Genomic DNA, 229447 nt, shown 5'->3' on the forward strand with positions numbered 1-229447 from the left:
TTCACCCCGGCCGCGCAGCCGGAGCTCGACGCCGTCACCACCTTCCTGGAGGGCAAGGGCATCCCGTTCACCACCTGGCAGGGCTGGTACCGCCTCGACGCGCACGAGCGCTCGCTCGGCGAGCCAGAGGGCCGCGAACGCGTCAAGGTGGTCGAGCGCGAAGACATGCTGCGCGCCAGCGAGCCACACAGAGTGTGATCCACCGCTTCGGCCAAGACAGCTGCAGCGCTTCGCTCGCGCTGAGGTGCGCGAATTCGAACAGAACGCCGGAAAGGCTCGTCGTCGAATTTCGACAGCGTCGTCATCGCACCGAAATCATCAAATGATTCTGGAGGAATTTCCGTGACTGATCGCCCACCCGTATGTGGCACATTTGGTGTGGTTTCAGCCCCCAATTGGATAACTTCCGCAGTTGGGATGTCGATCCTGGAGAAAGGGGGGAACGCTTTCGATGCCGCTGTGGCAGTCGGATTCACGCTGCAAGTGGTCATGCCGGCCTATTCGGCACCTGGCGGTGAGGTCGTCGTCACATTTTACAGCAAAGCCGAAGATACGGTTCGCGTTCTCTGCGGCCAAGGCCCCGCGCCGGCAGGCGCATCGCCGGGGTCATTTCTGAATCTAGGTTTCGAGACCGTACCGGAGTCAGGCGTTCTGAGCACAGCCGTTCCTGGTGCATTCGATGCATGGATGCTGATGCTTCGAGATTATGGAACGAAGTCGTTACGGGAAGTCTTGGAGCCGGCGATCGGATACGCGTCGTCCGGCTTCCCATTGGCGCCCCGCATGGCTAAACTGATCGGACATTCCAAGCATATATTCGCCAATTACTGGCCGACCTCGGCTGAATTATATCTGAACTCCGGCGAAGTGCCCAAGCCATTTTCGCTCATGAAGAATCCTGCTCTCGCAGAGACCTACGGCCGGATCGTGCGTGAGGCAGAGTTGGCATCCAACGATCGTGATGAGCAGATCGAGAAGGCTCGAGATATATGGCGACAAGGATTTGTAGCGTCAGCCATGGTGGAATTCCTTGCCACGCCGAGGGCCGATGCCAAGGGCGCATTTCACACAGGTTGGCTATCTGCAGATGATCTGACCCGATATCGCGCTACCTATGAGGATTCCGTACGGCTCGACTGGGGCGATTGGACGATCTGCAAGCCGGGCGCCTGGTCCCAGGGGCCGGTGATGCTACAGCACCTTTCCATGCTTTCGCCTGACGCAATCGACATTGCCGACTTCGAGTCTGCCGCCAACATACATACGCTGACGGAGTCCGCCAAACTCGCCTATGCGGATCGGGATGCCTACTATGGAGACAACGGCACCGTACCGATCGATTTCTTGTTATCGAGCGAGTATGCGGAAAGCCGAAAGAATGCTATTGCCGATCGCGCCACACTGAGCTTGACCCCCGGTTCGATCGCTGGAGCCGAGCCTCGACTCCCCGAACATGTTTACCGAGAACTCGAACGTAAACGACATGCGTTCGGCAAAGCGGAAAGCGATGCCGAGCCCCAGCCCACATTGCCGAACGGTGATACCTGTTACCTCGCCGTAGTGGACAGGTTCGGAAATTTCGTATCGGCTTCCCCTAGCGGTGGCTTCTTCTACACGTCGCCGGTGATCGGGGAGCTGGGATTTCCGCTGGGCAATCGGTTGCAGCAGACCTGGCTCGACAGCGGTCTTCCGAACACGTTGACACCGATGCGCCGACCGAGAACTACCATTTGCCCTCCCCTCGCCTTGTATCAGGGTGAGCCGTTCATGGCCTTCGGGTCGCCGGGCGGAGATCTCCACGATCAATGGGCTCTGCAATTCTTTCTCAGGGTAGCGGGGGGCACTCCACCCCAAGAGGCTGTCGAGATGCCACGCTGGCACACAGAGCACCTCATCAGCTCATTTGACCCCCATGACATCCAACTGGGTAGGCTTGCGATCGAGAGTTCGGTCGGGGAATCGGTGATCGACACCTTGCGCAAATGGGGTCATGACATCGAGATCTGCTCGCCCAAATCTCAAGGGCGCATGGCTGCGGCCGGTCGCGATACCGACTCCGGGTTGCTGTTCGGCGCGGCCGATCCACGCGGTGCCACCGTCTATGCATCCGGCCGATAGCGGCACTCATATGGATACAAGTTTTTCTCCGCTCGCGCGCCGCATGATTGCTGGACAACTGTTGGTCGGGATGGGGAATGGTCTTGTAATTCCGTCCTGGTTCCTCTTTCTCGATCATGTCCGAGGCTTCGGCCCCGGTGTGGCCGGTGCATCCTTTGCATTGCGGGCCACCGGGCTCCTGGCTGCGGCGCTGATTGCGGGTTGGGTAATGGATAGACGGGGCACGCGTGGCGTGTTCCTCACGGGAACCGTACTGACATTTATCGGAGCGATCGGCCTGGGGGTGTTTCGCTGGCCCGAGCTGGCATTGGCGGCAAGCCTGGCCATTGGTGCCGGAATCGGATGCACCGATCCGGCTACCCGTGGAATTCTGCTACAGTCCGTCCCGCTTTCATCGCGCAGTCGGGCCGCGACAGCGAGCTTCATGATGTGGAACCTCGGCCTTGGGTCAGGCAGCCTGCTCGGCGGGTTGATTGCCGATCCACTGCACCCCGTGACTTTCGAGGTGCTGTTCATCCTGCTGGCGATACTCGGTCTGGTCACCAAAGTCGTCTATCTACCTGCGATGCCACGCCGCCGAGCGACACCACAAACCACGGACGATGACGAGAAGGCACGGTTCATTCTTCGACCTGCGTTCCTTTGCTACCTGATGCTGACCCTGTTACTGCAGCTCGTTGGCTACGGCCAAGCCAACTCAGGATTACCTGGCATGGCCACCATCGTGCTCGGGGTGTCACCACAGATCGTCGGATTGGCCCTGGCCGTCAACACCATGGTGATCCTGTTGACCTATCCGTTGGTCCGCCGTCTCAGTCGAGGGATGCGTCCTGCCTGGTCGTTCGGCGTGGTTGGTTTGCTATGGGCGACAGGTTGGGTGCTGATGGGACTTGGTGCCCTGACCGGCCGTTCAGATCTGGCCGCCGATACTCTTATCGGCTTCTACGCGTTGTTCGGCATCGGCGAGGTTTTGCTCGCCGCCACGGCATCACCACTTGTTGCCGATCTAGCACCTCCTGGCGCGCTGGGCCGCTATCTGGGCATCGACATGTTCGTTCGTCAGATTTCCACGGCGCTCGGCCCGATCATGTCGGCGGCGTTCATAGCCAGCGCCCTGGTGACGCCCTACCTGGCGCTATGCGCCGGTGTCTGTCTGCTCGCCGTGCTCGTCGCGGTGCCATTACACCGACTGCTCACTGGCCATGACGAGAGCCGAGTACCCGACAGTCGTTCGGTGACAACGTAGGACGGAGGCGGGTAGCCCTTTCGTGGCACCGAAGCCGATGCCACGCGCGCACCTGCGGCGAACTGTTCCCAGGGATCACCGAAACCACTGTCACGGGCTCCGGACAGTGCCCCCAGTCGGACTCGAACCGACACTCGATGGATTTTAAGTCCACTGCCTCTGCCAATTGGGCTATGGGGGCGTCCGGGACAGCGTACCGAGTCGTACGGGTGTACCGGAATTCCGACTGTTCAAGGTGTGCAACGTGTCGGCGTCCTCCTGGAAAATGTTGGGCAGTCGACCAAAAGGGAAGAGGGGGTTGGGGAGTTTCGGGGGTGGGTGTTATCGCCTGGGCGGCAGGGGGATTCGGGCCAGGTCGGTGGCTATGTGGATGGTGCCGGAGAAGTGTTGGCGGGCTTCGGCCAGGTGGTCGGAGAGGTCGCGGTAGCGCTGTGAGAAGTGCGTGAGGACTAGTGTGCGGGTGCGCGCGTCGGCGGCGATGCGGCCCGCTTGGCCCGCGGTGAGGTGGCCGTATTCGGCGGCCAGGTGGGCGTCGGCGTCGAGGAAGGTGGCCTCGATGACGAGCATGTCGGTGTCGGCGGCCAGTTCGTGCACGCCGTCGCAGAGGCGGGTGTCCATGACGAAGGCGAAGCTCTGGCCGGGGCGCGGGTCACTGACCTCTTCGAGAGTGATGGTGCGACCGGATATTTCGACGTGGCCCTGCTGCTGTAGTTGCGTGATGATCGGACCGCTCAGTCTGTATTGGCGTAGACGGTCGGGCAGGATGCGGCGGCCGGATGGTTCGGTGAGCCGGTAGCCGAAGGTATCCACGGGATGCGACAGCGGAACCGCCGTGACAGCGAACGGCGCGCCGGGGAAGTCCACCGGGCCGGGCAGATCGATGGGGCGAGGCCGCAATTCGGCCCGCCGGTAGTACGAGGTGGCGTTGACGAGCCGGTCGTAATACTCGGCGCCCGAGGCGGGAAAGCACACGTCGACCGGATGTGGCACCTGGTCGAGATTGATCCGCTGGACCACACCGGCCAGCCCGAGGCTGTGATCGCCGTGGAAGTGGGTGATCGCGATTCGGGTGATGTCGGTCGCCGAAACCCCGGCGTAGGTCATCTGCCGCTGCGTCCCCTCCCCCGGATCGAACAGGACCCCCTCGTCCTCCCAGCGCAGCAGATACCCATTGTGATTGCGCTGCTTGGTCGGCACCTGACTGGCGGTCCCGAGGACGACGAGCTCCCGCTGCGACACGTTCGCCACGCTACCCGCGCACCAGCGCACGAAGCGTGCCCGCGACAGAGCGTCGAGAGCACGCCTCGTGCGCGTGAGCCATGTACCTACTCCGCAGGAGTGTTGCGCAGGACGGAGTGACGGCGGCTGTAGGCGAAGTAGATGACGAAGCCGAGGGCCATCCAGATGATGAACCGCAGCCAGGTTTCCACCGAGAGGTTCAGCATCAGCCAGAAGCAGGCGAGCACACCGAGAATCGGCACAACAGGCACCAGCGGAACGCGGAACCCGCGTGGCAGGTCGGGGCGGGTGCGGCGCAGGATGAGCACGCCGATCGAGACCAGCACGAACGCGAACAGCGTGCCGATATTGACCATTTCCTCGAGCGTGCCGAAGTCGACGAAGCCGGCCAGCACCGCGCAGACCACGCCGACGATCGCGGTGATCCGCACCGGCGTGCCGAACTTGCTGGTGTGCGCCAGCTTCCGTGGCATCAGTCCGTCGCGCGACATCGCGAACAGCACCCGGGTCTGTCCGAGGAACATCACCATGACCACCGTGGTGAGCCCGGCGAGCGCGCCGACCGAGATGATGTTCTTCACCCAGGTGTCGCCGTGGATCGCGAAAGCCGTTGCGAGCGTGGCGTTGTCACCGGACAGCTCGGTGTAGGGCACCATGCCGGTGAGCACCAGCGACACCGCGACGTACAGGATGGTGACGATCAGCAGCGAGCCGAGGATGCCGCGCGGCACCGCCTTCTGCGGGTTCTTGGTCTCCTCGGCGGTGGTCGCGACCACGTCGAAGCCGATGAACGCGAAGAACACCAGGCTGGCCGCGGCGAGCAGGCCGTACCAGCCGAAGCTGGTGTGCCCGGCGCCGGTCAGGAAGGAGAACAGCGACTGACGCAGCCCGTCACTCGATTCGCTGGGCTGCGACGGCGGAATGTAGGGCGTCAGGTTCTCCGACTTGAAGTACCTGATGCCGACGATCAGCACCAGCGCGATCACGGCCAGCTTGATCGCGACCGCCACCGCCGACACCCGCGAAGACACCTTGGTCCCGGTCGCCAGCAGCACGGCGAGGACCGCGATCAGCAGCACCGCGCCCCAGTCGAAGGACACCGAGCCGATGTGCACGATCGGCGTCGTGCCCATCACCTCGCCGAGGTACTGCGACCAGCCCTTGGCCACCACCGAGGTGGCCAGCGCGAATTCCAGGATCAGGTCCCAGCCGATGATCCACGCGACGAGCTCACCGAAGGTGGCGTAGGAGAACGTGTACGCGCTGCCCGCCACCGGAACCGTCGACGCGAACTCCGCGTAGCAGAGCGCGGTCAGCCCGCAGGCGATCGCGGCGAAGACGAACGCGAGCGAGACCGACGGTCCGGCCACATTGCCCGCGGTGCGCGCGGTGAGCGTGAAGATGCCCGCGCCGATCACCACCGCGACGCCGAAGACCGTGAGGTCCCACGCGGTCAGGTCCTTGCGGAGTTTGGAGTCCGGCTCGTCGGTGTCCTTGATCGACTGCTCGACGGATTTGGTGCGGAACAACCCGCCCCACCGAGCCGGGTCCTGTCCCGTCGCGTCGTCCGGCTTGCGGATCGCCACACCTTCTCCTCTACCTATGGTCATGCTGTCGAGCTGTCTATGGCCCGGGAGGCAGGCTAATGCACGCCCTCCATGTACTTGCTGATCCGTGGCGCGATGGCGGCCACGACCAGTCCGGCACAGACCGCGACGGCGCCGGTGATACCGAAGTAGGCGAATTCGTGGTCCTGGTCATAGAACCGAGCCAAAGTACCCGACATCGACGTGCCGATGCCAACCGAGAAAAAGTACAGCGCCATCATCTGTGCCCGGAAAGCTTCCGGTGCGAGCTGGGTGGTGACCGCAAGACCAATGGGTGAGAGCAGCAACTCCGATACCGCGAACCCGGCCATGACGGCGACGATGAGCAGGATCGGCACATGCTGCCCGGTGATGAACGACAGCGGCACGAACAACATGAACGCCAGCCCCATGCCGATCACGCCGAGCGCGAATTTGCGTGGCGTGCTCGGCGCGCGCGAGCCGAGCTTGGTCCACATGATCGCGAACAGCGGTGACAGCGTGATGATCCAGACCGGCTCGACCGAGCTGATCCAGTTCGACGGTGCGGTCCAGCCGAAGAGGCTCCAGTTGATCCGCTTGTCGGAGTAGCCCGTGAGCACCGTGAAGATCTGCTGGAACAGCGACCAGAACACCGCGTTGGCGATGAACAGCGGGATGAACGCGCGCACCCGGCTTCGCTCGATCGGCGTCACCTTGGCGCTGGTCAGCATGACGACGAAGTAGACGGCTGCCGCGGCGGCAATGACGCCGGTGGTCACGTCGGGCAGATTGTCCAGCGTGACGAGGCCGGTCAGGAAGGCCGCGGCGACCACCACCGCGGCGACGGCGAGCAGGCCGACGATCGGGCCGATCGCGCTGCGGGGCAACGGGTTCGGCACGTCACGGCCGTGCGTGCCGAGGTTGCGCCGGAACACGACGTACTGGATCAGGCCGATCGCCATGCCGATCGCGGCCGCGCCGAACGCGTAGTGGAAGCCGAGGTGGTCATGCAGCAGGCCGGTGAGCAGCGGGCCGGTGAACGCGCCGAGGTTGATGCCGAGATAGAAGAGGGTGAATCCGCCGTCGGCGCGGGCGTCGCCCTTCGGGTACAGCGTGCCGAGTAGCGAGGAGGCATTCGCCTTGAGCGCACCGCTACCGAGCGCGACCAGCACCAGACCGACGCCGACCCCGGTCAGGCCGGGCAGCACGGCCAGCGCGATATGCCCGGCCATCACCACCACGCCGCCGTAGAACACGGTCCGTTCCATGCCGAGCAGCCGGTCGGCGATCCAGCCGCCGAGCACGGTGGACAGATAGACCAGGCCACCGTAGGCGCCGACGATGCCGAACGCGGTGCTCTGGTCCTGCCCGAGCCCGCCGTCGGTCGCCGAGTAGTACAGGTAGTACCCGAGGATGCTGACCATGCCGTAGTACGAGAACCGTTCCCACAGCTCTACTCCGAAAAGGTTGGTCAGTCCGATCGGGTGGCCGAAGATGGTCCGACCGGCAATCGGTGAATCAGCCGTTTTTACTTCCGACATCCTCAGACCTTCCCATGTTTGCGATGATTCTTCGGCATCAACGCCCAAATCTCGAAGATCATCGCAGCGTCGCGCACGGTAGCGGATCGTGCCAGACTGCATATCGGAGCGTTTCTTCAGGCCCCGGATGGGCATCCGAGGAACCGCACGCCCGGCCACGACAGTCCCGCAAGACGACGAAAGTGACGCACGGATGGATCCGGTAGAAATCACGGTGCCCGCCTCGGTCGCGGACACGTTCGCGGTGCTGGCCGACGGCTGGTTGTACCCGCTCTGGGTGGTCGGCGCCTCGCATATTCGCGATGTCGATCCCGGCTGGCCCGCCGTCGGCACTCGCATCCACCACAGTGTCGGTCCGTGGCCGCTGAACCTGTCCGACACAACCAAGGTCCGCGAGGTGCACCCGCCGCGGATGCTGGAGCTGGAGGCGCGACTGTGGCCGGTCGGGTCGGCGTGGATTCGGTTGGAGCTGACCGAGATCACGCCCGACCGCACCCGGATCAGCATGTTCGAACGCGCGATCAGCGGCCCGGCGGCGCTGGTCCCCGACCTGGTTCAGACGCAGTTGCTCGCACCGCGCAACAAGGAATCACTGTCCAGGCTGGCCGATTTGGTCACCGGTAGAGCGCGCGAAGGCAAGTCCGACTAGCGAGCGTCAGGCGATGGAGAGGGCAATACCGTCGAGGATGTCGTGTTCGGAGACGACGATCTCGGAAATACCTGCGCGACGGGACAATTCGTCGGCAAGGACCTCCGCGATCACGCCACCGCCGCCGATCACGTCGACGCGGCCGGGATGCATCGGGCCGAGCGCGGCGCGCTCCTCGTGCGTCATCGCGATCAGCCGATCACACACGGCGCGAAGCTGATCCAGGGTGAGGCGGGTGAGATGGACCTTCTCCGAGTCGTATTCGGGGAGGTCGAGCGCGACGGCGGCCAGGGTGGTCATGGTGCCCGCGACGCCGACCCAGGTGTGCGCGCCTTCAACGGGCACCCGAGCGAAGGCTTCGGCCAGTCGTTCGGCGGCGAATTCCCTTGCCGCGCCGATCTGTTCGGCGGTCGGCGGGTCGCCGGGCAGGCAGCGTTCGGTGATCCGGACGCAGCCGATGTCGGCGGAGAACGCGGCCTGCACGCCGTCGTTGTCACCGAAGACCAGCTCGGTCGAGCCGCCACCGAGGTCGACCACCACGAAAGGCCCCGCCTCGCTGGACAGTTCGCCGATGGCACCGGCGAACGAGAGCCGCGCCTCCTCGTCGCCGGAGATCACCTCGGCCTCCGCGCCGGGTACCACGGTGCCCAGTTCGGCGCGGGCCATGGCGAAGAAGTCCTCGCGGTTGGACGCGTCGCGGGTGGCCGACGTGGCCGTCATCCGCACCCGGGTGACACCCGTCTTCCGCATCAGCGCAACATAATCGGCCAGCGCGACCCTGGTGCGCTCGATCGCCTCCGGCTGCAGTGAACCGGTCGCGTCGACGCCCTTGCCGAGCCGGACGATCCGCATCTCGCGGTGCACGTCGGCCAGCGTGCCGTCGTCGAGCACGTCGGCGATCAATAGTCGGATGGAGTTGGTCCCGCAATCGACGGCGGCTACCCGATCAGTCATGCTTACGCTCCGCTTTCCGGCGCGCCGACCCGCTCGTACTTCGGCCAGTCGGCCGGAATCGCGGTGCCGCGCAACCCATTCTCGGCGGCGAGTGCCACCGCCTCGTCGCCGAACGGGTTCACGCCCGGCCCCTTGGCCAGCGCGTGCGCGATCAGCACGTGCAGGCACTTCACCCGCTCCGGCATCCCGCCGCCGGTGAAATCGGTGCCGAGCGACTCGATCTCGTTGCGCTCGGCCAGGTAGCTCTCGTGCGCGGCAAGGTAGGCGGCGGCCAATTCCCGGTCGCTGCCGAGCCGTTCGGTCATCTCGCGCATCACGCCCGCGGATTCCTGCCTGCTCGCCTCGGCGGTGAGCCGCGGGTCGGTCAGGTAGTACAGGGTGGGAAACGGTGTGCCGTCGGGCAGGCGCGGCGCGGTTTTCACGACGGCCGGGATCCCATCGGGAGTGCGATAGGCGACGGCGAGCACGCCGCGCGGTTCGCGGCCGAGCTGCGTGGCGATGATCGCGAGATCCTGGTCGTTCGGTGTCACCTGGGTCCTTCCGGTCCTGGCGGCGGCGCGACGGGCGGCGCGGGTGGTGCTGCCTTGTCGGCCGCTGGGGCGGATTGTGGTTCGGAAATGCTGCGCCACAGCTCGGTGTACCAGGGGTCGGGCTCCCGAGACCTGGTCACCGCGGTCGGCGGGGCGGCGGCCTCCATGCCGGGCACCTGCACGATGTAGGGGGTCTCGCCGGGCAGTACCAGCCGCAGCCGGTCACGAGCCTCGGACCGGATATAGGCCGGATCCTGTTGCTGCGCACGACGATCGCGCAGCCGCTGCAAATCGGACTCCAGGTCCTTGCGCTGCTGATGCAGCTGCGCGGCCTCGGCCCGCTGGGTGAAGTAGGTGCGCATCGGCACGGCCAGGGTGAGCGCCAGCGCACACACCACGATGGCCAGGATCACCGCCTTGCCGGTGGACAGGCCGAGGATGGTGCGGTCGTGCTTGTCGTGGCCGGCACTGCGCAGGCCGACCTTTTGCGGCTCGGCCACCTTGGCGTCGGATCGCCTACGCGCCGTGCGTTTTACCGCCGCGGGCCTGGCGGCCGTCTCCGTATCGGATCCGGCCTTGGGTCGCGAGCTCGCCGAACGCGACGTGCGGCGGTCCCCACGCCCGGCTGGACTGGTTCCACGCGCACGTCGCTCCGTCATAGCGATCCCTTGTTTACTAACTCTCGAATGCGAAGCGCGGGAACGCGACGTCGCCCGCGTACCGCGCGGAGTCACCGAGCGCGTCCTCGATGCGCAGCAGCTGGTTGTACTTGGCAACCCGCTCGCTGCGCGCAGGCGCACCGGTCTTGATCTGGCCGCTGCCCACCGCGACCGCGAGGTCGGCGATGGTGGTGTCCTCGGTCTCGCCGGACCGGTGGCTCATCATCGTCTTGTAGCCGTTGCGGTGCGCGAGCTCCACGGCGTCCAAAGTCTCGGTGAGCGTGCCGATCTGGTTGACCTTCACCAGCAGCGCGTTCGCGGCGCCCTTGGCGATGCCCTCTTCGAGCCGCTCCGGGTTGGTGACGAACAGGTCGTCGCCGACGATCTGGATCTTCTCGCCGATCTCGTCGGTGAGCGAGACCCAGCCGTCCCAGTCGTCCTCCGACAGCGGGTCCTCGATGGAGACCAGCGGGTAGGAGCCGAGCAGGTCGGCGTAGAACTGGGTCATCTCGGCGGCGGTGCGGACACTGCCCTCGAACTTGTAGCCGCTGCCCGTGGTGTAGAACTCGGTGGCCGCGACATCGAGCGCGAGCGCGACATCGCTGCCGAGCTTCAGGCCGGTCTTGCCGATGGCGACGCTGATCAGGTCGAGCGCCTCACGGGTGCCCGCCACGTCGGGGGCGAAGCCACCCTCATCGCCGAGACCGGTGGACAGGCCCTTGGCCTTCAGCTCCGCCTTCAGCGCGTGGTACACCTCGGCACCCCAGCGCAGCGCCTCCTTGAAGGTGGGCGCGCCGATCGGGGCGACCATGAATTCCTGCACGTCCACGCTGGTGTCGGCGTGCGCGCCACCGTTGAGGATGTTCATCATCGGCACCGGAAGCACGTGCGCGTTCGGGCCACCGAGGTAGCGGAACAGCTCCAGGCCGGAGGACTCGGCCGCGGCGCGAGCCACCGCGAGCGAGACACCGAGCAGGGCGTTCGCGCCGAGACGGGACTTGTCCGGGGTGCCGTCCAGGTCGAGCAGCACCTGGTCGACGGTGCGCTGTTCGACCGCGTCCAGGCCGATGACGGCGGGCGCGATCTCGTCGAGCACACCCTCGACGGCCTTCTGTACGCCCTTGCCGCCGTAGCGTTCGCCGCCGTCACGCAGCTCGACGGCCTCGTGCTCGCCGGTGCTCGCGCCGGAGGGCACAGCGGCCCGGGTCAGGGTGCCGTCGTCGAGGGCGATCTCGACCTCGACAGTGGGGTTGCCGCGAGAATCCAGGATCTCGCGAGCTCCGACCTGTTCGATGATGGCCACGAAAACGACACTCCTTAGGCTGCAGGCACGGTGGGTATTACGGAAATTGCCGTGCGCTGCGAGCCTAGCGTCCGCTGAGCTGGGCGGGTAACCGGCACTCCGGTGGAGCAGGTCATACCCGGCGGCCGACGCTGTACGCCGCGGCGCGGTCGCGCACGGTCAGCAGGTAACTGTTGGATTGGTTATAGGTGAGAAGCGCCTTCTGCCAGCCCTGCTCAGAGGTCAGGTCGCCGCCGCTCGCGCACAGGTAGCGGGCCGCGGTGAGGGCCGCGTCGTCGATGTTCTGCGGGTCGGCCACGCCGTCGCCATTGGCGTCGACACCCCAGCGCTTCCAGGTTTCCGGGATGAACTGCAGCGGACCGATCGCGCGATCGAACTCCGGGTCGCCGTCCATCGCACCGCCGTCGGTGTCCTTGACGAGGGCCACGCCGGGGGCACCGTTGAGCGGGATGCCGATGATCGGCGGGCGCACCGTGCCGTCCGCATCGATCCGCGAGCCGCCGTGCGAGCCGTGCTTGCTCTCTACGCTCCCGATGCCCGCGATAGTCGTCCAGGCGATGCCGCATTCCGGTTTGGACCTGGCCATGACCGCCGCCGCGTAGCCGTAGGCCTCCAGCGCGACCGCCGGAATGGCCATCCGGTCCGCCTGTTCCTCGGCCCAGCCGCGTAACTGAATCGCTGTTCGGCCGGGACCGTCCAGATCGAACAACGGCAGCGGTGTGCCAGGGCCGGGCGGGATGCCCTCGGGAATCGGCGGGAGATCGCGATCGATCCCGCAACCGGCGAGCGCGAGGGTCACCATGACGGCGGCCAAAGCGCCGGTCTTCTTGAGGAGCACTCCACCTATCATCCAGGTGCGGCGGAGTACCCCGCGGAACTCAGCCGAGCAGCTCGCGCGTCGCGGTGTGCGCTGGAGTAGCGAGTATGGCGCGCGTCTCACCGGATTCGACGATTCGGCCGTGGTCGAGAACGACCATGCGGGGGCAGTGCGCGGCGACCAGGGTCATGTCGTGGCTGATCACCAGCAGGGCCATGGCGCGGTCGGCCTTGATGCGATCCAGCAGAGTCATGATCGATGTGGCGGTGGCGTGATCCAGCGCGGAGGTGATCTCGTCGCAGATGAGCACGGCGGGTTCGGCGGCGAGGGCGCGGGCCAGAGCGACTCGTTGGCGTTGGCCGCCGGACAGCTCGTGTGGGTAGCGGCTTACCAGTTCAGGAGCCAGCTCGACCGAGGCGAGTAGTTCGCTGACCCGTTGTGTGAGTTGGCGTCTCGGCACGCCGCCGATGCGGCGCAGCGGGCGGCCGAGGGTTTGCGCGACGGTCCGGCGCGGGTTGAGCGCGGACCGTGGATTCTGAGTGACCAGCTGAATGCCGTTGCTGCCATTGGCAGCTCGCCCACGGTTCGCGATCAGAATCGGCGCTCCGTGTAGCTCGAGCGATCCCGTTGCCGAGCCATGCAGGCCCGCGATCACCCGGGCGAGCGTCGTCTTGCCCGCGCCGGAGACACCGACGATCGCGAGCGCTGAGGACGGTGTGAGTTCGAGGTCTATTTCAAAGAGGACTTGACGGCCGCCGATCGATGCACCGATGTCTTTGGCGCGCAGCAAGAGGGAAAAGGGGGTCCCGGCTGCCGGGCGGGCCTGGCGCGGACCAGCAAGCACGTCGACGCGCCCGGGTCGCGAGCCGTTGCCGACTAATACTGCGGCTCCGTCACTCGCCCTGTCCGTGACCGGGATATCCGCTGGCGACTCAGGTTCCGCTGAATTGTCGATCACGGGCACGGATTGCTCGCTGACCGGTGTTGCGGCTCCGTCGCTCGGCGCTGTGGGTTGGGTCGAAAACCCCACTGGCGAATCGGATTTTGTCGAGTGGTCGATCAGAAGCCGCGCGGCTGTAGACGGACCTTTGTGACGATCGACTCCGCGAGGCGCGACCGCAAGTCCGGTGCCGAGTTCGATCACGTTGTCCGCCATCGCGTGCACGGTTGCGGTGTCGTGGCCGGACAGCAGGATAGCGGTGGAACGCTCGGCGGCGATCTCGGTAAGCAGGCGAGCGATATCGGTGCGCAGGGCGCCGTGCAGGCCGGCGAGGGGTTCGTCGAGGATCAGCACGCTGGTCCGGCGGATCAGGGCGCGGGCCAAGGCGACTCGGCGCTGCTGGCCGCCGGAGAGCTCGCCGGAGCGGCGGCGCAGATGTTCCGCTGAGAGGCCGACCAGCTCCAAGGTTTCTACGACTGTGTCGCGGGAGGCGTGTCTGGCGACCTCGTGCAGCAGTCCGCGTACTCGCATCAGCGGATTGAGGGCGGATCCAGGGTCTTGTCCGACGTAAGCGACATTCGTGCGCCGGAACCGCTGCCGGGCAACGGGATCGAGCGCGAACACGTCGTGGCCCGCGACCGAGACCGAGCCGCTGTGGGAACCGCCGGTCGGCAGTTGACCGAGTAGCGCTCGCATCAGCGTTGTCTTGCCCGAGCCGGAGGGGCCGGTCAGTGCGGTGATCCGCCCCGCCGCGATCTGGAAGCTGGTGGGCCCGAACAAATCCAGCCCCGTCGAAGCACGTATCGACAACCGGTCGACCACTACCGGCACGGACTCCCCCGCACCGCTGCGCGAGACATCGCCACCGTCCGGGCTCTCCGACAGGCTCAGAGCGTCTGCATCGATCTGTGCGTCAACCTCGACAGCGGGTTCGCTCACCGTCGCTCCCCTCGCCCGAATGCGGTCACGGCGAGGTTCACGCTCACCGCGACGACCGCGATGGCCAGGCTCGGCGCGAGCACCGCCCAGGGGTTGAGCAGCATGCCGGAGGCGTTCTCGCGCACCATGACCGCCCAGTTGCTCGCGCCGAGGGTCGTCGGCAATTGCAGGAACGAGGCCGTGCTGACCAGGTAGACGGCGGCCACGAAGCGAAGGCCGAGCTGCGCGGTAATGACTTCTCGGAGGTTCGGGATCACTTCGCGGAAGACCAAGTGCGGCAGGGTCTCACCGCTGGCCTGGGCGGCCTCGACATAGCCGGAGGCGGCGACGCCCACAGCCGCCGCAGCGAAAACCCTTGCGCAGTAGGGGGTGCCGAAAAGGAGGGCGACGACGAGCAGGCCGAGGGCACCCGCGTCAGGCCATGAGGTCAGCACGAGCAGGATGCCGAGGACGGCGGGCAGCAGCATGGCGAAGTCGGTGGCGAGCTCGATCAACGTGCCGACCCGGGGACGCAACGCGGCGATCGCGCCGAGTACGCAGGACAGCACCGTCACCGTCACGGCGATCACAGCGGCCTGCAGGAGCAGACCCCAACCGCCATAGAGCAATTGGCTCAGGACGTCGCGGCCGAGCCGGTCGGTGCCGAACCAGGCATCGGCACCGGCATGGGCGAACGGGATGCCGACGGGGGCCTCGGCCGCGTGCGGTGCCAGCACTGGGCCGAGCACGGCCAGTAGGGTCACCAGCACTGCGGGCAGCACTGTCAGCAGCCGAAGGCGTTGCACGCCAAGGCGGTTCACCCGTACCTCCGTCGTGGCGGCACGCTGGCGCAGTAGCTGTTTCATCCACGACCTCGCAATGACCAAGCGCGAATTCCATCGGCCACCGCGAGCACGCACATGATGACCGCGCCGGACAGCGCGACCACCGAGGCGATCAATGACACGTCGCGATCCGCCACCGAACCGGCGAGCAGAGCGCCGAGGCCTGGGTAGTTGAAGATGGTCTCCACCACCAGCGATCCGCCGAGCACCATCCCGACGGTGGTCGCGAAGCTCGCCACGATGGTGGGTAGCGCGAACGGCAGTACATGCCGGAGCAGGACGGCGCGCGTTGAAATACCATCCAGCACGGAACTTTCCACATGCGGAGCCTGGGCGGCATCCACCATTGCCGCGCGCACGACCCTGGTATTCCACCCGATCTGCGGAATCGCCAGCGCAAGCACCGGCAGCACCAGCATGTCGGGGCTCGCCGGAAAGCCGGAGCGATCGGTGATGGTGACGGCGGGCAGCCAACCGGCGGCCAGCGCGAATACCAGGATCAACAGCGTCGCGACCACGAACTCCGGTATCGCCGCGGCAATAGTCGTCGCGGGCTGCAACAGCCGCACCGCGCCCTGCCGAATCACCTTCGTAGTCGGCACCTCCGGTGCCACGCCCTGCCGCGCCGCCCACCAGATACCCAGCAGCAGCGACGCGAGCACGGTCAGCGTCAACGCGAGCCCGCCGAGCAGCAGGGTCGGCGGAAACTTATCGGCGAGCAGGTCGTTGATCGAACGTCCGCGCGCCGTGTGACCGAAGTCGCCGGTCAGCACTCCGGAGATCCAGTCCCAGAAGCGTTCCGGCAGTGGGTGATCCAGGCCGAGTTCGCGCTCCTTCGCCGCGATCTGGTTCGGCGTCGCATCCCGCCCGAGCACCGCCCGCGCCGTATTGCCGGGCAGCAGGTCGACGACCACGAAGACCGTTGCCAGCAGGACGATCAGCAGGGCGAGGCGCCGGACGAGCAGGCGCGCGAACGGGATCACCCCGCCAGCCAGGCTCGTTCCAGCTGCACTCTGGCGAAGCCGCCGAGCGTGGGCAGGTCGTGCACGCGGGCGGACGCGATGTCGATGCCGTCGGCCATCCCCCACACCAGGTAGCCGCCCCGGTCGTGCTCGATCTGCTGCACCTCGCGACAGGCTTGCGCGTAGTCCGAGTCGTGCTGTGCGGCCAGGGCTTTCGTGGTGACGGCGTCGAATGCCGCGTCTTTGAAATCAGTTTCGTTGCGGTTGGAGCCGCTGGACATCAGATTCTTCGCGTAGAACAGCGCGGAATCGTTGGTGCCCCACGAGACGGTGTACAGCGGCGCCTTCAACCAGGTCTGGTCGTAGAAGGCGTTCGACTCCTGGGTGACCACGTCGAGGCGGACCCCGATATCGGCCAGCTGGGTCGCGATGACCTTCGCCGATTCGACCTCGCCCGGCGCCTCCGCCTTGGTCACCAGTGGATACGTGCGCCCGGTATCGAAATTGGCCTCGCGCAGTAACGCTTTCGCGCGGTCGAGGTCGCGGGTGCGCTGCGCGATGGTCTTGTCGTACATCGGGTCGGCGGTGCCGAGAATGTCGTTGGCGATCTTGCCGTAGCCCGAATGCACCTGATTCACCAGTGCATTCCGATCGACGCCGAGCCGGAGCGCGGTGCGCACCTTAGCGTCGGCGAACGGCCCGTCCGAGGCACGCATCGCGACGCCGAGCATGGTGTCGTCGGCGCGGCGCACCACCCGCAGATCGCCACGTCCCTCGGCGGTCCGGCCCGCGATCGCGCCGACATTGGACGCGAGGTCGATCTGCCCGCCGAGTACGGCATTGCCCAGCGCGGTGACACTCTCGAACATGGTGACCTCGATGGCGTCGAGCAGCGGCGCCGGACCGTGCCAGTGCTCGTTGCGCACCAGCCTGGCGTTGCCACCCTGGTATGACTCGAGCCGAAACGGCCCGGTGCCAATGGCTTTGGTGAAGTCGGTGGTGTCCTTCTTGGCGGTGAACGTCATCAGCCGGACCAGCAGCGGCAGCTGGGTATTCGGCTCCGGCACGGTGAGCACCACCCGATTCGGGCCGTCGGCGGTGATGTCCTCTACCGCGACCGGCATTTTCGATGCGCCGCCGACGGTGCGCAGCCTGCGCAGCGACCACACGACATCGTCGGAGGTGACCGGGCTGCCATCGTGGAAGGCCGCACCGTCGGCGAGGGTGAAGGTCCAGCGCCGGCGTTGCGCGTCCGGCTCCCATCGAGTTGCCAAGCGCGGCGCGACATTCGGGTCACCGCCGGGGACGGTGAGTGCGTCGTACACCAGCGAGGTGATCAGGAAGTCGCTGTCGTTGCTCAGGTTGGCGTGCGGATCGCGTTCGGCCCGCGCAGCCGTGCCGAGGGCGCCGACTCGCAGGGTGCCGCCGCGCTGCGCGGGCCCGGTCGGCTCGGCGTCCTTCGAGCACGCGGCGACGAAGATCACCGCCCCGATGCCGAATCCCGACCGCAGGAGCTGCCGCCGATTCAAACCCATTGCGCTGCCTTCTTCCTGGACAAACACCTTCGCGCGGTACACGATCCGTCGACGCGACCGCCGATATGATCAGGACAGGCTAGCCTAAAAGGTTCGGCGGCACGCCGCCGCAGATCGAGCGACACTTCACCGTATTTATTCGTTTCTGCTATTTTTAGCGGACTCGCTTAGGTAAGCCTTGCTTAACGCTGCCAGAACAGATAGCTTCGCAGATCGACGTCACTCCTGCTCTTTTCGAACGATGCGAAGAAGGGACTCCCTCGGTGAAAGGCGTTCTCTCCGAACGTAAGACGCTTCACCCGCAGGATATCGAACGTCGTGAGCTCCCCGCCGCCGCCGGGCGTGCGGTGCGTGAGCTCGCGCGAGAGATATCTACCACACTGGATTCGACGCCGCACGACGCCGCCGCGCTGGCCAGCACGCTGACCGATCCGGCCCTGATCGCGCGGATCGACGCCCGAGTCACCGAATTACCCGCTGACGTCCGCCGCACCATGCGCCCGCCCGCCACCGCGGCAGGCGCGACCATCGTGAGCAGACTCCCGCTCACCGATGCCGAATTCGGCCCGACCCCGCCGAGCTGGCGCGAGGCCGCCCAGTGGAGCGGCACCGCCGCCCTGCGCGCGCGCTCGTTCGAGTTCGACCTGGTGATGCTGCTGCTCGCCCGTTGCGCCGGTGAGCCTTTCGGCTGGCACGGCCAGCAGGGCGGACGGCTGGTCAACAACATCCTGCCCTCGCCCGGCCACGAGCACGAACAGTCCGGCGCGAGCAGCAAGACCCTGCTCAGCCCGCACTCCGAGGACGCCTTCCACCCCGAGCGCGCCAACCTGCTGATGCTCGGCTGCCTACGCAATCCGGACATGGTCGGCACCACGGTGTCCTCGGTCCGGCGGGTCGAGCTAACCGCCGACCAGCGGCGATTGCTGAGCACCGCCACCCTGCCGATCCTGCCCGACGTCTCGTACGGCTCTGGGCACGAACGATATTCGGCCGCGCCGCTTCCTACGCTGTGGAGTTCGGCGGGCCCGGACGAGGCGACGCTGCGCTACGACCCGGCCTACACCCCGCTCGACGACGCCACCGCCGAATTCCGCGCCGCCTACGCCAGGCTCACCGCCGAGCTGGAACGCGTCTGCATGACGGCCGCGCTCGTCCCCGGCGAGGTGCTGCTGGTGGACAACGATGTCGCGGTGCATGGTCGAGTACCGTTCGTCGCGCGCTATGACGGCACCGACCGCTGGTTGAAGCGGGTGAACGTCCGCCTGCCTGATCGACCACGGCGGGCCGAGGAGGCCGACGAGAATGGATACGGGCAACGGATCGTCGCCCCGTTCCGAGCAGCAGTGAATTCCGCGTTCGTGTCCGGCGGCTGCGAACCAGCCCGTACGGACGAACACCGGGCGAACCATCCGGTGGCGATAGAGCGGGAAGCAGCACATGATCGAGGACCCTTTGAACATCCGTGACCGCAGCACCCCTTTACGGGTGCTGAGCCGCAGCGACTTGGCGGGCGTGCCGATCACGCCCGGCGATGTCGTGCGCGCGGTGGAGGACGCGTATCTCGCGTTCGCCGCCGGTGATTCAGACAACCCACGCAAACTCAGCGTGGCCAACCCGGACGGCTGGTCGGTGTCGTACGCGATGCTCGGCCGGGACGGTCGCCGTCGCGTGGTCGCGATGAAGACGTCGTACAAGTTCGACCCCGGTCACGATCGCAGCACCAAGCGCTACTACACGACCATCACGCTCTACGACGACAGCACCGGCGCGCCGATCGCGATGATGGACTGCTCCAGGGTCGGCGCGCTGCGCACCCCGGCGGTGTCGGCGCTGCTGGTGCGCGAGACCGTCCGCCGCGGCGCGGAGAGCGTGCTGCTGATCGGCACCGGCACCCAGGGCCGAAACGCGTTGCCGCACTTGCTCGCCGCGAACCCGCAGCTGCGCAAACTGATGCTGTACGGCACCCATCCCGAAGGATTGGACGCGGTGCACCGGCACCTCGCGGAATACCACCCGCACGCGCTGCTCGAAACGGTCGAGGACCCGAAGGTCGCCGCGGCCACCGCGGACGTGGTGCTGGCCACCGCAGGTCCCGGCACCGAGGTGGCGCTCGAATCCGGTGATCTCGCACCGGGTTCGACGGTGGTGCTGGTCGGCTACGGCCTGGCCCCCTCGACCCTGATCGACGCGGACCGGGTAATCGCCACCAGCGCTGAGCAAATGGCGTTGACCGGCACCGACATGGTCGGGCCGGACGGAAGGCTGCGCGCGGTGGACGCCGAGCTGCCGCAGATCCTCACCCGTCGCGCGGTCGCGCGACGCTCGGACGACGAGCGCATCTTCGTCTACAACAGCGGGCTGGTGCTGACCGACATCGCCGTCGCGCACGCCCTCGCCGAACGAGCCATCGCGGACGGCCGTGGCACGGAGGTGCCCCTGTGGGATTAGACGTCGGCGGGGTCGGGGTGACGCGCGATTCGATCAGCGCCGCCCCGGTCCCGGCGCACCTGGCCGAGTGGGAACGCCGCGCGCTCGACGACCCGAATCTGCTGGGCGACATCGGCTTTGCCGTGGGCGGGCCGTTCCACGTGATGTATCCACCGCTGGTGGGCCGCAATATTCGAGATTTCCGCGCGGTGTTCGAGCAGGCGGGGATCGATGGGTTCATCTACTACGGCAAGAAGGCGAACAAGTCCGCCGCCGTCGCGCGCGCCTGCGCGGAAAATGATGCCGGCGTTGACGTTTCCAGTACCGGCGAGCTGACAGCCGCGCTCGCACAAGGTGTTCGCGGTGCCGAGCTGATGGTGACCGGGCCTGCGAAGTCCGACGACCTGCTCTGGCTGGCCACTCGGCACGGTGCACTGATCGCCGTCGACGACCTCGGTGAGCTCGAACGCCTTGCCGCACTGGGCACCTCGGCCACACCCGCCAGGGTCCTGCTCCGCATGCTGCCCGCCGCGTCGGCCAGCCGGTTCGGGATGACCGAGGCCGAGATCGACCACGCGTTGACCGCCTTGGCCGGCCGCGAATCGATCCGCCTGGAGGGCTTCAGCTTTCACCTGTCCGGCTACGACGCCGTGGCACGGGCCGAGTCCGCCCGCGAGCTGATCGCCCGCTGCCTACACGCGCGGACACTCGGCCATCCCGCCACCACGCTGTCGATCGGCGGCGGCTTCGGCGTCGACTACGTGCCCGCCGCGGCGTGGGCGGAGTTCACCGAACACGTCGACCGGCGGTGGTTCCACTCGGGCAAGTCGTTCGACTCGTACTACCCCTATCACTTTCCGGCCCCCGGCCCGGCGATGCTCGCGGCGATCCTCGCGCACGACGGGCTCGCACAGCGGCTGCGCGACCACACCATCCGGCTCGCGATCGAGCCGGGCCGCGCGCTGCTCGCGCACGCCGGATTCACCGTCTTCCGGGTACAGGGCAGCAAGATCCGGCACGCCGACGGTGCGCCGTACTGCCTGCTCACCGTCGACGGCACGAGTTTGAGCCTGTCCGAGCAGTGGTTCGACAGCGAATACCTGCCCGACCCGCTGCTGTGGCCCGCGCGACCCGGCACCCCGGCCCCGACCAGCGTCGGCGCCGCCACCTGCCTGGATTCCGACATGCTCAGCTGGCGACGCGTCCCGCTGCCACGCGCCGCCGCGGTCGGCGACCTGCTGATCTACCCCAATACCGCCGGTTACCAAATGGATTCGAACGAATCCGCCTTCCATGACCTGCCGATCCCGCCGAAGGTCGTGCTGCACGACGCGGAGGGCGATCGGTTCCGCTGGACGCTCGACGGCTGACACCCCACCCCCCACCTGAACGAGGAGAAACTCCATGCCGCTCGTCACGCGCGTGACGGATCTGATCGGCCGCACGCCGCTGTTCGAACTGGCGGCGACGTCCACCGGCACCCGGTTACTGCTCAAGCTCGAGCAGTTCAACCCGACCGGCACGGCCAAGATCCGGATGGCCCGCGAGATGGTCCTCGATGCGGAGCGTCGCGGTTTGCTGAGAAGTGGCGGGCATATCATCGAGTCCACCTCCGGGAACACCGGGCTCGGTCTCGCGGTAGTAGCTGCCGAACGTGGGTATCGCTTTACCGCAGTGGTCGATCATCACGCATGTAAGGACAAGCTGCGCGCTATGCGAGCAATGGGTGCGGAATTGGTGTTCGTCGCCGACGACGGCGACGACAACCTGGCGACCTCGGCCCGGGAAGACCTGGCCGAGGCGATGGCGGCCGCCCGGCCGGACGCGTACTTCACCGAGCAGCACAACAACGACGCCAACGCGGTCGGCTACTACGCGGTCGCCGAAGAATTGCTGGAGGACGTGGAGCGGGTCGATATCCTGCTCTCCTCGGTCGGCACCGGCGGTTCGCTGTTCGGCACCGCGACCCGGCTGCGCCAACTCGGTTGCCCGGCACGGGTGATCGGCGTCGAGCCGGTCGGCTCGATCGCGTTCGGCGGCGAGGGCGGCCCGTACTGGCAGTCCGGCACCGGCACCCCGCCCGGCGCCACCATCGGCACCGCGGTGGACTACTCGCTGCTGGACGAGGGCGTCAAGGTGACCGACGTGGACGCCTTCGCCACCGCCCGCGCGGTCGCCGCCGAGCTCGGCCTGATGATCGGCGGTTCGGCGGGCGGCTCGGTGCATGCCGCGCTCCGCCGTCTCGACGAATTCCCGCCCGGCTCAACGATTGTCACCCTGGTCTGTGACGGCGGCGAGAAGTACCTGGACACGGTCTTCGACGACGCCTGGATGTCCGAACGCGACCTGCTCGACCCCGCCGCCGAAGCCGAGGTACGAACAATGCTGCAGCACTATGCCCCCGCCACCCGCCGCCCCGCCGAACTCGTCGAGGCGCGATGAAGGGCCGGTACGCGCCGCAAAGCCGCGCACTGATCAGCCCGCCGCGCCCGAAATTGCCAGCAATTCAGTACGCACCAGAACAAAACGTGCGCAGCACTTGGATCGCCCAGCCGACGACGCTGCCCGTTCCGGCAGCCGGTGATCGGCGCCGCGCGCGAAACAGTCTGCCGCGCACGGAATTGCCGGCAATTTCGTGCGCAGCCGGCGAGAACGTGCGCGGCGGCGGATCCGAGCGTGCGGAGGTGGCCCGGTGAATTTGTCGGGCTACCGGGCCGACAGTGGTCGGCTGACCGCGCTTGCCACGCCCATCGCGATGACGCAGTTGGCGCAGATCGCGGTGTCCACCACCAATGTTGTGCTGATGGGCACGCTCGGCGTGCAGCAGGTGGCCGCGGGCGGGCTGGCGATCGCGCTGTTCAATCAGATTCGCACCATGTGCGTCGGGTTGATCACCGCCAGCGGCAATCAGATCGCCACCGCGGTGAGTTCGGCCGGTAAACGGGGCGAATCCCCCGATGACGAGATCAAAGATGTGCTGCGGTCGAGCTTCCTGATCGCGACGCTCGCCGGCATCGCGGGTGGCGCACTGCTCATCGGACTCGGCTGGGCGCTGCAATGGCTCGGCCAGGACGCCGGGGTGCTGGCCGACGCGCGGCCGCTGATGGTCGCGCTGGCGCCGGGTCTGCTGCCCTGCCTGTGGTTCCAGGTGCTGCGGCAATACACCGTCGGCATGCAACGCCCACAGGCGTTACTACTGGTCACGCTCGGCTCGGTGCTGCTGAATCTGGTGCTGGCACTTGCCTTTATCCATGGCCGCGGCGGACTGCCCGAGCTCGGCCTCACCGGTATCGGCGTGGCGACCTCGCTGGTCTTCCTGATCACCTTCGCGGTGTTCTGGGCGATGGTGCGACGCGACGCCCGACTAGGCGCGACGCTGCCGGTGCGACCGTGGCCGGTGCGTCGATCCACCGTCCGCGCCGAACTGCGCCTCGGCGCACCGATCGCGCTCACCTATGGCTCTGAGGCAGGCATGTTTTCGGTGCTCGCCCTCGTCATGGGCAGCATCGGCCCGGCGGCGCTGGCCGCGCACAACATCGTCTACCAGATCATCTACATCGTGTTCCAGGTCGCCATCGGCTTGTCGCACGGGGCGTCGATCCTGGTCAGCCATGCCGTCACCCGCGACGAGTACCAGCACGCCAGGGCATTGGCCTGGCTCGCGCTGCGCCATGTCGCCGTCGTCGCCGCGATCACCGGCGCGGTGTACGTGATCGCGCCCGATCTCGTGCTGCGCCCGTTCTTGAATTCGAGCGACACCGACACCATTCAGATCGCGCACACCCTGTTGCTGATCGGCATCGTGCTGCAGTTCTTCGATGCCGCGCAGAACATCGGCACCGGACTGCTGCGCGGATTGAAGGAAACCAACGCGGGCTTCCGCCTGTCGGTCATCGGTTACTGGTGTGTCGGCCTGCCGGTGGCGCTACTGCTGGCCTTCCCGGTCGGTCTCGGCGCGGCGGGCGTCTGGTGGGGTCTCACCGCGGGCTTGGCCACCACGGCCTGCCTCATGCTCCGCCGCTACTTCGCGCTGCTCGACAGCAGAGAACGCGACCGCCCGCAGGTGATCGCGGAGGCGCCGGAAAGCCTCAGCAGCCCGAGCTGATCGCTGGGCGGATCTTCCAGATGTCCTGCGGGCAGGCAGGTTCCGGAAGATCCGTGCCGCGATCGGTCAGATATGCACGCCGTAATCGCGGGCGATACCCGCAAGCCCCGAGGCGTACCCCTGGCCGATGGCGCGGAACTTCCACTCGTTGTTGTGCCGGTACAGCTCGCCGAACACCATCGCGGTTTCGGTCGAGGCGTCCTCGGTGAGGTCGTAGCGGGCCAGTTCCACGCCGGTCGCCGCGTCGGTGACCCGGATGAACGCGTTGCGGATCTGCCCGAACGACTGGCTGCGCGCGTCGGCGTCGTGGATGGACACCGGGAAGAAGATGTTGGTGATGGTCGGCGGGGTGGCGCTGAGGTCGACGTTGATCACCTCGTCGTCGCCTTCGCCCTCGCCGGTCAGGTTGTCGCCGGTGTGCTCGATCGAGCCCTCGGGCGAACGCAGGTTGTTGTAGAAGACGAAATGCTGATCCGACAGCACCTTCAGGTTCGGCCCGGTGGCCAGCGCGCTGGCGTCCAGGTCGTAGTCGGCGCCCGTGGTGGTGCGCACGTCCCAGCCGAGTCCTACCGCGACCTTGGTCAGGTTGGCTGCCTGCTTAGACAGCGAAACATTTCCGCCTTTGGCCAATGTGACGCTCATGAATCCCTTTCGTGCGGCCCGTCCGCGCCGCCTTCATTCCCGATTATCATCGTGAGTCCCGAAACTGTTATGCCGGTTCAGTTTTGGTCGTTCGCCCAGGAGCGCAGCGTGCTCACGCGACCTTCCAGCGCATGCAGTTCGGTCGGGTCCAGCACGGTGCGCTGAATGCCGTTGGCGACCGCGAAGGCCGACTGCCGATGGTCATCGATCGCCTCGACATCGATCCGGACCGCCACATAGTCGGCGGCGTCGGGCATCTCCTCCGCGATGACCCGCGCGGTACCCCGTGCGCACAGCGCGACGTTGCCGCCACCGAGAATCAGCAGCGCCACCTGCGGGCGTTCACGTAATCGAGCCAGCGACCCGCGATCGAACTTGAGACTGAGCAGAATGTGCCGATCGCCGGCCCGCACCGGCCAGGACACCGGGATCGCATGTGGTCCGGGGTCGGTGGTCACCAGCACCGCGATCGTTTCCTGGGGCCATTCCGGAAGCACGTCCAGCTCGGGATGATCTTCGTGATCTGTCGAGTGGTCTTGACGTTGCACGTGGCTCGCTCCGGCTACCATCTTCGTCACCTCATGGATCGTCGAGCGCGACGGGCTGTGCCGCGCTTGATAGCAGTCTAAAGTGCTGGGCCGCTTGTCCGCTGGCGCTGCACCCTATGTCCGGACTGCTCTCAGCCGACTATCAGGCCGAGGCGAGCGCGGGGATGGGCAACGTCGCCGCCCAGTCGCGGGCCATGTCCTTGGCCCGGATTTCGGTCGACGCGTCGTGGCGCGCGTGCTCGCCGATCTGAGTGGCCCCGCACTCGATGAGCTGCTCGGCCGCGATCTCGCCGCCGCGGTTGAAGGTGTCGCCGTAGATGCTGTCGCCGAGGCCGAAGACGGCGAAGTTCAGGCCGGTCAGATCGGGCGCGGCCGCGGTGAGCTCGTCGAAGAACGGTTCCGCGCTGGTCGGCAGATCACCGTCGCCATAGGTGGAGCACACGATGACGTGGAAGTCGTGCACATCGAGGTCGTCGACGGCGAAATCGCCCAGGTCGTAGACCGAGACGTCGTGCGCCGAGAGCGCGTCGGCGACGCTGTCTGCGACGGTCTCGGCCGTGCCCATCTCGGATCCGAACAGAATGACGACGCGCACAGCGTGCACTCCCTTCTCCACAGGTCCTTACAATGTTGGTGAGGCTAGCCTAATTAACTTGCCGATCCGTCGCCACTCCTTCGTCGTCCGGGCATGATGCCTGTCACGACAACTGCCCAGCTGAGCCGGTGCATCGCAGCCCGAAACGGGCCGATAAGTGGCTATTACCAGGCCAAGCGAGCCCGTCGAGGCGCAGGGGCGGCGCCAGAGGCAGCGGAACGGCAGCGGGTGAGACGGAGTGTCCCGATTGACGAAATGTCACCGTCGATGCATCATTCGTACAGTCCCCATTGTTGTCTGGGACATCTTCTCTTTGCCGGCCGATGATTGTCCGGCCCAGCGTGCTGTCTCCCGTGCGCACGCTCGGTCGTTCTCGCCCGCGCGCACGGATGCAGCACACCCCAATTGACGCTTGTGCGTTCTGCCGTGAGTGAGGTGAAAACGAATGGTTTACCTGTCGTCTACATACCGTGTGATCACTTCGTTCCTGCGCTACGGCATCGTGCCCCACTTCTGAATGCGACCGCGCCGGGCGCGGCACTGCACGGCCGACCTCACGACGTCGGCGGTGCGGCCGCTCGGCTCCGGCGCGGTGCCTCGGTAGTCGGCCCCAACGGAGCACGAACGAATGTGGAGAACAAGCTGATGATGGACATGGGGGCGGTAAATCCCGCAACAGTAGAAATGGTGGCCCTGCCGATGGCGGGCAACCTCGTCGTATCGGCCTCGATGATCGAGGATTTAGGCTACCTGCGCTCCGAACTGGCAGCGGCGGAAGTGCCGTTCCTGCTGGTGCGCGACCGCGGGCAGCGACTGGTGCTGGCCACCGACGCGGCGCATCACCTGATGGTGCGCCGGGTGACGGCCGGTGCGATCGCCGCCGGTTTCGCGTGTGAAGAGGTGCAGCACAACGTCTTCCGGATCGGCCGCGACAGCGACCCGGCCCATCGGGTCGACCTGGAGCTGTGGCAGTACCACGGCGACACGGTCGAGTGCCCGCGCCCGAACGCGTTGACCCGCACCATGTTCGACCTGGCCGATGTCGAGCAGACGCAGGTGCTGCTGTTCGATCGGGCCTGGCCGACCCTGGTGGACATGTTCGCGCCGCAGCCGAGCGACGTGAGCTTCGACATTGACCTGGTGTTTTCCTGGGTGGACGGTTCGGACCCGGAGTTCCGGGCCCGCCGCGCGGGCATGCTCGCGCAGGTGGTGGTCGGCGAAGGTGACGACGCGGACGCCCGCATCCGGCAGATCGACGAGCTGAAATACGCACTGCGGTCGGTGGATAAGAACGCGCCATGGATCCGGCGGATCTTCATCGCCACCGACTCCACCATGCCCGGCTGGCTCGCCGATCATCCCCGGGTGACGGTTGTCCGTGCGCTGGACCACTTTTCGGACACCAGCGGGCTGCCGACCTTCAATTCCCATGCGGTGGAATCACAGTTGCAGCACATCGAGGGGCTCAGCGAGCACTTCCTGTACTCCAACGACGACATGTTCTTCGCCCGTCCGGTGCGGCCGTCGATGTTCTTCACCTCGGCGGGCATCAGCCGGTTCATCGAGGCGGACACCAGGATCGGGCCGGGTCGCAACAACGAGCGGCGCAGCGGTTTCGAGAACGCCGCACGGGTGAACCGGGAACTGCTCGCCGAGCGGTTCGGGCACATCATCTCCCGGCATCTCGAGCACACGCCGGTTCCGTTGCGCCGCAGCGTGCTACTGGAGATGGAAGAGCAGTTCGCCGCCGACTTCGCGCGGACCAGGACCAGCCGGTTCCGTTCGGCCACCGACATTTCCGTCACCAACTCGCTGTATCACTACTACGCGATGCTGACCGGACGTGCGGTGCCGCAGGAGACGGCGAAGGTGCGTTACGTCGACACGACGAGCCACAAGGGCCTGGCGCTGCTGGACGGGATCGCGCGGAAACGCAACGTCGACTTCTTCTGCCTGAACGACGGAAGTTTCCCCGAGATCTCTGAAAACGATCGGGTACTTGCGGTTTCGGAGTTCCTGTCGCGCTACTTCCCCGATCCGGCGCCGTGGGAACAGCTCAGCGCACCGACTCGTCATCTGTTTCCGGAGTCGTCGCCCGGCGCCGCATGACATGCGGGATGCGCGCGGCGGGCGGGATGACAATCCCCTCCGCCGCGAGTGTCCGGGCGGCCTCTTCAGCGGTCGACGGCTTGCCGACCGTCGCGCCGCGATCGATCGGGACCACCGAGTGCACCACGGTGTCCGGGTAGATGTGCACGTAGTTGAAGGCCTGCGCGCCGTCGCGGCCGCGCTGGCCGCCCTGCTCGACGCCGAGATCCTGGCTGTAGCAGGTCGCCGAGGCCACCGAGACGGGGATGCCCGCGAAGGTCGCGTTGGTGGAGAAGTGCAGGTGGCCGGCCAGGATGGCGCGGACGTCGCTGCCGTCGAGCACATCGGCCAGCTTGCGCTGGTCACGTAGTTCGACGGTGACCGCGAGGTCGAGCACGCAGGGCACGGGCGGATGGTGCATGGCCAGGATGGTGCCGAATGGGGCCGGTTCGGCGAGCACGGAACGCAGCCAATCCAGCTGTTCGTCGGAGATCTCGCCGTAGTGGTGGCCGGGGACCGAGGTGTCCAGGGCGATGATGCGCAGGCCGTCGATCAGATGGACCCGGTCCAGCGGGGCGGTCGAGGCGCGCTCACCGAGTAGCTTTCGGCGGAGCAGACTGCGGTCGTCGTGGTTTCCGGCCACCCACACGATGGGTGCTGGCAAACTTCTCGCGAATGGCTCGATGAGAGCCTTGAGCTTGTCGTACGCCGCGGGCTCACCCTTGTCGGTGAGGTCGCCGGTGAACACGATCGCGGTCGGCTGGATCCGACTGGCCGCGGCCTGCTCTAGTAACTGGCGTAATCGCTGGTCCGCGTCGACGTCACCGTATAGATCGCCGTCGCCGGCAATCACGTGGGTGTCGCTGAAGTGGAACAACACATGATCCGGTCGCGGGTGCTCCGCGACTCTGCTGATGTGCACCGGACCGAACGTCCTCCCCGGCGGATTGCCCGCCATTGGCTTCGGGTTCCACCGCCACAATAGCGAAGGACTACTGACAGGTTTCCCGACGGACGGTGACGACATGCTTGCGGGAAGGTGAGGTTTCTATGTCGAAATCCCGCCGAAGTGCTCGGACGTTGACCGGGCTGTGGTTCGTTAGTGACGCGGTTCACTGCCGTTGGTGGGCGCGACCGACCGCGTCGGCGGCGCGGAGGGCGTCGACGGTCATCGCGGCGTCGACGGTGAAGGGTTCGTTGTGCATCGACTCGTTCGGCGCGGTGGCGCGGGTGGCGATCGCGGCCAAGGTCGCTGCGTCGGCGTCGGCCAAGCCGAGCGCGGCGAGCGTGGTGGGCAGGCCGATCTCGGTGCAGAAGTCGAGGACCGTGTTGATCTCGGTGGCGGGCGCACCTTCCAGGACCAGCTGGGTGACGACGCCGAAGGCGACCTTCTCACCGTGCAGGAACTCATGGGTCTGCGGTGCGGCGGTCAGCCCGTTGTGGACGGCGTGCGCGGCGGCCAGACCGGAGGATTCGAAGCCGAGACCGGACAGCAGGGTGTTGGCTTCGACGATCCGCTCGAAGGCCGGGGTGATGGCGTGCTCGCGCACGGCGGCCAGCGCCTGCGGGCCGTCCGCCAGCAGCGTGTGGTAGCAGAGCTCGGCGAGAGCGGTCGCGCTACGGGTGGACGCGCCGCCGCGCAGGTTGCGTACCTGCGCGGCGGAGCAGGTACGCGCCTCGAACCAGGTGGCGAGCGCGTCACCCATGCCGGAGGCGAGCAGCCGCGCGGGCGCCTGGGCGATGACGGAGGTGTCGACGAGGACGAGCGCCGGGTTGCGGCGGAGCAGTTGCGAAGTCTCGACTTCGCCTGCGTCGGTGTAGATCACGGACAACGCGCTGCACGGGGCATCGCTCGACGCGGTGGTCGGGCAACTGATCATCGGCAGGCCGAGGTCGTCGGCGACAACTCGCGCCGAGTCGAGCACCTTGCCACCGCCAGCGCCCAAAACGACGGTGCTGCCGTTCTCCTGCACGCCCGCGGTGATCCTGGCGATCTCCGCCCTCGTGCACTCCCCGTTCGAAAGATGCACGGAATAAGCGATTTTCGCGTCCGTCAACGCCCGATCCCACGTCTCGGTCAGCAACCGCTGCGCACTACGCCCCGCCACGATCGTGACCGGCCCGCCGATCCCCAGGTGAGCCATCTCCGCCCCGAGCTGTTCCGTCGCCGCTCGCCCCTGCACGTAATGCCCCGGCGAAGAAAACACACTCAACATCCAAGACCTCCCGATCTCAGGTCGAGCCGTGCCGAATCCGGTGCACACCACTGCCCAACCGCCGCCATTCGTCCCGCCCAACGCTACGCGCTAGGTCGTCAGAAAGATCAGCTCATCGGGCGGCCCGGAAACCAGCAGGTCACCCATCAGCAACCGCAAGTCCCTCGGCACCAGTCGATCGTCGGTCGCGCTCATCTCGTCCAGCGTCCACCAGTGGTGACCCTTGACCGTCTCGCGCTCGTTCTCGGTGAAACCCGAGGTATCGACATCGAAGGCAGCGACACGGACGAAGAAGTAGTGCTCCCGGCAGTCGTACGTGACGCCGCCCCACGAGGCAGTCGCACGACGCCGCCAAACCTCTGGGCCCAACTGGAATTCGCTGAGCCCGGTCTCTTCCCGCGCCTCCCGGGCCGCCGTCTCCGCCAGTGACTCCCCCGGCTCGATACCGCCGCCGATCGGATACCAATACGGGTGGCCGTCGGAGTCGTCATGACTGACGAACAGCAGTAGGCGGTCCTTGTCGTCGACAAGCAGCAGTCGCACGCTGGTGCGCGCCACCGGTTCGACTTGCTCGGCTGTGGGCTCCAAAGTCAGTTACGGACGGCCGAACTCGCCAGCGGTGACGCTGGCAGTGAAGGTGGCCCACTCGGTAGGAGTGAAGATCAGGGCCGGGCCTGCGGGGTTCTTGGAGTCGCGGACGCCGATCATGTCGCTGTCTAGGAACGCGACCTCGACACACTCTCCCCCGCCGGAGCTGTGGCTACTCTTGAACCACTCAGCGGTGGCCAACTCGACCTTCATGCTGCCAACTCCTTCGCTGTCCGCCGCAAAAGACCTCTTGAAGCCACAGCGTCGAGCGCTGCCTGTCGTATTGCATGAGACGCTGCGCGGTACACCTTCGTGTCTTGCTCTCTTTCAAGGTACATGTCACCAGTGCATCCCTCGACGTAAACGACGGTCGGGGCGTTCTCCCTGCCTTTGGTATCTACGCCGAAGTCCAGAATCACGTACGGCCCGACCGGAGTGCCGATCGGAAAACCCGCCTCGAAAGGAAGGATTCGAACGGTCACGTTGTCCCGCGTGCTGGTGTCGGCGAGATGTCGCAGCTGGCCGGACATGATCTTCTGAGTCCCGACCAAGGTCCTCAGCACCGATTCGTGCAACACCATGTCTACTGCCACCGGCTGGGCGCGGCGCTCGATCATGCTCTGGCGCTTGATCCTTAGCTGGAACCGCCGATCCAACTCTTCGGGCGAGTCGTCCGGGAAGTAGATGTGATCAAGTGCGCGAGCATATTCCGCAGTCTGGAACAGACCAGGGACCAGATCGGGCCGGAATATCGTCAGCGAACTGGCCGCGGTTTCAAGACCCACGTACATGTTCAGGCTGTTACGAATCACGTCGTCGAACGTGTGCCACCAGCACTTCTCATCAGATTGTTCAGCCAAGGCGACCATAGCCGCCGTCATCTCGTCATCGAATTCATAGATACGACATAGCTCTCGGATATCGACATGCCGCAGCGTCCCGCCTCCTTCGGCCTTCTCGATGCGCGAGAGCTTGCTTTTGCTCCACTGCATCATTACTCCGACCTGCTCGAGAGTCAGGCCGGTCTCATTACGCCCGTCACGGAGATACCGCCCGAGCTGGCGTCGCGGGAGGGTCGAGCCGCCTTCATCAATCATGTACACCCCTGCTGTCGTCTTGCCATGGGAAACAAGCGGTTTCAGGGTGGCACTTCATCTGGGAATTCGGAGCGTTTTCCAGAGAATTCTCGCTGCGGGATCATCAGCCGACCATTCGATGATGTTCTTGCTATGTGCGAGTCCGGAATAGACCACGAATCAAAGGTTCCGGACCTGCGAATTCCAAAACAACCAATTCCAATGCGAGGCTCCCATGAACACTGCGGCGTTCGCGGATACACCCACCACCCGATGCGCCTATTACCGGCGAACATGCGGATTACCCGCCGGAATCCACCCCGACATCGGCCGTATCGTCATCAAGGCGGGCCTGGTCGGCGGCATCACCATGCCCGCAGCCCTCGGCCAGCGAGTACGAGATGACTTGCTGCACAGGCGATTCACCCTCGGCCCGATCATCGCGCACATCCGCTCGCATCGCTGGACCTACCTCGTCCGGCCCGACTTACCGAACGACATCCGCCTAGCTCCCGCCCTACTGCACCTCAACGTCTCGATCGTTCCCTACGGCGGCGAAATCGCCCTGCCATCCCCCGCCGATGGCCCCGCGCACCGGCAATGGGTGATCCCACCCCTCGACACCTTCCGCCCGTCCGGACTGACGATCATCGCAGCGGTGCAAGCCAGCGCACCCCGGGAGCCTCTCCGTTGAACAATCCGTTCCCAACGAAAAACCAACTGCTACAAGCATGTCGAGGAGACCTGCCGATCGACCACCCCTTACTCCACACCGCCCGCGCTCTCACAGTCCTGCACGAACGCAGACTCTCCGAGAATTGCTGCGCGCACGAGGAAACAGATCGACAACGCACCGCCCTGGTCCGCACCGTCGACAACTGGCTCGACAAACAACTACCGCCATCCCACGGTGCCGCCTCGGTACATACAGAAACAGTCGGCGAAGTAATCGACCGCCTCGCTCAACTGACCGCGGCCGCGTACGCCGCTCTCACCAGTGCCTGCGAATGGGATCTCTGGGATGCGTGGGAGCGCCTCGCCGAACTAGCGATCGGATACGAGGACCTCGCCACAGACGTCAACTCAGGCCGCCGCCGACTGCCAGGCTGCCAGTAGCCGCGAGCCACTCTCGTTGCTTGCAGTCACTTCGAGCCGAGCGGTAGGGTCTGCCCCATAGTTATAGGGGGGAGAACATGCCCCATACTCATGTCGTCAGCTGGGCTGCGAAGGGGACGCCGATGTTGAGCAGGGGAAACAAGCTGCGTGCGATAACCCTTGCTTTGGGTGTCACGCTGGCTCTGGCTGGCTGCCAGGACGGCAACGACGGCCCGCCGAGCACCTCGACGACCAGCGGTACCGCACCATCCTTGGCAGCGGACGTGCCACATGGGTTCGATCCGTGCACAGGAATACCTGCAGATGTGCTGGCCTCGGAGAATCTCAAAGCCACCGGGCGCGACGACACAGGCAAAGGCGGGGTTATGTGGAGAGGCTGCGGTTGGGTTGTCCGCGGCGGTAACGGCTACTCGGTTGCCATCACGACCTCGAACATCACTCTCGACTCGGTACGGGCCAAGCACTTCACGGATACCCAAGAGTTCACCTCCGCAGGTCGACGGGCTACGTCCTCGCGCGAGGATCTTGGCGATTCGTCCTGCGTAGTCAACGTTGAGATGAAGGGCGGCAGTCTCGACCTCTTGGTCGACAACCCGAAGTCTGCTCCCGATACCGGACAAATGGACGCGTGCCAGATTGCGCGGACACTGGCTGACAAGGTCGCGCCCGCTATACCTGCCGGCGCGTAAGCCACGCACTGAAAGATCCAGCGGGAGGGACACGATGGCCGATGAAGCACCGCCGAGCCCATTGGCGAGCCTGATAACTCAGGCCCGTGACGGAGCTGTCTCCGTTCGGATGGAACCCGAGCAGTTCGCGAAGATCGAATACGAGTGCAACGCGTTCAAGGAAGTCATCCGGGATATTCAGAAGGATGTGCAGCAGGTCGCCCGAATCGGAACATGGGGCTTCGGAGATCAATCAGGTTCGAAACTGACATCCGCACCCACGATGGCAAATCGCTTCCGCGCGAAGTCCATGGGCCACCCTGGCGGCGATGACTTCAACACTGTCTTGGATGAGCACTTCCGCGCCGTCGAAGACATTCGCCAGCTGCACGCCACCATCCGCGACCGCTTCCTCGCGCAAGACGCCGAATGGTCCGCGCGCTTCAACGCCGAAATTGCCCGGCTCAACCAATTCCCCGACCGCAACGGCCAACCCGGCGTCACCGGCCCGATCCCTGGAGACAACAAATGACCGGGACCGAGCCGCCTCAGATTCCGCCGCGGACCGAGAACCCAGAAGGATTCCGGCACACGGAAATCCGCGATGCCTTCGCACCGGTCGACACCACCACCGCTAACGACGCCGCCACGAAATACCTGCAGGCGCAGCAGAAGTGGACTGATGGACTGCAAACGTTCCGCCAGCGCATGATGTCGTCCATCGCCGAGTCGTGGGAAGGCCAAGCCGCGGAGGCTTCGAAGAAGGCAATCGTCAACTACACGACAAAGGCCGACCAGCTCACCAGCACTTTTGGTTCCGTCAGCAAGGTCATCACCGACACCGCCCAGGCTGCCGTCGACGTCAAAACGGGGATACCCGAGCGCAAAGACAACCCCCGTTGGTACAACCCCAACGCGTGGCCATTCATGCGCTCCCGCTTTGAAAACCAGCGCAACGACGCCGAAGAACAAGCGCGAACCATCATGCGCACCTACTACGTCGACGGGCTAGCCCAAGCTGACAAGTCTCTGCCAGTTTTGCCGCGCCCAGTCGACCTCGTTCAACAGTCGGACGTCCCGCCCGTCGTCCCCGGAACCCACCCTCCGGGCACCAGCGACCACTCAACCGACCCCAATAACCGCACGGGCCAACCCAATCAGCCCGGCCAAACTCCTGACGACCAGAAGAAAGACGAGTCCGGCAACCCCACGGAGGACAAGCCCACCTCCGACAAGCCGAACCAAAACCAGAGCCCGACCGATCCCGCAAAGCAGCAGACGACGGCCGCGAGCACCACCCCCGCCGATACGACGTCGACTACGCCGAAGTCTCCCACTACCACCACGCCGACCACGCCCTCCACCACTCACCCGACAACTCCGGGCGTCCCGACAGGCCTCACTCCGCGAAGTCCTGGCAGCCCCGGCAGTCCGGGAAGTCCTTCGAAGCAACCAGGTGGCCCGGGCCGCAGCATTCCCGGCACTCCTGGCGCACCGGGAACAACCACCAGATCAACGGTTCCCGCTGGTGCCACCGCTGCCCGCGGCGCAGCAGGCTCCCCCGGCATGATGTCCCCCGGTGGCGGCCGCGGCAAAGGCGAGGACGAGTCGGAGCACCAAACTCCCGACTACCTCAAGAACGAGGAGAACACCCTCGAACTCCTCGGTGAAACGCCTCGAACAATTCCGGGTGGCGTGCTCGGTGCGAAATACGCCTCAGCCCAGGTAAAGCCCGCAGAAGATCCGCCAGGCACCGACCGCTGAGCACCCGACTCCACCGTACAAGCACAGATCTACTGCGCTACCTCGCATTACTGAATGGATCACACATGGCTGAATGGACTTGGGAACCAGACGATTTCGCCGCCCTCTGGTACAGCGACGCCAACGACCGCTTCCCACGCCCATTGCACTACCTCAGCCGTTTCCGCTACCTCGAAGATTTCCACGCGCATCGCGAAAAGATCTGCAACAGCTACTCATTCGACGAAATGGACCAGATCCGTCTCGCCATCCACACCCTGACGACCTCGAACGTACGCATCGAAATCCTCGGCGGCACAACACGGACAAAGAACGCCGCGATCCGCCAGTACCGCATCCTCGGAGCCCGCAACCCCCACCACGCCGTCGTCCTCTCCCAATCCGTCATCGACGACACCGACGGCCCCATCCGCCTGCGCATGTGCCGCCCCGAACACCTCCCCACCCGAATCATCAACTGGCTCTTACCTGCCAACCCCGGCACCCACCCGCCGGCCACCTTCCACGAGGACGACACCAAACCACCCCGCGACGGCCACTACGCGGAAGACCCCCGAACCAGCCCCCGCGAACGCTATCGCCGTCTCCTCGGTCGCCCCTCCGACGGCGGCGGCAGCGCCGCCCTCTACACCGGCTCAATCCTCGACCGCCCCGAGCCGTGGGAAACCTTGCAGTGGTACGACATCACCGACGACGGCCGCTACACCGAAGCCCGCAAGATAGACCAGATCAAGATCCGCCCCACCGCCCCCCAGGATCTCGCCACCCACTTCACGACCTGGATCGATAAGGCTGTGCAACGGCTCCGGGAGGACGAAGACGATGCCTGGTAGTCGCCCCTCGAAGTCGGTTGTACAGCACGTTCTTTCGCTCACCGTGGCAGTCGCGTCCCTGTCAGCACTCACACTGTCAACTAGCTGCGGCCAGGGCGATTTCCATTTTCAGCCTCCCAGATCGCGACCTCGTCAACTCAACGCCAATTCCAGCGTGGGCTGTGGTTCGCGAGCTCGACATTGATGGGCGAAAGGCCACGGTCTCAGAGGAGAAGGGTGGCAAATGCAGTGTGCGGATGATATTCCGCGACGCCAACATGAACGTCGTGATTGATCCGGACGGGAAAAAGACCACAATAGATTCGGACGACAGATCGCATGCCAGTTGTGAAGCACAGCTACCGCTCCTGAAATCGATTCTGGCCAAAGCCAACCTGCCCTGAGCTCAGGCTTCTGGCCATCCAACGGCCCTGTGACGGGTGTGGCATTGTCGACGGTCGTAGCGAGTTCGAGGCGAGGAGTAGGTCATGGTGACGCCGGTTGAAGGTGATGACGCGGCTGGTTTGCGGCGTCGGGTCAGGGAGTTGTTGGATCGGTACGGTGACGGGGTTGCGCCGATAGTGCAGGTTGACGACGATCCTGGGCTGCGTACCGTCGCGCAACGGTACGAGGGGCAGCTGGACGAGAAGGAGCTGGCGGCGCTTGTCGAGCTGATGCGGCGGACGATGCATGCGGCTCCCGGTGTCGGGTTGGCCGCTCCGCAGATCGGCCTGCCGGTGCAGTTGGCGGTGATCGAGGACTCTGCTGCGGTCAGCGAGGAGATCGCTACGGCCCGTGAGCGCTATCCGCAGGAGTTCCTCGTGATCGCGAATCCGACGTACACGCCCTCTTCACTGCGCACCGCCGACTTCCCCGAGGGCTGCCTGAGCGTCACCGGATACCACGCGGTGGTACGCCGCCACGCCGACGTCACGCTGCGCTTCACCGATCTCGGTGGAACATCCCGGCTCGCGGAGTTCAGCGGGTGGCCTGCCCGCATCGTGCAGCACGAGACGGACCATCTCAACGGCGTCCTCTATGTCGACAAAGCCGAACCCGGCACCCTCACCGAGATCGTGGATACTCCGCCCGTCTCGTCTCAGTGAACCCAGTACTTGCGCCAGTCGTCACCGGCAAGCGGAAGTCGTTCCCCGCGATCGGCTTCCGCCGCGTCCTCGGTGGCGCGGATGGCGGCGGCGAAGGTGAGGGTGGCTTTGCGGAGGCGTTCCTCGGCGCTGTCGGGGAGGCCGAGGTGCACGACGCGGAGGTCGGTGGGAACCAGGTCTTCGGGGAGGCCCGCTTTGCTGCTGCGGTCGCGGATCTTTTCGGCGAGGGCCAGGGCGGGTTGGGCCATGGCGATACCGTCGAGGCAGGAGCGGCGGGACTTCTCGGCGGATTTGCGTTCTTCCCAAGCGCTTTCCTGCGCCGCGATCTTTTCTTCGAGGGTGGTGTCAGCGGCGAATTGGGTGTCGCGGAGGTAGGGGCTGCGGTTGACGAGTTTGGCCACCAGAGCCGCGGCTACATCGTTAACGGTGAATTCGCCTGCCGCTTGGGCGATTCGGGAGTGGAAGAGGACCTGGAGCAGGAGGTCGCCCAGTTCTTCCTTGATGGTCTCCGCGTCGTTGTGCTGGATGGCGTCGAGAAGTTCGTAGGTTTCCTCGAGGAGGTAGGGGCGCAACGAGTCGTGGGTTTGGGTTACTTCCCAACCGCCGAAATTCCAGAGGCGGTCCATGACTTCGACGGCGTTGGTCAAACCCGCTGCCACTACCGCAGTATCGGACGGGGTCCCGTTCAGCTGGCTAGCAGCATGGCGAGCGGCACGTAACACCGCCTCATCACGATCAGCACTCATGCCTGCGCCTCGCTGACGCTCGGCTCCGGCACGAGTGCCGGGGCAGCTGCGCTTGTTGTTCGCTCGCTCATCGCGCGGCCGAGACCTCGGTCGCGGTGGTGAGATCTACTGCGCCCTGGGCTTTTCCGTCCAGAGCGAGCAAGAGATCGGCGACGAATTGCAGGAGCACTACGTCGCGGACGCGTTCGGCGCCGACGCTGTCTTCGACGCGCGGCAGTGGCAGCGAGATCACGCCGCTGGCGGCGCGGTAGCTGGCGCTGGGGTAGATGCGTTTGAGGCGCATCTGTTTCGAGTCGGGTAGGTGCAGCGGGGAGACCTTGAGGGTGGTTCCGGTGACCGCGATTTCGGTGACCTCGTATTCGCGGGCCAGCAGGCGGAGTTTCGCGACGGAGACCAGGCGGCCGACCTCGACCGGGAGCGGACCGTAGCGGTCGACGAGTTCCTCGACGACGGAGGCGAGGGCCGAATCGTCCTGGGCGGAGGCGAGTTTGCGGTATCCCTCGAGGCGCAGGCGGTCGCTGCCGATGTAGTCGGGCGGGATGTGCGCGTCGACGGGGAGGTCGATGCGCATTTCCTTGGGTTCCTCGGTGGTGATGGGCCTGCCGTCGGCGGCGGCGCGGTAGGCCTCGACGGCCTCGCCGACCAGCCGGACGTAGAGGTCGAAGCCGACGCCGGCGACGTGACCGGACTGTTCGGCGCCGAGTACGTTGCCCGCGCCGCGGATTTCGAGGTCCTTCATCGCGACGGCCATGCCCGCGCCGAGGTCGGAGTTCTGCGCGATGGTGGCGAGGCGGTCGTAGGCGGTTTCGGTGAGCGGCTTCTCCGGCGGGTACAGGAAGTAGGCGTAGCCGCGTTCCCGGCTGCGGCCGACCCGGCCACGCAGCTGATGCAGCTGCGAAAGGCCGAGGGCGTCGGCGCGTTCCACGAGCAGGGTGTTGGCGTTGGAGATGTCGAGGCCGGTCTCGATGATGGTGGTGCAGACGAGCACGTCGAATTCGCGCTCCCAGAAGCCCTCGACGGTGGACTCGAGGGCGTCCTCGTTCATCTGACCGTGCGCGACGGCGACCCTGGCCTCGGGCACCAGTTCGCGAATCCGCTTGGCGGCCTTGTCGATCGAGGACACCCGGTTGTGCACGTAGAAGACCTGGCCGTCGCGCAGCAGCTCGCGCCGGATGGCGGCGGTGACCTGCTTGTCGTTGTAGGCGCCGACGTAGGTGAGCACCGGGTGCCGCTCCTCGGGCGGGGTGAGGATGGTCGACATCTCGCGGATGCCTGCCAGGCTCATCTCCAGGGTGCGCGGAATCGGCGTCGCGGACATGGTCAGCACGTCGACGTGGGTGCGCAGCGCCTTGATGTGTTCCTTGTGTTCGACACCGAAGCGCTGCTCCTCGTCGACCACGACGAGCCCGAGGTCCTTCCAGCGCACGCCGGTCTGCAGCAAACGGTGCGTGCCGACCACGATGTCGACGGTGCCGTCGGCCATGCCCTCCTGCACGGCGCGGGCGTCGGCCGGATCGGTGAACCGGGACAGGCCCTTCACGTTGATCGGGAAACCGGCGACGCGTTCGGTGAAGGTCTGCAGATGTTGTTGCGCGAGCAGGGTTGTCGGCACCAGCACGACGACCTGCTTACCGTCCTGCACCGCCTTGAACGCGGCGCGCACGGCGATCTCGGTCTTGCCGTAGCCGACGTCGCCACACACCACCCGGTCCATCGGAACCGGCTTCTCCATGTCCGACTTGACCTCGGCGATGGCGGTCATCTGATCGACGGTCTCGGTGAACGCGAACGCGTCCTCCATCTCCTGCTGCCACGGGGTGTCGGGGCCGAACGCGTGCCCGGGCGCGGCCTGGCGCGCGGCGTACAGCTGCACCAGCTCGCCGGCGATCTCCCGAACAGCCTTGCGCGCCTTGCGTTTCGTGTTGGCCCAGTCGGACCCGCCGAGCTTGGACAGGCTCGGCAACTCGCCGCCGACGTAGCGGGACAGCTGATCCAGCGACTCCATCGGCACGAACAGCCGGTCGCCCGGCTGACCACGCTTGCCGGGCGCGTATTCGATGACGAGGTATTCGCGGCGCGCGCCGCCGATGGTGCGCTCGATCATCTCGACGAATCGCCCGATGCCGTGCTGGTCGTGCACCACCATGTCGCCCGCGTTCAATGCGAGCGGATCGACCTGGTTGCGGCGCTTGGCGGGCAGCCGCTTGCCGTCGCCGGGCGCGGTCATCCGGTTGCCGGTGAGATCGGATTCGGCGACGACGACCAGTCCGGCGTCGTCGAAGATCAGACCGTCGTGCAGCGAACCGCACAGCACGCCGACGACTCCGTTGCTCGGTTCGGCACCGGGTTCCAGCGTCGCGGCGGGCACGTCGGCGTCGGCGAGCCGTTCCAGAATGCGTTGCGCCGTACCGTGTCCGGCCACGACGACCACCGCCCGGCCGCCGGTCGCCACGTGCGCGCGCAGCGAGGCGAAGATGGTCGCGACGAGTTCATCGGAGCCGCGGGCGGTCGGCCCGGCCAGCACCGGCAGCACCACCTCGGCGGGGATGCCGGAGGTGAGCGGGCTCAGCGTCCACCAGGGCAGGCCGCGCTCGTCCGCGCTGGCGTGCACATCGGGCAGCGCCTGATAGCCGGAAGCAGCCAGATCCAGGCCGTGCGCGCCGAGCGGAGCATCCGCCCCGAACGAGGCCGCCGTCCAGGACGCCTCCAGGAACTCCTCACCGGTGCGCACCAGATCGGCGGCGCGAGTGCGGATCTTCTCCGGATCGCACAGCAGCAGATGGGTGCCCTCGGGCAGCACCTCGGTCAGCAGCCGCAGTTCGCCCGGCTTCAGCACCGGCAGCAACGCCTCCATGCCGTCCACCGGGACGCCGTTGGCCAGCTTCTCCAGCATCTCGACGAGGGCGGCGTCGGACGCGTAGTCGACGGCGACCTCGGCCGCGCGCTCGCGCACATCGGCGGTGAGCAGCAGTTCGCGACAGGGCGGCGCGACAACGACATCGACCGACACCTCGGTCAGCGAGCGCTGGTCCGCGACGGCGAACGGGCGCAGCTCGGTCACCTCGTCGCCCCAGAACTCCACCCGCACCGGATGATCGGCGGTGGGCGGGAACAGGTCGAGGATGCCGCCGCGCACCGCGAACTCGCCGCGTTTGCCGACCATGTCGACCCGGCTGTAGGCGAATTCGACCAGGCGCGTGAGCAATTCGTCGAAGTCGAGCTCGGCGCCGACGCGCAGCACGATCGGCTCGATGTGGCCGAGACTGCCCGCCATCGGCTGCATGAGCGACCGCACGGTGGTGACCACCACGCGCAACGGTTCGGGGAAAGCCGGGTCTTCCGGATGGGCCAGCCTGCGCAGCACTTCGAGCCTGCGCCCGACGGTGTCGGCGCCCGGGGACAACCGCTCGTGCGGCAGGGTTTCCCAAGACGGGAACTGCGCGACCGCCGAACCGAGCATTTCCTCGAGTTCGACCGTCAGATCGTCCGCCTCACGCCCGGTCGCGGTCACCACGACCAGCGGCCGTTGCGCCACGATCGTCGCGGCCACGAACGCCCGCACGCCGGACGGCCCGACCAGCTCGACCGAGGACTTACCGACCAGCTCGGTGACGGTCCGCAGGGCGGCATCGGCACCGGCGACCGCCGCGAGTCCCGCAAGCGGTGGACGATGGGTCGGCATCACAACTCCTGAGCTCAAGCCGGGTATTTCGAGCAACAGGCAGAAGTCTAGCTGCCCGCCTCTCCGCGAATTCGGGCCAGACCTAGGTGCCACACCAGTGACGTTGGCGTCCGCCGGCAGGTTGGCGGCAGCGTTGGCCCGTGCCCGACGAGTTACCCATGTGCTGACGAAATCAGTCGTCCCGTAGGGCGACCGAGAAACGACTAGGGCACGTAGCGACGCAGGCGTCTGGCGGCGAACTCGCGGAAGTAGGCGAGCTTCTCACCCGGCACGATCGACGGGAGCAGGAAGTACCAGACGCGTTCCATCCGGGTCGCCATCTGATCGATCGACTCGGTGCCGACGGCGATGATGTGCACGCCCGCGGTCATCTCCTGCAGCAGCATGCCGATTACGTCGGCGTCGAGCTCGGGCTGCAAATCGCCTTGGGCGATAGCCCTTTCGGAGAGCACGCGGTAGGTGTCACCCCACGTCTTGGCGATGTTGTCGCCCTGGGCGCCGCGGTAGTCACCGATCTGGTGGGTCAGCTTGAGCATCGCGCCGACCATCGGATCGTTCATCGATAGGTCGGCCACGACATAGGTGATGCCGATGCACGCCTCGAGCGCGGGCACCCGGGGATCGAAGAAACCCTGACACGAGCTGACCAGCCGCTCGTTGCCCTGGTCGACCACCGCACGCGCCAGCTCTTCCTTCGAGCCGAAGTGAAAGTACAAGGCGCCCTTGGTCACATTGGACTGCGCGATGATCTCGCTCAGACTCGCGTTCGCGTAACCCAAGCGCAGAAAGACATCGGCAGCGCCCGCAAGAACGGAGTCGCGGGTGATCTCCGCGCGCGCTTGCCTAGCCATCAGATCCGCCTGTCATCCTAAAAACCAGCCATCCTGAAGTAGACCGACATCACGAAGTAGACCGACTTACCGCCCGAACAGCACCCAAAGGATGGGTGAACCGTACCACCAGGCGGGCCCTCGGCAGTCAATTCGAGCATTCGACTGGACCCACTTCGCAATTCGCTGGTTAACAACCCGAGTCACTCCTCGATACCGGCGCGCCACTCCGAGCTGAGATGCGGGTCGGCCTCCAGATGGCTCAGCCCGTTCCAGCACAGATTCACCAAATGTACGGCGACAACCTCTTTCGACGGTTTGCGTTCGTCCAGCCACCAGGTGGCGGCGGTCGCGACCTGCCCGACCAACGCCTGGGCGTAGAGGGTGGCCAGGCTGGTGTCGAAACCGCGGCGCTCGAAATCACCGGCGAGGATGTGCGCGACTTGGTTCACGGCCTCGTTGAGCAGGCTGGAGTAGCGGCCCTCGGCATTGCCCGCGGGCTGATCGCGCACCAGGATGCGGAAGCCGTCGGTGCGTTCCTCGATGTAGGTCAGCAGCGCGAGCGCGACCTGTTCGAGCCGCACCCTTGATCGGTTCTGGGTGAGCGAGGACACGATCATGTCGAGCAGCATCGACATCTCGCGATCGACGACGACCGCGTACAGCCCCTCTTTGCCGCCGAAGTGTTCGTACACCACAGGTTTGGAGACTTGGGCCCGCTGCGCGATCTCCTCGATGGAGGTGGCGTCATATCCGCGCTCGGCGAACAGTGCGCGACCGATCTCGATGAGCTGCTGTCGCCGCTGGGTACCGGTCATCCGCGGACGCGACACCTTGGGCGGTTCACTAGTCGACATCAGTTCCGCCTCCCTTCGCCACACGACCGTCCAGTGCCTTAACTGTTCCAGACAGCCCGCAAGATTGCCCCGTCAACCCCGGGCGCGCCTTCCATCAACTCCGGCCCGACTCTCTCAACGCTCCAACTACCGGCAAGAATCGCGCAGAGGCGGGGGTGTATGCGAGGATCTTTCCCGTGCCGTGGCACAGCGGCGGGTGTTCCCGATCCGCCGATGTGACAATCCGCCGTGGTGTAATGGCAGCACCTCTGATTTTGGTTCAGATAGTTCAGGTTCGAGTCCTGGCGGCGGAGCTCGGCAGCACGATGACCTATCGTTGGCCCGCACATCTGCGCCCAGCACAGCAGACCCCAGCACGATGAGCAGAGCCCAGCAGCATGATGACAGGCAGCCGAGGGAGATCCATGCCACAGCAGACCGCCGTCGTCGTTCTCGCAGCCGGTGCCGGGACGCGAATGCGGTCGAAGACCCCCAAAGTGCTGCATTCGCTGGCCGGTCGAAGCATGCTCGCACACGCGCTGCATGCGGCGAACGAGATCGACCCCGCATACCTGATCACCGTGGTCGGCCACGACCGCGAACAGGTCGGCGCCGCAGTCAACGCGGTGGCCACCGACCTCGGCCGTGACATCACGCCGGCCATCCAAGAAGAACAGCTCGGCACCGGTCACGCCGTGCAGTGCGCATTGGCCGCGCTGCCCGTCGGATTCACCGGCGACCTGCTCGTCACCTCCGCCGACGTGCCGCTGCTCGACGGGCACACCCTGTCCGCGCTGCTCGACGAGCATCGCTCGTACACCGAGCGGTCCGCCGTGACGGTCTTGACCTTCGTGCCCGACGACCCGAACGGCTACGGCCGCATCGTCCGCGATGCCGACGGCCAGGTGGTCGAGATCGTCGAGCACGCCGACGCCACCCCGGCGCAGTCGGCGATCACCGAGGTCAACTCGGGTGTGTACGCGTTCGACGTGAACGTGCTGCGCACCATGATCAGCCGGTTGTCCACCGCCAACGCCCAGCACGAGCTGTATCTCACCGACGTGCTGCGGCTGGCCCGCGAGGCAGGGCATCCGGTGCACGGCGCCCGCCTGGTCGACGCGGCCAAGGTCACCGGCGTGAACGACCGGGTCCAGCTGGCCAACGCGACGAGCAGGCTCAACCGCTACATCCTGGAACGGCACATGCGCGCCGGCGTGACGATCATCGACCCGGCCTCCACCTGGGTGGACGCGAGCGTGCGGATCAGCAGGGACGCGGTGCTGCGCCCCGGCGTCCAGTTGCTCGGCGACACCGTGATCGGCGAGGACGCCGAGATCGGGCCGGACAGCACGCTGACCGATGTCGTCGTCGGCGACGGCGCCCGGGTCATCCGCACGCACGGCGAGGGCGCGATGATCGGCCCCGGCGCGACCATCGGCCCGTTCAGCTACCTGCGGCCGGGCACGGTGGTCGGCAATTCCGGCAAGCTCGGCGCCTTCGTGGAGACCAAGAACGCCTCGATCGGCGCGCACTCCAAGGTGCCACACCTGACCTATGTCGGTGACGCCACCATCGGCGAGTACAGCAACATCGGCGCTTCAAGTGTTTTCGTGAACTACGACGGAGTGACCAAGCATCACACCACTGTCGGCTCGCATGTGCGAACGGGAAGCGACACGATGTTTGTCGCACCGGTAACGGTGGGTGACGGCGCGTATACGGCGGCGGGTACTGTACTGCGCAGAAGCGTTCCGCCCGGGGCACTCGCGGTTTCCGGCGGGCCGCAGAAGAACATCGAGGGCTGGGTGCAACGCCACCGTCCTGGAACGGCCGCGGCGCGCGCGGCGGCAGAAGCCAACGCCGCCAAAGAGAACTCCGGTCAGGCAATCGAGCAAAAGGATGGCAAACAGCAGTGACCGCGTCATGGATCGACAACCAGAAGAACCTGATGCTCTTCTCGGGACGCGCTCATCCTGAGCTGGCCGAACAGGTCGCCAAGGAACTCGACGTCCACGTCACGCCGCAGACCGCACGCGACTTCGCCAACGGCGAGATCTTCGTCCGGTTCGAGGAGTCCGTCCGCGGCTCCGACGCGTTCGTGCTGCAGAGCTTTCCCGCGCCGCTGAACCAGTGGCTGATGGAACAGCTCATCATGATCGACGCGCTCAAGCGCGGTTCGGCCAAGCGGATCACCGCCGTGCTGCCGTTCTACCCCTACGCCCGCCAGGACAAGAAGCACCGCGGCCGCGAGCCGATCTCGGCTCGCCTGGTCGCCGACCTGCTGAAGACCGCGGGCGCGGACCGCATCATCACCGTCGACCTGCACACCGATCAGATCCAGGGCTTCTTCGACGGCCCGGTCGATCACATGCACGCGCAGCTGCAGCTCGCCGAGTACATCCGCACCAACTACACCCTCGACCACATCACCGTGGTCTCCCCCGACTCGGGCCGCGTACGCGTCGCCGAGAAGTGGGCCGACTCGCTCGGCGGCTCGCCGCTGGCGTTCATTCACAAGACCCGCGATCCCCTGGTGCCCAACCAGATCAAGGCGAACCGCGTGGTCGGCGATGTCGAGGGCCGCACCTGCATCCTGATCGACGACATGATCGACACCGGTGGCACCATCGCCGGCGCGGTCAAGGTGCTCAAGGATGCCGGCGCGGGTGACGTGGTCATCGCCGCGACGCATGGCGTGCTGAGCGACCCGGCCGCCGAGCGGCTCGCCGCCTGCGGTGCCAAGGAAGTTGTGGTCACCAACACGCTGCCGATCACCGAAGAGAAGAAGTTCGCGCAGCTGACGGTGCTGTCCATCGCCCCGCTGCTGGCCCGCACCATCCGCGAGGTCTTCGAGAACGGCTCAGTCACCGGGCTTTTCAACGGCAACGCTTGACCGCCTCTCCGAGAATTCAGGCCAGACTTGGGTGCCACGGCAGTCACGTTGGCGACCGGCGGTGACGTGGTGGGTGCGCTAGCTCGTACCCGGTGAGTTACCCATGTGCTCACGAAATCAGAACGTGCGTATGGAAGCCGCCCGGACTACAAGTCCGGGCGGCTTTCTTTGCGTCTGCTCCGTTAGTTGTGGCGATACGCGGGGATACTGAGGGGTATGGACCGTGAATCGCTGGACACAGACATGGGAGACGACGACCAGGCCGACGAGATCCGCGCCTACGAGCGCAATATCGAGGATCCGCCGGACGACCTGCGCATTCGCTATCACGAGAACGACGATGACGGCAGGCTCGGCATCGCGGATGAGCTGGCGCAGGAGTCGACACCGCGGGAACAGCGCGCCGAAAAGGCCCAGGACGACGAGCGGCCCGCCGAGGTGCTGGCCATGGACATCGTGGACGACAAGGATCTCTGACGCCCGGTCGATGCCTGACTGCGCCACCTAGCGCAATCGGCTATGACAGCCCTACCGTCGTGGTACGCATAACGGACAAGCCGGACGCAGTCCGTCCGCTGCGCGCGGGCGGCCGCGGCGGCGGCGGTACGCAGAGGTGGCGACCGGACGACACGAGGAGGCGCGATGAGCACGCCACAGGATCCGAAACCCGCCGGCGGTACACCGGAGCCGGCGGAGTCCGCGTCGTCGAGCGCGTCCGGGGCGGCAGATCCCGCGAAAGCGGCGGGCGCTGCCCCGTCGTTGTCGAAAAACGTTGGTGCGGCAGAACCTTCGAGTGAGCCGTATGCCGCGCCACCGCCCTCGGCGAGTGAGTGGTGGCAGCCGACCGATGCGGCCGCCGGGCCGTTGGGTGGGCTAGCGCAGCCAACGACTGGCCAGCCGTCATCGGGCGGCGGACCTTCGAGCAGCCCGCCTTCGTCAGGCGACGGACCGGCTGGGCCGCAAAGCAATCAACCATCGTGGGGCTCCGGGCCCGCTGGACCGTCCAGCGGGCAACCGGCCTGGGATTCGGGACCTGCCGGGCCACCCGGCAGTCAGCCTTGGTCGGGTGGCGGGCCCGCCGGGCCGGCCGGTAGCCAACCGTCCTGGGGTGCGGATCCGTCGCAGCAAGCGTGGGGTACGCCGACCGGTCAGCAGCAGTGGGGTGCGCAACAGCATCCACAGGGGCAGCCGCAATACCCGCAATATCCGGGGAGCGGCCAACCGCAGGATTCGGGTGGGACACCGCAGTACCCGCAGGGCGGGGTCTACAACTATCCGCCCGCCGGCGGCTACAGCCAGCAACAGAATCCGCAGCCCGGCGGCTATGGCACTTACCCGCCACAGTCGTACGAGCCCTACAGCACACCACCGCAGAACTCCGGCAGCCAGGTGTTCTCGATCATCGGTTTCGTCTGCGCGGTGATCGCGGTGTTGTTCTGCCCCATCCTGTTCGGCCCCGCGGGCATCGTGCTCGGCATCATCGGCCACAACAAGGGCGAGTCGCTCGGCAAGTGGGCCGCCATCGCGTCGGGCGTCACCATGATCATCGGCTTCCTGGTGGGGTTCCTTATCTTCAACGGAGACCTGAGAACGTAGATTGCTCTGTATGAGCGAGGCACGATCATGACCAAGTTCAGCGGCTTTCCGCTGGCGGGGCTGGATTTCTACGAGGATCTCGAGGCCGACAACTCGAAGATGTTCTGGACCGCGCACAAGGATGTGTACGAGTCGGCGGTGAAGGCGCCGATGCTCGCGCTGACCGCCGAGCTGGAGCCGGATTTCGGTGCGGCCAAGATCTTCCGGCCGTATCGGGATGTGCGTTTTTCCAAGGACAAGACGCCGTACAAGAATCACCAGGGCGCGTATGTGTCCGTTGCGCCGAGCACCGGCTGGTATGTGCAGGTCGGTGCGGCGGGACTGTATGTCGCGGGCGGTTTCTACGGTGGTTCGTCCGAGCAGATCGCCCAGCTGCGCGCCACCATCGATCACGATGTGCGCGGCCCGGAGCTGGCGGCGATTCTGGCGAAGCTGCGCAAAGCGGGTTACACGATCGGCGGCGAGCAGCTCAAGACCAAGCCGAAGGGTTACGACGCCGATCATCCGCGCATCGACCTGCTCCGGCACAAGGCGCTGGTCTGCAACAAGGAAATCGGCGCACCGCCGTGGCTGGACAAACCACAGGCCGCCAAGGAGATCCGCACCGCCTGGGAGACGATGCGGCCCCTGGTCGACTGGCTCGCCGCGGTGGTGACCGGCGCGACTACCCGATCACCGTTGCTCGCCTAGTCCCGCGCGGCGAGGACGAGCGCGAAGCGGTTGTCGGGATCGGTCCACACCTCCTCGGTGCTGAACCCGGCGGCGGACAGCTCCGCGTTCAGTCCGTCGACGCGGAACTTGGCGGAGATCTCGGTGCGCATCTGCTCGCCCGCGGCGAACCGCACGGTGAGGTCCAGGTCACGAACCTGGACGGTCATGTCTTCGGTTGCCGCCAGGCGCATTTCGATCCACTCGTGCTCGGCGTCCCACAGCGCGATGTGCTCGAACTTTTCCGGTACGAAGTCGGCGTCGAGGCGAGAGTTCAACACGTGCAGCACATTCCGGTTGAACTCGGCGGTGACACCGGCCGCGTCGTCGTAGGCGGGGACCAGCACGGCAGGATCGATGACCAGACCCGCGCCGAGCAACAGTTGCTCGCCCGGTTCCAGCACCTCGTAGATGCTGGCGAGGAATTCGGCGCGTTCGGCGGGGATCAGGTTGCCGATGGTGCCGCCGAGGAAGGCGATCATCCGGCGGCCGCCGCCGGGCAGGTTGTGCAGGGTGTCGGTGAAATCGCTGACCACACCGTGCACCGCCAGGCCGGGGAACTCGGTCGCGATCTCGTCCGCCGCGGCACGCAGCGCCGAGGACGAGACATCCTGCGGCACATAGGTCTTCAGCGGCCCCTCGGCGGTCAGCGCGGACAGCAGCAGCCTGGTCTTGGCGGCGGAGCCCGCGCCGAGCTCGACGAGCACCTCGGCCTGCGCGACGCGGGCGATCTCGCCGACCACCCGCTCCAGCAGCGCGCGTTCGGTGCGCGTCGGGTAGTACTCGGGCAGCTCGGTGATCTGCTCGAACAGTTCACTGCCGCGGGCGTCGTAGAACCACTTGGGCGGCAGCCACTTCGGGTCGGCGGTGAGGCCGAGCCTGGCATCAGCGCGCAATGCCGAGGTGAGGTCGTCGTCGGATAGGTGGATCTCCAGCGTCGGTGCGGTCATCGTGAGGCGCCTTTCGTGCTGTCGGGCAGCGGATCGATGGTGAGCTTGCCTGGACGGGCGACGACCAGGCTGCGGTCGGGGATCGACTGCCAATTCGGGTCGTCGTCATAGGGTTCGGAGGCGAGCACGGCGAAGGTGTCGGTGACCAGCGCCGACAAGGCGTGGTGCACCGTTGTGGCCCAGAGGGTTTCGCCGTCGCCGAGCAGGAAGTTGAGGCGTGCGGCCGGTGCGTGTTTCAGGACGCCGGACGCCAGCAGGGCGAGGGCGGTGCCTGGGGAATCGACGAAACCGTCCGGCGACACCGCGGTGAGCAACTGCCGCAACAGCACCCAGAGCGTCGCGGCGTCGGTGGGTGATTCGGCCTCGAGTAGCTGGATCGTCTCGAAGAGTCTGGTCGCGCCGAATCGGGTGGCGGCGTTGTCCAAGTCCGAGGACGCCGCAGTGATGACGTTGCGCCAGTTGGGTACCGAGCCGTTGTGGCTGAAGGCCCACTGTGCGCTGGTGAACGGCGCGCACGCGGCCCGCTCGACCGGCATGCCGACGGTGGCGGACCGGATCGAGCCGAGCACGGCGGTCGAATGCAGTTGCGTCAGTACCTCTTCCACCGCCGGATCGGTCCAGATGGGGGCGGAGTTGCGGTACCGGCTGGCGATCACGGTGCTGGCTGCCGCGGCACCAACGGGGGGTTCGCCGGTTGTCGACGGGTTCTGCGTGTCGGCCTGCTCGACGGCTCGCCACCAAGCGACGCCGAACCCGTCGGCATTGATCGTGCCGCCGCCACGCATGTCTCGCGGTGCCCAGGCCTGGGTCCGCAGCGAATGCGTACCGGCGGTGAGCATCTCACCGACACTCACCGTCGGACCGACGTAACCGAGATGTCTGCACATCAGTGCTCGCCTCCTGCCGCCGCGATGCCGAACCGGCCAGGTCCCGCCGAGTGGATCGGCGCGATGTTCACTCGCCCTCCCCCGGCCGCAGGTCCCTGGCGAGCCGGAAGCCCGAGAAGATCTGCCGCCGGATCGGGTGGTCCCAGTTACGGAAGGTGCTGCGGCAGGCGACCGGGTCGGTGCCGAAGGAGCCGCCGCGCAGGACGCGATAGTCGCCGCCGAAGAAGACCTCGGAGTACTCCTTGTACGGGAAGGCGTGAAAGCCCGGGTACGGCTCGAAACCCGAAGCGGTCCACTCCCATACGTCGCCGATGAGCTGGTGCACACCGGCCGGGGACGCGCCCGCCGGATAGGCGCCGACGTCGGCCGGTTCCAGGTGGCGCTGGCCGAGATTCGCGGTGGCGGCGTCGGGTTCGGTGTCGCCCCACGGGTATCGGCGGGTGGCGCCGGTGGCCGGGTCGTGCCGCACGGCCATTTCCCACTCGGCCTCGGTGGGTAGTCGCTTGCCCGCCCATTTCGCGAACGCCTCGGCCTCGAACCAGCACACGTGCACCACCGGCTGGTGCGGGCGCAGCGGGGTGAGCACGCCGAAGACGCGGCGCCACCAGTGTCCGGCGGGGTCGCGCTCCCAGAATTGCGGCGCGACCAGGCCCGCCTCCTGCCGGTGTGCCCAACCGCGGTCGGACCACAGCTCGGGGCGGTCGTAGCCGCCGTCGTCGAGGAAGGCGAGGTACTGCTCGTTGGTCACCGGCGCGGCATCGATCACGAAGCCGGGCAACCGAACTCGGTGCGCGGGGCGCTCGTTGTCCAGCGCCCACGGTTCGGTGGACGTGCCCATCGTGAATTCGCCTGCGGGAATGACGACTTCGCCGGTGACGGGCGCGGCCACGGTCGGAACGGCGAGCGCCGTCAGTACCGCGGTGCCGGTGCGCAACTGGTGAGTGGCCAGCATGGTCTCGTCGTGCTGCTGCTCGTGCTGGGCGATCATGCCGAAGGCGAAACCGCCGTCGACCAGCGGCGAACCGCGTAAGTCGCTGCGGTCCAGCACATCCCACACCTTGTCGCGGACGGTGCCGACGTAGCCCCTGGCCTGGGTCGGGTCGAGCAACGGCAGCGCGGGACGGTTGGAGCGGGCGTGCTTGAACGCGTCATACAGCTCGTCGATGTCGGCGCGCACCGCCTCGCGGCCGCCGACATCGCGGACCAGCCACAGCTCTTCCTGATTGCCGATGTGCGCGAGATCCCACACCAGCGGGCTCATCAGCCGCGAATGCTGCGCGACCAGCTCGGCTTCGTCGATGCAGTCGGTGAGGGTGAGCGTGCGCTGCCTGGCCCGCGTGAGCACCTCGGCGATCTGCTCGCGTAGCTGCTCGGTGTCGGAATTGTCCGTGGCAGGCGGATGGTGAATGGTCACGATAGGTCTCCGGTGCTAGTTTCTGTCGGCTTCGGCGCAGCTCGGTACGCCGGGCCGGATCGGCAATGCGGACAGGCTCGTGGCACGACTGGACGCTCGCGCACGACCCCGTCTCGCGACAGGTCGGTCACAAGACGACTCCGGAACCGCCCGCCCCGGCACCATCCGCGGCGGATTCCGCCACGGGTCCCTGGCCGCGGCGACATCGCTCGACGGCGGATTCGATTTCCCTGGCGGCCTCGGCCGACGCCGCGTTGGCCGCGGCCAGGCTGAGCAGTTCGACCGCGACGGCCCGAATCTCCAGATCAGCCAATCCGTAGCGCGCGGCGTCGAGCCAATGCCCGGCCAGCGGCGCGGCGATCGCGATCGCCTCGGCCACCACGGTGCGGCTGGACATCAGCGCGTCCAGGACGTGGATCGGGACGGTCCAGCTGTCGCCGGGCTGGGCGTCGATGTAGCGGACCTCGAGATACCCGGACGCGCGTACGGGCGGGAACAGCGTGGTCAGGTGGTAGTCGAGGTCGTTGCGATCGGGCCTGCGGCCGACCTCGTCGTCCAAGGCGCCGGTGAGCCAGTCCGCGAAGGTCGCGCCCGGCGGTGGGGACCAGCCGGTGTCGGCACCGTTCGGGTGGTGACCATTCGTGCTCGGTCCGTCACCGTCCGGTCTTCGGACGCACAGCAGCGGCACGTCGAGCGCCCATCTGCTGTAGCCGACGATCGGATCCGCCCAGTCCATCAGCGGCGGCCGGGTCCTGGCGTTGTCGAGGCGCAGCCAGGCCCGCATCCGCTGGGAGGCCCAGTCGCCCGCCGGTGCACCGCGCAAGGTGGGCGAGCAGGCGAAGGCGGCGAGCATGGCCGGGCCGATGGCGTACAGCGCGGTCCAGCGGGCGGCGATATCGGCGCGGTCGGCGCCCGCGTCGACGCTGACCTGGGTCGCGGCGGTATTGCACATCATGAGTTTGCCGAACGGGCCGATGCCGGCGAAGGTCTGTTCCATGGCGCGATAGCGCGGCAGCTGGAGCAGCCGCTTGGGGCGGCGGTCCGCGTCGGCGGCGGCGGAAACGGTTCGGATGGACCGGGATTCGAGAAGTTCCCGCAAGAGGCGGGCATCGTCGCGGAGCGAGGTATTCAGCTGCGCGGCATCAGCGAATGGTGCGCTGGATAGTTCGATCTGACCGCCGGGTTCGATGGTGACCCGGCTGCCCCCTGGTAACGGCTTTTCCGGAGATTCGGGGGCGATGGACCGTGGTGCGTAAGGTCCGAGGGCATCCGCAAGAGCAGTCAATTGCGGACGCGGGGCGGCCGAGGGGCCTGACGCCTGACACTCACCCTGCACGGTGAGCCATTCGAGCTCGGCGCCGATCAGCGTGGGTGGTCCCTGCTTGAAGCAGACACCCCCGATATACGCCTCGGCGGCGGCTCGCGAGTTGAGCTCTCCATCGTGGATTACCCGACTGACCAGCTCTGATTCCAGCGTGACCGCCATGCCAACCTCCGTTGTGCGTCCGAGTTGCTGTGGTTTCGTGTCCGCTGTTGATCTGTAACCACCGCGTGGCCGTGCTGTGTTCCGCTCGCGGCGATCCATCCAGAGTAGCGAGGGGGACCGACAAGAAATCGACAAGAATCCGAACTGGGGACCAGCCGGGGACGGCCGGACTCCGCCCCGCAATGCCCGTTAAAGTCGGAATCATGCTGGATGAAGAGCGTGTCCGAGCCGACACTCCGGGTTGTGCGTCCAGTGACGCGCCGGGTTCGGTGTTTCTCGACAGTGCCGGATCGTCACTCCCGCCACAGGTGGTCCTCGACACCTGTGTCGACCACCTGCGGCGCGAGGCCGCGATCGGTGGCTACCGCGCCGCGAACGAACGCCTCGACGATCTCGCCGCGGTGAAGACCGCGATCGGCAGGCTCATCAACGCGGCACCGACCAGCATCGCGTTGAGCGACAGCGCAACTCGTTCGTGGGCCGATTTCTTCTACTCGATTCCACTGGCCGAGGGCGACCGCGTGCTGATCTCCGGGTCGGACTACGCGAGCAACGCCATCGCGGCGCTACAGCGGGCCCGTGCCACCGGGGCGGTGGTCGAGCAGATCCCGAGCGACGGCACCGGGCAGCTCGACCTCGACGCGCTGACAGCCATGGTCGACGAACGGGTCAAGCTGGTTTCGCTGCTACACGCGCCCACCAACGGCGGCTTGGTGAACCCGGCCGCCGAGGCAACGCGGATCGCGCATTCGGTGGGCGCGCTGGTGTTGCTGGACGCCTGCCAGTCGACCGGGCAGCTCGCGATCGACGTGGCCGAGCTCGACGTCGACGCGCTCTCGGCCACCGGCCGCAAGTGGCTGCGCGGACCGCGCGGCACCGGATTCCTGTATGTCCGACCGGAATTGGCGCAATCCCTCGAACCGGGACGACTCGACCTGCATGGCGCGTCGTGGGTCAGCCCGGACGAATACCGCCTCGCGCCCGATGCCAGTCGCTTCGAGTTCTGGGAATGCGATGTGGCCGGACGCCTCGGCCTCGGCGCGGCGGTGCAGTACCTGCTCGACCTCGGGCCTGAGAATGTGTACGACGCCATCGCCGCCCGCGCCGCGCACCTACGCAAGGAGCTCCCTGGGATCCCCGGAGTAACGGTGCGCGACAACGGCATTCGGCACAGCGGCATCGTGTCGTTCACCGTCGACGGCATCGACCCCATCGCAGTGCGCGATCAGCTTGCCGCCCAACACATCACAGTGACCGTGAGCCACGCCAGCTCCACCCTGCTCGACATGACCGGCCGCGGCCTGCGCGCCGTAGTCCGCGCCTCACCCCACTGCTTCGTGAGCTTCGACGAGCTGGACCGCTTCATCACCGCAGTCGCCGGATTGTAGCGGTACACCCCATCGAGTCGAGTCATATGGTCGCTTGTTGATCTTCAACAGCAACCATATGACTCGCCTCGATGACACCCAACGACCATTTGACTCGCCTCGATTTCCCCAGCATCTTTCAACCGGACCACAGCCGGTCTTCACGCTGGAACACAGGCGTTGCCCATCACAGGCTGCGGAAGAGAAGGTCGGGGACCCCACCTGACGTGCCCAGCACTACTCCGGTCATCCCATGAACCAGTCGAAAACCTCTGGGACAGCACACCACCGGAGATCTCTCAGTAGACCAACCCGAACCAGTACACCCAGAGACCCTCGGAATAGTGAACCTATCCGGGCAAGTGCTTCTCAGGACTCCAAAGGTGGACAGCCCATAGAAGCTGAAGACCTATCCACATTTTCCCGTGAGTAGTGCTGGGCGCGTCGTGTGCCGTACCCGGCTTTAGGTGCACGTCAGGTGCGCGGTGTCGCGTTGCGGAGGTGGTCATCTGGCTGTGGTTGCGTGACAAGCGCTTTGGACAAGAGCGGGTGGTCGGCGGCGGTTTCGGTGCTCGATCAGACCCGCGAGGTGCTCGGTGAGCCGGTATTGCCGGGATCTGCACTCTGTCTCGAGATCGGCACTCGAAATAGGGCCCTAAAGCCAGTGCAGGTCCCGAGACAGAGTGCGGATTCTGTAGTCAGAGTGGCGAGTGCGGGGTCGCACAGCGTTTGCGCGAGGTGCGCTTCCTCTGTACGGGGTGCGCGACGTCGGGTGATCAATCAGCCTGCGAAGTAACCCCTCCAACCGGTACACCCAAGATCTGCACTCTGACTCGGGATCGGCACTCGGAATAGGGCCCTAAAGCCAGTGCCGATCCCGAGTGAGAGTGCGGATTCTGTAGTCGGGGTGGCTAGTTGGGGGCGAACATCCTTTGTGTGAGCCGCACATCCGGTATGGGGGGTGTGTGGGTTGGGCAGTGGGGGTGAGGGTTCAGGTTAGGTGTAGTTCGAGGGCGCGGTTGACCAGGGCGCGGATGTCGGTGGTGGGGGCTATCAGTCGTAGGCTGCGGTTTGCTTGCAATGTCGCGATGCCGTGCAGGTTTGTCCACAGGGCGATCGCGCGCTCCGCCGGGTCCACCGAACTGTGCTGTGCGGCCTCGTTCACCAGCGCCGCGTAGCGCGCGAACAGGGGGAGGGTGGTGGCGCGCAGGTTTTCGCCGGAGCCTTCGAGTAGGTCGTGGCGGAACATCAGGGTGAACATCTCCGGTCGCTCGCCGGCGAACTCGACGTATTCGACGCTCATGCGTGCCAGGCGATCTCGGGGTGACTCGTCATCGGGATCGGCTGCGGCGAATCGGGCGATGAGGTCGGCGAAGCCGCGTGCCGCGACGGCCGCCAGTAGCGCGCGGTGGGTTGGGAAGTGTCTCCGGGGTGCCCCATGTGAGACACCGGCGGCTCTGGTGATGGCGCGGAGTCCCAATTGCGCCGCGCCTACCTCTTCCAATAGGTCGACGGCCGCGCCGACCAGGCGTTCCCGTAGCGGTTCACTCTCGACCATGCAGACATTGTCTACGGCCAGCATCGGCTCTCCCCACACCGGGTGTAGACACTGTCTACGTTGATGCTGTAGACAGTGTCTACACATTCTTTCCCGGGAGGTCTACGTGTGGTATCGGCTCTTCAAGTACGTGTTTCTCGGCCCCCTGTTGCGGGTGCTGGGTAGACCGGAAGTCGAAGGGCTCGACCATGTTCCGCGCACCGGGCCGGTGATTGTCGCGGCGAATCATCTCGCGGTGATCGACTCGCTGTACCTCGCGCTCGTGCTGCCGCGCCGGGTCACCTTCCTGGCCAAGCAGGAGTACTTCACCGGAACCGGCCTGCGCGGCCGCTTCAAGCGCTGGTTCTTCTCGGCAACGGGCCAGGTGCCGGTCGACCGGACCGGCGGTAGCGCCGCGGCCGACGCGCTCGCCGCCGCCAGCCGCATCCTCGAGGCGGGCGGCGTCTGGGCGATCCATCCCGAGGGCACCCGCTCGCCGGACGGACGGATCTACCGTGGCCGCACCGGCACCCTGCGGGTCGCGATGGCGACCGGCGCCCCGGTGATCCCGGTTGTGCTTGCGGGCACCGACCGCGTCAACCCCCGCAACAGTCGACTGCCCCGGTTCGGGAAGGTCCGGATCAGCTTCGGCACCCCGCGCTACTACTTGCCCGCCGAGCAGCATCACGTCGCGCGCACCGCCACCGACGAACTGATGCGCGAGCTCGCGGCCCGTTCCGGCCGCCACTACGTCGACCAGTACGCCACCACTTTCCGCTGAACTCCGGTGGCACAACCAGCACATAGCCGCGTCACCCCATCCCCTGATCCATCCTCCGGACTGCGTCCGCGACCTACCCGCGACACTCCAGCAAACTCAGACACGCAGGAAAAGGGTTAACGCCACGCCGGAATGGCGGGATAGTTGATTCAGGTCGGCAGGCGGCCCGAAGCTGGTGATGAGGGAGTTGACGTTGAGCAGGTTCACCGACGAGATGTATGCGACGGCGCAGGCGTCGACCCGGGGGCTGGTGACCGGCGAGCCGGACGCGCCCCGGCGCCAGGGCTGGGGCGAGATCCACCGGATCGCCCGGCGGATGGCAGGCGGCCTCGCGGCGGCGGGTATCGGACACGGTGACGCCGTCGGCGTGCTCGCGGGCATGCCGGTCGATATCGCACCGGCCTGCCAGGCCATTTGGATGCGCGGCGCGTCGATCACCATGCTGCACCAGCCGACTCCGCGTACCGATCTGGTCGTCTGGGCTCGTGACACCGAGACCGTGCTGACCATGATCGAGGCGCGCGCGGTGGTGCTCGGCGCCCCGTTCGAGGCGGCCGAACCGCTGCTGCGCGAACGCGGCATCACCGTGGTGCGGATCGACCAGCTGCACGACGGCGAGGACACCGACCCGGTGCCGACGGCCGAGGACGATATCGCCTTGCAGCAGTTGACCTCTGGCTCGACCGGGTCGCCCAAGGCGGTGCGGATCACTCACGGCAACTTCTTCGTCAACGCCTACGCCATGTTCGACCGGGTGAAGTTCCAGCTCGACGACGACGTGATGGTCAGCTGGCTGCCGCTGTTCCACGACATGGGCATGGTCGGATTCCTCAGTGTCCCCATGCAAATCGGCGCCGAGGTGGTGTGTGTGACGCCGATCGACTTCCTGATGCGCCCCTTGTTATGGGCCGAGCTGATCGCCAAGTATCGCGGAACCGTCACCGCCGCACCGAACTTCGCGTACTCACTGCTGGCCCGCCGACTGAAGCAGGCCGACGACGGCGCGTTCGATCTGAGCAGCGTCCGCTACATGTGGAACGGTGCGGAACCGGTCGACCCGGACACCATGGAGACATTGGCCGCCGCCGGAAAGCGCTTCGGGCTCAGCCCGATGGCGCTCACCCCGGTCTACGGCATGGCCGAAACCACACTGGCCGTGTCGATTCCGGATCCAGGCCTGGGCCAAGTGCTCGACGTCATCGACGCCGACCTGCTCGAGGCACTCGGCAAGGCCGTACCGGTACCTGATCCGCACGGGCATCCAGGCAATATCCGCCGACTGCCCACGCTGGGTTACCTGGTCGATCACCTGGAGGGCCGGGTCGTCGACGCGGAGCGCCAAGAGCTGCCGAGCCGGTCCGTCGGCGTCATCGAATTACGTGGCCCGGCAGTCACTTCCGGCTACGTCACGGTGAACGGCTTCCGCCCCGCGCAGGACGACGCGGGCTGGCTCGACACCGGCGACATCGGTTACTTCACCGACGAGGGCCTGATCGTGGTGTGCGGCCGGATCAAGGACGTCATCATCATGGGTGGCCGCAACATCTACCCCACCGACATCGAACGCGCTGCCACCCGCGTGACCGGTGTGCGGCCGGGCAACGCGGTGGCCGTGCGCCTCGACGCCGGACAGAAGCGCGAAAGTTTCGCCGTGGTGGTGGAGAGCAACGAATACCAGGATGCCGAGGCGGTCAAGCGAATCGAGCGCGAGATCGTGCACGCGGTGTTCTCGGAGGTCGGTTCCCGTCCGCGTACCGTGGCAGTGCTCGGCCCCGGCGCGCTGCCGAAGACCTCCTCCGGCAAGCTCCGGCGCGCCGCCACCGCCGTCCACCTGCGCTGAAAGAAGCCCGTTGCCACTCACCCCCCGATGACATCCGCAACGTCCAGTTCCGGAAACCGCAGCGCGGCAAGCGTGGGGTCAGGAACGTGACCGATGAGTTTCGGCCGTCGGCGTCGTCTCTATTCGTATCCAGCGAAATAGGAGACGGCGATGCCTGAACTCGAGCCGATCAGCACCGAACTCAACCAAGACTTCAGCAGCCCCGGCGCCACCACACCAGCGTGGTCCGCGGTGCGTGACGTGCTGACCACGTCGGAAATGTTCTGGCTGAGCACGACTCGGCGCGACGGACGCCCGCATGTCACGCCGCTCCCAGCGATCTGGCACGACGGCAGCCTGCACATCTGCACCGGTGCGCAGGAGCAGAAGGCGGTGAACCTGGCCGCGGAGCCGCGCTGCATTCTCTGCACCGGCACCAACGAGATGAACTCAGGCCTCGACGTGGTGGTCGAGGGCACCGCCGTACGGATCACCGACCAAGCGACGCTGCAGCAGCTGGCCAAGCTGTGGAAGTCCGAGCTGGACTGGGATTTTACGGTGGCGGATGACGGATTCGACGACGGTGCGGGACATATCGCCCTCGTCTACGCCATCGCACCGGCAAAGGTGCTGGCCTTCGGCAAAGGCGAGCCGTTCAGCCAAACCCGTTACAGCTTCAGCTGAACGGCGGCGCACACATCGAAAGGCGTTGACCGAGCGGCGAATTCGCGACGATCAATGCACCCGGTTCTGCGCGGCTTCCAGCCCGACCCGGAGCAACAGCTCGACGGCGTCGGCGGCCTGTTCGACGATCACCGGCACTTCCTTGCGCTCCGGTGCCGCGAACGGCTTGAGCACATAGTCGGCGGGATCCTGCCGACCGGGCGGACGGCCGATGCCGATCCGGGTGCGCAGGTAGTCTTTGGTGGTCAGCGCGCTGGAGATGGAGCGAAGGCCGTTGTGCCCGCCCTCGCCGCCGCCGCGCTTCAGCCGGATGTCGCCGAACTGCAGGTCCAGCTCGTCGTGCACGACGATCACCTCGGTCGGCGGCACGGAGAAGAACTTCGCCAGCGCGGCGACCGGGCGGCCGGACAGATTCATGAACGAGCGCGGCTTGGCGATCAGCACCTGGCGGCCGTCGAGGCGGGCCTGCAGCAGGTCGGCGCCGGACTTCTTGTGCACGGCAAAACGGCCGCCGACGCGCTCCGCGAGCACGTCGGCGACCAAAAACCCCACATTGTGCCGGGTCCGCTCGTATTCGGTTCCTGGATTACCCAGTCCGACGACGAGTGCGGGCCCGGTCGTGGATTCGGTCATCGAAAACCGATTCCGGTAATACTTACTCGGCGCTCGCGGCGGCTTCGGCAGCCTCTGCGGCTTCCTCGGCGTCGGCCTCGGACTGCGGCGCGGCGATGACGTTGACGATCAGGGTCTCCGGATCGATGTTCAGGGTGACACCCTTGGGCAGGTCGAGCTGGCTGGCGTTGATCTGGGTGCCTGCCTCGATGCCCTCGACCGAGACCTCGATGGACTCGGGGATGCTCATCGCGTCGGACTCGATGGAGATGGTGTTGGCGTCCTGGGTGACCAGGGTGCCGGGGACGGCGTCGCCGACGACGATGACGTTCACATCGGCGGTGACCTTCTCGCCCTTCTTGATGATGAGCAGGTCGGCGTGCTCGATGTAGCGGCGAATCGGGTGCACGACAACCGATTTGGTGAGCGCGAGCTGCTTCTTGCCGTCGATGACGAGGCTGAGCACCGCGTTGGTGCCGTGCTCGCGCAGGATGGCGGAGAAGGCGCGGGCATCGATCGAGAGATGCTGCGGGTCGGCCTGGTGGCCGTACAGTACGGCGGGAACGTTGCCGGCCCGACGGGTACGGCGGGCGGCACCCTTACCGAACTCGGTGCGGACGGCGGCTTCGAGAAGGTTGGCGTCGGACATGACTGGATCTACTCCCTACGGCGGTTCCGGGCTGTCAACAGTGCGCCAGGGTCTGTTTCCGCCCTGGCAAGGTTGGTCTACTCGTCCGACGAAAGAACCAACGGGGACGGCCGGAAGCCGAGCCGCGTCGATCACGGTGAACGCAAAACAAGGTCTGCGGTCACCCTCGCCGAGACAACCCGAACACCATACCGCAATGGTTATGCGCAGTTGGAATCGGGTGGTCGGGCACAGGTCGTGTCGGGGTCATGCGGATCGCGTAGATTGGACAGGTTGCCGATCGGTCGTCTGTGAAAGGTTGTTCCGTTGACCGCCTCCCCTGAGGGACTGCCCGCCGAGGTTTCCCGACGGCGCACGTTCGCGGTGATCTCGCACCCCGACGCCGGCAAGTCGACGCTCACCGAAGCGCTCGCGCTGCACGCCAGGATGATCTCCGAGGCGGGCGCGATCCACGGTAAGGCCGGCCGCCGCTCCACCGTCTCGGACTGGATGGAGATGGAGAAGGCGCGCGGCATCTCGGTCAGTTCGACCGCGCTGCAGTTCAATTACCGCGCCGAGGGCTCCGACGTGGACAGCGTGATCAACCTCGTCGATACGCCCGGCCACTCCGATTTCTCCGAGGACACCTACCGGGTGCTCACCGCCGTCGACGCCGCGGTGATGCTGATCGACGCCGCGAAGGGCTTGGAGCCGCAGACGCTCAAGCTGTTCCAGGTGTGTCGGCACCGCGGTATCCCCGTCATCACCGTGATCAACAAGTGGGACCGGCCCGGCCAGGCGCCGCTGGAACTGCTCGACGAAATCAACGAGCGGATCGGCCTCACCCCGACACCGCTGTTTCTCCCGGTCGGTATCGCGGGCGACTTCCGCGGGCTGCTTCGCCGCGGCGAAGAGGGCGCTCCGCGCGAATACATCCACTTCACCCGCACCGCGGGCGGCGCGACCATCGCGCCGGAGGAATCGCTGACCCCCGCGCAGGCCGAGGCGCGCGAGGGCGAGCCGTGGACCACCGCGGTCGAGGAGAGCGAGCTGCTCTCGGCCACCGGGCAGGACCACGACCAGGAAATGTTCCTCGCCGGGCAGACCTCGCCGGTCATCTATGCCTCGGCGATGCTGAACTTCGGTGTGCGGCAACTGCTGGAGGCCCTGGTCTCGCTGGCGCCCGCACCGGGGCCGAGGCCCGACGTGAACGGCGGAGCCCGCGAGATCACCGAGCCGTTCAGTGCGGTCGTATTCAAGGTGCAGGCGGGTATGGATGCCGCGCACCGGGACCGGCTGGCGTTCATGCGGATCGTGTCCGGTGAATTCGAGCGCGGCATGGTGGTCACGCACGCGCAGACCGGTCGCCCGTTCGCGACGAAATACGCGCTGACCGTGTTCGGCCGGGAACGCAACACCGTCGACACCGCCTACCCGGGCGACGTGGTCGGCCTGGTGAACGCGACGGCATTGGCCCCGGGCCACACGTTGTTCGTGGACAAGAAGGTGGAGTTCCCGCCGATCCCGTCGTTCGCGCCGGAGCACTTCGCGGTGCTGCGTGCCGAGAGCGCGGGCAAGTACAAGCAGTTCCGCAAGGCCATCGATCAGCTGGACTCCGAGGGCGTTGTGCAGGTGCTGCGCAACGACATTCGCGGCGACGCGTCACCTGTGCTCGCGGCCGTCGGGCCGATGCAGTTCGAGGTGGTCACCGCGCGCATGCTGACCGAGTTCAACGTCGAGACCAAGATGGACAACCTGCCCTACACGCTGGCTCGGCGCACCGATGCCGGATCGGCGGACGAGCTCGGCAAGCAGCGCGGCGTCGAGGTGTTCACCCGCAGCGACGGTGCGCTGCTCGCACTGTTCAGCGACAAATGGCGGCTGCAGTACATCGAGAAGGAATTCCCGAAACTAACCCTGGAGCCACTGGTAGCCACGGCCGACTAACCGACCGAAGACCCCCTTCACCCCGCCACACCACCCGAAGGTCGCCTTCAGTCTGTGCCCCGGCCACCGGCCTGAGGCGACCGAAGGGGGCGTTCATCCGCCGAGACCGACTGAGGGGCGCCTTCGGTCGGGGTCAGCCTGCTTCTGGTTCGCGCCGCATGGGTGGCACGCCCGGGTCGCGTTCGACGGAGGAGATGACGCCGTCTTCTCTGGAAATGAGGCCCCAGCGGCTCGAGGTCAGGCGCAAGCTCGGTAGGTCGCTCAGGGAAAGCACCACTTCATAGGTGCGTTCGTAACCGGTGTGCGAAATGCGCCAGCGACCGTCGTCGCAGCGCACGTATTCGTCGGAGTAGAAGGCCGCGCCGCGCAGCAGCATGTTGTGGCCGGGGATGAGCACGGTGTCGGCGAGGTACCAGGTGCCGGTCGCGGCGTCGCCGTCGACGTCGATCTCCGGGTGGTCGCAGCGGTGCTCGGTAATGACGTGCGGGCCGAGGGTGTTGCGCATGAACGCGAGGAACGCGTCGCGCGATTCGAACTGCAGGTATTCGCTGTAGGTGGCGGTCGCGTCCGGAATCATGGTGTCCGCGAACTCATCCCAGGATTTCGTGTCGAGGCAGCGTAGGTAGCGGAACTTCAATCTGCTGATAGCTGTGATGTCGTCGAGGCCGCGATCGTCGACACGAGGTTTCCCCTCGCGGCGTTCCTGCTCGCCTGCGTTCGCCCCCTGGTCGTCACGTTCCAGCCGACCGATGTCGATCCGAGGATTACCCTGCTCCTGCCCGCCACCCGCACTCGGGTCGCCGCGGCCCTGCCCGCCGGTTCCCTGCTCCATACTTAACAATCCCATCCGAAGGCCAATGGCTTCACGAATTGGGAGATTTGTACCCTGCGTGTCTGCTACATCGGAGCACGGTGACTCCGGCCCCCCGTTGTTTTAGAGGTACACGCCACGACACTTTTGCCACACGTTCACCCAGCTGACCGGGGCAGCAGTTCGTTTACCGAATCATCCGGTCAGTTGGCGATGGTGAAGCAAGTGCGGCAGAAATCTTCGCCGAACTCGGTCAGGCGCAGACTCTTGCGCACGATTTTCGGTGCGCGACCGGCCTTCTTGAGCGCGGCCTCTACTACCGGCTGCACCTCGAGCACCATGTATCGGCTCAACACCACCGGGTCGTCGGAGACCAGCGTCAGCCCGAGCCGACTGAGGTTGATCAAATAGGGGCGCGACCGATCCGGGTAGCGGACGCCCGCTTGCTCGGGCACCGAGGTCAGATCGCCTTGCACCAGTTCGGAGCCGATGCCGAGCGGCCGGTTCGTCCGCACATCGACCGAGGGCTGTGGGCCGTTCTGCGCCATGAAGCGCAAGATGCGGGCCTCGTCGGGAGCGAGCTCGTCGAGGATGCGGTCGTAGGCGGGGTGCACATCTTCGGTGAAATAGACGTCGGCGGAACGCGCGAGCAGCGCGTCGCCGCGACGGCGGAGCTCATCGGTGCTCGCCGAACGAAGGTAGGAGCCGACGGCGAGCGCCTGCTGCTGCGCGCCGCTGTTGTTGCCCGGCCCGTTCGGCGTCGGCACGTAGCTGACGATCTCGCGCACCGAACCCTCGGTGACACCGAGCGCGCTACGGGCTATGGAGCGCAACGCATTTCCGGTTCGCTCGGCGATATCGGCGGACGATTCACCGTCCAGCGCGGCCTGGGTGATCTCCTTGGTGACCTCGAAGGTGGTGCCGACCGCCCACTGACCGCCGCGCACCACACTGCCCGCCGCGAGTCCGGCCGCGCGGAATACGCCGCGAATCAACCGTGCCTCGTTGCTGATCTGCCGCTGTTCGACATCCGAGCTGCGCTCAACGGCGCGGGAACCGGCTCGAGCGATGTCCTGTCCGGTCCTGTCGTCTGCCACGTCATACTCCGATATCGCCAGGTGAACGAATCCCGCCCCACAGATTACTTCCCCCTGTGTCGCTGGTCATTCTCGCCGTCGGTCTCAGCCGATGCGGCATTGCACACAAACACTGTGACCGATATCTCGGCGTGCGCCACTGTGGCAGCACGCACTCGAGGTGGACCCAGCTGTTCCCCTCACAATAAGGTCCCGGTGCCGACATGGTGCTACTTTGATGTTCCGGTGAGGCGGCGGTCACCGGTGTGTCGGCAGGAGGGTGTCGTGTTAGAGAGTGTGTTCGGTGTCCACCCAACAATCCTGCTAGAGCTTCTGACTATCCCACTTTTCACGGGAATCATCGGGTACATCACCAACTGGACCGGCGTGCTCATGCTGTTCCAGCCGATCGCCTTCCACGGCTTCCGCCTACCAGGACTTCGCGCGCTGTATCCCTTCCTGCCCAAAAGAATTCAGGTACTTCCGCTACTGAGTTACGACGGCAGATTCGGCTGGCAGGGCATCGTCCCGTCGCGCGCGGACAAGATGGCGAGCATCGCGGTCGACAAGGGCTTGGCAAAACTGGGGAGCGTCGCCGATTTCTATCGCGAGCTGGAGCCGGACAAGCTCGCCGAACATCTCGCGAGCATCGCCGACGAACAGATCCAGACCATCGTCGAAGATATTCTCAAGCGCGAACATCCACAGCTCTGGTACAACCTGCCGAGCCAAGTTCGAGACATGGTACAGGCCAGGGTTCGTCAGCAACTGCCGGATATTCTGCGCGAGCTGACCGATGAATTAGGCGCGAATATTGATCAACTGCTCGATGTGAAGCAGATGGTGATTCGCTACTTCCAGGGCAGGCCGCAACTGCTCAACACGCTGTTCCAAGTGCTCGGCGCGAAAGAGCTGCGGTTCATGATCAACTTCGGTTTCTACTTCGGCGCGCCGATGGGCGTCGTGCTCGTCGCCATCCTGCACTTCACCGGTTGGTCGACGCTGGTCGTGCTGCCGATCGGCGGCGTGGTGATCGGCTGGGTGGTCAACTGGGTCGGCATCAACATGATCTTCGCGCCCGCCTACCCGAAGTGGTGGTGCCCGTGGCGGCAGGGTCTGCTGATCAAGCGCCAGTCCGAGATCACCGACGGCTACGCGGAATTGGTGTCCAGCCAGGTGCTCACGGTCGCCAATATCGGCGACGAGCTGCTCAACGGCCCGCGCTCGGACCGCACCATCCAGATGCTCGAGGACACCCTGCGCCCGGCCGCCGACCGCGCGCTCGGCCCGGCCAGGCCCGCCGTCAAGTTCATGCTCGGTAGCCGCGATTACGACTCCCTGCAGGACACCTTCACCGCCGAGGCGATGGCCATCGCCCCGATCGCCTTCGCCGACCCGGAGTTCAACGTCCGCCAGGGCCGCCAGATCAACACCTACATCGCCAAACAGATGGCGGCACTGAAGCCGCCGGACTTCGTCGACATGCTGCGATCGGCCATCAAACAAGATGAATGGCTGCTTTTTCTCCATGGCGGCGTGTTGGGCCTGTTCGCCGGATACGCTCATATTCTGATATTCGGAACAGGAGTGGCGACCACATGGCTGTAGCGAAATCCGACCCCGGCGACGAAGCCGGGGACGTCGAGCACGCCCCCGAGGAGGCTGCGCCGTCGACGGAGATCGCGCGGCGGCCTGGCCGCGAAGTCGTCCGGCATGACGAATCATCTTCGCGGGTGCCCTATCCCATCGCGGGCGTGCGCGCGGCCACCGGCGTGGCCAGGGTGGCCTGGACCGCGGCGACCGGCATGACCGCGTGGAGTCTCGGCACCGCGGTCGGCGTCACCTCGACGGTCGTCCGCCGCAGCATCCAGGGCGTGCCGCCGCGAGAAGTGTTGGCCGAGGCCGAATCCGAGTTGCGCGACCGGTTGCGCCGGGCGCTGGGCTTCGCCGAAGCTCCGAACGAGCCTGCCGCGCAAGCCGTTCCCACCCTGCGCGAGCAGGGTGCCGCGCTGCTGCGCCTGTCGGCGAGCACGCACGGCGACGAGGAGAACCATCCGGCCTTCGCAGGCATGCTGGCCGAGCTGACCCCGGACGAGGCGCGCATCCTGCGCTTCCTGCACCTGGACGGCCCGCAACCCTCGATCGACATCCGCACCGGACGCCCCCGCGCGCTCGGCGCGGAACGCGTCGGGTCGATGCTGACGCTGGTCGGCGAGCAGGCCGGGCTGCGCTTTCCGAACCGGATCCAGCAGTACCTGACCAACCTGCGCAGGCTCGGACTGGTCGAGCACGCGCGCGAGCCGGTCGGCAACCCGCACCGGTACCAGCTGCTGGAGGCGCAGGGGCCGGTGCGGGAGTTGTTGAAGCGCTCCGGCTTCGGCACGAAGGTGATCTACCGCAGCGTGGCGCTCACCGGGTTCGGTGGCGACTTCGTGCGGACCTGCCTGCCGGTCGCGATTCAAGACGATCGCGCCGCCGGGCACTGACCGACCGGTTACCCGTCCGCCAGCTCCATCCAACGCTCCTCTGCCGCTTCCTTTTCCGCGACGACCTGCTTGAGCTCCGCGTTGAGCTTGACCAGCTTGTCCGGGTCGGTCGCGGCCTCGGCGAGCGCGGCGTGCAGCTTTCGCTCGCGTTCGTCGAACTTCTCGATCGAGCGTTCCAGCTTGGACAGTTCCTTGCGCGCGGCCCGCTGGGTCGCGGCGTCGGTCACCGGCGCGGCCTTCGGGTCGCCCGAGCGAATCACCGCATCACCCTGTGCGGCACGCTTCTTCAGGTACTCGTCGATGCCGCCGGGCAGGTTGGTGAGCTTGCCGTCGCCGAACAGCGCCCAGGTCGAATCGCAGATGCGCTCGATCAGATAGCGATCGTGGCTGATGACGACCAGGGTGCCAGCCCAGTTGTCGAGCAGGTCCTCGAGCTGTTGCAGGGTGTCGATGTCCAGGTCGTTGGTCGGCTCGTCGAGCAGCAGCACGTTCGGCTCGGCCATCAAGATGCGGGTCAGCTGCAGCCTGCGTCGCTCGCCACCGGACAGATCGCCGACCGGGGTGCGCTGGCGCGCCGGGGTGAAGCCGAGCCGTTCGGCGAGCTGACCCGCCGAGATCTCCTTGTCGCCGAGCATGATTCGCTGCGCGACCTGCTGCACCGCTTCCAGCACCCGCATATTGGTCGGCAGATCGTCGAGTTCCTGGCGCAGCCAACCGATCTGTACCGTCTGGCCCTGAATGCGCTTGCCCACCGCCGGTTCCGTCTCGCCGGCCAGCGTACGCAGCAGGGTGGTCTTGCCGGAGCCGTTCACGCCGACCAGGCCGACCCGCTCCCCCGGCGCGAGCCGCCAGGTCAAGTCACGCACCAACTCCCGGCCGTCCGGGGTGGTGAGGGTGGTGTCCTCGAGCTCGATGACGACGCGCCCCAGCCGCTTTCGCGCGAACGCGGCCAGCGAGACGCTGTCGCGCGGCGCGGGCACATCGGCGATCAGCGCCTCGGCGGCCTCCACCCGATAGCGCGGCTTGGAGGTGCGGGCCTTCGCGCCGCGGCGCAGCCAGGCCAGTTCCTTGCGGGCCAGGTTGGCGCGCCGGGCCTCGGAGGCGTCGGCCTGCCTGGCGCGCTCGGCGCGGGCGAAGATCCAGTCGCCGTAGCCGCCCTCGTAGGTTTCGACCTTGCCGCCGACGACCTCCCAGGTGTTGGTGGCGACGGTGTCGAGGAACCAGCGATCGTGGGTTACGACGACGAGCGAGCTGCGACGGTGCAGCAGATGCTCGGCCAGCCACTGCACGCCCTCGACGTCGAGGTGGTTGGTCGGCTCGTCGAGCACGAGCAGATCGAGATCGCGAACCAGGGCGGCGGCCAGCGCGACGCGGCGGCGCTCGCCACCGGACAGATTGTCGATCAACGTCTCCAGGCCGAGCCCGGCGATACCGATGCCCTCCATCACCGAACGGATGCGTGGATTGGCGGCCCACTCATGTTCGGCGACATCGTCGGTCATCGCGTCATCGGCCAGACCGGCCAGCACGACATCGCCGACGGTCGAACCGGGAGGCAGTACGCCGCGCTGCGTCACCGTGGCGATCCGCAGCCCGCCGACGCGGCTGACCCGTCCGCTGTCCGGCGGCTCCAGCCCGGTGAGCACCTCGAGCAGCGTGGTTTTACCGCCGCCGTTGAGACCGACGACGCCGATACGCTCGCCCGCGTGGACGCCCATCGATACGTTGTCCAGCAGCGGCGTGATCCCAAAGCTCTTGGAGACCTGCTCGAGGTTGATCAGGTTGGACATGAATCCTTCCGGTTCTTGCAGCGGCGGGCGAGGTGCGTGCCCTCAGCCAGCGTACTGAGCTCCCCGAACCCGCTCCGCCACCTCCCCGCGTCAAGCCCCCAACAGACCCCCTTGCGTAACGAACGTTGTTCGTCTAGATTGATCTCAACGAACAACGTTCGTTACGAACAAAGTTAGTAAAATAGGTGCTCTCCAGAACAAAGCCGCAGAATGGGAGCCCACCTCGGATGACGAGGCGAGAGGGCGGCACGATCCAATTCGCTTCTCCCACGGAGGTTCTCCCATGCACGTCGGTCTCGGTCTGCCCATCTCCGACCCCACCGTTCTGCTCGACTGGGCCCGCCGCGCCGATGCCGGCCCGTTCTCCACCCTCGGCCTGCTCGACCGGCTCGTCTACGACAATCCCGAACCGCTCGTCGCCCTCGCCATCGCCGCGGGCGCCACCTCCCGCATCAAGCTGCAGACCGAGGTGCTCATCGCGCCGCTGCGCGAGCCGTCGCTGCTCGCCAAGCAGGCCGCGACGCTGGACCGGATGTCCGGCGGCCGCTTCGTGCTCGGCCTCGGCGTCGGCGGTCGCGAGGACGATCACATCGCCTCCGGCACCGACCTGAAGACCCGCGGTCGCCGCCTGGACGAACAGATGGAGATCATGCAGCGCATCTGGTCCGGCGCGCCGTACGGACCCGACTGCGGTCCGATCGGCCCGGCGCCCCTGGTTCCCGCAGGCCCCGAGGTCCTGTTCGGCGGCTTCCAGCCCGCCGCGCTCGAACGCGTAGGCCGTTGGGGCGGTGGCTTTCTCGCCGCTGCCCCGGCCGCCTGGGCAGGCCGGTTGTTCGACACCGTGCGCAAGTCCTGGACCGACAATGGCCGCTCCGGTGCGCCGCGCATCGTCGCCCAGGTCAATGTCGTCCTCGGCGACCAGAACTTGATCGACGAAGCCCGTGCCTCCATGGGTGGCTACTACGAATTCAGCGGCCGCGCCGATTACATGCTCGAAGGCATGCTCACCACCCCCGACGCAATCCGTTCCACCATCAAGCAATTCGACGACCTCGGCGCCGACGAAGTCATGCTCTACTGCTACGGCGCCGACCCCGACCAGGTCGACCGCCTGGCCGACGTCATCGCCTGACCTCAACCAACCGACCGAAGGCGCCCTTCAGCACCCCAGTCCACCCGAAGGTCGCCTTCGGTCGTCGAGCCAGGGCGACCGAAGGCGACCTTCGGCAGGTCCGGCGGGGTGAAGGGCGTCTTCGGTCGGCACGGGGTCAGCGTTTGACGGGGGGCTCGCCGCTGAGGACGCGGGCGCCGGGGACCGGGCCGGTTGCGGTCCGCATGCTGCGGCAGACCCCCGCGCCCGCCAGTTCCGCCGCCACCGCCACCGCGGATTCCTCGCTCTCGCAAAGGAATGCGCAGGTGGGGCCGGAGCCGGAGACCAAGCCCGCGAGCGCGCCCGCGTTGACACCGGCGCGCAGCGTACGACGCAGTTCCGGCTTCAACGACAGCGCGGCCGCTTGCAAGTCGTTACCCAGCAGCGGCGCAAGCTGTTTCGGATCACCGAAGGCCAGCGCCTGCATCAGCTGTTGCGGTTCGCCGAGCCGCGGCGGAGAACCGTTCTCGCGCAACCGATCGAGTTCCGCGAAGACGGCCGGGGTGGACAAGCCGCCCTTGGCCAGCGCGAGCACCCAGTGAAAGCTGTTGCGGGACAACACCGGAAGCAGTCGTTCGCCGCGTCCGGTGCCGAGCGCGGTGCCACCGTGTAGCGCGAACGGCACGTCGCTGCCGAGTTCGGCGGCCACGGCGGAGAGTTCGTCGCGGGTGAGGCCGAGATCCCACAGTTCATTGAGTCCGACCAGCGCCGCGGCGCCGTCCGCGCTGCCGCCCGCCATCCCGCCCGCCACCGGAATGCCCTTGGCGATAGCGAATTCCACCAGCGGCGCCCGGCCCGCCAGATGCGCGAGCCGGACCGCCGCCCGCCACACCAGGTTGGTGCGGTCGGTCGGCACGTCGGCGGCGCCCTCGCCGGAGACCCGCACGGCCAGCGAGCTCGCCGGGGCGATCTCCACGTCGTCGCTCAGCGACAACGCCTGGAACACCGTTGTCAGGTCGTGAAACCCATCGGCACGCAGGTCACCGACTCCGAGGTGGAGGTTCACCTTCGACGGCGCGCGCACGGTGATGGGGCTCGGGACAACTGACAGCACGGTGCCCAAGCCTAATGGGTGCCCCGGACGGTCGCGCGGGTCGATATCGGCCTTTCACCCGCTGTGAATCATTCGGTTACAGCAGCCCCCCGCCGGTGGCATCGATCCACTGCCCGGTAACCCAGCGGGCATCGGCGGAGGCGAGAAAACCGACGATATCGGCCACGTCGGCGGATTGGCCGAGCTTCTTCAGCGGAGACATCGCCGCCACGGCCGCCACCGTCTCGGCATTGTTCAAGAACCCGGCGTTCATATCGGTGTCGATGATGCCGGGGGCCACCGCGTTCACGGTGATGCCGCGCACGCCGACCTGCTTGGCCAGCACGCTGCTGAAGGCATCGAGCGCACCCTTGGTCATCGTGTAGGCGATCAGCTCCGGCATGCGCGCGCCATGGGTGAGGCCGGTGGAGATATTGACGATGCGGCCGCCGTCGCGCATCCGATCCAGGGCCATCTTGGTGATGAAGAACGGCGCCTTGGCGTTGACCGCGAAGACGTGGTCGTAGGCCGCCTCGTCGGTGCCGTCGATCGGTTCGCGGATGCCGTCGGTGCCCGCGTTGTTGACGAGGATGTCCACTCCGTCGGCGTGTGCGTCGAAGGCGGACCACAGGGCCGCGGCGTCGCCGGGTACGCCGAGTTCGGCGCCGATCGCGAAGGCCGAACCGCCCTCGGCCTCGATCGCGGCGACTGTTCCCTTGGCCGCCTGCTCGTTCCCGTTGTAATGCACCGCCACCCGCGCCCCGTCCCGGCCGAGCCGTTCGGCGATGCCGCGGCCGATGCCCCGGCTCGCTCCGGTTACCAGTGCGGTCTTGCCTGTCAGTGCGCCCATCGCGGGACCCTCTTTCTCTAGCGATCACTACAGAACAGGGACACTAACACATTCTCTAGCGATCGCTATAGAATGACTTTTATGAGCACCACGACCCGAGGCAGGCCGCGTTCGTTCGACCGGGACGCCGCGCTGAACAAGGCGATGCGGCTGTTCTGGGCACGCGGTTACGAAGCCACCTCGATCGGCGACCTCACCACCGCGATGGGCATCGGCGCGCCGAGCCTCTACGCGGCGTTCGGCGACAAGGCGACGCTGTTCAAGGAAGCGGTGCAGAGCTTCGGTGCGCAGTACGGCAATTTCATCGAGCGCGCACTCGCCGAGGAGCCGACCGCCGAGGCGGCGATGCGGCGCACCCTGCGGGAAGCGGCGGCGGAGTACACCCGGTCCGACTGCCCGCGCGGCTGCCTGGTGATCAGCGCGGGCCTCAACACCAACAGCGGTGAGATCGCCGACATGCTGCACGAGTTGCGCACTCGAAATCTCGGGTTGTTCACGGAACGGATCCAGGCCGATATGGACGCGGGTGTCCTGGTCACCGCGGACGACGCGCCGACGCTGGCTCGCTACATCGGCACGGTGCTGCAAGGGATGTCGCACGCCTCCAGGGATGGTGCGAGCCGAGCGGAACTGGCGAAGGTTGCCGAATTGGCCATGTACGGCTGGGGAAGGACGGCACCGCAAGGATGAGAGCACCTCGTGATAAATGGCCCTGAAGACTGAGCCGCCCAGCATAGGCGCGGTGTGACGATTTTCCGATGACAGCTCAGCCTGAAACTCCCACCGGTCCGGCCGCACGGATCGAGCAGTCGACCTCGGTGCCGAGCGGCCGAATCTTCTGGACCCTCATCGGGATCTACGTCCTGACCACCCTGCTCGGCTCGGTCGCGATGCTTGCGCTGCAGCCGGTTTCGGGCATCGATCGGGCGGCATTGTCGCTGGTGCAGTTCGCCCCGGCGCTAGGCGCGCTGGCCACCTGGCTTATCGGCCGCACAGTTCTCGGCCCGCTGTTTCCCACACCGGAAACCACTCGACAGGTTCGCGAGAATCTCGGCTACATCCTGGCGGCGTGCCTGCTGCTCGGGCTATTGGTCGCCGGGGCAACAGCATTGGCGGGGCACGATCTGGTCGGTCCCGTTGCGGTCGGCGGGGTGCCGTTCGTGGTGTTCTTCGTCGTCCAACTCATCGGTGCGACCGGTGAGGAGATCGGGTGGCGTGGCTTCCTGCAACCGCTGCTCGAAACGCGGATGCGCCGACTGGTGGCGATCGCGGTGACCGGGGCGGTGTGGGCGCTGTGGCATGTGCAGGCGTTCGGTGCGGGCCCGGTGGTCGCGGTGTCGTTCTTCGTCTCGACGATGGCGTTCGCCACGCTGTTGGGCACGCTCGGCACCGGCAGTTTCTGGCAGCGGGTGCTGGTCGCGGCGGTCGGGCACTGGTTGATCAACGTGGGGATCTATCTGACGGCGGGTGACGCGACGCTCGACCGGCCGCAGATCGTGATCGTCGCGCTAGGAGCGGTTTTCACCGCCGCGGCGACGCTGGCAGTACGGTCGTTGCGCGCGCGATGAGCGGCGATCCGACCACTTGCGTGCGGTACCCACCGGGGGTACCTTCATACGGGTCGGGGTACCCCCGGCCCGTATGATGGAGAATGAGCGAAGGAGTCGGAGATGCCCAGTTCCACCTACACCGTCACGGGGATGACCTGCGGGCACTGCGTGAGCTCCGTCCAGAAGGAGATCGGCAAGATCGACGGTGTCACCAGTGTCGACGTCGATCTCGCCAGCGGGGCGGTCACCGTGGCCAGCGCGGCGCCGATCGCCGACGCGGACATTGTCGCCGCCGTGGACGAGGCAGGCTACGAGGTCGCGGTCTGATGCAGGACCGGCTGAAGTTCGTCGCCTTCGGCGGCGTGCTTGTCGTGTTGTTCGGTGTCGCGCTCGGCATCGGCGCCCTGGTGGGCGATCCGGCCGAGCCCGCATCGAACGACATGACGCTCCCGGCCGGGTCGGACACGGGACTGTCGGAGACCAGATCCGGCTACGCCCTCGCCGACCTCACCGCGCCGACGGAGCCGAATCAGGCCGGTGCCCTGCGCTTTCGGATCACCGGGCCGGACGGCGCGCCGGTCGTCGGATTCCGCACTCAGCACGACAAGAAGTTGCATCTGATCGTCGTCCGATCCGATGCCACGCAATACCGGCACGTGCATCCGACCATGGACGCGGCAGGCACCTGGTCGATCGATTGGACTTGGGCACAGCCAGGCACGTATCGCGTGTTCACCGACTTCATGCCGGAGTCCGACGGCACCGGACTGGTGCTCAGCCGGACCGTTGCGGTGGCGGGAACAGTTGCGCTGCAACCGCTTCCACCGCCTGCGCGAACCGCGACAGTGGACGGGTATCAGGTCACCGCGACCGGCGATCTCAGCACGGCGGGCAGTGAGCTGCGATTCACTGTCACCCGCGACGGCACGCCGGTCACCGATCTCGAACCGTATCTCGGCGCCTACGCACATCTCGTCGCGTTGCGCGCGAACGACCTCGCCTATCTGCACGTGCATCCGGAGGGCGAAGTCGGCCGCACCCCCGCCGGGCCCGAGGTCACGTTCCATGCACAGGCCCCGAGTGCGGGCGACTATCGGCTGTATCTAGACTTCTCGCACGGCGGCGCGGTACACACCGCCGAGTTCACCATGGAAACACCTATGGTCGAATCATCCACAGGCCCATCCACATCCGGCGGCGCACCGCATCAGGGTGGCGGGCACTGATGTCCGCACCCGCCGATCTGCGCTCGATCGAGCTGGAGATCGGCGGGATGACCTGCGCTTCCTGTGCCGCGCGGATCGAGAAGCGGCTCAACCGAATCGACGGCGTCACCGCGACCGTGAACTTCGCCACGGAAAAGGCAAAGGTACGTTATCCACAATCTGTCTCGCCGGATTCGCTGGTAGAACACGTTGTCGATGCGGGGTATGCGGCGCACGTATTCAGTTCGGCCGCAACACAAACCGACCAGTACGCCAACCTCGGTTTACTGCGTCGCCGACTGCTGATCAGTCTCGTACTTGCGCTGCCGGCGATCGCCTTGGCGATGGCGCCTGCGCTGCAATTCGATAACTGGCAATGGGTTTCGCTCGCCCTCACCACTCCGGTGGTGGTATGGGGTGGATCCGGGTTCCATCGCGCGGCGTGGACGAATGCCCGGCACGCCACCTCGACGATGGACACGCTGGTTTCGGTCGGCACGCTGGCCGCGTTCGGCTGGTCGCTGTATGCGCTGATCTTCGGGCAGGCCGGAATGCCCGGGATGAAGCACTCGTTCAGCCTGGCGATCCAACGCTCGGACGCCTCCTCCACCGTGTATTTCGAGGTAGCGGCCGGATTGATCGTCTTCATCCTCGCCGGTCGATACTTCGAGACGCGGGCCAGAGAACGGGCGGGTTCGGCGCTGCGGGCCTTGCTCGAACTCGGCGCCAAGGACGTGCCGGTGCTGCGTGATGGCATCGAAATCCTGGTTCCGGTAACGGATTTGCGAGTCGGCGAGCTGTTCCTGGTCCGGCCTGGCGCGAAAGTCGCCACGGATGGCGTTGTGGTCGAGGGGAATTCGGCGCTCGATCAGAGCCTGCTGACCGGCGAGGCACTGCCCGCCGAGGTCGGGCCCGGCGATGCCGTGGTCGGCGCCACCGTGAACGCGGGCGGCCTGCTGACCGTGCGCGCCACCCGGATCGGCGCGGACACCCAGCTGGCGCAGATGGCGGCGCTGGTCGAGGACGCGCAGAACGGCAAGGCGCCGGTGCAGCGCCTCGCCGACCGGGCGGCCGGCGTCTTCGTGCCGATCGTGTTCGCCATCGCCACCATGACGCTCGGCTTCTGGCTCGGCACCGGCTCTCCCGCCGCGGTCGCCATCGGCACTGCCGTCGCTGTGCTGATCATTGCCTGCCCGTGCGCATTAGGACTCGCGACGCCGACCGCCCTGCTCGTCGGCACCGGGCGCGGTGCGCAGCTGGGCATTCTCATCAAAGGCCCGCAGGTGCTGGAATCCACTCGCCGCATCGACACCGTGGTGCTGGACAAGACCGGGACGGTGACCACCGGGCGAATGACGTTGTCCGACCTCGTCCCCGCCGACGGCATCGACGTCGACGAACTGCTCGTGCTCGCCGCCTCGGTGGAGCGCGGGTCCGAGCATCCCATTGCGCGGGCGATCGTCGCGAGTGCCGCCGAACGCGGACTCGCGCTGAAGCCGGTGCGGCAGTTCGTCAGTCACAGCGGCACGGGTGTCGAGGGTCGCGTCGACGAACGCGATATCGTCATCGGCCGCGCCGAACTGCTCGACAGTCGATCCATTGCGCTCCCCGACCCACTCGCCGCCGCTCAATCGACCGCCGAACACGCGGGCAACACCGTGGTCGCGGTCGCCTGGGACGGCATCGCCCGCGGCCTGCTCGTCGTCGCCGATACGGTCAAACCATCCAGCGCGCAAGCGATTACCGAACTCCGCAGCCTTGGACTGACCCCCATTCTGCTCACCGGCGACAATGCCGCCACCGCGCACACCGTCGCCGAACAGGTCGGCATCGATGAGGTGGTCGCGGAGGTGCTGCCCAGCGGCAAACTCGACGCGATCCGCACCTTGCAGCGCGACGGCAAGATCGTGGCGATGGTCGGCGACGGCGTCAACGACGCCGCAGCACTGGTCCAAGCCGACCTCGGCCTCGCCATGGGTACCGGCACCGACGTCGCCATCGAGGCCGGCGACATCACCCTGGTCCGCGGCGACCTGCGCACCGTCGCCGCCGCCATCCGCCTCTCCCGCACCACCCTGCGCACCATCAAGGGAAACCTCTACTGGGCCTTCGGCTACAACATCGCCGCCATCCCGCTGGCTGCCGCCGGCTTACTCAACCCCATGCTGGCCGGTGCCGCGATGGCCCTCTCCAGCATCTTCGTCGTCACCAACAGTCTGCGTCTGCGCTCATTCCGCTGAGCACCAGCGCAGCCTCGGTGCGATGAAAGTCCTTGTGCTGCAACCAGTATTGGCCGATCAGCCGAGCGCCTGCGTGAAAGGTGCCAGCAGCATCGCGCGATTTCCGGGCAGATCCTCGCCGCGCACCATGAGTGGAGACGACGGATGGGCTGTCAGCCCACGCTCGGCCAACCAACCGCTGAGCTCGATGCCCGCACCGGTGCACAGGTCAACGCGCGTCGTCGAATTCCCTTCCAGGAAAGCGGCATCGAGCAACGTCTTCGCAGTACTCATCGATTTCGCGACCAATGGTCCGACATGCACAGTATCGAGATTGCGCCAGGCCACCGCGTAACCCTCATCCGCGATCACTACCCGTTCGGCTATGGGGAGCAAGCGCCGCAGCAGCATGGTCCGATCGGCGCCGAACGCTTGCCGATCCAGCCTGGCCAGCGTCGGCAAGTCCTCGGTATCGCCCAGTCGGATGCCTGGCGCTGGTGCGGATGCTGGTTCGAAAACTCCAGTGTGCTTGACGATTTCATCCACGATCTGAAATCCCAGCTTCCGATACAGCGGCAGACCTGCCTCGGTCGCATACAAGAACACCGTTGCGCAATCCGCAGCGCTCAGCGCCTCGTTCATCAAGCGGTAGCCCAGACCACGGCCGCCATACCGGCTGGCCACCAGCAGCATGCCCACCGCGCCGATTCTCGGTGCCACCTCGGTCAGGAAGACCGTTCCCGCCAAACCTCCGTCTGGGGCATCGATTCCGTAGCCGCCGCCGAGTTCCAGCAGCAGCCGCCACTTGGCTTCCTCGCGCGACCACGAACGGTCCGCCGCGAGATCCAGACAGGCCGCCAGATCCGCTACGCCAAGTCGACGAACCTGCACTTCTTTCGCAACGATCCCAAGCACCGCGCCAGCCTAACGGGCCGATCGCCCTACGTCGGGTCCCCGCATGTCCGGCTGCGCCCGGTGTGGTCAGCCTTGGGCGGCGAGGCGGACAAAGGCTGCGGTATCGAGGGTTTCGCCGCGGGCGGTAGGCGCGATGTCGGCGGCGAGCAGGCGGCGTTCGGCTTCGGCGGGAGAACCGGCCCAACCGGCGAGGGCAGCGCGCAGGGTTTTGCGGCGTTGGGCGAAGGCGGCGTCGACGACCTCCCAGACGCGGCGGCGATGGTCGTCGTCGATCGGCCAAGGGGATTCGGTATAGCGGTCGACGCGGACCAGGCCGGAGTCGACTCGTGGGACGGGCCAGAAGACCTGGGTACCGACGGCGCCCGCCCGGCGGACGGTGCCGAAGAAACCAGCTTTCACGCTGGGGATGCCGTAAGTGCGGCTGCCGGGGGCGGCGGCGAGGCGGTCGGCGACCTCCGCCTGCACCATCACCAAAGAGACTGCGATGCTTGGTAATTCGGCGAGCAGGTGGAGTAGCACCGGTACCGCCACGTTGTACGGCAGGTTCGCGACCAGCGCGGTCGGCGCGACCGGCAGGTCCGCGGCGGCGACTCGCAGCGCGTCCGCCTCGACCACGGTCAGCCGGTCGGCCAGCTCCGGCGCACGGTCCGCGACGGTCACCGGAAGGTGCCGGGCGAGCACCGGATCGATCTCGACGGCGACCACAGAGTCGACCACGTCGAGCAGCGCCAGCGTCAGCGAACCCAGCCCGGGCCCGACCTCGAGCACCACATCGTCGCGCCCGACGCCCGCCGCCGCGACGATCCGCCGCACCGTGTTCCCGTCGTGCACGAAGTTCTGCCCGAGCTGCTTGGTCGGCCGCACGCCGAGCCGCTCGGCCAGCACCCGCACTTCGGCGGGCCCGAGCAACGCGGCACTCCCACGAGCAGCAACTTCAGGTTCGGACACCTGAAGAACCTATCAACCCGCGCGCACCTCCCATCGCCGCGCACGGCCTTGCCCATTGCGCACCTCTTCGCCCGCTGCGCACGAACCAGCTGGCAATTGTGAGCGCGGCACACCAGATAGTGCGCGGCGAGCGAGGCCGCGCGGGTCGCGGGCTACCGCTGAGACGGGGTGGTCTTGATGCGGTTGAGGAAGTCGTCGATGGCCGCTTGCATCGGGGCGTTGAGCTGGGTGTGCTTGCCGGTGCCGGTGACCGTCTGGAAAACGACGCCGTTGGCGGCGAACTGCGCGGCGAGGGCGGCGTGCAGCGGAGACGGGACGGTGGTGTCGGTAACGTTGAGCAGCAACAGGATCGGGGCGTTGTAGCCGGAGGTGGGCACGGTGAGGTAGGCGTCGAGGGCGGAGCGGATGGGCTCTTCGGCGAGGGGTCTGGCGAGCAGGTCGCCGACGCCGAGGCCGTGCACGCGGTCGGTGATGCCGTCCAGGCACAGGGTGCCGACGCTGTCGAGGAGCGCGCGGCCCTGCGGGGTGAGGTAGTCGTCGACGTGCACGTCGGGGCGGGCCGCGCGCAGGCCGGCCAGGATGCTGACGAAGAAGCTCATCGCGCCGTCGTTGCCGGGGATGTTGGGGATGATCGGCCCGGCCAGCGGCAATATCTTCTCCACGTCCGATTCGGGGTCGATCGCGATCGTGCCGCGGAAGTCCAGATCGGGCGCGTAGCTGGCCTGCAGGTGGCCGGTGCCGAGCGCGGCTTGGCCACCCTGCGAAACGCCGAGGACCGCCCAGGTGCGCGACAGCTCGGGGTGGGTGGTGCGGGCGGCGCGCAGTAGATCGATGGTGGCCGTCGCCTCGCTGGCGACCTCCAGGTACGGGTGCGGGCCCGTGTTGAAGCGGCCGAGTCCGAGGTAGTCGGGCGCGACCACGGCGAAGCCCTGCTCGAGCATCCCCTGGATCAACTGATCCTCTTTGGACCGAATCTGCTGATACGGGTGGCCCGCCGGATCGGATTGCCCGCCGCAGCCCGCGCCGAGACCGCTGGTGCCGTGGTCGTAGGCGATGACCGGCCAGCCGGTGGCCGGCGGCGTGCCCTGCGGAACGAACAGCGCGCCGCTGGCCTGTCGCGGCGTCCCGTCCGAGCCGCGCATCCAGTATTCGAGCACCGAGCCGCCCGATACCCCGTGCCAGCCGTCCGGCTGCGCCTCGACCGAGATCAGCGACCCGGGAGTTTCCGCCTGCGCCGGAGCGACATTCACGAACAACGCGACACTGGCCGACAACGTGGCCACCGCCACCGCACGCCTGCACACCTGAATAACCCGCATAAACTACACCTCACTGACCCGACCCACACCGTCACAAACCTGGACGAGTGTACAGATCAGCCAGATACTGCCAGCTCAGCGTGACCGTCTGGCGAATCCAAGGCAACACCAAGGGGTGCCGACCCGTAACGGCACTCACCCCACAGCACTCGCACGCCTTCTGATTTCCGGCACCGAGAATCGCATGCGATTTCCCGTGCGGGGAATCAGAAGGCGTGCGGCGGGGTGGTCAGCTGATGCCGAGGCGGCTGGTGCAGGCGGGCCAGGCGCCCCAACCTTGACGAGCGCGGGTGATCTCGGCGATGGCGATCTGCTCTTCGCGGGTGGCCAGGTCGGCGCGGGGTGCGTACTTCAGGCCGCCCTGGCGTTCCCAGGTGCCCTGGTCGAATTGGATACCACCGTAGTAACCGTTGCCGTTGTTGATGCCCCAGTTGCCGGTGGATTCGCAGCGGGCCAGCGCGTCCCAGGTCGAGCCGTCACGCACCGGCGGCACCTCGGTGCCCGGCTTGGCACCCTTGCGGATGGTCTTCGGCTGCGCGGTGATCGTGACATTGGCGGCGATCGGCTTCCGGTCCACCTCGGTGCCATTGACCATGGTGACCGCGAAGGTGACGTCCTGGACACCGGGCGAACCCTGGGTTTCCACCACCGAGCGGCTCATGTTCATGGTCGGGTCTTCGATCACGTTCTCCGGCGGATCGAGCGGCAGCGTCTCGGTCCGGTTCTCGATCCGCTTGCGGGTCACCGTGATTCGCGTGCCGTCGGTCAGCGGGGTGGCCGCGGCGGGCTCGACGGTGTCCTGCTCGATCAGCGGAATGCCCGCCACCGCAAGGAATTCGCCGACCGTCGGCGCGGCGAGCCGGACGTCGACCGGGGCGCCGATGCCGTCGAGCAGCGAGACCGACCGCGGCGTCGCGACATTCAGCGCGGCGCCTTCCAGCGGCAGCTTCTCGTTGCGCCCGGGCGATACGTACACCTCTTTGGGCAGGCTCAGCTGCTCGAGCGCCTCGCCCGCGGTCAGCCCGGTTGTCCACACAGTGCGGGCTTGGCCGTCGACCATGAGCTTGACCTCACGCGCCCGGTTGAGCGTGATGGTGGCGCCGTCGCCGATCTTCGCGGCGAGCGCCGGGGCCACCAGGTCGCGCTCGGTCACGGCGAAGCCGGCGGCCCGCAGCACACCGCGGACGTTGAGCGACATCGTCGTCTCGACGCGCTTCTCACCGTCGACGACGACCGTCACCGTCTTCCGGTTCACGATGGCCAGCCCGGCGCCGACGATCAGCGTCATCAACAGCGCACCGACCGCCGCGTATAGCAGCGGCGACCGAGACTGGTTGATTCGCGTGAATGGGGACATGGTCACAGTACGATAACGAGGGGCTTGGGGGTAGACAACCTTCACTTGCTTCAGCTGGGTCTTTCAATATCACGAACAGATATCGCTACCGCAGGTTGATCACGAAATATGCCTACCGTTGTGACCTAGGACACACCACGTATATCCAGCCCCCTTGCGGGTACTCAAATTGCCGGAAAATAGCGGATTGGTCAGATTCCGTAGACGCGACGCGCGTTCGCCGTGGTGATCTTCGCCAATTCGGCCGGGTCCGTTTCGCGTAGTTCCGCCAGCGCGCGCACGGTGTACGGCAGGCAATATGGTTCGTTGGGAGCACCACGGAATGGATGCGGCGTTAAATACGGTGCGTCCGTTTCGACCAGAATCAGCTCGTCGGGGACAACTTTGGCGGCTTCGCGCAACTCATGCGCATTCTTGAAACTCACCGTGCCGGAGAAACTCAGCACATACCCCTCGGCCACGCAGGCCAGCGCCATGTTGGTATCCGAAGAGAAGCAATGGAAGATCACCGTGGCCGGGGCACCCTCGTCCAGCAGCACCGTCAGCAAATCGTGGTCGGCCTCGCGATTGTGGATCATCAGCGGTTTGCGCAGCCGTTTCGCCAGGTCGATGTGCCAGCGGAAGCCCTCGATCTGGGTCTCGATATCGGCGCAGCCGTCGAGCTTGCCCGGCCAGTAGTAGTCGAGACCGGTCTCACCGATCGCGACCACGCGAGGGTCGGCGGCCAGGCGTTCCAATTCGGTCTTCGCTGCGTCATCGAGCGCGTTGGCTCGGGTGGGGTGCAGCGCCACTGCGGCATAGACGCGCGGATCCCAGTTGGCGGCCTGCACGGCCCACTGCGCGGCGGCGAGGTCGTCGGCGACTGTGACCACCTGGCCGACGCCGACCGAGGCGGCACGGTCCACGATCACTGCGGTGGAGGCCGCGTCGGTGGCGCCACACGCGTCGAGGTGGGTGTGCGCGTCGATGATCGGGGACAGTGGCTCCGGCAGGTCCGGCGCTGGACGCTTGTTACTCATCGAACACCGCCCGTCACAGCGGAATCGGCACCGTGCGGGACTACCTGGGCAGCCAGGGAATCGGCGCAGCGGATATTCGCGTGAGTGTAGGAAACCACGGCCATTACAGTAGACACACCATGAGCGAGCGAAGCGAGCGAACCATCAACACAGCCGCCCATGCGGTCATGCCGGAACCGAGCGTCAGCGAGGTGCAGGCATGAGCGCAGCTGACCGCCCCGCCTTCTATATCACCACGGCCATCGCCTACCCGAACGGTGCGCCGCACATCGGCCATGCGTACGAGTACATCTCGGCCGACGCCATCGCCCGCTTCAAGCGGCTCGACGGATACGACGTCTTCTTCATGACGGGCACCGACGAGCACGGTCAGAAGATGCAGCAGGCGGCCGCGGCCGCGGGCGTCCCGGTGGAGGAGCTCGCGAGCCGTAACTCGGACGTGTTCGAGGCGCTGGACAAGACCCTGGACATCTCCTACGACCGGTTCATCCGGACCACCGACGAGGACCACCAGGCGTCCAGCGTCGCGCTGTGGGAGCGGATGCTCGCCAATGGCGACATCTACCTCGGCAACTACTCGGGCTGGTACTCGGTGCGCGACGAGGCCTTCTACACCGAGGAGGAGACCACGCAGCTGGACGACGGCACCCGGATCTCCACCGAGTCGAAGACGCCGGTCACCTGGACCGAAGAGTCGAACTTCTTCTTCAAGCTCTCCGCTTACCAGGACAAGCTGCTCGCGCTCTACGAGGAGCATCCCGAATTCATCGCGCCCGCAACGCGTCGCAATGAGATCGTCAGCTACGTCAAGGCGGGGCTGAAGGATCTGTCCATCTCGCGCACCACCTTCGACTGGGGTGTGCCGGTGCCGGACCATCCCGATCACGTGATGTACGTCTGGGTGGACGCGCTCACCAACTACATCACCGGTGTCGGCTACCCGAACACGGAATCCGCTGCGTTCCAGAAGTTCTGGCCCGCCGACGTGCACATCATCGGCAAGGACATCACCAGGTTCCACACCGTGTACTGGCCGGCGTTCCTGATGTCGGTGGGCGTCGAGGTGCCGAAACGCGTTTTCGTGCACGGGTTCCTGTACAACAAGGGCGAGAAGATGTCCAAGTCGACCGGCAATGTGGTCGACCCGCTGGAACTGGTCGAGAGCTACGGCTTGGACGCGGTGCGCTTCTTCCTGCTGCGCGAGATCTCCTACGGGCAGGACGGCAGCTACAGCCACGACGCGATCGTCGGCCGGATCAACTCCGACCTGGCCAACGAGTTCGGCAACCTGGTGCAGCGCAGCACCAAGCTGGTCGCGCGCGACTGCGGCGGCGTGGTGCCGACGCCGGGCGAATTCACCGACGCCGACCGCACGCTGCTGGATCTGACGAACGGGCTGCTCGACCGCTGCCGCGCCGAATATGACGCGCAGCAAATGCATCTCGCGCTGGAAGCGATCTGGCTCACCCTCGGCGAGACGAACAAGTACTTCTCCGCGCAGGCCCCGTGGGCGCTGGCCAAGTCCGGCACCCCGGAGGATCTGGCCCGCGAGGCGACCGTGCTGTACGTGACGCTCGAGGTGCTGCGGATCGTCGCGATCCTGGTGCAGCCGGTGGTGCCCGCTTCGGCGAGCAAGATCCTCGATCAGCTCGGTCAGCAGGAGCGCACGTTCGCCGATATCGCGACGCCGATCGTGCCGGGCGTGGTGCTGCCCGCGCCGGAACCGGTGTACCCCAAGTACATCGAGCCCAAGGACTGAGCCTTACCCGACGCACGCGGCCGGGCGGTGCCGAATCAGGCTGCGCCCGTGCCGCGTTCGTGTTTCCGGCGGCGGAACATGCCGCGGCCCTACCCGGCCTGGTCGCGGTCCGAAACGCCCTTCGTCGCGCACCGGCGCGGAACCCACTGGCGCACAGTCGCATAATGCTGGGTTACGAATGTTCATGTTCGCCGAACCGGGAGGGCACCCATGCGCCGACAACAGGCGACCGACTCGACACCCATGCCGCAGAACACCTTCGCCGACCGGCACCGCGCGGCCCGCGACGCCGTCCTGGTCTCGCAACGGGGGCGACTCATCGAAGCGATGGTCGAATGCGTCGACAGTAAGGGATATTCCGGCACAACCCTCACCGATATCGTTGCCCGAGCACGGGTTTCGCGCAGCACCTTCTATGAGCACTTCGCGAACAAGGAAGAATGCTTCGTCGAGGCGGTGCACACCGGCGTCGATATCGTGGCAGGCCGGATCACCGAGGAGCTGGCCCAGCTCGCACCGACGGCCGACGTGCCCGCCAGGATCGAGTCGATCGTCGCCACCTTCTGCGAAACCGTCGCCACCGAACCGGATTTCGCCCGCCTGGTGATCGTCGAATCGTTCAAGGTGAATCAGGCCGCCGTCGACTACCGCGACCTGGCCGTGGACCGCTTCGCCACGCTGTATCGCCTCTTCTATGACCAAGCGCGCCAGGCGGATCCGACGCTGCCGGAAGTTTCCGACGAGCTGATCGCCCTGATCCCCGATGCGATCGGCGAGCGGACCCGTCGAGTCATCGTGTCCGACGGCCCCGCTCGCGTGCCCGACCTGATTCCGCTGTTCGTCCACTTCGTCAGCACAACATTAGGCCTAGGTGCCTGAAACTGTTTCTCCTGCTTGACTATTCAGGGCCGCCATACGAATCAATCGCCACGACAGCCACACATGCCTCGGCGACGAGTGGCACGGGGCTATGGCGTTAGCCGAGAACGACTCTCGATGATGTGCCACTCGTCGATGCTGGTTACTTCCAGCGGGCGAGCAGGCGCTCGATTTCGGCGGTGAGCGCACGCTGCAGGTAGGGGCCGAAGCTGATGCGCGCGACACCCTGGTCCGCCAGCACCGCCTTGTCGGACTTGTCGGGCAGGCCGACCATGCTGATGGGCAGCGTCAGCTCGCTGGTCAGGCGACGCACATCGGCATCCGCCTGTGCGCCCGCGGGGAACAGCACATCGGCACCCGCCGCGGTGGCCAGCCGCAGCCGCTCGATCGCGCGGTCGACCCGATCCGCCTCGTCGCCGTCCTGCCGCAGGAACAGGTCGGTCCTGGCGTTGACCACCACGTGCACCCCGGCCGCGTCGGCGAACTGCCGCAGCCCGTGCACGAGATCGGCGTGCTCCTGCGGTGCCCGCAGCCGCTTGCCCTCGCTGTGCACGGTGTCCTCGATGTTCAAGCCGACGGCACCCGCCTCGAGCAGGCCCTCGATCAGCTGAGCCGGTTCCAGGCCGTAACCCGATTCGATATCCACCGACACCGGCACCTCGACGGCCTCGGTGATCTGCCGAACCCGGGTGAGCGACTCGGCGAAGGTCATGCCCTCGCCATCCGCACGCCCGATCGAGTCGGCGACCGGATGACTACCCACGGTGAGCGCCGCGAACCCGGCCTCCACCGCGACCTTCGCCGACCACGCGTCCCACACGGTGGGCAGCACAGCGGGATCCCCGGGACGGTGCAGTGCGAGAAATGCCTTGGCCTTGCTTTCGAGAGAGGTCATAGGACGATCATGCCGCGTCCCCGCACCGCGCACCATGGTGCATCGGGCCGAACGACCGCCGTTGCGAGTCGGTCAGTCCTCGCCCGCGCGGCGGGCGATCAGCACCGCGTCGTAGAGCTCGTTGCGGGAGACGCCGTTCGCGCTCGCGATTTGGGCGCAGGCGTCCTTGAGACGGATGCCGTCGGCGGTCAGTGCCTCGACCTCGTCGACCAGATCGTTGGGGTCGGCGGATTTGGGTTGTGCGCCTTCGAGGACGACGGTGATCTCGCCGCGGGCGCCGTCGACGGCCCAGGCGGCGACCTCAGCGAGGGTGCCGCGGATGACCTCCTCGTAGGTCTTGGTCAGTTCGCGGCAGACGGCGGCGCGGCGGTCGGGGCCGAGCACGGTGACGGCGTCGGCCAGGCAGTCGGCCAGGCGGTGCGGTGCTTCGAAGAAGACGCAGGCGCGCGACTCGGTGGCCAAGGTGCGCAACCACTCTCGGCGCTGACCGCCTTTGCGCGGCGCGAAACCGTCGAAGCAGAACCGTTCCACCGGCAGGGCGGACAGCGCGAGCGCCGTGGTCACCGCCGAGGGACCCGGCAGGCAGGTCACCGGTAGGTCCCGCTCTGCACAGGCCGCGACCAATCGATAGCCGGGGTCGCTGACCGAGGGCATCCCCGCGTCGGTCACCAGCAGCACCGTGCGCCCGGCCTCGATATCGCCGAGCAGCGCCGGAATCTTCGCGATCTCCACGTGGTCGTAGAAGCTGACCACCCGGCCGGTGATCTCCACCCCCAGCGACTTGGCGAGCGACTTGGTGCGCCGGGTGTCCTCGGCCGCGACGATGTCGGCCGACCCGAGCGCATCGCGCAGCCGCTGCGACGCGTCACCGATGTCGCCCATCGGCGTCGCCGCAAGCACCAGCCTGCCCGGCCCTGTCGCCTCGTCCGCCACCGCACTCCCGTCCCGATCACGCCCGGCACCCGCCGAACCTCCGCAGCCTATCGACTCGCCCATCCCGCACTGACAGCCCGACTAGGCCACGCGCGCACAATCGCGCCACGCGCACGGAATCGCCAACAATTTCGCGCGCGGCAGGACACGACATGCGCGGCGGCTCGATTCCGCACGCGAGCGGCGGCGTGTCGGGCGCACCGAGGCGCTGTTCGGTATGTGATCGTGACCACCCGGTGCAGGGGCGCGTGCTATGAGATTCACACGGTGTCGGGCTCACCGCTGCGGGACCTGAGGGCGCGCACAGCATACGATCGGGGCGTGACACAGGTGACCGACCAGCGCGCGACCGCTCCGTTCGGGGCCGTGCCCTCCTGGTCGAGCCCCGCGCCGCGGCGACCATCGCCCGATTTCGGGCCGACCGATACCCTGCGCGGCTGGCTGGTCACCGCGTTCCTCACGGCCATCGCCGCGGTGACGCGGTTCACCATGCTCAACTATCCGACCGACGCGGGCACCCCGGTGTTCGACGAGAAGCATTACGCGCCGCAGGGCTGGCAGATGCTCAATGGTGGCGGGGTAGAAGACAATCCCGGCTACGGGCTGGTGGTGCATCCGCCGGTCGGCAAGCAGCTCATCGCGCTCGGCGAGGCGATGTTCGGCTACAACGGCTGGGGCTGGCGCTTCGCCTCCGCGATGGTCGGCACCATTCTCATCCTGCTGGTGATCCGCATCGTGCGGCGGATGGCGCGGTCCACCCTGATCGGCGCGATCGCGGGCATCCTGCTGATCGCCGACGGCACCACCTTCGTGTCCTCGCGCATCGGCATGCTCGACATCTTCCTGGCGTTCTTCGCCACCGCGGCCTTCGGCTGTCTGATCGTCGACCGCGACGAGGTGCGGGCCCGGATGGCGCGGGCCGACGCCGAGGGCCGGATCGACGAGACCCCGTGGGGTCCGCGCCTCGGCGTGCGCTGGTGGCGGTTCGGGGCCGGCGTGCTGCTCGGATTGGCCTGCGGGACAAAATGGTCCGGCGTCTACTTCATCGTCGCCTTCGGACTGCTCAGCGTTTTTTTCGATGTGGCGGCGCGGCGCGCATACGGCGTGCGCAGTCCGTGGTTCGGCACCGGGATCCGCGATGTCGGACCGGCGCTGTACGCGCTGGTGCTGATCCCGCTCGGGGTGTACCTCGGCACTTACTGGGCCTGGTTCACCAGCGAGACCGGCATCGATCGGTACATGGTCGGCAACCCGTCCGCCCCGACGGAACCGATCGGCACCGGCGGCTTCTTCAGCTGGGTCCCCGACGCGTTGCGCTCGCTATGGTATTTCAGCGCCAGAGCACTGGAATTCCATGAAGGCCTGACCAATTCGGCGGGCAACCACCACCCGTGGGAATCCAAGCCGTGGACCTGGCCGATGGGTCTGCGGCCGATGCTCTACTACTACGCCGACAACGGCGTCAGCGGTTGCGGGCAGACCCAGTGCGTCAAGGCCGTGATGCTGATCGGCACCCCCGCGATCTGGTGGCTCGCCTTCCCGGTGATCGGCTGGATGGTGTGGCGCAGTGTGGTTCGCCGCGATTGGCGGTACGCCGCGGTGCTCGTCGGCTACGGCGCGGCGCTGCTGCCCTGGTTCCTGACCCTCGACCGGCAGATGTACTACTTCTACGCCGTCGCCCTCGCGCCGTTCCTGGTGATGGGCCTGGCCCTGGTGCTAGGCGACATCCTCGGCCCGTCCCGTCGAATACCGGTGCCGCGCAGCCCCGTCGGGACCTACCTACCGGTCTCCCCCGACGAACGACACGCCCTCGGGCTCCTCGCGGTATGCCTCTACCTCGGCCTGGTGATCGCCAATTTCATCTGGCTCTGGCCGATTCTCACCGCGCTACCCATCACACCCGGCAACTGGCACGACCATCTCTGGCTGCCGAGCTGGCGCTAGCACCCCGCGTCATCCGACCGAAGGCGCCCTTCATCCTCAGAGTCAGGCCGAAGGTCCCCTTCGGTCGAGCGGAGCGAACCGACCGAAGGGGACCTTCGGTCGGTGGGGCGTGCTGAAGGGGACCTTCGGTCGGGTTGGTGGGTCAACCTTCCAGGGCTGCTTTGACGTAGCGGAGGGCGGCGGCGTCGTCGAGGCCGAGGCGGCGGACGGTGGCGACGTAGGCGGTGGCGGCGCGGCCCGCGACGTCACGGGTCGGGTCACCCGAGGAGGCGATGAAAGAGCCTTGCCTGCCCCGGGTTTCGACCACCCCGTCGGCCTCCAGCTCACGATAGGCGCGAGCCACCGTGTTGGGGGCGAGGCCCAGTTGCGCGGCCAGCGCCCGCACGGTGGGGATCTTGGTGCCCGCGGTCAGTTCGCCGGAGCGCACCTTGGCGATGATGCCCATGCGTAACTGTTCGTAGGGCGGGACGGCCGACTCATGCGACACGGTGATGTTGAACATGATTGGATCACAACTCATCCCGGGAGAGTGGACAGGACAGACAGCGGGGTCCGCCTCTACCGGAACCCAATTCGGAGCCGGGGATGCGCAGCACCTCGATGCCCGCGTCTTCCAGGCGCGCGTTGGTCATCTCGTTGCGCTCATAGGCGGCGACCACGCCCGGCGCCAGCGCGAGGGTGTTGTTGCCGTCGTCCCACTGTTCACGTTCGGCGGTGACGCCGTCCAGCCCGGTGTCGATCACCCGGAGCTTGTCGATGCCCATCGCCTTGGCCGCGGCGACCAGGAACGGATCGGGTCCGCTCATCGCCACCTTGCCGTCGCCGTTGCGCGCGCTGTAGTCGTCCTCGCGTTGAATGGTGAACGCGCACAACGAGTCGCGCACCGCCGGATACATCACCAGCGCGTCGCTGTCCACCATCGTGCAGACGGTGTCCAGATGCATGGTCGCCCGGTTCTGCGCGATCGGCACGACCAGCACGGTGTGCGCGAGATCGTCGTCGAACAGGCTGCGCGCCAACGCTTCCGCGCCCGCGGGCGAGGTGCGCTCGCCGACGCCGACCGCGACCACGCCGGGCGCGAGCAGCAGCACATCGCCGCCCTCGATGGGCGCGGTGTGCGATTCGTAGGCGCGACGCACCCCCAGGAAGCGGGGATGGAAGGCATAGATCAGATCGGTGAGCGAGGTCTCCCTGATCCGCGCGGGCAGCGCCAGCGAGGTGATCGCGACGCGCGGCCCGATCCAGAACGAGGAGTCCCTGGTGAACAGCAGATTGGGCAGCGGATCGATGACGAAGTCGGCACCGTGATGCATCCGGCGCACCAGCGAGGTGGCGTCGGGTCCGAACGGCAGTTCGTCGAAGGTCATCCCGGCCATCAGGATGTTGGCCAGGTCCCTGGCCCGGACGCCGCGCAGGAAGGCAGCGAGCTGGTCGGCCAGCGAGTGCCCGAGCCTGCGCGCGTCCACGGCGGCGGAAATGCCCTGGATACGGGCGGCACCGCTGACCGCGAGGGTCTCGGCGAGCAGGTCGGCCAGCAGCAGCACCTCGACGCCGCGGTCGCGCAGCACACCGGTGAACGCGTCGTGCTCCTGTTGGGCCCGCTCCACCCACGGAATGCCGTCGAACAGCAGCTGATCGTTATTGCGCGGGGTGAGCCTGCGCAGTTCGTCGCCGGGCCGATGCAGCAGCACCGTACGCAGCGTGCCGACCTCGGAGGTCACCGTCAACCGCGTGCCCGGACTGTCGGGGTCCAGCCCGTCGGCGTCCGAGTCCTCTCCATGCCGCGCGGGCACAGCGTCTGCTCCCATGCTCAGACCGTAGTTCGCCGCGGCCACAAGAGCACGTAATTCGGGTCTTCGTTGCCGTCTTGCCGCGTGTGAAGTCGCTCGCTACCGGATTATCGGGCCGACTTGCCGTTGGCCGATTCCTCCCCGAGCTCAGCCTAACCTCAAGTATTGTTGAGGGGAATGGAGGAGCGTGCATGTCGACAGCCGATTGGCGAGCAAAGGAGCTGACCCCCGGGCAGCTTTCCGAGCGTAGCGGAGTAGCAGTTTCCGCGTTGCACTTCTACGAACGCGAAGGACTCATCAGCAGCCGCCGGACCAGCGGGAATCAACGCAGATATGCGCGAGAGACATTACGGCGGGTCGCCTTCATTCGTATCTCACAGCGGGTCGGCATCCCGCTCAGCGAAATTCGCGACGCCCTCGATCAGCTGCCGGAAGGCCGCAACCCCACGCGGCGCGACTGGGAGACGCTGTCCACCACCTGGCGCGCCGACCTCGACGACCGCATCACGCAGCTGATTCGGTTGCGCGACAACCTCACCGGCTGCATCGGCTGCGGCTGCCTGTCGCTGGGCAGCTGCAAACTCGTCAACGAACACGACCGGCTCGGCACCGAGGGTCCCGGCGCGCGCGTGCTCGACGTACAGCTCAATTGCTCTGCGCGGCCAGCAACCGGCTGAAGCGGGCGCTGGCGCGACGCATCACGATCTCGTAGGGCAGCGCGAACTTTCGCGCCCACCAGTAGCCGAACCTGATGTCGAATGACGTGTAGATCAGGAACCGGTTGCGGGTGACGCCGCGCAGGATCGAGGCCGCCACATGGTCCGGCGACACGGCGTGCTTGGTGAACGACTTGGTGAGCCGTTGGATCCGCGGCGACTCCCGGTCGACGCCGACCAGTTCGACGCTGTGCACCAGCGGCGTGTCCACTGCGCCGGGCACCACCAGGTGCACCGAGATGCCGTGCTGGTCCAGGTCGAACCGCAGCACCTCGGAGACGCCGCGGATGCCGTACTTGCTCGCGCTGTAGGCCGCGTGCCAGGGCAGCGCGAGCAGCCCGGCCGCCGAGGAGACGTTGACCAGCGAGCCGCCCTTGCCCGCCCGGACCATGGGCGGCACGAAGTTCTCGATCACGTGGATCGGGCCCATCAGGTTGACGTCGACCATGCGCTTCCAGTGCTTGTGCTCCAGGTTCTCCACTGTGCCCCAGGCCGAGGTACCCGCGACGTTCATCACGATGTCGAGGCTGCCGTGTTCGGCGTGTACCTTCTCGGCGAACGCGGTGACGGCGTCGTAGTCGGTGATGTCGAAGGCCTCGGCGATGAGCACGACGCCACCGGCACTCCGGATATCGGCCACCGTCGCGTCCAGCCCGGTTGCGTTGATATCGGTGAGTACCAGCTCGGCGCCCGCCGCGGCGGCAGCCAGCGCGGTGGATCGGCCTATTCCGCTCGCCGCGCCCGTGATCAGCACCTTCGCGTCCCGCAATGTCCTGCGGCCCGGTCGCCCATTACCTCGCACTGCGCATCCCCATCTCGAATTGCTCGAATCGGCTCACCGCAGGGTACTTGGGGTAACGCTCAGCGGCCCAGTACGGCGAGCATTCCGGCCACGGCCCGTGGCCAGGTGTATTGCTCGGCGCGGCTGCGGGCCGCTTTCCTGCGGCCGACCGTCGGCAGCGCGAGCACATCGGTGACCGCCTGCGCGAACGCCGAGCCGCGATCGTCGGCGACCGCGCCACACTCCGCGGTCACGATGTCTTTCAGCGCCGAGGACCGGCTCGCCACCACCGGTGTGCCCGCCGCGAGCGCCTCCAGCGCGGCGAGGCCGAAGGTCTCATGCGGGCCGGGCGCCAGCGAAACATCCGCGGTGGCAAGGAGTTTCGCCACCATCGCGCGTTCGGAGATGAATCCGGTGAAGTGCACGGCGGCCAGCCCGTTGGCCAAGGTTGGCAGCGCACGTGCCCGGCGTTCCAGCGCCTCGCGTCGCGGCCCGTCACCGGCGACGACCAGCCGAACCTCGGTGCCCGCCTTGCGAAGTGCGGCGACCGCCTCGATGCTGCGCTCCACTCGCTTCTCCACCGACAGCCTGCCGCAATGCACGAGCAGCGGATGGCCCGGCGCACCGAGATCGGCGCGCAACCTGTCGTCCTGCCTGCGCGGGCTGAACAGCTCCAGATCCACCCCGAGCGGCACCAGTTCGACGTTCGGCGCGCCGATCCGCAGGAACTCCTCGCGCGCGAATTCGGTAGTGCAGACCACGATGTCGTAATCGGCGGCGGTACGGCCGTTGGCCACGTCGGCGCAGCGACGAGCCGCCTGACGCGGCATGAACTGACCGAGCAGCCGGTCGAGTCGTTCGTGCGAGATCATCACGCCCGCCACATCGCGCCGCCTGGCCCAGCGGCCGAAGCCACGCAGCGTCAGCCGGTCCGATACCTCGAGCACATCGGGCCGCAGTCCGTTCAACACATCGGCGACCCGCCTCGGGTCGGCCGCGCGGTAGCCACCGGTCCACGGAATAGCCAAGGCGGGCAGGGTTATTCGCACCACGCCGGTCGGCAGTATCTCCTCGGATCGGCGCGCACCAGGCACGATGAGCACCACTTCGTGTCCAGCCGACGCATAGCCCTCGCCGAGATGATGCAGGGCAGTGCGCAGCCCACCCGAACGCGGGCCGTAGAAGTTCGCAAGCTGAACTATGCGCACATCGCCGATGGTGCAGCCAGTCGGGTTACCTTCGGGACCGATGCGCCCAACGCGGCATGAACACCCGTGAAAGACCCGGCGAACCGGCTTGTCAGCGGTATTCCCGGCGCACTGAGATGGGCGGTGCCCGCTTTCGGCAGCCACCGGCGACAGCTCGGCCGAGGGTCAGATCCCCGCGGCGCCGCGGCTGGCCCGAGGCAGATCGAGATCCAGCGGGATGCGGCCGACCGCGAGATGGGCCTCCACCTCGTCGGCAGGCATCGGCCTGGCGATCAAAAAGCCTTGTGCCCGATAGCAACCCAGCCCGACCAGGGTGCGTGCGGCCACCGCGGTCTCGACGCCCTCGCCGACCACGCCGAGGCCGAACGAACCGGCAAGTCCGATAATGGATTTCACGATCGCGAGATCGTCCGTGCTTGCGCCCAAGCGCTGCACGAAGCCACGGTCGATCTTCACCGCGTCGACCGGCAGCGCCTTCAGATGCGACAGCGAGCTGTAGCCGGTGCCGAAATCGTCGATCGCGATCTGCACGCCCATCCGCTTGAGCCCACGCAACGTCACCTGGGTGCGCGCCAGATCCTGCACCACGACATGCTCGGTGATCTCCAGGCAGATCGAGCTGCCGTCGATGCCGAACAGCCGCAGAATGTCCTCGATCCGCTCCACGAAGTCCAGGCTGACCAGCTGCACCGGCGAAACATTGATCCGCATAACCACATTCGCGGCCAGGCCACGCCTGCGCCACTCGGCGAACTGGGCGCAGGCCGACCGGATCACCCAGCGGCCGAGCTCGCCGGCCAGGTTGGTCGCCTCCGCCACGGTGACGAACGCCGCGGGCGGCAGCAGGCCCCTGGTCGGATGCAGCCAGCGGACCAGCGCCTCCAGCGCGACGATCCGGCCGGTCCGCAGGTCGACCTCGGGCTGATAGTGCAGCAGCAGCGAGCCGTCGGACACCGCGCCGCGCAGGTTGAGCTCCACGTCGTCCTGCAGTTCGAACTGGGCCCGCATGGCGTCGGTGAACACCGCAACGCCGTTGCCGCCGCCTGATTTGGCGGAGAGCAGCGCGTGGTCGGCCCGGCGCAGCACGTCGGCGACGGTGGTCTCGCCGGGGATGCCGACGGCGACGCCGATGCTGGCCGCGCGGCTCACCGATTCGCCGCCGACGGTGACCCGGCGTCCGATGAGCTGCTGGATCCGGGTGCCCTCCTCCTCGGCCGCGACCGCGTCCATCGGCTTGGCGGGCACGATGACGAACTCGTCGCCGCCGAGGCGCGCGATCATATCGTCCGGATCGAGGTGCTCGCGCAGCCGCGAGGACAGCGTGCGGATGAAGTTGTCGCCCGCGGTGTGCCCGAGGAAGTCGTTGAGCGCCTTGAGCCGATCCAGGTCGAGGAAGAACGCCGCCACCGGACCGGGACTGCCCGGCTTGAGCCGCTCCTCCATGTGCTCGAGCAGCGCGCGGCGGTTGGCGAGTCCGGTGAGGTCGTCGTGCAACGCGATGTAGCGCAGCCGTTCCTCGGCGACGACCCGTGCCTGCAGCTGGGCGAACAGCGCGGCGATCGCCTTGAGCACGTTGAGCTCGCGGGTGCTCCACTCCCGATCGCCGGTCTTGATGAAGCCGAGCACGCCGGTCGATTCGCCGCGCGAGAGCAGCGGCACCGCGGCGGTGGTGACGACGGGGATGCCGGAGGCCCGGCGCATCGTCTCCTGATAGTCGGCGAATTCGGGCGTGGGGCGGGCGATCATCGGCTCGGTTGCGTGCTCGAACGCGCGGAACACCGGGTCGGCGCCCTCGAAGTAGACCACCTCGAGCGGATCCGGATCGGGCACCTGCGGGCGGTGTGGCCACTCCGCGATCAGCAGCGATGCCCGGCGCTCGCGGTCGGTGTGGCGCACGTAACTGAAGTCGACGTCGAAGTATTCGACCAGCTGGGCCAGCACTCGCTCGGTCGCCTCGGCCATGGTCGTAGCGTCGACACCCATCAGCTCGGAGGCGACCTGGGTCACCAATGAGTCGAGCGTCCGCCGAGGCACCTTGTCTCCGATCACGCTATCCACGGGTGTCCACGCCAGGCATCGGCCGCCGTCGGCTCGGGAGCCGCCGGCTACGACCCCGGGCGGCGGCCGAATCGCTCAGGCATAGCACCAACGCCATGGTCTCATGCTCAGGTACTGAGAGCAGGTCCGAGAAACGAAGCGACGCCAGTCTATCCACGAAATCCGGGAAAATCGTGGCCGGTGCGCGGCGGAGTCGCGCATTTCGACTGCTGTCGTCACCCATCGTCACCCCACCGTTCCGGGGTCGGTATCCGACGCACGGCGCCTGTGCCGTTCGACTCGAATCGGCGAGCCTTGCAATTCATCGGCAATTGCCCGACGGGACCGATTATCCCACCGGATCGGATCGGTCGAGCGATGATCTTCCGAATCGGGGCCCGGCGGGAAATGACCTGCTACCGTCCCACCGAAGCCGCCAGCAACCCGGATCGGCGCGGCGGCGGTGCTCGCCTCGACAGCCATACTGTTCCTACTCCGTTGCTCCGCATCCTTACGCGGTCGTCGAACCGGGGCCGACATACCCACCCGAATCCTGCTTTCCGGACGAGTTTGCCTAGGGCAGTATCCGTCATCCAGCAAGAATTGACCAGATGTCTGGTTAATCTTCCGAAAACTGGATGGACCCTCGCAAATTCCCCCTGGTCAGAACCCGTCTTGTGGTTGAGCAAATTACCAGAGAGACCGGTCGGTTCTAGTGCAGCTAACCATCAGCAAGCTAGACGAGGATGGAGATGAACAGCTCCACCGAATCCGGTCCCTGCCAGATCTCGATCTCTTCCCGATAGGCCCTGGTGATCTCGGCCGAGGCGGTCGCGTCGTCGACCTGGGCCCACACGTCCTCCACCGGATCGTGGTAGTCCCCGTTCGGCGCGAACCGGGCATAGACGCCCTTGGGCACGCGCACCAGGACGTCGCCGATCGGCACCGACTCGGGCTCGCGGTACTCGAAGCAGACCACCGCGTTGTAGTTGCCCGCCGGGTCCGGCACGTACACGGTGAACATCGGCCGGTCGGCGCCCTTGCGGTCGCGCAGCCGGTCTTTGAGGAACTCGATCAGGTCACTGTTGCTGACCTTGAAGCTCGGACGCACCCGAGGCACCACCAGGCCGCCGTAAATCGCCTCACCACGCACTGCGATCGCATAACTCATTTGGCGTCTACCGCCAGGTAGAGCTCGATCTTGTAGGCGTGTGGGTAGCACTCGAAGTCGCCGGTGTAGGTCCGCTTGATCTGGTTGTGTTCCTCGGCGTACGCGATCTGGGTCCAGAGGTCGGTCATCACCTGCGGGAAGTTACCGACCGAGGAGAACCTCGCATAGGTGCCGCGCGGCAGCCGGGCCACCAGATGGCCGCGGGTGACGTCGCCGAAGGACGCGCACTCGTAGCCGACGATCTGCGTGTTGTAGGTGCCGAGCTCGCCGGTGTAGTCGGTGTAGGCACTGGCGAGCGGGCCACCGAGCTCCTGGTGCAGCACAGTCGCCCAGGCCGCCTCCAGGTCGTGATCACGCAGCTCTCCGAGCGCACGTTTAGGGCTGCGCACCGGCAACCCGGCAACCCACGTCTCGTCCCGCTCGACGATTTCAAACTGCATGGAAAGACTCTTTCGAGATGAATCCGGGGGCGTTGCCCGCATCCGGTCGGTCAGAAAGGCCATGCTATCAACACAGACCGCGTGGTCACGATCACATGTCCGCCTTGTTTCTCACATTCACGATGGTCCCGAACTGGACAAATGACCTGCGAGAGCGAAAGCGGCGCCCTCGGAAAGCATGCGTAGTTGGCATGATCGCGCCTACCGTGACTTCCGTGTGCCACACCATCGCCGAACTGGACGCCGCGGTCGCCGACTGCTTCGCCTGTCCGCGACTGGTCGCCTGGCGCGAACAGGTGGCGCGGGAGAAGCGCGCGGCATTCCGGGACGAAACCTATTGGGGGCGACCTGTTCCCGGGTACGGGCCGGACGACGCACGATTGCTGGTCGTCGGGCTGGCGCCGGCCGCGCACGGCGGCAACAGAACTGGGCGCATGTTCACCGGCGACCGCAGCGGTGACGTGCTCTACGCGGCCATGCACGCGGTCGGCCTGGCCAACCAACCGACGGCGACGCACCGCGACGACGGCTTGCGCCTGCACGGCGTTCGGGTCACCTCGCCGGTGCACTGCGCACCGCCGGACAACAAGCCGACACCGGACGAGCGCGACCGGTGCAGGCACTGGCTGGCGACCGAATTCGCTTTACTCGCACCGACTGTCCGCGCGGTGGTGGTGCTCGGCGGGTTCGGCTGGCAGGCGCTGCTACCGGTGCTGGCCGACGCGGGCTGGACCATTCCACGCCCGCGACCGAAGTTCGGGCACGGTGCGCACGTGCAGCTGTCCCCCGCCGACGCGGACCGCGCACCGCTGCATCTGTTCGGCTGCTACCACGTCAGCCAGCAGAACACCTTTACCGGCCGCCTCACCCCCGCGATGGTCGAGGCGGTGCTCAGCACGGCGGCGGGGGCGGCGGGGCTCGACGTCCACCGGCCCGGCTAGCCCGTCGAGACTCGCTGGGGTCGGCGGCGCACGTTATCGTTGTCCCCGGGGAGTCGGGAGCCTGGCCGGGAGATATTCGCGGCACGGCTTCGACGGAGGAGCAGGGCGGTCTCGGCGCGCCCATTTCGAACGGAGCGAACGTTGCCCAGTAACCAAATGGTGTTCCTGCTGGTGGATCTCGTGCTCATCGCGGTGGCCGCGCGGCTGCTCGGCAGGCTGGCCCAGCGGCTCGGCCAGCCACCGGTCATCGGTGAAATCGCGGCCGGGATCATCGCGGGACCCACGATTCTCGGGGCACATCTATCCGGCATCGTCTTTCCGCAGGACGTCCGTTCCTACCTGAGCGCCTTCGCGAATGTCGGCGTGATGATCTTCATGTTCCTGGCCGGGCTGGAGATCGATCGCGGCTCGTTCAACGGCAATCGCCGTGCCGTGGCCAGTGTTTCGCTGTCGGCCTACTTCGTGCCGTTCGCGCTCGGCTGCGGGGTCGCCCTTGCCGTGCTGTCGAGATACCACCAGGGCAACCGGCTGACCTTCGCCTTGTTCATCGGCTGCGCGCTCGCCGTCACCGCGTTCCCGGTGCTGGCCCGCATCCTGATCGAGCGCGACCTGATGGGTACCAGGATCGGGCAGCTCAGCATGGCCAGCGCGGCCATCGACGACATTTTGGCGTGGACCGTGCTCGCCTTCGTCATCGGCCTGGCCCGCCCCGGCGCGAGCACCCAGTGGAAACTGCTGCTCTTCGTGCCACTGGTCGCGGCGATGTGGTGGCTGGTGCGCCCCTTGCTCGCCCGTGTTTCCCGCTCCACGGCGGCGACCAGCAACAATACGATGATCTTCCTCGCCGTCTGCGGTGCGCTGATCTGCGGCGCGGCCACCGAATGGATCGGCCTGCACCTGATCTTCGGCGCCTTCCTGTTCGGCGTCATCTTCCCGCGCACCCACCGGCCGGTGGTGGAAACCGGTGCGCAACTGCTGAGTTCGGTCTTTCTGCCCGCCTTCTTCGTCATCGCGGGACTCCAGGTGGATCTCAGCTCGCTGGACCGGGCGGGCGTCCTCGAGATGCTGGCGATCCTGGTGACCGCGCTGGCCGGAAAGCTCGGCGGCACCTACCTCGCCGCGCGTGCCAACGGCATCCCGCCGCGCGAGGCGGGTGCGCTGGCGAGCCTGATGAACACCAGGGGGCTCACCGAACTCATCATCCTGAACATCGGGCTCACCACGGGACTCATCGGTGTACAGCTGTATTCGATCCTGGTCGTGATGGCCCTGGTGACCACGGCCATGACATCGCCGTTGCTGCGGCTGCTCAAAGTAACGCCCGAGCTCGGCCGCCTGCCGATCCCGGCGTCGGCGCAGCCCCGGCTGGCCTCAACGCCGGAAGGTGCGGCGTAAGTCCGTGATCCAGGCCTCGGGGACTTCCCAGGGGATGAAGTGACCGCCCGCCTCGTGCGCGGTGAGGTTGACGTGGTTGTACCAGCCTGCGCGGTCGCTGCCGAGCCAGCTCTGCACCCGTTGCTCGGGAGTGGTTACGCCCGGCGGGTTTTCGTGACCGACGAAGGTGATACCGGTGGGCGCCTCGATAATTGGGACACGGTCGTGCACGGGCGTCCACGGGTAGCGATTCGCGTTGGCGTAGTAGCGGATCGAGGTGCCGATGGCGTTGTTGACCCAGAAGATCATCGCGTGGGTGAGCAGGTCGTCCTTGGTGAAGACGGTCTCGATGTCGCCGTGGTTGTCGCTCCAGGTGACCCAGCGCTGCAGGATCCAGGCGAGCAGGCCGACGGGTGAGTCGGTGAGACCGTAGGCGAGCGTGCTCGGTTCGAGCACATGGGCGGCGAGGTGGACGGCGAAGCGGTGCTCCAAGGAGAGAAACTGCTGATACGCAGGCCCGGACAAACCCGACGGAATCGGTTGTCCCCCACTGAGATCCCAGGCTCTATCGCCGTTGAAGAGAGTCAGTTCGAGGCCCGAGCCGATGTGAATGCCATACAGCTCGTCCGCGTACTTGTGGCCGAGTTGGCCGGTGACGAGGGCACCGACATCGCATCCCGCGGCGGCGTACTTCGGATGGCCGAGGACGTCGGTCATCAGCGTGTGCCAGAGGTCGGCGACCTTCCAGAAGTTCATGTCGGGGTTCTTCGGCAGCGGCGTGGAGAACCCGAAACCGGGCAGCGAGGGGACGATGACGTCGAACGCGTCGGCCGGGTCGCCGCCGAAGGCCGCCGGGTCGGCGAGCTGGTCGATCACCTTGGACCAGTGCCAGAAGGTCCACGGCCAGCCATGCGTGAGGATCAACGGGGTCGGATCGGGGCCGACGCCCGGCTTGCGCAGGAAGTGGATCGGCACGCCCTCGACGCTCACGCGATAGTGCTCGTAGGCGTTGATCGCGGATTCGGCTTTACGCCAGTCGTATTCGCCGATCCAGTAGTCGACCAGCTCCTGCAGGTAGCGGCGGCCGATGCCGTAGTGCCAGTCGTCGTTGCCGACGTCGTCGGGCCATTTGGTGAGCCGGAGCCGCGCCGCGAGATCGTCAAGCACGTCGTCGGCGACGCGGATGGGCGCGGCCTGGAGTGGAAACGTCGATGTCATGAAAGTCCTTCCGGCACAGCGGCGGTCATGGACCAGCGCTCGGTGTCCATCAGCGCGGCCATGCGATCCAGCGCGGGCAGCGCCGCGCTGATCGCCGCTCGCTCCTCGGGCGTCAGCGCCTCGACCAACTCGGTGAATCGACGGACCCGCTCCTGATGCCGGGTCCGCACGATCCGCGCGCCCGCCTCGGTGATCCGCACGAGCACCGCGCGGCCGTCCGCGACGTCGGGCCTGCGCTCGACCAGCCCGTCGCGTTCCAGCCGGCTGACGAGCTGAGTAATAGCGGGCTGGGTGATCTGCTCGGTCACCTTCAGCGCGGACACCCGCATCGGCCCTTTACCGGCCAGCGTGTGCAGCACCGAAAGCGTGGTGAACGTGTGCTTCTCGGCACTCGGCAGCCGAATGGAACCCCGGGTGAACGCACCCATCACCCGAGCGAGGTCGTCGGCATCGAGGTCACGCGGCGGTGCTGCCATCGTCGAAATGTATCACTGATTTATTTAAGCTGCTTATGTAATCACGAGCGGCGCCGCTATCCGTGACAGCGGGCTCGCGTGCGACAGGCCGCGCGGGTAGTGGGCATCTTCGCTGGTGGGACCTAGTGTGCGGGGATGCCTAACCTGCGTGGTCAGCATGAACGGCGGCGAACACGGGCCGAATGGTGGGCGATGGTGCGGGCTTCGCCGTATCTGCCCGCGACGGTGCTGGTGCTGTTGGTGACCGCTGCGGCGGGGTTGTTCGCCGGGTCGTATACCTACGCGTTGGCGAATCCGACGCCGCGTCACATTCCGATTGCCGTGATCGGGGCGGAGCAGGAGGCTTCGGTTCAGCGGTTCCTGACGGAGCTGCAACGCTCGCTGGATGATTCGCTGACTGTTCGCCCCTATGACAATGCCGCGGCGGCGCGGTCGGCGATCGAGGACCAGAAGGTCTTCGCGATCGTCACCGCGCGCCAGCCCGGTGTCGGCCTCGACAGCTCGAGCGCGTCCGGCCAATCGGTCGCCCAGTTGATCACCCAGGTCGCCACCGCGGCCGGGCCCGCGGTGGCGGTTCCGGTCGAGGTCACCGACGTGGTGCCACTGCAACGCGGCGATCCGCGCGGACTCGCGATCTTCTATATCTCACTGGCCGCGGTGATCATCGGTTTCGTCGGCGCGACCCAATTCAGCGTGCACGCCTCGGCATTGAACCCCGTCGAACGAATCGGCTTCACCGCGCTGTACGCGGTGTGCGGCGGCTTTGCCATTGCGGCGGTGGCGGATTGGGTGCTCGGCGCGGTCCGCCTGCCGTATCTGGAGTCGTGGGGAATTCTGTCGCTGACGATGTTCACCTCCGGCATGGTGTTCACCATGTTCAACACCCTGTTCGGGCGGTGGGCGATCCTGCCGACCTGGGGTCTGATGGTGCTGCTCGGCAACCCGTCCTCCGGCGGCGCGGTGTCCTGGCCGCTGCTGCCCTCCCTGCTCGGCCACATCGGCCGCTGGCTGCCGCCGGGCGCATCGGTGAACGCGCAGCACACCGCGGTGTATTTCCATGCGCACCAACACCTTCTACCGTTCCTCGTGCTCGCGGGCTGGGCACTGGTGGCCTGTGCGGTGTTCTGGATCTGGCGCAGCCGTCATCCCGGCGGCCGGTCTACCGACAACGCGCACGCCGCCCGCTCACGGGGCCGGGAAGTGGTCGGCGAGAAACTTGCCGAAGACCTGCCGTGACAGCTGGGTGCCCCAGCTCTCCCAGGTGAAGTCGTAGATGTGTTCGCCGTAAGGCACTGCGAGCAACTGGTTTTCGACGCCGACCCGGCGCAGCCGTTCGGCGAGTTCGGCCGAGCCGCGGTACGGCGCGACGTGGTCCCGATTGCCGTGCATGAGCAGCGTCGGCGGCACGTTCGGGCGGACATAGGTGACCGGCGAGGCCGCCTTGTAGCGATCAGGGACCTGGTCCGGGGTGCCGCCGGTGTAGTCCTGGAGAAAGGTGTGCATCCGCCCGGGCAGACCGGTGTCGCGCCACGCCTCGACCAGATCGGGCACCGGATAGAACGCCGCGACCGCCTTGACCGCCGTGTCGGTGACCGCGCAGCTCGGCGCCACCCGCTCGTCGGCGTAGGCCCCCATCAGCGCGAGATTGCCGCCCGCCGAACCGCCCGCGAGCATCACCCGCTCGGGATCGATGCCGTACTTCGCCGCCTGCTGCTTGACCCAGCCGACGGCGCACTTCACGTCCGCGGGCGATTGATTCCAGCGCGCGGGCGGAGTCAGCCGGTAGTCGATGGCGAAGACGGCATATCCCTTGTCGTTCAACCACTTATGCCACATCGGCGCCTCGCCGCGGTCACCGTTGCGCCAGCCGCCGCCGTGCACCCACACCACCGCGGGCCGTGGCCGCTCCGCCGGGCCCTCGGGCAGCTTCACATCGAGCTTCAGGTCCTGACCGTCCACGGTGTTGTACACGGTGCTCAACGATTCGACCGGGGCGCCGGTGTTCGTGCCGCCGGACAGATAGTCGCCGATCGACAGCGTCGCGTCCTGCCGAACGGCGGTCCCCCACGACGCGGCCATCGGGAAGCCCGCGGCGACCACGCCGAGCAGGCACACCAGCCCGGTCGCCGCCGCCACCCGGCGCACTCCGGCCCGGCCCTTCTTCCCGAAGGCGATCAGCGACAACACGAATCCGGCCAGCCCGAGCGGAATCAGGTACAGCCCATAGTCACTCACCACATGCGTCAGCACCACGAAGGGGGCGGGAATCCGCACCGCGATGATCACGTAGATGAACAGCACCATCAGCCCGGCGACCCCGGCCGCCGATGCCGCGACCAGCCAACGAATGACCATTCGCTCATTAACCCACGACCGTCCGCACCGGTACCCATGGCACGCCGACCACACGTGGTCACCGAGGCGCACTTGATATGTGCGCCCCGGTTGGCGGACGATGTCCTAATCTGCGGTATACCGGTCCGAACAGACACGGCGGCCGAGCTACCGCAGCACGCATTCTGGGACAGGTCAGCCACCGTCGTTTACAGGAGCGTTCCCATGACAGAGCACATCGCAGGCATCGCCATTCCGGACAGCCGCCTGGTCACCGAGGCCACCGAGCTGGTGCGCGCCAGCGCCCCGCCACTGCTGTTCCATCACTCCCGGCGCGTCTATCTGTTCGGCATGCTGCAGGGACAGCTGCGCGGTCTGAAGCCCGATCCCGAGCTGCTGTATGTCGGCGCGATGTTCCACGACCTCGGACTCACCGACACCTACCGCACGGCGAGCCAACGGTTCGAGGTCGACGGCGCCGACGAGGCCCGTCGCTTCCTCGCCGCGCACGGCATCGAGGCCGAGGCGGCACAGCGGGTGTGGACGGCCATCGCGCTGCACACCACGCCGGGCATTCCCGAGCACATGGCACCCGAGATCGCGCTGGTGACGGCCGGCGTCGAAACCGACGTCCTCGGTATCGGATACCGCGATCTGGACCACGCCGACATCGCGGCGGTGACCGCGGCGCATCCGCGCCCCGACTTCAAGCGGCAGATCCTCGCCGCGTTCACCAACGGATTCGCCGATCGCCCCGACAGCACCTTCGGCACCGTCAACGCCGACGTGCTCGCGCACTTCCTGCCGGGCTTTGTCCGTACCGATTTCGTCGAGGTCATCCAAGACAGTCCGTGGCCCGAATGAGCGTGTCCCGCCCACACGCGGTCGGCGTGCTCGTGTTTCCCGGCGTCACGCTGCTCGACGTGGCCGGGCCGAGCGAGGTGTGCACCGAAGCGAACCGGCTCGGTGCCGACTACCGGATCACGCTGATCTCCCCCGACGGCGCACCGGTGCGCTCGTCCACCGGCCTGCGTTTCGACGTCGACCGCGCCGCCGGGGACATCGGCAAGCTGGACACCCTCGTGGTGCCCGGCTCCGAGGAACTCGTCTCCGCGCCGGTGCCACCCGAACTCGTCTGCGCCGTAACACAATTGGCTGACCGCACGCAGCGCATCGCGTCGGTCTGCACCGGCGCTTTCGCGCTCGCCGCCGCGGGTCTGCTCGACGGCCGCAGGGTGACCACGCATTGGCGGCACGCCACCACCCTGCAACGGCGCAACCCTGGCATCCAGGTCGAGCCCGACGCCATCTTCGTCACCGATGGTCCGATCATGACCTCGGCGGGGATCACCGCGGGCATCGATCTCACGCTGCACCTGGTGGAACAGGACCACGGCCCGGCCGTCGCCCGCGACGTGGCGCGCGCACTGGTCGTCTTCCTGCAGCGACCCGGCGGCCAATCTCAGTTCTCCGTGCCGATTCGGACGCCCGCACCGCACAACAACACCCTGCGCACGCTGCTCCACACCATCCACACCGACCCGACCCGGGACTACACCGTTCCCGTGCTCGCCGCACTCGCCAACACCAGTCCGCGCCAACTCACCCGGCTGTTCCGGCGCGAACTGGGCACCACCCCGGCCCGCTACCTCGAGCAGGTCCGCCTCGAACAAGCCCAAATGCTGCTTGACCAAGGACATTCCGTCACGACAACCGCCGTCCGCAGCGGCTTCGGCAGCGACGACACCCTGCGGCGCGCCTTCCACCAGCACCTCGGTATCGCACCGAGCACCTATCAGCACCGATTCACCACCACCGAGCCCGCACCATCGCCCGACTAGCGTGTCGCGATCAATTCGACTGTCCCGACGATGATTTCGCGCGTCGCCTGCCGACTCCCGCCCACGCGGCGATCGCGGTCGCCCAGCGCCGATTGTTGGTGAACTCGGAAATCTCGCGGCGGTTGATCAGGATGTAGATCTCGCCGACCGTGGTGGTCTGCAGGATCAGCGGCTTGCCCGCGTTCAGCAGACCGCCCATGAATCTGCCGTAGAGCGGGGTGAATTCGCGGCGCAGCGAGACGATGGCCGCGCGCGAGAGGATCAGATCCCCGGCGACGCTCCAGTCGGACAGCACCAGCCCGGCGTCGCCGAGTTCGATGCGACCGCGCCGCGGGAACAGCGCACGCTGGCTGACCATGCAGGCCGCCTTGTCGGCGGCGGTGTGCTGGCGCAGTTCGTCCACGGTGGCGGCGATGTAGCTTGCACGTCGCACCACATCCGTCATCACGACAACCTCCCGGCTCAATGGCAAGCACTACCGAGAATTGTCTTGCCATCTGCGGTTTTGCACATCGCTCCGCCGACCCCCTTCTGTCTCCCCCTCCAGAACTACGTCCGGGCGCACCTCTCCCCCTCGAGGAGGACACCGGGTCGCCCGGAGTTACCCGAATACGCGGGTTATGGCTGCGTGTAGAGGAAGGCGGTGGAGCTGTAGTCGGCTTGTTCGTCGTTGACCGGGCCGTGCTCGATGCCGAATCGCAGGCTCGAACGGTAGCCGACGGCGTCGGCGAGCATGAGGCGATAGGCGGTGGCGCAGTAGTCCGGGCACCGGTCGTCGGTCATCCGGACGGTGGGCTGGCCGGTGAGCGGCAGGGTGTAGCGCTTGCCGTAGTCGAAGAACCAGCCGCCCTCGTAGAAGTCCTCGGTGCCGGTGCCGTGCAGTTGCGGGGTGGTCGAGCCGTCGACGTAGACCTTCTCGTCGCCCTCCATGAACACCGCGTCTTTGCCCATCGCCGTGTCGACGTGGCGACCGCTCATGGCGTGGCTGACGCCGACGAACTTGCCGGTGCCGGTCATCGTGGCGAAGGGCCAGTCGACGCCCGGTGTAGTCGGGCCGGAATGCGACCGGGTACTGAAATACCCCGCCTGCCCGCTGCTCAAGGCCGGGCCCCACTGCGCGTCGGGAGCTATGACCACCTCGGCATCGATGCCACTGATCGGGCTGCCGGTGTTGTTGCGCAGCGTCACCGCGGCATCGCGGGCGAACGGCATGGGCCACCACGACGAGAGCCAGCCGCCCGGTTCCGCGTTCGATGAGAACAGCAACGACCGCACGTCGACCGGACCCAGTCCAGCGCCGAAGAACTCGCCGACCGGCGAATCGACCATGTCGTGACCGTCGAATCGAATCTGCAGGCGCACACCGGTGGTGTCCGTCCCGGCGGGCAGCCGCAAGCGCAGCGCCGAAATACTGCCCGGCCCAGCCGCTTTGGCAATCTCTACCGCGTTGTCCGCGGGAACCTCCACCGTGCGAGTCTGCGTCCGAGCGCCGAGGGCCACGGGCTTCGGATCCCGCTTGCCCGCGCCCAAGAGCGTGGCCAGCACGTCGAGTGCCAGGTCGCCGCGGTCGAAGGTCCGCACGCCATCGGAGTTCGGGAAGTGCCGGAAGGTGACGTGGTAGTAATCCACCGGGTTCGACACGCTGACCCGCATCGAATTCCGATACGGCATAGGCACTTTGATGTACACGCCGCCCGGCGACTGCTTGGCGTTCGCCACCAGCGGGAACGCGAACGGTGGGCCGTAGGCGCCGTCGACCACCGATTGCAGCGGCTCGTCGAGGATGACCTTGCCGTCCAGTTCGATCCGGATGTTGCCGAGTGCGGTGACGTCGCCCCGATTGATGGTGAACCAGATCGAGTCGATCTCGCCGGATCCGTCGTCCTGGGCGACCACACAGCGGGGCCCGTCGTGGTCGATGCAGCCACCGGTCCAGTCCTTGTTGCCGCCGCTGCGGTCGTAGCTGGAGTACTGCTGCGCCTGCACCGCGCCACTCAGATACGGCAACGCGTCCAACCGCCGATAGGTGTCCCACCCATACACCGCCGCAGGCACGCCCGCCGTGTCCGCGAGCACCGCGGCGGGCTGCGCGACCGCCACCGCGGGCGCCGTCAGCAGTGCCACGCCGAGTGCCATCGCCACCCGGACCAGCAAGGCCCTTGCCCGAAATCCGCGATCGACCAGCACGCCAGACGTCTCCTTCGAGTGAGGGAATGATGGTCATTCATCGGGTGGCTATCTCCCGGTATTCGGACCCGCGGTCGTCCCGGATGGGTGTTTCGTCGCGGCGGCCGCGAACAGGACAAAGGGCGCGCCTGGGCGTCGTCAGTCGGTGTCGTGCCACTGTTTCAGGTGGTTACGCCCCTAGGCTGACGAGATCGACACCAACTTCTCACGCGGCACCTTCCTGCGGAGCGCACTCGGCATCGGCCTGACCGGCTGGGCGTTGGCCGGTCTGCCCGGCCCGTCCGGCGCTCGGGTCGCGCGCGCCGAGCCGACGCCGCTACCGACCAGCCGCATTGCGGCGGGTGTGGATTGGAGCAAGCTCGACCAGCGCGTGCGTGGTCGCGTCTTCCTGGCCGAGGACGCGGAGTACCCGACGGCGAAGCAGATCTTCAACACCCGGTTCGACGACGAGAAGCCGACCGCCGTCGTGCGCGCCGACACGGTCGACGACGTTGCCGCCGCGGTCGCCTTCGCCGCCGAGCACGAGTTGATCATGTCGGCCCGCGCGGGTGGCCATTCGTATGTTGGCGCCTCGTCGGCGACCGGGGCGATGATCATCGACCTGCGCAAGCTGTCCGGGGTGACCTATCGCGACGGCGAAGCTGTTGTCGCGCCGGGCATGACGCTGAACGCGGTGTACCGCGAGCTCGACCGGTTCGGGCAGACGCTGCCGACCGGGATGTGCCCGATGGTCGGCATCGCCGGGCTCACCCTCGGTGGTGGCCTCGGGTTCGAGTCCCGCCGCTACGGGCTGACCTGCGACCGGCTCGCGGCCGCGTCGATGGTGCTGCCCGACGGCACGGTGACCGAGGTTTCGCCGACCTCGCGGCCGGATCTGTTCTGGGCCGTCCGCGGTGGCGGCTCCCATCTCGGCGTGGTCACCTCACTCACCTATCGTACCTGCCCGGCGACACCGAAAGACGTTGTCCAACTGGCCTTTCCCGGTGAGCTCGCGGCTCAGGTGATCGCCGGATGGTCGACCTGGCTCGCTACCGCCGATCCCGCCGAGTGGGCCTGCGTCAGCGTGGACGCGGACGGGAAGGGCGGGCTGAAATGCTGGATGCAGCTGGTCTGCCCGGCCAAGGAGGGCATCAGGGCCGCGGTCGCGTTGATGGCCGCCACCGCGAAACCGATCAACGTGGAGTACCGCAGCCTGAGCCACATGGACACGGTCATGTATCTCGCGGGCGGCAACGCCACCCAGCCGCGCGCCACCTTCACCTGCGGCTCCGACGTGGTCACCGAACTCTCCGACGACGCCATCGCCGCGATCATCGAGGCGATCACCGCGCACTCCAGGGCGGGCGGCACCGGCTGGGTCCAGATCAACACGCTCGACGGCGCGGTCCGCGACACCCTCCCCGCCGACACCGCCTTCCCGTGGCGCGAGCACGCCGCCCTGGTGGAATGGGGTAATTACCAACAGATCCCGCATGAACAGGTCGCCGCGTGGATCGCCGAGGCACATCACCTGATCGCCCCGTACTCCGCGGGCGCTTACGTCAATTACCTCGAATCCGGCGACCCGATGGAGCGCTACTACGCGCACAACTACCCACTACTCGACGAGACCCGCCGAAAGGTGGACCCGCAGAATCGAATACACACGGTGCTGGTCAGCTGAGCTGGGCCGAACGGACGAGTATCGCGCGGGCGTAGAGGAGTTGGAAGCCGAGCTTCTGGACGTTCTGCTGCGACTTCGAGCCGGGGAGGGTGGTGACCACGGCGAGGTCGCAGCCCGCGGCCGCGGCGGCGGCCAGGCGGGCCGACAGGAGTGCGGCCTGGACGCCGCGCCGACGGAACGCCGGAAGGGTTGCCGCGCCACAGAATTGGGCGACACCGTCGGCGAGGCGCAGGCTGCCACCGCCGACGGCGACACCGTCGATGCGGGCGAGCGAGCCGGAAAAGCCGGTGGCCGAGGCGATGTCGCGAATCGAGTTGTCGAGGGCGTCGCGGGGAAACTCCTCGTGGGAAGCGACGCCCTGGGTGTCGGGCGTGGCGAAACCGTCGGCGACGACGTTCAGCCAGGTGTCGAACTCGTCGGGAGCTACGGCCGAGATCTTCACTTCGGCAGCGGAATTCGCCTGTCTGCCCGGGGCGAGTCGCAGACCGAGCACGTTCTCGAAGCCGGTCAGCAGGTAGCCGCGGCGGGTCAGGCGTTCGGCCACGGCGGGATCGGCGAGGGTCGAGACCTCGAATTGGACCGGGGCTTCGCGTTCGGCGAAAGCCGCCTCCACCGCGTCCAACGCGCTGTCGTCGAAGTCGTCGCCCATGCCGACGCCGACCACCTTGCCGAGGGGTGAGTTCGGACCGGCCCACACGGCCGAGCCGCTGCCGATGGGCCGCACGAGCACCCGTGGCTCCCGCTGTGCGGCGGCGCGGGCGCCCTCTTCCATCAGCGACCGTTCGACGCGCTCGATGCGGGCCGCGAGGTCCGTTCCCGCGAACAAGGTGGATTCAGGCGACATGAATGCATTCCTACCAGGGCGAACCGGCCGGGCGACAATCCTTTTCCGGCCTCAGGCCTCGGCCTGGCACACCGGCGACGTCGCCTCGAATTCGGTGACGCTGCTGAGTCCGACCACCGAGGCGAGCACGCCGACGCCCGCGATCGGAATCAGGTCGAGGGTGAGCAGCGGCACCATGGTGCTGATCGCCAGCACCACCGGGCTCCACCACGGCAGTCGGCCGGCCCGGACGAGCAGCGCGGTCAGCACGATCAGGCCGAGGAAGAACAGCAGCGGCCCTACCGTGTAGAACGCCGGGCGGACACCGGGAATGGCCGAGAATTCGTGGCTCAGCCTGGACATATCGGCCTTGTCCGTGGCCAGCGCGGCGAACACGATATCCGCGCAGAACTGAACGATCGTCGCGGCCAACCCGATCAGGGTGACGATTACCGTGCCGCTCCGCCATTTACCGCGCGGCAGAAGACGTTCCATACCGAGCACCGCGGGGACGAACAACACCATGCCGATGAGGCCGACGATATGCGCTGCCTGCCAATCGATGCCGGGCCCGTACCGGCCATCGGCCAAACCGAACAGCCGAATGACGCCATATCCGGAGAAGAACAGCGGTGCGGAGATCAGTAGCACTCCAGGGGATTTCACAGTTCCAAGCCTGGCAGGGTGAAAGGCGTGGGGCCTCCGGGAAAACCCTGGCTTCGGACGGAAAGCGCGGGTCGACGCCATCAGGGTGTCGACCCGCGCGGCGTTCGCGATCCACACCTAGCTACGGCTGCGGCAGCGGCGGGGATTCCGGGAAGGTGATCGGGAGGGCGGTCATCGCGCGGTGGAAAGGTCCGGGGCGCCAGGTCAATTCGCTGGGCGGGACCGCGAGGCGGATCTCGGGTAGCGCGTCGAGTAGCTGGTCGATGGCGTCCTGGGCGATCAGATAGGCCAGCGAGCTGGCCGGGCAGACGTGCGGGCCCGCACCCCAGGACAGGTGCGAGCGATTGCCCGCGAACTGGTTTGCGCTGATCTCGGGATCGGTATTGCAGGCGGCCATGCTGATGACGACCGGCTGGTGCGCGGGTAACCAGAGGTCGTCGATCAGGATCGGCTGGCGCGGGAAGCTGATGCAGAAATTCGCCATCGGCGGATCGTTGAACAGCACCTCGTCGAGCGCGTCCCTGGTCGACAGGCTGCCACCGAGCACGCTGCCGCCGAAACGCTCGTCGCTGAGGATCAGCAGCAGGGTGTTGACGATCAGATTCTGCTGCGGCTCGATGCCCGCGCCGTACAGCGTGGCCAGCTGGTGCACCATTTCGGTGTCGCTCAGTTCGGCGTGGTGCCGCAGCATGCGCGTGGTGACATCGTCGCCGGGCGCGGCGCGCTTGAGCTGGATCAGCTCCTGCAGCGCACCGATCAGCATCTTGTTGCCCTCGGCGGCGTCCACGCCCTCGAAGATCGCCGCGAAACCGGTCGCGGCCTGCCGCGCGATCTCGGCCGGGCAACCGAGCATCGCGTTCAGCACCGCGAAGGCGAGCGGAAACGCGTACTGGCGAACCAGATCCGCCGATCCGTCCGCGCAGAACGCATTGATCAGCGGTATCGCGACTTCCGCGACGGTGTCGTGCAGGCGGTACTGATCGACCTTGTCCAGGCCGGCCGTATTGGTCTGCCGATAACGGGCATGCTCGGCGCCCGCATTGCGCAACGCGTTCGGCCGCCATTGCATCATCGGCAGCACCGGACAATCCGTGGCGACGCTCTGCTGCCAGATACGCGGATCGGCCGGAAAATGGCTGGGATCATTGAAGATCCGCACCGCGGTGTAATACCCGATCACCAACGTCGCAGGCACCCCCGCCGCCAATTCCACCGGCACCAGCGATCCGTACTGTTCGCGCATGGCCCGATAGGCACCATGCGGATCCGCCGCGAATTCCGGTGAATACAGCGACACCCGAGGACCGTCGGTATCGATCGGCGAACCAGGCGAGGCAGGCACGCCCCGGCTGTGCGCAGGGGGCGGTGGCATCGTCATCGCGGAAACTCCAGGCGGTCGGGCAACAAACTCCGTGAGCCTATGCAGCCGGTGGAACGCGCGTATCGAAAATCCGCTCGGTCGAGCCGGAATACCTTTCCCGCCACTCCGGCAACATGTTTGCCACCGATTCGCTCCAATGGTTCTATGAGCCAACGACACCTGGTGACGGGATTGGCATCCGATTTGCCGCGCAGAGCTGTTTGGCCGGCGAAGGGAGCTGTGTCTCGATGCGTGCGGGTGAACCACGTCGGTATCGCTGGGGAATCAGCCTGACCGTGGCGCTGGCGGTCTCGGGAATGGTTGCGGCCGTGCCCGCTTTCGCGGAGGTCGTCGAGGACGGCAGCGTCGCGCCGGCGGGGGCCAATGATTGGACGTGCGTTCCGAATGCGAAACGGCCGGAACCGGTGGTGCTCGTGCATGGGACGTGGGGCAATCAGAACTCCTGGGATACGTTGGCTCCGGAGTTGAAAGCGCTGGGGGTGTGCGTATTTTCGCTCAATTACGGGCATGCGCCGTTCAGTGTTCGCGGTGCGGCTCCCGGGGTGTTCGGCACTGCGGATATTCGCGCGTCCGCCAAAGAGCTGGCGGCGTTCATCGAGCGGGTGCGCGGCGTCACGGGTGCGGCGAAGGTCGATATCGTCGCGCATTCGCAGGGCGCGCCGCTGACGCGGCAGTATCTGCGGTTCGACGGGGGTGCCAATCGCGGCGATCCGAGCCGCAACAAGGTCGATCACCTCGTCACTATTGCCGGGACCAACCACGGCACCACGGCCGATGGACTCGGCTTTCTCCTGCCTTCGGGGAGCGCGTCCGGGATTTCGGACGGCGTGATCGCCAGGGTGCTGGGCACTTCGGCGGCGCAACAGTTGACGGGTAGCGAATTCATCCGCACCCTCAACGCGGGCGGGGATACCGAACCCGGCGTGCAGTACACGGCGATCGCGACCCGCGTCGATCACGTCGTCACGCCGCCCGAGGCGACCTTCCTGCGTGCGGGGCGCGATGCCACCGTCGAGAATCTATGGGTGCAAGACCTATGCCCCACCGACACGTTTCACCACGGCATCTTGCCGGATTCCCCCGCTGTTGGTTACCTGGTGCATCGAGCGCTCGGCCTGCCTTTCGCCGGCGATCCATGCCCCGTGCCCAGTGCCGAACAGCCGAATCAGTCACCCTGACCTGCTGTGGGCGGCCGCTGCGACCACCCCCAACGCGAGGGGTCGAAACCAAACCAAAAATATGCTTTGAGCAGGGGAAACGCCCAATAGACAGGTATCACCCACCAGCGCATCATGATCTTTACGTCCGGTGCCGTTTGTCGGGGGAACGTCAAAGGAAACCCGCACGGATTGGAAAGACCATGTTTATCAAGAAGTTGGTGGCGACCGCGATATTCGCCATAGCGGCCACCGGAATCACGATGGCGACGGCACACGGCGAAGCGGAATTGGCCGATATCAGCGTCAGCGGAATGGACGGCTCGGTCGGCTACACGACGACGCTCGCGGCCGATCATTCACAAGCCCTGGTCACCTTGGCCGCCGGCAGATTCGTCCTGACGCCGGATGCGGTTCAGGTGGTCGCGGACGACGGTGCCGTCATCGGCGCGATCCCCACGACACTGCGGGCCGAGACGGGCCAAACCATGTCCGTCACACCGGCATTGACCAGTGATACCGCGCTGACCCTCACTCCGGTGGGTGGCCCGACGGTCGCCGCGACCAGCTCGCAGGACCTGCCGTTCGTGCACACCGTCGGCGGTGGCGGCGCGATCCTCGCGGGCGCGTTCGTCGGCTGCCTGGTCGGCATTCTGATCGGAATCTGGTTCTTCTTGGTCGGCGCCATCTTCGGCTGCGCCATCGGTGCGGCCATCGGCGGATTCATCGGCGCGGTTTCGTGATCCACGGGTGACGAAGCCCCACGAGAGATGAGGAAACGAAAGGCCCGCGCTCATGCCGAGCGCGGGCCTTTTCATGCGCGACCGCTAAACGCAGTATTCGCAGGTTCCGTTGGCGGGCAATTGAATAAAGCACTGGGAACACACCGCCGGACGGGTCGGCTGCGGCTTGATTTCGACCTGCGCGACAACGCTCGGCGCGCGGCGCCCGGCCACCTTGGGCGTGAGCGGCGGGACCGCCATGTCGGCGGGCATTGCGGCACCGTGGAATTCGTAGCACTGCCAGCGGGCGTAGGCGGCGTGCAGTTCGAGGTCGGCCGGGATCGGCAGCCCGGCGAGTTCGAGCACGTACTTGTAGGTGTCGCCGACCGTGTGGTTCTCCCGCACGCAGAGCGCGGTGAGCGGCGGCTCCCCGGCCTTGTGGCAGCGGCGCGCGATCTTGCGCAGGATGGCATCCATCCAGGTGCGGGTCGGCGCCCCGGTGTGCACGCCGGACACCTCCTGCACCCGCTCGGCCAGCTCTTCCACCGTGATGAAATGCCCGTACCCCGTGGCGATCTCGGACAGCTCCCCGTGCGCGGCCAGCGCCCAGGCCACCGTCGCCTCCCGCAACGACACCGCGGCGCCGTCACCCGCCCGCCATGCTCCCGCCGTCGTGGGTACCGAATTGCTGATCACCTGATCAAGTTATCGCGCGAGGCCATGAAAAGACCAATGCCCAACACGTACTCGAGTGATCTCGGCGGCATCTCGATCCACCCTTGACCATGCATACGTACGGCCGTATGTTTAACTGGTGACTACAGATACAGGCCAAGACACAACAAGAGATCCGCGAGTGCGCGATGTCGGCGAGGTTCGGACGACGCATCTGTTCGACGTCGTCGTCGACTTGAACCCGCCGCTGGACATGGGCGTCGGCCCGTACGGTCGGCGGATTCTTTTCGGCGCGGCGAGCGGGTCGTTCGCGGGACCGAAACTGCACGGCGAAGTGGTGCCAGGTGGCGGCGACTGGACGTTGTTTCGTCCCGACCGGGGGATGACGGTAGATGTCCGGCTCACCCTCCGCACGCACGACGACGCATTGATCCATATGTCATACGGGGGACGGTGGATTGTCCCACCCGAACTTCAGACCGATATCGTCGATCCCGTCGAAAGTCGTCGGATCGACCCAGCGCGCTATTACTTTCGAACCGCACCTCTATTTGAAACCGGGTCAGATAAATACGCTTGGTTGAACGATATCGTGTGCGTTGGATCGGGATATCTGATCGAAGGTGGGGTTGCTTATAAAGTTTCTCAGGTTCTCTAGAAATCGACGATATAGATGCCGAATTCGTACACACCTTTACAGGCCGTGCCAACCGAGGGTCAGCGCGGCGGCGCAGGCGGGAGGGGAGCCCTCGGGGGCGGCGGACCGTGCTCGACCCGCCGGCACGCGCAACGCGATCCACGCATGACCGCATAATTTCTATTATGCGCAGAAGATATCAAAGCCAGGGATTCGTCATTATTGAATCCCTGGCTTAACTCTGTTTATAGAATGGCTAACCTATCCGTCATTCGCTAATCGCCTAGCCTACACTTTCGGCTGGGAAGTGGGAATCCGAACCGGCAAGCGTGACCGATACGTTATATGCCGAAGCCCGCTTCCGGTGGCCGTTTCGGCCCTCGATAGACGATTATCACGACCGACGGAGAAAGTTGCCTCATCTTGAGATCGATCAATCCACGCCGTGCCCGACGTTGGATATTCCCCAGTGCAGCCACCACGCTCGTCCTCGCGACCGTCATCGGCTTGACCGTCACCATCGGCCCGGTCAGCGCGGAACCCACCGCGGACGGCCTGGACGACGCGATCACCGACACCCTCGCGACTCAACCAACCCCTAAGTCCGCGACCAGCGACAAGCCCCCGGTCATCGACCGCATCCGCAGCGACGGCGAATGGGTCTTCGGCGCCGCGACCGTGCCGCAGGACACGGAGAGCGAGGAAACGCCGAAATCCACGCTATATGTCGCGAAACTCGACGACGAGGGCGAGTGGTCGGTCGCGCTGGAAGGCACGCCCGAGTTCGGCAGCATGGTCAGCGAGGCCCCGGAATCGGTGGTGAGCGGCGGCGAGAAGGCGGCTTTGACTGCGCCGCAACCACGTTCGGCGAACACCGCGCTGTCCCTGCCGTGGAAACAGGGTCAAGCCTGGTTCATGGGTGGCGGACCGCACGGCATCAGCGGCGAGAGCCGACCGTACAACTCGGTGGACTTCAACGGCGGTGACGGCCGCGTGATGGCTCCCGCGGCGGGCCGGGTCTACAAGACCTGCGTGCGCAATGGCAGCGCCGAGGTGAAGATCGTGCACAACAACGGTTACACCACCTCCTATTACCACATGACCGACATCATCGGCGCCGCCGACGGCACCGAGATCGCGGCGGGTACTTACCTGGGCCACACCGGTACCCAGCTGCCGTGCGGCGGGTTCGCCAGCGGGGCGCATGTGCACATGTCGCTCTACAAGGGCTCGCAGCCGGTGCCCGTCAACGGTGTGACGCTCGGCGGCTGGACCTTCCACGAAGGTCCCGAGGCCTACGGCGGCTACGCCGAGCACGAGGGTCAGCAGGTGCGCACCGGCGGCAGGTTGACCAACTTCGGCGGCGGGGACAATACGCCGCCCACCCCGACGGACCCGAAACCGCCGACCAATCCCAAGCCGACGGACCCGAAGCCACCGACGAACCCCAAGCCGACCGATCCCAAGCCGCCGACGAACCCCAAGCCGACCGATCCGAAACCTCCCACGAACCCGAAACCGACCGACCCCAAACCCAATCCGACGCTGGCCAAGGGCACCGTTCGCCCCTATCCCGACCGCAATCGGAACGTCAACCTGAGATCCGGTCCTGGCACGCGGAATTCGGTCGTCGGCACGGTCCGCAACGGCGACGTCGTGACGATCACCTGCACGGCCCGTGGTGAGCGGCTCAACGGCAAGTGGGGCGCCACCGATCTGTGGAACAAACTCGACAACGGCAAGTGGGTCAGCGACGGCTTCCTCGAAACCGGAAGCAATGGACCGGTAGCGCCCGCCTGCCAGCAGAACGAAACGCCGAAGCCGCCCCGCGGGACGGACGGCGGCAAGCCGAACAGCGAAGAAACGGACGAAGAAATGCCTGACGATGGTTGGACCGAAGATGAATGGCCTGGCGATTGGGCCGACGGCGATTGGACGGACAGCTGGTGGACAGAATGACGGATGAGCCGCGGCCGAACGGCTGATCCGACCGGTTCGGTGGAGGCGTCCGGCCTCCACCGAACCGGTTCTTTATCGAAACGATCCGTAGGCGAACAAGCCCAACGATGCGGAGAGGTGCTACAGTCGGCCTCAGCAAACTTTCGGTAATCTGGATTTTAGGATGTGAGTTGCATGCAGAATCTCGTCATCCGAGCTCTACCAGGCATAGGAGCTTTGCTAGCGGTCGCCGCATTCGCGGCACCGACACAAGCCGCTCCGCCCGTCAACGCACAGCAAGCCCAGGACGCCTGCATCGATTACCTGCTGCAGACCATCCGGGCCATGCCCGAGGGCACCTACCTCGAGGCGCAACCGGACGCAGGCCGGCCGACATCACCCGGCAGCGTGCTACCAACGGGAACCGGCAGTGCCTTTTTCCCACGCGCCGAGTACTACGGGATCAGCTACAAACTGCTGGGCGACTCATCCCAGTCGCTGGTGGACGACATCGAGTCCGCGTGGAACACCATCGGATGGCCGCCGAGCCGAAAGCCGCCACTCTCCAACGGGGTCTTCGCAACTCAGGCCTATCCTGCCGACGGATACCTGCTCAATGCCACAATCGCGTCCGTCGTCACCCTGTCGTGCGAAACAGACCAGACCTTTCCCGGCGGCGGACCCGCCGCTGCCCCGGCCCCTTGGACCCTCGTCCAATGAGCTAGCTGAGCCGGGTCAGGGCAGTCCGGGCCGACGGGGCTCAGTCAGTCCACAAACGGGCGTCGTTGCTCTCGATCAATGCGCGAATTCGCGCGACCGCGTGTTCCGCGGCTTGGGCAGGTAAACGACGTCCATCTCGTAGCCGTACCGCTACCTCTCCGCTCGCGATTTCGGCCGGGCCGAGGATGAATTGATATGGCACCAGCCGGGTTTCCCGTATCCGCGCCCCCAGGCTTCCTAACGCCGCATCGATGACCTGTGCACGCGGCCCCGCGCGCAGGCATCGGTCTCGAAGCGCCGCGGCGGCCGGTTGCTCGGCATCGGAGATCGGCAGCACTGCCACCTGAACCGGGGCCAGCCAGGCAGGGAAGGCGCCGCCGTGCTGTTCGATCAGCTGGGCGATCGCGCGCTCGACGCTGCCGATGATGCTGCGGTGCACCATGACCGGACGATGCTTGGCGCCGTCGGCGCCGGTGTAGTGCAGGTCGAACTGTTCGGGTTGATAGAAGTCGACCTGCACGGTGGACAGGGTCGATTCGCGGCCCGCGTGATCGGTCACCTGGACGTCGATCTTCGGTCCGTAGAACGCGGCCTCGCCCTCGATCGCCTCGTAGGGCACTCCGGATCGGTCGAGTACCTCGCTCAGAATCTTGCTTGCCCGTTGCCACATGTCCGGTGCCGCAACGTATTTGCCGCTCGCGCCGGGCAGTGACAGTCGGTAGCGGGCACCGACGATACCCATGGCCCGATACGCGGAGCCGATCAGTGCCAGCGCACTGGCGGCCTCGTCGGCGACCTGGTCGAGGGTGCAAAAGATGTGGGCATCGTTGAGTTGGATGCACCGCACTCGGGTCAAACCGCCTAGGACTCCGGACAATTCAGAGCGGTACATCCCGCCGAGTTCGGCCATCCGCAATGGAAGTTCGCGGTAGCTGTGCGCGCGGGACCGATAAATCACCGCATGGTGCGGGCACAGACTCGGGCGCAGCACCACCTGCTCGCTGCCGATGTCCATCGGTGGGTACATGTCGTCGTTGTAATGCGCCCAGTGTCCGGAGATTTCGTACAGTTCACGTTTTCCGAGCACCGGAGAGTAGACGTGCTGATAGCCCGCCTGTCGTTCTGCGGTGCGGATGTATTCCTCGAGACTGTGGCGCACGACCGCGCCGTCGGGCAGCCAGTACGGGAGCCCGGCTCCGATCAACGGGTCGGTGTCGAACAAGCCGAGTTCCCGGCCGAGCTTTCGGTGGTCATACATGGAGGTCTCCTCGTAGTCGAGGGACGGATGACCACAGCGAAAAGCCCCGGGCATCCGCCCGGGGCTTTTCGCAGAACAGGATTCAGCGCGCCGGGACGTCGTCCGGCGTCGTGGTGGACTGAGCGCGCTGCATGCCGGGGACGTTACACCCGGGACGTTTCGTGGGACAACCGAAAATACGCGACCCGCTCCTCAGGAGGTGGCGTCCAGGCGCTTCGCTCGCCGGGCTTCGCGGGGCGTGACCAGCCTCAGGTAGGCGCCGATGAAGCCCCTGAATTCAGACCGCTGACGGCTGTCGCGGTCGAGCATCATGTCCATGTGCGGCCGACCGAGCACCTCCGCCCGCCGGCGGTCCAGCCGGAAGACGATGCGGCGGAGCCGTACCACCTGCAGCACGAAAAAGCAGACAACGAACTCCACCAGGACCAGCAGGGCGAACTGCCACGTCGGCATGTCGTGTTTGCCCACGAAGTACCCGAGTACCAGCTCCAACGCCACCACGACAAGCCCGAACGCTGCCCAGAACTTGTACACACCAGTCGCGAGAAGGTGCTGGAGCACCACGACACTCGCGAGCGTGCCATCCTGCTCGGCCGGCGTGAGCTTGTCGAAGACGGTACCGATCACGAGGATCGGCTTCCGCTTCCGGTACCGCAGCAGCACTCCGTCCGGATTCCACGCCGGTACCTTCCCGTGCTCGACGTGCAGGGCCGGCACGCTGAATGTCGCGGCGAGTTCATCTGTGCGGGTACTGATTTGTGCTAAGTCCACGGACATATGATCCAGTACGCTGGCGCGGACCGCGTGTCATCGGACAAAAGGGACAAGCGCGACGCGTCGATTCGCTGGGTTTCATGATCGATTACGAGTGCCCGAATCGGACGAAAGTTACTGGGAGACAGCCGATTCGGGCATATCGGTCGATGTGCGGGCCCCTGTGGAGTTCCCCTTGGGTGCATGCGAAACTCGTTCGCGATGCTCACCTACTTTCAAGCGGCTGTCATCGGTGTGGTGCAGGGTGTCACCGAACTGTTCCCCGTCTCCAGCCTCGGGCATTCCGTGCTGGTTGCCGCCTGGCTCGGCGGCAGCTGGCAAAAACTGGTCAGTCCGGGCGAATCCGGCACGGGCACACCGTATCTAGCCTTCGTGGTGGCCCTGCACGTGGCGACCGCGCTCGCACTGATCGGCTACTACTGGCGCACCTGGTGCGGCATCGTCGCCGGTCTCGTCACCATGGTGCGAACCAGACGCCTCGACACCGTCGCCCAGCGGATGGCACTGCTGATCGTGATCGCCACCCTCCCCGTCGCCATCCTCGGACCATTGCTCGAACACCCACTACACGAGCTGTTCGCGGCCCCCATCTGCGCCAGCGTCTTCCTGGTGCTGAACGGTGTCGTCCTGATCATCGGCGAGGGCCTACGCCGCCGCAACGAACCAACCCTCGCCGAATACGGCCGCCGATTCGCCCGACAACAAACCCGCACAACACTTCTCACCCTAGAAGCCCCACCCCGCCGTCAATCCGACCGCCAACTGGCCGCCCTCGACATCCGCGACGCCATCGGCATCGGCTTCGCCCAAGCCGGCGCCCTGGTAACCGGCTTCAGCCGAGCAGGACTCACCATGGTCGGCGGCCTGTGGCGCGGCCTGGAAAACGATCACGCCGCCAAATTCGCCTTCCTCCTCGCCACCCCCGCCATCCTCGGCGCAGGCCTACTCGAACTACCAGAACTAATCGGCCCAGAAACCCACGGCATCCGAGGCCCAATCCTCTTCGGCGCCATCATCTCCGGCCTCTCCTCCTGGCTGGCCGTCCGCTTCCTCGAACGCTACTTCCAAACCCGCACCCTCCTCCCCTTCGCCACCTACTGCATAATCGCCGGCCTACTCTCCATCGCCCACTTCAGTTGAAATACTTTGCTCGACAAGGACTTAGCGGCGGACCCTGAACTTCAGGTGGAGGACTCCCTTGCCCTGGATTACTACGTGGGGGTCCTCCAGGAGGTGTTGTTCATCGATGCTGCCGAAATAGCGTTTTCCTGAGCCGAATACGACTGGGACTACGTCCATTGCTACCTCGTCTATGAGGCCGGCGGCGAGGATTTGGCCGCCTACCTCGCCTGCGTTGACGGCTACTGTTCGGTCGCCCGCGAGTTCTTTGGCCTTGGCGATGGCGGCGGTCACGTCGTCGACGAAATGGTAGGAGGCTTCGGGGTGCCAGCCTTCGGGCTTGGGGCGGTGGGATACCACTACTACGTGGTCGCCTGCGGGTGGGCGGCCTTCCCAGCCGTTCACGAGGTCGAACAGGTTGCGGCCCATCACGATTGTGCCGATCGCTGCCCAGATCGATGAGACGTACTCGGCCGATACTTTCGAGGCTTTGAAGCCGTTGCCCGCGCCGGAATGGTCGAACTCCTCGTCGCGGTCGGAGATCGGGGTGTCTCCGTTGAAGTACCAATCGTGGAGTGAGCCGACGTCGTCGTTCTTGTCGGCGATGAAGCCGTCGACTGACACCACGTTGTGCATGATTACTGTGCCCACTGGTTCTCCTCGGGTCGCTCGGGTATTCGCTCCGATCTTGTCGCCTCGCGGGCGATGGGGGCTTGTAAAAAATCACTCGGCGGGCATCGGGCCGCCGTCGGGCGGGAAATCCTGGTCGGCGGGGAAGCGGCGACGCAGGGCCAGGTACTCCGTCGGGGTGTGGCCGGTGAAGTCCTTGAACTCCCTGCTGAAGTGGGCCTGGTCGAAGTAGCCCGCCGTGTGTGCGACCTGCGCCCAGTCGACCGGCCGCGAGGCATCCACGGACAGGATCAGCTGTGCGAAGCGGTAGATCCGCGCTACCCGCTTCGGGGTGACTCCGACATGGGATTTGAACTGCGCGGCCAGCTGATTGACGCTGACTCCGGCGGCATCGGTCAGCGCGCTGACCGGAACCGCGCCGTGCGACGTCGCCAAACGTCCGGCCGCGTATTGGACCAGATCGAGACCGCGCGACGGTGTCTCGGCAAGTCGGGCGCGCAGTTCCTGCTCCACCACCCGCAGCGTGTCGGTGGCCGAGGTGAGGTCGCCGACCTGATTGCGGATCCGGTCCACCGACCGTTGCCAGACGGCGTCGACCGGCACCCATCGGTCCCGCAGCTCGCTCGCGGGCATATCGATGAACGGCGAAATCCCCCAAGGTTTGAAGTGCACCCCGACAAGCCGCACCCACTCGGGGTATTCGAACAGGAAACGCCTGGTCCAGACACCCATGAACCATCCGTCGGTGAACGTCGCCGACGGCACCGAAGGATCGGAATCCCACAGCCGAGCTGGTCCACCCAGATTGATGTACAGGTGCGCCGACGGCATCGGCGGGACGATCATCCGGCGGTACCGAGGCACCCCGGTCAAGCAATAGATGTCATCGATGAATCGGTCGAGCGGCGCAGCGGGCACCCGGCCGACGTAGTGCATGGCCCCAGTGTGCCGCTCCACCCGAAGCTCAGCTCTCGTTCTCGTCGAGTACCCGCAGAGTGCGGAGGTACTGATGGATCTCCTCGATCCGACTGCTCATAGCTACTTCATAGCAGATCCGACCGCGCACGCCGACGCTGCTGGATACGCTGGGTGATAGCCGGTCTCGCGGCGGAATTCCGATCTCACTCCACAGTCCGATTCCATGTCATACCAAGGGATTACAGGTAACGAGAAGCAGGCCGATAGCTTCGAGGTATCGCGATCGGCGCCTCGGTCCGAACATCGACCGGCCTGGCATCGTCGACGGACGAAGGTGGCGTCTCCGACTCAGCTCTGATGGAGGCTCTTATGACGACACCTGCCCTGGTCCCCAAGTCAGCTCCGCGACGCGGCGCTGAAGGTGATTACGCCCGACTTTTGCGCCGGATCTCCGAGGCGGGGTTGATGAATCGACGTCCCGTTTACTACGCCGTCCGGCTCAGCCTCGTCGGCCTCGCGTTCGCAGCGGGCTGGGCGGCATTCGTGCTGATCGGCGATTCGTGGTGGACGCTGCTGGTCGCCGGGTTCATGGCCGTGACGTTCGCGCAAATCGCACTCGTCATGCACGATGTCGCACACCGCCAAGTCTTCCGGCTCCGGCCGCCGACGGAGCTGGTGGGACGGATTGTCGGCAACGCGGGCATCGGCCTCGGCTACGGCTGGTGGCAGGACAAGCACACCCGCCATCACGCCAACCCGAATCACGAGGAACTCGACCCCGATGTCGCGCCCGACATTCTGGTCTGGTCGCAACGGCAGGCCCGATCCAGCCGCGGTCTGGCTCGGCTCATCGGGCGGGCGCAAGCGTTCCTGTTCTTTCCCCTGCTGTTGCTGGAGGGCCTGAACCTGCATCTGGCCGGTGTCCGTGCGCTCCGGAATCGGTCGGTCAAACACCGAGGCTGGGAGGGTGCGCTGCTGTTCGGCCACTTCGCCAGCTATCTGGTCGCACTGTTCGCGGTGCTGCCCGCCGACAAAGCCTTCGCGTTCATCGCGGTCCACCAGGGCCTCTTCGGCCTGTACATGGGCTGCATCTTCGCCCCGAACCACAAGGGCATGCCGACCTTGACCGGCGACGACCGCCCCGACTACCTCCGACGGCAGGTGCTGACCTCCCGCAACGTCCGGGGTGGTCTGTTGACCGACTTCGCCCTCGGCGGGCTCAACTATCAGATCGAGCACCATCTGTTCCCGAGCATGCCGACGCCGAACCTGCGGCACGCTCGCCTCATCGTCCGCGACTACTGCGCCGAAATCGGTGTGCCCTACCACGAAACCGGGCTGATCTCCTCGTACCGCGAAGCGCTGAAACACCTGCACCACGTCGGCGCACCGCTGCGCACTCCCGGTCGGCACCCGGATTCCGACGTGCCGCAACACAATTGATGAACACAAGGCAGGCCGTATGTCGGCGACTGTTCTGTCCGCGCCGACGTACGGCCTGGCCGAAGTTGTCGGGCCCAGCCGATATGTTCAACGGCACGACCCGCACCATCGAAGGCTCCGGAGTGGTGTAAATGCTTACTGCTCACCGGGATTCGAGTGTCATATGCGTTACTTCCGAGCGGATCGAGGCGTTCCTGAAGGCGAGTCCAACGAAGGGTAGGCGGCACATGACTTCCACCAGGTACGACGGCGACACCTGGGACCTGGCGTCCAGCGTCGGCGCGACCGCGACCATGGCAGCGGCGGTCCGCGATAGCGACCCGCGTGGATCAGTCGCTCATCGATGACCCGTTCGCCGCACCGCTCGTCCGGGCGGTCGGCATCGACCTGCTCACCCGGCTGGCGACCGGCGAATTGCCCCCGAATGACTTGGTAGAGCAGGTATCGATCGACGTAGGCGTGGTGCGTACCAAGTTCTACGACGAGTTCTTCCTCGACGCGACGAACGCAGGCATTACCCAGGCCGTGATCCTCGCTGCCGGGTTGGATTCCCGTGCGTACCGACTGCCCTGGCCAACCAGGACCGTGGTGTATGAGCTCGACCGGCCGCAGGTCATCGCATTCAAGACCCGCACACTGGCCGAGCTGGGCGCCGCACCCACCGCCGACCGCAGAGTGGCCGCGGTCGATCTGCGCGACGATTGGCCCGCCGCACTGCGCGCCGCCGGTTTCGACCCGGCCCGGCCGACCGCGTGGAGCGCCGAAGGCCTGCTGGGCTACCTGCCGCCCGAAGCGCAGGATCGCCTGCTGGACACCATCACTGAACTCAGCGCGCCGGGCAGCCGGGTGGCCACCGAAAGCAGGCCCAACCCGCAACCGGGCGAAGAGAACAGGACAAAGCAACGCCTGGACCACATCTCCGAAAATTGGCGCGCACATGGATTCGATCCCGACATGACAAAGCTGCGATATTTCGGTGCGCGCAACGAAGCGGCTCCCTACCTGATGGGCTGCGGCTGGGCGCTGAACGCAGTCAGCGTCCGAGACCTGTTCGCCGCCAACAATCTTGGGCCACTGCAAGACGACGACCTGTGCATGGGTGACGTGCGCTACGTCAGCGGCGTCCTCGACGAGACGACGAAGTAGGAGCGCGAATTTGGCGTGGCTGTTCCACCCGGTTGGCGCGGTCGTTCAATTGTGTCCCGGGTGCCTTTCCTACAGTTTTTTCATGAATACCAGCAGTTACCTCGGGTTTCCGGTCCAGTGCGACATCCGAGCGCGACAGGCCGATCTCGGCCGAGACGGCTCCGTGAGCACGATCGGCATGGCCCGCTGGCTGGAGGACGCGCGGATACGGCTGAAAATGCCCCAATTCGAGCGGCTCGTCGACGCCGGCGAGTTCGGTTCGCACCAGATCATTCTCGTCGGCCAAACTGTCGAAAAGCTGGCACCCGCCCATCTCACCGACGCTGACGCCCAGGTGCACACCGGCATTCGTCGTATCGGGCGGTCATCGTTCACTTACCAGCAAGCTGCGTTCGCGGGTGGCAAGCGGGTGGGCAGCGGCGAGGCCACGGTGCTGCATCTCGGTCCAGCGGGGCCGCTCGCGCTGCCGGACGAGTTGATTGCGGATCTCACCGAACTGTCCCTACCGGATTCGAGCGAGACGGCAGCATCCCGTCCCGGCGCCGAGCGCCGACATCGGGACTACTACGCGTTTTTCGCTCCGCTGCGCGCGCGAATCGGCGACGTCGACGGCAACCAGCACGTCAATTACCTCGCCTTGGCCACCTGGTACGACGAGGCCGTCGCGGCATTCACGGCCGCGGCGATCGGCGAGGAGGGGCTGGTACCCGACCTGTCGCCGTCGTCGTATCGAATCGACTACCTCGGCGAAGTCACCTATCCCGGCGACTACGAAATCGGTGTACTCGTCCGCTCTTTCGATGCCGAATCGGTGCGCTACGAACTCGGGATCTTCCTCGGCAGTACATGTTTGGGCATCGCCGACGCCAGCGGAGCGCGAGGTGTGCTGTCCGCCAGGTCTTTAGGACCCGGTGGTCCCCGCTGAGCGGGCGTATTCGAAAGGCGTCTGGCCGTAGCGTTTCTTGAAGGCGCGAATGAAGTGACTGCTGTCGGAGAACTGCCAGTGCGCGGCGAGTTCGGCGACGCTCGGCAGCCGGGACTGGGCGGTGAGTGCGCGCCTGGCCTCGTCCAGCCTGCGGTGACGGATATAGCTGGACACCGACTCACCCGCCTCGGTGAACGCTCGTTGCAAGGTACGCACGGAGACGTTGAGTTCCCGCGCCAGCATGGCCGGGGACAGCTCGGGATCGGCGAGATGACGATCCGCCAATCCCTTCGCCGCGCGGTTGAGCGCGGGCCGAAGCCCGGGTTCCGTGTCGTCGAATCGACCTGCCGCCACGGCCTTGGCCAGTTCGATCAGGGCCCCGTGGGCGGCTACTACCCCGGCCGGGCCGAGGTCGGTGACCGTCGCGTGCACCATGTTGGTATGCGCCAGCAGCAGACGCATCTCGGCCGAGTCCGCCGACGCGGTGATGCTCTGGTTTCGGAGCCGAGGCTCGAACGCGGCGGCGGGCAGCGTGATGATCTGCACCGTGGTGTGCGGCGCCGCCCCGAAATGCAACGGCCGCCCGTGCCGCAACAGGAACTGCCCGGCCGACACCGTGTGTTCGGCGCGATCGGGTGCGCCGCCCAACGTCCAGGTGCCGCGCCGCACCACATACATCCGGGCCTGATCCGCATAGCCGTACGGGGTGCCCGCCGTCCGGATCACGGACGCACTGTCGAGATCGGTGATCGCCACGTCGCGCACCTTCGCCACGCGGCTCCTGACCCGGAAATCACCGGTCGTGGCCTGGCTGAAGGCCGGCAGCGGGAAGGCACCGCCGACCTGGGTCTGCCACCCGTGCCGGAAGGTATCGAACCCGCGCGAAACGGCGCCCGCGCCGGTGGAGTCCAGTGAGAACCCGCCGTGCGAGTAGGCCACCTGCCCTCCAGTGCTCTCCATCACCTACCGATCCATTCCGTATTCGCTGCTCCGAGCCTATTCTCTCGCCCGGTATCGCCCCGGTGACGCGAAAGTTCTATCCGGGATGGCGCAGCGGTTCACTCGTGCGCGGCGCCGATATTCCTAGTCTTCGAAGGTAACCCGATCAGCCGATCGTGGCATCCGCACGAGGACGAGGCAGCGTGTGAGTCAGCAGAATTCCGGCCAGGTAGTGGCCACTAACATGGAACCCGCACCGATCGTGCTGGACACCGCCGGTGTCGACATCCAAGGCGAATCGGCCCGGATCCGCCGGCGCGGGCCGATCACCCGGGTCGTGCTGCCCGGCGATGTCCCGGTGTGGTCGGTGACCGATGCCACCGTGCTGCGCCGTCTGCTGACCGACTCCCGGGTATCCAAGGACGCGCGCCGGCACTGGACGGCATTCAAGGCTGGCGAGATCCCTGCGGAGTGGCCGCTGCGCTCGTGGGTCGGCGTCGACAATATGTTCACCGCCTACGGGCCCGAGCACCGGCGACTACGAAAGCTGGTGTCCCCCGCGTTCACTCACCGCCGGACGATGGCGCTGCGCGCACGGATCGAAGCGATCACCGCCGACCTGCTCGACCAGTTGGCGGCGATCCTGCCCGGCACGGTGGTCGATCTGCGCCAGCGGTTCGCCTACCCGGTGCCGATCCGGGTGATCAGCGAATTGTTAGGCGTCCCAGACCATCTGGCCCCTACGCTGCACGCCTGCGTCGACCGGTTCTTCGACACCGCGGACACCCGCAAAGATCCGCAGGCGAACTACCGCGAAATGTACGGGCTGGTCGGCGAACTCGTCGCTTACCGCAGAGCCGAGCCCGGCGACGACATCACCAGCTTGCTGACCGCCACCTACGACGAAGACGGCACCCGGTTGACCGAGAAGGAACTCGTCGACACCCTGATGCTGATCGTCAGCGCCGGGCACGAGACCACCGTGAACCTGCTCGACCAAGCGATTTTCGCGCTGCTGACCCAGCCGCGGCAGCGGACCGACGTGCTGGCGGGAAGGTCGACCTGGGCCGACGTGGTGGAGGAGACCTTGCGCTACCAGGCGCCGCTCGCGCACCTGCCGCTGCGGTTCGCGGTCGAGGATCTCGACATCGATGGCTTCCACATTCCGAAGGGCGACGCGATCCTCGCCTCCTACGCCGCGGCCGGTCGCGATCCCCAGGTGCACGGGCCCACCGCCGACGATTTCGACGTGCACCGCAGCAGCAAAGACCAGCATGTCTCCTTCGGGCACGGTGCCCACCATTGCCTCGGCGCGCCGCTGGCCCGGCTCGAGGCGCAGGTCGCGCTGCCCGCCCTGTTCACGCGTTTCCCCGAGCTCAGCCTGGCGGTCGACCCGGCCGAGTTGGCGCCGGTGCGCAGTTTCATCTCCAACGGACATGCTCGACTTCCGGTCTGCACCGCCTGAATCACGGCAGGCTCGGCGACAGATAGGTGCCCGGCGTTCGGCCGGTCGATCGGCGGAACGCGGCGACGAACGCGCTGGGCTTGTGGTAGCCGACGGCCCGCGCGGTGGCGTTGACGGATTGACCATTGGCCAGGTGCTCGGCGGCGGCCCGCATGCGGGCATGCGTTCGCCATTGCGCGAACGTCAGGCCGGTTTCGTTGACGAACAGCCGGGACAGGGTGCGTACCCCGGCGTGCACCTGGTGTGCCCAGAATGCCAGCTCACGGGTGTCGCTCGGGTCGGCGATGAGCTGCTCGGCAATCGTGCGCACGCGCGGATCCGTCGGCATGGACACGTCGATAGCGTTGACGGGGAGCGGCGTGAGGAGATCGAAGACCAGCGGCTCGGCGTGCACCCGGCTCGGGTCATCCGGCGCGGCTTCGTGCAGGTGCAGCACGAGTTCGCGCAGCAAGGGTCCCACCGCGAGGCCGATCGGTTCGGACCAGCGGACCGGACAGAGGTCCGGCGCGAAATGCACGATGCAGAGCTCGCCCGCCCGTAAGGCCTTCTCCGCGTGCAAGATCCGCGGCGGTACCCAGAGGCCGTAGCCGGGTGGCACGAGCCAGTCGCGCGCCGGGGTACTCATCGTCACGGTCGCGGTGGCGGACCACAACAGCATCGCATCATCATGCGAATGCCAGTCGATGGTTCTGCGAGCCGGCGTCCCGCTCCGATCGATGCTCAGGATCGGCGACCGAGTACCCGGGTCTGCGCGGTGTGGACCGCGGCTCAGCGCACTCATACCAGCCACTGTTGTCGATCTGTCCGGCGGCGACCACCGATAGATCGACTTTCCGTGCCAGAAACCCGCCCATTTGTGCCGGCGCGACGCGAAAGGACGTCGTGAAACCGCGCGATGGTCCGCCCCGCACCACGGCGCGATACCCCCCGATCGGGGGGAACCGGGTCGGCGGTGCCGCTGGTTACGCTGGGGTGGGAGTCGATCCCGGATTACGCGCGCCGTAGCCGTCTGTGCTCTTGGCTGCGCGGCGTATCGGCGGTATACGGACCCGGGAGGGGAATCCATGACCAGTGGGGGTAATGCCGGTTCGTCCAGGGCAGGGAGCCTATCCGTACCGAATTTTCCTGGCGCAGCGTCGTATTGCTCAGAGATCGTCGAGTTGCCGATCAGCGAGCTACGGCCGTCGGATTCGCCACCACGCACCGCGGGCGAGAACACGGCGCACACCCGTCTCCTCGCCGAATCGACTACCGCACCTGCGCCCATCGTTGTCCGCCGCGCGACGATGCAGGTCGTGGACGGCTGGCATCGACTGTGCGCCGCTCGGCTGCGCGGCGAAAAGTCCATCACGGCAGTGTTTTTCGACGGCGGCCCCGAGGAAGCGTTCGTGCTGGCGGTCAAACTGAATACGGCGCACGGCCTGCCGCTGTCGCTGGCCGAACGCAAGGCCGCCGCGTTACGTATTCTGGTGTCATATCCGGACTGGTCGGATCGAGCGGTCGCCGCCATCGCCGGGGTCTCGCCCAAGACCGTCTCCGCCATCCGGCGGCGGTCGCCTGTGGAAGTTCCACACGCGACCAGTCGGATCGCTCGTAACGGTGTGCGGCATCAGTTCGGACCGCAAGGGCGGCAACGCGCCGCCGAGATGTTCACCGCCGACCCCACCGCGTCGGCCCGGAAAGTGGCTGTGGCGGCAGGCATTTCGGTCACCACGGCGAAGGATGTGCGCAAACGGCTGCACAGTGGCCGGAATCCGGTGCCGCTGCGCCGTTCGACTGCCGCGCCCCCAGCCGCCGACAGGTCCGATACGACGCCGGTTCCGGCCGCGCAGCGGATGATCACCGCGGAGATGCTGCATCAGCTGCGCAAGGACCCGTCCCTGCGCTTTTCCGAGACCGGACGAAAACTGCTGCGGTGGTTGGAATTTCCGTTCGATGACGATGTCGAGTTGGGCGATGTCATCGGCGACATCCCGAGTCACTGCGCCCCGCGCCTCGCCGAGCTCGCGCAACGACGCTCGCAGGACCTGCATCGGCTCGCACAGCTCCTCGACCAGCACACCCGCGGCGCGTTCTCCGCGTAACCATAAGGCTACGCCTTCGGCGTCTCATCCCAAAGACCTACCGCGCCAACCGCTTCCCGCGATCCTGTCCGAGATCGTCAGTGCCGCACAACAGCCCGACAAAAACTTTCACCGTTCTTGTGCGCGCCTCCCCCACCCGCTACCGTTGATTTCGAGGATATTACCGCCGATTGCGAAGCGGTAAACAGGGCTCCAGCCGATCGACGGGGGTTCTATTCACTGCAAGAAAAGCTGCCCAGGCGGGCGAGTATTGCGAATCAGCAACCGCCGATTCTCTCGGTATTCACCCCGAGGACTGACCTCGAGGGGCAGGAGGCGTAATGAGCCAGAGAGCGCTCACCGACAATTGTGAACATTACCGATGCGTGGGAATCGGTATCGGACCAGCAAATCTGAGTCTGGCGTCGCTGCTGTACGAGCAGCCGGACGTCTCGAACCGGTTCTTCGAAAAGCGGCACGACTTTCGGTGGCACGACGGCCAGCTCCTGCCCAACACCTCGCTCCAGGTCTCGATGCTCAAGGATCTGGTCAGCCTCTCCGACCCGACGAACCGTTTTACTTTTCTGTCCTATCTCCATGCCAAGGGCCGGGTCTACCACTATCTCAACGCACAATTCGACGCGGTGCCGCGCAGCGAGTTCCGGAACTATCTGGAATGGGTCAGCTCCCGGAACGAGAATCTCGTTTTCGGCGAAGAAGTGCGCTCGATCGAATTCGATGACGTTTTCCGGCTACGTACCGGCAACCGAACCGTCACCGCCGACAACGTCGTGATCGGCGTCGGCCGAAAGCCTTATGTTCCGCCGCTGGCCGAAAATCTGCTCGGGCCGACCCAATTCCACATCAGCGAATTCGCCGACAAGGCAGTCGGACTCGCCGGACGACGAGTCTGGGTGATCGGCGGCGGCCAGTCCGGCGCGGAGGCCTTTCTCGAGCTGATCTCCCGTCCGCGCGCCGAACTGCCGCGCCGGGTCGGCTGGATATCCCGGCGCCGCAACTACTTTCCGCTGGACGACTCACCGTTCACGAACGACTACTACATGCCGGGCTACTCGGAGTACTTCTCCGCCCTGCCCGGCACCGCCCGCGACGCCATCAACTTCGCCCATGTGCTGACCAGCGACGGCATCTCCGAGGCCACGCTGCGCGAGATCTACCAGCGCATCTACCTGCACCGCTTCGTCGACGGCGCGACCGATCTGGTCGCCCTGTATCCGAACCGCGAGGTACTGCGGGTGACCGGCGATCCCGGCTCGGGCTGGGACATCACCTTCACGCACAACGACCAGCCCGGCGTGCACGAACACGCCGAGGCCGATGTGATCGTCTGGGCGACCGGTTTCCACGCCGACGGCATGGAGTTCCTGTCCCCGGTGGCGGACCGCCTGGAACGGGACAACGACGAATACAAAATCGACTCGGATTTCGCCGTCTGCTGGGACGGCCCCGCCGACCGAAACATCTTCCTGCAGAACGGCGCACGACGACAGCGCGGCTTGGCCGACACCAATCTCAGCCTCGTCGCCTGGCGCAGCAAACGGATCGCCGATCGCCTGCGCGGCATCCGCTCGGACGACCCGCACGATTCATTCCTCGAATGGTCTGCCAAGGCTCCCGACGATCGGAGCGTGGAGCGATGACGAGTCGGGCGGTCGCCATAGTCGGCGGCGGCATCATCGGTTGTCTGATTGCGCGCGAAGTGATTTCGCGCTTCCCCGATACCCCCGTCGTGGTGTTCGACCGGGATGGGATCGGCACCGGAGCGAGCAGGCGCTCGGCGGGACTGCACTTTCCGCGCGGCACATCCGACCGGGTGCGGCAGATGACCGCATACAGCCAGGATTACTACGAGGACTTAGCGGCGAAACATCCTGCACTGCCTATCCATTCGATCGACATGACCGTGGTGGCAACCCACACCGCAGCCAGCCTCGCGGAGGTCTATCTCGACCGTGCGGCGCTGACACCGACTGACACGGTGCCGGGAGGTCTCGTCCAGGTGCCGCGCGAGGCCAGTGTCTGGCGCTGCCGGGGCTGCCACTACGCCGATGTGCCCGCGTTGGCTCAGGCGGTAGCCCACGAGCTGCGTCAGCGCGTCACCTTCCGGGAAGGCTTGCGTGTCAACGCAATCGAAGACACGGGGTCCGAGGTGCTGCTCCAGCTCAGCACCGGAGAGACCTACACGGCCGGACGCGTGGTGCTAGCCCCTGGACCGTGGCTGGCCGACCGAGCTTGGAGTGACCTTGTCGCCCCGCTGAATTCGCGAGTCAAGAAGGTCGTCGCGCTGCACATCGAACAGGAGCCGGGGCCCGATGACGGCGTCGTCGTGTTCCATGACGAGGACGCCTTCTTGCTGCCGCTGCGGCACCGCGGGCACTGGCTGTTCAGCTACACCCACGATGAGTGGGACGTCGATCCCGACACCGTGTCCGGCGGGCTCGACGACAGCGTTCTCGAAGCGGCATTGCCACTGCTGCAACGGTATTCGCCCGCCCTGGCCGAGCATGCCGTGGGCGGCCGGGTGTTCTGCGACGCCTACAGCGTCGATCGGCAGCCGCAGGTGCGGGCGCTCGACCCGGCCGGGCGGGTGATCTTCGCGGGCGCCGCGAACGGTTCGGGTTACCGGCTGGCCCCGGCGATCGCGGCCGAGGCCGTCGGCCTGCTGCAGCTGGATGAGGAGACAAGTCAGCCACCGAAGGAGATGAGTCCCGCGTGATCGTCAATCGCTTCGACACCGCCGACCTGCATGCGGCATTCGGCATCGACATGAGTTCGATCGATGGATTCGGCTTCGGCGCCGGCTGGGCCCGGGTGGCCCCCGGTGGACAGTCCGATCCGCACCAGCACGACGAGACCGAGGTGTTCCTGGTCGTCAGCGGCCACGGCGAGGTCGTCGTGGACGGCGCACGGCATCCCGTCGGCCCCGGCATGGTCGTGCTGTTCGATCCGTTCGAGACCCATGTCATCGACAACACCGGGCCGACCGAGCTGGTGTTCTTCGACCTGTACTGGCGTGATCCTGGCCGGGCCGCCCGCGCGGCCGTCGGACGCAGCGACCGGCGGCGCTTCGGCGAGCGGCCGATCTTCGTGTTCTCCACGCCGCCGACGCCGAACGGCGACCTGCATCTCGGGCACCTGTCCGGCCCATATCTGGGTGCGGATATTTTCGTCCGTTTCCAGCGGATGAACGGCGCCCAGGCGTGGCACCTCACCGGCAGCGACGACTACCAGAGTTACGTGGTCGACTTGGCGCGGCGCGAGGGCAGGGCGCCCGCGGCGACGGCGGCGCACTACAGCGCCGAGATCGCCGAAACGCTGCGGCTGATGGACATCGAACCCGATCAGTACACGGTGACCGACGCGGATCCCACCTATCCGACCGGATTGCAGGAGTATTTCTCTCGCGTCGTGGCGTCGGGATCCGTTGCGCCCCAGGAGGGTCCGGCGCTCTTCGACGGCACGACGAACGACTACCTGTACGAGGTCGACGTGTCGGGCGGTTGCCCCGGCTGCGGAGCCGCGACCGGTGGCAATATCTGCGAGGGCTGCGGCGAACCCAATTCCTGTGTCGACCTGACCGATCCGCGATCGAAGCGGTCGCAGGCGACCCCGCGGATCGGCACGATCACCCGGTTCACTCTGCCGTTGCACGAGTTCGCCGCCGAACTCGCGGCACATCACCGCCTCGGCCGAGTTCCGGCGCGGCTACGCGAGCTGGCCGGGCGATTGTTCGCCCGGCCTCGGCTCGACGTGGCGATCACCCATCCGGCGACGTGGGGTGTGCCGCCCGCCGAAACCGGCGCGGACGGACAGGTCATCTGGGTCTGGCCGGAGATGTCTTACGGTTTCCTGCACGGCATTTCGGCGCTGGGGCGCCGCCTCGGCCGGGACTGGCGCGCGGACCAGCCCGAGCAGGACTGGAAGATCGTGCATTTCTTCGGCTACGACAACAGCTTCTACCACTCGATCCTGTATCCCGCGCTCTACCGGCTGGCCTTCCCCGGCTGGCACCCGGATATCGACTACCACGTCAACGAGTTCTATCTCCTCGACGGTGGCAAATTCTCCACCAGCCGACGGCATGCCGTCTGGGGCAAGGAAATCCTCTCGCCGGACAGCGTGGACGGGGTGCGGTACTTCCTGTCCCGGACTCGACCGGAGTCGCGGTGTACCAACTTCACTCGCGAAAGCTATGCGGCCGCCGTGCGCGAGGAATTGATCGGCACCTGGCAGCGATGGCTCAACGATCTGGGACACCGCATCCAGACTCGCTACGGGGGCCATGCGCCGGACGCGGGCGTCTGGACGCCGGAGCACACGGCGTTTCTCGGCCGCCTCGGCAACCGGCTGTCCGCCGTGACCGCTGCCCTCGGTCCGGATGCGTTCTCCGTCGAGGCCGCGGCCGCGGAACTGCACGGAATCGTTACCGACACAGTTCGTTTCGTCGAGCGGGAAAGTGCGGTGGCGACGGTCGAGGATTGGCACGACGAGGCCCGCACCGCCGTCGCGTTGGAACTCGCCGCGGCTCGGTTGCTCGCCCACTGCGCCACTCCGGTGCTGCCACGGTTCGCCGGACGGCTCGGTGAAGCACTCGGCGGGCCGCGCCCAGCCGAATGGCCGCACATCGTGGAACTCGTGCCCGCGGGAACCCGGATCGATCTGGTGCGGGAGTTCTTCGCCGAACCGTCGGTCGCGGCGGCGGAGCCGGTCGCGGTGGGGAGCGCGTGATGGATTCGGTGATCAACCAGATCGTCACGACGCCGCCCCCGCCCGGCTACTACGCGACCTTCGCGCGGCTGGGCACGACGGAGACGATCGAACTGCGTGAGTTGTTCACGCGGGCCGAACGTTTGGCGGTTCGGCTCCGCGAATTGGGCGTGGCGCCAGGAGATCGCATCGGGATTCTCGCGGCGAACTGTCTGGAGTGGGTGCTACTGGATCTGGCCGCGCTGCGGTGCAAGGCGGTGACCGCCGGGCTGGAACCCGGCAAATTCGAGCCGGACGCCGCGCTGCTCGCGCGCTACGACCTGAAGCTGCTGTTCACCGATCAGCCGTCCACTGCCGCCGGTGTCCGGCCGATCAGCGAGGTTCGCACCCTCGCCGAACAACCCGCAGACCCGCTGCCCCCGGTCCGGTACGACAGCGAAGAGGCGACCACTCTCAAATTCACCTCGGGCAGCACCGGCGTGCCGAAGGGACTTGCGGCCAGCGTGGGCAGCATCGACAGCTCGCTGCGCGCCGTCCAGGAAATGTTCGCGCACGGCCCCGGCGATCACCTGTTCGTTTTTCTGCCGCTGGCCCTGTTGCAGCAACGATATTGGATCTATTCGGCGCTGTACTTCGGCCACGACGTCACGGTCAGCACCTACCAAGCGGCGTTCACCGCGATGCGGCGGGTGCGGCCCACCGTCGTGATGGGGGTGCCGGGTTTCTACGAGACCGTGAAACAGCATCTGGCGGCACAGGCCGATCCGCAGGTCGCGGCCAAAGAGTTGTTCGGCGACCGAGTTCGCTACCTGTGGACCGGTTCCGCACCGGCGGGCGCCGACATGCTGCGTTTCTTCACCCGCCTCGGCGTGCCCATCTACGAGGGCTACGGCATGAACGAGACCTGCATCGTCGCCAAGAACCATCCCGGCGCCAGCAAGGAGGGCAGCGTCGGGCGGGTCGTGCCGGGCAAGGAGGTGCTGTTCGACGCCGATGGCGTCATCAGTGTCCGCAGCGACCACCCGGTGGCGCGGCGCTACGAATACGGTGCGACCGCGCATTCGATGGGCGTGTTCGCCGCCGATGGCACGGTCCGGACCGGCGATATCGGCTACCTCGACGACGACGGCTTTCTCTACATCCGCGGTCGCGCCGATGACGTGATCGTGTTGGCGAACGGGAAGAAAGTGATCGTCCGGCCGATCGAGGAACGGCTGGCGGCCAGCGCGGCGATCGAACACTGCGTGGTGTTCTGCCCGACGCAAACCCAGCTCGTCGCCGTCGTCTCCCCGGCGGCCGAACCCGCCGACGAGGCGGCCATCGCCGAGCACCTCGCACACACCAACGCGGAACTGGAGCGCGACGAGCGCATCGGCAGGCTGGTGATCGCCCGACCTCGGTTCAGCATCGAAAACGGACTGCTCAGCTCGCAGTACAAACCCAAACGCAGCCAGATCCTCGAACAGTTTCGACGGGAAATCGGTGAGAAAGGAAGAACCCATGCCTGATGTGGAAAAGGCTGTGCACGACAACTTCCGGAAGGTGATCGCGTCGAACAACGCGCAGGGTGCGCTCGATCCGGACCTCGACATGGTCGACGACTACGGGCTCACCTCACTGAACAAGGTCCTCTTCCTGACCGCGGTCTGCGACGACACGGGAATCTCGCTGGCGAACTTCACCGAGGAGGACGTGGCCGCCCTGCACACTCTGCGCGACGTGACCGCCGCGCTGTCCCGGCACGCGGAAAGTGCGGTCTGAGATGGGATGGGCTGAGCTTGCGCCGGCGCGGCTGGAGAACGATCATCTGTTGCTCCGGCCGATCGAGCCGACGGACCGGGCGGCCCTGTGCGAGATCGCGCTGGACCCCGACATCTGGCGATATTTCGTCTCGCTGGTGCAGACCGAGGCCGACTTCGACGCGTTCTTCGATGCGGGACTGGAGGATCAGCGGGCCGGGCGCCGGGTGGTCTTCTACATCATGGACAAGGCCAGCGGCCGGGCCGCGGGCAGCATGAGCTACGGGAATATGGCCGAACGCGACGGCAGGCTCGAGATCGGCTGGTCCTGGCTCGGCCGCGACTTCCGCGGCCGCGGGCTCAATCGGTGGGCGAAATACCTGCTGCTGGAACACGCCTTCGAACGGCTCGGCGCGGAACGGGTGGAGTTCAAGACCGACGTGCTCAACGAGCAGGCGCGTCGTGGTCTGCGCAATATCGGGGCGGTCGAGGAGGGGGTGCTGCGCAGTTTCAATCCGATGCCCGGCGGCCGTCGCCGGGACGCCATTTTCTACAGCGTGCTGCGTCCCGAATGGGCCGGTGTCAAAAGCAAACTGGCGGCCTATCCGAAGGTGCAATTGGCGGGCGCCGTCGAATGAACGCAGTCCTGCGGACTCCGTTCCTGCGAGTCGAGGGTGATCCCTTCGCCCTCGGCTATCAGCACGGGCAGGCCAGGGCCGCGGATTTGCGAGCCTTTCTCGACGACGGGCTGTGCCGGTTGAACCGGATCCTGCCCGAGCCGGTGTCACTGCCGGAGTTACGGCCGACGATCGACGCCTACCTGGCCGAGATCACCGCTGCGACACCGGATCTGGCCGAGGAAATCCGTGGGCTCGCCGCCGGGGCGGACATCGACCTGTGGGAGGCCGTGCTGCTGCAGGTACGCCGCGAAATCCTTGGCTACCAAAAGATTCCGACCGCCGGAGACTGCACCACCTTCGCGCTGGCCGGGCCCGATCCGGTGCTGGCGCAGACCGTGGATCTCAACGGCAATCTGGACGATCAGATCAGTGTGCTGGAGATCGTGCGGGCCGGGACGTCCCGGCGCACGCTGGTGCTCAGTTTCGGCGGCTTGCTCGGTTACCTCGGCCTCAACAGCGACGGCCTCGCAGTGGGATTGAATCTCGTGCTCGGCGGGCAGTGGCGGCCGGGTGTGCCGCCCTACCTGGCTATCCGGCATCTGCTCGACAACGCGGGGTCCGTCGAGGAAGCGGTGAGCATGTTGCGGGAACTGCCCCTGGCTAGTTCCCGCAACATCGTGCTCTGCGACCGGGACACGGCCGCCTACGTCGAGGTGCTCGACCAGGAGGTGAGGGTCGAATACGGCCGAAATATGTTGCACACCAACCATTTCCTGCATCCCAGCTTCGCACCCCGGGACGAGATCAACGTGTTCGCCCGCAATTCCTCGATCCGCAGGTTGGAGGTGTGCCGGACCAGGCTCGCCACCGTGGGCACCGACCCGGAGGACCTTTTCGCCGTGCTGTCCGCGCCGCCGATCAACGTCGTGGACAACGGTGACATCCGCCGCGAACACACGGTGGCGGCCGTCGTCCTGTGTCCTGATCGGCTGCACCTGCGGCCCGGTGATCCTGCGACGCACCCCACCGAAATCTTCACGCTGTCCTAGGAGGCAACGATGAGCTTCGATGCGGGCATCCTCGCCCTCCCGTTCTACGAGCCGCGGCATGGAGAGCGCGCACGACAGCTCGAGAGTTGGTGCGCGGAACACACTGAGCTGTGGGATGACTCGGGCGCCGACCCGGATGCGACCGGGCTACGGATTCTTCGAGCGCTCGGCGAGCACGGCTGGTTGGCCGCGCTGGATCCGGCCGCCGGACCGGAGGGCCTGGCGGCGGGCGACTGCCGTTCCCTGTGCCTGCAGCGCGAGGCCCTGGCCTACGCTGACGATCTCGCCGATTTCGCGTTCTCGATCCAGGCGCTGGCCGCGACGCCAATAGTGCGCCACGGCAACGAAGAACAGCAGCGGCGGTATCTCGCACCGATGGCGAAGGGCACGCTGTGCGGCGCGTTCGCCATCTCCGAACCGGAGGTCGGCTCGGATGTCGCGGCCATCGGACTGCGGGCCGATCGGGTCGCCGACGGTTACGTGCTGAACGGCGCCAAGGCGTGGATCGCCAATGCCGGTATCGCGGACCTGTTCTGTGTCATCGCGCGGACCGGCGAGGGGCCGGGCGCCCTGGGCTTGACGGCGTTCCTGGTGCCCGCGACCACGCCGGGACTCACTGTGGGGCAACGGGTTCCGCTGATCGCACCGCGGTCCTTCGCCGATCTCGAGTTCGCGGACTGCCACCTGCCGCAGGACAGCGTGCTCGGCAGGCCGGGCGGCGGTTTCGTGGTCGCGATGGAGGTGCTCGAACGGTTTCGGATGACCGTGGGCGCGGCGGCGCTCGGGTTCGCGCGCCGGGCCACCGATACCGCGCTGACCCACGCGAAGAACCGGAAGATGTACGGCGCGCGGCAGTTCGATCTGCAAATGGTGAAGGCGTCCTTCGCCGAGATGGAGGTCGAGCTGAACGCCGCGGCGTTGCTGGTGGCCCGCGCCGCATGGGCGGCCGACAGCGGGGATCCGGCCGCGGCGAAACACTCCAGCATCGCCAAGCTGTATGCCACCGAGCGAGCGCAGCACATCGTGGATGCCTGCGTGCAGGTCTTCGGCGCCGCGGGGTTGGTCGCCGACAGCGTGCCGGAGCGGCTGTACCGGCAGATTCGGTCGCTGCGGATCTATGAGGGCAGCTCCGAGGTGCAGAAGATGATCATCGCGGGCTCGCTCGGCGGCCGAGGGCGGGCGAAATGAGCGCCTTCCTGGCTCGGCCGCCCCGGCGCTCGGCCAGGGTGCGGCTGTTCTGCTTCCCGCATTCCGGCGGCGGCGCTTCGGTTTTCCGTGGCTGGCCGCCGGAGCTGCCGGGCTGGGTGGACGTGCTGCCGGTGCTGCTGCCCGGTCGGGAAGAACGCGCGGACGAGCCGCCGCTGGCCGATCTGGACGAATTGGCCGACGCGATCGCCGACGCGATCCGTCCGCATCTCGACGTGCCCTATGCGTTGTTCGGGCACAGTCTGGGTGGCCTGCTGGCATACCAGGTGGCGCTGCGGCTGGACCGGGCGCCGGTGGCGCTGCTGGTCGCGGGCCTGTCCGCGCCACACCGGCTCGCGCCGGAGCCGATGCACGAGCTGTCCGACGACGGTCTGCTCGATCGAATCTTCGACATGGGCGGAACCCCAGTCGAATTGCGCGATGAGCGGGATCTACTGCGCTCGGCCCTGCCCGCGCTGCGCGCGGACGTGACGATGTTCTGCACCTATCGGCATCGGCCTGCCGCACCGGTGACGTGCCCGATCGTGGTGTTCAGCGGCCGCGACGACACCCTTGCGGCACCGGACGACGCCGACGCGTGGGGTGAACTCACCGAAAAGACCGTGCGCACGCGCGAATTGCCCGGCGGTCACTTCTTCGTCCGGACTCATCGCCGCGAGTTGACCCGGATGATCACGGCCGAGCTGCGCCGCTACCTGCCGCCGATCGACCGGCCACGCACGTCCGCTCCAGAGCCCGTCCGACGCCGGCGCATCGAGCCGATAGCCGTCGTCGGCATCGGCTGCCGCCTGCCGGGCGCCGATGGGCCACAGGCACTTTGGCGGCTGCTAGTTGACGGCGTGGATGCGGTGACAGAGGTGCCTGAGCAGCGCACCGACCACCCGGCCGTGTTCGGACGGCTGCCCGCGGTGCCGTCCAATTTTCGCCGCTTCGGCGGATTCCTGGACGACGTCGAGGGTTTCGACGCGGCCTTCTTCGGCATCTCGCCACGGGAGGCCGATCGGATGGATCCGCAGCAGCGGTTGCTGCTGGAGGTGGCCTGGGAGGCCCTGGAGGACGCCGGGATCGCGCCCACCGCGCTGGCGGGCACGCGTACCGGAGTCTTCGTCGGTCAAATGGGCCGGGACTATTGGGAATTGCAGGCTCGGCAGAGTTCACTCGATCTGCACGCACTGACCGGGGGCGGGCTGTCCTCGTTCCTGTCCGGCCGGATCTCGTTCGCGCTCGACCTGCGCGGCCCGAGCGTCTCGGTCGACACGGCGTGCTCGTCGTCGCTGACCGCGGTCCATCTGGCCTGGCAGAGCCTGCAACTCGGCGACTCGGACCTGGCGCTGGCCGCCGGGGCGAATCTGGTGCTGCTGCCCGAACTGGCCGCCATCTACGAGCAGGTCGGGCTGATGTCGCGGCGGGGCCGCTGCCGGTTCGGCGACGCGACCGGCGACGGCTTCGTCCGTTCCGAAGGTGTCGGTGTGGTGGTGCTCAAACCGCTGGCGCAGGCACGGGCCGACGGCAATCGCGTGTATGCGGTGATCGCGGGGAGCGCGAGCAACAACGATGGCAGCGGCGGCGGTTCCCTGGTCGCCCCGTCCCAGGAGGCGCAGGAGCGGCTGCTGCACGACGCATTGGACCGGGCTGGGATCGATCCCGGAGCAGTGGATTATGTGGAAGCCCATGGCACGGGCACGAATACGGGTGACGCCATCGAGCTGCGGGCGTTGTCACAGGTGTTCGCTGGAACGCGCCCCGACGGGCGGCCGTGCCTGGTCGGCTCGGTGAAGACCAATATCGGCCACCCCGAGGGAGCGGCAGGCATCTCGGGACTCATCAAAACGGTGCTGAGCGTGCATCATCGGTTGATTCCGGGGAATCCGCTGCTGACCGAGCCGCATCCGGTCCTGCTCGAGCCGGGCACGCCGTTGCGTGTGCCGACCGAACCTGTTGTGTGGCCCGAGGATTCGTCGCCGGTCGCCGGTGTGACGTCCTTCGGTCTGTCCGGAACCAACGTGCACGTCGTGCTCACCGCCGCCCCTGCGGAGGCAGAGCCGGACGACGATACCCAACCGCTGGTACTGCCGCTTTCGGCGCGTGATCCCGTCGCAGTACAAGAACTTACGGCTGCTTATGCCGATCGACTCGACGGCGTGGACCCGGGCACCGCGCGGCAGGTGTGCGCTGTGGCGGCGCGCGGTCGGGCGCACCACGAGTGGCGTTCGGCGGTAGCCGCGGTCGACGGCGACGGACTGGCCGCCGCGTTACGCGACCGACTACTCGACGAGGTCACCCAGCAGCCCACCGGCGGAATCCGCGTCGCGTTCGTCTTTCCCGGACACGGCAGCCAGTGGGTCGGCATGGGGCGCGAGCTACTGAACACCTCGGCTGCCTTCCGGGAATCGATCGAAAACTGTGACGCGGCAATCCGATCCGCGACCGGATGGTCGCTGCTGAAGGTGCTTGCCGACGACGACGGTACGGAGCTGGCGAAGACCGCGGTGATCCAACCGGCCGTGTGGGCCGTGCAGGTGGCGTTGGCACAACACTTGCGCTCGTGGGGTATTCGGCCCGATGTCGTCATCGGTCACAGTTTCGGTGAGGTGGCCGCGGCCACGGTTGCCGGAGCGCTCGATCTCCCCTCCGCGGCCGAGCTCATCTGTCGCCGTGGCGAACTCACCGCGCAGGCGGATGGCCTCGGCGGAATGCTCGCGGTGGCAATGCCGGTCGAGCAGGCCGCGGCCGCCGCCGCAGGCTACGGCGACCGAATTGTGGTGGCCGCGCGCAACAGCCCGCGCCTGACCGTGTTGTCCGGCGAAACCGACGCGCTGGAAGGGTTACTCGACGAGCTGCGGAGCGCCGGGGTGCGCGGCGGACGGGTGCGGATCAACTTCGCCTCGCACAGTCGGTTCATGGATCCCCTGCAACCGCAGCTGATGGCCGCGCTCACCGGACTGCGGCCCGAGCCGGTTGCCGTGCCGTTCCGGTCCACGGTCACCGGCGAGCGCATGTCCGGTCCGGATCTCGATGCCGGGTACTGGGCCGGCAACCTGCGGTCCGCCGTTCGATTCGCCGACGCGATCGCCGCCGAAAATGCCGTGGGGCCAACGGTTTTCCTGGAAATCACCCCGCATTCGGTGCTGGTGCAGGCCATCGAGCAATGCCTCGCCGACAGTGCCGGTGGTACGGCGGTAGCCGGACTGCGCCGGGACACGTCCGACACCGCCCGCCTCGCGGAGATCGTCGCCCGCCTCTACACCGCCGGTGTCGATCCGGATTGGACCGCGATATACCCGGCGCTGCCCGTGCCGGACGAGATGCCCACCTACCCCTGGCAGCGTCGGCGTACCTGGTTCACGCCTGCCGAATCGGCGTCGGTGGACCTGCCGGTCCGCGCCGAACCTGCTCCGCCGCCGGAGGTCCCGGCCGATGGCGGCCTGCTGGACACCCTGACCGCTGAACTCGGCGCGGTACTCGGCCTGCCCCCGCAACGGATTCCGCGCAGGCGCCCGCTGCGCGACGTCGGCTGCGACTCACTGGCCGCCGTCGAGATCCGGGCCCGGCTCGAACAGCGGTGGGGAACCGAGATCTCGTCGAGCGCGGTGCTCGCGGCGAGCGTCGAAGACCTCGCCGAGGCGATCACCACTATGGAGGGATAGCCATGACTTTTCCGCAATATCCCGGAGACGGTCCCGTCGTGCCGTCGCTACCGGAGCACGACCCCGACGACCCGGTCGAGAACGCGGTGATCAGCAGGCTCACCGCGAACTGGCATCGGCGCGCCATGGTGAAGCGCCCGGAGCCCGACCTGGACGAGCTGTTCGAACCCGCCCGTCCCGACTATCCGGAAGGTCTCATCCCGTTCCGGGACCACCCGACCTACCAGGCCATGAACCCCGACCTCCGGGCGCGGTTGCTCGGCTGGGGCTGGGTGGCCTTCAACAAGCACATCATGGACACCGAACAGCACGTGGTGAACCCGACCTTCGCGCTGATCATCGAGGACACCTACGACACCGGCCTGGCGATGGAAACGCTCACCACCGCCATGACCCAGGCGATGCTCGACGAGCAGTACCACACCCTGATGCACCTCAATGCCAGTTCGGTGATGCGGCGCCGCCGCGGCTGGCGGATGCCCGAGACGGCACTTCCGCTCGGGCACAAGGCCGCTCGGCTCCGGCAGCGCATGGCCAACAGCGAGCAACGCTGGCAGCGCGAGCTCAGCGCGCTCGCCTTCACCACGGTCGCCGAGATCTCGATCAACTCCTACCTCGATCTGATCGCCGAGGACGACGAGATCCAGCCGATCAACAAGGTCACCGCCACCATGCACAACCGCGACGAGTACTGTCACTCCTCGATCGCCGACGAGGTCGCCAAGGCCGTGTACCACCGGCTCGGTCCGGCGGAACGCGCCCTGTTCCGGGAGGCGATGGTCGACGGGCTGGAAGCGTTCGCCGCGAACAACTTTCCCACCTGGCATCGCATCGTCGATCTGGTCGGCGTCGACGGCGGGCACGAGATGCTGCGGGAGGTCGAGCACGACCGGTCGACGAAACGGTTGCTGTCCAATTTCAGTGGGCTGCACAAATTCTGCAGCGAGCTGGACATACTCGAGGAGCTCACGTTCGATTGGTCAACGGTGACGATCGAGGGCCCGTGAGGGCTGACACCACGGCGCTCGCGCCGAAATCCGCTGCGGTGGTACCGATCTGGCTGGTGGCCGTCGGCGTCTCGCTGGTCGCGCTGAACCTGCGGCCACCCATCACGGCGATTTCGACGCTGATGCCGCAGGTGCAACAGCAAGAGGGGTTCAACAGCACCGTCGCCAGCCTGCTGGTGGCGGTGCCGATCGCGTGCTGGGTGGGCTTCTCCGGCCTGACGCCGCGCATCGGGCGCAAACTCGGACTCAACCGCACGATCGGGTACGCGCTGCTGGTGCTGTTGGCGGGCTTCGGCATTCGACTACTGCCCGGCGTGCCCGCGCTGTTCGCCGGGACCGCGATCATCGGTCTGGCCATCACCATCGGCAACGTCCTGGTGCCTGCCGCGATCAAGCGCGATCACCCCACGCACGTCGGGCTGCTCACCGGGCTCTACACCATGTCGCTGTACACCGGAGCGGCCGCGGCCTCCGGAATCACGCTGCCGCTGCAGGATGCCACCGGCTTCGGCTGGCGCGCGACACTGGGCCTGTGGGCCGTCCCCGTCGTCATCGCATGGTTCGTCTGGCTGCCCCAGCTGCGCGTCCGCAGCGACGCAGGCACCGGCCCGGCGGCGGAGGCCACGCCACGCAGCCTGTGGCTGCAGCCGCTGGCCTGGGCGGTGACCATCTTCTTCGCCATGCCCGCGCTGCTGTTCTACACCGTTTCCGCTTGGCTCCCAACGATTCTCGTGGACTCGGGCATGAATGCCTCATTGGCAGGCGGCATGCTCTCGGTGGCCAACCTGGTCGCGGTCCCCTCGGCCCTTGCCATGTCCATCCTGGTGAACCGAAGCGAACGCCAGGTCTGGGCCGCCACCTCAACCGGAGCCGTGCTCGCCATTGCCTTTGTCGGACTGCTGATTTCGCCTACCGGCGGGACCATCGTGTGGATGATCCTGCTCGGTGCCGGACTCGGCGCAGGCACCGCGATCGGCTATTCGCTCCCTATCCTCCGATCCCACGACGCACAAACCACCGCGAAACTGACCGCGATGAGCCAAACCGCCGGATTCGCCCTCTGTGCAATCGGCCCAGTACTGGCCGGCGCGCTACACGACCTGACCCACGCTTGGACCGCCGTACTGGTCCTACTGGTCGCGCTGTCCATTGTCCAAATCGTGTCAGGCGCGCGAGCCGGAACCCCGCGCTTCGTATCCTGAACCGGTCTTCGCGGACTCCGGTCAGGGTGTGGTGCCGACAGCCGAGGGCATCCGTCGAATCGGTTGCGGCACTGTCCGTTCGCTCACCCGCACCTCGTCGTTCTCGCGGTAGGACGAGGCCTGTAGGAGGTAGAGATCGCGGTAGGTGCCGCCGCGGCCCATCAATTCGGCGTGCGTGCCCTGCTCGGCGACGCGGCCCTGGTCCAGCACGACGATCCGGTCCGCGAATCGGACGCCCGCCAGGCGGTGCGTGACCAGCACCACCGTTCGCCCGCCGGCATGGCGCCGGATCATGTCGAAGATCGCGCTCTCCATTCGAGGGTCGAGCGCGGCCGTCGGCTCGTCGAAGATGAGCAGTCGCGCGTCACAGTAGAGACCGCGCGCGATCGCGATGCGCTGCCATTGACCACCCGAAAGGTCCGTTCCCCCACGGTAAGACGGATCGAGCGGGGTATCGACCCCGCCGTCCAGGCGGCCGAAGACCTTGTCCATCCCGGTCGCCGCCGCGACGGCGGCGAGCTGGGCCTCGGCGTCGGGTCGGTCGGGTCGGCCGATCGTGATGTTGTCCCGCATGGACAGCGGCCAGCGCGTGAAGTCCTGTGCGACAACGGCGATGCGCCGACGCAACAGCGTGAGATCGACCTCGTCGACCGGTACGCCGCCGTAGCTGACAACTCCGTGCTGCGGGCGGTAGAGGCTCGCGATGATCTTCGCCAGCGTCGACTTGCCCGCCCCGTTCTCGCCCACCAGCGCGACGACCTCACCGGGCGCGATGTCGAGGTTCACCCCGCGCAGCCCGGGACTCGTCGCCGACGGATAGGTGAATGTCACGTCCCGCAACGTGATTCGCTCCGCGTCGGGCGGCGGTGTCGTGCCACCGCGGCGTTCCCGCCAGCCTTCGGCATCACCGCAGAAGTCCACGTAGTCCCGGTAGAAAAGGGCGTTCTCGTAGGCGAAGTTCACGTTCGCGCCGACAGCCGCGAGCGCCGTCAGCGCCGTGCGGATGGCGATGACCGCGGTGCCCGCGGTCGCCAAGGGCATGACTTCGGCATACAGCAGCACGCCCATGAGGACGTAGACGGTTCCGGCGCCGAGGCCGGCGAGTCCCTGACCCACCGCGCGAGTACCGGCCTGCTTGGTTTCCGAACGGATGTGCACGTTTTGGACCTGGCGGGCGAGTCGATCGAATCGCTCGAGTAGGTGCGGACGCATCGTGTACGCGCGGATCTCGGCGGCGGGCCCGCGTTCCGACATCAGCTCGGCGAGTGAATCCATCCGGCGCTGGACGCCGCTGGTCTCGGCGTAGACCTCGTACATCAGCCGAGCCGAGCGCAGCGATGCCCACCACGTCGGTACCACGGCGACCAGCAGCAGCGGGAGCAGAATCGGATGCAGTGTCGCCGCGACCCCGCCGACGCCGATCAGGCCGATGACGCCGGACGCGGTATGCAACCCACTGAACAGCAACCCGGACAGCGCGTCCACTGAACGCAGCCGGACGCGGTGCAGGGTATCGCGGAAGCGGCGATCGTCGAACGCGATCAATTCGACCTCGGTCGTCAGCTCCAGCACCCTGGCCCGGACCGCCCGCTGCAACTGCGGCATCAGCCTGGCTCTGGTCCAGTCGGCGGTCTGGCCGAGCAGGGCCCGCAGCAGCACCGACCCGGCGACCGCGGCCAGCCCGGGCGCCGCGGCGCCGAGGCGTTCCGGCGTCGGCCCGGCCGCCAGCAGCCCGGTCAGCACGCTGTTGGTGGCAAGGAGCCCGACCGCGGTGCAGACCTCAGCCGCGACCGTGCAGAGGATGACCGCCGCGGTGTCGATCCGGCTCACCGACCAGCACTCGCGCAAGAGATGCAGCAGTACCGCGGGCAGCTGGGCCAGCATGGTCCAGAAGCCGGTCGCCCGGACCGTGTCGTCGTGCGCTGCGCACGGCTCGGCGCCCGCCGCCGACCGGTCGTCGTCGCCCCTTGTCACAACGTTCTCCCCCACTTGTGGTCAGCCTGGCATGGCTGCGGACACCAGGCCCATGACGATCGACGACAACGACAACGCTCCGGTGCCGAAAGCGGCGGCGAGGGCGTAGCCGATGAGCAGTTCCTCGACGGTCGGTTCCGGCGGCTCGACGGTCTTGTTGACGAGCTTGACGTGTTGCGGCACGGCCCAGAGGACCTCGATCGTGCCGTCCGCCTCGGCGGTCAGATCGCCGAAGTGCTTCTCGATCTCATGCGGTTTGCCCTTGATGAACATGCAGGTATCGATGCCCTTGGGGCGGAAGCTGAGAATTTGGCCATCGTTCTCCACGATGATCCGATATGTCCGCTTCAATATTTTGCCGCTGCCCGGCTCAACTTTGATCTCACGATCATTCACCCGCATGGTGAGAAAATTCGGATCCCGTGTTCCGATGGGAATATTCTTGCGGGTGCGCGGGCCCGTACGCTCGATGGTGACGATTGTCGCTTCGTCGGATTCGAGCCGCGTCGTCACCGTGTCGTCGGTTCGGGTGATGATGATATTTCCGAAAATCAGGCTGTCAGCGATCAATTGCTGCGGTTCGGAGACTGTCACTTCCGTATTCCTCTTGCTTCAGAGTGATGGGCGAAGATGCGTATATCGGGCGATTCCTGCGCAGGCGGAGTGTCCCTGCACGCCGGACGATTGCGCTCACGTGCTCGAATGTAGTCCCCCTGGAGTACGGTTGAGATATTAAATACTCTGCACCGCAACGAATTACAGCATACGGCGCGGGGCGGGTCAACACGGGGCGGGGTCGCTGGTCGGGGCGGTGCGGCAGGCGTCCATGGTCCTGGGTTGGAATGTGTTGATACCCTGCATAATTCATGCTCAGACGGATGGCTTGCGACTCCGGAGGCATCGGCCGGGTGACGCTATCGGTAGTGCATTCCGGACTATGGCGTGACCACATAATCCCACCGGACGTTCGCGGGGGCGAGGAGCCGCGCAATCCCTTGACCGATTTCAGCGGGAGTCATCGATTCCGCCTCCGCCACCATTGTTTTCGGAACCGCTGTCGAGCCGTGGTCGAGCAGGCTTGCCATGACGGCGTCGACATAGCGGGAAAGATCGGCGACATCGCGTTCCATGGTCGACATCAATACATTCTTCGAATGAAGCACATTTTCCGCGGTTGTCGCGGCCGCGGTTCGCATCCGCTCGATTACGCGCCACACGACGGCCTCGATCAGCTCACTACGCACCGCTCCGTGCTCGACGCGCAGCTCGACTACCAGAACGGAAATATCATGCTGCTCAACCCATTCCATGGCAGCCGTGTGCAGTTGCACGTCGAGCGACCGCAATTCCGCCGCCAGCAGCTCGCGCCACCGGTGCCTGTCCACGTCGAGTGCGAGCTGAAGCAGCCGAACCCGGCCAGAACGACAGGCGCATTCGGTGAGCGGCGCCGCGGCGACGATATGCGCCCGCGTCATCGGTTTCTCCGCTCGATGCCTGCCACGCAGTCGGCGACGATGCCGACCGGGCCGCTGATCACCAAGTAGTTCGCCGGTGCGTCGGGCCGGTCCGCCGTACCGGCCGCCTCGGCGACCACGCGATCTCGCAGTTCGAGCGCTGCGCCACATCTTTCGGCGTTCAGATACCCGGCGACGATCGCGTCGTGGATGGTCGCGAGACGCGCGAGCGGTTCGATAATGCACGGTTCGGCAAGACAACTCGCCGAGAGGATGCTCTCGACGGCCGAGATGCGATGCGCGACTTGGCATCCGTTGTCCAGCAACCAATTGGTAGGCCCAGCACGCCCGGCCGTCTCCCGCAGCGCGAGATCGGCCGCGTTCGCCAACGTGGTCGCGGTGGCCAACCCGTGGAAACGAATACCGAATCGCGCCTCCACCCAAGGCTGCCGCGACGCTATCGTCACGATGCGCACGGCTCGGGCCCAACGATGAGGTGGCCGGTCGCGGCTTCCAGCAATGCGAGCAGCCGGGCCGAATCCGCGCGCGGACTGAACGCTGTCTCCGCAGGGTGTCGCAGAAAGGGATGGTTATCACCAAGGCCGAGGAAGGCCGCGCGGCTCTGCCACCGCGCACGCTGCTGTGGTTCGCCGCTGTGCTGCACGGCCTCGAGGCGGGACCGAATGTCGAGGTGCGCCACCGGTATCACCTCTGCTTCGAGTAGCAGCCGAGCCGTCCGGAACAGCGTTTCGAGGTAGTCCCGCAGCACGGTGGTGTGCTCCGTGCCTTGCCGGGTGGTGACCAAGCCGACCACGAGCTCGGCGTCGGCCGCGGTATAGCGCTCACCGAATTGCCCGGGGCGCAGCCGAATCGCCAGGTTGGGGAAGGTGTGGCGCACTCGCGGTGCGGCGTAGGACAGCACGTACCGGAGGCAGTCGTCCAGGATCGTGATCCACCGAGGCGCGCGGTAAGCCACGGTCCAGCCGATCGCCGCGGTGCGGAATTCCTGGTCCGGTTCGGACACCGCCGGGCCCGATCGGACCGCGATGTCGTCAGCGGAGGTGCTCGGCTCAGGCGCCGGGGCGGCCGGGTCGGGCCAGCGATCCGCGAGCGCCGCGATGGGTACCTCCGATACCAGCGGCCGGCTGCCGTGCCATGACTGCTCGATGAGCAGCCGCAGATCGCGGGAGCTCAACTGTGCCAGCTGAGCCGGATCGCCGTAGCCCCAGCCGCTCGACCAGCCGAGCGCTCGCGGCAGTGCGTCGTCCACGACGACGGCCGACGAATCTTCCCGAGCGTCCCGCAGTTCGGTGGCGATGGCGGCGATTTCGCCACGATGGCCGGAGTCCAGGTGCGCTGTCAGCGCATCCGGCAGCACAGCGGTGTCGAGGCCGCGACCGCCGTGCACGACGAGATCGAACTCGGTCGTCGTCCGCAATGTTCGCGCCGAGCGACTCAGCACGCGCGCGGGGGCGATCGCAGCATCCATCGCCCGCAACGCCATGTGCTCGCGCAGATGCGCGAAACCGTCTATGCCGAGACGCTCGTCGTCGCGATAGCCCCCGGGCATGACGATCGAGACAGCGGAACTGAGCCGCGGGAGCTCGGCCGCCGCGGCCGGCTGTGACAGCACCACGGGAATCACCCGCGGTTGAGCGCGAGGCACTCGGGATCGACGTGATATTCCGCGGCGAGGCGCAGGCAAGTGGTCGCCAAGTCGTCGTCCGTCACCAGGGTGTGCACGATCGCGTCGGCCAGCATCCCCGACCGATGCTGGCCGAAGCTCCGGCCCCGGCCGTAGCGCCCGACGGGCTCCTGCGCTCGGCCGATGCCAGGACCGATTTCGAGGCAGTAGTCGGAGACGGCCCCGGTGGCCAGTGCCGTCCCGGCGACCGCGGTGATGACCGCTTCGTTCAGCTGTTGCGGGCTGTCGTGGTAGATGGCGACGGTGTCGGTGCGCGGATACGTGGACTCCTCGGTGAGGAACTTGACGTGATATTTCGTGTTCAGGCGGTCGAGTTCGGTGACGAGCACCGGCGCGAGCGTGACGATATCGGCCGGATCGGGCACCGAGACGTAGGTGCGCTCCCCGTAGTGCTGCACGTCGTCCAGCGCGCCCTGGCCGAAGACGTAGTAAAAGCCGGGAGACACTGCGGCGGAATAGTGTTCGACAAGCACCGCGCGGTCGCCCGCCGGGGTGACCTCGGTCAGGCGATCCGGTGGGCAGTGGACCTTCAGTCCGCGATGCCACAGAATCACCGGCCCGGTCTCGGTCGCGTGGTGCACCGGCATGGTCAGCGGGAAGAGCCTGTCCCGGAAGACATCTCCGAGCGCGGCGGTCAAACGCTCACTGCGCGGACGAAATTCGGCTGCGGCGGAGTCGTCGAATACCTCGAGATACTTCGCGTGCAGCGTGGCGTACAGGCATTCCGCGAGCAGATCCGTGACCTCGGTGACCGACCCGTCGAGCTTTCTGCCTCGATAGGTGAGCGAGAGCTTGTCGTCGTCGAACGTCGTCTCGACGATCTCGGACACGGCGGTGTGCGCCAAGTCCACCGCGTGCACCAGGGCACGCGGCTCAGTGAGCACTTGTGTAGGCATCGGACAGCCCCCACTCCTTGTCGGCCTCATCGGGTTGTAGGACAAAGGCGCGCCCGACGCCGGCGAGTGCTTTCGCGAGTGGCGTGATGATCGCGGCCTCCTCCGCGGTCGCGAGCATGCGGTCGAACTGATGCCAGCCCGCGAACCGAAGCGCGCGCCGGACATGATCTTTCATGTCGAGCTCGGCCAGGTCGGCCTCGGCGCGGTAGGCAGCGAGAAAGGCGACGAGTAGCGGGCGCGCGAGATCGAGGCCGCGCTGGATCGCCTCCTGCCAATCGGCCTGCCTGCCACGGCGTTTCGTCGCGAGTATCTCCTTCATCAGGACAACGTTGAGGATGTTGCCGATGAATGTTCCGGTGTCTCGCGCCGGGTCACCGTAGCCGAACGATTCCCAGTCGATGATCGATGCGGGCGCCTGCTCGCCGGCCTCGGCCAGCAGGATCTGATCCAGCCGCAGATCGCCGTGGATGAACGTCCGATCGGTGCCGTCCGACGGCGCCAGCACCGTCGCACGCGCCTGGTCGAGCAGTTCGTCGTCGCCGTGCAGCAGTCCCCACACGGCGAGCTGCGCACCGGAAAGCCCGGGAACGACCTCGATCGGCAGCGACGGAACGCCATAGCCGCCCGGAATCGGCTCCGCGTCGGTCACCGGGACGCCGGTGCACAGTTCGGCTTCCACACCGTGCAGGCGGGCGATGTCGCGGGCGATCGCCTCGACGACTCGCGGATCCAGCTCCCCGCTGACCAGACTCTCGGAGTGGGAAAGCGGTGTGCGCCAAGGATATATCTGCACCATGCCATCGGGCGAGACGGCGGTCGGCTCGAGCGTCGATACGGCGGCGCGCATGCGGTGGTGCTCGGCGCGCAGCTGATAGAACGTCCGCGTGCCATCGGTTTTCAGGCCGATACCGGCCACCGTGTTCTCGAATTTCACGAAAACGGCCGCGCCGTCCGAGGATCGGCCGCGCCAGCAGGGATTGCGGCTGGGATGCCGTTGTGCGCTCTCAGCGTCCACCGTGATCCCGAGCGTATGCAGGAATTCTCGAACGGTGGGGTAGTCATCGATTCTGTGTTGGTGCATGTTCAGCCCATTCGACTAGGTTGGCCAGTTCGGCGAGGGTCTCTTGCAGCTTCTCGACATTCGGAACGGGCATCTCGTACATGCGGCAGGTGTTCTGATAGTCGACGAGGTGCAGAAAGCGTTTCGCGATTGCCACCTCGTTGACGTAGTTCACGTCCAGGCCGCGATCGCGGATCGTCGACAGCAGCACATCCATCGATGCCGCGGCGTAGCGCGCGGCCGGGTAACCGCCGGTGGATGCGAGCTCACCCAGTTCGCCGAGCAGATATCCCCAGTCGAGCTCCGGGCGGGCCGACGCGAGATCCGCGCCGACGAGCACACAGACATCGCCGTCCCGGTAATAGGTCGCGGCCAGCGACGGAGCGCCGTGGATCACGAACTTCGTGCCGTCACCCGCCCGCCGGAGGACGGCGAAAAGGTGTTGCCGCAACGTGTTCGAGGTCGCCTGGGCCAGGATGTCCTGGTCGCGCTGCTCCTCGGCTTCGAGGTACCTGGTCAGCCGAATGATCCAGGGCGGACGCGCGGGCAGCGTGCCCACCGGCGGAACGCCGACGGCGTGTATGCCCGAAATCGCCTCGAGCAGTTGCTGGAAGCAGTGCCGCGCCGCGCTGTCCGAGGTGATATCGAGCGCGGTGCGCATATCGCTCGGCGTGACGTGGACGATCGAGCCGGGCTCAGCTTCGGCGGCCACCGAATAGCGTGCGCCCGTCAGCTTCGCCGCGGCGAAGCCGATCGCCGGCGAATGGATCGGAACATCGAAGCGCACCTGGTGAATTCGGTGAGTTCGCGTATCCATCCGCTGCACCGTGGTGGCGAGCACACTGGTCAGTGTCACGTCGAGGCAGTCGCCGTCCATCGGACCGCCTCCGCACGCGTGGGTTGTGCGCCGCAGAGCTCGAGAACTTCTGCGAACGCGGCGGGTGCGCGGCCGGCGTCGGCGTTCATGGCGAGGCTGTAGCCGGGAGCGGTGTCGACCAGACGATATTGCGAATGCTGGGCCGCGAATTCCTGGACGGCACGAAAGGCCGGGGAGTTCTCGGCACCTGGCGGCAGCGCCGGACAGAGATATACCGCGGCAGCCGTGCACTGTAATGCGAGCATCATCGGCGTATTGGTGACACCGGAACGCAATCGCCCCAGGAAATCGAGCGTCGCCGGGTAGACGATGACAACGTCGGGCCAGGCGGCGAAAGGGAGATGGACTGCTTCGTCGGTTTCCCAGCAATCACGCGAAACGGTCCGATTACCGGCGGCGCAGGTTCGTGTGGTGACGAATGTTTCCGCGGTCCTGCTCAATACGACCCTGAGTTCGTCGTCGGGTCTGAGTGCGTCGAAGGTCAACAGGTTCAATGGCGTCAATGCTGCTGCGGCAGCGCCGGTCACATAAAGCAGAAATTTCACCATGGTCTCCTGCTGGTCGTTGGTATAGCGGGCAGGCTCCGCGTACGGAGCCTGCCCACCTTGGTATTCGGCCGAATCAGCAGACGCGGCGGATCGAGTTCGCGACGTTCGGCGTACCGCCCGCGACCACGATGGCGCACTGCTGCGACGACTTCTGCGCGATCAGGGTCGCGCGGATCAGCACCACCGCGAGCTCGGGTGTCAACGGCGTGGTCGCGGGGGCCGAGGCGCCGAAGATCGAGGCGGTATCCATCTCGTCGTCGGTGGTGTACGCCTTGTAGGAAGTGGCCAGACTGGACATTGTTACTCCATTTCTTTGAATCCGCGAGAATTGCTCACGGATGATTGCGAGGCTGATTATGGGCAGCCAGGAACCCCGAAATGATCAATTCGGATTCTCCGAACGATCGATGAAAAATAGATTCCGCAGCACTCGGCCGGATCGAGGCGAGTGTCGACGCGGAAATCAAGAATAATAGGCGGTCAAGGGCCTATACATGAATTCCCCACCACTAAAGATTCTTCCCCTAGAGTCTTGATGTCCGACCGAGCCCTTCCCCGGCTTCGATCGGAGTTTCTACTGATTCTGTACGCTAGCAGCCGATTGTGAAATGTCAAATCCCGCAGTTGTTTTGGATTGTCCGGGCATGATTACCCGACCCCACGGAGCCACACCGATCCCGTCGGCATGGCACAAGCAACCGCCACCGGTATCTCGCCGCGTGGCAAGCTCCGGCTGTCGCGACGACCCGAGCGGCCGAGCGGCTTTATGGTGGCTGCGTTGCATGTGGTCCCCACTGCTGAGTTCTGTTGTGACACTTGTAATGACGCAATCAGGCGGCAATCGGTTCCATCAAAGTTCAAACTTTTTTCCCGCAATCCTCAACCGTCGCAACGCCGCAGGTCAACGGCAGTGCACAGCCCCGAACACGGCTCCGCCCCAACATGTCTCACCGTGCACGAGGCAGCCGAAGCGGCCGACTTCCGGCCCCGTCCGCGAAACCCCCGACCGCAACTTCACCCAAAAGCAGTCACGCCGAGGCGGATTCGCCGACCACACCACCGGCCGGCGAACGAAGGCCCCGTACGTGACCCGCCATGGCGGAACTCGGCGGCCGACTCTGCTGACCTACTTCTGCAAGAGCCCGACCAGTGCGGTGCGACGGATCTCCTGCATCAGTTCGAGTTGCTCCTGCAGCAGCCGCTCGGCCGCAGCCAACCGCGCCATCGACTCCGCGATCGCTCGCTGCACATCGAGGTCAGGCACGACGACCGGCAGGTTGCCCAGGACACTGAGCGAAATGGTCTTCATGCTCATACCTCCCGTGGAATGACTATCCAGCCATTCGCGCGCCATTGGGCTGCGCAGATAGGCCGCGAGATAGTCAGCATCCAACGTGGCCGGGAGCCGGAGCACGAAGCAGCCGGTTCCGCAGACCCAGCCCTGCTGCTCAGCGTGAGCCACTGCGCATCGCCCCAGCTCGCCGCGGCGAGCCATGACGATGTCACCGCGGCGAAGACGGAAGCGTTCCAGGCCCTCGGCCTGCCGCTGGGCGATGTATCTGATGTGCTCTTCATTGAAGCCGGTGTCGGTCAGGTCCTTCGGCATGACCACTGGAATGCCGTCGGTACCCACATAGTCCTCCGCGCGGATGAGACTTCCGGAGGGACCAGCGAGGAGTGATCCGCCGCGCACGATGTTCCGGAGCGCCGCGCGTGGAAACTCGATGCCGTCAGCGGTCAATGGGCCGCCGGCACCGAAGATATCTCGGACTTCGATCAACAAGCGAGATGCCGTCTCATCGCGCCGAACAAGCTCGTCGGGCAGCTGTCCAAGTCCCGGAGCCGTCGACGGCTCCGCTCGCGTGTTCTCGGCATAGAGCCGTGGATCGAGGTTTCCGCCGTTCTCGAGAATCTCTTCATGGGTGACCGAACGAGAGAACCCCGGTTCATCTGACGCCGTCGGAGGCGACAACGGCCACTCCAGGAATCGACTACTGATGCGTTTCGATTCCGCTGCCGTCAGCGTTCGGGGTTGCCGTGGCACCTGTGTGCCCAAGCCGCTGGCGTCGATGAAGAGAACCGCGTCTCGTTTGTCGGCGGGCAGGTGGTGGGCCTTGTCACGGGCCAGTACCCAGGCATGCACCGGGATCGAGGTCTCACGAAAGAGATTCGGGGGCAATGCGATAACCGCGAGGACCGCGCCTCGGGCGACCATCTCCCTACGGATCTGTGCCTCCCGGCCTGTGGACCAGGCGGCCGCGGGCGGCATCAGGATTGCCGCCATCCCGTTCGCGCTCAGCCGGGTCCATGCGAGCTGCAGCCAGGCGAAGTTCGCGTTCGACGTCGGCGGCGGGCCGAAGGGCAAGTCGAGGAGATCGCCGTTTTTGATGCGCTGATTGAACGGCGGATTACTCAACACCACATCGACGAGTCCGGAGCCCCGATGTTGAAACAGCGCCGACGGGTCGGGGGGAAGGACCTTGGGCCGAATCACGCCGTGCAGGGCCATGTTCATCGCCGCCAGCTGCGTATTGCTGTGATCCATGGCGTGGGCTTCGAAGGATCCCTTGTCGACGCGGCCGGACGCGGCGATGTGCTGCGCTGCGGCAGCGAGAAAGCCACCGGTTCCACAGGCTGGATCGAGGATTCGGTCCCCCGGCTGCGGGGATGCCAGATCCACGATGAGGCGCACGACCCCCCGTGGTGTGTGGTACTCCCCCACTGAATAGGGGTTCTCCTGAACGTGACGCTCTATGAGCAACTCACCGACTTCGTGCAGAACCGTCCCGGTCGGCGCCGGGTGCTCGGTCAGCGCGACGAGGAACGGGGCCACCCACGGGACGTCATCAGAACCGGGGTCACCAGCGAGCGGCCGGCTTTCGAGAGAGAGCAGCTCAGGACCTGGGAAGCGCGCATGCATGCTGGCGGTGTACATCGCGGCCCGCAAGTCGGTCAGTGGCGAAGCACCGCGTTGGGCATCCTCGACTGCCCGAGCCCACCGCCTGGTAGCTTCCGCTTCGTCCTCCGATTCGCCCGCCGAGTCGATGAGTCGTTCGAGCATCAGGATCGCGAGCATGTTTGTGAGGTCGCTGGAGGTGTCCCGACCCCGCTGGAAGGGCGAGTACGCCCGCCAGAGCCGATCGGCGACGTCCGCGGTATAGCCCGCCGTATCAACGGATTCCATGCATGAACCTCCCTCGTGCCAACGCGACCTACGTCAGACGGATGATGAAATATGCCCCTGCGGCGACCAGCATCAACAGGCTGAGCCGCAACGTCATGCCCGTACTCTCCATTGCCTTCCCCAGCAACTCGAAGAACGCTTTCACTGCACCACTCCCACTCGCTCGCCCGTGGCGATTGCGCAGTAGCACTGCGCAATATGCCTGCCCCCTGTCGGCGCTCACGCCTCGCCGGGAAGGAGACCTTCTTACGTAGAAGATAACACCGGCGACGACACAACACGGATAGCCGGAAGCGCCCACTGACCACCGGAAACATTGCGCAGCAGCGGTGCGCAGTTCGCTCCAAAATGGCGGGTGCTGGTCACGACGGGTAGGTGACGCCGACAAGCAAGGACGAGGTCGTCAACTATGTGACCGGGATCACATTTTATAAGACAGGCATCGGCTGCGATCGGCCGACGAACCTACCCACGCAGTCTCACAAGGGGCGCGACCTCAGCGAGTACCGCGCCTGGAGAGGAGGCGGAGCAAGGCATCGAGACCGGCGAGTACCACTGGCACTCGCGATTCTCGGACAGCTCATCGGCCCGGGTCGATAGTGGACAGCTCAGCCGGGGTACACACCGGCGACGAAGGCGCCCTTCGTCGTGTACGAGCGGATTGGTTGAAGCGTCGCGGTGTCGTAGGTGGTCAGCGAGGTGTCGAGGTTCGCCAGGTTGGCCATGAACGGATCCCAGGCGTTCTGTTTGGAGTGGTACCAGCCGGCGAGCGGGCTGAAGTAGATCAGTGGCGTGCCATCCGAGACGATCGATAGGTATGCGGTTCGGCCGTCCGGGGAGAACCCCGCGTAGACCGCCGCGCCGTCGGTCGCGAAGCGGTTCAGCTCCGCGCCGGTCCGGGCGTCGAGGATGATCACTTCGTCGGAGCCGTAGTTGCACACCCACAACTGGGTGCCGTCCGGGGTCAGGGTCGCCGAGATCGGTTCCGCCCAGACGTTCGGGAATATTACGGTATTGCGTACCGTCCAGGTACGGACGTCGATCATCGTGACACCAGACCAGAAGTTGATCGCGTACAGCGTCTCGCCGTCCGCGGACAGCGCGCCCCAGCCGGGGGCAGCCCCGTTGAGAAACAGCGGCGGGGCGATGACCGCACCGGTATAGGCGTCGTACTTCGTCAAGATCCCGGCCGCCGACATGACGTAAATTTCTGAGCCGTCCGGAGATACCTCGATGTGCGCAGGACCGGGCGGGAACACGACCGGTAGCGTCCGCACGACCTCCAGGGTATGGGTGTCGATCACCTGCACCATCGACAGCGCGGTGGGGACGAACAGATAGCGGGCGTCCCGCGACAGGATGATGGTCGCGTATGGCGCACCGAGCGTCGGGATCCGTTGGACGACTTGGCCGCTCGGCATGTCGATCACCGTGACACTCCAGGTCAACGGGTTGACCGGGCCGAAGTTGCCGACGAACATGCGCGAGCCGTCGGGCAGGGCCTTGATGACCATGGGATGGTCCCCGACGTGCGGTACTTCCTGCTGTACCGCCGAGGTGGCGGGGTCGATCCGCAGCACCGACCCCGTGCCGTAGTTCGGTATCCAGATCGGTCCGTCCGGACCGCTGGTCGAACCCGATATCGATGGATTCGCCAGTGCGGCACCGGAGGTCAGGAATACGAAGGTCGCGCAGGTCGCGATGAGGACTATCGCGCGTCGAAAGGACCTGGCTGAACGTCTACGGATGTGCTTGAACAACAAAAGAACTCACTCTGCGTTAGCCGACATGTGTTGAATCGGGCCGAGGTGGACAGCGGCGTTGCACTTCTCCCCCGTGACGAACCACAGGTGGAGTCCGGTCGGGCGGTCTTCCGACCGGATGTGCAGGGACTGATCAGCCGTGATGGGCGCGTTGTACTCGATAATCGCGCGATACGGCTCGACCAGAAGTTCGGCACGGCCGGGCAGGAACTGCTCGACGGCCTGCCAGTACATGGCGTTGTTCATGTGCAGCAGCAGATCGATATCCGCCTCCCGGATCTGGTACGCCAGATCGCGCGCCGACGGCGCCGCAGGCATCCGGTCGAGCATCGGGGCCCAGCGCAGTCGGTGCTCGTCGGTACTGGCGCTCAGGTGCTCGAAGCCGGCCTCGCTGATTCGTGCTGTCGTGCCTGCCTTTTCGTCGACGTTGATCCAGAACGCCTCGGTCTCGACCAACCCGCCCGCATCGCTGGTGAGGCGAACCCGCATGTTCGCCCATCGGGTCGAGACACCAGAACACCAGCGGCGCAACGAGACATGGTCGGGCCACCGGATCGGCTCGATCACGTCGATCACCGTGCGTCGCACGATCCACGCCGGATCGGAGTCGACGAAGCCGCTGGCGTTCAGGTCTTCCCACGCGATGTCCTGCAGATACCGGGCGATGCCGTCGAGCCGGAGCCTGCCGTTACGATCGACGTCACCGGCGCGTACCGGCCAGCGCGTCGCGTAGCCCGCATTCTCGGACGGTGGATCCGGCAACATGCCGACGGGCTTTGTCATCTGACCTCGCTCTGTAGGTGGGTGCGGTGACGTGCGGCGACGCTAATTCAGCAGGGGGAGCCAGAGGGGAACGCCGGGACCGACCTTCGTCGGAATCGGGTCTCCGACAATGCGATCCGTGCGGGGATCGAAGACGATCACCTGCCCCGGGGTGAGTCCGACGCCCATGGTGACCAGGTTGCCGAACAAGAGCGGGTCCAGCAGCGGGCCCGGGTAGGCGTTCGTCGACGGTCCGACATCGGAAATGTAGCCGCGGGTTCCGTCTTCGCTGAACATCACCGCGGTCGACGCGCCGGTGGTCGGAATGCGTCCGATCACTTCGTCTTTCGCGGTATCGATGATCATCACGTCTTTGCCGCCGAACACCGTGACATACAACTTGCTGCCGTCCGGAGTGAGCGTCGAGACGAACGCCCCGGGATTGCCCGGGTAGTAGTTGCCGTCCGCACTGGTGTGGATCAGCTTGGTGACACGCCAGTTCCGCAGATCTATGACGCTGACCGTATTGATCGAGTTGGCATAGAGTTTGGCGCCGTCTCTGCTGAAGGTGTACCAGAACGTGCCGATGCCACCGAGGATCAACGGCGGCCGGACGACCGCGCCGGTGCTCGGATCGATGGCTTCGATCATGCCGCTGTTCATGAAACCGACGTAGAGCAGGCCGTCCGGCCCCTGGATGGCGCCCGCCGGAATGTCGGGAAAGCGTCCGGTTGCCAGATCCGGGAAACGGAAGCGTCGCACAATCGTATCGGTGGCAACGTCGAGCACCTCGATCACAAAGCCCACTTCGGGCACGAAGATCTCTTTTCCATCGTGCGACGCGAAGATGCCCAGCGGCGGACTCTCGACCGGAATGGACCTGGTGGTGTTCGACGGCCGGTCGATAGTGGTGACACTCGGGGGCGTGAACCCGAAGTTGTCGACATAGACCTTCTTGCCATCCTGGGTCGCCGCCAAGACGCCGGGTTTGGTCGCCGGTCCCGTCGGTATCCGCTGCTTGACGGTATTGGTCGCGGTGTCGATCACAGCGACGGTGTTGTTCTGCACCTCGGGCAGGTACAGCTCACCCGCTGGTCCCTGTGGCGGTGCGGTGTGGTCCTCTGGCGGCGCGGGATGGGCGGTGCCTGCTGCGACACACAGCGCCAGCATCGCCGAGATGCCAAGACGGGCAAGAGTTTTCATACAGCCTTGCTCCTAGATATTGGTGCTGGTCGGGATCGTGCTCGGCAGCAGATAGGTGTATGGCTCGCGCTGCGAGTTACGGTCGTTGATCGTGGCCTCGGCGTCGCGTAGTGCCGCGCGAAACCGATCCAACGGGCCACCGGGACCGGCGATCCGGGGATCGTTGATCGCGTTCGCGAAAGGAAAGGTGTTCGTGCGGTAGTCGCCGAGCGGCCGGTAGTGGACGCTGCCGAGAACATCGAAAAGATAGAGCTGGGCAATCGAGGTCAGCAGCGAGGGCAACATTCGAATCCAGTCGGATTCGGTATGCCCGGCCGGGTCGGACGGCGCGGGTGCAGCGGTCATGCCGCTGTAGAACGGCATGTACTCGATGAAGTCTTTCTGCGGGAAGTTGACCGCGGCGTGCTGAGCGCTGGCAAGGAAGACGATCATTGTCACGACCTCGACCAGCTGATCGACGCTGTCGATTCGCCGGAAACCTCTGACCTTTCCCACCTGAGCGATCTCGTCAGCCCACGCGACCAGTTCGAAATCATCGCGCACATCGCCGTCGGCCCCGTAGTAGGTGCGCACATAGCTGTCCGCCCACTCATGGATGACATCCCAGATCAACAAGGCGTCGTCTCGGTACGGGAACGGCAGGTGAGCGTCATCGACGCCGCGCTCGGCAAACTCACGATGCGGCATTTCCGCGTAGAAGTCCCAGCTCAAACGAGCCCGGCCGGCGCTGGCAATAGTGTCCTCGAGCACGGGCGCGAGAATCAGATCGCCGGTGAGCTCCGGGGCCAAGATGAGATAAGTGGCGAATTTATTGATGTACAGCAGGCCCTCGAAGTGCGGCGTCAACAGGACGCTCAGTGGATGGTTGGCGGCCAGCTGCCGACGGGTGGCCACACAGAACGCCTCGGTCACCAGGTGGGTCCGTCCCAGGTGCGAGTGCATTTCGTGGTGGTTGAAATCCGCGGTCTGCAGCACCGTTTTCGCCATCTGCCAGCCCCAATAGCGGTCGGCATCACCGGCGTCCGGGCGCAGGAACAGGACATGTTTCGCGGGGTCCTGACCGCATTGGATCGCTACCGGTTCCAGCTCTCCGCCACCGATCGGGACGGCGAAGGCCGCCATCGGCGCGGTGTTGTACCCCGGTCCGGTGAGCAATTTGTACGTCGCGGACTCCGATGCGGCCGAGCCGAGCACCGCGTAGTCGACCAGGTACAGCCGCCCCTGCGAGATCGCCGCACTCAGGCTGTCGCCGGATCCCATCACCGACTGGTAGCCCTTGTTGTCGAGCGGAAAATTCGCGGGCACGGCGCCGCGCACCTGCCGCAACGCCATCGGATTCGGCCCCGCGACCCGCATCCGCGCGAAAACCATGTCGTCGTGGAGGCGGTCGGCGATTTCCGGCACCGGGATGGTGGCGTACAAATTCCGGTATCGCTCCACCCCGTCCACGGTGCCGAAGTTTCCTAAACCGGGGCTGCTGAACATCTTTCGCAGCGTCGTGAACAGATCGTCACGAATCTGATCGAGGGTGCGGAGTACGGTCTGCACCGTCTCGGTGAGCAGGTACTCGCCCGCGCGCGCCGGCGGATCGAGCGGATAGGCCACCGGGCTTTCCAGGACCGGGGCCACGATGCGGACAACATTGTCGACCGTAGCCTTCAGGCCGAACAGTTGATCCACCAACGGCTGCAGCATGTCACCGATCAGATGGTCGAAATGCCTGGTCAGCGCTAGCGCGATGTTGGAGATGACCTGGTAGTGCTCGTCGATCACCAGCACGAACCATTCGAGAGTCGGGTTGTCCTCGATCGATAGGGATGCGGCCATCGGAACGCCGTGCACGAAGTTGGCGTCTTCGGTCCATACGTACTTCGATTGCAGGCGGCCGAGTTCGGATGCACGGCCTGCCGGATCCACCTCATGTTGCGGCAGTAAGGGATTCACCGATCCTGGGCCCGCCGGATCGCCGAACGGCAACGGCAGGTTGAACAGTGGAGCAGCGTTCGCTGGCGACCCCAGGGTAGCCGCCACAGGTACTCCGGCGACCAGCGCCGATGCCATGAAGAATTTCCTGCGATCCATCGTCGACCTGGATGCGCCCTGTCGATTTGTCGAAGGTTGGTCGAATCGGTCAGGGCCGCCCGAACCCTCATTCAGCAACATTGCAGCAACGTTAACTATGGAGGTTTCATCGGCCAAGTTTCTGTGAAATGAATCACTTTCGCTTTTGTGAGATGTAACAAGCAGGCGGAGTCTGGCGATGGCGGAATTGGTCAGTTGACCTGCATCTATATTGAAGGTCGAACCTATAGCAATTAATTCGATCCGATGGAGTACGGTGAATCAACCGGCACATCGCATTCGATTCGGATTTTCCGTAGATGCAATTCTCTACCATCAATAGCAATCTTTTAGCTATTTAATGTGAGAACCCCTCGCAACCCTTCTGTCGCGTCATCCGGCAAGTCCAGGCATCGATATCTCCGCACGCTGGATCGCTCAGCGCACGTGCCAGCACGCGCGACCGCAGCACACGGCGTCGCTCAGCTCTCCTACGACGAGTGCGTGAACCTGGTGCTCACTGCGCTCGCCGGCGGCATGGACACCGCACAAAGCCAACTCGCACAAGGCATTCGGCTGTTCGCCGACCATCCCGGCCAGTGGGCACGACTGCGCGACCGGCCGGAACTGGCCGGACCCGATCAGCTGCGGTCGAAGGCGATCAGCAGTTCGATTGCGGTGTTGCCGATGCTCGCCAGCGGGTTATTGCTGATCGGCGGCTGGATGCTGTAGTCGGCCGGCTCGACCGGAATCTCGGCCTTGAACGCCAACCTCGCACCGACCTGTGTCGTCTCGAACGTAAAGCTCACGTCGCGGGTGACGCCGTGAATCGTGAACTGACCAGCAGCCGGGACGCTGGAGACGGAGCCGGATGCCGGAACCGACGGGAAGACAATCGGCGAGGTCAGCACGAACGTCGCAGTCGGGAACTTCGCCGTCTCGAGCATCTCGTTGTAGGCCGAGTCGTGCATGCAGTTGCAGACCGCGGTTTGCATATTGACCACGATGCGCCCGGAAGTGATTGCCAGGCCATCGATCTGAATGGTCCCGGACACGTCATTGGTCCGGCCGACGACGCGGGTCGTCTGGCCAAGCAGCGTGTCGTCGGTGGCCCAGCGCGCGTCCGTGCCGGAACCGACGGTCCACGAGCCTGCGATCGGGCTACTGGGTGGCAGAGGTTCACCGGTCACCGATACCGGCGAGGCCACGGAAGGTCCGGGCGGCGGGGATGCTGTCGGCGCTCCCAGTACGGGTTGCGGCTCCGACGATAGCGGCGTAGGCACCGTCGGCATCTCGAGGGCGGCGGCCGACGTGAGTTCGGCGGGCATCGTGGTCGCCTTGGGCGGCCCGCCGGTCGAGCTCGCCAGGTCACTGAAGCTCAGTTCCTTGGGATTGTTCGAGCTCACCATCCGGAGATAGGCGAAGGGCCCGGCTACGCCGAGCGCGACCACCACCAGCGCAGCAATAATCCAAACGATCGGCCTGCGCAACACAGATCGGACCGTTCCAGACGATTTCCCTGATTCCATCGGACTATCTCCTCATCCGGCTTACAACGCGACGCAGAACGTTCCATCGATTTTCAGTTGAAGGATCCGAGAAATCGCTCGTCCACGGATACCCGGAATAGACCGCGATCCGGTTCGACGTAACTGTTGCGCATAAATGGCGTTTTGACCAGAACGTCGCTGAACTCGGCGAACTGCCATCGCAACCGCTGGAGTTGACCACCATGCACGGCGGGCGAAATGTCGCAATTCGCGCCCTGTTTCAGCGTTGAACGAGCTCGTAGGAGGTACTTCGACCGCCGGAGTTCGATCGTCGCAGGACGCCGAGCCCGACGAGTTCGTTGATATCCCGAAGGGCGGAGTCTTGTGAGCACTTCGTGATGATCGACCATTCGCGGCTGGTGAGCTTGCCGTGGAATCCGTCAAGGAGGCGGTTGAGCATGGCGATCTGGCGGGTATTCATGGAAGTCTGGCCCCGATCTCGCCAGAACCTGGTCTTCGCCAGGACTGTGTCCACTGTGTCGTCAGCGTGGGCGATCGAGCGTTCCATCGCGGCGAGGAACCACAGCAGCCATGCGGTCACGTCGAGCGTGCCCTTCTGGGTGCGCTCCAGAATCGTGTAGTAGGCGTTGCGATCTCGTTGAATTTGCGCTGAAAGACTATAGAAGCGAAGCGAACTGCGGTCAGCACGCGCCAACCAAAAGTCGCCGAGCGCGCGGGCGAGACGCCCGTTGCCGTCATCGAAGGGGTGCACGGTCACAAACCACAGGTGTGCCAGGCCAGCTTTCACGATCGGCAGCTCGGGTCCATCGCGATTGAACCAACCCAGGAACCGCCGCATTTCGGTGTCGAGTAACGCGGCTGGTGGTGCTTCGAAATGCACACGCTGTCTGCCGTAACCCCCGGAGATCACTTCCATCGGACCGGTGGCATCGGTACGCCGCCCGCCGACGCGCACACGTGAGATGCCGGAATGCCCGGTCGGAAAGAGTCCGGCATGCCAGCCGAAAAGCCGGTCGGCAGTCATCGGCTGATCATGATGAACCGTTGCATCGAGCACCATTTGCACCACCCCGTCCACATTCTGGTCGGCGGGAGCGAGTGCACCGATCTCCACGCCGAGGTGGCGGGCGATCGACGAACGAACCGATGCGACATCGAGCAGCTCACCCACCTCGGGCGAGAAGCTCCTCGGGGCCACCCGGCCACCGTTCAGCAATCCACTCAGGTCGGCGCGATCTCCCCGGAGCCCCACCGAAGCAGAAGATGCAAGCATATCAATGATTCCGATTGGAAAAGAACTACAGAGAAGCTACTATCCAGCTACTCAACATGAAGTGATGTGCACAACAAGCGGCGGACGATGTGTCTGCCGGAACAAGGCGGTGGTTTCCGATGGCCGACAGCCGATCGCTGATGCGGAGCTGGTGGCACGATCGGGCCGGTTACGACTGGTTGGTCGACGTGCTCGAAATCCATTCGGCCCTGCGCTATGTCAAGGCGATGATCGGCGCGGGCGGTGCGGTGATGTGCCTGGTCACCGCGGTGTCCATGATCTCGAATATCGGGCCGCGCAATGCGTTCTTCGCGATCGGTTGCTGGCTGATCGTCGGGCTCACCGCGCTGTGGGCCCTGCGCTGGTGGCTGTTGCCCTGGCCGAGACGAGCGGAAGCGCTGTTGTGGTGTGCCGGAGCCGATCTCGCCATCACCTTCGGTGCGCTGGCCGCCGAGCACCGCGTCTACGGCGCCCTCGTATCGACGCTGATGGTGGTCGTCGGCATGTTCGTGATCTTCCACGGGCCGCTGATCCTCGGCCTGCACATCTGCTGGTCATTGGCGTCGGGCGGCTTGCTCGTCGTGCTGCTGGTGGCCGACGACCCCGTGCACACCGGCGCCGCGGCCGGCGACGTCCGGCTCGCGATAGCGATCATGTTGATCCTGGTGGCGCTCAACGTGGTCGGGCTGCCCACCGTCCAGTTCTGTCACTGGCTGTGGCGTCAGCACGCGCTACTCGACCCGTTGACCATGCTGCTGAACCGGCGCGGACTCGATTACCACCTGTCCTACGTATTCCGCCCGAACACAACGGAATACGCCTATATAGCCTCACTGGATCTCGATCGATTCAAAGACGTGAACGATACTTTCGGCCACTCGTTCGGCGACGAGGTCCTGGCGCGGGTGGCCGACCGATTACGTTCGGCCGCCGATCCGGACGCGGTCGTCGCACGCACCGGCGGTGAGGAATTCGTGGTCCTCGGCCGCCGCCGCGACGAACCGGTCGCCGCGATCGCCGAGCGACTTCGCGGCGCCATCGAAACCATGCCAGAGCTGCCGGTCCTCGTCACCGCCAGCGTCGGCGCGGCCCTGTGCCCCCTCACCGACCTGCGTGATCCGGCAATCATGCGACGCATCCTGCACCGCTGCGACACCGCGATGTATGAAGCAAAACGCGAGGGCGGCAACATCGTGGTGATCGCGGAGCTGGAGACCACTGACCACACCGACCACGACACCCGACATCACTTCTGCCTCAGGACAATAGGCCGCTCTTAGGCGTAAGTCCTGCCCCGGTTGCCCGCGGCGGTGAACGCGAGTGTGGTGGCGCGTTCGCGCGTTCGGTGGACGAGACCGGTTGGACGACAGCACTTCCCGACGCGCACTCGGGCCGATGACCGCGCGTCTACCAATTGACGCGACGAGACCCCCGCTGTTCGTGTCGGACTCGTATCAGTCACGACAGCGGCGGCAAGAGCTCCGCTACCTGCATCCGGTCGGCGTCGAAGTGTGCCGCGATTTCCCGGCCGCGCGCATCGATGATGCTGATCGTGTCGTTTCCTGTGAAGGACACACGTGTCGGACATCGCTCACCTTCGTGCGCGATCCACACCATCGACAGTCGGATCGCACCCGGTGCGATCGAGGGAACTCCTCGGCGTGATCGAGTACTGATCGCGCTCACGCCCCACCGAATGAATGCGGTCGCGAGTGTCTGAGGCATCGCCCGCACTTCGACGAGGTACTGCCCTGGTTGCCTGGCACACCACGACAGCGCCTTGAAATGATCGTGGTCATGACGACACGATCTGTTGGCATCGTTGGATTGGGCCGGATGGGATTGACCCTTGCCACCGGGTTCGCCAGAGCGCTCGAGCCGGATTGCCTGTTCGCGGCAGGCCGCTCGGAGGCCAGCATCGCGCGAGTCCATGAGGCAGTGCCATCCATCACGGTCGTGCCATTGGCCGAGCTGCCCAACCGAACTGCGCTCATCGTGCTCTGCGTGCGCAACACCCACCTCCCCGCCGTGTTGGACGACATCCGGCCTCGGTTGACCGACCAACACGTCCTGGTCACGATCAACAATGGGCTACCACTGCAGGCCTTGGCCGACAGCGTCCCCGGACCTGTCGCCAAGCTGATCCCCAGCGTCGGCAACGAAATCGGCACCGGCGCAACGCTGTTCACGCCGGGGCCCGGCCTCGGCGAACAAGCCGTCGACGAAATGATCACCCTGCTGCGTCGATTCTCCCGACCATTCCTGATCACCGAAGACCAGGGACGCGCGGCCACCGACCTTGCTTCGTGCGGCCCAGCTCTACTGGCCAACACCGCGCGATCGATGGTCTGCGCACAGCTCGAGCGGACCACGCAACTATCGCCCGATCTGGCCGAACAGCTGATCGCCCAGAGCATCAACACCGTGAGCCAGTTGCTGGCACTGGGCGTGCACTTGGACGAGATCATCGATCGGGTCGCCGTACCAGGCGGCAACACCGCGGCCGCTGTCGAGGCCAGCCACGACGACCTGACAGCAGCATGGCGAGCCGCTTTTCAGGCGACCACCGACAACGAGCGTGCCAAGACTCTGCCATCGCTGTGACTTCCCGCAGTCAATCATCTGACACTCTCAGCGGCCAACCGCGAACACCCGACAATCAGCGTAAGTCGTTCTGTATCGCACTCATCCATGCTGACTTCAGTCGGAACGAGTGAGCGATAATGGCTCCCCTGGGCGCGCGTTCCGAGCGGACAGTGGCCGGCCCCGGACCGGTCGGCCATCGATGCCGCTGGAACGTCCGCCTCTGCCGTTGCGACACGATGTCACACGATGCGAGTGAACTCGCAGATAGGAGGGCCGAACTTGGTTTCGGCTGTGTGAGTTCCGGGTGCGTGCTCGATGCCCGGCCCCGCTCTGACGTGAGTTGCTGGTAACGGCAGGGTGCGAAGCTCAGGAACGCCGAAGGGTTTCCGTTCCATCCGGAGACCACGGGCCAGGGGCAGGCCGGACGGGTGAATCGCGTGAACCTTCGTTGATGTCTCGTAATGCGGACCCTGCTCGATGGATAGCAGTTGGCAGGGGGCAGGGACCAGCCGTTGAAAGGCGGCAGGCGCCGGTCGAGGACGGCACTCGACCGGGAGAGCACCGCCGTCCCCGGGATATAGAAGGCACCCTGCCCGGTCGTATCTCGCGCGTGTGGAACGTGGTAACCCCGACGGGGTCCAGGCATCGAAAGTTGGTGTCGGGTAGGCCGACCGTGAGGAAAGCTGAACTCCCCGAGCGGGATTGGGATGGCTCGAGAAGCGAATGCCGGTGGCCGAAAGGCAACGGGAAACCACGATCGCAATGACTGGCCCCTCCGCCAGATGATCGTGGATAACCGACCGGATACCGGACCAGATGTGTCCGGGCCCGAAAGGGAGCTGACGCGGGCCAGGTGAGCTCGTGGTGGAAGACGGTGGTCAAGACGCTGGAACCGACGGACAAGTTAGACGCCGGAGCGGCGAGAGCCGTGAAGGTGAACGGACCAGAGGGCAACGTCTTCGTCTGTGTCACTGAAGGATTGGGGCACGGTGAGGACATGTACGGCGACGACGGCTCCTGACCGCTGCGAGCTTGCTTGAGCCGGATGCATAGTAATGTGCACGTCCGGTTCTGAGGGGGGCCGGGCGCAGTAATGCGCCCGGCCTACCCGGCAACGCAGGATGCTGAAATATCACGTGGCTGCGGTCATGTGGTCGGTGAGGATGCAGTTGGGGGCCAGTGCTATTGATGATCCGTATACCTCGGGAAGATCTCGGTCGCCGGCGTCTTTTGGGTGGCCGCCCACGACGCCAGGAGCGCTAAATTGTCAGCGGTCGGCGTGCCCACGGATGCGGTGTAGACGGTGAGGTGCAGGCCGGGTTCCGCAGGCAGTTCCAGGGACTCGACATCCAAGTCGAGCCGACCCACGACCGGATGGCGCACCCGCTTACGTCCGGACCGGTGCAGCCGCACGTCCCGAGATGCCCACCGCTGCCGGAATACCTCACTGCGCGTTGACAGTTCACCGATCAACGCGATCAGCTCCTCATCGTGCGGATTGTGGCCGGCTTCCATGCGCAGCTTCGCGGCCACATCACCGGCAATCCGGTCGTAGTCGACAAAGAATTCTCTGGCCGCCTCGGGAGCCAGATAGACGAATCGTGCTGTGTTCGCGGGCCGTCGCGGTTCCGCCAGAATCGGTGAAAACAGCGCGCGGGCGAGGTGATTGATGGCGAGCACATCATAACGCCCGTTACAGACCCAGGCCGGCGCATCGGAGATGGCGTCGAGCACCTGCTGCAGCGTCGAGCGCACCGGCACGGAATGCCTGCGCCGACGTGCACCGCTGAGCGCCCCAGATCGGCGCGCGAGGTGAATCAGGTGATCGCGCTCGGCCTCGTCGAGTTGCAAAGCAGAGGCCAACGCGTCGAGTACGCCATCGGAGGCGCCAGCGAGGCTACCGCGCTCCAAGCGCACGTAATAGTCGACTGATACCCCCGCCAGGAGCGCTACCTCCTCGCGACGGAGCCCTTTGACCCGACGATTGCCGCCGTAAGCGGGCAGGCCCGCCTGTTCGGGTGTGATACGGGCGCGACGCGAGCTGAGAAACTCCCGGATGTCGGTGCGCAGATCCATCGTGGCCATCCCTCCACCGTAAGCCCGTCCCGGGACCCGAGGGAGGCACTGCGGGTACCCCGATAACTGCGCCGAGACCCGACTCGGAGGTGTTCACGAGGGCCGTCATCCGCTGGTCAAAGCCTCGCGCCGACGCCTAGGGGGTGCCCGAGGCGGTCGTCGCGATGCCGCCATCTACCGCGATGATGGTGCCCGTGAGGTAGGACCCGGCCCGGCTAGCGAGAAACACTGCGCTACCGGCCATGTCGTCGTCGCGGCCGAGCCGACGCAGCGGGGTCGCCGCCGTGATCGTGTCACCGATGACATCGAGCGCGGACGCCATCATGTGCGACGGGAACACTCCCGGCGCTACCGCGTTCACTGTGATGTGCTGTGGCCCCAGCTCTCTGGCAAGCACTCTGGTGAGTTGATGAAGCGCCGCTTTGCTGCTGGCGTACGAGTAGTTGGGTGACTCGGCGACGTGGATTGCGGCGATACTCCCGATGTTGATGATCCGCGCGGGATCATCGGCGGTGCCCGCCCGGCGAAGTGCGGGCAGCAGCGCCTGCACCAGCCAGAACGGCGACTTGAGGTTGAGATCGATCACCGCGTCCCATGCCTCGTCCGGGAACGTCTCCAGCGGCTCGCGCCACATCGCTCCCGCGTTGTTGACGAGGATGTCCAGGCGTTCCGAGTTGGTCTCGACCAGATCAGCGAGGCGCTGACACTCGTCGTGCCTGGACAGGTCGGCGGGGATTGCTTGAACGTCGCCGAACTCGGACAGTAGATGCTGCGCCTCCGCGCACGTGTCCGCATTGCGTGAGCTGATGACGACGCGGGCGCCCGCCTGGAGAAGCCCGCGCGCGATCATCATCCCAATGCCTCTGGTGCCGCCAGTGACAAGGGCGTACTTCCCACTGAGATCGAAACGTTCTGTGTGAGTGGTGAATTGGCTGTCCGCCATTGGTCTCCGTCTTTTCTGTCGTGAAAGAATGCGCCGATCGGCTATATCGTTCAGGGCGCCTACTCAACGAGATTGGCAGACGTTTCCAACCTCTGGCAGACCCTGGTGGTACAGGTACTGCCAGAGCCGCCCTTGCCTGGTGCGCTGGCTCACGCTGCGACAATCGACCCCGACAAAGCCCGGTGATGACCGGCCCGTAGTGGCTGACCGCGCAACGGCTCAAAAGTCCGATAATGCCGCTGGGCGCGCGTTCGACGGGCGAGACCGGGTGCGGCTCAGAACATCCCCGATTGCCGATGGTCTCAATAGGTCAGCACAACACTTGATTCTCGCGACGAATCGGGGATGTGGTGTGGATGACCAGGACGGCGTTGTCGGAAGCCAAGTCGATGAAGTCTGGCGCAGGTGGCGTTCAGGCCAGGCGGTGAAGGTGCTGCGCCAGGCATCTCTCGACGAGGCGTGATCTGCTCAAACGCTGTGGCGGGGGTGCGGTCGGTGCCTCGCCGTCGCGGTGAGTTGCGACTGAGTTTGTTTGAGCGCGAGGAGATCTCGCGTGGAATCGCTGGGGGTGAGTCACTGCGGCGCCTGTATCCGGTGAATGTCTGCTCGCGGTGCTCAAAAGGGGATACTGTCCAGGCGGAAATAATCTCCTTGCCCTGCCGTAATTCCGCGATCGACCGAGCTCGCCCGAATGGAAGGTAGAGGAACTGTGACATCTCACCGCATGCTCACCGCGACACTGGCGGTGGTGGCCCTTGCCCTGATCAGCCCCGCTGCTGCACACGGCCAGGAGGACAACACAGCACGGAATAAAGCATTCACCACGTGTCTCGAAAAGGAGGTCACGGGCGCTCAGGAACAAATGGGACTGAACGACAAAGAACTGAAGACTTTCATCAGGATCATCAACACACAATTCGCCAGAAACCCTCCCAAGAATTTTACCGAAGAAGAACAGGCGAAGAATTTTTCGGAAATCGAGGACGACGCGCGCATGGCCCTCCCCCAGCTGAAGGGCGAGAAGATCGGAGAGATGGTGCAAACTCTCAAAGCGAAGGCGAGGCACTGCGTCCCCGCCACATCGAAGGGCTGAAGTCCGGCGCGACCTCGCGCCAGGATCGAAACCAGGCGCGGGCCGCCTGGGACGACTCACCGCCGACAGCCACAGCTGCCGTTCCGATCCGGCGTAGTCGAACGCGGCCGTTGGACAGCCAGACACCGGTCACGCTGTCCGACGGCCGCGGGCAGTCCGTCGTTCCTGATCCTCCGGAGGGTGGCATCGCGAAGTCGTCCGAACCCGCTGTAATGGCACTCGTGGCGCGCGTTGGTCAGCAGTCCAGAATGGTTGGCCTGGCACAGCTTCCCAACGCGCGCACATGCCGATTATGTGGCGTTCACGACGAGTGCAGTCAGAACTGCGCGCACTGGGTCACCACATCAATGATCAACGGGGACAGCATCTTTTCGGCGCTGTGGGAGCAAGAGACAAAGTCCCAGTCGGCACCGACGTCGGCCCGCAGCTTGCTCATGTCCGGAGTTTCAGCCGCTCGGCGAGCCGTCCCGGTTCAAGAGAAGTCCAGTACCACCCGCCCACGCAGACCACCGGCTTCCACCATGCGATGGGCTCTGGCCGCCTCGGTGGCGGGCAACACGTCGGCGACATGCAACGTCAGGGTGCCGTCCTCGGCTTGGTGGCGCAGCGTGTTCAGTGCCTCGGTGTCGGTGATGCCGTCGGTCACCATCACCGGACACACGCGCACGCCGCGCTCGGCCGGGCCGGGCCAGCCTCGCAGTTCGGCCAGTGTTCCACCATCGGCGATGGCGGGCACTGCTTCGATGGTCTGCATCGAGCCGTCCACCAAGCCGGTAACCCCATCGGGTGCCAGCGCGCGAATGCGGGCGGCGACGTCGCGGCCGCGCTCGACGATGTGGTCGGCGCCGAACCGGCGGACCCGATCGATGTCGTGCGGGGCGGCGTCCGCGATGACGGTCAGTCCGTCGGCCTTGGCCAGCTCGACCGCGTATCCGCCGACCGCGCCTGCCGCACCGGTCACGGCGACAGTTCCGCCGGGCGGTATGGCCAGCGCGTCCAGAGCGAGGCGTGCGGTCATCGCGTTCATCAGCAGGGTCGACGCGGCGGGAAAGCCGAACCCGTCCGGCGCCGGCACCACCGAGGCAGCGGGTACCACGACCTGCTCGGCGTATGCGCCGCCGTGCGGACCGGTGAACAACACCATGGCGAGCACCCGCTGGCCCACCGCGAGCCGGCCGTCAGCCCCGGGACCGAGTTGGTCGATCACACCTGCGGCATCCATACCGGGCACGAACGGGGGCCGCTGATCGGGCATCCGGACGGCGTGGCCGCCGGTCCGCAGCAGAACATCGGTGGGATTCACCGCGGCCGCGTGCACGCGGATGCGGACCTCACCCGGGCCCGCTTGCGGTTCAGGCAGTTCCAGCACGCGCAGCACGTCCGGATCGCCGAAATCGTGGAAACCAACAGCTTTCACACCGCAGTGCAACCGTCCTTCGCTGGCATGACATTCCCTCGCAGCGACGCCGGTCAATCAACCGCAGGCCCGGTCACTTCCGACTGGTTCAGCAATGACCGCTTACCGAGCGAGGCCCTAGGCACGGGTCGGGGCCGAACGCCCGGCAATATCGCGCCCTCGCCTGCTGGACCGGTGAGATCCGCTGCGGGGCTGCACATCCGATATGCCGCATGCCGCGCTCATCGAACCGGTCACGACTCACCAGCTGCCCAGCGAGACTCGCTGTGGCTCAGGACATCCGGTATTAGCCGATGTGCGGATGGTCGGCGAGTCGTCCGGCCTGACGACCGAAGGTAGAGCGGCCAGGCCGCAGGCCGCGAACGCAAAGTAACGCCGAGCGGCTCGGTTGACCGAATACTGGTCAAACGCGCGAGTCGAGCGGCTGAGCCTAAGCTCGCGCCAGCACGAGAGTTGAGTGTGCCGTCGCGGCAAGGTGTCTGCTGGCAGGTGCCGGTGCGGTTCACCGAGAGTCGCGGGCTGTGGCATGTCGCGCAGTCGCAGGCGGGAATGGTAGCGGCCGCAGGCCGAGCGGGAACGGAGCGATGATGACAGTTGACGACGGGCGTGGGCGAGAGGTGCTCGAAAGCGGTTTCCGCATACTCCGCGCGCTGCCGGATGCGGACGAGCGCCGCCAAATGTCGAGCCTCGCCGAACTCACCTCGATCCCCCGCTCGACCGTCCACCGCCTGCTACACCAACTACACCGCAACAAAGCAGTCGACATCCGTCCCGACGGCCGATGGACAGTCTCGCCGCACCTACTCGAAATCACCGGACACGCACAGCCACTCGCGACTCACCGCACCGACCTCAACCGAATCATCCAGACACTGCGGGATCAGACCGGCGCCACCGTCTCCCTCGTCGTCCCGACCCGGACCTCGCTCGTGGCAATCGAAATGATCCCCGGCCGCGAGGCCCTGCCCATCGACGCCTACACAGGCATCGAAATGCCCGACCTCACCGCCGCAGCACTGGTCCTCGACCCGAAACGCCAACAGCCACACCGCCTCCGGCCGTTCGACGCCGCCGTGGACGACCAGGACCTACTGGAGGGACTCACCTGTTACGCACGGCGACTGACCTTGCCCCACGGACAGCGAGCCGCACTGCAGATCGCGACTTCCACACGGGTACAGGCGGAAAACTTCGCCGCACACGTCCAGCGAGCAGCCAACATGATCGAAGAACTCACCGCACGCAGTACCCGCACCGGCGAAACCTCCAGTGGCCGCTGAGTGGACACTTTGTGGCACGCCCGCAGCCGCCTGCACACGATACAGCTGTGAACCATTCGAAGATCGCCCTGATCACCGGGGCAAGCCGAGGCTTCGGCCGCAGCATGACAACCCACCTGACCCAAGCCGGGATATCGGTCATCGGCACGTACCACCGCGACGCCGACGAGGCGATGAAGTTGACGGCCGAGGTCGAGGGAAACGGCGGCAAGCTCACTTTTCTACATTTCGACGCCGCGCGCCACGACCTGATTCCTGACTTCGTACAGAGTGTTTCGGGCGTGCTGTCCGACTGGGGCTCCCATCGGCTCGACTATTTGATCAACAACGCAGGCATCGGATACTTCACGCCGTTCGCTGCGACGACCGAGGAGCAATTCGACGAGCTGGTGGCGGTGAACCTGAAAGCGCCCTACTTCCTCACCCAGCGCCTTCTGCCGCTACTCAATGACGGAGGCCGCATCTTGAACCTGTCCACCGCGCTGACAAAACGCGTCGTCCCCACCGGATCCGCCTACGCGGCAACCAAAGGGGCGGTGGAGGTGCTGACCAGATATCTGGCGGTCGAACTGGCCGATCGCGGAATCCGCGTGAACACCCTCCAGGGAGGCGCCACCGACGGTGATTTCGGCGGCGGCATCATGCGCACGGAGCACGTACGGGAACTGGCCGTCAAAACCATCGCACTCGGCAGGATGGGAACCGCGAACGACCTCGCGGCAGCCGTGCCTGCCCTGCTCTCCGCCGAATTCGGCTGGGCGACCGGAAGTCTGATCGAGCTCAACGGCGGCCAGAGTCTCTAACGCGCCGTGCGCCGCGGACCGCTGATGGCCGCCGTCGCGTCATCCGGGGTCGTGGCCTCGTGCGCGCAAACGTCCTCTCATCAGCGTAAGACGTTCTGCGCCGCGCCCACCTAGGCTGACTTTAGCTAGTACTAGTGAGCGGTAATGCCGCGGAGCGCGCGTTAGACGGCCGTCCAGATCTGTTGATCGACAAACCCAACGCGCGCCCACGCCAGCTAGCCAGTCCACCATTCCGGTCCACCCCCGACAAGAAGCTAGCTAGGGCCCTGAGTTCACGCCATTTTGACCAGCTGGATGCCAGACACCTAACGCCACTCGAACCCCAACCCGCAACCATCGATGCAGGTCAGCCGGGCAATCAACCCCTCTGAGATAATCGATTAAAAAAGCCGCAGGTCCCTGACCTGCGGCTTTTCTATGAGTGGGCCTAACGCCTCAGAACCCGAACACCCTGACGGTTGAAGGGCCAGAGATCCAGATCAGGCCGGTAGGTATCCGCCGCACAGCCTCAAGTGGTGATCGCTGATGGCGACCAACAACCGGAATCACCGGACGAATCAGCAGAACCGGGCGCTGTGTATACAGCGTGCTTGTGTGACTATGGTCTGCCTCGGTGCGGCTTACGCCTCCTACCGGCACGGCCGCGAGTTCGCACTACGGTTCGGTGCGGACGAGACGACGGCGGATATCTGGCCGCTGATTGTCGACGGCGTGATGCTGACGGCCACGGTGGAGCTGTGGCAGGCCAACAAGCATCGGTGCGCGGGTGGTCGATGGTCAGCGTGGCTGGCGTTCCTGTTCGGGATCACTCTGTCCCTGTGCGCCAACATATCCGCGGCACCCAGACTGAGTGTGTTCGCTATCGCCGTGGCCGCGTGCCCGCCGGTGGCACTACTGCTATCGGTGGAACTGCTCAACCGCGCGCTTAAACGGCACCGCGCCGAGACCGCCGACATCCAAGACGAGACCGCCGAGACCGAGCATCCACACCGTCTCGCAGTGATCTCTACGCAATCTCGGTGCGAAACAGGGCGGACAGCCGCACAGAAGATGTGGGCGCATTACCAGACCGAGCGAGCTAGGGGCCGCGCACCAACGGGTGCCGAGTTGGATCGTGTCGCCGGGACGAACAACTACGGGCGACGGGTCCTGCGATTGTGGCGTGCGGCAGGTGAGATCCCGGATGCGCAGACGTTCGCCCCACGTACTCCACGATTCGAATGACGTCAGGAATCCATTTCATCATTATCGAAAAGGTGCTGGTATCGGCTGGATTTCGGCGGCTGTTTCGCATTGTCGGGGATTGGTAGCACACCCGCTGCAGTAAGATCATCAATGCTGATCAGCGAACTGTCCATTACTTGCACCAAAAGAGCTTCCTGCTGCGGCTCAAGCGACACGCAAGCGCCAAGCACATTCAGTAGCTCCAGGAGTTCAGTGGTCATCGTAGAAGTCCATCTCTTCGCAGAGATTTCACAGAGCGGAGACCCTTGTACGCCAGACGGTTTTCTTTTTCGGTAACCAAACCAGTGTTTGAGGATCATCATACCGTTAACAGAATAGTTGAAGACTTCTGGGGATACCGGGGCAATGCGTCCACTGCCTACATGCAGTGTTTGAGTTTCATGATCGTACGCCAGTCGTTCGGGCATCTGATCCTCGATGTCAGGGATAGCCACAAGCACTTTCGGGGGATTCTTCGCCAGCTTTGGCGCTTGGGGCAGTCGCCCAGAACCCACGTCACTGCACCGCTCTCCATAGGTATGCAGCCACAATACTTGCTTTCCGAGCGCAATTGCCTTATGCCACAAGCGCGCATCTCGGGTGAGTGGCATCCGAACCCCTGGGACTTTTAGCTCTTTTGCGAACCTCCGAACAAAACCAGGATGCGCACTAATCGCAGCGAAATATGCGACAAGATCGAGCGCCGCGATATCAGATAAAATCTCCCTTGAGAGGAACGAGAGCAGTCCAGGGGAAATATTTGCAACCGTGCCCTTTACGTTTCGAAAAAGCGGCCTGACTCGACCACCGCCGAAGCCAGAATGGTAGTCCATATCTGGAATCAGTGCCGTAAACAGCAAGGCTGGACCATTGGCGATTGGATGCGCATGCTCTACAATATAGATCTGGCTTTCCGAATTTGTCGACCAAAGTGTCGGACTCGGTCTGTGATGTAGTCGCGCATCAGGAATCACCCACTTCCGGTCAAATGCCCGGTACGCTATTCGTCGCGGTTCAGGACAATTTCCGTCCTCCATTGAAATTGGCCCTGCATGCTGGACCATTCCTGCAACCTGCGCGATATTCGAGTTAATCTTAGTGCTTTCCGTCTCCTTGAGAAGGACGGCCTTATCGCGCATCGCGGCGTTTACTAGCTGCGTCCATCGCGAGCGGAGCGTGTCCAGTTCCGGAGCGTAGACCCACGTGCGATTAGGTTTAATGCCAGGCACCGACCAGGGCATAAGATCGGTCATCGAAGGCATCGCATTCCAAGGGTCACGTACTTGCGGCCGAAAGGTATCACCCCAGCCGCCTGGGCAGTCCTGCCAGCTCGCATCGTCCACACGCAGGCTCTGAAGCGCTTTAACCTTATCGTTCACTGAGCCCGTTACTGCCGTGTAATGAATGTGCGCGCGCTCCCCCGGACGAGCATCACCTCGCCGGATGAAGATCGCGATACAGATAGGCTGCTGGTTCCCGCGAAAGAATCTCGTGTTCATCGGTGGTTGATGCCCCTCCGGCGTCAAGTCGATGATCCATCCCTCGTCAGTCGTCCGTCGGAGGTATTCGCGGAATCCTACGAAACCTCGTCCTGTAGTGAAGCCAGCCGAGCAAACGAATGCCACGACGCCAGCAGGATGAGCAGGATGGGCGTCGAAAACCTTCCATGTTGCCCATCGCCAAAAATAGACGTATAAGTTCGAGAGGACAAACTCAAGCCCTCCATTTCCTGGTTTCCGGAATGCGGATAAACTCGGTGAACTGCTTGTCGAGTCAGCTGTTTCGATCCATGCCGCCGATCCTTTCGCTTTATCGCGGTACGGCGGATTTCCGATGACCACCATGACGGGCTCCTCCCGCTTGACGTGATTAGCACCCCGTCTGGATCTTTCAATTGCTTCGTACATACGCCCGATGGGCAATATTTGCAGATCGGGGTCGTCGAGAGCGTTCGCTAAGAATCGGCGTTCTTCCGCAGGAACATCCGCCCGGTGACGCTTGCGGAGCAATGTGTGAATACGAAGTTCAGCAACAGCGTACGGCGCAGCTTGGTTTTCAAATCCGATTATCCTGTTGGACAGTTCACGAAGGTGTGATGGGACGGCGCCATCTCCCTCTTCGCGCCCGATTGTTGAAGCAACTATATTCACTATCTCGGCAAGGAAGCTGCCCGTCCCCATCGCAGGGTCAACAACAATGACGTCCCGCTCGGCGAAACCTAGGTTGCGATTCATACGAATTTGGAGAAGATTGTCGACAAATCTTGCCATAAAAGAAACCAGGTCCGACGGCGTATAATAGACGCCGCTCTTTCTGCGAAGCGCGGGGTCGTACTTTGTTAGGAAATTCTCATATAGCATTGCGTAAGAATTATCAGGGAAGGCCGACCAATCTACAGCACTGAGAACCCTAACCATAGTTGTCAACGCGACACTGTGTTCTTCCTCCGGTTGATCGGTCAGTACCGTTAACGCGCGCCCCATCAAGGAATGCTTTTTTCCGAGCAATCGAGCGATCTCAGATATTGACCGTCCCTGAAAGCTAATACCGTCTACCCTTGCCAGAAGCAACGCAAAGGTCACTGTCTGTGAGTACTGATCAGCAAATGCAGCGTCAGACAGGTTGGGAAATAAGATCTGGCGCCAGTCCGTTGCCAGGCCACTAAATGTCTGGCTCAGTGACTCACCAGACTGTTCACGGGTAATTTCAGCTACAACATCTTCACGCAGGAGTCGACACAAGTTCGCAATCAGATTAACTAGTTCATCTAGCGTACGCGGCCGTTCGGGTTCCCATAGAAAGAAGTCGGTCAGGACTCGCTCGAAATCGCTCCCAACAGCTTGTAGGCGACTTCCTGCACTATCGAGCGGAGGGGACAAGCGGGCAACTTTGCCTTGAAGTTTTCCGAATCTATATCTCGCAAACTGCTCGCCATCACAATACAGCACATTTGGTAGATACTGCAGCTTCTCCCACTGAGAACGGTCGCGCCCGCTTGGATTTCGCCAAGTCGTAGGCACGCCATGACCAGGCCGCTTCAGCTCGACATAACCTACACGAGAACCTGCGACATCGACGGCATAGTCGGGCCGGATCGACAAATCCGGCAAACGAGTCTCACCGATAATGACGATTGAAAGACCGAGGCTTTTTGCCATATCCGCGAGCAGCTTCTCAAAGGGGGCCCGCAAGTGATCCTCAGGTGAGCCCTGCCTTGTTAGTAGCTTCCGAGTGACCGCTTTGCCGAATTTAGAAACAATCGAGTCGATGATGCCAGCGGCATTCAAGGCGCTTGCTGTTGACTTCTGTCCCATACCCACCACCCACTACTGCACGCTGGTAGTACCAAGATATAAGCTGCGTACGGTTGGCGCATGCAAACGTTAGGCTCCGGCGAATTATCCAAACCCCGAGTTCGGAAATATCAAACCTTCCCTGCTTGACATCAGGTATTAGCTGCCATTTTATAACCTCAGGTCCGTTTGAGGCGGCGAAGTTTCCGAACAGCGCCACCGCTCAGTCGCTTAGGACTTCCCCCGGTTTGGTTGACTGAACTCGGGGCCAGTCCCGAACGAACAATTACGGGCGCCGCGTGCTGCCGCGGTAGCGTGAGTCGGGGCAGACCACCGACGCCTGGCCTACCGCCCCGGTCGAGTTCGGTCGGCCCCGAACGCTCACGCATCGAGTCAACTGTTGGCACGATGAAGCTATGAGCGGTGGAGTTCTCAAAGACATGTGGTGCGGGGAGCCCGTCGCCTGGGCACGTGTCGGCGAGTCTGTCATCGGGCAGGAATGGACCGGGCAAGGCTACGTAGCTGTTACGGAGCGCCTGAGCCCGGCCGAAGCGGTGCGGAAGTACGGCCCGATCACAGAGGTGGAGCTGGGCCGCAACGGCGGCTTCAGATCGGTCACCTACGGGACCACGAAGTTCATCTGCCGATTCGTGGACCCACGGGGCACAGGGTTGTACGACGACGCCGTTGTCGTTATCGACGACCCCGCCAGGGAGAACCACGAATGTCCTGTCTGCGAAGTTCCGCCTGGCGCGCAATGCGTAGATAAGAAGGGACAGCCTCGTGGAACGCACCAGAAACGGTCACACGGGCGCAGCAGCTGGGATATTGAGCGGGCACAGAAAGTGGCCGAGCAGGCACAGGAAGCGGAGCGGATCGCCGGTGAGGAGGCCAAAGCCGCCGAGCTGCGGACACATGAGATGGCTAAGCCGCCCGTAGTCGGCGCAGTCATCGAGATCAAACGATGGAAGCCCGTCGAGCCCCCGTCGTGGGAACGTAGGCCCGATGTCCCCGACCGCGTTACCGTCGAGCGGACCTATTGCAATCGAACGGTTGACGGCACCTCCGAGAGCGGCGCGCACATGTTCTTGGCGCGCAACGAGTTCACCGGCGATTGGCACGAAATCTGTGGTCAGCCGACGTCTACGCGTTTGCCCTGCAGGAACGGCGGCGCTGGTGTGCGGTGCCAGGTTCGGCATAAGGCAGGGCTACACCTACGCGAAGATATGCCGTGGGTTTCAAGTACCGACTCCACATAAGATCGACTCATCGACGCCGGTCTATCCCTTAACAGAGATGAAGCCCCAAACCCGCTGTCAAGCAACCTGTTTGGGGCTTTCCGTCGGTCAATTCAGGCCGAGCGGTCGAACTCGCCGTCTTGGGCACCGGAAACGAACACATCCCACTCGCTGGGGGTGAAGACCAGGGCCGGACCGGTGGGGTTCTTGGAGTCCCGGACGCCGACGTGTCCCCCGTCCAGATGTGCGACCTCCACACAGTCTTGGTTTGATCCGCTGTGGCTGCTCTTGAACCACCGCGCCCGGGAGAAGTCAATGCTCACGTCCAAACTCCTTCACTAGCTCCCGGAGCTTCCTCCGGCTTGCCTGTTCATCCAGAGCGGCCCCACGGATGACTCTGTGTCCATCACCATACTGCTCAACGGCTTTGGGCCTGTCTTGGTAGAGCGCACCGGTGAAGCCCTCCACGTACACCACCGGCGGTTCAAGGGCGCGTCCCTTCGCGTCCGCTCCGAACGAAAGGATGGTGAAGGGACCGATCTGTGCACCAGTCGGATAGCCCGCATCGAACGGCAGTACGCGCAAATTCACATTCGGCAGCAGGCTGGCATCGACCAGCGCCTTGCACTGTTCCTCCATCACCTTCCGCGAGCCGACCACTTGCCGTAGCACGCACTCATGGAGCACAACGTCCAGTTGTACCGGTTCGACTGATCTGGTCACCAGCGACTGTCGCTTGAGACGCAGTTGAACGCGTCGTTCGATCTCTTCTGCGCTGTCGGTGCGCCGCCCGACAGCAATCGAGACTCGGACGTATTGGGGCGATTGCAGCAGACCAGGGACTAGTTCGGACTGGTAGATGGTCAACTGTTTCGCGGAATTTTCCAACCCGATGTAGACATCGAACTTCTCGGGAATCAGATCACCGTAGACGTGCCACCATTCAGGCAAACTTGCTTGCCGCGCAAGGCCGATCAGCCCGTCGACCTCGGACGGTTCAGCCTCGTAGATCCTGCACAGCTCTCGAACGTCAACGTCGCGAACCTTATCTACCTGGCCCTTCTCGAGCCTTTGCAGCATCGTGAAGCTCCATTGCATCAGCTCGGCCGCAACTTCGATTGTCAGCCCGACAGAGGTACGTAGCTCGCGTAGATGGCGACCGAGCTGCCTTCGAGGGACTGTTGATCCTGCCGCTTCTGTCATCTCTAGATGCCTCCGACCTGGGGCTACCTTCGCGATGAATATTTCCGGGATTCATCGTAGATACGATGCTGGGCTTTCGTGGTAATTGTGCTGAATATTCATGATACGTATGGCCCTGGACTTTCGGGAGTGGTGCACTGGGGTGTGCCCGGTAGGGGGCTTCACAACTCGGACAGAGCCGCCGCACCTTCCTGACCGTAGGGCCGGGCACCCCGATGTCCCCAAAGTCGATGTACGGAGGTGCTCGCGGTGGACACTCTTCCGCCAGACGCGCACGGCGTGTTGTCGAACTTGACGCCAGAGATTGCGCATCGAGTCATGCAGAACCACATTGATTGCTCGGTCACCACGTGTCCGCGCAAGCTCCAAGCCAAGACGCTCCTGATTCACACGGGCGCGATGCGGCCACAGTCCAACTCCCGCAACAGTTTTGGATACTAGCTATGGACGATCCAGACGAGATGGCCACGGCAAAAGTTGATATCAGAGTTCTCCAGGACGTGATCGATGCAGTCGACACACGCCTGCGCGCGCTCGAATGCGATGGGGTCAAGCTTCGTGCGCCCCGCTCTCTCGTATACGCCACCGTGATTTACGAAGTGATCGCCAGTGCGGCCAAATCATCTTGCGGCACAATGCGTTTGGTACGCGCACCGATTCTGGATTCCATCCTTGACGGCGTAGAGATTGCAGGCGGCGTAAATCTGTTCGACCGACTTCTCGAGATCACCGTCACGAACTGAACCGCCCCTACAGCTACGTGTTAACGAGCTGCGAGCAGCCGGTTTGGACAAGCGCCCAACACTGGAGGCAGGCGCCGCCTACGAAGAGGAACACGGAAATGTCGTATCCGACGTTCGCCCGAGCCTACGTACTGTCGATCATTGCAGACCACAGCGAGCCAGCTGGGCCAATCAGTGTTGCAGCCGCTCACGAACTCATGCAGTCCCATCGTGGATGCCGAATCATCTTCTGCTCTCGCAAGAGATTCGCATTCGACACCCTCGTACAGGCCGGAAAGTTGGTACCCGCCACCTACGTTCCCGGCGAACGATCTGCCCGCCAGGAGGCACGCCCATGACCGCGATCTGTTGGTCGATAGTCGCAATATGCGCCGTTGTCGGTGCGATCGTTGGCCTTATCCTCGCGTCCACACGGGTGCCGTCTAGTCCCCGCCATGCCAGCCGAGGGAACCGAACCGCGGATTCATCCGTGGTTCGGCAGGACGTGTGGCCGCGCGTGTGGACTCATACCGCACCAGCGACGGCGTTCACTATTCCTGAAGCGCACCGGGAAATGCAGCGTCACCGCAACTGTTGTACGGATCTATGCCCGCGTAAGGCAACGGCCTTGGCCGTGTTGATCGACGCCGGGCGCGTCACCACTCCCGATTCGCCTTGTTAGTCGCAACCTGCCCGAATCATCCACGGGCGCATCAATTTGGGGAGAGATATGACCGACACATCCTTGTCAGCAAATGAACTCCAGCAACTCACGCTTCGGCAATGCCTGTCAATAGCGATAAGCTACGGATGGCGTATCGAGAAGGCCAGGGATCACCTCACAGCGCCGCAGACTATTCCCGGGCGTACATGGTCGGGCTCAGTCGTAGGCATCGTCGCCTTCTCCATTCTAGGCATTGCGATCTCATTGATTCTGCGGAACGTCACACCAGGCTCGGTCTCGCGATCGACGAGGCGATGGTGAATCTGACATGTGCGAACCGGTTTCTGTGGGCTATTGGAAACTTTGGTTCCTGCTCCTCGATTCCCGCATCGACCAGCCCTTGCGAGAAACGAACAGACGATGACCCACACACCTGACCCAGTGCATGAAAGGGCCGCCGCCCTGGCGCAGCCCCGAGAGGGTTCAGCACTCACGCGGTTGAGTGTCAACGTTACCCAATCCACCCTCGCCGCGCTGAGGGAGTATTCCAGGTCTCAGGGTGTCACGGTGACCGAAGCGGTACGGCGACTCGTCGCATATGGAAACGTCATATATCAGGCCGAAAAGGCGGGTAAGCACGTTCTACTCAAGGACGGAGACGAGGTCGAACGGCTCCTGATCATCGACTAGTCTAATGACCCTTTCTGCCCGTGCGGCTAGTCCGAGTGTGTGAGCCGCCGTGCCAAAGAAGCCAGTATCCCTGCAACCACAACCCGAATAAAAGGCAGAAGTGGAGCGGTAGTAGTGCGATGGCAGATGTGACAAACCCGGCTATGATCAAGCCGATGACCGGAAGGCTGGCTGCCAAGAATGCCGAACATACGACAATCCGCATCTTGCCGGTCGGCAACGTATTCCAGCCAGCAACTGTGCCCCACACCTGCACCAGGAATACTGAGATCATTATCGTCGCCAAGCTTACGGATTCGGCCCCATCCATAATTCGGATAGCAATAAAGGCCATGAAGACGCTTGGAACCATGCAGGCGAACGGCAGAATTCTTCGGTCACGTCGATTGAGTTTGGCCTGACGATCCAGCGCGTAGGAGTGCTCACTCAATTCAGTCGCCACTTCGACTCTTTGTCTCCGTCGACGGATGCGTCACCGAAGGAATTTGCGAACGATTCTGGCCAATGCTTTTTACCGTCAGCGCCCTGAGGAAAGCCGCTATTGTCTGAAACGGTTGAATTTATGTTGGCAAACGCGGTCGCTTGACCTCCTACGAGGGTCGCGATTCCGGCCACCGCGCCCCAGATCGCCGCTGTAGTAATCCCGGCATCAGCTAGAAAGGACGCCAAGCTCAGCGGAGCGCCGAATCCTGTGCATAAAAGTCCGATCTCGGCGACGCATGCCGCAATGAATTGGTACGTAATCAAAGCCATTCCGGCATAGAAAGTGAGCCCCGAGGCGGCTGCCGTCACTAGAACGAGTGCAGTTTTATCCCCAGCGTCGGCAACTTTTCCAGCAGCCGCGCTCTGCGTGGTGGCTGTTCGCATGTACGACACTTGAGCCGCGCCTTTCCACAAGCGGATTGCCTCAAGGTTGTTCGGGTCAAGTGTGCCCTGAACACCGGAGGCGGTGCCCTTGACGTCGTACCAGTCAAGGGCACGCGTGAACATCGTCACCGGCGCCCAAGCGGATTTCAAGATATCGACAATCTTATCCCATACCCATTTGCATACCTCAATCATCTTTTCGGCACATTTTTTGATAACGCTTACCAAGCCGGGGACCCAGTCAACCCCGTCAACGTCCAATGCAGCACTTCGAGCATTCGGTATCCCAGTGCTGATTTGTTTTCCGATATCATCTACATAGCCTTCGAGCTTCTTTATAGTCTCATTGAACGATGTTATATCAAAATCCATTGCAAAACCTCATTCCAGTCACCATAAAGTATCGAGATTATGTTTGCCAGCAGCGTCTTCGGCATCGTAGGTATCCGCACATATCTGTAGCGTGCTGCCGACCTCCTCGAAACGCTGCGAGCCTTCCTGACATAATCCTGAAAGCTTATTAACCAACTCGGTATGTTTATTAACAATAGCCTGAAAAATTCCAGCGTCGACTCGCCCGAATTCCAGGCCGCTTATTTTGGTTTTCAGGCCCTCCATCGTGTCGGCCTCTGCCGTCCAGGTGCGTGCTTCGTTACGGAGAGCGCCGGTAGCTACTTGCAGTTCCTGCGGTGTGGGACTCACCGGAATCCTCCTGTTGGGGTATCGCGAGATGTAATCAGCGTGTCTAAAGCATCAGTGATCAGTGTTGATATTCGGTGGCTGGAATCTGTGGTATTCATTGCTTGGAGCGCAGCATCATAGGACTGTCTCAGCGACCAGGCAATAGTGCTGCCGGAAACATTTCGACCCCATGCCATCGAGACGCTGCAATTTATGATTGTGCTGCGAGCATCGATTTCGATTCGAGTATCCAATTCATCGTCGATTTCGTGCACGCCGACGAATCGGCTCGGCGAATCGGCAGCACCGCTCTCCATCATGTGGAGTGCTTCGTTGGCGAGTTGAGTTGCGCTGAGGTGGGGGCCGCCCGTCGGCTGTGGTAGCTCGAAGCGAGTAGGTTCCATGTCTTCGATTCGAAGCATGTCCATCTTGGACATGACGTCGCTCGCGACGACATCGTGCATTGTTGCCTCGACGCGTTCAGCGTTGGCATTCTTAATTGCGGTCATGATTCCTGCCGCAATCTGTCCGGCTTCTAGATGCTCCGGCCAGTCGTCCGCAATATTGATACCGACTGCCTTACCCGAGCGATCGAGGGTTATCTCGATTGTCCCAGTGTTATCGCATCCAGAAACACGCTCGGGGCCTGCTGCCTGCGCTTGTTTCAGTAGTTTTCCCATTTCCTGCGTGTAGGCATGGAATCTTGCCAGATCATCAAGCAGATCCTTGAGCATCAGAGTCGATCCTCCCATCGTGTATGTCTCTACAATAAGTGCGAAATTCGAATGTCATCATCATTCATATATGTTCCATTCTCGGGGTTCGGAGCAGCCGGTACCGTCTTCCTGGAGGTGCTGGACGGCTTTGTCGATCCATGCCGCGAATAGTGTGGACAAGGCGGGGGGTGTCGCTGGCCGGACGGTGATGTGTTCGAGGGTCCGTTGCTCGGTGTAGCGGCCGTCGTCGGTGATGTCATGCCAGCTGATCGTTTTCGAAGCAGCCGGACGGGCAAGTATCGAACCAACCAGCAGACCGGCGCTGCCGCCACCGTCGGCGGGACGGCCGAGCAGGCGCTGATACTGCTCGCGCGGCGTGTTGCGGGCGACGTTTTCGATGTAGCTATTGTCGTGCTGCTCGATGTCGTGGATGTGAAAGGTCGCGGCCTCGTGGCCGCCCGGACCGCACGGCGGGATGAATTGTGCGATGCGGGCAGGGAGGGACTCGGTTCGGCAGAGGCGCAGTCGGATTGGTCCGTCTTCACCGCCGGTTGCGGTTTGGCGTAGCACCACGGCGTAGTGCAGGTTGCGGGCTCCGACGATCCGATATTCCTTCATGCTGTGGTGGTTGTCGCGGTGTTTCCTTGTCCCGCCGAGGATTTCGATCCGGACATCAGAGGTTCTCAGCGTATGGGCAGCGAGCTCGATCGTCTCCATCTCGTCGCCGCTATAGCGTTCACGCACGCTGACGCGATGCGCTTCGAATGCTTCAGCCGTGGTGAAGCGGCTGCGGAAATGCAGCGGTTGGGGGAATCTGTCGACCGCGGCGCTGTACCAGATGGCTGCGAAATCGTCTGGCTCCCAAGTCCATTCAGTAGTCATCGTTCCTCAAGCTCATCCGGGACGGCCGGGCGAGATGGTGTTTATCCCGCCCTCGGTCGCGGGCGAGGGGCAGGTGGAGCGCTGGGGGGCTTTCGGGGCGCGGGGCTTTCCTCGGTAGGGGGCGGTGCGGTGGCGGGAGTCTCGCCACCGATCACCGGGTTTGTGACTGTCTGCGGAGGGCCTAGGAGTTCATCGGTGTTGCTGCGGTTGACCAGGTAGGCGGGAGTCTCATGCTCTGACTCCCCGTCTTTGCCGCGCCCGCCCCCCATTCCTGGCGTCATCATTCCCGGTGCTCCGGCCCCGCCCCGGCCCGCCGCCGAAGCGGCAGCCGCCGCAGGAACGGCACCGGGTGCTGCAGGGACGCCCGGAATGCTGCGCCCGGGGCCGGGTCGGATTGAGGGGTTCACTCCAGGACTACTGGGGCTCCCAGGGCGAGAGGTTCTGCTCGGATGTCCGGTGACCGTGTCCGGTGTTGCGGAGGTTGGTGTGGCGCTTGCCGGGACGGTGGATGGCTGGCTCGTCGTCGGGTTGTAGCCGGTGGGCGTGGTCGAAGTGTTAGCGGGTGTTGTCGAGGTGCTGGCAGGCGCGGTCGACGCCGGCTGTCCGGTGGTTGGTTCGGCCGGCGTCTCTGACGACGACGGGCTCGGCGGGTTTTGCTCTCCGTGCTCGGACGTGCTGGGCGCGCCAGAGTTGTTGGCAGCGGGCGGTTTACCGTTCGTGTCGATGTTGGTCCCGGTATCGCCCGAATGAGTTGGGGATATGTCGAGCGGATGATCGACACTCGTCGGGTGTGGCAGAACCGGGAGCGCGGAGTGGATCTGCGAGAACGGGGCGACGTACCGTTGTGCCATCACGTCGCGAGCTTCGGCTTCGGCATCGTTACGACGGCCTTCCAATACCGCCCTGTTCCACGGGTATCCGTCGAGGTCATACCACGGAGGATCGCCGATCAACTCCGGAACATTGTTCTTCGTGTCAGCGGCTGCGGTCGCAGCACTGTTCACGTGCACACTCATCGCCGAGAAGGTGCCGGTCAGCTTGTCCGCCTCGCCGGTGTAGCGCTTGATCGCATCCACCGACGCCGAAGCTGCGGCCCCTTCCCATGCCGAGGCGATGGCCGCCTGCATACGCTGCCGGAAGGTCTCCAGCCCTTCGCTCCATTTGGTTCCGGCCTCGGTGTATCTGGTGGCTGCACCATGGGCGGGGTCGGCGGCGACCTTGTCGAAGGTTTGCTTGATGCCGGGATGTATCCAGCAACTCGGCCAGTCGCCAAAGGGCAGGGCGCTGGGCGGCTCGTTCGGCGTCACCGACCCTGCTCCTGTTCCAGGGATGCGAGCGTATTGCGGAACCGGGCGGCCCATTCGTCGTCGTGCTCCATCAACCGATTCCGCACCGCCTCGTGCAGCCGCCTGATGTCCTCCACCACACCGAAATGCTCCTCGAGCACCTCGTAATGCGAGTCCGGCCCACCTTGGGCTTTATCCCGAAACTGCTTCGCCAGCGACGGGGCTCCCATCAATCCTGAACCCGGATGATCACCGAACCCCCACGTCTGGACCTGGGAAATAGCCGTCATATCCCGCTGAACGGCCCGGATGACTTCCTTGAAGCGGGTGCATTCATGGTCGATGGCGGCGAACTCCTCGGGCTCCATCCGCACCGTCAACCGGCCCTCTCGGGCCTCCGTGATCAGGTTCGCTAGCGGGCTCGGCTTCAGGTCATCTGCCATGTTCATCCCCTCCCGTGAACGTACGGTCAGCTCGGTCACGCACCAGCCGGGACGCTGGGCATGACCTTCTCCGCCAGCGTCCGTGCCAGCTGGCACGAGTCGAGATGGCCTGTTTCCTTGGCGGACGGCGGATTGGTCAGGTTGACTTCGAGGCTGCCATCGCGCATCTCCACATTCACCGCGCACACCTCCATGACGTGCGGGCCTTCGAACTGACGCGTCGAGATCGCCTGGCGGCCAGCAATAGTGAACTCGCGAGTGTCAGTGAAATTGCGGGCACGGATCATCGACACGGTCAGGTTCGTGGTGCGGATACTTGCCGTGTAGCTGTCCCCGCCGCGCACCACCCACCCGCAGCCGCGCCACATCACCCCGTCCGGCGAGTCCGCGTCATCCCGGCCGGTGGGCTTGAGCTTCTCTGATGCCAAGACGCTGTCGGGAACACCGGTACACGGGTCGAACCCTCGCGGTACGTCCTTGGCAGTGGCAGACGTCGACGTGTTAGGCGAATCGCCGCCTCCCGACGGTCCGCACCCTGCTACTGCCAACACAGTGGCTAAGACCGCGACTACTACCAGTGCGCCTTCGGTGTTCCACGTTCGTCTCGCGACAGTCCAGGTGGGCGGTTGCACAGTGAGCAACTGCGCAAAGGAAACCATCGTGAACCCCTCGCCCCTCGGATGCAGCCACCGCCCACCGAGGGTGAGCGACATGACAACGTGTGGATCAAATGTACACGGCGGGGGTGTCGAACGCGGTCTGCGTCCGCATCTGCGGGATGCCCAAGGTACTTGAGCGGCAACAGTCTCGTTGCGCGTCGATCTGGCACTGAGACTGCCCATGCGCCCGCTATCCAAAGTTGCCATTCTGTGACCACCGTCCGTTCGTTGTCGCAAACGAGGGGGTTCTCTGCAACTACGTGGGTGTCAGGAGAAAGAAATCCATCGAGACCGGCGGAGGTGGGGGTGTCTCGTTTTCGTCCCGATCCGGCAACAGGGCTGCCGATACAGCTGCTATCCAAACAGTTGTTGTCGTTCTTTGCCCCTGCTCGGTGGCGAAAACGGGGGGTGTGCCTGCCAGTACAGGGGTGTCAGGAACCAACCCGTCGAGACCACCCGCAATGCGGGTGTCTCGTTTTCGTCCCGGTACAGGTGTCGAAAACGGGCCACTTTCGCGGTGTCTATATGTGCGGGGCTTTCATGCGAGACCTCGCCAGATAAGGAGCAAATTATGGATAAGCACCCTCACAACCAAGCCCAAAATCAGCAACAGAAGATGTTGCCGGAAATGTCATGGCTCGATCGTGCGGAGTTGCGGTTGCGGGAGTTGGTCAGTGTTCACGACTGTCCGCCGCCGGATTTGGTAAGGCTGCTCGGTGGTCCGGTCGATGAGTTGCAGGCGGTGTTGCAAGAGGCGTTGCGCCCGGCGTTCTTGAAGGCGCTGCCGGGTCGGTGTGAGGTGCCGTGGCAGGGCTGCCCGCGACATGGTGACCTGCTCGAGTTCCAGAGTTTGGGGTGGGGGTGCACGGTGGAGGGCTGCTGGTTCGGTATTGATGATCGATTGACGCGGTTGCGGCATTGCCGACGCCGACCCGTCGCGGTACTCGGTGAGCCCGGCCCGTACACCCTCGCCGTGTGCGCAGGGCACCTGTATTCGGAATGGGAGCTAGGTCAGTGCGGGATGCCTTTCACGGTCCGGCTGATCGGCAAACAGCAACTCGCCGGATAGCCCTCGAATCCCTTCACCCTGAACCGGTCGGGGCAGCGTCACGGGCTGCCCCGACCGGACTCTCAAGGGCTCTGCCCGAAATCTTTACGCGGCCTGGTGACGGAATCGGGTATCTTCCGCGCCTATACCCCCCGCCCCCCAGTACATACACATGGCGTGACCCTCACGGAAATCCGGCCACTGAGCGGAGCTTGACCAAATTGTTACAGGGACGAGTGACGGAATCGGCTGTTTTCCGCGCCTATATCCACCAATAGACGGCACTTTTTCTGAGCCTTCATGGCTGAGAGGAGAAAAAGTCGCGCACACCCCGTCACAGACCCGGTGATCGGTGGATCTGTCTACAGATGACAGGGCTGTGCGCCCATTTTCACTAACGGACTACAGGAGACACCCCGATGACTATCCACTCCACCCCATTACGCGGCTACTCGCGTGCGGTCGTGCGCCGGAATCCGGTCCAGGCAGGTGATAGCCGCCCGATTTTGCTCGCGCGGACTGTCACACGGGCTACAGCTCGGCACCTTCTTCAGTTCAGAGGCCGAGTGATGGCACCCGGCCGGTTGTCAGCGGTAGCAGGAGGTTTGTTATGACCATTGTTCATCTGTTCGACTCGGTCACCGGTTTTCTCACGCTCGTGCCGTGGCGGTTGCGGCTGTGTCTGGTGGTGGGGCTGATAGCGGCGCTGCTGTGGTGGGTGGGGTCGCAGATGGTGCGCGCGTCCGACAGTGAGCAGGCGGTGTGGGTGCGGATCACTCCGCCCGCGCATCTGCCGCCGGACGCGTCGGTGCGCTTCGCGCGTTCGCTGGCCGGGGTGCTGCACCGCACCCGCCGCTACGGGTGGCGGCCCCGGTATGTGGCGTGTGAGTTCGTCGCCGTCGATTCCGTGATGGGGCTGGGGGTGTGGGTGCCTCCCGCGATATCACCACAGGCGGTGATCGCGGCCGTGACGGGCGCGTGGCCGGGCGCACGGGCGGTAGTGACCGCTGTGCCGGATGTGTCGGTCCTGGGAGGGGTCCGCGGGCGCGAAGTACGGCCCCGCGGTGGGGAGTGGTCTCCGGTGGTGGAGCCGTCGAGTGCTGCATCGGGCGTGCGGGCGGGCGTGGACACGGTCGACCCGTTGGGGCAGGTGTTGACGATGCTGGCCGGGCGCGGCCGGGGTGAGGCCGGGTGTGTACAGGTGATCGTGTCCGCCCAGCGCGGCACCCGCTCTGGGCGCCCGGCCCTGCGGGCACTCGATGCGCTGTTGGCGTTCGGGCAAGAGATGGGCCAGGAGTTCACGCGAATAAACGGCGGCACCTCGGCCGGTGCCCCGCCCCGCACGACGCCGGTTGACCCGGTAGAGGCGGTGCGGTCGCGGGCGATCGTGGCCAAGAAAGCCTCCGGACCGCACCTGCGGGTGACCGTACGTGTCGCGGTGGCGGGTCCGGCCCCGACCTGGCAACACCGCGCCCAAGTGGCGTTGATCGCCGGTGGTTACGACGCGGTGGCCACCGCCGGGGACGGGTTGATCACTCGCCGCGTGTATCGCTCGGCGGTCAAGGTCGGGTCGCGGCGGCCCGGGGCCGGGTTCGTCGCCACGGTGGCCGAGTTGGGCGCGTTGTGGCATATCCCGGCCGACGCCGCCCTCTATGGCATCGACACCACCGATGCCCGCATCCGCGCCCCGCGCCGTGACCTGCCCCGCCTCGCGACTCCCCGGGCGAACAGTGCCGAGACTGCCCGGGACGGTTTCGGCACTCCCGGGAATCGTCGCGAGACTCCCGGGACCGGTCTCGATGATCGCTGGGACCGCAGTCTCAGAAACGAGGCGTGGCACAACCCGACACCGGGGGAGGGCGACCGATGAATCAGCACACTCCGAAACCGAAATTGCTTCTGGTGGAACAGGATTGGCCGGGACGGGCGCGCCCCAAACCCCTCGGTGTCGCCTCCGATGGCGGGATGGTCGGGCTGTCGGTGGAAGGCGCGCGTCATCATGTGCACGTGCCGGGGGTGACCGGTGCGGGCAAGTCCACCTGGCTCGCCAACTTGGCTGTTGCCGAAGCAAGGGCCGGGCGCGGGTTGGTGGTGATCGACCCCCAAGGCGACCTGGCCGCGAATGTGCTCGACCGGTTACCGGCATCGGTGGGCGGGCGGCTGGTGATCCTCGATCCGGCCGAACGCGACGCGCCCCCGGCGTGGAATGTGTTCGCCCCACCCCGGATTGATGATCTGGAGGGCCGTGAGTTCGCTGCCGAGATGGTGATCGGCACGTTCCGCAAGGTGTATGCGCAGTGGTGGGGACCACGGATGGATGAGGTGTTCCGAGCGGCATGTTTGACCTTGGCGCGTCGTCCGGGCTCGACGCTGGCCGATGTGGTGGCGATCCTGACCCGTCACGGCTACCACCGTGCGATCACCCGCCGTTACGGCACCCCGGGCGGGTTCGAGGGGTTCTGGGACGACTACGACGCTCTGACCCCCGCCGCACGGCAACAGGCGTACGGGCCGGTGGTCTCCCGGCTGCGGGCGGTGTTGTCGCACCGCTTCGCCCGTGATCTGTTCGCCGCTCCTACCTCCACGATCGATCTCACCGAGATCCTCGACGGTGGTGTGCTGGTCGCCCGGCTGCCAAAAGGCGAAATCGGCGAGCACGGTTGCCAACTGGTCGGGTCGCTGCTGTTGTCCGGGCTGTGGGCAGCCATCACCCGCCGCGCCGCCCTACCACCACAGCGGCGACTCGACGCGACGATCATCGTCGATGAGTGCCACAACTTTCTGCACCTGCCTATCGGTGTCGACACCGTGTTGGCCGAGGCACGCGGCTACCGGGTATCGCTGGTGCTGGCCCATCAGCACCTGCGCCAGCTGCCCCCGGATATCGCGGGCGCGGTTGATGCCAACGCACGAAACAAAATCGTGTTCACCGTGTCTCCCGACGACGCCCGTAAACTCGCCCCGCACTTCGCGCCGTACTTCGACCACACCGACCTGGCGAACCGGCCCGGCTACGCGGTCAGCGCGCGTATCGTCCACAACGGGCACACCACACCACCATTCAGCCTCAACACCGTGGCATTGCCGCCTGCCGTGCGTGGCAGGGCCGACGCGTTACGCGCCGCCGCACGCGCATCGACCGGGCTGCCGCTCGAGAAGCGGCGGACTCTGAAACAGCGCGGCGATCTTTCTGCCGTACTCGACACTACTGCCGAAACCTGTTCGGGCCATTGGGATTCCCGATCGGTGTCCCGTCCGGTATCCCATTCGCTATCCCACCTGAGAGCGGGAGACCCACCGGGACACGCCCTGCCGCCGTTACCGCAGGCCGAGGAGGGGGAGCAGTGGTGAGGACGAAACCCCGAGTGGCTTCTATAGCCACCGGAAACAAAAACACCCTCGGTATCGCAGAGGCAGTCGCGGCTCAACGCCGACTCACCTCCCGAGATATCGAATTGCTCAAACTACTCACGACTCATCGTGTTCTGACCTCACTGCAGATCGCGCGCCTGCTGTTCGCTTCGGACAACGTCGCGCGTAAGAGGCTGGCGAAACTGACCGACCGAGCCATCGTGTCGCGGTTCCGGATCTGCCCCGGCCCCGGGTCGGTGCCGTGGCGCTACACCCTCGGCCCGCTCGGTGCGATGATCACCGCCGCCACCGCCGGACACGACTTGCCCAGCCCCCGCAGGACTGCCGAGCGCGTGTTGCGGTTGTCGCGGTCCATACACCTCGACCACCAGTTGGGCATCAACGAGTTCTTCTCCCTACTGGCCGCCCACGCCCGCGACAACCCTGACTGTCAGTTACAGGCGTGGCTGGACGAACGCGAAGCCACCCACCGCTGCGCCGCCATCGCACGCCCGGACGCCTACGGCGAATGGGTAGAGGACGGCGACACGGTGGCGTTCTTCCTCGAATTCGACAACGGCACCGAACGACTCACCGACGTAGCCGCCAAACTCATCGGCTACCACGAACTCGCCAACGCCGGGCGTGCCCTGCCGGTGCTGTTCGTGTTCACCGGCCCCCGACGCCGCACCGAATTCCATCACCTGATCAGCACCAGCTCTACCGATACCGGTCCGATCATCGCCACCACGACCACCGCCGACACCCACGCGATCGGCCCCGCCGGGCCGATCTGGCTGCCCGCAGGACACCAACACCGGCAACGACTCATCGCGCTCACGCGCCCGCCCCGGCTTACGGCCTGACCACGGAAAGGACAACGTCATGCGCGACCCCCATCACACCCCCGACCACGACTCGCCGGACCGCCGCGGCACCGGTCAACCCGACCACACACCATGCCGACACCCCCGGGCAACACGGCGAGACCCCCACGGACACGACGAGACACACAGTCTCGGCCGGTCTCGCATCACCAGCGACAACACCGAGACACCACCACCGAACCCATCCCGGCGACACTCCGCCCTGCGACACGGAGAAATAACCGTGGAACGAATTGAAACCACACCCATGACACCCGAACAATACCGCCGTGCCGTCACAGCCCTCGCTGCCCTGATCAACGAATGGAAGGACAGCAAGAAACGTCCGACACCGAATGCCGAACCAGAATAACCCCAGGTAGAATGCGGTAATCCCTGGCCGTAACACATGATCTGTGGGACAATGGAAGCACCCAACAGCCGGGGGCGGAAGTCGGGAATGCCGATAATTCGATACAAGCGCAAAATCGGTCAATTAAAGCCCTGCCCGGGATGAAATTAATTCAGTCGAACACAATTAAAGGCCCGTATGGGAGAGGAGTTCTCCGCGATGGCGCGACCCAAGAGCAAGCCCCGCACCGCGTGCGTTCAACCGGCCCGCCTCGATGCCCTCGACACAGTACGGGTCGGGATCTACGTGCGTCGTTCCACCGACGACGAACACCAGCCCTATTCGATCGAAGCCCAGGACGCACGGCTGGGCTCGTATGTGGACTCCCAACCGGGCTGGCACATCGTGATGCGCTTCGCCGACGACGCCTCCGGCGCGACCACCGACCGCGACGAGCTACAGCGCGCGATGCGCGCCGCGCACGCCGGACTCATCGATGTACTGCTGGTGTACCGCGTCGATCGGTTCTCCCGCAACCTGGGCCACATGGTGACCCTGCTCGATGACCTCGACAAGTGCGGAGTGGTGTTCCGCTCCGCTACCGAACCATTCGACACCTCTACCCCCATGGGGCGCATGCTGGTTCAAATGTTGGGCATGTTCGCCCAATTCGAACGCGACACCATCATCGATCGCGTCATCGCAGGCATGGAACGCAAAGCCGCCAAAGGCTTATGGAAAGGCGGGCGACGCCCCTTCGGCTACCTGCCCGACACCACCACCCAGACCCTCACACCCCACCCCGACGAATCCCCGATCGTAGGGTTGATCTTCACGCTGTACACCCGAGACCGGTTGGGGTCCAAAGCGATTGCCCAGACCCTCAACACACGCGGGCACCGCACGACCAACGGCGGCACATGGTCCGGATATCAAGTCCTGCGGACCCTGTCCAACCGGGCCTATCTCGGTGAACTCTCGTTTCGAGACATCACAGTCCCGGACTGTCACCCCCCGCTGATCGACACCGAGACCTACGCCGAAGCACAACGACTACTCACCGAACGCGGCGAGGACCATGCCCACCGGCGCGCCAACGCCTCTGACTACACCCTCACCGGGCGTATGCGCTGCCCTACCTGCGGCACAGCCATGATCGGCACCCGCGCCCACGGCAAAACCAAGACCTACCGCTACTACACCTGCCACAGCCGCAACCGCTACGACCGCACCCGATGCGACGGCTACCGCCTCAATGCCGACGCCACCGAATCGGCCGTGCTCGGCGCGCTGGCACGCTTCTACCGCGACCACCACACACGCATCGGCGACGCCGTGGCCGAAGCCCAACGCCAACACCACGCCGGACACGACGCCCATCACGCCGAACTCGCCGCCGTCACTGCCAAGATCACCGATACCAACACCAAAATCGATCGCTACCTCACCGCGTTCGAGAACGGCACCATGGACGAACAACTCATCGGTGACCGCCTCACCCAACTCCGCACGACCCACCGCCAACTCACCCATCGCCGAGACGAACTCACCGCCAACCTCGACACCGCCCCCACCGGGCCCGACCTGTCCACCCTCACCGAAGTAGCCGACAACATCACCGCACTCATCAACTCCGGCACCGATCACACTCGAAAAGCCCTCATCGAAACCCACATCGCAGAAATCAGGATCACCGGACCCGACACCATCGTTCCGGTCTTCTACATCCCCCAACTCACAACCACCCCAACAACGAACAAGACCCTGACCAGTGGAAAACCGCCGGTCAGGGCCTCGAAGAAAGGTGTTCGTGCAATGACTAACTCGGTGGAGCTAAGGGGAATCGAACCCCTGACCTTCTCGATGCGAACGAGACGCGCTACCAACTGCGCTATAGCCCCGTGCGGCTCCGGGGAACCGCGCTGTGTCACTTTAGCAAAGGATGTTGCGAGACTCCGAATCGTGGGTCTGACCTGGGGTGATTCGGAGTTACGCTGGTGTGGTTACTCGCCTGCGGCGCGGCGCATGTCGCCGCCGCCGGTGCGGTCGCGCAGGGCGCGGGCGGTGGCGGGGTCGAAGGGGTCGAGGTGGTCGAACATGGGGTCTTCGTCGTCTACCTCGAGCAGGGCGGAGCGGCGGCGCAGGGCGCGGGCGGTGTCGCGGTCCATGGCGGCGCGGGAGGCGTGGGTTTGGCGGGGGTGTTCGCCGAGTTGTTCGGCGCGGCTGAGGCGGGCGGCGCGGCGGCGGCGGATGTCTTCCTCGATGCGCACTTGCTTGCGTAGGTAGGTGAGGTAGCCGATGACGACGACGGCGGCGAGGCCGCAACCCCACCAGAAGTGGGGTGACATCGCGACGGCGAGGCCACCGCACAGCAGGCCGGCCAGGACGAGGCCGAGCAGGGCGCGCTGGCGGAAGGTGTAGCGGGCGGCGCGGGCGATGGCGTCGGCCTCGGGGTCGTAGCCGCCACGGCCGCGGCGGCTGGGGACGTAGTCGAGGTCGTCGGGGTCGTAGTCGTCGCGGGTGCGTCGGGCGGCGTACTCGTCGGCTTCGTCGTCGAGGTAGTCGTCGTCGTGCTCGACGCGCGCCGGAGAAGTGGAGGGCGCGGGGGGTATCCGGGCCGCGGCGGGTTCGGTGCGCTCTTCGCCCACCTCGTCATCATCGACGGCGTCGTCGTGTTCCGCAGCGACTTCGTCGTCGGATTCGCTGTCGGCGCTTACCGTTTCGGTGTCGGCGGCCGCAGCGTCCGCCGCTTCGTCGAGTTCGGCGTCGTCCAGCTCAGCGTCAGCGATGTCGGGATCGGGTCGGGAGGCCGCGGATTCGGCGATCGCCGGTAGGTCACCTTCGGTGACTGGTTCGTCGGCCGGTGTTGTCATCCGGTCCTCCGCATCATCGCTGTGGTCAGGCTTTCTCTGTGCGCGGCGTGGCCGCCAATTGGGGTCGGTTTCGTGGCCCGCGGCCGGTCCACTCTTGGTGCGCCGCTTGGAATCTCCGCGCACGAGCACGCGGGTGGCGAGGGCGGCGTCGGTGGTCCGCCGGATCCTGGGGTGCCGGTCGGCGAGGATGGGGAACAGGACGAAGACCCAGAGCACGACCAGGCCGATCCACAGAATCGAGTTCGGCATCTCGGTCAGCACCTCCGTCCCGGCCTGGTTTGGTCCGTTCGGCCGGCGAGCGGTGCGCAGCACGCCCCGCGTCCGCCCGACTTCCATCCGTCGCTGCGGCATGGCTGCCGGTCGCCTCGCAGGCTCCCTGCCGAGGGTGCAGGACGCACCTCCGACGTCCGTAGGTTAATTCCGTGACACGTCGAGATCCGGCAGGCGCGCCGTGCACATCCGCCACACGAGTCACAAAGCCACCAATTCCTCCGCGCGTCGAATGCGCCGGGCGTGTCCGTATTGCACGATTATCGGGGCAAGATCGCCCTGCCTTCGCGAACAAGCCGGTCGACGACGGTGCCCATGAGTTCTTCGACGGTGATGCCGACCAGCAGGTGATCGCGCCAGGCACCGTCCACGTCGAGGTAGCGGCGCAGCAGTCCTTCCTCGCGGAAGCCGACATTGCGCAATACCGCTTGGCTGGCAAGATTTTCCGGCCGCACGGTCGCCTCGACCCGGTGCAGGCCGATCGGCCCGAAGCAGTGGTCGAGACCGAGGGCGAGCGCCGCGGTCGCGACACCCTGGCCGCTGAGATCCTTGGCGACCCAATAGCCGATCCAGCCCGAACGCAGTGCGCCGCGCACGATATTGCCGACGGTCAACTGCCCGCTGAAGGCGCCGTCCACCTCGATCACCAACGGGATCATCGCGCCGCGCCGCGCTTCCGCCTTCAGGCTCGACCACAGCGCAGGCCAGTTGGACGCGTGGTTGCGCGCCTCCCACGCACCGCGGCCGGTGGGCTCCCACGGCTCCAGATGCGCCCTGTCCTGCAACCGGATTCGACTCCACGCGGCGGCGTCGCGCAGGCGCACCGGGCGCAGCGTCACCTCCCCCGCGGCGACCCGGATCGGGCCGAGTCGCGCGGGCCAGCCGGGATGCTGGGTGACCCGGAACACGTTCATCGCCGCCACGCCTCAGCCGCGCTGTGCGAGGAAAGCGACCCGGACCTCGTCACCGGTGCGAATCTCGGTGTCGTCGGGATCTATCACGATCAAGCTGTTGGCCTCGGCCAAGGTGGCGAGCAGATGTGAGGAGGCGCCCGCGCCACCACCGAGCGGTTGCACGAGATAGTCGCCGGTGGCCTCGTCGCGCATGAGCTGCGCGCGCAGGTAACCCTTGCGGCCTGCCATCGAGCTGATCGGCGTGATGGTCCGCGCCATGATGATGCGCCGCATGGGATGCCTGCGCCCCAAGGCGATTCGGATCAGCGGACGCACCATCACCTCGAAAACGACCAGCGCGCCGACCGGGTTGGACGGCAGCAGAAACGTAGGCACCTCGTCGCGCCCGAGCCGCCCGAAGCCCTGCACCGAGCCGGGATGCATGGCGACGCGGGCGATTTCGAGCTCGCCGAGCCCTTCGAGCGCCTCACGCACCTGATCCGAGGCCCAGCCGCCGACCGCGCCCGCGATGACGACGACCTCGGAGCGCACCAACTGCCCCTCGACCACGTCGCGCAGCCGCCGCGGATCGGCACTCACGATGCCCACCCGATTCACGTCCGCGCCCGCGTCCCTGGCTGCCGCGGCCAGCGCATAGGAGTTCACGTCGTAGACCTGGCCTGGACCCGGTGTGCGATCGATATCGATCAGCTCGCCGCCGACCGAGATCACCGAAAGCCGCGGCCGCGGATGCACCAGCACCTTGTCCTGCCCGACCGCCGCTAGTAGTCCCACCTGGGCCGCGCCGATGATGGTGCCCGCGCGCACCGCGACGTCGCCGGGCTGCACGTCGTCGCCGATGCGCCGCACGTAGTCGCCGGTCCGGACCGGCTCGTAGATCTTGATCTTCGCGCGGCCGCCGTCGGTGAAGTCCAAGGGCAGCACGGCATCCGCGAGCGTCGGCAGCGGCGCACCGGTGTCGACGCGCACGGTCTGGCGCGGCTGCAGCCGGATCGGCTGCCGTGATCCGGCGATCACCTCGCCGACCACGGGCAGCGTGAGATCGACCAGTTCGTCGTCCTCGTTGCGAATGTCGGTGCCCGCGGCGGCGACATCGACGCTGCGCACCGCGTAGCCGTCGATCGCCGCCTGGTCGAATCCGGGCAGCGGTCGTTCGGTGACGACGTCCTCGGCACACAGCAGGCCCTGCGCCTCGGAAATCGCGACCCGGACCGGCCGAGGCGCGACCGCCGCGGCGGTCACCTTGATCTGCTGATCCTCAACCGAGCGCATCCAGCCCTTCCTGATCTCTTCGCACACCTGTGATTCCACCGCGCGATTTCGCTTCGGCACAACCAATTCGGCGCGCGAGATGGTGAACCATCATTGGTACCCGACGGCTCACTATCGGCGAAACCCGACGCCTCAGTCGTAGGTCGTCAGCTGCGGATCCCAGTCGGGCCCGAGCCGATGCTCCAACCACTCCCGTAGGGCAGGGCCGTATTCGTCGCGTTCCAAAGCGAAATCGACCGCAGCACGAAGATAGCCGCCCGGGTTGCCCAAATCGTGGCGCGACCCACGGTGCACCACCACATGAACTGGATGACCCTCGGCAATGAGCAGCGCGACGGCGTCGGTGAGTTGCAATTCGCCGCCCGCGCCCGGCTCGATTCGGCGCAGCGCGTCGAAAATGGCGCGGTCCAACAGGTATCGGCCGGCCGCGGCGAAGGTGGACGGCGCATCGGCGAGCGCGGGCTTCTCCACCATGCCCTTGACCCGCAGCACATTCGGATTCACCGCGTCCGGCACGGTCTCCACATCGAACACGCCGTAGGCGCTGACCTCGTCCTTGGGCACGTCGATGGCGCACAGCACGGTGCCGCCGCGCTTGCGGCGGACCCGGCACATCACGTCGAGCACGCCCGCGGGCAGCACCAGATCGTCCGGCAGCAGCACGGCGATGGCGTCCTCATCATCGTCGAGGACCGCCTCGGCTTGCGCGACCGCGTGGCCGAGGCCGAGCGGTTGCTCCTGCACGACCGATGTCACGTCTAGCAGGCCAGGCGCCTTGCGCACCTTCTCGAGCAGCTTGAACTTGCCGCGCTCGGCCAGGGTGCCCTCGAGCACGAGGTCTTCGACGAAGTGCGCGACGACGCCGTCTTTACCCGGCGAGGTGACGATTACCAGACGCTGGGCACCGGACTCGGCGGCCTCGGCGGCGACCAGTTCGATGCCGGGGGTGTCGACCACCGGGAGTAGTTCCTTCGGCACCGTCTTGGTGGCGGGCAGGAACCGCGTTCCGAGCCCGGCGGCGGGCACCACGGCCGTGCGAAAGCACGAGACCAGCGGTACATCGCCGGGTTGTCCGGCCTTTGCTGTCATGCGCATACCCTATCCATCGTCACAGCCCCTGACTCGACGTCGAGTCGACCGGTAGTCCGGCCAGCCTAAGGTGATCGCCATGGAGATGCCCGGTGAGCGCGATAAACATGCATGGCGCACCGAAATTCTTGCTCGACGGGCGGCGATGTCCGCCGAGCAGCATGCGACGAACACCCTCGGGCTGATTTCGGCCGTCGGCCGGCTGGAGGTGCGCGAGTGGGTCTGTGCCTATGTGCCGGTGCGCGGTGAGCCGGGATCGACCCAGGTGCTTGACGCGTTGCGGTCGGCGGGCGCCAGGGTGCTGGTGCCGGTTACCGGGCCGCCGGGACCGCTGAATTGGGCTGAGTACACCGGCCGAGAGAGCTTGCGGCGAGCCAGGTTCGGTCTGCTCGAACCGATCGGTGCGACGCTGCCCACCGCAGCGGTCGGCTGGGCGGAGCTGATCTTGGTTCCGGCGCTCGCGGTGGACCGGCGCGGGGTGCGGCTCGGGCGCGGGGCGGGGTATTACGACCGGACACTGTCGGCGGCCCGGCCGGACGCGCGGCTGGTCGCGGTGGTCGGTGATGAAGAACTCGTTAACCGACTGCCGGAGGAGTCACACGACCGGAGAATGGGGTGGGCGCTCACTCCGCAGCGCGGCCTGCAGCGGCTTGGCGAAGATCACGCCGTGGAATGAAAGGTAGATTGGCAACGTTGGCACTGTCGGCTGTAGAGTGCCAGATGACGAAAACTTGCGGAGGATGCTGTGCCAACTTACTCGTATGCGTGCACCCAGTGTGACAACCGCTTCGACATCGTTCAGTCCTTTTCCGACGATGCGTTGACGGTGTGCCCGGAGTGCTCCGGGAAGCTGCGCAAGCTGTTCAATTCCGTCGGCATCGTGTTCAAGGGCAGCGGCTTCTACCGCACCGACAGCCGCGGCGGCGCGTCCACCGCGAGCGAGCCCGCGAAGTCCGACAACGGTGCGAAGGAGTCGATCCCGTCGACTTCCAAGAGCTCGGATTCCGGCTCGTCCAACGGCAGCAGCACATCGGCCAGCACGGCCGTGGCCAGCTGATTCGCCGAGTTATCCCCAGCCCCTTCGTTATCCACAGCTAGCCCTTTTCCCGGCGTGGCGGGTGTGGCCGCGGTCATAGGATCCGGCCATGACTCGATCATTCGCCGATCTCGGTCGCGGCAGCCGCTTCGAGGGGTGGCATCGACCACCCTGGGCGGACAGTCTGCTGGTCCGGCGACTCCTCGCCGCGGGCCTGATATTCGTCGCGACGATCCTGTTCCTACGCGGCGATCCCGGTGCGCAACGCACATCGGTCGTGCTCGCCGGACACGACCTCGCGCCGGGGCACGTGCTCGACGCGGGTGATCTTCGCTCGGCTCCCCGCGAATCCACCGCACTGCCCGAAGGTGTCGTACGCGACCCGTCGGATGTGATCGGTGCCACGTTGACCGGTGCGATGCGCGGCGGCGAGATGTTCACCGATATCCGCGTCGTCGGACCCCGGCTGGCCGCCGTCGCGACCGGCGCGCGCGACGCGCGAATCGTGCCGATCCGGCTGGCCGACACCGCCGTCGCGGAAATCCTGCGCGCGGGCGATCGCGTCGACGTGGTCGGCGGCGAAGAGCAGGGCGCGCGACCCGCCCGCACGCTGGCCGCCGATGCCGCCGTGGTGCTGGTGTCCGGTCCCGGCGATGGACGCGCCGGGAAAGAACGGGTGGTGCTGGTCGCGATGGACGCCGAACACGCCACCATTGTCGCGGCCGCGTCCTTGCATACGGCGCTCACCGTCGTATTCCATTGAGTTGTCCGCACATTTGCCATCAAGGTCAACTAGCATCGGCGATACCACGGGCGTCGACCGCCGAGCACGACTTGTCAGCTCCACACGTAGAGGAGATATCGGCAATGCTCAAGGGATTCAAAGACTTTCTATTCCGCGGAAACGTCGTCGATCTCGCGGTGGCGGTGGTCATCGGCACCGCGTTCGTCGCGATCGTCACCGCGTTCACCAATGGCATCGTCAATCCGATCCTGGCCGTCTTCGGCGGCAACAATGAGCTCGGTCTCGGTTTCCAGCTGGTTGCCGACAAACCCGCGACCTTCGTGCAGGTCGGGCCGATCATCACCGCCGCGATCAATTTCGTGATCATCGCCGCGGTGTTGTATCTCGTGCTCGTGCTGCCCGCTCTGCATGTGAAGAAGCGAATCAGCAAGGAGGCCGTCGAGCTCAGCGACACCGAGCTGCTCATCCAGATCCGTGACCTGCTCGCCGAGGGTCAGCGCAGCGCGGGCGGTAAGCACGAGTCCTGAACGTGCTTGCGCGAGAAAGAGAAACGGGCCCGTCGCGGTAGCGACGAGCCCGTTCCTGTTGTGCTAGTTGATATTCGACATCAGCCTAGGCTGAAGGGCTGGCCCCACAGGACCATCCAGGTGATGACCGTGTCGGTCTCCACCTCGACCTTGACGAACGAACGAGCCTGCGCGTAACCACCGCAGCCGGACAGGCCGATGGTCTCGTCGGCCCAGGTGGTGGAAACGTGGTCGCCGGTGAAGGCCCAGCTCTTCTTGTGCACCTCGTTACCGAAGTCGTCGGCCTTCTCCCGGTCGATGACGTAGAACGAGGTCGCCTGGCCGGGGCCGAGCGACAGGTTGGCGCCGGTGGTGGCCTCGGCTTTCGGACTCTTGCCTGCCCAGTCGGTGCCGCCGGTGACACCGCCGGTGGCACCGCCACCGTCGATGTTGACCTGACAGCCGACGACGTAACCCGGCAGGATCGCCCCGCCCTTGGCACCCTGGATGTCGACCGACGCGGACCCGGAGACCCACGCGTTGCGATGCACCGGGGTGGAGCCCATGGACGGGCTGATGTTGGCCGATTCGCCGGTCAGCCGGACCGTTACCACAGTGCCGTCGGACAGCGTCTTGACGAGTTCACCGCCCGGCAGCGGGATGAAAGTATCGGCGTTGGCGGCGCCGGTGGAGAACAGCCCGACCGCCATCGTGGCGGCGGCACAGAGGCCGGCCGCGCGAGCAAGTTTCTTACGGTTGATCATTTTATGAATGTCCTCAGGGATCGAATTCGCTTCAGCGACAACAGAGATGAGAGATCCGGCACGGTCAGCCGATGCTGAACGGCGCACCGTACAGGGTGGTCTTGGAGTAGTTGTCGCCGATGATCTCGACGACGGTGTACGACCTGGCCTGGGCGAACCCGGCACAGCCCTGGATCTCGATCTCGGCGTCTTGGTACTCGACCGAGTAGACGCCCGGCTTGGTGATGTCCTTGGCGTCGATATTGACGAACTTGACGTCGCCCGGGCCGAGGTTGACGCCGATGGAACCACCCGCGTTGGCGCCGCTGAGGTTGATGCCACCGGAGACACCCGCCGAGATGGCGTTGTCGGCGATGCTGACCTGACAACCGACGATGTAGCCGGTGTTCAGCTGCGACGTCCCGTGCGTCGACGAGTTGTTGGTGCCCGGGTTGTTGGTGGCACCGTTGGTGGGTCCTACCTTGCCCTCGGGCGTTGCGGTGATATCGGCGACGGCGTTACCCGACACCCACACGACGCGCCCCGCGCCGTTCGCCGCCAAAGACGGCGAAATCACGGCGTGCTCGCCGTTGCGCGAGATGGTGACGCCGGGTCCGATCTTCTGGCCGTCCGGCAACGGCACAAAGGTATCGGCGTTTGCGGCGCCGGTCGAAAGCAGGCCCATGGCCACGGCAGCCGCAGCGCCGGCGCCCGCAATGCGGACGCCTCGATGCAGACCCCTGGTGCGGATCTTGCTCATACTTCCCCTCATCAGGTTCTAGCGGTCGACCTCGGGTTGTCGAGGCCGAGTAACCCCTTTCAGGCCGACATAGCGAGATGGAATGTTCTGTCCATCAAGCGAATTGCCGACCATCCCGTCATAGGACGATCTCGGGTGGGGCTTATGTTATTGCTTTCTGCCAGACTTCTCACAGATTTCGCGTATGTTACCGAGAATATCCGCTAAGCTCGCCAAAAATGTTGGGGTACAAGACGTTTGCAGACGAAACGAGCCCGTCGCATAGGGCGCGACGGGCTCGTTTCGTTTATCTTGCGAGGTGGTTACTCGCGTCGGATCAGCCGAGGCTGAACGGGGCTCCCCACAGCGTCACCCAGGTGATGACATTGTCGGTCTCGACCTCGACGCTGACGAAAGCCCGCGCCTGGGCGTAACCGGCACAACCGGTCAGGCCGATGGTCTCGTCGGCCCAGGTGACCGAGCCGCTGGTGCCCTTGAACTTGTTGCGCTTCTTGTGCGCCTCGTTGCCGAAGTCGTCGGCCTGCTCGAGGTCGAGCACGTAGAACGACTTCGACTGGCCCGGGCCGAGCGACAGGTTGCCGCCGGTGGTGGCGCCGACGCTCGGCTTGACGTTCTGGCCGTCACTCCAGTCGACGCCGCCGTCGACACCGCCGGTGGCGCCGCCACCCGCGATGTTGACCTGGCAGCCGACGGTGTAGCCCGGGAAGATCGCGCCGCCGGCGGCACCGGACAGCTCGACCTGCGCGCTACCGGAGACCCACGCGTTGCGGTGCACCGGGGTGGAGCCCAGGGACGGGTTGATGTTGGCGGATTCGCCGACCAGCTTGATGGTCACCACGGTGCCGTCGGACAGCGTCTTGGTGATTTCACCACCCGGCAGCGGGACGAAGGTATCGGCGTTCGCGGCGCCGGTGGAGAACAGGCCCAAGGCCATGGTGGCAGCGGCGCCGACACCGGCCATCCGTGCCAAGTTCTTACGGTTGATCATTTGTACTGCCCCTCGAGGGATTGAGTTCGCTTCAGCGAGAAGATTGTTCGTGTTGTCGACAGACGTCAGCCGATGCTGAACGGCATCCCGTACAGGGTGGTCTTCGAGTAGTTGTCGCCGATGATCTCGACAACGGTGTAGGACCGCGCCTGGGCGTAGCCCGCGCAACCCTGGATCTCGATTTCGGCATCCTGGTACTCGACCGAGTACGTACCGGGCTTGAGGATGTCCTTGGCGTCGATCTGCACGAACTTGACCTGGCCGGGACCGAGGTTGAGGCCGATGGAACCACCGACGTTCGCGCCACTGAGGTTGACGCCACCGGAGACACCCGCCGAGATCGCGTCATCGGCAATGCTGACCTGGCAACCGACGATGTAGCCGGTGTTCAGCTGCGACGCGCCATGCGTCGAGGAGTTGTTGGTGCCCGGGGCGCCGGTGGCGCCGTTGTTCGGACCGACCTTTCCTTCCGGGGTGACGGTGACATCGGCGATCGCGTTGCCCGAAACCCAGACGACACGGCCTGCGCCGTTCGCGGACAGCGACGGCGAAATCAGCGCGCGCTCACCGCTACGGCTGATGGTCACGCCCGGGCCGACCTTCTGACCGTCCGGCAACGGCACGAAGGTGTCCGCGTTGGCAGCACCGGTCGAAAGCAGTCCCATGGCCACGGCAGCGGCAGCGCCGACGCCCGCGACGCGGACACCGCGGCGCAGACCGTTGGTGCGGTTCTCGCTCATACTTCCCCTCATCAGGTTCAAACAGTCAACCTCGACCTTCGAGGTGGACAATGGTCCTCTCAGGCCCAGCTCAGTGTGTCCTTGCTTTGTTGCCGATGTGTAACCGGCTGTAAGTTCGGCGCAACGGGTAGCTGGCAACGGAACCGAGCCAGGTTCCGCCGGGTGACCACGTATGTGCCGACCCGGGCCTGCGGGGTCCAGTTGTGGGTTGGCTCGTGGCGAACATTAAACGCTAGGTAACGGCGCTGCAACGTAAGCTTTCGTAAAGATCAATGTGATGTAGATCACAATTGATAACATCCGAATAACGCTTGACGTGCATAAATGGCTGACGGAGACAGCCGGACCGACCGGCCGGTGCTGACACAGACGCTAAAGACCCAAGCGCTGATTACGGGACAGGGCCGTACATATCTCAGCCGAATAACCCAGATGTGAAATAATCACAAGTAAATTACGGTTAGCCAAACTTATCAATACGTAGCTGGTACGTAGATTCGGGCAATCAACCGTGGTGCGGCGGCTTCTGCGCGCGCAGCCATTCATCGGCGGAGGACTCGCTTCGGGAGTCGTCTCCGCGTTCGTCGCTCGTAGTGTCTGGGAGGGTGTCGCCGAAAATTTCGGCGAGACGCGCCGCATCCCTCGCCCGGCGAGCGGCCGGACGAGGGATGTCGTCGGAAGAACTGGAAACCGTAATTACTCGACCAATCCGGAAAGCTCGCCGATCACCTTGCTGGCCAACGGGCCGAGGGTGGCCATGCCGTCCCGGACCGCTGCCCGGGTGCCGGGCAGGTTGACCACCAGCGTGCTGCCGGAGATGCCCGCGACGCCGCGGGACAGCCCCGCGTCCAGCGAACCGGCCACCCGGCCCGACGAACGCAGCGCCTCGCTGATGCCGGTCAACTCGCGGTCGAGCACCTGGGAGGTGGCCTCCGGGGTCACGTCACGCGGGGACATGCCGGTGCCGCCGACCGAGATGACCAGGTCGACACCACCGATCACCGCGGTGTTCAACGCGTTGCGGATCTCGACCTCGTCGGCCTGCACCGAGACGGAGGCGTCCACGAGGAAGCCTGCCTCGGTGAGTAACTCGGTGACCAGCGGGCCGAGCGAGTCAATACCTCCATGCGCCGTTCGATCATCGACGACCACCACCAGAGCACGCCCCGCCACCGGAGCATCGATTTCCATGCCGCTAACCGTAGCGTCTGCGCCGAGAACCTCTGCGGCCGTGTCGAGCAGCGGCGTCCAGCCACCCTGGAGCACGCGCATCACCTGCCACCGTCCGCAGGCGCACCGGTGAGGGTCACCTCGACGGTCTTGGGGTTGTTGCCTTGATCATCGGTATAGGTGACTTTCACCTTGTCTCCTGGTTGGTGCGAGCGGACCGCGGCGACAAGCGCGTCGCCGGTGGTGATGCTGCGGTCGTCGAGCTTGGTGATGATGACGCCCGACGGGATCCCGGCCTTCGCGGCCGGACCGTCGGCGGTCGAGTCCATCACCCTGGCGCCGTTGATCGAGTCCTGCGCCTGCGCCTGGATCTTGACACCGATCTGCGCGTAGGTGGCGTGCCCGGTCTTGATCAGTTCGTCGGCCACCCGGCGGGCCTGGTCGACCGGAATGGCGAAACCGAGGCCGATCGAGCCGCTCTGCTGGCCGACGCCCGGCTCGCCCGCGCCGAGGCTGGCGATGGCGGTGTTGATGCCGATGAGCTTGCCGGTGCCGTCGACCAGCGCACCGCCGGAGTTACCTGGATTGATCGCCGCGTCGGTCTGGATGGCGTCGATCACCGGGTTCACGCCCGCGGCACTCTGCTGGCCCTCCCCCTGGGTCGAGACCGGGCGGTTCAGCGCGGAGACGATGCCGGTGGTCACGGTCCCGGCCAGGCCGAGCGGCGAGCCGATCGCGACGACCGGCTGGCCCACCTGCAGGCTCTGCGAGGTGCCGAGGTCGATCGGGGTCAGGCCGGTCTTGCCCGCGACCTTGATGACGGCGAGATCGGAGACCGGGTCGGCGCCGACGATGGTCGCGGGTGCGGAGCTGCCGTCGGAGAACAGCACGTCCATCTTGGCGCCGGGGCCACCGCCCGCGGCGACGTGGTTATTGGTCAGGATGAGGCCGTCGGACGACAGCACCACCCCGGAGCCCTCGCCCTCGGCGCGGCTGCTGGCGACCTTGATCATCACCACGCTGGGCAGCACCTTCTGCGCGACCGCCTGGGTCGAGCCCGCCGGTGCGTTGGAGACGTTGTTGACGTTGGGCTTGGGCTGGTCGAGCGCGTTGGAGATGGTCGAGCGGCCGTTGTCCGAGTGGGTGGCCAACGCGCCGACCGCGCCGCCGATGCCACCGCTGACCAGCGCCAGCGCGACCGCGCCGACCACGAGTCCGGTGCGGACCGGGCGACGGGCGGGCGCCTGCGCTGCCCCGAACGCAGCACCTTGCTGATCGAAAGGCTGCGGCTGCTCGAAGGGCGGGCTGACGTAATCCGGGCCGGGGAACGGCTGGGTGTGCTGGTGCGGCGGTGGATACTGCCCCATCGGCTGCTGTGCCTCATACGGCGGTTGCTGGGCCTCATACGGCGGACGCGGCGCCTCGTACGGCCCGAAACCGGGCCCCTGCGGCGGATAGCCGCCCCCGTATGGCGCGCCAACGGGTCCCGTCGGTGCGGCCGGGATCTGATCGGTCGGGTTGGGCTGATCCGGTGCGGCGTTCGCCGTTTCCGGCTCGTCCCGCCGGTCCTTCGAATCCTCGGTCATGGACTCCTCGTTTCTCCTCAGCGTCTCCTCGCCAAGCTTGACGACGACTACTGAGAGCGGACTGAGACCGTGCTTGCAATTGCCCGAGACCTTGACCCACTTACTCGTGGTCTCGCCGAGGCTCACTCCCACACCCCGACCCACCCGCTTCAGGCATAGAGTACGCATCCAGTCTGTCGTGCGCTCTCCATCTCGCATAGCGAAATGCGGTGCATGTCACCTGCGATTCAGGCATCCGCAGGCTGGCCTGCTTCGCCCGGCAGGACGATGCGGATCCGCGCGCCACCCCGCCCGGACGCCTCGATCGTGATCGTGCCGCCGTGCTTGGTGACGACCTGCTTGACGATCGCCAAGCCGAGACCCGAGCCGGGCATCGAACGCGAGGCGGTGGTCCGGTAGAAGCGCTCGAACACCAACTCACGCTCGGCGGGCGGAATACCGGGCCCGGCGTCATCGACGGTCAGCTCGAGCAAGCCGCGGCCTGTCTCGCGCATCTCGACATAGACCTGTGCCCCGGCCGGACTCCACTTCGCGGCGTTGTCGAGCACATTGAGAATCGCCCGTTCCAATCCCGCCTCGTGGCCGTAGACGAACCACGGCCGGATCGCCGAGACGAACTCGACCGTGCCGCGGCGGCGGCGAGCCCGTTCCAGCGCCCGCTCCGCGACCTCGCCGAGATCGACTCGCTCGTAGACGGTTTCGGGCGCGTCCTCGCGGGCCAGGTCGACCAGGTCGCCGACCAGGTTGGACAGCTCCTCGATCTGGCCCATCACGTCCGAACGCAACTCGGCCATGTCCTCGTCCGGAATGCGCGGGGCGCCAGGCCGACTCGACGCCATCAGCAACTCGGTGTTCGTCCGCAGTGACGTGAGCGGGGTGCGTAGTTCGTGCCCGGCGTCGGCGACCAGCCTGCGCTGCCGATCCCGTGATTCGGTCAACGCGCGCAGCATGGTGTTGAAACTCTCGGTGAGCCGGGCGAGTTCGTCGTCGCCCGTCACCGGGATGGGCGTCAGGTCGTCGGTGCGCGCGATCCGCTCGGTCGCCGCCGTCAGCCGTCCGATCGGACGCAAGCCGGTGCGACCGACCGCCGTGCCTGCCGCGGCGGCGAGCACGACACCGCAGCCGCCGACGACGAACAGCAACCAGGCGAGTCGATCCAGCACGTTCCTGGTCGGCTCCAGTCGTTGCGAAATCACCAGCGTCGCGCCCTCATCCGTGCGCACCGCGAGTACCCGTTGATTGGCGACCGTGCGCAGCGACGAGTTCGCCTGGCCTTTGAATACGGCCTCCTCGGGCGGCCCGACCGGCGGGATGGTCGCCTGCGGCACCGTGTAGGGGCCGATGCCGGGATAGAGCAGGACGATGCCGGTGTCGGGGTAGAACGCGGTCGCCAGCACCAGGTTCTGCAGGTTGAACCCGTACGGGTCGACCGCGGTCACCGCGGTCGCCCGGTTGCGCAGTTCGGTATCCACGTTCGCGTACAACGCGCGCGCCACCAACGCGTAGGCCGCGATCGATGTGAAGGCAACGGCGATGGCCACGACGGATGCGGCGAGCAGCGTCACGCGCCAACGCAGCGAGACAGAACGGGTAAGCGGGATCGGCGGCCGCATCTCGGCTGGGTCCGACGGACGCTGCTGCTGTTCGAGCCCGGCTATGACGGCTCGCTTGGGATCTTTTCGGGCCATGGCTTTCCCCCTATGGGGGCGTCTCCCGCAGCACGTAGCCGACACCGCGGACCGTGTGGATGAGCCGCGACTCCCCCTCCGCCTCGGTCTTACGGCGCAAATAGCCGATGTAGACCTCGAGCGCGTTGCCGGAGGTCGGGAAGTCGTAACCCCATACCTCCTCCAGGATCCGGCTGCGGGTGAGCACCCGGCGCGGATTCGCCATCAGCATTTCCAGCAACGAGAACTCGGTGCGAGTGAGGCTGATCCCACGCTCGCCGCGAGAAACCTCGCGGGTCACCGGATCCAGCGACAAATCGGCGAACGTCATTGCCTCGGAAACCTCGCCGGGATCGGCGGTCGTGCGGCGCAGTAGCGCACGCAAACGCGCGAGCAATTCTTCCAACGCGAAGGGTTTCGGCAAATAATCGTCGGCGCCGGCATCGAGTCCGGCAACCCGCTCGGACACCGAATCCCGTGCCGTCAAAACCAAAATCGGAAGATCGTCACCGGTGCTGCGCAGCCGACGGCAGACCTCGAGTCCGTCCATCCGCGGCATCATCACGTCCAAGACCAACGCGTCCGGCCGCTGACTCGTCGCCTTGTCGAGCGCGTCGACACCGTCCACCGCGAGGTCGACGGAGTAGCCGTTGAAGGTCAGTGACCGGCGCAGAGACTCGCGGACGGCGCGATCGTCGTCGACTACCAGAATGCGCATGCGACCAGTTTGACCGTATCGACTGAGAGGCGACTGAGAGGGGACGCTCGACACGCCGCGTCCGAGTCCGGGCGGCACGCCGGACGCCAGCAGCCGAACAGCTATCAGCGCTCGCCCGCTGAATAGATCAATCGTCCAGGAGCTATGTAGACTCGCAAACTCATACTGCGTGAAACCTGTTCCGCGTAGCCATATTCGGCTATGAGCAGACCCGGTGCCTCGGATTGCCGACCGCCAGTCAGCACGGTATGTTCCCTGCGGTAAAAAGAAGACCTTGAGTTGGTTCTCGGCGGGTTGCTCCAGACTGCTCCTAGACAGCCTTCATTCGGGGACCATGCGCGAAGTGGAGGCGACGGAAGCGGAATGGAAGCTGCACCGCGTTCCTGGCAACTCAGCCTGTCCAACATGTCGGTCACCCGCAAGGTCGGCATCGTGCTGTTGCTGCCGGTGCTGCTCGCCTCGGCCTTCGCCGGACTGCGCATCAAGGATGAGCTCGGGGTGATCTCGAAGCTCGACGCGGCTACCGAGCAGGCCCGCATCCTGCGCCCGATGCTCGAATTCAGTGAGGCCACCGAGCAACTCGCGATCGCGGCGGTCAACGCGCGGCCGGAGGATCCGATCGATTCGGTCGCGGCCAAGTTCGATCAGTCGGCCATCGATCTGGAAACCGCGCTGCGCACCAAGAAGACCGACGACGGCATCACCAAGGAACTGCCCGCGGCCATCGCGGTGGCCCGCACCATGCGCAACGGACTGCGCACCTCATCGCCCGCGACCATCGGCGGCCAGGTCGACGAGGTCGGCACCCGCATCATCACCGCGATCTCGGTGTCCTCGTCGATCGAAGAGATCGTCATTCAGCGCTACTTCCTGCAGCTCGGCCTGGTCTCCAACGCCTCGCGCCTGCTCACCCAGGAGCAGATCATGGCGGCGACGGCCAGCGGCGGCAACAACCCGGCCGCGCAAGCCAGCATGCTGACCACGCTCGGCGCGGAAATGATGCTCACCTACTCCTATCCGCAGATGAGTCCGTCGTCCGCCACCAACGCGCAGGTCCTGATCGATCAGGTGCAGTCGCGCATCGGCGCGCTGAGCCAGAGCCCGAACAGCCTCGGCAGCAACGGCGTTATCACCGATTCGTTGCGCACCAGCTCCGACGCCTATCGGCAGGCGACCACGACGCTGCTCGACACGATCGACTCCAAGCTGGCCGACCGGACCATCGAACTGCGCAGCGCGGTGCTGCGCGATGTCGCGATCGTGGTCACCACGCTGCTCGCCGGTCTGGCCCTGGCTCTCGGCGTCGCCCGCTCACTGGTCGTGCCGATTCGCCGGCTGCGCCACGACGCGCTGCAGGTGGCGCACGTCGATCTGCCGAACGAGATCGAGGTGGTGCGCACCGGCGGCGCGACGCCGAAGATCACCCCGGTCGACATCCGCACCACCGAGGAGATCGGCCAGCTGGCCCGCGCGGTCGACGATATCCACCAGGCCTCGCTGCACCTGGCCGCCGAGCAGGCGCGACTGCGGGTGCAGATCGGCAGCATGTTCGAGACGCTGTCGCGGCGCAGCCAGTCGCTGGTCGAGCAGCAGCTGGCCTTGATCGAGGACCTGGAGCACGACGAGGACAACACCGAACGGCTGCAGAGCCTGTTCCGCCTCGACCACCTGGCCACCCGGATGCGCCGCAACGGCGACAACCTGCTTGTGCTGGCGGGCACCGCATTACGCCGTGGTCAGCTGCATCCGGTCCAGCTCTCCGACATGCTCTGGAGCGCGGTCTCGCAGGTCGAGGACTATCAGCGGGTCGAGATCGGCGCCGTCCCGGACGGCATCGTGGCGGGCGAGCCCGCGATCGACATCGAGCATCTGCTCGCCGAACTGATCGACAACGCGCTGCGCTACTCGCCGCCGACCACGCCGGTGACGCTGTCGGTGGCCCGTGCCGTCGACGGTGGCTACCTGATCGAGATCATCGACCGCGGCCTCGGCATGTCGACCGAGGATCTGCGCGCGATCAACGACCGGCTCAGTTCCGGTGGCGAGGTCACCGTCGAAACCGCGCGCCGGATGGGCCTTTTCGTCGTCGGCAGGCTCGCGAAACGGCACACCATCACCGCCAACCTGCGGCGCACCTCCACCACGGCGCAGCAGCCCGGCGTCACCGCGAGCGTGCACCTGCCCGGCGCGTTGGTCGCGCCGCCGCTGGATGCCACCGATCCGACCGGTAAGCCGCTGGAGCTGACCGGCGACTACGAACTGCCCGTTCAGCCGCGCGCGCTGATGCCGGTGCCGAACCTGCCGCAGCAGAGCACGCCGCGGTTCGAGGTGTCCAGCACCGGCCTGCCGCAGCGCAGGCCCGCCATCCGGGTCGCCGAGCCGCCCGGCCAGCCCGCCGTCTCGGTGCCCGGCCGGACCCCCGACACCGAATCGCAGCCGCCGACCGAGCCGTGGTCGATCAACACCCCGACCGACGATCGGTCTCCCTTCGGCCCGCCGACCGTCGGCGTATCGAACAGCGGGCCGACCCGACCGGTCGAACCGGAGCAGGAGCGGCCCACCGATTTCTGGAGCGAGTCCGAGGCCAAGGGGCCGGAGCCCGAGCCGACGATCCCGCAGCAGCGGGTGCCGCGCGAGGCGCCACACCCGAGCGGCCCGCGCGAGCCTGCCCGCACCACCTCGCGGTCCGGCCTGCCCATCCGGCGACCGTCCGCCGTGCCCGAACCCGAACCCGCGCCGCCGCGGGCCCCTGAACCCGCGATGGTGACCTCGTCGCGGTTGCAGCCGGTGGCGGGCGCCTCGCCGACCCCGATCTATCAGCGCATGGTGTCGGAATGGCTGGTCGAGCCCGCGACCTCGCAGGCCGCCGAGAGCACCTGGACCTCGCCCGCCGACGTGGGCTGGACCGCCGCCGAAGAGGCGACGCACCCGACACCGACCGGCCGCACCACCGGTGGACTTCCTATCCGAACGCCGGGCGCGCAACTCGTCCCCGGCGGTCTGGCCCAGGCGGACGAATCGGGAGCCCGTGATCCCGAGGAGATTCGGAACAACCTGACCAGGCATCTCAGCGGCGTCCGCAGTGGGCGGGCCAACGCGCAGTACGACGACGGAGGGCTTGCATGACCAACGCGAACAGCACCACGGACGAGAACCTGAACTGGCTGGTCGCCAGATTCACCCGGGACGTGCCCGGCGTGTCCCACGCGGTGCTGGTGTCGGCCGACGGCCTGCTGCAGGCGACCAGCCCGCACCTGCCGTCCGACCGGGCCGAGCAGCTCGCGGCCGTCACCGCAGGCCTGGCGAGTCTGTCGATGGGCGCGGCGTCGCTGTTCGACGGCGGCAAGGTGATGCAGTCCATCGTCGAGATGCAGCGCGGCTACCTGCTGGTGATGAGCGTGGGCAACGGCTCGCACCTGGCCGTGCTCGCCAACAAGTCGCACGACATCGGCCGGATCGGCTACGAGATGGCGCTGTTGGTCGACCGGGTCGGCACGGTGGTCACGGCCACCGCGCGTACCGCGGTTTGAGCAGGAGATGTCCAATCCCTACGGACCTGGACCTCGACCGACCACGCGTGTGCGACCGTATGCCCTGACCGCAGGGCGCACCGAGCCCGCGGTCGACCTGCCGCTGGAAGCGGTCATCGAGACCCTGTCCTACACTGCGCATCTCGACTGGCCAACCGGTGATGTCCGCACAGATATCCTTCGGCTCGGTACACACAAGCTTTCCGTGGCCGAGATCGCCGCAAACCTGGATCGTCCGCTCGGCATGATCCGGGTGATGATCGGTGACCTCGTGGTCGACGGCATTGTGCGCCTGCATTCGACACTGACTGACGAGGCGAGTTTCGACGAGCGCCGTTCTTTGATGGAGAGGACTTTGCGTGGACTCCGTGCCCTATAAGAGAATCGGGCCCGACACCAACCCCGGCCAGGCCGACGGGGACAACCGGACCGCGTCCACGAAGATCGTGGTCGCCGGTGGTTTCGGGGTAGGTAAGACAACATTTGTCGGCGCGGTGTCGGAGATCGTTCCCCTGCGGACCGAGGCCATGGTCACCCGGTTCTCCGACGGCATCGACGATCTCGCCGAAACGCCGGAGAAGGAAACCACCACGGTCGCCATGGATTTCGGCCGGATCATCCTGCCGGGCAACCTGGCGCTGTATCTGTTCGGCACGCCGGGCCAGCGGCGCTTCTGGTTCATGTGGGACGACCTGATCCGCGGCGCGATCGGCGCCGTTGTGCTCATCGACACCCGCAGGCTGGAGGACAGCTTCGCGGCGGTCGACTTCTTCGAGGCGCGGCAGCTGCCGTTCTTGGTGGCGGTCAACCGCTTCCCGAACGCGCCCCGCTTCCCGATCGCCGAACTGCGCGAGGCGCTCGCGGTGCGCGAGAGTGTGCCGATCGTGGACATCGACGCGCGCAACGCGAACGAGGTGCGCCAGTCGCTGGCCGCGGTGACCGAGTACGCCATCCAACGGCTTGCCGCGCAGGAACGAGAACAGGCGGTCCTGTGAGCGAGCGCCAGCGAGGGAACCGAAGGCACAGGCCTACAGGCACGACGAAGCCGAGCGCCAGCGAGGCGGAGTTGTGACGTATTTCAGCATGGGGTACTGGATCATCGGGTTGTCGGCCGCGGTGTCGCTGGTCGGCGCGCTCGTCGGTTTCAGTTGCATTCGGCAGTCGACCAAATCGGTGACGTCCAAGTTCCGGGTGGTGTGGCAGGCGTCGGCGGCGATCTCGATCGGCGGGATCGGGGTGTGGCTGCCGGTGTTCGTCTCGATGCTCGGTGTCACGGTGCCGGGCAGCCTGGTTCGCTATGACGTCTGGAGTGTCACTGCGGCGGCGGTGGTTTCGGTGCTCGCGGTGTGGGCGGCGCTGCTGATCATGGGTAAGACGCTGAATATTCCACGGCTGATCGGCGCCGGTGCGGTGATGGGCGGCGGCTTCGGGCTGATGCATTATCTGGCGTTGGACGCCATGCACATTCAGGGTTCGATCACGGTGAAGCCGCTGCTGCTCACCGGCGCGGTGGCGATCGCGATCGTGCTCTCGCTGGCGACGCTGTGGTTCACCCAGCCGAGGCGGCCGCTGGCGGTGCTGGCAGCCGCGGCGCTGGTGTTCGCCGCCGGGATCGCGGGCATGCATTACACCGATCTGCTCGGCGTGCAGATCGACCTCGCCAAGGCGAATTCGACGCCACCGGGCGAGGACCTGTTCGGGTTCTTCGTGCCCGCGTTCGTGCTCGGCATGTTGTCGCTGGCCATCCCGATCAGCGCGATCCTGATCGCGCCGGACCGGCGTACCTCGATCCCGACCCGGGCGCCCGCGCCGAATTCCGCGTTCTGAGCTGATACGCCCGGCACGGTTCGGCGATGCCGCCGAAATCCCCGACGGCCCGATTTACAGTGAGAGACATGCGTTTCGGTCTGGACTACGCCGCGGCACGTCCGGGCGGCGCGGCAATCCGCGCGGCGGGTTTCGACTTCGTGGTCCGGTATCTGTCCGATGGTGGTGTCACCTTGCCAGGCAAGTTGCTGACCCCGGCCGAGGCCGATGATCTGCGCGCAAACGGTGTGTCGATCGCGGCGAACTGGGAAACCACCGCGACCCGCATGCTGGACGGCTACGGTGCCGGTGTGGTGGACGCGCGCGCGGGCCTCGCACAGGTGCTGCGCTGCGGTGGCCGGCCGGATCGGCCGATCTACTTTTCCGCCGATTTCGATGTGACGCCACAGGATCAGCAGCGGATCAATGCCTACCTCGACGGTGCGGCGACGGTGCTCGATCGCGCGAATGTCAGTATCTACGGCGGGTATTGGTCGGTGAGCCGGGCGTTGGACGCGGGCAGCGCGAGTTGGGCGTGGCAGACCGACGCCTGGTCCGGTGGCCGGGTGGAGCCGCGGCGCAGTATTCATCAGACGTTGCGTCAGCAGCTCGTCGGTGGTGTGGTCTGCGATGTGAACGAGGCCGAGACGACCGATTTCGGTCAGTGGGATTTCTTTGCACAGGAGGACGCCGACGTGACGCCGGAGCAAGAGACAGTGCTGCGCGATATCCAGATCCAGTTGCGCGGGCCGGGGCTGGCCGGTTGGGCGCAGCTGGGCGACGCGGGCGGTCCGGGTCGCACGCTGGTGGACGGTGTCGCGGCCGCGTTGGCCCGGATCGGCGAGCTGGAGGGCGAGGTCGGCGAGTTGCGCACCGAGATCAGCGAATTGGAGGCGACCACGGCCGAGCTGGTCGAGCAGGTGCAGCGGTTGTCCGGGCGGCATTGGCCGTGGCCGTTGTCGTTGATCGAGGGGCCTGCGGCGTTGGTCGGTGAGCAGTTGGCGCGACTCGAGGCGCTGTTGCCCGACTTGCCCGGTTTGCCGGGACAGGGCGCGGGTACGCAGCACACATCCAGTAGTGGTGCATTGGATTCGCGTTCGCCGCGATGAGGTCGGCCGGTGCGGTGGATGGTTCCGCAAGCGCGGTGCAGAGGTGCCGCGGGCGGGATATTGGCGATGAGCGGGTTCTCTCGGGAACCGGGAGAACCCGCCCTCGCGAACGAGAATACTGACGCGAGGACACGTTCGCATCACTTCGCGGAGACTTTTCCGACCGCCAAAAACCAACTAACAGTAGGTATTTCGCCCGGTAGTTATCGGGTCGCAATCACATCGTGCACGAGGTTGCAACGTCGCCCCGACCAGACCGGTAGCTACTCGCTTGCCACGCGTTCCAGTTACGTGGGAAAGTTGGCCATCAACCCCGCACGACGGCCCGATCAGGTCGTTCGACCACCGACCCCGCGCGTTCGCCACCCACGACAGCAGCATGCGAGTTATCGTCGGCTGGCACATGGCGTTCGCTGAACGCCGCACACCCAGGTTCGTTCGAAGGAGTTCGCATGGCCGTCAACGTGGTGCTCGACAAGGCTCTCGACAAGGCGTACGAGAGCAAGTCGCTGAACGAAATCCTCTCCGCTCCGCCCTCGGCCCTCGCCGGTCTCACCGAAGCGCACGACAAGCAGCTGCTGGACGCGCTCAAGATCAAGACGATCGCCGATCTGGCCAACAACAAGTACTTCCGGCTCGCCGCGACCCTCGCGGACCTCGCAGCCAAGGAAGGCTGAGCGAGCCGAGCACAACGACAGCGGGCCCGCGGAACATTCCGCAGGCCCGCTGTTGTTTCTCGTTCGACCAGTCAGAGCCGATCGAGGTCTATCAGTCCCCGCTTGACCGCCGCGACCAGTCGGCGCGGCACCTTGTGCACCACACCGGCGACGGTCACCGGCACCAGATCCGGCGGCGTCGCCTTCCACTGCGCACGCCTGCTGCGGGTATTCGACCGCGACATCTTCCGCTTCGGTACCGCCATCTCAGCCCTCCCCGCGACGAGTTCGCTTGCCGTACTTGCGCTCGAACTTCTCCACTCGGCCCTGGCTGTCCAGCACGCGCTGCGCGCCGGTCCAGAACGGATGAGAGTCCGACGTGACGTCGACGGTGAGCAGCGGGTAGGTGTTGCCGTCCGTCCACTGCACGGTGCGCATGCTCGTCGCAGTCGATCGGGTCAGGAACCGCTTGCCGGTGCCCGCGTCCTCGAACACCACCGGGTGGTAGTCCGGATGGATCCCTGTCTTCATTTCGCTTCTCCTCTCGGGCTTTTCACGTCTTCGATCGGCAACGTGGTTTCGGCGGTCTCGCACGGGTCGGCGTGCCAGGCGCCAAAAGGGTCCTCCCACTGGGCAACTCGCTCGGGTGCGCGTTCGACCAGGCGGAGTTCGTCGTCCTCCACCAGCGCCCAGTGCAGCGCCTCGCGGATCTCGTTGGGGTCGGCGTCGTGCACCAGGATCACCAGCGAGATGTCCCGGTCGCCGAACTGGTCGTCCCAGCGCAGCGCGGCCATCGCTCGACGATCCGGATCTGCCTGGGCCAGTTCGGTTTCCGACATCGCAGCCAGCCATCGGCCCGCGCTGCCGACCCGCAGTCCGCCGCCCGCCGACTCCAGCCAGGTCACCTCGTCGGGTTGGGTGGCCAGCCACATGCGGCCGCGCGCGGTCACCACGCCGTCGAAGAGCACATCGAGCGCCTCGTGCAGACGAGCCGGATGGAACGGCCTGCTCGCGGCGAATTCCAGCAGGGCGACACCGTAATCGCTGGACAGCGGTGGCTGCCCGCGCAGCAGCGGCGCGTGCGCGTCGAACACTCTGCCGCGGCGGGAGTGGGCCGGAATGCGCGCCAGCAGCGCTTCGAGCCGAGCCGCGGTGAGCAGGTGCGAATCGTCCACCCAGTCCACCGGCGCATCGGGGACGAGGCGGGCCAGCACCGCGCCCAGCCTGCCGCGATCGACGTCGCCGCCCGGTGCGACCGGACCCAAAGCGATTACGGCGTCAGCGAATTCGACCTGACCGACGGCAACCTGCGCCACCGTTCGCTCGTCGTCGGCCTTGGCGAGGCCGCGCTCGGCCAGGGTCTCCTCGCCGGTGGCGTCGGCCGGCCACGCACCGGAATCGAGGAACGTCAGCACGGCCTCGATGCGCACATCGCGCCCGGCCGGACCGTCGACTCGGCCCAGAATGCCTTCCACCACAACGTATTCGATGGCATGGCAGACCGCCTCGGCCTCGAACGCGGGATCCAGCGCGAGCACGATGCGCTCGACCGAGTCCCGCGCGGCGAGCGTGCGCAGCAGTGGGAGCAGATCGATCCGCAGCGTGCAGGAGACGCAGCCGTGCGCGAGTTCGAGCACGTCCGACGTCTCGTATCTCGCGCTGCGCACGGTGCGGTGCACGATGCCCTCGCGCAGCTGACCGAGGTCGTGATGGACGACGACGGTGCCGGGCGCGTCGTTGCACAGCGCGGTCGCCGCGTGGTCGGCACCCGCCGCGGCCGGTCCGGCGAATCCGGCGAGCACCACGACCGGTGTGCGCCGGTCGGTCTCTGGTGCGAGCACTGACAGCACCCCTTTCGATAACGATTTTCATTTGCGTCAGAGCAACGGTACATTGTGAATCAGCCGTTGTCGAAAATGATTGTCATCTACCGGAGGGAGTCCGCATGTCGGCCCACTGCCAGGTCACCGGGCGCAAGCCCGGGTTCGGCAAGTCCGTCTCGCACTCACACAAGCGCACGAATCGGCGCTGGGATCCCAACATCCAGCGCAAGACCTACTTCCTGCCCAGCGAGGGCCGGCGCGTCACGCTGACCGTCTCGGCCAAGGGCATCAAGACCATCGACCGGGACGGGATCGAAGCGGTAGTCGCTCGCATCCGGGCCCGCGGCGACAAGATCTGATCAGGAGAAACCCATGGCATCCAAGTCGACCGAGCTCAGGCCGATCGTCAAGCTGAAGTCCACCGCGGGCACCGGGTACACGTACGTGACCAGGAAGAACCGCCGCAACGATCCCGACAGGATGGTGCTTCGCAAATTCGACCCGGTCGTGCGCAAGCACGTCGATTTCCGCGAGGAGCGGTGAACACGGTGTCGGACAACGCCCTTCCCGAGGAGCGCTGAGATGGCGAAGAAGTCGAAGATCGCCCGCAACGCGCAACGCGCGGCCGTCGTCGCGCGCTACGCCGAGCGCAGGGCGGAGTTGAAAGAGCTCATCCGCAAGCCGGGCACCTCCGACCCGGCACGCGCCGAAGCCCTCGCTGAGCTGCGACGACAGCCGCGGGACGCCAGTCCGGTACGATTGCGCAATCGGGACGCCGCTGACGGACGACCGCGCGGTCACCTCCGGAAGTTCGGATTGTCCCGTGTGCGTGTGCGCGAAATGGCCCACCGGGGCGAGTTGCCCGGTGTGCGCAAATCGAGCTGGTAGACAACCACCGTTCTCGTACGAAGGATCCGTATATGGCAGTCAAGCGAGCACCGTCGAAGAAGGTTCGCGCCGAACAGGCCCGCCGTCCGAAGAAGAACCCGCTCATTGCCGCAGGCATCGAGAAGGTCGACTACAAGGACGTCAACCTGCTGCGCACGTTCATCTCCGATCGCGGCAAGATTCGCAGCCGCCGGGTCACCGGGCTCACCCCGCAGCAGCAGCGCCAGGTCGCCGTCGCGGTGAAGAATGCCCGCGAGATGGCGTTGCTCCCCTTCACCAGCCGGTAGTCGCGCCCCCGAACACGAGCGTGGGACCCCGGATGCTCCGGGGTCCCACGTTTTGTCTTACGCCGCAACAGGTTACGGGATGGTCAGCACCTGGCCCGGGTTGATCGCGTCCGGGTTGTCGATGCCGCTCGCGTTCGCGATCTCCTGGTAGCGGTTGCCGTCACCGTAGAAGCGCTCGGCGATCGCCCAGAGGGTGTCGCCCGGCTCGACGGTGTAGGTCTGCACCTCGGGGGCCGCGGGCGGCGGCGGAACCTCTTCGGCGGCAGGGGCTTCGGCAACCGGCTCCGGGGCCTGCAGCGGGTTGTCGGTCTTGGTGTCGGAAGCCCACAGCGCGCTGCCGTCCTTGCCGTACAGCACCACGTTGCGGTCCGCCTGCACGACCAGCCGATCCGCGTCCTTGCCGTTGGTCTCGGTGGACCAAGCCGCACCTTCGCCCTTGTACACCACGAAGTTGCCGTCGTCCTGCAGGGACGCGCGCTCGACACCCTGGTTGTGAGTCAGGGTGGACCACACCACATTTCCGTCCGGCTCGGACAACACGAGGTTGCCGTCGCTCTGCAAGGTAAGGGTGTAAGCACCACCCTGCAGGGACTGACCCAGTCCGAGTTCTTCGCCAACGCGCAGTGTGTCGCCCACGGTTCTTCCTTTCGAAGGTTCTGAAGAGCATCCGACAATCGACACGCGCCGAAGCCACAGGCGCGCATCTAGGCCCGAAGATACTGCGCTCGACCGTGTTGCGTAGGGATTACGCGCATGGTTCGCCGAAAGTTCACTGTGGGGTGTGTCCTATTGCCGTGTCATGTTCTATGTGAGATGACCATGGGGATTGCCCACTAGGGTGGTCGCCATGACTCGGATGTCCGGCGGACGTGCCGCCGCAGCTGTTGCCGTTGTGCTCGGATGCCTCGCCGCGGCGGGGTGTGGCGGATCGGATGATGCTGGGGCACAACCGAAAACCAGCGCGACCACGAGCGCCGCACCGAGCACGCCGACCGAGGACACCGGCGGCAACATCGGCAGGGACTTCGCCGCCGACCCGACCATCGTGAACGGGCGCCCGATTCCGTTCAGCTCGTGGACGCGGCTGGCAGACGACCGGATCGCGGTCAACTTCCAGACCGGCACGCCCGAATGCTATGGCGTGGACGTCACTGTGCGCGAGACCGATTCGACGGTCACCGTCGAGCTGCGTTCCGGCACCCGGGCCGACGCGGTGGGCCGGATGTGCACCATGAACGCGGTGTTCGGGACGGTCGCGGTACCGCTGAAGGCACCGCTGGGCAACCGGCAGGTGCTGAGCGCGGCGTAACGCGCGGACCCGCTACGCCGCAGGTTCGCCGACGGCGTCGGCCAAGGCCGAGAATTCGAGGTAGCTGCCTGCTTGCGGTGGACCCCAGGTCTGCTGCGCGGTGACCTGGAGCGGCATGGTGATCGACGCGGCGATTCGATCCGGTGTTCGTACTGTCGGGTCGTCACACCAGACGAATAAACCCGAGCCGAGGTTGTGGGTGTTCTGTTCCGGTGTCAGGCGGGTGCCGTCCACGAACAACGTGGGATCCCATATCTGGTAGGCGATCGGCGGCGGCACGTTGCCTGCCGCCGTCGGTCCGCCCGCCACGTAGTAGGTAGGCGTGAACGAGGCGTTCCTGACCTCGTGGCCCGCGGCGATGAGATCGCTTGGGCTGCGGGCGATTCCGAAGAACGGCAGCGGCAGTTGCGGGATGCCCGCCCTGCTCCAGTAGTCGATGACGATGTCGCTGCCGATGGTCAGGGTGCCCGCGTCCGTGTGCAATCCGTCGTTCCAGACACGTGGGCGCTTGCCGTGCGCGCGCACGATGTCCGCACCCCAGTTGATCAGGCCGAGGAACGCGTCAACGGGCTGCGCCTGCGGGCCGTAGGTGGCCCGCGCGTACTCGCCGATCTGCGGATACTCATCGAAACTCGCGACACGGGTGCCGTCGAGCAGGAACTCGTCGGCGCCGAGATGCCAATAGCGGCCGGGGAACAGCGGTAGGAACTCCTCGAGAATGTCGCGCATCAGGTCGTAGGAACGCGGATTCGCGATATCGATGGCCGCGTCGGAGACCCGTCCGTTCGCGCTGCGCAGCTTCAGGTCGGGGTGCGCGGCCAAGATGCCGTTCATGTGGCCGGGGAAGTCCACCTCCGGCATGATCTCGACCTGATACCTGGCCGCATACGCGACCAGATCACGAATGTCCTGCTTCGAATAGTGCTGCGCCGCAGCGATTTCTGGATGTCTGTCGCTGTCGAGGCGGAAGCCGAAGGAGTCCGAGAGGTGCAGATGCAGCAGGTTCAACTTGAGGTACCCCATCCGGCGGATCTGCGCACGCAACATGTCCACTGGCATGAACTCGCGGCCGACATCCAGCATGAGGCTGCGTTCGCGGTACTGCGGCCAATCCGTCACGGTGCCACCGGGTATCGCGGGTCGCTGGCGCAGCAGCTGCAGGGCCGAGCTGGTGGCGTAGAACGCGCCCGCGATGTCGGCGCCACGCAGTTCTAGCGTCTCACCGATCGAAATTCGGTATGCCTCAGGCGTTTCCGGGGCATCCGGCAACAGGCCGGTGCCGAGCGTGATGTCACCGGATCCTCCGGACGAGCCCTCCTGCGCGACAACGTCATTGCCCGTGAACGAACGCAGCGCCAAGGCGAAATCCGTTGCGGTGTCCCGCAATGCGTCCTTGTCATACCACACCCGCGCATGCGCACCGAGCGAGAACCCGGCCCCACCGGGAGTCCACGCCTTCAGCGAAGGAAGCGTCCGAGGTGGCGGTCCTTGCTCCGCGCGCGCTGAAGGCTGCCCGCTGAACGACACCGCCACAGCGGCGACCAGCACCACCGCACCGGCAGCCACCGCACGAATCGACATGCGGTCACTGTACGAAACCAGCGCAAGCAACACCGGCATTCGCCGCGCGCGGGCCGGGGCCGGGAATGCCGAACGCCACGTCGGCGGACCGGCGTGGCGTTCGGGGTTGAGCTAGCTCAGTGGGCGAAGTGGCGAGAACCCGTGAGGTACAGGGTCACTCCGGCCTCGCGGGCCAGGTCGATGGTCTCCTGGTCGCGGACCGAGCCGCCGGGCTGCACGATCGCACGGACGCCGGCCTGGATGAGCTGCTGGGGGCCGTCCGGGAACGGGAAGAATGCGTCCGAGGCCGCGACCGAACCCTTGGCGCGATCACCGGCGCGCTGCACGGCGAGCTGCACCGCGTCCACGCGGTTGACCTGGCCCATGCCGACGCCGACCGAGGCGCCGTCGTGCGCGAGCAGGATCGCGTTGGACTTCACGGCACGGCAAGCACGCCAAGCGAATTCGAGATCGGCGAGGGTCTCGGCGTCGGCCGCGGTGCCGGTGGCCAGCGTCCAGTTGGCCGGATCGTCGCCAGCGGCGTCGAGGATGTCGCGCTGCTGCAGCAGCGCACCGCCGCTGATCGGGCGCAGTTCGGCGCCCGCGCGACGCGGCGGCTCGGCGATCAGGATGCGCACATTCTTCTTGCGCTGCAACACTTCTACCGCACCGTCTGCGTAGGCCGGTGCCACGATGACCTCGGTGAAGATCTCCGCGACCTGCTCGGCCATCTCCACGGTGACCTCACGATTGGCCGCGATCACGCCGCCGAACGCGCTCACCGGATCGCAGGCGTGCGCCTTGCGGTGCGCCTCGGCGATGTCGGCGCCGATCGCGATGCCACAGGGGTTGGCGTGCTTGATGATCGCCACCGTCGGCGCGGTGTGGTCGTAGGCGGCGCGCCAGGCGGCATCGGCATCGGTGTAGTTGTTGTACGACATCTCCTTGCCGTGCAACTGCTGCGCCTGCGCGAGGCCGAGGCTGCCGTCGTTGTTGGTGTACAGCGCCGCCGCCTGGTGCGGGTTCTCGCCGTACCGCAGTACTGCCGCGCGCTCCCAGGTGCCGCCGAGCCAGGCGGGGAACTGCACGCCGCTGTCCTCGGCCGGTGCCGCGACGCCGGGCGCGAGCACCGAGGTCATCCAGCTCGCGACCGCCACGTCATAACTTGCGGTGTGCTGGAAAGCCTTGGCCGCCAACGCCGTCCGCTCGCCCAGCGTGAAGCCGCCGGACTGCACCGCGCCGAGCACCTCGTCGTAATCACCGCTGTCGACGACCACGGCCACCGACGGATGGTTCTTCGCCGCGGCCCGCACCATCGACGGTCCGCCGATGTCGATCTGCTCGACGCACTCGTCCGGGCTCGCCCCGCTGGCCACGGTCTGGGTGAACGGGTAGAGGTTCACCACGACCAGCTGGAACGCCTCGACCTCCAGCTCGACCAGCTGGTCGACGTGTTCGGGCTTGCGGGTGTCGGCGAGGATGCCAGCGTGCACCCGAGGGTGCAGCGTCTTCACCCGGCCGTCGAGGGTCTCCGGGAAGCCGGTGAGCTCCTCGACCTTGGTCACCGGGATGCCCGCGTCGGCGATCTTGCCCGCGGTCGAGCCGGTCGACACCAGCTCGATACCCGCGGCGTGCAGTCCGGTCGCGAGCTCGATGAGCCCCGTCTTGTCGTAGACGCTCACCAGCGCCCGTTTGATCGGCTTGCGCTCAGCTGAGTCGATCGTTCGTTCGCTTCGCTCACTCACCGCAGCACTCGCTCATCTGGGATAACTGCCTTTCGTCCGTCGGAAACAATGCCTCGCGTCGCGACGGCGGCGACAACCTCCGCCAGCAACCGCCTTTCGACAACCTTGATGCGCTCGTGCAGGCTGGCCTCGTCGTCCTCGGGCAGCACCGGCACCGCCTCCTGCGCGAGGATCGGCCCGGTGTCCACGCCCGCGTCGACCAGGTGCACGGTCGAGCCGGTGACCCGCACGCCGTAGGCCAGCGCGTCACGCACCCCGTGCGCGCCGGGGAAGGCGGGCAGCAGCGCGGGGTGGGTGTTGATGATTCGGCCGCCGAACCGTTCGAGGAAGGCCGGGCCGAGGATCTTCATGAATCCGGCCGAGACCACGAGATCGGGTGCGTAGCCGGCGACCGCGTCGGTCAGCGCGGCATCCCAGGCGGCACGATCGGGAAAGTCGTTCAGCGCCACTCTGAAGTGCGGTACACCGGCGGCGTCGGCGTGCTCGGTGGCCGCGCAGGTGCGGTCGACGCCGACGGCGACGATCCTCGCGGGGAAGTTGGTAGCGGCGGCCGCGTCGAGCAGCGCGCGCAGCAGCGATCCGGTGCCCGAAGCGAGTACGACCACGGTCGCCGGGGTGGCGTCTGGTGTCCACGGAGACGTCAGGGCTCTACTCCTGCGAGTCGATCGGATGGCGGACGGAAGAGTTCCGCCGTGCTAGAGCCTAACGACCGTCGACCCGGTCACTTTCCGGCAGGTCCGCCTCGACCACCTCGGCATCGACGATGTCGGGTGTGGTAATCGGGTTGGGCGAACGGACAGTGTCGATAGAGGTTTGTTCCTCGACGAGTTCGCCGTCCAGTTCGACTTCCAGGTCTGGGCCGTCGTAGTCGGCGTAGTCGTCCTCGAAGTAGTCGCGGTCCTCGACGTAGTCGTCGTCAGCGTAGTAGTCGTCCGCGTAATCGTCGTCGTAGTAGTCGTCCTCGTCGTACGGGTCGGCGTAGTCGCCGGGTGCCGTGCCGACCGGGACGAGGAACCAGCGCGCGAACGCCAGCCCGACGTAGCCGGGGATGGCCAGCCACGCGAAGGTGACCAGGAAGAAGATGGGCAGGTCGAGGCCGATCCGGCCGAACGT

213 protein-coding genes, 3 tRNA genes and 4 pseudogenes (1 of these 220 cut by a window edge) are annotated in these 229447 nt (G+C 65.8%); 102 read left to right on the plus strand and 118 right to left on the minus strand.

Annotation, left to right across the window (positions count from 1 at the left end; genetic code table 11):
- From ACIBK2_RS38550 to ACIBK2_RS38560, 3 genes and pseudogenes are all read left to right on the plus strand, one after another.
- Positions 1–198: pseudogene (locus ACIBK2_RS38550) on the plus strand (pyridine nucleotide-disulfide oxidoreductase); the annotation flags it as partial.
- Between the two features lie 219 nt (positions 199–417).
- Positions 418–2118, plus strand: coding sequence for a gamma-glutamyltransferase family protein (locus ACIBK2_RS38555; RefSeq protein WP_396974965.1), 1701 nt, complete (start codon positions 418–420; stop codon positions 2116–2118).
- A 10-nt stretch (positions 2119–2128) separates the two neighbouring features.
- The gene (locus tag ACIBK2_RS38560; RefSeq protein ID WP_396974967.1) at positions 2129–3364 is read left to right on the plus strand and encodes an MFS transporter; all 1236 of its coding nucleotides are present in this window, start codon (positions 2129–2131) and stop codon (positions 3362–3364) included.
- A gap of 107 nt (positions 3365–3471) precedes the next feature.
- Here ACIBK2_RS38560 and ACIBK2_RS38565 read toward each other — a convergent pair.
- The 4 genes from ACIBK2_RS38565 to ACIBK2_RS38580 form a co-directional block, all read right to left on the minus strand.
- Positions 3472–3545, minus strand: a tRNA-Leu gene (locus ACIBK2_RS38565).
- Positions 3546–3685: 140 nt separating this feature from the next.
- Positions 3686–4603, minus strand: coding sequence for a ribonuclease Z (locus ACIBK2_RS38570; protein WP_396974969.1), 918 nt, complete (start codon positions 4601–4603; stop codon positions 3686–3688).
- An 86-nt stretch (positions 4604–4689) separates the two neighbouring features.
- The gene (locus ACIBK2_RS38575) at positions 4690–6189 is read right to left on the minus strand and encodes an amino acid permease (RefSeq protein WP_396974971.1); all 1500 of its coding nucleotides are present in this window, start codon (positions 6187–6189) and stop codon (positions 4690–4692) included.
- 56 nt (positions 6190–6245) lie between these two features.
- Entirely contained in the window at positions 6246–7712 is a 1467-nt protein-coding gene (locus tag ACIBK2_RS38580) for a peptide MFS transporter (protein WP_396974973.1), read from the minus strand.
- Between the two features lie 193 nt (positions 7713–7905).
- Between ACIBK2_RS38580 and ACIBK2_RS38585 the strand changes: the two genes are divergently transcribed.
- Complete coding sequence (locus tag ACIBK2_RS38585) at positions 7906–8361, plus strand: SRPBCC family protein (protein ID WP_396974975.1); 456 nt, start codon at positions 7906–7908, stop codon at positions 8359–8361.
- A 6-nt stretch (positions 8362–8367) separates the two neighbouring features.
- Here ACIBK2_RS38585 and ACIBK2_RS38590 read toward each other — a convergent pair whose 3' ends face one another.
- From ACIBK2_RS38590 to ACIBK2_RS38630, 9 genes are all read right to left on the minus strand, one after another.
- The gene (locus ACIBK2_RS38590; RefSeq protein WP_396974977.1) at positions 8368–9315 is read right to left on the minus strand and encodes an exopolyphosphatase; all 948 of its coding nucleotides are present in this window, start codon (positions 9313–9315) and stop codon (positions 8368–8370) included.
- A 2-nt stretch (positions 9316–9317) separates the two neighbouring features.
- Positions 9318–9845, minus strand: a complete 528-nt coding sequence (locus tag ACIBK2_RS38595) for a DUF501 domain-containing protein (protein ID WP_396974979.1) — start codon at positions 9843–9845, stop codon at positions 9318–9320.
- Positions 9842–10504, minus strand: coding sequence for a septum formation initiator family protein (locus tag ACIBK2_RS38600; protein ID WP_396974981.1), 663 nt, complete (start codon positions 10502–10504; stop codon positions 9842–9844). The genes ACIBK2_RS38595 and ACIBK2_RS38600 overlap by 4 nt, the downstream gene beginning before the upstream one ends.
- 16 nt (positions 10505–10520) lie before the next feature.
- Positions 10521–11807, minus strand: a complete 1287-nt coding sequence (eno, locus tag ACIBK2_RS38605) for a phosphopyruvate hydratase (RefSeq protein ID WP_396974983.1) — start codon at positions 11805–11807, stop codon at positions 10521–10523.
- A 112-nt stretch (positions 11808–11919) separates the two neighbouring features.
- A complete protein-coding gene (locus ACIBK2_RS38610; RefSeq protein ID WP_396974985.1) occupies positions 11920–12657 on the minus strand; it encodes a lytic transglycosylase domain-containing protein in 738 nt (245 codons plus the stop codon).
- A 28-nt stretch (positions 12658–12685) separates the two neighbouring features.
- Positions 12686–14503 carry an ABC transporter ATP-binding protein gene (locus tag ACIBK2_RS38615; protein WP_396974987.1) on the minus strand — a complete coding sequence of 606 codons (1818 nt, stop codon included), beginning with the start codon at positions 14501–14503 and terminating at the stop codon, positions 12686–12688.
- Positions 14500–15348, minus strand: a complete 849-nt coding sequence (locus ACIBK2_RS38620; protein ID WP_396974989.1) for an ABC transporter permease — start codon at positions 15346–15348, stop codon at positions 14500–14502. Before ACIBK2_RS38620 ends, ACIBK2_RS38615 begins: the two co-directional genes overlap by 4 nt.
- The gene (locus ACIBK2_RS38625) at positions 15345–16310 is read right to left on the minus strand and encodes an ABC transporter permease (protein WP_396974990.1); all 966 of its coding nucleotides are present in this window, start codon (positions 16308–16310) and stop codon (positions 15345–15347) included. The genes ACIBK2_RS38620 and ACIBK2_RS38625 overlap by 4 nt, the downstream gene beginning before the upstream one ends.
- On the minus strand, positions 16307–17824 hold the full coding sequence (locus ACIBK2_RS38630; RefSeq protein WP_396974991.1) for an ABC transporter substrate-binding protein: 1518 nt from the start codon (positions 17822–17824) through the stop codon (positions 16307–16309). The genes ACIBK2_RS38625 and ACIBK2_RS38630 overlap by 4 nt, the downstream gene beginning before the upstream one ends.
- Positions 17825–18087: 263 nt before the next feature.
- Here ACIBK2_RS38630 and ACIBK2_RS38635 point away from each other — a divergent pair, with 263 nt between their 5' ends.
- Genes ACIBK2_RS38635 through ACIBK2_RS38660 form a run of 6 tightly spaced genes read left to right on the plus strand, consistent with a single transcriptional unit; the run spans position 18088 to position 24356 of the window.
- Positions 18088–19290: a TauD/TfdA family dioxygenase gene (locus ACIBK2_RS38635; protein WP_396974993.1), complete on the plus strand. Its 1203-nt coding sequence runs from the start codon at positions 18088–18090 to the stop codon at positions 19288–19290.
- Positions 19262–20272, plus strand: coding sequence for an ornithine cyclodeaminase family protein (locus ACIBK2_RS38640; protein WP_396974994.1), 1011 nt, complete (start codon positions 19262–19264; stop codon positions 20270–20272). The genes ACIBK2_RS38635 and ACIBK2_RS38640 overlap by 29 nt, the downstream gene beginning before the upstream one ends.
- Positions 20263–21621, plus strand: a complete 1359-nt coding sequence (locus tag ACIBK2_RS38645) for an alanine racemase (RefSeq protein ID WP_396974996.1) — start codon at positions 20263–20265, stop codon at positions 21619–21621. The genes ACIBK2_RS38640 and ACIBK2_RS38645 overlap by 10 nt, the downstream gene beginning before the upstream one ends.
- A gap of 34 nt (positions 21622–21655) precedes the next feature.
- The gene (locus tag ACIBK2_RS38650; protein WP_396974998.1) at positions 21656–22693 is read left to right on the plus strand and encodes a PLP-dependent cysteine synthase family protein; all 1038 of its coding nucleotides are present in this window, start codon (positions 21656–21658) and stop codon (positions 22691–22693) included.
- A complete protein-coding gene (locus ACIBK2_RS38655) occupies positions 22690–22947 on the plus strand; it encodes a hypothetical protein (RefSeq protein WP_396975000.1) in 258 nt (85 codons plus the stop codon). Before ACIBK2_RS38650 ends, ACIBK2_RS38655 begins: the two co-directional genes overlap by 4 nt.
- Positions 22944–24356 carry an MATE family efflux transporter gene (locus ACIBK2_RS38660; RefSeq protein ID WP_396975002.1) on the plus strand — a complete coding sequence of 471 codons (1413 nt, stop codon included), beginning with the start codon at positions 22944–22946 and terminating at the stop codon, positions 24354–24356. The genes ACIBK2_RS38655 and ACIBK2_RS38660 overlap by 4 nt, the downstream gene beginning before the upstream one ends.
- A 66-nt stretch (positions 24357–24422) precedes the next feature.
- On the opposite strand, the gene ACIBK2_RS38665 is transcribed toward ACIBK2_RS38660, so the two are convergent.
- The 3 genes from ACIBK2_RS38665 to ACIBK2_RS38675 all read right to left on the minus strand — a co-directional run bounded on the left by ACIBK2_RS38665 (position 24423) and on the right by ACIBK2_RS38675 (position 26141).
- Entirely contained in the window at positions 24423–24998 is a 576-nt protein-coding gene (locus ACIBK2_RS38665; RefSeq protein ID WP_396975004.1) for a TerD family protein, read from the minus strand.
- Between the two features lie 77 nt (positions 24999–25075).
- Positions 25076–25567, minus strand: a complete 492-nt coding sequence (locus ACIBK2_RS38670; RefSeq protein ID WP_396975325.1) for a pyridoxamine 5'-phosphate oxidase family protein — start codon at positions 25565–25567, stop codon at positions 25076–25078.
- 121 nt (positions 25568–25688) lie between these two features.
- Positions 25689–26141, minus strand: coding sequence for a flavodoxin domain-containing protein (locus ACIBK2_RS38675; protein ID WP_396975006.1), 453 nt, complete (start codon positions 26139–26141; stop codon positions 25689–25691).
- Between the two features lie 645 nt (positions 26142–26786).
- On the opposite strand from ACIBK2_RS38675, the gene ACIBK2_RS38680 reads away from it, so the two are divergent.
- Positions 26787–28250 (plus strand): stealth family protein, encoded by a 1464-nt coding sequence (locus ACIBK2_RS38680; protein WP_396975327.1) that lies wholly within the window; start codon positions 26787–26789, stop codon positions 28248–28250.
- Here ACIBK2_RS38680 and ACIBK2_RS38685 read toward each other — a convergent pair.
- From ACIBK2_RS38685 to ACIBK2_RS38705, 5 genes are all read right to left on the minus strand, one after another.
- Complete coding sequence (locus tag ACIBK2_RS38685; protein WP_396975008.1) at positions 28198–29151, minus strand: phosphodiesterase; 954 nt, start codon at positions 29149–29151, stop codon at positions 28198–28200. The genes ACIBK2_RS38680 and ACIBK2_RS38685 overlap by 53 nt on opposite strands.
- A gap of 190 nt (positions 29152–29341) precedes the next feature.
- A complete protein-coding gene (locus ACIBK2_RS38690) occupies positions 29342–30445 on the minus strand; it encodes a glycerol dehydrogenase (RefSeq protein ID WP_396975010.1) in 1104 nt (367 codons plus the stop codon).
- Between the two features lie 90 nt (positions 30446–30535).
- On the minus strand, positions 30536–31003 hold the full coding sequence (locus ACIBK2_RS38695; protein WP_396975012.1) for an NUDIX hydrolase: 468 nt from the start codon (positions 31001–31003) through the stop codon (positions 30536–30538).
- 36 nt (positions 31004–31039) lie between these two features.
- On the minus strand, positions 31040–31246 hold the full coding sequence (locus ACIBK2_RS38700; protein ID WP_396975014.1) for a DUF397 domain-containing protein: 207 nt from the start codon (positions 31244–31246) through the stop codon (positions 31040–31042).
- Positions 31243–32130, minus strand: a complete 888-nt coding sequence (locus ACIBK2_RS38705; RefSeq protein WP_396975016.1) for a helix-turn-helix domain-containing protein — start codon at positions 32128–32130, stop codon at positions 31243–31245. Before ACIBK2_RS38705 ends, ACIBK2_RS38700 begins: the two co-directional genes overlap by 4 nt.
- A gap of 214 nt (positions 32131–32344) precedes the next feature.
- Here ACIBK2_RS38705 and ACIBK2_RS38710 point away from each other — a divergent pair, with 214 nt between their 5' ends.
- From ACIBK2_RS38710 to ACIBK2_RS38740, 7 genes are all read left to right on the plus strand, one after another.
- Complete coding sequence (locus ACIBK2_RS38710; RefSeq protein WP_396975018.1) at positions 32345–32803, plus strand: DNA-directed RNA polymerase subunit beta; 459 nt, start codon at positions 32345–32347, stop codon at positions 32801–32803.
- A complete protein-coding gene (locus ACIBK2_RS38715; RefSeq protein WP_396975019.1) occupies positions 32710–33225 on the plus strand; it encodes a DUF4254 domain-containing protein in 516 nt (171 codons plus the stop codon). The genes ACIBK2_RS38710 and ACIBK2_RS38715 overlap by 94 nt, the downstream gene beginning before the upstream one ends.
- A gap of 122 nt (positions 33226–33347) precedes the next feature.
- Positions 33348–33914 carry a DUF3558 domain-containing protein gene (locus ACIBK2_RS38720; RefSeq protein ID WP_396975021.1) on the plus strand — a complete coding sequence of 189 codons (567 nt, stop codon included), beginning with the start codon at positions 33348–33350 and terminating at the stop codon, positions 33912–33914.
- A 34-nt stretch (positions 33915–33948) separates the two neighbouring features.
- Complete coding sequence (locus ACIBK2_RS38725) at positions 33949–34425, plus strand: hypothetical protein (RefSeq protein ID WP_396975023.1); 477 nt, start codon at positions 33949–33951, stop codon at positions 34423–34425.
- Entirely contained in the window at positions 34422–35657 is a 1236-nt protein-coding gene (locus tag ACIBK2_RS38730) for a WXG100 family type VII secretion target (protein WP_396975025.1), read from the plus strand. The genes ACIBK2_RS38725 and ACIBK2_RS38730 overlap by 4 nt, the downstream gene beginning before the upstream one ends.
- 65 nt (positions 35658–35722) lie before the next feature.
- Positions 35723–36490: an ESX secretion-associated protein EspG gene (locus ACIBK2_RS38735; protein WP_396975026.1), complete on the plus strand. Its 768-nt coding sequence runs from the start codon at positions 35723–35725 to the stop codon at positions 36488–36490.
- 467 nt (positions 36491–36957) lie between these two features.
- A complete protein-coding gene (locus tag ACIBK2_RS38740) occupies positions 36958–37575 on the plus strand; it encodes a peptide deformylase (protein WP_396975028.1) in 618 nt (205 codons plus the stop codon).
- Here ACIBK2_RS38740 and ACIBK2_RS38745 read toward each other — a convergent pair.
- The 4 genes from ACIBK2_RS38745 to ACIBK2_RS38760 all read right to left on the minus strand — a co-directional run bounded on the left by ACIBK2_RS38745 (position 37569) and on the right by ACIBK2_RS38760 (position 43651).
- Positions 37569–38201, minus strand: coding sequence for a MazG family protein (locus tag ACIBK2_RS38745; RefSeq protein ID WP_396975329.1), 633 nt, complete (start codon positions 38199–38201; stop codon positions 37569–37571). The genes ACIBK2_RS38740 and ACIBK2_RS38745 overlap by 7 nt on opposite strands.
- A gap of 187 nt (positions 38202–38388) precedes the next feature.
- On the minus strand, positions 38389–42003 hold the full coding sequence (gene mfd, locus ACIBK2_RS38750) for a transcription-repair coupling factor (protein ID WP_396975030.1): 3615 nt from the start codon (positions 42001–42003) through the stop codon (positions 38389–38391).
- A gap of 203 nt (positions 42004–42206) precedes the next feature.
- A complete protein-coding gene (locus ACIBK2_RS38755; RefSeq protein ID WP_396975032.1) occupies positions 42207–42854 on the minus strand; it encodes a TetR family transcriptional regulator in 648 nt (215 codons plus the stop codon).
- Between the two features lie 182 nt (positions 42855–43036).
- The gene (locus tag ACIBK2_RS38760; protein WP_051187212.1) at positions 43037–43651 is read right to left on the minus strand and encodes a TetR/AcrR family transcriptional regulator; all 615 of its coding nucleotides are present in this window, start codon (positions 43649–43651) and stop codon (positions 43037–43039) included.
- A gap of 261 nt (positions 43652–43912) precedes the next feature.
- Between ACIBK2_RS38760 and ACIBK2_RS38765 the strand changes: the two genes are divergently transcribed.
- The 6 genes from ACIBK2_RS38765 (at position 43913) to ACIBK2_RS38790 (ending at position 48848) form a co-directional block, all read left to right on the plus strand.
- Positions 43913–43983, plus strand: a tRNA-Gln gene (locus ACIBK2_RS38765).
- Between the two features lie 111 nt (positions 43984–44094).
- Positions 44095–45585 carry a bifunctional UDP-N-acetylglucosamine diphosphorylase/glucosamine-1-phosphate N-acetyltransferase GlmU gene (gene glmU / locus ACIBK2_RS38770; RefSeq protein ID WP_396975034.1) on the plus strand — a complete coding sequence of 497 codons (1491 nt, stop codon included), beginning with the start codon at positions 44095–44097 and terminating at the stop codon, positions 45583–45585.
- Positions 45582–46562 carry a ribose-phosphate diphosphokinase gene (locus ACIBK2_RS38775; protein ID WP_357381568.1) on the plus strand — a complete coding sequence of 327 codons (981 nt, stop codon included), beginning with the start codon at positions 45582–45584 and terminating at the stop codon, positions 46560–46562. Before glmU ends, ACIBK2_RS38775 begins: the two co-directional genes overlap by 4 nt.
- A gap of 216 nt (positions 46563–46778) precedes the next feature.
- Positions 46779–47039 carry a hypothetical protein gene (locus ACIBK2_RS38780; RefSeq protein WP_396975037.1) on the plus strand — a complete coding sequence of 87 codons (261 nt, stop codon included), beginning with the start codon at positions 46779–46781 and terminating at the stop codon, positions 47037–47039.
- A 165-nt stretch (positions 47040–47204) separates the two neighbouring features.
- Positions 47205–48158 (plus strand): hypothetical protein, encoded by a 954-nt coding sequence (locus ACIBK2_RS38785; protein ID WP_396975038.1) that lies wholly within the window; start codon positions 47205–47207, stop codon positions 48156–48158.
- 27 nt (positions 48159–48185) lie between these two features.
- The gene (locus tag ACIBK2_RS38790; RefSeq protein WP_396975040.1) at positions 48186–48848 is read left to right on the plus strand and encodes a DUF2461 domain-containing protein; all 663 of its coding nucleotides are present in this window, start codon (positions 48186–48188) and stop codon (positions 48846–48848) included.
- On the opposite strand, the gene egtD is transcribed toward ACIBK2_RS38790, so the two are convergent.
- The 4 genes from egtD to egtA form a co-directional block, all read right to left on the minus strand.
- Positions 48845–49816 (minus strand): L-histidine N(alpha)-methyltransferase, encoded by a 972-nt coding sequence (gene egtD / locus ACIBK2_RS38795; RefSeq protein ID WP_396975042.1) that lies wholly within the window; start codon positions 49814–49816, stop codon positions 48845–48847. The genes ACIBK2_RS38790 and egtD overlap by 4 nt on opposite strands.
- Positions 49813–50703 carry a class II glutamine amidotransferase gene (locus tag ACIBK2_RS38800; RefSeq protein WP_396975044.1) on the minus strand — a complete coding sequence of 297 codons (891 nt, stop codon included), beginning with the start codon at positions 50701–50703 and terminating at the stop codon, positions 49813–49815. The genes egtD and ACIBK2_RS38800 overlap by 4 nt, the downstream gene beginning before the upstream one ends.
- A gap of 67 nt (positions 50704–50770) precedes the next feature.
- On the minus strand, positions 50771–52117 hold the full coding sequence (gene egtB / locus ACIBK2_RS38805; protein WP_396975046.1) for an ergothioneine biosynthesis protein EgtB: 1347 nt from the start codon (positions 52115–52117) through the stop codon (positions 50771–50773).
- Between the two features lie 127 nt (positions 52118–52244).
- On the minus strand, positions 52245–53603 hold the full coding sequence (egtA, locus tag ACIBK2_RS38810; RefSeq protein WP_396975048.1) for an ergothioneine biosynthesis glutamate--cysteine ligase EgtA: 1359 nt from the start codon (positions 53601–53603) through the stop codon (positions 52245–52247).
- A 203-nt stretch (positions 53604–53806) separates the two neighbouring features.
- Here egtA and ACIBK2_RS38815 point away from each other — a divergent pair, with 203 nt between their 5' ends.
- On the plus strand, positions 53807–54991 hold the full coding sequence (locus ACIBK2_RS38815; RefSeq protein ID WP_396975050.1) for an aminotransferase class V-fold PLP-dependent enzyme: 1185 nt from the start codon (positions 53807–53809) through the stop codon (positions 54989–54991).
- A 970-nt stretch (positions 54992–55961) separates the two neighbouring features.
- Here the strand turns inward: ACIBK2_RS38815 and ACIBK2_RS38820 are convergent.
- The gene (locus ACIBK2_RS38820; RefSeq protein WP_396975052.1) at positions 55962–56528 is read right to left on the minus strand and encodes a TetR/AcrR family transcriptional regulator; all 567 of its coding nucleotides are present in this window, start codon (positions 56526–56528) and stop codon (positions 55962–55964) included.
- Between the two features lie 106 nt (positions 56529–56634).
- On the opposite strand from ACIBK2_RS38820, the gene ACIBK2_RS38825 reads away from it, so the two are divergent.
- The 3 genes from ACIBK2_RS38825 (at position 56635) to ACIBK2_RS38835 (ending at position 59791) form a co-directional block, all read left to right on the plus strand.
- On the plus strand, positions 56635–57288 hold the full coding sequence (locus tag ACIBK2_RS38825; RefSeq protein WP_396975053.1) for a lysophospholipid acyltransferase family protein: 654 nt from the start codon (positions 56635–56637) through the stop codon (positions 57286–57288).
- Positions 57289–57481: 193 nt separating this feature from the next.
- The gene (locus ACIBK2_RS38830) at positions 57482–59128 is read left to right on the plus strand and encodes a fatty acyl-AMP ligase (protein ID WP_396975055.1); all 1647 of its coding nucleotides are present in this window, start codon (positions 57482–57484) and stop codon (positions 59126–59128) included.
- A 150-nt stretch (positions 59129–59278) separates the two neighbouring features.
- On the plus strand, positions 59279–59791 hold the full coding sequence (locus tag ACIBK2_RS38835; RefSeq protein ID WP_396975057.1) for a pyridoxamine 5'-phosphate oxidase family protein: 513 nt from the start codon (positions 59279–59281) through the stop codon (positions 59789–59791).
- Positions 59792–59842: 51 nt separating this feature from the next.
- Here ACIBK2_RS38835 and pth read toward each other — a convergent pair whose 3' ends face one another.
- Complete coding sequence (pth, locus tag ACIBK2_RS38840) at positions 59843–60424, minus strand: aminoacyl-tRNA hydrolase (protein WP_396975059.1); 582 nt, start codon at positions 60422–60424, stop codon at positions 59843–59845.
- A 22-nt stretch (positions 60425–60446) separates the two neighbouring features.
- Positions 60447–61052 carry a 50S ribosomal protein L25/general stress protein Ctc gene (locus tag ACIBK2_RS38845; RefSeq protein WP_396975061.1) on the minus strand — a complete coding sequence of 202 codons (606 nt, stop codon included), beginning with the start codon at positions 61050–61052 and terminating at the stop codon, positions 60447–60449.
- Between the two features lie 306 nt (positions 61053–61358).
- Between ACIBK2_RS38845 and ACIBK2_RS38850 the strand changes: the two genes are divergently transcribed.
- Positions 61359–62978, plus strand: a complete 1620-nt coding sequence (locus tag ACIBK2_RS38850) for a peptide chain release factor 3 (protein WP_396975063.1) — start codon at positions 61359–61361, stop codon at positions 62976–62978.
- Positions 62979–63111: 133 nt separating this feature from the next.
- Here the strand turns inward: ACIBK2_RS38850 and ACIBK2_RS38855 are convergent, their stop codons facing one another.
- Positions 63112–63633 carry a nuclear transport factor 2 family protein gene (locus ACIBK2_RS38855; protein ID WP_396975331.1) on the minus strand — a complete coding sequence of 174 codons (522 nt, stop codon included), beginning with the start codon at positions 63631–63633 and terminating at the stop codon, positions 63112–63114.
- A 359-nt stretch (positions 63634–63992) separates the two neighbouring features.
- Positions 63993–64886 carry an Abi-alpha family protein gene (locus ACIBK2_RS38860; RefSeq protein ID WP_396975065.1) on the minus strand — a complete coding sequence of 298 codons (894 nt, stop codon included), beginning with the start codon at positions 64884–64886 and terminating at the stop codon, positions 63993–63995.
- A 114-nt stretch (positions 64887–65000) separates the two neighbouring features.
- Between ACIBK2_RS38860 and ACIBK2_RS38865 the strand changes: the two genes are divergently transcribed.
- Complete coding sequence (locus tag ACIBK2_RS38865) at positions 65001–66473, plus strand: hypothetical protein (protein WP_396975067.1); 1473 nt, start codon at positions 65001–65003, stop codon at positions 66471–66473.
- Positions 66464–67351 carry an Abi-alpha family protein gene (locus ACIBK2_RS38870; RefSeq protein WP_396975069.1) on the plus strand — a complete coding sequence of 296 codons (888 nt, stop codon included), beginning with the start codon at positions 66464–66466 and terminating at the stop codon, positions 67349–67351. Before ACIBK2_RS38865 ends, ACIBK2_RS38870 begins: the two co-directional genes overlap by 10 nt.
- Positions 67352–67359: 8 nt before the next feature.
- Here the strand turns inward: ACIBK2_RS38870 and ACIBK2_RS38875 are convergent, their stop codons facing one another.
- A complete protein-coding gene (locus ACIBK2_RS38875) occupies positions 67360–69141 on the minus strand; it encodes an ABC-F family ATP-binding cassette domain-containing protein (RefSeq protein WP_396975071.1) in 1782 nt (593 codons plus the stop codon).
- Positions 69142–69424: 283 nt separating this feature from the next.
- On the opposite strand from ACIBK2_RS38875, the gene ACIBK2_RS38880 reads away from it, so the two are divergent.
- Positions 69425–70273: an LLM class flavin-dependent oxidoreductase gene (locus ACIBK2_RS38880; RefSeq protein WP_396975072.1), complete on the plus strand. Its 849-nt coding sequence runs from the start codon at positions 69425–69427 to the stop codon at positions 70271–70273.
- 136 nt (positions 70274–70409) lie between these two features.
- Here ACIBK2_RS38880 and ACIBK2_RS38885 read toward each other — a convergent pair whose 3' ends face one another.
- Together ACIBK2_RS38885 and ACIBK2_RS38890 are read right to left on the minus strand one after the other, a co-directional pair.
- Positions 70410–71345 carry a 4-(cytidine 5'-diphospho)-2-C-methyl-D-erythritol kinase gene (locus ACIBK2_RS38885; protein WP_396975073.1) on the minus strand — a complete coding sequence of 312 codons (936 nt, stop codon included), beginning with the start codon at positions 71343–71345 and terminating at the stop codon, positions 70410–70412.
- A gap of 76 nt (positions 71346–71421) precedes the next feature.
- Positions 71422–72174, minus strand: coding sequence for an SDR family oxidoreductase (locus ACIBK2_RS38890; RefSeq protein ID WP_396975075.1), 753 nt, complete (start codon positions 72172–72174; stop codon positions 71422–71424).
- Between the two features lie 81 nt (positions 72175–72255).
- Here ACIBK2_RS38890 and ACIBK2_RS38895 point away from each other — a divergent pair, with 81 nt between their 5' ends.
- The 5 genes from ACIBK2_RS38895 to ACIBK2_RS38915 all read left to right on the plus strand — a co-directional run bounded on the left by ACIBK2_RS38895 (position 72256) and on the right by ACIBK2_RS38915 (position 77169).
- A complete protein-coding gene (locus tag ACIBK2_RS38895) occupies positions 72256–72864 on the plus strand; it encodes a TetR/AcrR family transcriptional regulator (protein WP_396975077.1) in 609 nt (202 codons plus the stop codon).
- Positions 72865–72932: 68 nt separating this feature from the next.
- Positions 72933–73742: a CPBP family intramembrane glutamic endopeptidase gene (locus tag ACIBK2_RS38900; RefSeq protein WP_396975079.1), complete on the plus strand. Its 810-nt coding sequence runs from the start codon at positions 72933–72935 to the stop codon at positions 73740–73742.
- A 102-nt stretch (positions 73743–73844) separates the two neighbouring features.
- Complete coding sequence (locus tag ACIBK2_RS38905; protein WP_396975081.1) at positions 73845–74051, plus strand: heavy-metal-associated domain-containing protein; 207 nt, start codon at positions 73845–73847, stop codon at positions 74049–74051.
- Positions 74051–74950 carry a hypothetical protein gene (locus ACIBK2_RS38910; protein WP_396975082.1) on the plus strand — a complete coding sequence of 300 codons (900 nt, stop codon included), beginning with the start codon at positions 74051–74053 and terminating at the stop codon, positions 74948–74950. Before ACIBK2_RS38905 ends, ACIBK2_RS38910 begins: the two co-directional genes overlap by 1 nt.
- Positions 74950–77169 (plus strand): heavy metal translocating P-type ATPase, encoded by a 2220-nt coding sequence (locus ACIBK2_RS38915; protein WP_396975084.1) that lies wholly within the window; start codon positions 74950–74952, stop codon positions 77167–77169. Before ACIBK2_RS38910 ends, ACIBK2_RS38915 begins: the two co-directional genes overlap by 1 nt.
- Before the next feature lie 57 nt (positions 77170–77226).
- Here the strand turns inward: ACIBK2_RS38915 and ACIBK2_RS38920 are convergent, their stop codons facing one another.
- The 5 genes from ACIBK2_RS38920 to ACIBK2_RS38940 form a co-directional block, all read right to left on the minus strand.
- Positions 77227–78063: a GNAT family N-acetyltransferase gene (locus ACIBK2_RS38920; RefSeq protein ID WP_396975086.1), complete on the minus strand. Its 837-nt coding sequence runs from the start codon at positions 78061–78063 to the stop codon at positions 77227–77229.
- 66 nt (positions 78064–78129) lie between these two features.
- The gene (gene rsmA / locus ACIBK2_RS38925; RefSeq protein WP_396975088.1) at positions 78130–79011 is read right to left on the minus strand and encodes a 16S rRNA (adenine(1518)-N(6)/adenine(1519)-N(6))-dimethyltransferase RsmA; all 882 of its coding nucleotides are present in this window, start codon (positions 79009–79011) and stop codon (positions 78130–78132) included.
- A 152-nt stretch (positions 79012–79163) separates the two neighbouring features.
- Positions 79164–80330 (minus strand): alpha/beta fold hydrolase, encoded by a 1167-nt coding sequence (locus tag ACIBK2_RS38930; RefSeq protein WP_396975089.1) that lies wholly within the window; start codon positions 80328–80330, stop codon positions 79164–79166.
- 229 nt (positions 80331–80559) lie between these two features.
- Positions 80560–81687, minus strand: a complete 1128-nt coding sequence (locus ACIBK2_RS38935; RefSeq protein ID WP_396975091.1) for a transglycosylase family protein — start codon at positions 81685–81687, stop codon at positions 80560–80562.
- Between the two features lie 191 nt (positions 81688–81878).
- A complete protein-coding gene (locus ACIBK2_RS38940; RefSeq protein ID WP_396975092.1) occupies positions 81879–82706 on the minus strand; it encodes a TatD family hydrolase in 828 nt (275 codons plus the stop codon).
- 199 nt (positions 82707–82905) lie between these two features.
- Here ACIBK2_RS38940 and metG point away from each other — a divergent pair, with 199 nt between their 5' ends.
- Both metG and ACIBK2_RS38950 read left to right on the plus strand, forming a co-directional pair.
- Positions 82906–84465 (plus strand): methionine--tRNA ligase, encoded by a 1560-nt coding sequence (gene metG / locus ACIBK2_RS38945; RefSeq protein WP_396975094.1) that lies wholly within the window; start codon positions 82906–82908, stop codon positions 84463–84465.
- Between the two features lie 210 nt (positions 84466–84675).
- The gene (locus ACIBK2_RS38950) at positions 84676–85344 is read left to right on the plus strand and encodes a TetR/AcrR family transcriptional regulator (RefSeq protein ID WP_396975095.1); all 669 of its coding nucleotides are present in this window, start codon (positions 84676–84678) and stop codon (positions 85342–85344) included.
- Between the two features lie 142 nt (positions 85345–85486).
- Here ACIBK2_RS38950 and ACIBK2_RS38955 read toward each other — a convergent pair whose 3' ends face one another.
- Together ACIBK2_RS38955 and rsmI are read right to left on the minus strand one after the other, a co-directional pair.
- Positions 85487–86239, minus strand: a complete 753-nt coding sequence (locus ACIBK2_RS38955; RefSeq protein ID WP_396975097.1) for an isocitrate lyase/phosphoenolpyruvate mutase family protein — start codon at positions 86237–86239, stop codon at positions 85487–85489.
- A gap of 72 nt (positions 86240–86311) precedes the next feature.
- A complete protein-coding gene (gene rsmI / locus ACIBK2_RS38960) occupies positions 86312–87172 on the minus strand; it encodes a 16S rRNA (cytidine(1402)-2'-O)-methyltransferase (protein ID WP_396975099.1) in 861 nt (286 codons plus the stop codon).
- A 321-nt stretch (positions 87173–87493) separates the two neighbouring features.
- On the opposite strand from rsmI, the gene ACIBK2_RS38965 reads away from it, so the two are divergent.
- Complete coding sequence (locus tag ACIBK2_RS38965) at positions 87494–89116, plus strand: dolichyl-phosphate-mannose--protein mannosyltransferase (protein ID WP_396975101.1); 1623 nt, start codon at positions 87494–87496, stop codon at positions 89114–89116.
- Between the two features lie 142 nt (positions 89117–89258).
- Here the strand turns inward: ACIBK2_RS38965 and ACIBK2_RS38970 are convergent, their stop codons facing one another.
- Positions 89259–89618, minus strand: a complete 360-nt coding sequence (locus ACIBK2_RS38970; protein ID WP_135237604.1) for a GntR family transcriptional regulator — start codon at positions 89616–89618, stop codon at positions 89259–89261.
- Between the two features lie 7 nt (positions 89619–89625).
- Positions 89626–90924, minus strand: a complete 1299-nt coding sequence (gene arcA / locus ACIBK2_RS38975; protein ID WP_396975103.1) for an arginine deiminase — start codon at positions 90922–90924, stop codon at positions 89626–89628.
- A gap of 173 nt (positions 90925–91097) precedes the next feature.
- Between arcA and soxR the strand changes: the two genes are divergently transcribed.
- Complete coding sequence (gene soxR, locus ACIBK2_RS38980) at positions 91098–91583, plus strand: redox-sensitive transcriptional activator SoxR (RefSeq protein ID WP_150402090.1); 486 nt, start codon at positions 91098–91100, stop codon at positions 91581–91583.
- On the opposite strand, the gene ACIBK2_RS38985 is transcribed toward soxR, so the two are convergent.
- From ACIBK2_RS38985 to ACIBK2_RS39005, 5 genes are all read right to left on the minus strand, one after another.
- Positions 91552–92424, minus strand: a complete 873-nt coding sequence (locus ACIBK2_RS38985) for an SDR family oxidoreductase (RefSeq protein ID WP_396975105.1) — start codon at positions 92422–92424, stop codon at positions 91552–91554. The genes soxR and ACIBK2_RS38985 overlap by 32 nt on opposite strands.
- A 59-nt stretch (positions 92425–92483) precedes the next feature.
- The gene (locus ACIBK2_RS38990; protein WP_396975107.1) at positions 92484–93611 is read right to left on the minus strand and encodes a glycosyltransferase; all 1128 of its coding nucleotides are present in this window, start codon (positions 93609–93611) and stop codon (positions 92484–92486) included.
- 165 nt (positions 93612–93776) lie between these two features.
- Positions 93777–95594 (minus strand): putative bifunctional diguanylate cyclase/phosphodiesterase, encoded by a 1818-nt coding sequence (locus tag ACIBK2_RS38995; protein ID WP_396975333.1) that lies wholly within the window; start codon positions 95592–95594, stop codon positions 93777–93779.
- 790 nt (positions 95595–96384) lie between these two features.
- Positions 96385–96819: an effector binding domain-containing protein gene (locus tag ACIBK2_RS39000; protein ID WP_357381642.1), complete on the minus strand. Its 435-nt coding sequence runs from the start codon at positions 96817–96819 to the stop codon at positions 96385–96387.
- Entirely contained in the window at positions 96816–97259 is a 444-nt protein-coding gene (locus tag ACIBK2_RS39005) for a GyrI-like domain-containing protein (RefSeq protein ID WP_357381644.1), read from the minus strand. Before ACIBK2_RS39005 ends, ACIBK2_RS39000 begins: the two co-directional genes overlap by 4 nt.
- Before the next feature lie 215 nt (positions 97260–97474).
- Between ACIBK2_RS39005 and ACIBK2_RS39010 the strand changes: the two genes are divergently transcribed.
- Both ACIBK2_RS39010 and ACIBK2_RS39015 read left to right on the plus strand, forming a co-directional pair.
- Entirely contained in the window at positions 97475–98200 is a 726-nt protein-coding gene (locus tag ACIBK2_RS39010) for a uracil-DNA glycosylase (protein WP_396975109.1), read from the plus strand.
- Between the two features lie 141 nt (positions 98201–98341).
- The gene (locus ACIBK2_RS39015) at positions 98342–99595 is read left to right on the plus strand and encodes a cation:proton antiporter (protein ID WP_396975111.1); all 1254 of its coding nucleotides are present in this window, start codon (positions 98342–98344) and stop codon (positions 99593–99595) included.
- On the opposite strand, the gene ACIBK2_RS39020 is transcribed toward ACIBK2_RS39015, so the two are convergent.
- On the minus strand, positions 99572–100792 hold the full coding sequence (locus ACIBK2_RS39020; RefSeq protein WP_396975112.1) for an epoxide hydrolase family protein: 1221 nt from the start codon (positions 100790–100792) through the stop codon (positions 99572–99574). The genes ACIBK2_RS39015 and ACIBK2_RS39020 overlap by 24 nt on opposite strands.
- On the minus strand, positions 100789–101268 hold the full coding sequence (locus ACIBK2_RS39025; protein WP_396975114.1) for a MarR family winged helix-turn-helix transcriptional regulator: 480 nt from the start codon (positions 101266–101268) through the stop codon (positions 100789–100791). Before ACIBK2_RS39025 ends, ACIBK2_RS39020 begins: the two co-directional genes overlap by 4 nt.
- Before the next feature lie 135 nt (positions 101269–101403).
- Here ACIBK2_RS39025 and ACIBK2_RS39030 point away from each other — a divergent pair, with 135 nt between their 5' ends.
- Positions 101404–102504, plus strand: a complete 1101-nt coding sequence (locus tag ACIBK2_RS39030; protein ID WP_396975115.1) for an ABC transporter permease — start codon at positions 101404–101406, stop codon at positions 102502–102504.
- On the opposite strand, the gene ACIBK2_RS39035 is transcribed toward ACIBK2_RS39030, so the two are convergent.
- Positions 102454–103623 (minus strand): alpha/beta hydrolase fold domain-containing protein, encoded by a 1170-nt coding sequence (locus ACIBK2_RS39035; protein ID WP_396975117.1) that lies wholly within the window; start codon positions 103621–103623, stop codon positions 102454–102456. The two genes, ACIBK2_RS39030 and ACIBK2_RS39035, sit on opposite strands and share 51 nt — an antisense overlap.
- Before the next feature lie 204 nt (positions 103624–103827).
- On the opposite strand from ACIBK2_RS39035, the gene ACIBK2_RS39040 reads away from it, so the two are divergent.
- Both ACIBK2_RS39040 and ACIBK2_RS39045 read left to right on the plus strand, forming a co-directional pair.
- Positions 103828–104466 carry an HD domain-containing protein gene (locus ACIBK2_RS39040; protein WP_396975119.1) on the plus strand — a complete coding sequence of 213 codons (639 nt, stop codon included), beginning with the start codon at positions 103828–103830 and terminating at the stop codon, positions 104464–104466.
- Positions 104463–105443 carry a GlxA family transcriptional regulator gene (locus tag ACIBK2_RS39045; RefSeq protein ID WP_396975121.1) on the plus strand — a complete coding sequence of 327 codons (981 nt, stop codon included), beginning with the start codon at positions 104463–104465 and terminating at the stop codon, positions 105441–105443. Before ACIBK2_RS39040 ends, ACIBK2_RS39045 begins: the two co-directional genes overlap by 4 nt.
- A gap of 10 nt (positions 105444–105453) precedes the next feature.
- Here the strand turns inward: ACIBK2_RS39045 and ACIBK2_RS39050 are convergent, their stop codons facing one another.
- Positions 105454–105888: a hypothetical protein gene (locus ACIBK2_RS39050; RefSeq protein WP_396975122.1), complete on the minus strand. Its 435-nt coding sequence runs from the start codon at positions 105886–105888 to the stop codon at positions 105454–105456.
- Between the two features lie 173 nt (positions 105889–106061).
- Positions 106062–107630 (minus strand): glycoside hydrolase family 172 protein, encoded by a 1569-nt coding sequence (locus tag ACIBK2_RS39055; RefSeq protein ID WP_396975124.1) that lies wholly within the window; start codon positions 107628–107630, stop codon positions 106062–106064.
- Between the two features lie 259 nt (positions 107631–107889).
- On the opposite strand from ACIBK2_RS39055, the gene ACIBK2_RS39060 reads away from it, so the two are divergent.
- Entirely contained in the window at positions 107890–109293 is a 1404-nt protein-coding gene (locus ACIBK2_RS39060; protein WP_396975126.1) for an FAD-binding protein, read from the plus strand.
- Here ACIBK2_RS39060 and ACIBK2_RS39065 read toward each other — a convergent pair.
- The 3 genes from ACIBK2_RS39065 to ACIBK2_RS39075 form a co-directional block, all read right to left on the minus strand.
- Positions 109286–110137, minus strand: coding sequence for a GNAT family N-acetyltransferase (locus tag ACIBK2_RS39065; protein WP_396975128.1), 852 nt, complete (start codon positions 110135–110137; stop codon positions 109286–109288). The genes ACIBK2_RS39060 and ACIBK2_RS39065 overlap by 8 nt on opposite strands.
- Positions 110138–110188: 51 nt before the next feature.
- Positions 110189–110782, minus strand: a complete 594-nt coding sequence (locus tag ACIBK2_RS39070) for a hypothetical protein (RefSeq protein WP_396975130.1) — start codon at positions 110780–110782, stop codon at positions 110189–110191.
- Positions 110783–110903: 121 nt separating this feature from the next.
- Positions 110904–112160, minus strand: a complete 1257-nt coding sequence (locus tag ACIBK2_RS39075; RefSeq protein ID WP_396975132.1) for a cytochrome P450 — start codon at positions 112158–112160, stop codon at positions 110904–110906.
- A 116-nt stretch (positions 112161–112276) separates the two neighbouring features.
- Between ACIBK2_RS39075 and ACIBK2_RS39080 the strand changes: the two genes are divergently transcribed.
- Together ACIBK2_RS39080 and ACIBK2_RS39085 are read left to right on the plus strand one after the other, a co-directional pair.
- The gene (locus ACIBK2_RS39080; protein WP_396975134.1) at positions 112277–113341 is read left to right on the plus strand and encodes an esterase/lipase family protein; all 1065 of its coding nucleotides are present in this window, start codon (positions 112277–112279) and stop codon (positions 113339–113341) included.
- 182 nt (positions 113342–113523) lie between these two features.
- Positions 113524–114063, plus strand: a complete 540-nt coding sequence (locus ACIBK2_RS39085; RefSeq protein WP_396975135.1) for a hypothetical protein — start codon at positions 113524–113526, stop codon at positions 114061–114063.
- Between the two features lie 84 nt (positions 114064–114147).
- Here ACIBK2_RS39085 and ACIBK2_RS39090 read toward each other — a convergent pair whose 3' ends face one another.
- Positions 114148–114738 carry a hypothetical protein gene (locus ACIBK2_RS39090; RefSeq protein ID WP_396975136.1) on the minus strand — a complete coding sequence of 197 codons (591 nt, stop codon included), beginning with the start codon at positions 114736–114738 and terminating at the stop codon, positions 114148–114150.
- A 160-nt stretch (positions 114739–114898) separates the two neighbouring features.
- Between ACIBK2_RS39090 and ACIBK2_RS39095 the strand changes: the two genes are divergently transcribed.
- From ACIBK2_RS39095 to ACIBK2_RS39105, 3 genes are all read left to right on the plus strand, one after another.
- Positions 114899–115375: a DUF3237 domain-containing protein gene (locus tag ACIBK2_RS39095; protein WP_396975138.1), complete on the plus strand. Its 477-nt coding sequence runs from the start codon at positions 114899–114901 to the stop codon at positions 115373–115375.
- A gap of 486 nt (positions 115376–115861) precedes the next feature.
- Positions 115862–117313: a peptidoglycan DD-metalloendopeptidase family protein gene (locus ACIBK2_RS39100; RefSeq protein ID WP_396975139.1), complete on the plus strand. Its 1452-nt coding sequence runs from the start codon at positions 115862–115864 to the stop codon at positions 117311–117313.
- A 174-nt stretch (positions 117314–117487) separates the two neighbouring features.
- Positions 117488–118012, plus strand: a complete 525-nt coding sequence (locus ACIBK2_RS39105; RefSeq protein WP_396975141.1) for a hypothetical protein — start codon at positions 117488–117490, stop codon at positions 118010–118012.
- A 40-nt stretch (positions 118013–118052) separates the two neighbouring features.
- Here ACIBK2_RS39105 and thrS read toward each other — a convergent pair whose 3' ends face one another.
- Entirely contained in the window at positions 118053–119324 is a 1272-nt protein-coding gene (thrS, locus tag ACIBK2_RS39110) for a threonine--tRNA ligase (protein WP_396975143.1), read from the minus strand.
- Between the two features lie 138 nt (positions 119325–119462).
- Positions 119463–120047 (minus strand): hypothetical protein, encoded by a 585-nt coding sequence (locus ACIBK2_RS39115; protein WP_396975145.1) that lies wholly within the window; start codon positions 120045–120047, stop codon positions 119463–119465.
- A 180-nt stretch (positions 120048–120227) separates the two neighbouring features.
- Between ACIBK2_RS39115 and ACIBK2_RS39120 the strand changes: the two genes are divergently transcribed.
- Positions 120228–121184, plus strand: a complete 957-nt coding sequence (locus tag ACIBK2_RS39120) for an undecaprenyl-diphosphate phosphatase (protein ID WP_396975146.1) — start codon at positions 120228–120230, stop codon at positions 121182–121184.
- Between the two features lie 21 nt (positions 121185–121205).
- On the opposite strand, the gene ACIBK2_RS39125 is transcribed toward ACIBK2_RS39120, so the two are convergent.
- Both ACIBK2_RS39125 and ACIBK2_RS39130 read right to left on the minus strand, forming a co-directional pair.
- A complete protein-coding gene (locus ACIBK2_RS39125) occupies positions 121206–121814 on the minus strand; it encodes a dihydrofolate reductase family protein (protein WP_396975148.1) in 609 nt (202 codons plus the stop codon).
- A 72-nt stretch (positions 121815–121886) separates the two neighbouring features.
- Entirely contained in the window at positions 121887–122729 is an 843-nt protein-coding gene (locus ACIBK2_RS39130; protein ID WP_396975150.1) for a helix-turn-helix domain-containing protein, read from the minus strand.
- 351 nt (positions 122730–123080) lie between these two features.
- Here ACIBK2_RS39130 and ACIBK2_RS39135 point away from each other — a divergent pair, with 351 nt between their 5' ends.
- The 3 genes and pseudogenes from ACIBK2_RS39135 to ACIBK2_RS39145 all read left to right on the plus strand — a co-directional run bounded on the left by ACIBK2_RS39135 (position 123081) and on the right by ACIBK2_RS39145 (position 126225).
- Positions 123081–124154, plus strand: coding sequence for a fatty acid desaturase family protein (locus tag ACIBK2_RS39135; RefSeq protein WP_396975152.1), 1074 nt, complete (start codon positions 123081–123083; stop codon positions 124152–124154).
- 227 nt (positions 124155–124381) lie between these two features.
- A pseudogene (locus ACIBK2_RS39140) lies at positions 124382–125300 on the plus strand (class I SAM-dependent methyltransferase).
- Between the two features lie 82 nt (positions 125301–125382).
- The gene (locus tag ACIBK2_RS39145) at positions 125383–126225 is read left to right on the plus strand and encodes a hypothetical protein (protein WP_396975154.1); all 843 of its coding nucleotides are present in this window, start codon (positions 125383–125385) and stop codon (positions 126223–126225) included.
- Here ACIBK2_RS39145 and ACIBK2_RS39150 read toward each other — a convergent pair.
- Positions 126202–127185 (minus strand): helix-turn-helix domain-containing protein, encoded by a 984-nt coding sequence (locus tag ACIBK2_RS39150; protein ID WP_396975155.1) that lies wholly within the window; start codon positions 127183–127185, stop codon positions 126202–126204. The two genes, ACIBK2_RS39145 and ACIBK2_RS39150, sit on opposite strands and share 24 nt — an antisense overlap.
- 223 nt (positions 127186–127408) lie before the next feature.
- On the opposite strand from ACIBK2_RS39150, the gene ACIBK2_RS39155 reads away from it, so the two are divergent.
- Complete coding sequence (locus ACIBK2_RS39155; protein WP_396975156.1) at positions 127409–128629, plus strand: cytochrome P450; 1221 nt, start codon at positions 127409–127411, stop codon at positions 128627–128629.
- 1 nt (position 128630) lies between these two features.
- On the opposite strand, the gene ACIBK2_RS39160 is transcribed toward ACIBK2_RS39155, so the two are convergent.
- Entirely contained in the window at positions 128631–129287 is a 657-nt protein-coding gene (locus ACIBK2_RS39160) for an AraC family transcriptional regulator (RefSeq protein ID WP_396975158.1), read from the minus strand.
- A 502-nt stretch (positions 129288–129789) separates the two neighbouring features.
- On the opposite strand from ACIBK2_RS39160, the gene ACIBK2_RS39165 reads away from it, so the two are divergent.
- The 12 genes from ACIBK2_RS39165 to ACIBK2_RS39220 all read left to right on the plus strand — a co-directional run bounded on the left by ACIBK2_RS39165 (position 129790) and on the right by ACIBK2_RS39220 (position 145890).
- A complete protein-coding gene (locus ACIBK2_RS39165; RefSeq protein WP_396975160.1) occupies positions 129790–130713 on the plus strand; it encodes a ParB/RepB/Spo0J family partition protein in 924 nt (307 codons plus the stop codon).
- Positions 130714–131078: 365 nt separating this feature from the next.
- Positions 131079–132353 carry a lysine N(6)-hydroxylase/L-ornithine N(5)-oxygenase family protein gene (locus ACIBK2_RS39170; protein WP_396975162.1) on the plus strand — a complete coding sequence of 425 codons (1275 nt, stop codon included), beginning with the start codon at positions 131079–131081 and terminating at the stop codon, positions 132351–132353.
- Positions 132350–133429: an NAD(P)/FAD-dependent oxidoreductase gene (locus ACIBK2_RS39175; RefSeq protein ID WP_396975164.1), complete on the plus strand. Its 1080-nt coding sequence runs from the start codon at positions 132350–132352 to the stop codon at positions 133427–133429. The genes ACIBK2_RS39170 and ACIBK2_RS39175 overlap by 4 nt, the downstream gene beginning before the upstream one ends.
- Positions 133426–135441: a class I tRNA ligase family protein gene (locus ACIBK2_RS39180; protein ID WP_396975166.1), complete on the plus strand. Its 2016-nt coding sequence runs from the start codon at positions 133426–133428 to the stop codon at positions 135439–135441. The genes ACIBK2_RS39175 and ACIBK2_RS39180 overlap by 4 nt, the downstream gene beginning before the upstream one ends.
- Positions 135441–136928, plus strand: a complete 1488-nt coding sequence (locus ACIBK2_RS39185) for an AMP-binding protein (protein ID WP_396975168.1) — start codon at positions 135441–135443, stop codon at positions 136926–136928. Before ACIBK2_RS39180 ends, ACIBK2_RS39185 begins: the two co-directional genes overlap by 1 nt.
- Positions 136921–137181, plus strand: coding sequence for a hypothetical protein (locus ACIBK2_RS39190; RefSeq protein ID WP_396975170.1), 261 nt, complete (start codon positions 136921–136923; stop codon positions 137179–137181). The genes ACIBK2_RS39185 and ACIBK2_RS39190 overlap by 8 nt, the downstream gene beginning before the upstream one ends.
- Position 137182: 1 nt before the next feature.
- On the plus strand, positions 137183–137797 hold the full coding sequence (locus ACIBK2_RS39195; protein ID WP_396975172.1) for a GNAT family N-acetyltransferase: 615 nt from the start codon (positions 137183–137185) through the stop codon (positions 137795–137797).
- Positions 137794–138828 (plus strand): C45 family autoproteolytic acyltransferase/hydolase, encoded by a 1035-nt coding sequence (locus tag ACIBK2_RS39200; protein WP_396975174.1) that lies wholly within the window; start codon positions 137794–137796, stop codon positions 138826–138828. Before ACIBK2_RS39195 ends, ACIBK2_RS39200 begins: the two co-directional genes overlap by 4 nt.
- A 9-nt stretch (positions 138829–138837) precedes the next feature.
- Positions 138838–140016, plus strand: coding sequence for an acyl-CoA dehydrogenase family protein (locus ACIBK2_RS39205; RefSeq protein WP_396975176.1), 1179 nt, complete (start codon positions 138838–138840; stop codon positions 140014–140016).
- A complete protein-coding gene (locus ACIBK2_RS39210) occupies positions 140013–143681 on the plus strand; it encodes an acyltransferase domain-containing protein (protein WP_396975178.1) in 3669 nt (1222 codons plus the stop codon). The genes ACIBK2_RS39205 and ACIBK2_RS39210 overlap by 4 nt, the downstream gene beginning before the upstream one ends.
- Positions 143682–143683: 2 nt before the next feature.
- On the plus strand, positions 143684–144688 hold the full coding sequence (locus tag ACIBK2_RS39215) for a diiron oxygenase (RefSeq protein WP_396975180.1): 1005 nt from the start codon (positions 143684–143686) through the stop codon (positions 144686–144688).
- A complete protein-coding gene (locus tag ACIBK2_RS39220; protein WP_396975181.1) occupies positions 144685–145890 on the plus strand; it encodes a CynX/NimT family MFS transporter in 1206 nt (401 codons plus the stop codon). The genes ACIBK2_RS39215 and ACIBK2_RS39220 overlap by 4 nt, the downstream gene beginning before the upstream one ends.
- A gap of 21 nt (positions 145891–145911) precedes the next feature.
- Here the strand turns inward: ACIBK2_RS39220 and ACIBK2_RS39225 are convergent, their stop codons facing one another.
- From ACIBK2_RS39225 to ACIBK2_RS39295, 15 genes are all read right to left on the minus strand, one after another.
- Positions 145912–147864, minus strand: coding sequence for an ABC transporter ATP-binding protein (locus ACIBK2_RS39225; protein ID WP_396975182.1), 1953 nt, complete (start codon positions 147862–147864; stop codon positions 145912–145914).
- Positions 147865–147885: 21 nt separating this feature from the next.
- Positions 147886–148458: a hypothetical protein gene (locus ACIBK2_RS39230; protein WP_396975184.1), complete on the minus strand. Its 573-nt coding sequence runs from the start codon at positions 148456–148458 to the stop codon at positions 147886–147888.
- Positions 148459–148799: 341 nt separating this feature from the next.
- Positions 148800–149339 (minus strand): hypothetical protein, encoded by a 540-nt coding sequence (locus ACIBK2_RS39235; protein WP_396975185.1) that lies wholly within the window; start codon positions 149337–149339, stop codon positions 148800–148802.
- Positions 149336–149785, minus strand: a complete 450-nt coding sequence (locus ACIBK2_RS39240; RefSeq protein ID WP_396975187.1) for a hypothetical protein — start codon at positions 149783–149785, stop codon at positions 149336–149338. The genes ACIBK2_RS39235 and ACIBK2_RS39240 overlap by 4 nt, the downstream gene beginning before the upstream one ends.
- Positions 149782–150954, minus strand: a complete 1173-nt coding sequence (locus ACIBK2_RS39245) for a hypothetical protein (RefSeq protein WP_396975188.1) — start codon at positions 150952–150954, stop codon at positions 149782–149784. The genes ACIBK2_RS39240 and ACIBK2_RS39245 overlap by 4 nt, the downstream gene beginning before the upstream one ends.
- A gap of 5 nt (positions 150955–150959) precedes the next feature.
- Positions 150960–151919, minus strand: a complete 960-nt coding sequence (locus ACIBK2_RS39250) for a T3SS effector HopA1 family protein (RefSeq protein ID WP_396975190.1) — start codon at positions 151917–151919, stop codon at positions 150960–150962.
- Positions 151897–152934 (minus strand): phosphotransferase, encoded by a 1038-nt coding sequence (locus tag ACIBK2_RS39255; protein WP_396975192.1) that lies wholly within the window; start codon positions 152932–152934, stop codon positions 151897–151899. The genes ACIBK2_RS39250 and ACIBK2_RS39255 overlap by 23 nt, the downstream gene beginning before the upstream one ends.
- A gap of 43 nt (positions 152935–152977) precedes the next feature.
- Positions 152978–153856, minus strand: a complete 879-nt coding sequence (locus tag ACIBK2_RS39260) for a hypothetical protein (protein ID WP_396975193.1) — start codon at positions 153854–153856, stop codon at positions 152978–152980.
- Positions 153832–154404, minus strand: coding sequence for a flavoprotein (locus tag ACIBK2_RS39265; RefSeq protein WP_396975194.1), 573 nt, complete (start codon positions 154402–154404; stop codon positions 153832–153834). The genes ACIBK2_RS39260 and ACIBK2_RS39265 overlap by 25 nt, the downstream gene beginning before the upstream one ends.
- Before the next feature lie 73 nt (positions 154405–154477).
- Complete coding sequence (locus ACIBK2_RS39270) at positions 154478–154702, minus strand: hypothetical protein (RefSeq protein ID WP_396975196.1); 225 nt, start codon at positions 154700–154702, stop codon at positions 154478–154480.
- A gap of 828 nt (positions 154703–155530) precedes the next feature.
- Complete coding sequence (locus ACIBK2_RS39275) at positions 155531–157588, minus strand: N-6 DNA methylase (protein ID WP_396975198.1); 2058 nt, start codon at positions 157586–157588, stop codon at positions 155531–155533.
- 608 nt (positions 157589–158196) lie between these two features.
- Positions 158197–159351, minus strand: a complete 1155-nt coding sequence (locus ACIBK2_RS39280) for a hypothetical protein (protein ID WP_396975200.1) — start codon at positions 159349–159351, stop codon at positions 158197–158199.
- A 6-nt stretch (positions 159352–159357) separates the two neighbouring features.
- Positions 159358–160134: an acyl-[acyl-carrier-protein] thioesterase gene (locus tag ACIBK2_RS39285; RefSeq protein ID WP_396975202.1), complete on the minus strand. Its 777-nt coding sequence runs from the start codon at positions 160132–160134 to the stop codon at positions 159358–159360.
- Positions 160135–160176: 42 nt separating this feature from the next.
- Entirely contained in the window at positions 160177–161316 is a 1140-nt protein-coding gene (locus ACIBK2_RS39290) for a YncE family protein (RefSeq protein ID WP_396975204.1), read from the minus strand.
- Positions 161317–161328: 12 nt separating this feature from the next.
- Positions 161329–163377 (minus strand): lipoxygenase family protein, encoded by a 2049-nt coding sequence (locus tag ACIBK2_RS39295; protein ID WP_396975206.1) that lies wholly within the window; start codon positions 163375–163377, stop codon positions 161329–161331.
- Between the two features lie 447 nt (positions 163378–163824).
- Here ACIBK2_RS39295 and ACIBK2_RS39300 point away from each other — a divergent pair, with 447 nt between their 5' ends.
- Complete coding sequence (locus ACIBK2_RS39300; protein ID WP_396975208.1) at positions 163825–164109, plus strand: hypothetical protein; 285 nt, start codon at positions 163825–163827, stop codon at positions 164107–164109.
- Here the strand turns inward: ACIBK2_RS39300 and ACIBK2_RS39305 are convergent.
- Together ACIBK2_RS39305 and ACIBK2_RS39310 are read right to left on the minus strand one after the other, a co-directional pair.
- Positions 164019–164906 (minus strand): YceI family protein, encoded by an 888-nt coding sequence (locus ACIBK2_RS39305; RefSeq protein ID WP_396975210.1) that lies wholly within the window; start codon positions 164904–164906, stop codon positions 164019–164021. The genes ACIBK2_RS39300 and ACIBK2_RS39305 overlap by 91 nt on opposite strands.
- 241 nt (positions 164907–165147) lie before the next feature.
- Positions 165148–166059 (minus strand): Fic family protein, encoded by a 912-nt coding sequence (locus ACIBK2_RS39310; RefSeq protein ID WP_396975212.1) that lies wholly within the window; start codon positions 166057–166059, stop codon positions 165148–165150.
- Positions 166060–166280: 221 nt separating this feature from the next.
- Here ACIBK2_RS39310 and ACIBK2_RS39315 point away from each other — a divergent pair, with 221 nt between their 5' ends.
- The 3 genes from ACIBK2_RS39315 (at position 166281) to ACIBK2_RS39325 (ending at position 169768) form a co-directional block, all read left to right on the plus strand.
- Positions 166281–167441 (plus strand): diguanylate cyclase domain-containing protein, encoded by a 1161-nt coding sequence (locus ACIBK2_RS39315; RefSeq protein ID WP_396975213.1) that lies wholly within the window; start codon positions 166281–166283, stop codon positions 167439–167441.
- A gap of 517 nt (positions 167442–167958) precedes the next feature.
- Positions 167959–168765: a pyrroline-5-carboxylate reductase family protein gene (locus tag ACIBK2_RS39320; RefSeq protein ID WP_396975215.1), complete on the plus strand. Its 807-nt coding sequence runs from the start codon at positions 167959–167961 to the stop codon at positions 168763–168765.
- An 835-nt stretch (positions 168766–169600) separates the two neighbouring features.
- On the plus strand, positions 169601–169768 hold the full coding sequence (locus ACIBK2_RS39325; protein ID WP_396975217.1) for a hypothetical protein: 168 nt from the start codon (positions 169601–169603) through the stop codon (positions 169766–169768).
- 161 nt (positions 169769–169929) lie between these two features.
- On the opposite strand, the gene ACIBK2_RS39330 is transcribed toward ACIBK2_RS39325, so the two are convergent.
- Positions 169930–170832, minus strand: a complete 903-nt coding sequence (locus ACIBK2_RS39330) for a helix-turn-helix transcriptional regulator (protein WP_396975219.1) — start codon at positions 170830–170832, stop codon at positions 169930–169932.
- Between the two features lie 127 nt (positions 170833–170959).
- Positions 170960–171766 (minus strand): SDR family oxidoreductase, encoded by an 807-nt coding sequence (locus ACIBK2_RS39335; RefSeq protein WP_396975221.1) that lies wholly within the window; start codon positions 171764–171766, stop codon positions 170960–170962.
- A 452-nt stretch (positions 171767–172218) separates the two neighbouring features.
- On the opposite strand from ACIBK2_RS39335, the pseudogene ACIBK2_RS39340 reads away from it, so the two are divergent.
- Positions 172219–172281 (plus strand): annotated as a pseudogene (locus ACIBK2_RS39340) (twin-arginine translocation signal domain-containing protein); the annotation flags it as partial.
- A gap of 209 nt (positions 172282–172490) precedes the next feature.
- The gene (locus tag ACIBK2_RS39345; protein WP_396975223.1) at positions 172491–172859 is read left to right on the plus strand and encodes a hypothetical protein; all 369 of its coding nucleotides are present in this window, start codon (positions 172491–172493) and stop codon (positions 172857–172859) included.
- 472 nt (positions 172860–173331) lie between these two features.
- On the opposite strand, the gene ACIBK2_RS39350 is transcribed toward ACIBK2_RS39345, so the two are convergent.
- A complete protein-coding gene (locus ACIBK2_RS39350) occupies positions 173332–174276 on the minus strand; it encodes an NADP-dependent oxidoreductase (RefSeq protein WP_396975225.1) in 945 nt (314 codons plus the stop codon).
- A 587-nt stretch (positions 174277–174863) separates the two neighbouring features.
- On the opposite strand from ACIBK2_RS39350, the gene ACIBK2_RS39355 reads away from it, so the two are divergent.
- From ACIBK2_RS39355 to ACIBK2_RS39365, 3 genes are all read left to right on the plus strand, one after another.
- A complete protein-coding gene (locus tag ACIBK2_RS39355; protein ID WP_396975227.1) occupies positions 174864–175556 on the plus strand; it encodes a helix-turn-helix domain-containing protein in 693 nt (230 codons plus the stop codon).
- A 47-nt stretch (positions 175557–175603) separates the two neighbouring features.
- Positions 175604–176359 carry an SDR family NAD(P)-dependent oxidoreductase gene (locus ACIBK2_RS39360; protein WP_396975229.1) on the plus strand — a complete coding sequence of 252 codons (756 nt, stop codon included), beginning with the start codon at positions 175604–175606 and terminating at the stop codon, positions 176357–176359.
- A 600-nt stretch (positions 176360–176959) separates the two neighbouring features.
- Complete coding sequence (locus ACIBK2_RS39365; protein WP_396975335.1) at positions 176960–177583, plus strand: DUF2637 domain-containing protein; 624 nt, start codon at positions 176960–176962, stop codon at positions 177581–177583.
- Positions 177584–177585: 2 nt separating this feature from the next.
- Here the strand turns inward: ACIBK2_RS39365 and ACIBK2_RS39370 are convergent, their stop codons facing one another.
- Positions 177586–180897 (minus strand): type ISP restriction/modification enzyme, encoded by a 3312-nt coding sequence (locus ACIBK2_RS39370; RefSeq protein ID WP_396975231.1) that lies wholly within the window; start codon positions 180895–180897, stop codon positions 177586–177588.
- Between the two features lie 395 nt (positions 180898–181292).
- On the opposite strand from ACIBK2_RS39370, the gene ACIBK2_RS39375 reads away from it, so the two are divergent.
- Entirely contained in the window at positions 181293–182135 is an 843-nt protein-coding gene (locus ACIBK2_RS39375) for a hypothetical protein (RefSeq protein WP_396975232.1), read from the plus strand.
- Between the two features lie 92 nt (positions 182136–182227).
- Here ACIBK2_RS39375 and ACIBK2_RS39380 read toward each other — a convergent pair whose 3' ends face one another.
- Positions 182228–182437 (minus strand): DUF397 domain-containing protein, encoded by a 210-nt coding sequence (locus tag ACIBK2_RS39380; RefSeq protein ID WP_396975233.1) that lies wholly within the window; start codon positions 182435–182437, stop codon positions 182228–182230.
- Positions 182427–183317, minus strand: coding sequence for a helix-turn-helix domain-containing protein (locus ACIBK2_RS39385; protein WP_396975234.1), 891 nt, complete (start codon positions 183315–183317; stop codon positions 182427–182429). The genes ACIBK2_RS39380 and ACIBK2_RS39385 overlap by 11 nt, the downstream gene beginning before the upstream one ends.
- Before the next feature lie 443 nt (positions 183318–183760).
- Between ACIBK2_RS39385 and ACIBK2_RS39390 the strand changes: the two genes are divergently transcribed.
- Complete coding sequence (locus tag ACIBK2_RS39390) at positions 183761–184060, plus strand: hypothetical protein (protein ID WP_396975235.1); 300 nt, start codon at positions 183761–183763, stop codon at positions 184058–184060.
- Positions 184061–185270: 1210 nt separating this feature from the next.
- A complete protein-coding gene (locus ACIBK2_RS39395; protein WP_396975237.1) occupies positions 185271–185393 on the plus strand; it encodes a hypothetical protein in 123 nt (40 codons plus the stop codon).
- A 1-nt stretch (position 185394) separates the two neighbouring features.
- Here ACIBK2_RS39395 and ACIBK2_RS39400 read toward each other — a convergent pair whose 3' ends face one another.
- From ACIBK2_RS39400 to ACIBK2_RS39435, 8 genes are read right to left on the minus strand one after another with little or no spacing between them, the layout of a single operon-like run.
- A complete protein-coding gene (locus ACIBK2_RS39400) occupies positions 185395–185835 on the minus strand; it encodes a hypothetical protein (RefSeq protein WP_396975239.1) in 441 nt (146 codons plus the stop codon).
- Positions 185820–186632, minus strand: coding sequence for a hypothetical protein (locus ACIBK2_RS39405; RefSeq protein ID WP_396975241.1), 813 nt, complete (start codon positions 186630–186632; stop codon positions 185820–185822). The genes ACIBK2_RS39400 and ACIBK2_RS39405 overlap by 16 nt, the downstream gene beginning before the upstream one ends.
- Positions 186633–186650: 18 nt before the next feature.
- Positions 186651–186962, minus strand: coding sequence for a hypothetical protein (locus tag ACIBK2_RS39410; protein ID WP_396975243.1), 312 nt, complete (start codon positions 186960–186962; stop codon positions 186651–186653).
- Positions 186959–187675: a hypothetical protein gene (locus ACIBK2_RS39415; RefSeq protein WP_396975245.1), complete on the minus strand. Its 717-nt coding sequence runs from the start codon at positions 187673–187675 to the stop codon at positions 186959–186961. The genes ACIBK2_RS39410 and ACIBK2_RS39415 overlap by 4 nt, the downstream gene beginning before the upstream one ends.
- A 60-nt stretch (positions 187676–187735) precedes the next feature.
- Positions 187736–188539, minus strand: a complete 804-nt coding sequence (locus ACIBK2_RS39420) for an ESX secretion-associated protein EspG (protein ID WP_396975247.1) — start codon at positions 188537–188539, stop codon at positions 187736–187738.
- 41 nt (positions 188540–188580) lie between these two features.
- Entirely contained in the window at positions 188581–189846 is a 1266-nt protein-coding gene (locus tag ACIBK2_RS39425) for a hypothetical protein (RefSeq protein ID WP_396975249.1), read from the minus strand.
- Positions 189843–190307: a hypothetical protein gene (locus tag ACIBK2_RS39430; RefSeq protein WP_396975251.1), complete on the minus strand. Its 465-nt coding sequence runs from the start codon at positions 190305–190307 to the stop codon at positions 189843–189845. Before ACIBK2_RS39430 ends, ACIBK2_RS39425 begins: the two co-directional genes overlap by 4 nt.
- Complete coding sequence (locus ACIBK2_RS39435) at positions 190304–191134, minus strand: DUF3558 domain-containing protein (RefSeq protein WP_396975253.1); 831 nt, start codon at positions 191132–191134, stop codon at positions 190304–190306. The genes ACIBK2_RS39430 and ACIBK2_RS39435 overlap by 4 nt, the downstream gene beginning before the upstream one ends.
- Before the next feature lie 364 nt (positions 191135–191498).
- Here ACIBK2_RS39435 and ACIBK2_RS39440 point away from each other — a divergent pair, with 364 nt between their 5' ends.
- From ACIBK2_RS39440 to ACIBK2_RS39460, 5 genes and pseudogenes are all read left to right on the plus strand, one after another.
- Positions 191499–191996 (plus strand): hypothetical protein, encoded by a 498-nt coding sequence (locus ACIBK2_RS39440; protein WP_396975255.1) that lies wholly within the window; start codon positions 191499–191501, stop codon positions 191994–191996.
- 589 nt (positions 191997–192585) lie between these two features.
- Positions 192586–193845, plus strand: a complete 1260-nt coding sequence (locus tag ACIBK2_RS39445) for a hypothetical protein (protein WP_396975257.1) — start codon at positions 192586–192588, stop codon at positions 193843–193845.
- Positions 193842–195326 (plus strand): type IV secretory system conjugative DNA transfer family protein, encoded by a 1485-nt coding sequence (locus ACIBK2_RS39450; RefSeq protein WP_396975259.1) that lies wholly within the window; start codon positions 193842–193844, stop codon positions 195324–195326. The genes ACIBK2_RS39445 and ACIBK2_RS39450 overlap by 4 nt, the downstream gene beginning before the upstream one ends.
- A gap of 14 nt (positions 195327–195340) precedes the next feature.
- Positions 195341–196192, plus strand: a complete 852-nt coding sequence (locus ACIBK2_RS39455) for a replication-relaxation family protein (protein ID WP_396975261.1) — start codon at positions 195341–195343, stop codon at positions 196190–196192.
- Between the two features lie 571 nt (positions 196193–196763).
- Positions 196764–197777, plus strand: a pseudogene (locus tag ACIBK2_RS39460) (recombinase family protein); the annotation flags it as partial.
- A 595-nt stretch (positions 197778–198372) separates the two neighbouring features.
- On the opposite strand, the gene ACIBK2_RS39465 reads toward ACIBK2_RS39460, so the two are convergent.
- The 5 genes from ACIBK2_RS39465 to ACIBK2_RS39485 all read right to left on the minus strand — a co-directional run bounded on the left by ACIBK2_RS39465 (position 198373) and on the right by ACIBK2_RS39485 (position 202962).
- Positions 198373–198445, minus strand: a tRNA-Ala gene (locus ACIBK2_RS39465).
- A 102-nt stretch (positions 198446–198547) separates the two neighbouring features.
- Positions 198548–199666, minus strand: coding sequence for a gephyrin-like molybdotransferase receptor GlpR (glpR, locus tag ACIBK2_RS39470; RefSeq protein ID WP_396975263.1), 1119 nt, complete (start codon positions 199664–199666; stop codon positions 198548–198550).
- Positions 199667–199947: 281 nt separating this feature from the next.
- Positions 199948–200601 carry a GNAT family N-acetyltransferase gene (locus ACIBK2_RS39475; RefSeq protein ID WP_379281082.1) on the minus strand — a complete coding sequence of 218 codons (654 nt, stop codon included), beginning with the start codon at positions 200599–200601 and terminating at the stop codon, positions 199948–199950.
- Positions 200602–200613: 12 nt separating this feature from the next.
- Positions 200614–201873: a gephyrin-like molybdotransferase Glp gene (glp, locus tag ACIBK2_RS39480; protein ID WP_396975265.1), complete on the minus strand. Its 1260-nt coding sequence runs from the start codon at positions 201871–201873 to the stop codon at positions 200614–200616.
- Positions 201874–202005: 132 nt separating this feature from the next.
- Positions 202006–202962 (minus strand): UTP--glucose-1-phosphate uridylyltransferase, encoded by a 957-nt coding sequence (locus tag ACIBK2_RS39485; RefSeq protein ID WP_396975267.1) that lies wholly within the window; start codon positions 202960–202962, stop codon positions 202006–202008.
- Positions 202963–203041: 79 nt separating this feature from the next.
- On the opposite strand from ACIBK2_RS39485, the gene ACIBK2_RS39490 reads away from it, so the two are divergent.
- The 4 genes from ACIBK2_RS39490 to mscL all read left to right on the plus strand — a co-directional run bounded on the left by ACIBK2_RS39490 (position 203042) and on the right by mscL (position 205270).
- Positions 203042–203638, plus strand: coding sequence for a 5-formyltetrahydrofolate cyclo-ligase (locus ACIBK2_RS39490; protein ID WP_396975269.1), 597 nt, complete (start codon positions 203042–203044; stop codon positions 203636–203638).
- Between the two features lie 69 nt (positions 203639–203707).
- Positions 203708–204019, plus strand: a complete 312-nt coding sequence (locus ACIBK2_RS39495) for an FmdB family zinc ribbon protein (RefSeq protein ID WP_396975271.1) — start codon at positions 203708–203710, stop codon at positions 204017–204019.
- Between the two features lie 88 nt (positions 204020–204107).
- Positions 204108–204761: an SAF domain-containing protein gene (locus ACIBK2_RS39500; protein ID WP_396975273.1), complete on the plus strand. Its 654-nt coding sequence runs from the start codon at positions 204108–204110 to the stop codon at positions 204759–204761.
- Between the two features lie 104 nt (positions 204762–204865).
- Positions 204866–205270 carry a large conductance mechanosensitive channel protein MscL gene (gene mscL, locus ACIBK2_RS39505; RefSeq protein ID WP_396975275.1) on the plus strand — a complete coding sequence of 135 codons (405 nt, stop codon included), beginning with the start codon at positions 204866–204868 and terminating at the stop codon, positions 205268–205270.
- Positions 205271–205350: 80 nt separating this feature from the next.
- Here mscL and ACIBK2_RS39510 read toward each other — a convergent pair whose 3' ends face one another.
- The 8 genes from ACIBK2_RS39510 to ACIBK2_RS39545 form a co-directional block, all read right to left on the minus strand.
- Positions 205351–206013 carry an MspA family porin gene (locus tag ACIBK2_RS39510; protein WP_396975277.1) on the minus strand — a complete coding sequence of 221 codons (663 nt, stop codon included), beginning with the start codon at positions 206011–206013 and terminating at the stop codon, positions 205351–205353.
- A gap of 64 nt (positions 206014–206077) precedes the next feature.
- The gene (locus tag ACIBK2_RS39515) at positions 206078–206752 is read right to left on the minus strand and encodes an MspA family porin (protein WP_396975279.1); all 675 of its coding nucleotides are present in this window, start codon (positions 206750–206752) and stop codon (positions 206078–206080) included.
- A 316-nt stretch (positions 206753–207068) separates the two neighbouring features.
- The gene (locus tag ACIBK2_RS39520) at positions 207069–207740 is read right to left on the minus strand and encodes an MspA family porin (RefSeq protein ID WP_396975280.1); all 672 of its coding nucleotides are present in this window, start codon (positions 207738–207740) and stop codon (positions 207069–207071) included.
- Between the two features lie 65 nt (positions 207741–207805).
- A complete protein-coding gene (locus ACIBK2_RS39525; RefSeq protein ID WP_396975282.1) occupies positions 207806–208480 on the minus strand; it encodes an MspA family porin in 675 nt (224 codons plus the stop codon).
- 696 nt (positions 208481–209176) lie between these two features.
- Positions 209177–209671, minus strand: coding sequence for a MogA/MoaB family molybdenum cofactor biosynthesis protein (locus ACIBK2_RS39530; protein ID WP_357381779.1), 495 nt, complete (start codon positions 209669–209671; stop codon positions 209177–209179).
- A gap of 80 nt (positions 209672–209751) precedes the next feature.
- Positions 209752–211236, minus strand: coding sequence for a trypsin-like peptidase domain-containing protein (locus tag ACIBK2_RS39535; RefSeq protein WP_396975284.1), 1485 nt, complete (start codon positions 211234–211236; stop codon positions 209752–209754).
- A gap of 227 nt (positions 211237–211463) precedes the next feature.
- A complete protein-coding gene (locus ACIBK2_RS39540) occupies positions 211464–212849 on the minus strand; it encodes an ATP-binding protein (RefSeq protein ID WP_396975337.1) in 1386 nt (461 codons plus the stop codon).
- Positions 212850–212934: 85 nt separating this feature from the next.
- Entirely contained in the window at positions 212935–213621 is a 687-nt protein-coding gene (locus tag ACIBK2_RS39545) for a response regulator transcription factor (protein WP_150402038.1), read from the minus strand.
- 363 nt (positions 213622–213984) lie between these two features.
- Between ACIBK2_RS39545 and ACIBK2_RS39550 the strand changes: the two genes are divergently transcribed.
- The 7 genes from ACIBK2_RS39550 to ACIBK2_RS39580 all read left to right on the plus strand — a co-directional run bounded on the left by ACIBK2_RS39550 (position 213985) and on the right by ACIBK2_RS39580 (position 220743).
- Positions 213985–216747, plus strand: a complete 2763-nt coding sequence (locus ACIBK2_RS39550) for an ATP-binding protein (RefSeq protein WP_396975287.1) — start codon at positions 213985–213987, stop codon at positions 216745–216747.
- Positions 216744–217151, plus strand: a complete 408-nt coding sequence (locus ACIBK2_RS39555) for a roadblock/LC7 domain-containing protein (RefSeq protein ID WP_107659354.1) — start codon at positions 216744–216746, stop codon at positions 217149–217151. Before ACIBK2_RS39550 ends, ACIBK2_RS39555 begins: the two co-directional genes overlap by 4 nt.
- Before the next feature lie 7 nt (positions 217152–217158).
- On the plus strand, positions 217159–217530 hold the full coding sequence (locus ACIBK2_RS39560) for a DUF742 domain-containing protein (protein WP_379281096.1): 372 nt from the start codon (positions 217159–217161) through the stop codon (positions 217528–217530).
- Entirely contained in the window at positions 217520–218146 is a 627-nt protein-coding gene (locus ACIBK2_RS39565) for an ATP/GTP-binding protein (RefSeq protein WP_379281097.1), read from the plus strand. Before ACIBK2_RS39560 ends, ACIBK2_RS39565 begins: the two co-directional genes overlap by 11 nt.
- Positions 218147–218219: 73 nt before the next feature.
- Positions 218220–218978 (plus strand): MHYT domain-containing protein, encoded by a 759-nt coding sequence (locus ACIBK2_RS39570; protein WP_396975289.1) that lies wholly within the window; start codon positions 218220–218222, stop codon positions 218976–218978.
- Positions 218979–219046: 68 nt separating this feature from the next.
- Positions 219047–220066 (plus strand): glycoside hydrolase domain-containing protein, encoded by a 1020-nt coding sequence (locus ACIBK2_RS39575; protein WP_396975291.1) that lies wholly within the window; start codon positions 219047–219049, stop codon positions 220064–220066.
- Positions 220067–220518: 452 nt separating this feature from the next.
- Positions 220519–220743, plus strand: coding sequence for a hypothetical protein (locus ACIBK2_RS39580; protein WP_357381793.1), 225 nt, complete (start codon positions 220519–220521; stop codon positions 220741–220743).
- Positions 220744–220814: 71 nt separating this feature from the next.
- On the opposite strand, the gene rpmF is transcribed toward ACIBK2_RS39580, so the two are convergent.
- From rpmF to mrf, 3 genes are read right to left on the minus strand one after another with little or no spacing between them, the layout of a single operon-like run.
- Positions 220815–220988, minus strand: a complete 174-nt coding sequence (gene rpmF / locus ACIBK2_RS39585; protein WP_150402032.1) for a 50S ribosomal protein L32 — start codon at positions 220986–220988, stop codon at positions 220815–220817.
- 1 nt (position 220989) lies between these two features.
- Positions 220990–221253, minus strand: a complete 264-nt coding sequence (locus tag ACIBK2_RS39590) for a type B 50S ribosomal protein L31 (RefSeq protein ID WP_396975294.1) — start codon at positions 221251–221253, stop codon at positions 220990–220992.
- Complete coding sequence (gene mrf, locus ACIBK2_RS39595; protein ID WP_396975296.1) at positions 221250–222572, minus strand: ribosome hibernation factor-recruiting GTPase MRF; 1323 nt, start codon at positions 222570–222572, stop codon at positions 221250–221252. Before mrf ends, ACIBK2_RS39590 begins: the two co-directional genes overlap by 4 nt.
- Positions 222573–222667: 95 nt before the next feature.
- On the opposite strand from mrf, the gene rpmB reads away from it, so the two are divergent.
- From rpmB to rpsR, 4 genes are read left to right on the plus strand one after another with little or no spacing between them, the layout of a single operon-like run.
- Positions 222668–222904 (plus strand): 50S ribosomal protein L28, encoded by a 237-nt coding sequence (gene rpmB, locus ACIBK2_RS39600; RefSeq protein WP_357381798.1) that lies wholly within the window; start codon positions 222668–222670, stop codon positions 222902–222904.
- Between the two features lie 13 nt (positions 222905–222917).
- Positions 222918–223088, plus strand: a complete 171-nt coding sequence (rpmG, locus tag ACIBK2_RS39605; protein ID WP_150402028.1) for a 50S ribosomal protein L33 — start codon at positions 222918–222920, stop codon at positions 223086–223088.
- A 39-nt stretch (positions 223089–223127) separates the two neighbouring features.
- A complete protein-coding gene (gene rpsN / locus ACIBK2_RS39610) occupies positions 223128–223433 on the plus strand; it encodes a 30S ribosomal protein S14 (RefSeq protein ID WP_357381800.1) in 306 nt (101 codons plus the stop codon).
- A 32-nt stretch (positions 223434–223465) separates the two neighbouring features.
- The gene (rpsR, locus tag ACIBK2_RS39615) at positions 223466–223720 is read left to right on the plus strand and encodes a 30S ribosomal protein S18 (protein WP_040738992.1); all 255 of its coding nucleotides are present in this window, start codon (positions 223466–223468) and stop codon (positions 223718–223720) included.
- A gap of 72 nt (positions 223721–223792) precedes the next feature.
- Here the strand turns inward: rpsR and ACIBK2_RS39620 are convergent, their stop codons facing one another.
- Entirely contained in the window at positions 223793–224356 is a 564-nt protein-coding gene (locus ACIBK2_RS39620) for a LysM peptidoglycan-binding domain-containing protein (RefSeq protein WP_396975300.1), read from the minus strand.
- Between the two features lie 211 nt (positions 224357–224567).
- Here ACIBK2_RS39620 and ACIBK2_RS39625 point away from each other — a divergent pair, with 211 nt between their 5' ends.
- Positions 224568–225029: a hypothetical protein gene (locus tag ACIBK2_RS39625; protein WP_396975302.1), complete on the plus strand. Its 462-nt coding sequence runs from the start codon at positions 224568–224570 to the stop codon at positions 225027–225029.
- A 12-nt stretch (positions 225030–225041) separates the two neighbouring features.
- Here the strand turns inward: ACIBK2_RS39625 and ACIBK2_RS39630 are convergent, their stop codons facing one another.
- From ACIBK2_RS39630 to ACIBK2_RS39645, 4 genes are all read right to left on the minus strand, one after another.
- Positions 225042–226610, minus strand: coding sequence for a family 20 glycosylhydrolase (locus ACIBK2_RS39630; protein ID WP_396975304.1), 1569 nt, complete (start codon positions 226608–226610; stop codon positions 225042–225044).
- Between the two features lie 116 nt (positions 226611–226726).
- Positions 226727–228334, minus strand: coding sequence for a bifunctional phosphoribosylaminoimidazolecarboxamide formyltransferase/IMP cyclohydrolase (gene purH, locus ACIBK2_RS39635; protein ID WP_396975306.1), 1608 nt, complete (start codon positions 228332–228334; stop codon positions 226727–226729).
- Positions 228331–228939, minus strand: coding sequence for a phosphoribosylglycinamide formyltransferase (gene purN / locus ACIBK2_RS39640; protein ID WP_396975308.1), 609 nt, complete (start codon positions 228937–228939; stop codon positions 228331–228333). Before purN ends, purH begins: the two co-directional genes overlap by 4 nt.
- Before the next feature lie 97 nt (positions 228940–229036).
- Positions 229037–229447: the final stretch of a DUF6350 family protein gene (locus ACIBK2_RS39645; RefSeq protein WP_396975310.1), read on the minus strand. It continues 1089 nt past the right edge of the window; only the last 411 of its 1500 coding nucleotides appear in the window; its start codon lies off the right edge, out of view; the stop codon is at positions 229037–229039.

It is taken from the genome of Nocardia sp. NPDC050175, from assembly GCF_044459885.1.
Taxonomy (GTDB): domain Bacteria; phylum Actinomycetota; class Actinomycetes; order Mycobacteriales; family Mycobacteriaceae; genus Nocardia.

Coding starts and splice junctions, on each gene's coding strand:
- ACIBK2_RS39345 (WP_396975223.1), top strand. CDS start 172,491: ATGCTCACCGCGACACTGGCGGTGGTGGCCCTTGCCCTGATCAGCCCC.
- ACIBK2_RS39200 (WP_396975174.1), top strand. CDS start 137,794: ATGAACGCAGTCCTGCGGACTCCGTTCCTGCGAGTCGAGGGTGATCCC.
- ACIBK2_RS39625 (WP_396975302.1), top strand. CDS start 224,568: ATGACTCGGATGTCCGGCGGACGTGCCGCCGCAGCTGTTGCCGTTGTG.
- ACIBK2_RS38610 (WP_396974985.1), bottom strand. CDS start 12,657: ATGATAGGTGGAGTGCTCCTCAAGAAGACCGGCGCTTTGGCCGCCGTC.
- pth (WP_396975059.1), bottom strand. CDS start 60,424: ATGACCGAATCCACGACCGGGCCCGCACTCGTCGTCGGACTGGGTAAT.
- ACIBK2_RS39045 (WP_396975121.1), top strand. CDS start 104,463: ATGAGCGTGTCCCGCCCACACGCGGTCGGCGTGCTCGTGTTTCCCGGC.
- ACIBK2_RS39080 (WP_396975134.1), top strand. CDS start 112,277: ATGTTTGCCACCGATTCGCTCCAATGGTTCTATGAGCCAACGACACCT.
- egtD (WP_396975042.1), bottom strand. CDS start 49,816: ATGACCGCACCGACGCTGGAGATCCACCTATCCGACGACGACCTCACC.
- ACIBK2_RS38560 (WP_396974967.1), top strand. CDS start 2,129: ATGGATACAAGTTTTTCTCCGCTCGCGCGCCGCATGATTGCTGGACAA.
- ACIBK2_RS38910 (WP_396975082.1), top strand. CDS start 74,051: ATGCAGGACCGGCTGAAGTTCGTCGCCTTCGGCGGCGTGCTTGTCGTG.
- ACIBK2_RS39550 (WP_396975287.1), top strand. CDS start 213,985: ATGGAAGCTGCACCGCGTTCCTGGCAACTCAGCCTGTCCAACATGTCG.
- ACIBK2_RS39575 (WP_396975291.1), top strand. CDS start 219,047: ATGCGTTTCGGTCTGGACTACGCCGCGGCACGTCCGGGCGGCGCGGCA.
- ACIBK2_RS38955 (WP_396975097.1), bottom strand. CDS start 86,239: ATGACCTCTCTCGAAAGCAAGGCCAAGGCATTTCTCGCACTGCACCGT.
- ACIBK2_RS38735 (WP_396975026.1), top strand. CDS start 35,723: ATGGCTGAATGGACTTGGGAACCAGACGATTTCGCCGCCCTCTGGTAC.
- ACIBK2_RS39210 (WP_396975178.1), top strand. CDS start 140,013: ATGAGCGCCTTCCTGGCTCGGCCGCCCCGGCGCTCGGCCAGGGTGCGG.
- ACIBK2_RS39490 (WP_396975269.1), top strand. CDS start 203,042: ATGGAGATGCCCGGTGAGCGCGATAAACATGCATGGCGCACCGAAATT.
- ACIBK2_RS38995 (WP_396975333.1), bottom strand. CDS start 95,594: ATGGGTGTCGACGCTACGACCATGGCCGAGGCGACCGAGCGAGTGCTG.
- ACIBK2_RS38800 (WP_396975044.1), bottom strand. CDS start 50,703: ATGTGCAGACATCTCGGTTACGTCGGTCCGACGGTGAGTGTCGGTGAG.
- ACIBK2_RS39535 (WP_396975284.1), bottom strand. CDS start 211,236: ATGACCGAGGATTCGAAGGACCGGCGGGACGAGCCGGAAACGGCGAAC.
- ACIBK2_RS39580 (WP_357381793.1), top strand. CDS start 220,519: ATGGCCGTCAACGTGGTGCTCGACAAGGCTCTCGACAAGGCGTACGAG.
- ACIBK2_RS39065 (WP_396975128.1), bottom strand. CDS start 110,137: ATGTCGCCTGAATCCACCTTGTTCGCGGGAACGGACCTCGCGGCCCGC.
- ACIBK2_RS39235 (WP_396975185.1), bottom strand. CDS start 149,339: ATGACGCGGGCGCATATCGTCGCCGCGGCGCCGCTCACCGAATGCGCC.
- ACIBK2_RS39025 (WP_396975114.1), bottom strand. CDS start 101,268: ATGGCAGCACCGCCGCGTGACCTCGATGCCGACGACCTCGCTCGGGTG.
- ACIBK2_RS39175 (WP_396975164.1), top strand. CDS start 132,350: ATGACGAGTCGGGCGGTCGCCATAGTCGGCGGCGGCATCATCGGTTGT.
- egtA (WP_396975048.1), bottom strand. CDS start 53,603: ATGGCGGTCACGCTGGAATCAGAGCTGGTCAGTCGGGTAATCCACGAT.
- ACIBK2_RS39375 (WP_396975232.1), top strand. CDS start 181,293: ATGAGCGGTGGAGTTCTCAAAGACATGTGGTGCGGGGAGCCCGTCGCC.
- ACIBK2_RS38895 (WP_396975077.1), top strand. CDS start 72,256: ATGAGCACCACGACCCGAGGCAGGCCGCGTTCGTTCGACCGGGACGCC.
- ACIBK2_RS38880 (WP_396975072.1), top strand. CDS start 69,425: ATGCACGTCGGTCTCGGTCTGCCCATCTCCGACCCCACCGTTCTGCTC.
- ACIBK2_RS38785 (WP_396975038.1), top strand. CDS start 47,205: ATGAGCACGCCACAGGATCCGAAACCCGCCGGCGGTACACCGGAGCCG.
- ACIBK2_RS38620 (WP_396974989.1), bottom strand. CDS start 15,348: ATGAAACAGCTACTGCGCCAGCGTGCCGCCACGACGGAGGTACGGGTG.
- ACIBK2_RS38745 (WP_396975329.1), bottom strand. CDS start 38,201: ATGGACCGCCTCTGGAATTTCGGCGGTTGGGAAGTAACCCAAACCCAC.
- arcA (WP_396975103.1), bottom strand. CDS start 90,924: ATGGGAGCAGACGCTGTGCCCGCGCGGCATGGAGAGGACTCGGACGCC.
- ACIBK2_RS38655 (WP_396975000.1), top strand. CDS start 22,690: ATGAAGGGCCGGTACGCGCCGCAAAGCCGCGCACTGATCAGCCCGCCG.
- ACIBK2_RS39215 (WP_396975180.1), top strand. CDS start 143,684: ATGACTTTTCCGCAATATCCCGGAGACGGTCCCGTCGTGCCGTCGCTA.
- ACIBK2_RS39085 (WP_396975135.1), top strand. CDS start 113,524: ATGTTTATCAAGAAGTTGGTGGCGACCGCGATATTCGCCATAGCGGCC.
- ACIBK2_RS39295 (WP_396975206.1), bottom strand. CDS start 163,377: ATGGCATCGGCGCTGGTCGCCGGAGTACCTGTGGCGGCTACCCTGGGG.
- ACIBK2_RS38790 (WP_396975040.1), top strand. CDS start 48,186: ATGACCAAGTTCAGCGGCTTTCCGCTGGCGGGGCTGGATTTCTACGAG.
- ACIBK2_RS38700 (WP_396975014.1), bottom strand. CDS start 31,246: ATGAAGGTCGAGTTGGCCACCGCTGAGTGGTTCAAGAGTAGCCACAGC.
- ACIBK2_RS39450 (WP_396975259.1), top strand. CDS start 193,842: ATGAATCAGCACACTCCGAAACCGAAATTGCTTCTGGTGGAACAGGAT.
- ACIBK2_RS39075 (WP_396975132.1), bottom strand. CDS start 112,160: ATGACGATGCCACCGCCCCCTGCGCACAGCCGGGGCGTGCCTGCCTCG.
- ACIBK2_RS38935 (WP_396975091.1), bottom strand. CDS start 81,687: ATGTCCCCATTCACGCGAATCAACCAGTCTCGGTCGCCGCTGCTATAC.
- ACIBK2_RS38640 (WP_396974994.1), top strand. CDS start 19,262: ATGATCGAGGACCCTTTGAACATCCGTGACCGCAGCACCCCTTTACGG.
- ACIBK2_RS38815 (WP_396975050.1), top strand. CDS start 53,807: ATGCTGGATGAAGAGCGTGTCCGAGCCGACACTCCGGGTTGTGCGTCC.
- ACIBK2_RS38755 (WP_396975032.1), bottom strand. CDS start 42,854: ATGGCTAGGCAAGCGCGCGCGGAGATCACCCGCGACTCCGTTCTTGCG.
- ACIBK2_RS39105 (WP_396975141.1), top strand. CDS start 117,488: ATGCAGAATCTCGTCATCCGAGCTCTACCAGGCATAGGAGCTTTGCTA.
- ACIBK2_RS38915 (WP_396975084.1), top strand. CDS start 74,950: ATGTCCGCACCCGCCGATCTGCGCTCGATCGAGCTGGAGATCGGCGGG.
- ACIBK2_RS39260 (WP_396975193.1), bottom strand. CDS start 153,856: ATGGACGGCGACTGCCTCGACGTGACACTGACCAGTGTGCTCGCCACC.
- ACIBK2_RS39500 (WP_396975273.1), top strand. CDS start 204,108: ATGACTCGATCATTCGCCGATCTCGGTCGCGGCAGCCGCTTCGAGGGG.
- ACIBK2_RS39330 (WP_396975219.1), bottom strand. CDS start 170,832: ATGGCCACGATGGATCTGCGCACCGACATCCGGGAGTTTCTCAGCTCG.
- glmU (WP_396975034.1), top strand. CDS start 44,095: ATGCCACAGCAGACCGCCGTCGTCGTTCTCGCAGCCGGTGCCGGGACG.
- ACIBK2_RS39265 (WP_396975194.1), bottom strand. CDS start 154,404: ATGGTGAAATTTCTGCTTTATGTGACCGGCGCTGCCGCAGCAGCATTG.
- glp (WP_396975265.1), bottom strand. CDS start 201,873: ATGCGCTCGGTTGAGGATCAGCAGATCAAGGTGACCGCCGCGGCGGTC.
- ACIBK2_RS38715 (WP_396975019.1), top strand. CDS start 32,710: ATGGGTGATCCCACCCCTCGACACCTTCCGCCCGTCCGGACTGACGAT.
- ACIBK2_RS38905 (WP_396975081.1), top strand. CDS start 73,845: ATGCCCAGTTCCACCTACACCGTCACGGGGATGACCTGCGGGCACTGC.
- ACIBK2_RS39485 (WP_396975267.1), bottom strand. CDS start 202,962: ATGACAGCAAAGGCCGGACAACCCGGCGATGTACCGCTGGTCTCGTGC.
- ACIBK2_RS39630 (WP_396975304.1), bottom strand. CDS start 226,610: ATGTCGATTCGTGCGGTGGCTGCCGGTGCGGTGGTGCTGGTCGCCGCT.
- ACIBK2_RS39135 (WP_396975152.1), top strand. CDS start 123,081: ATGACGACACCTGCCCTGGTCCCCAAGTCAGCTCCGCGACGCGGCGCT.
- rpmG (WP_150402028.1), top strand. CDS start 222,918: ATGGCATCCAAGTCGACCGAGCTCAGGCCGATCGTCAAGCTGAAGTCC.
- ACIBK2_RS38590 (WP_396974977.1), bottom strand. CDS start 9,315: ATGACTGATCGGGTAGCCGCCGTCGATTGCGGGACCAACTCCATCCGA.
- ACIBK2_RS39515 (WP_396975279.1), bottom strand. CDS start 206,752: ATGAGCAAGATCCGCACCAGGGGTCTGCATCGAGGCGTCCGCATTGCG.
- ACIBK2_RS38725 (WP_396975023.1), top strand. CDS start 33,949: ATGGCCGATGAAGCACCGCCGAGCCCATTGGCGAGCCTGATAACTCAG.
- ACIBK2_RS39435 (WP_396975253.1), bottom strand. CDS start 191,134: ATGGCAACTTTGGATAGCGGGCGCATGGGCAGTCTCAGTGCCAGATCG.
- ACIBK2_RS39195 (WP_396975172.1), top strand. CDS start 137,183: ATGGGATGGGCTGAGCTTGCGCCGGCGCGGCTGGAGAACGATCATCTG.
- ACIBK2_RS39440 (WP_396975255.1), top strand. CDS start 191,499: ATGGATAAGCACCCTCACAACCAAGCCCAAAATCAGCAACAGAAGATG.
- ACIBK2_RS39190 (WP_396975170.1), top strand. CDS start 136,921: ATGCCTGATGTGGAAAAGGCTGTGCACGACAACTTCCGGAAGGTGATC.
- ACIBK2_RS38580 (WP_396974973.1), bottom strand. CDS start 7,712: ATGTCGGAAGTAAAAACGGCTGATTCACCGATTGCCGGTCGGACCATC.
- ACIBK2_RS38730 (WP_396975025.1), top strand. CDS start 34,422: ATGACCGGGACCGAGCCGCCTCAGATTCCGCCGCGGACCGAGAACCCA.
- ACIBK2_RS39185 (WP_396975168.1), top strand. CDS start 135,441: ATGGATTCGGTGATCAACCAGATCGTCACGACGCCGCCCCCGCCCGGC.
- ACIBK2_RS39555 (WP_107659354.1), top strand. CDS start 216,744: ATGACCAACGCGAACAGCACCACGGACGAGAACCTGAACTGGCTGGTC.
- ACIBK2_RS39205 (WP_396975176.1), top strand. CDS start 138,838: ATGAGCTTCGATGCGGGCATCCTCGCCCTCCCGTTCTACGAGCCGCGG.
- ACIBK2_RS39285 (WP_396975202.1), bottom strand. CDS start 160,134: ATGACAAAGCCCGTCGGCATGTTGCCGGATCCACCGTCCGAGAATGCG.
- ACIBK2_RS39530 (WP_357381779.1), bottom strand. CDS start 209,671: ATGGAAATCGATGCTCCGGTGGCGGGGCGTGCTCTGGTGGTGGTCGTC.
- ACIBK2_RS39475 (WP_379281082.1), bottom strand. CDS start 200,601: ATGAACGTGTTCCGGGTCACCCAGCATCCCGGCTGGCCCGCGCGACTC.
- ACIBK2_RS39005 (WP_357381644.1), bottom strand. CDS start 97,259: ATGCAGTTTGAAATCGTCGAGCGGGACGAGACGTGGGTTGCCGGGTTG.
- ACIBK2_RS38740 (WP_396975028.1), top strand. CDS start 36,958: ATGGTGACGCCGGTTGAAGGTGATGACGCGGCTGGTTTGCGGCGTCGG.
- ACIBK2_RS38780 (WP_396975037.1), top strand. CDS start 46,779: ATGGACCGTGAATCGCTGGACACAGACATGGGAGACGACGACCAGGCC.
- ACIBK2_RS38820 (WP_396975052.1), bottom strand. CDS start 56,528: ATGGTCGAGAGTGAACCGCTACGGGAACGCCTGGTCGGCGCGGCCGTC.
- ACIBK2_RS38690 (WP_396975010.1), bottom strand. CDS start 30,445: ATGTTGAGTGTGTTTTCTTCGCCGGGGCATTACGTGCAGGGGCGAGCG.
- ACIBK2_RS39405 (WP_396975241.1), bottom strand. CDS start 186,632: ATGGATTTTGATATAACATCGTTCAATGAGACTATAAAGAAGCTCGAA.
- ACIBK2_RS38600 (WP_396974981.1), bottom strand. CDS start 10,504: ATGACGGAGCGACGTGCGCGTGGAACCAGTCCAGCCGGGCGTGGGGAC.
- ACIBK2_RS38845 (WP_396975061.1), bottom strand. CDS start 61,052: ATGTCCGACGCCAACCTTCTCGAAGCCGCCGTCCGCACCGAGTTCGGT.
- ACIBK2_RS38710 (WP_396975018.1), top strand. CDS start 32,345: ATGAACACTGCGGCGTTCGCGGATACACCCACCACCCGATGCGCCTAT.
- ACIBK2_RS39050 (WP_396975122.1), bottom strand. CDS start 105,888: ATGACGGATGTGGTGCGACGTGCAAGCTACATCGCCGCCACCGTGGAC.
- ACIBK2_RS38670 (WP_396975325.1), bottom strand. CDS start 25,567: ATGGTAGCCGGAGCGAGCCACGTGCAACGTCAAGACCACTCGACAGAT.
- ACIBK2_RS39525 (WP_396975282.1), bottom strand. CDS start 208,480: ATGAGCGAGAACCGCACCAACGGTCTGCGCCGCGGTGTCCGCGTCGCG.
- ACIBK2_RS39415 (WP_396975245.1), bottom strand. CDS start 187,675: ATGCTCAAGGATCTGCTTGATGATCTGGCAAGATTCCATGCCTACACG.
- ACIBK2_RS39040 (WP_396975119.1), top strand. CDS start 103,828: ATGACAGAGCACATCGCAGGCATCGCCATTCCGGACAGCCGCCTGGTC.
- metG (WP_396975094.1), top strand. CDS start 82,906: ATGAGCGCAGCTGACCGCCCCGCCTTCTATATCACCACGGCCATCGCC.
- ACIBK2_RS38720 (WP_396975021.1), top strand. CDS start 33,348: ATGTTGAGCAGGGGAAACAAGCTGCGTGCGATAACCCTTGCTTTGGGT.
- ACIBK2_RS39275 (WP_396975198.1), bottom strand. CDS start 157,588: ATGGAATCCGTTGATACGGCGGGCTATACCGCGGACGTCGCCGATCGG.
- mfd (WP_396975030.1), bottom strand. CDS start 42,003: ATGCCGACCCATCGTCCACCGCTTGCGGGACTCGCGGCGGTCGCCGGT.
- ACIBK2_RS39120 (WP_396975146.1), top strand. CDS start 120,228: ATGCGAAACTCGTTCGCGATGCTCACCTACTTTCAAGCGGCTGTCATC.
- mscL (WP_396975275.1), top strand. CDS start 204,866: ATGCTCAAGGGATTCAAAGACTTTCTATTCCGCGGAAACGTCGTCGAT.
- ACIBK2_RS39370 (WP_396975231.1), bottom strand. CDS start 180,897: ATGGGACAGAAGTCAACAGCAAGCGCCTTGAATGCCGCTGGCATCATC.
- ACIBK2_RS39115 (WP_396975145.1), bottom strand. CDS start 120,047: ATGTCCGTGGACTTAGCACAAATCAGTACCCGCACAGATGAACTCGCC.
- ACIBK2_RS39320 (WP_396975215.1), top strand. CDS start 167,959: ATGACGACACGATCTGTTGGCATCGTTGGATTGGGCCGGATGGGATTG.
- ACIBK2_RS39520 (WP_396975280.1), bottom strand. CDS start 207,740: ATGATCAACCGTAAGAACTTGGCACGGATGGCCGGTGTCGGCGCCGCT.
- rpmB (WP_357381798.1), top strand. CDS start 222,668: ATGTCGGCCCACTGCCAGGTCACCGGGCGCAAGCCCGGGTTCGGCAAG.
- ACIBK2_RS38585 (WP_396974975.1), top strand. CDS start 7,906: ATGGATCCGGTAGAAATCACGGTGCCCGCCTCGGTCGCGGACACGTTC.
- ACIBK2_RS39035 (WP_396975117.1), bottom strand. CDS start 103,623: ATGGTCATTCGTTGGCTGGTCGCGGCATCGGCGGCCGGGGTCGCCGGG.
- rpsN (WP_357381800.1), top strand. CDS start 223,128: ATGGCGAAGAAGTCGAAGATCGCCCGCAACGCGCAACGCGCGGCCGTC.
- ACIBK2_RS39020 (WP_396975112.1), bottom strand. CDS start 100,792: ATGACATCGACGTTTCCACTCCAGGCCGCGCCCATCCGCGTCGCCGAC.
- ACIBK2_RS39545 (WP_150402038.1), bottom strand. CDS start 213,621: ATGCGCATTCTGGTAGTCGACGACGATCGCGCCGTCCGCGAGTCTCTG.
- ACIBK2_RS38950 (WP_396975095.1), top strand. CDS start 84,676: ATGCGCCGACAACAGGCGACCGACTCGACACCCATGCCGCAGAACACC.
- rpmF (WP_150402032.1), bottom strand. CDS start 220,988: ATGGCGGTACCGAAGCGGAAGATGTCGCGGTCGAATACCCGCAGCAGG.
- ACIBK2_RS38760 (WP_051187212.1), bottom strand. CDS start 43,651: ATGACCGGTACCCAGCGGCGACAGCAGCTCATCGAGATCGGTCGCGCA.
- ACIBK2_RS39250 (WP_396975190.1), bottom strand. CDS start 151,919: ATGCCTACACAAGTGCTCACTGAGCCGCGTGCCCTGGTGCACGCGGTG.
- ACIBK2_RS39445 (WP_396975257.1), top strand. CDS start 192,586: ATGACCATTGTTCATCTGTTCGACTCGGTCACCGGTTTTCTCACGCTC.
- ACIBK2_RS38555 (WP_396974965.1), top strand. CDS start 418: ATGTCGATCCTGGAGAAAGGGGGGAACGCTTTCGATGCCGCTGTGGCA.
- ACIBK2_RS39305 (WP_396975210.1), bottom strand. CDS start 164,906: ATGGAATCAGGGAAATCGTCTGGAACGGTCCGATCTGTGTTGCGCAGG.
- soxR (WP_150402090.1), top strand. CDS start 91,098: ATGTCGACAGCCGATTGGCGAGCAAAGGAGCTGACCCCCGGGCAGCTT.
- ACIBK2_RS38900 (WP_396975079.1), top strand. CDS start 72,933: ATGACAGCTCAGCCTGAAACTCCCACCGGTCCGGCCGCACGGATCGAG.
- rpsR (WP_040738992.1), top strand. CDS start 223,466: ATGGCAGTCAAGCGAGCACCGTCGAAGAAGGTTCGCGCCGAACAGGCC.
- ACIBK2_RS39510 (WP_396975277.1), bottom strand. CDS start 206,013: ATGATCAACCGTAAGAAACTTGCTCGCGCGGCCGGCCTCTGTGCCGCC.
- ACIBK2_RS39365 (WP_396975335.1), top strand. CDS start 176,960: ATGGTCTGCCTCGGTGCGGCTTACGCCTCCTACCGGCACGGCCGCGAG.
- ACIBK2_RS39590 (WP_396975294.1), bottom strand. CDS start 221,253: ATGAAGACAGGGATCCATCCGGACTACCACCCGGTGGTGTTCGAGGAC.
- ACIBK2_RS39540 (WP_396975337.1), bottom strand. CDS start 212,849: ATGCGGCCGCCGATCCCGCTTACCCGTTCTGTCTCGCTGCGTTGGCGC.
- ACIBK2_RS39145 (WP_396975154.1), top strand. CDS start 125,383: ATGAATACCAGCAGTTACCTCGGGTTTCCGGTCCAGTGCGACATCCGA.
- ACIBK2_RS39000 (WP_357381642.1), bottom strand. CDS start 96,819: ATGAGTTATGCGATCGCAGTGCGTGGTGAGGCGATTTACGGCGGCCTG.
- ACIBK2_RS39560 (WP_379281096.1), top strand. CDS start 217,159: ATGTCCAATCCCTACGGACCTGGACCTCGACCGACCACGCGTGTGCGA.
- ACIBK2_RS39315 (WP_396975213.1), top strand. CDS start 166,281: ATGGCCGACAGCCGATCGCTGATGCGGAGCTGGTGGCACGATCGGGCC.
- ACIBK2_RS39355 (WP_396975227.1), top strand. CDS start 174,864: ATGACAGTTGACGACGGGCGTGGGCGAGAGGTGCTCGAAAGCGGTTTC.
- ACIBK2_RS39160 (WP_396975158.1), bottom strand. CDS start 129,287: ATGCTGTTGTGGTCCGCCACCGCGACCGTGACGATGAGTACCCCGGCG.
- ACIBK2_RS38890 (WP_396975075.1), bottom strand. CDS start 72,174: ATGGGCGCACTGACAGGCAAGACCGCACTGGTAACCGGAGCGAGCCGG.
- glpR (WP_396975263.1), bottom strand. CDS start 199,666: ATGCCGAACTCGATTCTGTGGATCGGCCTGGTCGTGCTCTGGGTCTTC.
- ACIBK2_RS38835 (WP_396975057.1), top strand. CDS start 59,279: ATGCCTGAACTCGAGCCGATCAGCACCGAACTCAACCAAGACTTCAGC.
- ACIBK2_RS39130 (WP_396975150.1), bottom strand. CDS start 122,729: ATGCACTACGTCGGCCGGGTGCCCGCTGCGCCGCTCGACCGATTCATC.
- ACIBK2_RS38705 (WP_396975016.1), bottom strand. CDS start 32,130: ATGATTGATGAAGGCGGCTCGACCCTCCCGCGACGCCAGCTCGGGCGG.
- ACIBK2_RS38665 (WP_396975004.1), bottom strand. CDS start 24,998: ATGAGCGTCACATTGGCCAAAGGCGGAAATGTTTCGCTGTCTAAGCAG.
- ACIBK2_RS39390 (WP_396975235.1), top strand. CDS start 183,761: ATGGACGATCCAGACGAGATGGCCACGGCAAAAGTTGATATCAGAGTT.
- ACIBK2_RS39420 (WP_396975247.1), bottom strand. CDS start 188,539: ATGACTACTGAATGGACTTGGGAGCCAGACGATTTCGCAGCCATCTGG.
- ACIBK2_RS38970 (WP_135237604.1), bottom strand. CDS start 89,618: ATGTTCAACATCACCGTGTCGCATGAGTCGGCCGTCCCGCCCTACGAA.
- ACIBK2_RS38930 (WP_396975089.1), bottom strand. CDS start 80,330: ATGCGGGTTATTCAGGTGTGCAGGCGTGCGGTGGCGGTGGCCACGTTG.
- thrS (WP_396975143.1), bottom strand. CDS start 119,324: ATGCCCGGGGCTTTTCGCTGTGGTCATCCGTCCCTCGACTACGAGGAG.
- ACIBK2_RS38940 (WP_396975092.1), bottom strand. CDS start 82,706: ATGAGTAACAAGCGTCCAGCGCCGGACCTGCCGGAGCCACTGTCCCCG.
- ACIBK2_RS39030 (WP_396975115.1), top strand. CDS start 101,404: ATGCCTAACCTGCGTGGTCAGCATGAACGGCGGCGAACACGGGCCGAA.
- ACIBK2_RS38870 (WP_396975069.1), top strand. CDS start 66,464: ATGGCTGTAGCGAAATCCGACCCCGGCGACGAAGCCGGGGACGTCGAG.
- ACIBK2_RS39385 (WP_396975234.1), bottom strand. CDS start 183,317: ATGACAGAAGCGGCAGGATCAACAGTCCCTCGAAGGCAGCTCGGTCGC.
- ACIBK2_RS39150 (WP_396975155.1), bottom strand. CDS start 127,185: ATGGAGAGCACTGGAGGGCAGGTGGCCTACTCGCACGGCGGGTTCTCA.
- ACIBK2_RS38680 (WP_396975327.1), top strand. CDS start 26,787: ATGATGGACATGGGGGCGGTAAATCCCGCAACAGTAGAAATGGTGGCC.
- ACIBK2_RS38650 (WP_396974998.1), top strand. CDS start 21,656: ATGCCGCTCGTCACGCGCGTGACGGATCTGATCGGCCGCACGCCGCTG.
- ACIBK2_RS39155 (WP_396975156.1), top strand. CDS start 127,409: ATGGAACCCGCACCGATCGTGCTGGACACCGCCGGTGTCGACATCCAA.
- ACIBK2_RS39335 (WP_396975221.1), bottom strand. CDS start 171,766: ATGGCGGACAGCCAATTCACCACTCACACAGAACGTTTCGATCTCAGT.
- ACIBK2_RS39290 (WP_396975204.1), bottom strand. CDS start 161,316: ATGAAAACTCTTGCCCGTCTTGGCATCTCGGCGATGCTGGCGCTGTGT.
- ACIBK2_RS38630 (WP_396974991.1), bottom strand. CDS start 17,824: ATGGGTTTGAATCGGCGGCAGCTCCTGCGGTCGGGATTCGGCATCGGG.
- ACIBK2_RS39270 (WP_396975196.1), bottom strand. CDS start 154,702: ATGTCCAGTCTGGCCACTTCCTACAAGGCGTACACCACCGACGACGAG.
- ACIBK2_RS38875 (WP_396975071.1), bottom strand. CDS start 69,141: ATGTCCAACCTGATCAACCTCGAGCAGGTCTCCAAGAGCTTTGGGATC.